The 230,686-nt window shown below is 44.5% G+C and carries 186 protein-coding genes, 4 tRNA genes, 1 other RNA gene and 2 pseudogenes; 110 read left to right on the top strand and 83 right to left on the bottom strand.

Annotation, left to right across the window (positions count from 1 at the left end; genetic code table 11):
• Positions 1-172: 172 nt before the first annotated feature.
• Positions 173-2,722: a leucine-rich repeat protein gene (locus BN8899_RS12265; RefSeq protein ID WP_065219655.1), complete on the top strand. Its 2,550-nt coding sequence runs from the start codon at positions 173-175 to the stop codon at positions 2,720-2,722.
• A gap of 12 nt (positions 2,723-2,734) precedes the next feature.
• On the top strand, positions 2,735-2,962 hold the full coding sequence (locus BN8899_RS12270; protein ID WP_065219656.1) for a hypothetical protein: 228 nt from the start codon (positions 2,735-2,737) through the stop codon (positions 2,960-2,962).
• A 437-nt stretch (positions 2,963-3,399) separates the two neighbouring features.
• On the opposite strand, the gene BN8899_RS12275 is transcribed toward BN8899_RS12270, so the two are convergent.
• Positions 3,400-3,473 (bottom strand) — tRNA-Pro (locus BN8899_RS12275).
• Between the two features lie 208 nt (positions 3,474-3,681).
• On the opposite strand from BN8899_RS12275, the gene trxB reads away from it, so the two are divergent.
• Entirely contained in the window at positions 3,682-4,641 is a 960-nt protein-coding gene (gene trxB, locus BN8899_RS12280; RefSeq protein ID WP_018337249.1) for a thioredoxin-disulfide reductase, read from the top strand.
• Positions 4,642-4,739: 98 nt separating this feature from the next.
• On the opposite strand, the gene BN8899_RS12285 is transcribed toward trxB, so the two are convergent.
• Entirely contained in the window at positions 4,740-5,741 is a 1,002-nt protein-coding gene (locus tag BN8899_RS12285; RefSeq protein WP_018337248.1) for a Smr/MutS family protein, read from the bottom strand.
• A 246-nt stretch (positions 5,742-5,987) separates the two neighbouring features.
• Here BN8899_RS12285 and BN8899_RS12290 point away from each other — a divergent pair, with 246 nt between their 5' ends.
• Complete coding sequence (locus BN8899_RS12290) at positions 5,988-7,997, top strand: urocanate hydratase (protein WP_065219657.1); 2,010 nt, start codon at positions 5,988-5,990, stop codon at positions 7,995-7,997.
• A gap of 86 nt (positions 7,998-8,083) precedes the next feature.
• Here BN8899_RS12290 and BN8899_RS12295 read toward each other — a convergent pair whose 3' ends face one another.
• The gene (locus tag BN8899_RS12295) at positions 8,084-8,977 is read right to left on the bottom strand and encodes an RluA family pseudouridine synthase (protein WP_065219658.1); all 894 of its coding nucleotides are present in this window, start codon (positions 8,975-8,977) and stop codon (positions 8,084-8,086) included.
• A 136-nt stretch (positions 8,978-9,113) separates the two neighbouring features.
• Between BN8899_RS12295 and BN8899_RS12300 the strand changes: the two genes are divergently transcribed.
• Complete coding sequence (locus BN8899_RS12300; protein WP_018337245.1) at positions 9,114-9,998, top strand: carbohydrate kinase family protein; 885 nt, start codon at positions 9,114-9,116, stop codon at positions 9,996-9,998.
• A 9-nt stretch (positions 9,999-10,007) separates the two neighbouring features.
• On the opposite strand, the gene BN8899_RS12305 is transcribed toward BN8899_RS12300, so the two are convergent.
• From BN8899_RS12305 to BN8899_RS20775, 8 genes are all read right to left on the bottom strand, one after another.
• Positions 10,008-10,934, bottom strand: a complete 927-nt coding sequence (locus BN8899_RS12305; RefSeq protein ID WP_065219659.1) for a DUF1848 domain-containing protein — start codon at positions 10,932-10,934, stop codon at positions 10,008-10,010.
• Positions 10,935-11,008: 74 nt separating this feature from the next.
• Positions 11,009-11,743 carry a hypothetical protein gene (locus BN8899_RS12310; protein ID WP_018337243.1) on the bottom strand — a complete coding sequence of 245 codons (735 nt, stop codon included), beginning with the start codon at positions 11,741-11,743 and terminating at the stop codon, positions 11,009-11,011.
• Between the two features lie 26 nt (positions 11,744-11,769).
• A complete protein-coding gene (locus tag BN8899_RS12315) occupies positions 11,770-12,384 on the bottom strand; it encodes a class I SAM-dependent methyltransferase (protein WP_065219660.1) in 615 nt (204 codons plus the stop codon).
• Between the two features lie 113 nt (positions 12,385-12,497).
• Positions 12,498-13,133: a flavodoxin family protein gene (locus BN8899_RS12320; RefSeq protein ID WP_018337241.1), complete on the bottom strand. Its 636-nt coding sequence runs from the start codon at positions 13,131-13,133 to the stop codon at positions 12,498-12,500.
• 58 nt (positions 13,134-13,191) lie between these two features.
• The gene (locus BN8899_RS12325) at positions 13,192-14,085 is read right to left on the bottom strand and encodes a DUF4261 domain-containing protein (RefSeq protein WP_065219661.1); all 894 of its coding nucleotides are present in this window, start codon (positions 14,083-14,085) and stop codon (positions 13,192-13,194) included.
• Positions 14,086-14,159: 74 nt separating this feature from the next.
• The gene (locus BN8899_RS12330) at positions 14,160-14,702 is read right to left on the bottom strand and encodes an RNA polymerase sigma factor (RefSeq protein ID WP_065220709.1); all 543 of its coding nucleotides are present in this window, start codon (positions 14,700-14,702) and stop codon (positions 14,160-14,162) included.
• 23 nt (positions 14,703-14,725) lie between these two features.
• Positions 14,726-15,115, bottom strand: a complete 390-nt coding sequence (locus BN8899_RS12335; RefSeq protein ID WP_065219662.1) for a hypothetical protein — start codon at positions 15,113-15,115, stop codon at positions 14,726-14,728.
• A gap of 11 nt (positions 15,116-15,126) precedes the next feature.
• Complete coding sequence (locus BN8899_RS20775; RefSeq protein WP_155828210.1) at positions 15,127-15,273, bottom strand: hypothetical protein; 147 nt, start codon at positions 15,271-15,273, stop codon at positions 15,127-15,129.
• A 157-nt stretch (positions 15,274-15,430) separates the two neighbouring features.
• Here BN8899_RS20775 and BN8899_RS12340 point away from each other — a divergent pair, with 157 nt between their 5' ends.
• The 15 genes from BN8899_RS12340 to BN8899_RS12410 all read left to right on the top strand — a co-directional run bounded on the left by BN8899_RS12340 (position 15,431) and on the right by BN8899_RS12410 (position 39,407).
• Positions 15,431-16,711 (top strand): uracil-xanthine permease family protein, encoded by a 1,281-nt coding sequence (locus BN8899_RS12340; RefSeq protein ID WP_065219663.1) that lies wholly within the window; start codon positions 15,431-15,433, stop codon positions 16,709-16,711.
• A 29-nt stretch (positions 16,712-16,740) separates the two neighbouring features.
• Positions 16,741-17,463, top strand: coding sequence for an MBL fold metallo-hydrolase (locus BN8899_RS12345; RefSeq protein ID WP_065219664.1), 723 nt, complete (start codon positions 16,741-16,743; stop codon positions 17,461-17,463).
• 62 nt (positions 17,464-17,525) lie between these two features.
• On the top strand, positions 17,526-17,900 hold the full coding sequence (locus tag BN8899_RS12350) for a VOC family protein (protein ID WP_065219665.1): 375 nt from the start codon (positions 17,526-17,528) through the stop codon (positions 17,898-17,900).
• Positions 17,901-18,105: 205 nt separating this feature from the next.
• Positions 18,106-18,681 (top strand): RNA polymerase sigma factor, encoded by a 576-nt coding sequence (locus BN8899_RS12355; RefSeq protein ID WP_065219666.1) that lies wholly within the window; start codon positions 18,106-18,108, stop codon positions 18,679-18,681.
• A gap of 95 nt (positions 18,682-18,776) precedes the next feature.
• On the top strand, positions 18,777-19,937 hold the full coding sequence (locus tag BN8899_RS12360) for a FecR domain-containing protein (protein WP_065219667.1): 1,161 nt from the start codon (positions 18,777-18,779) through the stop codon (positions 19,935-19,937).
• Between the two features lie 99 nt (positions 19,938-20,036).
• The gene (locus BN8899_RS12365) at positions 20,037-23,435 is read left to right on the top strand and encodes a SusC/RagA family TonB-linked outer membrane protein (protein ID WP_231932340.1); all 3,399 of its coding nucleotides are present in this window, start codon (positions 20,037-20,039) and stop codon (positions 23,433-23,435) included.
• 10 nt (positions 23,436-23,445) lie between these two features.
• Entirely contained in the window at positions 23,446-24,915 is a 1,470-nt protein-coding gene (locus BN8899_RS12370; RefSeq protein ID WP_065220711.1) for a RagB/SusD family nutrient uptake outer membrane protein, read from the top strand.
• A gap of 18 nt (positions 24,916-24,933) precedes the next feature.
• Positions 24,934-25,614, top strand: a complete 681-nt coding sequence (locus BN8899_RS12375) for a DUF4843 domain-containing protein (RefSeq protein WP_065219668.1) — start codon at positions 24,934-24,936, stop codon at positions 25,612-25,614.
• 21 nt (positions 25,615-25,635) lie between these two features.
• Complete coding sequence (locus BN8899_RS12380; RefSeq protein ID WP_222860557.1) at positions 25,636-27,165, top strand: PKD-like family lipoprotein; 1,530 nt, start codon at positions 25,636-25,638, stop codon at positions 27,163-27,165.
• A 149-nt stretch (positions 27,166-27,314) separates the two neighbouring features.
• Positions 27,315-29,924, top strand: a complete 2,610-nt coding sequence (locus tag BN8899_RS12385; RefSeq protein WP_082987042.1) for a zinc-dependent metalloprotease — start codon at positions 27,315-27,317, stop codon at positions 29,922-29,924.
• Between the two features lie 32 nt (positions 29,925-29,956).
• On the top strand, positions 29,957-32,551 hold the full coding sequence (locus tag BN8899_RS12390; protein ID WP_065219670.1) for a zinc-dependent metalloprotease: 2,595 nt from the start codon (positions 29,957-29,959) through the stop codon (positions 32,549-32,551).
• Between the two features lie 128 nt (positions 32,552-32,679).
• Complete coding sequence (locus tag BN8899_RS12395) at positions 32,680-35,007, top strand: GH92 family glycosyl hydrolase (RefSeq protein ID WP_065219671.1); 2,328 nt, start codon at positions 32,680-32,682, stop codon at positions 35,005-35,007.
• Positions 35,004-35,786, top strand: coding sequence for a basic secretory protein-like protein (locus BN8899_RS12400; RefSeq protein WP_065219672.1), 783 nt, complete (start codon positions 35,004-35,006; stop codon positions 35,784-35,786). The genes BN8899_RS12395 and BN8899_RS12400 overlap by 4 nt, the downstream gene beginning before the upstream one ends.
• Positions 35,787-35,839: 53 nt before the next feature.
• Positions 35,840-38,119, top strand: coding sequence for a GH92 family glycosyl hydrolase (locus BN8899_RS12405; RefSeq protein ID WP_065219673.1), 2,280 nt, complete (start codon positions 35,840-35,842; stop codon positions 38,117-38,119).
• Between the two features lie 94 nt (positions 38,120-38,213).
• The gene (locus BN8899_RS12410; protein ID WP_065219674.1) at positions 38,214-39,407 is read left to right on the top strand and encodes a DUF4272 domain-containing protein; all 1,194 of its coding nucleotides are present in this window, start codon (positions 38,214-38,216) and stop codon (positions 39,405-39,407) included.
• Between the two features lie 231 nt (positions 39,408-39,638).
• On the opposite strand, the gene BN8899_RS12415 is transcribed toward BN8899_RS12410, so the two are convergent.
• The 9 genes from BN8899_RS12415 to BN8899_RS12450 form a co-directional block, all read right to left on the bottom strand.
• Entirely contained in the window at positions 39,639-40,406 is a 768-nt protein-coding gene (locus tag BN8899_RS12415; protein ID WP_065219675.1) for a TIGR03915 family putative DNA repair protein, read from the bottom strand.
• 9 nt (positions 40,407-40,415) lie between these two features.
• Positions 40,416-41,681, bottom strand: a complete 1,266-nt coding sequence (locus tag BN8899_RS12420) for a putative DNA modification/repair radical SAM protein (RefSeq protein WP_065219676.1) — start codon at positions 41,679-41,681, stop codon at positions 40,416-40,418.
• 192 nt (positions 41,682-41,873) lie between these two features.
• Positions 41,874-42,029 (bottom strand): DUF3575 domain-containing protein, encoded by a 156-nt coding sequence (locus BN8899_RS21295; protein ID WP_255366263.1) that lies wholly within the window; start codon positions 42,027-42,029, stop codon positions 41,874-41,876.
• Positions 42,026-42,391 (bottom strand): DUF3575 domain-containing protein, encoded by a 366-nt coding sequence (locus tag BN8899_RS12425; protein ID WP_255366264.1) that lies wholly within the window; start codon positions 42,389-42,391, stop codon positions 42,026-42,028. The genes BN8899_RS21295 and BN8899_RS12425 overlap by 4 nt, the downstream gene beginning before the upstream one ends.
• A gap of 22 nt (positions 42,392-42,413) precedes the next feature.
• Positions 42,414-43,931, bottom strand: coding sequence for a hypothetical protein (locus BN8899_RS12430; protein ID WP_065219677.1), 1,518 nt, complete (start codon positions 43,929-43,931; stop codon positions 42,414-42,416).
• Positions 43,932-43,938: 7 nt separating this feature from the next.
• Entirely contained in the window at positions 43,939-44,961 is a 1,023-nt protein-coding gene (locus tag BN8899_RS12435) for a hypothetical protein (RefSeq protein WP_065219678.1), read from the bottom strand.
• Positions 44,962-45,033: 72 nt separating this feature from the next.
• On the bottom strand, positions 45,034-46,107 hold the full coding sequence (locus tag BN8899_RS12440; protein WP_065219679.1) for a FimB/Mfa2 family fimbrial subunit: 1,074 nt from the start codon (positions 46,105-46,107) through the stop codon (positions 45,034-45,036).
• 31 nt (positions 46,108-46,138) lie between these two features.
• Positions 46,139-47,083 (bottom strand): hypothetical protein, encoded by a 945-nt coding sequence (locus tag BN8899_RS12445; RefSeq protein WP_018337214.1) that lies wholly within the window; start codon positions 47,081-47,083, stop codon positions 46,139-46,141.
• 483 nt (positions 47,084-47,566) lie between these two features.
• Positions 47,567-48,625, bottom strand: a complete 1,059-nt coding sequence (locus BN8899_RS12450; protein ID WP_018337213.1) for a class I fructose-bisphosphate aldolase — start codon at positions 48,623-48,625, stop codon at positions 47,567-47,569.
• 110 nt (positions 48,626-48,735) lie between these two features.
• On the opposite strand from BN8899_RS12450, the pseudogene BN8899_RS12455 reads away from it, so the two are divergent.
• From BN8899_RS12455 to eis, 4 genes and pseudogenes are all read left to right on the top strand, one after another.
• A pseudogene (locus tag BN8899_RS12455) lies at positions 48,736-50,169 on the top strand (alpha-L-fucosidase); the annotation flags it as partial.
• Positions 50,170-50,377: 208 nt separating this feature from the next.
• Positions 50,378-52,117: a thiamine pyrophosphate-dependent enzyme gene (locus tag BN8899_RS12460; protein WP_065219680.1), complete on the top strand. Its 1,740-nt coding sequence runs from the start codon at positions 50,378-50,380 to the stop codon at positions 52,115-52,117.
• Between the two features lie 40 nt (positions 52,118-52,157).
• Positions 52,158-53,054, top strand: coding sequence for a DUF2156 domain-containing protein (locus tag BN8899_RS12465; protein WP_018337210.1), 897 nt, complete (start codon positions 52,158-52,160; stop codon positions 53,052-53,054).
• Positions 53,055-53,061: 7 nt separating this feature from the next.
• A complete protein-coding gene (gene eis / locus BN8899_RS12470; RefSeq protein ID WP_065219681.1) occupies positions 53,062-54,120 on the top strand; it encodes a GNAT family N-acetyltransferase in 1,059 nt (352 codons plus the stop codon).
• Here eis and BN8899_RS12475 read toward each other — a convergent pair.
• Entirely contained in the window at positions 54,098-54,886 is a 789-nt protein-coding gene (locus tag BN8899_RS12475) for a hypothetical protein (RefSeq protein ID WP_018337208.1), read from the bottom strand. The two genes, eis and BN8899_RS12475, sit on opposite strands and share 23 nt — an antisense overlap.
• A 548-nt stretch (positions 54,887-55,434) precedes the next feature.
• On the opposite strand from BN8899_RS12475, the gene BN8899_RS12480 reads away from it, so the two are divergent.
• The 8 genes from BN8899_RS12480 to BN8899_RS20420 all read left to right on the top strand — a co-directional run bounded on the left by BN8899_RS12480 (position 55,435) and on the right by BN8899_RS20420 (position 69,199).
• Positions 55,435-55,974 (top strand): RNA polymerase sigma-70 factor, encoded by a 540-nt coding sequence (locus BN8899_RS12480; RefSeq protein ID WP_018337207.1) that lies wholly within the window; start codon positions 55,435-55,437, stop codon positions 55,972-55,974.
• A 112-nt stretch (positions 55,975-56,086) separates the two neighbouring features.
• Positions 56,087-57,268, top strand: coding sequence for a FecR family protein (locus tag BN8899_RS12485; RefSeq protein WP_187376891.1), 1,182 nt, complete (start codon positions 56,087-56,089; stop codon positions 57,266-57,268).
• Positions 57,269-57,440: 172 nt separating this feature from the next.
• Entirely contained in the window at positions 57,441-61,067 is a 3,627-nt protein-coding gene (locus BN8899_RS12490) for a SusC/RagA family TonB-linked outer membrane protein (protein WP_231932342.1), read from the top strand.
• A gap of 10 nt (positions 61,068-61,077) precedes the next feature.
• Complete coding sequence (locus BN8899_RS12495) at positions 61,078-62,682, top strand: RagB/SusD family nutrient uptake outer membrane protein (RefSeq protein ID WP_065219684.1); 1,605 nt, start codon at positions 61,078-61,080, stop codon at positions 62,680-62,682.
• Between the two features lie 15 nt (positions 62,683-62,697).
• Positions 62,698-63,642, top strand: a complete 945-nt coding sequence (locus BN8899_RS12500) for a hypothetical protein (RefSeq protein WP_065219685.1) — start codon at positions 62,698-62,700, stop codon at positions 63,640-63,642.
• Between the two features lie 80 nt (positions 63,643-63,722).
• Positions 63,723-66,371: a zinc-dependent metalloprotease gene (locus tag BN8899_RS12505; protein WP_065219686.1), complete on the top strand. Its 2,649-nt coding sequence runs from the start codon at positions 63,723-63,725 to the stop codon at positions 66,369-66,371.
• A gap of 150 nt (positions 66,372-66,521) precedes the next feature.
• A complete protein-coding gene (gene feoB, locus BN8899_RS12510; RefSeq protein ID WP_065219687.1) occupies positions 66,522-68,999 on the top strand; it encodes a ferrous iron transport protein B in 2,478 nt (825 codons plus the stop codon).
• A 5-nt stretch (positions 69,000-69,004) separates the two neighbouring features.
• Complete coding sequence (locus BN8899_RS20420) at positions 69,005-69,199, top strand: FeoB-associated Cys-rich membrane protein (RefSeq protein ID WP_148375417.1); 195 nt, start codon at positions 69,005-69,007, stop codon at positions 69,197-69,199.
• 36 nt (positions 69,200-69,235) lie between these two features.
• On the opposite strand, the gene rpmH is transcribed toward BN8899_RS20420, so the two are convergent.
• Positions 69,236-69,394: a 50S ribosomal protein L34 gene (rpmH, locus tag BN8899_RS20425; protein ID WP_071595963.1), complete on the bottom strand. Its 159-nt coding sequence runs from the start codon at positions 69,392-69,394 to the stop codon at positions 69,236-69,238.
• A 228-nt stretch (positions 69,395-69,622) separates the two neighbouring features.
• Between rpmH and BN8899_RS12520 the strand changes: the two genes are divergently transcribed.
• The 3 genes from BN8899_RS12520 to pdxT all read left to right on the top strand — a co-directional run bounded on the left by BN8899_RS12520 (position 69,623) and on the right by pdxT (position 72,279).
• A complete protein-coding gene (locus BN8899_RS12520; RefSeq protein ID WP_018337199.1) occupies positions 69,623-70,492 on the top strand; it encodes a sigma-70 family RNA polymerase sigma factor in 870 nt (289 codons plus the stop codon).
• Between the two features lie 280 nt (positions 70,493-70,772).
• Positions 70,773-71,642 carry a pyridoxal 5'-phosphate synthase lyase subunit PdxS gene (gene pdxS / locus BN8899_RS12525; protein WP_018337198.1) on the top strand — a complete coding sequence of 290 codons (870 nt, stop codon included), beginning with the start codon at positions 70,773-70,775 and terminating at the stop codon, positions 71,640-71,642.
• 67 nt (positions 71,643-71,709) lie between these two features.
• A complete protein-coding gene (pdxT, locus tag BN8899_RS12530; RefSeq protein ID WP_065220713.1) occupies positions 71,710-72,279 on the top strand; it encodes a pyridoxal 5'-phosphate synthase glutaminase subunit PdxT in 570 nt (189 codons plus the stop codon).
• Positions 72,280-72,339: 60 nt separating this feature from the next.
• Here the strand turns inward: pdxT and rfaE1 are convergent, their stop codons facing one another.
• The 3 genes from rfaE1 to BN8899_RS12545 all read right to left on the bottom strand — a co-directional run bounded on the left by rfaE1 (position 72,340) and on the right by BN8899_RS12545 (position 77,711).
• On the bottom strand, positions 72,340-73,275 hold the full coding sequence (gene rfaE1, locus BN8899_RS12535) for a D-glycero-beta-D-manno-heptose-7-phosphate kinase (RefSeq protein ID WP_065219689.1): 936 nt from the start codon (positions 73,273-73,275) through the stop codon (positions 72,340-72,342).
• Between the two features lie 95 nt (positions 73,276-73,370).
• Positions 73,371-74,463 (bottom strand): peptide chain release factor 2 gene (gene prfB, locus BN8899_RS12540; protein WP_148375419.1). Its coding sequence is split into 2 segments (ribosomal slippage): positions 73,371-74,399 and positions 74,401-74,463, totalling 1,092 coding nucleotides; the frame shifts between segments, so codons are not numbered across the junction.
• A 53-nt stretch (positions 74,464-74,516) separates the two neighbouring features.
• Positions 74,517-77,711, bottom strand: coding sequence for a glycosyltransferase family 117 protein (locus BN8899_RS12545; RefSeq protein WP_065219690.1), 3,195 nt, complete (start codon positions 77,709-77,711; stop codon positions 74,517-74,519).
• Positions 77,712-77,896: 185 nt separating this feature from the next.
• On the opposite strand from BN8899_RS12545, the gene BN8899_RS12550 reads away from it, so the two are divergent.
• Positions 77,897-77,967: transfer RNA gene (locus BN8899_RS12550), tRNA-Gln, on the top strand.
• Positions 77,968-78,034: 67 nt separating this feature from the next.
• Positions 78,035-78,118, top strand: a tRNA-Leu gene (locus tag BN8899_RS12555).
• Positions 78,119-78,457: 339 nt separating this feature from the next.
• Here the strand turns inward: BN8899_RS12555 and BN8899_RS12560 are convergent.
• Complete coding sequence (locus BN8899_RS12560; RefSeq protein ID WP_018337192.1) at positions 78,458-78,664, bottom strand: RNA-binding S4 domain-containing protein; 207 nt, start codon at positions 78,662-78,664, stop codon at positions 78,458-78,460.
• Between the two features lie 160 nt (positions 78,665-78,824).
• On the opposite strand from BN8899_RS12560, the gene BN8899_RS12565 reads away from it, so the two are divergent.
• Together BN8899_RS12565 and BN8899_RS12570 are read left to right on the top strand one after the other, a co-directional pair.
• Positions 78,825-80,273: an OmpP1/FadL family transporter gene (locus BN8899_RS12565; RefSeq protein WP_026207401.1), complete on the top strand. Its 1,449-nt coding sequence runs from the start codon at positions 78,825-78,827 to the stop codon at positions 80,271-80,273.
• Between the two features lie 119 nt (positions 80,274-80,392).
• Entirely contained in the window at positions 80,393-81,691 is a 1,299-nt protein-coding gene (locus tag BN8899_RS12570; RefSeq protein ID WP_065219691.1) for an NAD(P)/FAD-dependent oxidoreductase, read from the top strand.
• 17 nt (positions 81,692-81,708) lie between these two features.
• Here the strand turns inward: BN8899_RS12570 and BN8899_RS12575 are convergent, their stop codons facing one another.
• The gene (locus tag BN8899_RS12575; RefSeq protein ID WP_018337189.1) at positions 81,709-82,218 is read right to left on the bottom strand and encodes a bacterioferritin; all 510 of its coding nucleotides are present in this window, start codon (positions 82,216-82,218) and stop codon (positions 81,709-81,711) included.
• A gap of 119 nt (positions 82,219-82,337) precedes the next feature.
• Between BN8899_RS12575 and BN8899_RS12580 the strand changes: the two genes are divergently transcribed.
• Both BN8899_RS12580 and BN8899_RS12585 read left to right on the top strand, forming a co-directional pair.
• The gene (locus BN8899_RS12580; protein ID WP_065220715.1) at positions 82,338-84,521 is read left to right on the top strand and encodes a B12-binding domain-containing radical SAM protein; all 2,184 of its coding nucleotides are present in this window, start codon (positions 82,338-82,340) and stop codon (positions 84,519-84,521) included.
• A 129-nt stretch (positions 84,522-84,650) separates the two neighbouring features.
• A complete protein-coding gene (locus BN8899_RS12585) occupies positions 84,651-85,151 on the top strand; it encodes a flavodoxin (RefSeq protein ID WP_065219692.1) in 501 nt (166 codons plus the stop codon).
• A gap of 77 nt (positions 85,152-85,228) precedes the next feature.
• Here BN8899_RS12585 and BN8899_RS12590 read toward each other — a convergent pair whose 3' ends face one another.
• From BN8899_RS12590 to BN8899_RS12605, 4 genes are all read right to left on the bottom strand, one after another.
• Entirely contained in the window at positions 85,229-87,133 is a 1,905-nt protein-coding gene (locus BN8899_RS12590; protein ID WP_065219693.1) for an AAA domain-containing protein, read from the bottom strand.
• Between the two features lie 10 nt (positions 87,134-87,143).
• Positions 87,144-87,983: a type I methionyl aminopeptidase gene (map, locus tag BN8899_RS12595; protein WP_018337185.1), complete on the bottom strand. Its 840-nt coding sequence runs from the start codon at positions 87,981-87,983 to the stop codon at positions 87,144-87,146.
• Between the two features lie 58 nt (positions 87,984-88,041).
• On the bottom strand, positions 88,042-88,782 hold the full coding sequence (locus BN8899_RS12600; RefSeq protein ID WP_040371289.1) for a L,D-transpeptidase family protein: 741 nt from the start codon (positions 88,780-88,782) through the stop codon (positions 88,042-88,044).
• 133 nt (positions 88,783-88,915) lie between these two features.
• The gene (locus BN8899_RS12605) at positions 88,916-89,794 is read right to left on the bottom strand and encodes a Cbp1 family collagen-binding glycoprotein adhesin (RefSeq protein ID WP_018337183.1); all 879 of its coding nucleotides are present in this window, start codon (positions 89,792-89,794) and stop codon (positions 88,916-88,918) included.
• A gap of 266 nt (positions 89,795-90,060) precedes the next feature.
• Here BN8899_RS12605 and BN8899_RS12610 point away from each other — a divergent pair, with 266 nt between their 5' ends.
• From BN8899_RS12610 to pyrF, 3 genes are all read left to right on the top strand, one after another.
• Positions 90,061-90,468, top strand: a complete 408-nt coding sequence (locus BN8899_RS12610) for a pyridoxamine 5'-phosphate oxidase family protein (RefSeq protein WP_065219694.1) — start codon at positions 90,061-90,063, stop codon at positions 90,466-90,468.
• A 139-nt stretch (positions 90,469-90,607) separates the two neighbouring features.
• On the top strand, positions 90,608-91,693 hold the full coding sequence (gene prfA, locus BN8899_RS12615) for a peptide chain release factor 1 (protein ID WP_065219695.1): 1,086 nt from the start codon (positions 90,608-90,610) through the stop codon (positions 91,691-91,693).
• A gap of 42 nt (positions 91,694-91,735) precedes the next feature.
• Entirely contained in the window at positions 91,736-92,563 is an 828-nt protein-coding gene (gene pyrF, locus BN8899_RS12620) for an orotidine-5'-phosphate decarboxylase (RefSeq protein WP_065219696.1), read from the top strand.
• A 71-nt stretch (positions 92,564-92,634) separates the two neighbouring features.
• Here the strand turns inward: pyrF and BN8899_RS12625 are convergent, their stop codons facing one another.
• From BN8899_RS12625 to BN8899_RS12635, 3 genes are read right to left on the bottom strand one after another with little or no spacing between them, the layout of a single operon-like run.
• Entirely contained in the window at positions 92,635-93,183 is a 549-nt protein-coding gene (locus BN8899_RS12625; RefSeq protein ID WP_065219697.1) for an AAA family ATPase, read from the bottom strand.
• A gap of 2 nt (positions 93,184-93,185) precedes the next feature.
• Entirely contained in the window at positions 93,186-94,010 is an 825-nt protein-coding gene (locus BN8899_RS12630; RefSeq protein WP_065219698.1) for an HAD-IIB family hydrolase, read from the bottom strand.
• 11 nt (positions 94,011-94,021) lie between these two features.
• Positions 94,022-94,888, bottom strand: a complete 867-nt coding sequence (locus tag BN8899_RS12635; RefSeq protein ID WP_065219699.1) for a pyridoxamine kinase — start codon at positions 94,886-94,888, stop codon at positions 94,022-94,024.
• A 226-nt stretch (positions 94,889-95,114) separates the two neighbouring features.
• Between BN8899_RS12635 and BN8899_RS12640 the strand changes: the two genes are divergently transcribed.
• On the top strand, positions 95,115-97,295 hold the full coding sequence (locus BN8899_RS12640) for a glutamine synthetase III family protein (protein WP_065219700.1): 2,181 nt from the start codon (positions 95,115-95,117) through the stop codon (positions 97,293-97,295).
• A 40-nt stretch (positions 97,296-97,335) separates the two neighbouring features.
• On the opposite strand, the gene BN8899_RS12645 is transcribed toward BN8899_RS12640, so the two are convergent.
• The 4 genes from BN8899_RS12645 to BN8899_RS12660 form a co-directional block, all read right to left on the bottom strand.
• On the bottom strand, positions 97,336-98,358 hold the full coding sequence (locus BN8899_RS12645) for an META domain-containing protein (protein ID WP_231932343.1): 1,023 nt from the start codon (positions 98,356-98,358) through the stop codon (positions 97,336-97,338).
• A 170-nt stretch (positions 98,359-98,528) separates the two neighbouring features.
• Complete coding sequence (locus BN8899_RS12650) at positions 98,529-98,792, bottom strand: HU family DNA-binding protein (protein WP_065219702.1); 264 nt, start codon at positions 98,790-98,792, stop codon at positions 98,529-98,531.
• Positions 98,793-99,011: 219 nt separating this feature from the next.
• Positions 99,012-100,517, bottom strand: a complete 1,506-nt coding sequence (locus BN8899_RS12655; protein WP_065219703.1) for a GH3 auxin-responsive promoter family protein — start codon at positions 100,515-100,517, stop codon at positions 99,012-99,014.
• 21 nt (positions 100,518-100,538) lie between these two features.
• On the bottom strand, positions 100,539-101,141 hold the full coding sequence (locus BN8899_RS12660) for a ribonuclease HII (RefSeq protein ID WP_018337166.1): 603 nt from the start codon (positions 101,139-101,141) through the stop codon (positions 100,539-100,541).
• A 273-nt stretch (positions 101,142-101,414) separates the two neighbouring features.
• On the opposite strand from BN8899_RS12660, the gene BN8899_RS12665 reads away from it, so the two are divergent.
• Both BN8899_RS12665 and BN8899_RS12670 read left to right on the top strand, forming a co-directional pair.
• The gene (locus tag BN8899_RS12665; RefSeq protein WP_065219704.1) at positions 101,415-101,879 is read left to right on the top strand and encodes a DUF4268 domain-containing protein; all 465 of its coding nucleotides are present in this window, start codon (positions 101,415-101,417) and stop codon (positions 101,877-101,879) included.
• Positions 101,880-101,950: 71 nt separating this feature from the next.
• Entirely contained in the window at positions 101,951-103,063 is a 1,113-nt protein-coding gene (locus BN8899_RS12670; protein WP_065219705.1) for a pyridoxal phosphate-dependent aminotransferase, read from the top strand.
• Between the two features lie 118 nt (positions 103,064-103,181).
• Here the strand turns inward: BN8899_RS12670 and BN8899_RS12675 are convergent, their stop codons facing one another.
• The 5 genes from BN8899_RS12675 to BN8899_RS12695 form a co-directional block, all read right to left on the bottom strand.
• On the bottom strand, positions 103,182-103,694 hold the full coding sequence (locus BN8899_RS12675; RefSeq protein WP_018337163.1) for an IbrB-like domain-containing protein: 513 nt from the start codon (positions 103,692-103,694) through the stop codon (positions 103,182-103,184).
• On the bottom strand, positions 103,681-104,985 hold the full coding sequence (locus BN8899_RS12680) for a DUF3440 domain-containing protein (protein ID WP_065220716.1): 1,305 nt from the start codon (positions 104,983-104,985) through the stop codon (positions 103,681-103,683). The genes BN8899_RS12675 and BN8899_RS12680 overlap by 14 nt, the downstream gene beginning before the upstream one ends.
• Positions 104,972-105,376 (bottom strand): hypothetical protein, encoded by a 405-nt coding sequence (locus BN8899_RS12685; protein WP_065219706.1) that lies wholly within the window; start codon positions 105,374-105,376, stop codon positions 104,972-104,974. The genes BN8899_RS12680 and BN8899_RS12685 overlap by 14 nt, the downstream gene beginning before the upstream one ends.
• Before the next feature lie 83 nt (positions 105,377-105,459).
• Positions 105,460-106,344 carry a M43 family zinc metalloprotease gene (locus BN8899_RS12690; RefSeq protein WP_065219707.1) on the bottom strand — a complete coding sequence of 295 codons (885 nt, stop codon included), beginning with the start codon at positions 106,342-106,344 and terminating at the stop codon, positions 105,460-105,462.
• Positions 106,345-106,952: 608 nt separating this feature from the next.
• Positions 106,953-107,966 (bottom strand): aldose epimerase family protein, encoded by a 1,014-nt coding sequence (locus BN8899_RS12695; protein WP_187376893.1) that lies wholly within the window; start codon positions 107,964-107,966, stop codon positions 106,953-106,955.
• A gap of 168 nt (positions 107,967-108,134) precedes the next feature.
• Between BN8899_RS12695 and BN8899_RS12700 the strand changes: the two genes are divergently transcribed.
• Positions 108,135-109,289, top strand: coding sequence for a galactokinase (locus BN8899_RS12700; RefSeq protein ID WP_065219709.1), 1,155 nt, complete (start codon positions 108,135-108,137; stop codon positions 109,287-109,289).
• A 24-nt stretch (positions 109,290-109,313) separates the two neighbouring features.
• Positions 109,314-110,939 (top strand): sodium/sugar symporter, encoded by a 1,626-nt coding sequence (locus BN8899_RS12705; RefSeq protein ID WP_065219710.1) that lies wholly within the window; start codon positions 109,314-109,316, stop codon positions 110,937-110,939.
• Between the two features lie 392 nt (positions 110,940-111,331).
• Here the strand turns inward: BN8899_RS12705 and BN8899_RS12710 are convergent, their stop codons facing one another.
• The 5 genes from BN8899_RS12710 to BN8899_RS12730 all read right to left on the bottom strand — a co-directional run bounded on the left by BN8899_RS12710 (position 111,332) and on the right by BN8899_RS12730 (position 115,597).
• Entirely contained in the window at positions 111,332-111,883 is a 552-nt protein-coding gene (locus tag BN8899_RS12710) for a 2-oxoacid:acceptor oxidoreductase family protein (protein WP_018337156.1), read from the bottom strand.
• A 99-nt stretch (positions 111,884-111,982) separates the two neighbouring features.
• Entirely contained in the window at positions 111,983-112,750 is a 768-nt protein-coding gene (locus tag BN8899_RS12715) for a thiamine pyrophosphate-dependent enzyme (RefSeq protein WP_065219711.1), read from the bottom strand.
• 3 nt (positions 112,751-112,753) lie between these two features.
• Complete coding sequence (locus tag BN8899_RS12720; RefSeq protein ID WP_065219712.1) at positions 112,754-113,839, bottom strand: 3-methyl-2-oxobutanoate dehydrogenase subunit VorB; 1,086 nt, start codon at positions 113,837-113,839, stop codon at positions 112,754-112,756.
• Positions 113,840-113,857: 18 nt separating this feature from the next.
• A complete protein-coding gene (locus BN8899_RS12725; RefSeq protein WP_018337153.1) occupies positions 113,858-114,085 on the bottom strand; it encodes a 4Fe-4S binding protein in 228 nt (75 codons plus the stop codon).
• A 195-nt stretch (positions 114,086-114,280) separates the two neighbouring features.
• Positions 114,281-115,597 (bottom strand): pyridoxal phosphate-dependent aminotransferase, encoded by a 1,317-nt coding sequence (locus tag BN8899_RS12730; protein ID WP_065219713.1) that lies wholly within the window; start codon positions 115,595-115,597, stop codon positions 114,281-114,283.
• 382 nt (positions 115,598-115,979) lie between these two features.
• Here BN8899_RS12730 and BN8899_RS12735 point away from each other — a divergent pair, with 382 nt between their 5' ends.
• The 20 genes and pseudogenes from BN8899_RS12735 to BN8899_RS12820 all read left to right on the top strand — a co-directional run bounded on the left by BN8899_RS12735 (position 115,980) and on the right by BN8899_RS12820 (position 142,182).
• On the top strand, positions 115,980-117,209 hold the full coding sequence (locus tag BN8899_RS12735) for an ABC transporter permease (protein ID WP_065219714.1): 1,230 nt from the start codon (positions 115,980-115,982) through the stop codon (positions 117,207-117,209).
• A gap of 153 nt (positions 117,210-117,362) precedes the next feature.
• Positions 117,363-117,929 carry an RNA polymerase sigma-70 factor gene (locus tag BN8899_RS12740; RefSeq protein WP_018337150.1) on the top strand — a complete coding sequence of 189 codons (567 nt, stop codon included), beginning with the start codon at positions 117,363-117,365 and terminating at the stop codon, positions 117,927-117,929.
• 94 nt (positions 117,930-118,023) lie between these two features.
• Positions 118,024-119,223 (top strand): FecR family protein, encoded by a 1,200-nt coding sequence (locus BN8899_RS12745; protein WP_065219715.1) that lies wholly within the window; start codon positions 118,024-118,026, stop codon positions 119,221-119,223.
• A gap of 65 nt (positions 119,224-119,288) precedes the next feature.
• Positions 119,289-122,711: a SusC/RagA family TonB-linked outer membrane protein gene (locus tag BN8899_RS12750; protein ID WP_065219716.1), complete on the top strand. Its 3,423-nt coding sequence runs from the start codon at positions 119,289-119,291 to the stop codon at positions 122,709-122,711.
• 18 nt (positions 122,712-122,729) lie between these two features.
• A complete protein-coding gene (locus BN8899_RS21150) occupies positions 122,730-123,986 on the top strand; it encodes a RagB/SusD family nutrient uptake outer membrane protein (protein ID WP_231932344.1) in 1,257 nt (418 codons plus the stop codon).
• The gene (locus BN8899_RS21155; RefSeq protein WP_231932345.1) at positions 123,987-124,700 is read left to right on the top strand and encodes a RagB/SusD family nutrient uptake outer membrane protein; all 714 of its coding nucleotides are present in this window, start codon (positions 123,987-123,989) and stop codon (positions 124,698-124,700) included. It begins immediately after the preceding gene.
• A gap of 31 nt (positions 124,701-124,731) precedes the next feature.
• Entirely contained in the window at positions 124,732-124,902 is a 171-nt protein-coding gene (locus BN8899_RS20780; protein WP_157237429.1) for a hypothetical protein, read from the top strand.
• Positions 124,899-126,062, top strand: a complete 1,164-nt coding sequence (locus BN8899_RS12760) for a hypothetical protein (RefSeq protein ID WP_065219717.1) — start codon at positions 124,899-124,901, stop codon at positions 126,060-126,062. The genes BN8899_RS20780 and BN8899_RS12760 overlap by 4 nt, the downstream gene beginning before the upstream one ends.
• Complete coding sequence (locus tag BN8899_RS12765; protein ID WP_065219718.1) at positions 126,062-127,606, top strand: DUF4998 domain-containing protein; 1,545 nt, start codon at positions 126,062-126,064, stop codon at positions 127,604-127,606. The genes BN8899_RS12760 and BN8899_RS12765 overlap by 1 nt, the downstream gene beginning before the upstream one ends.
• A 151-nt stretch (positions 127,607-127,757) precedes the next feature.
• Positions 127,758-128,669: a PD-(D/E)XK nuclease family transposase gene (locus BN8899_RS12770; RefSeq protein WP_018337144.1), complete on the top strand. Its 912-nt coding sequence runs from the start codon at positions 127,758-127,760 to the stop codon at positions 128,667-128,669.
• 277 nt (positions 128,670-128,946) lie between these two features.
• Positions 128,947-130,273 (top strand): annotated as a pseudogene (locus BN8899_RS12775) (ATP-binding protein).
• Positions 130,274-130,400: 127 nt separating this feature from the next.
• Positions 130,401-130,580 carry a hypothetical protein gene (locus BN8899_RS12780; protein ID WP_065219719.1) on the top strand — a complete coding sequence of 60 codons (180 nt, stop codon included), beginning with the start codon at positions 130,401-130,403 and terminating at the stop codon, positions 130,578-130,580.
• A gap of 8 nt (positions 130,581-130,588) precedes the next feature.
• Positions 130,589-131,350, top strand: a complete 762-nt coding sequence (locus BN8899_RS12785) for an energy transducer TonB (RefSeq protein ID WP_065219720.1) — start codon at positions 130,589-130,591, stop codon at positions 131,348-131,350.
• 52 nt (positions 131,351-131,402) lie between these two features.
• Positions 131,403-132,104: a ComF family protein gene (locus BN8899_RS12790; RefSeq protein WP_148375421.1), complete on the top strand. Its 702-nt coding sequence runs from the start codon at positions 131,403-131,405 to the stop codon at positions 132,102-132,104.
• Between the two features lie 81 nt (positions 132,105-132,185).
• A complete protein-coding gene (locus BN8899_RS12795) occupies positions 132,186-134,102 on the top strand; it encodes an Ig-like domain-containing domain (protein WP_018337141.1) in 1,917 nt (638 codons plus the stop codon).
• A complete protein-coding gene (locus tag BN8899_RS12800; protein ID WP_018337140.1) occupies positions 134,099-134,860 on the top strand; it encodes a DUF3108 domain-containing protein in 762 nt (253 codons plus the stop codon). Before BN8899_RS12795 ends, BN8899_RS12800 begins: the two co-directional genes overlap by 4 nt.
• Positions 134,861-134,900: 40 nt before the next feature.
• Positions 134,901-135,941: a DUF4837 family protein gene (locus tag BN8899_RS12805; RefSeq protein ID WP_051082685.1), complete on the top strand. Its 1,041-nt coding sequence runs from the start codon at positions 134,901-134,903 to the stop codon at positions 135,939-135,941.
• Between the two features lie 3 nt (positions 135,942-135,944).
• Positions 135,945-137,102, top strand: a complete 1,158-nt coding sequence (locus BN8899_RS12810; RefSeq protein ID WP_065219721.1) for an exo-beta-N-acetylmuramidase NamZ family protein — start codon at positions 135,945-135,947, stop codon at positions 137,100-137,102.
• Between the two features lie 22 nt (positions 137,103-137,124).
• The gene (locus BN8899_RS12815; protein ID WP_065219722.1) at positions 137,125-140,199 is read left to right on the top strand and encodes an AsmA family protein; all 3,075 of its coding nucleotides are present in this window, start codon (positions 137,125-137,127) and stop codon (positions 140,197-140,199) included.
• Positions 140,200-140,370: 171 nt separating this feature from the next.
• Positions 140,371-142,182 (top strand): recombinase family protein, encoded by a 1,812-nt coding sequence (locus tag BN8899_RS12820; protein WP_065219723.1) that lies wholly within the window; start codon positions 140,371-140,373, stop codon positions 142,180-142,182.
• A 48-nt stretch (positions 142,183-142,230) separates the two neighbouring features.
• On the opposite strand, the gene BN8899_RS12825 is transcribed toward BN8899_RS12820, so the two are convergent.
• Entirely contained in the window at positions 142,231-142,818 is a 588-nt protein-coding gene (locus tag BN8899_RS12825; protein ID WP_065219724.1) for a tyrosine-type recombinase/integrase, read from the bottom strand.
• A 224-nt stretch (positions 142,819-143,042) separates the two neighbouring features.
• On the opposite strand from BN8899_RS12825, the gene BN8899_RS12830 reads away from it, so the two are divergent.
• A complete protein-coding gene (locus BN8899_RS12830; RefSeq protein ID WP_065219725.1) occupies positions 143,043-144,530 on the top strand; it encodes a hypothetical protein in 1,488 nt (495 codons plus the stop codon).
• Positions 144,531-145,165: 635 nt separating this feature from the next.
• On the opposite strand, the gene BN8899_RS12845 is transcribed toward BN8899_RS12830, so the two are convergent.
• The 13 genes from BN8899_RS12845 to BN8899_RS12910 form a co-directional block, all read right to left on the bottom strand.
• Positions 145,166-145,840, bottom strand: coding sequence for a hypothetical protein (locus BN8899_RS12845; RefSeq protein ID WP_065219728.1), 675 nt, complete (start codon positions 145,838-145,840; stop codon positions 145,166-145,168).
• A 2-nt stretch (positions 145,841-145,842) separates the two neighbouring features.
• The gene (locus BN8899_RS12850; RefSeq protein ID WP_065219729.1) at positions 145,843-147,591 is read right to left on the bottom strand and encodes a WG repeat-containing protein; all 1,749 of its coding nucleotides are present in this window, start codon (positions 147,589-147,591) and stop codon (positions 145,843-145,845) included.
• The gene (locus BN8899_RS12855; RefSeq protein WP_065219730.1) at positions 147,588-148,244 is read right to left on the bottom strand and encodes a hypothetical protein; all 657 of its coding nucleotides are present in this window, start codon (positions 148,242-148,244) and stop codon (positions 147,588-147,590) included. Before BN8899_RS12855 ends, BN8899_RS12850 begins: the two co-directional genes overlap by 4 nt.
• Before the next feature lies 1 nt (position 148,245).
• On the bottom strand, positions 148,246-149,127 hold the full coding sequence (locus BN8899_RS12860; protein ID WP_065219731.1) for a leucine-rich repeat domain-containing protein: 882 nt from the start codon (positions 149,125-149,127) through the stop codon (positions 148,246-148,248).
• A 78-nt stretch (positions 149,128-149,205) separates the two neighbouring features.
• Complete coding sequence (locus BN8899_RS12865) at positions 149,206-150,468, bottom strand: hypothetical protein (RefSeq protein WP_065219732.1); 1,263 nt, start codon at positions 150,466-150,468, stop codon at positions 149,206-149,208.
• A gap of 316 nt (positions 150,469-150,784) precedes the next feature.
• A complete protein-coding gene (locus BN8899_RS12870) occupies positions 150,785-152,389 on the bottom strand; it encodes a trypsin-like peptidase domain-containing protein (RefSeq protein ID WP_065219733.1) in 1,605 nt (534 codons plus the stop codon).
• Positions 152,390-152,422: 33 nt separating this feature from the next.
• Positions 152,423-153,838, bottom strand: a complete 1,416-nt coding sequence (locus tag BN8899_RS12875) for a tetratricopeptide repeat protein (protein ID WP_065219734.1) — start codon at positions 153,836-153,838, stop codon at positions 152,423-152,425.
• Between the two features lie 444 nt (positions 153,839-154,282).
• Positions 154,283-155,335, bottom strand: a complete 1,053-nt coding sequence (locus BN8899_RS12880; protein WP_065219735.1) for a DUF3871 family protein — start codon at positions 155,333-155,335, stop codon at positions 154,283-154,285.
• A gap of 251 nt (positions 155,336-155,586) precedes the next feature.
• Complete coding sequence (locus BN8899_RS12885; RefSeq protein ID WP_065219736.1) at positions 155,587-156,039, bottom strand: JAB domain-containing protein; 453 nt, start codon at positions 156,037-156,039, stop codon at positions 155,587-155,589.
• Between the two features lie 253 nt (positions 156,040-156,292).
• Positions 156,293-156,763, bottom strand: a complete 471-nt coding sequence (locus BN8899_RS12890) for a hypothetical protein (RefSeq protein ID WP_065219737.1) — start codon at positions 156,761-156,763, stop codon at positions 156,293-156,295.
• 141 nt (positions 156,764-156,904) lie between these two features.
• The gene (locus BN8899_RS12895; protein WP_065219738.1) at positions 156,905-157,804 is read right to left on the bottom strand and encodes a hypothetical protein; all 900 of its coding nucleotides are present in this window, start codon (positions 157,802-157,804) and stop codon (positions 156,905-156,907) included.
• A 782-nt stretch (positions 157,805-158,586) separates the two neighbouring features.
• On the bottom strand, positions 158,587-159,252 hold the full coding sequence (locus BN8899_RS12905) for a hypothetical protein (RefSeq protein WP_065219739.1): 666 nt from the start codon (positions 159,250-159,252) through the stop codon (positions 158,587-158,589).
• Positions 159,240-159,929, bottom strand: a complete 690-nt coding sequence (locus tag BN8899_RS12910) for a hypothetical protein (protein WP_065219740.1) — start codon at positions 159,927-159,929, stop codon at positions 159,240-159,242. Before BN8899_RS12910 ends, BN8899_RS12905 begins: the two co-directional genes overlap by 13 nt.
• Positions 159,930-160,072: 143 nt before the next feature.
• Between BN8899_RS12910 and BN8899_RS12915 the strand changes: the two genes are divergently transcribed.
• The 3 genes from BN8899_RS12915 (at position 160,073) to BN8899_RS12925 (ending at position 162,967) form a co-directional block, all read left to right on the top strand.
• Positions 160,073-161,068 (top strand): hypothetical protein, encoded by a 996-nt coding sequence (locus tag BN8899_RS12915; protein WP_148375424.1) that lies wholly within the window; start codon positions 160,073-160,075, stop codon positions 161,066-161,068.
• A gap of 201 nt (positions 161,069-161,269) precedes the next feature.
• On the top strand, positions 161,270-162,169 hold the full coding sequence (locus BN8899_RS12920; protein WP_065219742.1) for a hypothetical protein: 900 nt from the start codon (positions 161,270-161,272) through the stop codon (positions 162,167-162,169).
• A 72-nt stretch (positions 162,170-162,241) separates the two neighbouring features.
• Positions 162,242-162,967 carry a phage Gp37/Gp68 family protein gene (locus BN8899_RS12925; RefSeq protein WP_065219743.1) on the top strand — a complete coding sequence of 242 codons (726 nt, stop codon included), beginning with the start codon at positions 162,242-162,244 and terminating at the stop codon, positions 162,965-162,967.
• Positions 162,968-163,160: 193 nt separating this feature from the next.
• Here BN8899_RS12925 and BN8899_RS12930 read toward each other — a convergent pair whose 3' ends face one another.
• The 8 genes from BN8899_RS12930 to BN8899_RS12965 form a co-directional block, all read right to left on the bottom strand.
• Positions 163,161-164,345: an AIR synthase related protein gene (locus BN8899_RS12930; protein ID WP_065220718.1), complete on the bottom strand. Its 1,185-nt coding sequence runs from the start codon at positions 164,343-164,345 to the stop codon at positions 163,161-163,163.
• Between the two features lie 147 nt (positions 164,346-164,492).
• Positions 164,493-165,206, bottom strand: a complete 714-nt coding sequence (locus tag BN8899_RS12935; RefSeq protein WP_018337135.1) for a LytR/AlgR family response regulator transcription factor — start codon at positions 165,204-165,206, stop codon at positions 164,493-164,495.
• Positions 165,207-165,218: 12 nt separating this feature from the next.
• Positions 165,219-166,280 (bottom strand): sensor histidine kinase, encoded by a 1,062-nt coding sequence (locus tag BN8899_RS12940; protein ID WP_018337134.1) that lies wholly within the window; start codon positions 166,278-166,280, stop codon positions 165,219-165,221.
• 52 nt (positions 166,281-166,332) lie between these two features.
• Positions 166,333-167,553: an ABC transporter permease gene (locus BN8899_RS12945; protein ID WP_018337133.1), complete on the bottom strand. Its 1,221-nt coding sequence runs from the start codon at positions 167,551-167,553 to the stop codon at positions 166,333-166,335.
• A gap of 90 nt (positions 167,554-167,643) precedes the next feature.
• The gene (locus tag BN8899_RS12950) at positions 167,644-168,387 is read right to left on the bottom strand and encodes an ABC transporter ATP-binding protein (protein ID WP_065219744.1); all 744 of its coding nucleotides are present in this window, start codon (positions 168,385-168,387) and stop codon (positions 167,644-167,646) included.
• Positions 168,388-168,397: 10 nt separating this feature from the next.
• A complete protein-coding gene (locus BN8899_RS12955; RefSeq protein ID WP_065219745.1) occupies positions 168,398-169,552 on the bottom strand; it encodes an efflux RND transporter periplasmic adaptor subunit in 1,155 nt (384 codons plus the stop codon).
• 25 nt (positions 169,553-169,577) lie between these two features.
• Positions 169,578-170,918, bottom strand: coding sequence for a TolC family protein (locus tag BN8899_RS12960; protein ID WP_065219746.1), 1,341 nt, complete (start codon positions 170,916-170,918; stop codon positions 169,578-169,580).
• Positions 170,919-171,074: 156 nt separating this feature from the next.
• A tRNA-Asn gene (locus tag BN8899_RS12965) sits at positions 171,075-171,151 on the bottom strand.
• A gap of 243 nt (positions 171,152-171,394) precedes the next feature.
• Here BN8899_RS12965 and BN8899_RS12970 point away from each other — a divergent pair.
• On the top strand, positions 171,395-171,727 hold the full coding sequence (locus BN8899_RS12970; protein ID WP_065219747.1) for a transcriptional regulator: 333 nt from the start codon (positions 171,395-171,397) through the stop codon (positions 171,725-171,727).
• A 103-nt stretch (positions 171,728-171,830) separates the two neighbouring features.
• Here the strand turns inward: BN8899_RS12970 and BN8899_RS12975 are convergent, their stop codons facing one another.
• On the bottom strand, positions 171,831-172,232 hold the full coding sequence (locus BN8899_RS12975) for an MmcQ/YjbR family DNA-binding protein (protein ID WP_040371502.1): 402 nt from the start codon (positions 172,230-172,232) through the stop codon (positions 171,831-171,833).
• A gap of 94 nt (positions 172,233-172,326) precedes the next feature.
• Here BN8899_RS12975 and cas6 point away from each other — a divergent pair, with 94 nt between their 5' ends.
• Positions 172,327-173,100 (top strand): CRISPR-associated endoribonuclease Cas6, encoded by a 774-nt coding sequence (gene cas6, locus BN8899_RS12980; protein ID WP_065219748.1) that lies wholly within the window; start codon positions 172,327-172,329, stop codon positions 173,098-173,100.
• A gap of 262 nt (positions 173,101-173,362) precedes the next feature.
• On the opposite strand, the gene ssrA is transcribed toward cas6, so the two are convergent.
• Positions 173,363-173,764, bottom strand: a transfer-messenger RNA (tmRNA) gene (ssrA, locus tag BN8899_RS12985).
• A gap of 60 nt (positions 173,765-173,824) precedes the next feature.
• Complete coding sequence (locus tag BN8899_RS12990; protein ID WP_065219749.1) at positions 173,825-174,379, bottom strand: manganese efflux pump MntP; 555 nt, start codon at positions 174,377-174,379, stop codon at positions 173,825-173,827.
• A gap of 99 nt (positions 174,380-174,478) precedes the next feature.
• On the opposite strand from BN8899_RS12990, the gene BN8899_RS12995 reads away from it, so the two are divergent.
• Complete coding sequence (locus tag BN8899_RS12995; protein ID WP_065219750.1) at positions 174,479-175,465, top strand: GSCFA domain-containing protein; 987 nt, start codon at positions 174,479-174,481, stop codon at positions 175,463-175,465.
• Here the strand turns inward: BN8899_RS12995 and BN8899_RS13000 are convergent.
• On the bottom strand, positions 175,422-175,961 hold the full coding sequence (locus tag BN8899_RS13000; protein WP_065219751.1) for an SPOR domain-containing protein: 540 nt from the start codon (positions 175,959-175,961) through the stop codon (positions 175,422-175,424). The two genes, BN8899_RS12995 and BN8899_RS13000, sit on opposite strands and share 44 nt — an antisense overlap.
• A 146-nt stretch (positions 175,962-176,107) precedes the next feature.
• Between BN8899_RS13000 and BN8899_RS13005 the strand changes: the two genes are divergently transcribed.
• The 6 genes from BN8899_RS13005 to BN8899_RS13030 all read left to right on the top strand — a co-directional run bounded on the left by BN8899_RS13005 (position 176,108) and on the right by BN8899_RS13030 (position 183,743).
• Complete coding sequence (locus BN8899_RS13005; protein WP_065219752.1) at positions 176,108-177,394, top strand: L-cysteine desulfidase family protein; 1,287 nt, start codon at positions 176,108-176,110, stop codon at positions 177,392-177,394.
• Positions 177,395-177,403: 9 nt separating this feature from the next.
• A complete protein-coding gene (locus BN8899_RS13010; RefSeq protein ID WP_082987051.1) occupies positions 177,404-178,081 on the top strand; it encodes a TatD family hydrolase in 678 nt (225 codons plus the stop codon).
• Positions 178,078-178,824: a tRNA threonylcarbamoyladenosine dehydratase gene (locus BN8899_RS13015; protein ID WP_065219753.1), complete on the top strand. Its 747-nt coding sequence runs from the start codon at positions 178,078-178,080 to the stop codon at positions 178,822-178,824. Before BN8899_RS13010 ends, BN8899_RS13015 begins: the two co-directional genes overlap by 4 nt.
• 85 nt (positions 178,825-178,909) lie before the next feature.
• Positions 178,910-179,386, top strand: a complete 477-nt coding sequence (locus BN8899_RS13020) for a PepSY-like domain-containing protein (protein WP_065219754.1) — start codon at positions 178,910-178,912, stop codon at positions 179,384-179,386.
• Between the two features lie 211 nt (positions 179,387-179,597).
• Positions 179,598-182,810, top strand: coding sequence for a golvesin C-terminal-like domain-containing protein (locus BN8899_RS13025; RefSeq protein ID WP_065219755.1), 3,213 nt, complete (start codon positions 179,598-179,600; stop codon positions 182,808-182,810).
• 24 nt (positions 182,811-182,834) lie between these two features.
• Positions 182,835-183,743, top strand: a complete 909-nt coding sequence (locus BN8899_RS13030; protein ID WP_065219756.1) for an ABC transporter ATP-binding protein — start codon at positions 182,835-182,837, stop codon at positions 183,741-183,743.
• Between the two features lie 64 nt (positions 183,744-183,807).
• Here the strand turns inward: BN8899_RS13030 and clpX are convergent, their stop codons facing one another.
• From clpX to BN8899_RS13045, 3 genes are read right to left on the bottom strand one after another with little or no spacing between them, the layout of a single operon-like run.
• Positions 183,808-185,025 (bottom strand): ATP-dependent Clp protease ATP-binding subunit ClpX, encoded by a 1,218-nt coding sequence (clpX, locus tag BN8899_RS13035; RefSeq protein ID WP_065219757.1) that lies wholly within the window; start codon positions 185,023-185,025, stop codon positions 183,808-183,810.
• Positions 185,025-185,702 (bottom strand): ATP-dependent Clp endopeptidase proteolytic subunit ClpP, encoded by a 678-nt coding sequence (gene clpP, locus BN8899_RS13040; protein ID WP_018337110.1) that lies wholly within the window; start codon positions 185,700-185,702, stop codon positions 185,025-185,027. Before clpP ends, clpX begins: the two co-directional genes overlap by 1 nt.
• A 59-nt stretch (positions 185,703-185,761) precedes the next feature.
• Positions 185,762-187,060, bottom strand: a complete 1,299-nt coding sequence (locus tag BN8899_RS13045; protein ID WP_065219758.1) for an alpha-L-fucosidase — start codon at positions 187,058-187,060, stop codon at positions 185,762-185,764.
• Between the two features lie 510 nt (positions 187,061-187,570).
• On the opposite strand from BN8899_RS13045, the gene BN8899_RS13050 reads away from it, so the two are divergent.
• The 11 genes from BN8899_RS13050 (at position 187,571) to BN8899_RS13100 (ending at position 201,404) form a co-directional block, all read left to right on the top strand.
• On the top strand, positions 187,571-187,900 hold the full coding sequence (locus BN8899_RS13050) for an RNA recognition motif domain-containing protein (protein ID WP_018337108.1): 330 nt from the start codon (positions 187,571-187,573) through the stop codon (positions 187,898-187,900).
• A 127-nt stretch (positions 187,901-188,027) separates the two neighbouring features.
• Entirely contained in the window at positions 188,028-188,618 is a 591-nt protein-coding gene (locus BN8899_RS13055) for an RNA polymerase sigma-70 factor (RefSeq protein WP_187376895.1), read from the top strand.
• Positions 188,619-188,693: 75 nt separating this feature from the next.
• Positions 188,694-189,851 carry a FecR family protein gene (locus BN8899_RS13060; protein WP_065219760.1) on the top strand — a complete coding sequence of 386 codons (1,158 nt, stop codon included), beginning with the start codon at positions 188,694-188,696 and terminating at the stop codon, positions 189,849-189,851.
• 167 nt (positions 189,852-190,018) lie between these two features.
• Positions 190,019-193,597, top strand: a complete 3,579-nt coding sequence (locus BN8899_RS13065; RefSeq protein ID WP_231932348.1) for a SusC/RagA family TonB-linked outer membrane protein — start codon at positions 190,019-190,021, stop codon at positions 193,595-193,597.
• Positions 193,598-193,609: 12 nt separating this feature from the next.
• On the top strand, positions 193,610-195,430 hold the full coding sequence (locus BN8899_RS13070; protein ID WP_065219762.1) for a RagB/SusD family nutrient uptake outer membrane protein: 1,821 nt from the start codon (positions 193,610-193,612) through the stop codon (positions 195,428-195,430).
• A gap of 16 nt (positions 195,431-195,446) precedes the next feature.
• The gene (locus BN8899_RS13075; RefSeq protein ID WP_065219763.1) at positions 195,447-196,346 is read left to right on the top strand and encodes a hypothetical protein; all 900 of its coding nucleotides are present in this window, start codon (positions 195,447-195,449) and stop codon (positions 196,344-196,346) included.
• 2 nt (positions 196,347-196,348) lie between these two features.
• On the top strand, positions 196,349-197,086 hold the full coding sequence (locus tag BN8899_RS13080; RefSeq protein WP_187376896.1) for a fibrobacter succinogenes major paralogous domain-containing protein: 738 nt from the start codon (positions 196,349-196,351) through the stop codon (positions 197,084-197,086).
• 22 nt (positions 197,087-197,108) lie between these two features.
• A complete protein-coding gene (locus tag BN8899_RS13085; protein ID WP_187376898.1) occupies positions 197,109-198,311 on the top strand; it encodes a TlpA disulfide reductase family protein in 1,203 nt (400 codons plus the stop codon).
• Positions 198,312-198,354: 43 nt separating this feature from the next.
• The gene (locus BN8899_RS13090) at positions 198,355-199,596 is read left to right on the top strand and encodes a thioredoxin family protein (RefSeq protein ID WP_065219766.1); all 1,242 of its coding nucleotides are present in this window, start codon (positions 198,355-198,357) and stop codon (positions 199,594-199,596) included.
• A 6-nt stretch (positions 199,597-199,602) separates the two neighbouring features.
• The gene (locus tag BN8899_RS13095) at positions 199,603-200,757 is read left to right on the top strand and encodes a TlpA disulfide reductase family protein (RefSeq protein ID WP_065219767.1); all 1,155 of its coding nucleotides are present in this window, start codon (positions 199,603-199,605) and stop codon (positions 200,755-200,757) included.
• Between the two features lie 134 nt (positions 200,758-200,891).
• Positions 200,892-201,404 (top strand): DUF4494 domain-containing protein, encoded by a 513-nt coding sequence (locus BN8899_RS13100; protein ID WP_018337107.1) that lies wholly within the window; start codon positions 200,892-200,894, stop codon positions 201,402-201,404.
• Between the two features lie 173 nt (positions 201,405-201,577).
• Here BN8899_RS13100 and BN8899_RS13105 read toward each other — a convergent pair whose 3' ends face one another.
• Positions 201,578-202,555: a hypothetical protein gene (locus BN8899_RS13105; protein WP_065219768.1), complete on the bottom strand. Its 978-nt coding sequence runs from the start codon at positions 202,553-202,555 to the stop codon at positions 201,578-201,580.
• Between the two features lie 340 nt (positions 202,556-202,895).
• Between BN8899_RS13105 and BN8899_RS13110 the strand changes: the two genes are divergently transcribed.
• From BN8899_RS13110 to BN8899_RS13160, 11 genes are all read left to right on the top strand, one after another.
• Positions 202,896-203,456, top strand: a complete 561-nt coding sequence (locus tag BN8899_RS13110) for a DUF3575 domain-containing protein (RefSeq protein ID WP_065219769.1) — start codon at positions 202,896-202,898, stop codon at positions 203,454-203,456.
• An 8-nt stretch (positions 203,457-203,464) separates the two neighbouring features.
• Positions 203,465-205,003 carry an OmpA family protein gene (locus BN8899_RS13115; RefSeq protein WP_148375425.1) on the top strand — a complete coding sequence of 513 codons (1,539 nt, stop codon included), beginning with the start codon at positions 203,465-203,467 and terminating at the stop codon, positions 205,001-205,003.
• Between the two features lie 48 nt (positions 205,004-205,051).
• Positions 205,052-206,650, top strand: coding sequence for an Mfa1 family fimbria major subunit (locus tag BN8899_RS13120; protein ID WP_065219771.1), 1,599 nt, complete (start codon positions 205,052-205,054; stop codon positions 206,648-206,650).
• Positions 206,651-206,802: 152 nt separating this feature from the next.
• Positions 206,803-207,807: a FimB/Mfa2 family fimbrial subunit gene (locus BN8899_RS13125; protein WP_148375427.1), complete on the top strand. Its 1,005-nt coding sequence runs from the start codon at positions 206,803-206,805 to the stop codon at positions 207,805-207,807.
• Positions 207,808-207,825: 18 nt separating this feature from the next.
• The gene (locus BN8899_RS13130; protein ID WP_065219772.1) at positions 207,826-209,229 is read left to right on the top strand and encodes a hypothetical protein; all 1,404 of its coding nucleotides are present in this window, start codon (positions 207,826-207,828) and stop codon (positions 209,227-209,229) included.
• Positions 209,230-209,287: 58 nt separating this feature from the next.
• Positions 209,288-211,555, top strand: a complete 2,268-nt coding sequence (locus tag BN8899_RS13135; RefSeq protein ID WP_065219773.1) for a fibrobacter succinogenes major paralogous domain-containing protein — start codon at positions 209,288-209,290, stop codon at positions 211,553-211,555.
• 15 nt (positions 211,556-211,570) lie between these two features.
• Complete coding sequence (locus BN8899_RS13140) at positions 211,571-213,229, top strand: hypothetical protein (RefSeq protein WP_065219774.1); 1,659 nt, start codon at positions 211,571-211,573, stop codon at positions 213,227-213,229.
• A gap of 319 nt (positions 213,230-213,548) precedes the next feature.
• Positions 213,549-214,961, top strand: a complete 1,413-nt coding sequence (aspA, locus tag BN8899_RS13145) for an aspartate ammonia-lyase (protein ID WP_018337097.1) — start codon at positions 213,549-213,551, stop codon at positions 214,959-214,961.
• A gap of 63 nt (positions 214,962-215,024) precedes the next feature.
• Entirely contained in the window at positions 215,025-215,507 is a 483-nt protein-coding gene (locus tag BN8899_RS13150; RefSeq protein ID WP_018337096.1) for a DUF3332 domain-containing protein, read from the top strand.
• Positions 215,508-215,621: 114 nt separating this feature from the next.
• Positions 215,622-216,080, top strand: coding sequence for an immunoglobulin domain-containing protein (locus BN8899_RS13155; protein ID WP_148375430.1), 459 nt, complete (start codon positions 215,622-215,624; stop codon positions 216,078-216,080).
• 144 nt (positions 216,081-216,224) lie between these two features.
• The gene (locus BN8899_RS13160; RefSeq protein ID WP_065219776.1) at positions 216,225-219,527 is read left to right on the top strand and encodes a golvesin C-terminal-like domain-containing protein; all 3,303 of its coding nucleotides are present in this window, start codon (positions 216,225-216,227) and stop codon (positions 219,525-219,527) included.
• A 2-nt stretch (positions 219,528-219,529) separates the two neighbouring features.
• Here the strand turns inward: BN8899_RS13160 and recG are convergent, their stop codons facing one another.
• Positions 219,530-221,632 carry an ATP-dependent DNA helicase RecG gene (gene recG / locus BN8899_RS13165; RefSeq protein ID WP_065219777.1) on the bottom strand — a complete coding sequence of 701 codons (2,103 nt, stop codon included), beginning with the start codon at positions 221,630-221,632 and terminating at the stop codon, positions 219,530-219,532.
• 130 nt (positions 221,633-221,762) lie between these two features.
• Between recG and BN8899_RS13170 the strand changes: the two genes are divergently transcribed.
• From BN8899_RS13170 to BN8899_RS20785, 4 genes are all read left to right on the top strand, one after another.
• Positions 221,763-222,383 (top strand): hypothetical protein, encoded by a 621-nt coding sequence (locus BN8899_RS13170; protein WP_018337092.1) that lies wholly within the window; start codon positions 221,763-221,765, stop codon positions 222,381-222,383.
• Positions 222,384-222,395: 12 nt separating this feature from the next.
• The gene (locus tag BN8899_RS13175; protein ID WP_065219778.1) at positions 222,396-222,947 is read left to right on the top strand and encodes a cob(I)yrinic acid a,c-diamide adenosyltransferase; all 552 of its coding nucleotides are present in this window, start codon (positions 222,396-222,398) and stop codon (positions 222,945-222,947) included.
• Between the two features lie 63 nt (positions 222,948-223,010).
• Positions 223,011-223,673, top strand: coding sequence for a DUF2461 domain-containing protein (locus BN8899_RS13180; RefSeq protein WP_065219779.1), 663 nt, complete (start codon positions 223,011-223,013; stop codon positions 223,671-223,673).
• Between the two features lie 122 nt (positions 223,674-223,795).
• On the top strand, positions 223,796-223,969 hold the full coding sequence (locus BN8899_RS20785) for a hypothetical protein (protein WP_157237430.1): 174 nt from the start codon (positions 223,796-223,798) through the stop codon (positions 223,967-223,969).
• Here BN8899_RS20785 and BN8899_RS13185 read toward each other — a convergent pair.
• Positions 223,950-224,525, bottom strand: coding sequence for a Fic/DOC family protein (locus tag BN8899_RS13185; RefSeq protein WP_065219780.1), 576 nt, complete (start codon positions 224,523-224,525; stop codon positions 223,950-223,952). The two genes, BN8899_RS20785 and BN8899_RS13185, sit on opposite strands and share 20 nt — an antisense overlap.
• A 184-nt stretch (positions 224,526-224,709) precedes the next feature.
• Here BN8899_RS13185 and purD point away from each other — a divergent pair, with 184 nt between their 5' ends.
• Positions 224,710-225,978, top strand: a complete 1,269-nt coding sequence (gene purD / locus BN8899_RS13190; RefSeq protein WP_065219781.1) for a phosphoribosylamine--glycine ligase — start codon at positions 224,710-224,712, stop codon at positions 225,976-225,978.
• A gap of 51 nt (positions 225,979-226,029) precedes the next feature.
• Positions 226,030-226,965 carry a hypothetical protein gene (locus BN8899_RS13195; protein WP_065219782.1) on the top strand — a complete coding sequence of 312 codons (936 nt, stop codon included), beginning with the start codon at positions 226,030-226,032 and terminating at the stop codon, positions 226,963-226,965.
• Here BN8899_RS13195 and BN8899_RS13200 read toward each other — a convergent pair.
• The 3 genes from BN8899_RS13200 to murF are packed head-to-tail and all read right to left on the bottom strand — an operon-like array spanning position 226,960 to position 230,334.
• The gene (locus BN8899_RS13200; RefSeq protein WP_082987056.1) at positions 226,960-228,300 is read right to left on the bottom strand and encodes a dihydroorotase; all 1,341 of its coding nucleotides are present in this window, start codon (positions 228,298-228,300) and stop codon (positions 226,960-226,962) included. The two genes, BN8899_RS13195 and BN8899_RS13200, sit on opposite strands and share 6 nt — an antisense overlap.
• Position 228,301: 1 nt before the next feature.
• Positions 228,302-229,030 carry a polyprenol monophosphomannose synthase gene (locus BN8899_RS13205; RefSeq protein WP_018337084.1) on the bottom strand — a complete coding sequence of 243 codons (729 nt, stop codon included), beginning with the start codon at positions 229,028-229,030 and terminating at the stop codon, positions 228,302-228,304.
• Positions 229,031-229,041: 11 nt separating this feature from the next.
• The gene (gene murF / locus BN8899_RS13210) at positions 229,042-230,334 is read right to left on the bottom strand and encodes a UDP-N-acetylmuramoyl-tripeptide--D-alanyl-D-alanine ligase (protein WP_065220722.1); all 1,293 of its coding nucleotides are present in this window, start codon (positions 230,332-230,334) and stop codon (positions 229,042-229,044) included.
• Between the last annotated feature and the right edge of the window lie 352 nt (positions 230,335-230,686).

Below are 230,686 nucleotides of genomic sequence, written 5' to 3' on the forward strand. Positions count from 1 at the left end.
CCGAAAGTGATACCACATAAAATACTGTATATTAGTGATTATATTTTCTCTTGTTATGCTTTTCTTTTCATTTTTGACTTTCAAAATTCGCAATTAAAACATATATTGCAGTTCCACGCTTTCTTTTTTGTATAAAATCCTGTTGGGGCTAGGGGTATTAATAATTAGTCCAATGAAAAAATATTTATTGATTCTTTTCACGGTTGGATTGTTTACAGGGTGTGACAAGTATGACGATGGAAAGCTATGGGACAATATTAACAACTTGGAAGCAAGGCTAACCGCACTTGAAAAGCAATGTAAAGAGATGAACACGAACATCGAATCTATGAAGGTTATAGTTGATGTTTTACAAAGTAATGATTACGTTACTAATGTTACAGTGGTGTCTGAAAATGGGGTAGAGATCGGGTACAAGATAGATTTTCATGTACATCCATCTATAACGATTTACCACGGGGAAAAAGGTGAGGACGGTAAGGATGGTCAAACTCCTTACGTGGGAGAAAATGGTAATTGGTGGATAGGTGAAGATGATACACGGGTAAAGGCTGCCGGGGAAGACGGACAGGCAGGTGAAACCCCTAAAATAGGTTCTAACGGGAATTGGTGGATAGGTTCTAGTGATACAGGTATAAAAGCGCAAGGTGAAAACGGAAAAGATGGAGAAGCAGGAAAAGACGGTGTAACTCCCGTGATAGGCGTAAAACAAGATGTGGATGGGGTTTATTACTGGACGCAGAAAGTAGGGGATAGCGAGAGCACGTGGATACTGGATTCGGAAGGGAAGAAGATAAAGACTACGGGAGAAAAGGGAGATTCGGGACAAACTCCATATATTGGCTCGAATGGAAACTGGTGGATTGGTACAAGTGACACGGGTGTTAATGCGAGAGGAGAAGATGGACAGAATGAGATAACGCCCGTCATTGGTTCTAACGGAAACTGGTGGATAGGTTCCCAAGACACGGGAGTAAAGGCTCAAGGGGAAAACGGTAATGATGGGATCACGCCCCAGTTGAAAATAGAGAATGATAACTGGATGTTGTCCGTGGATAACGGTCAAACGTGGCAAAACCTTGGGAAAGCCAAGGGTGACAAGGGTGATTGTGGAGATTCGTTTTTCAAGAGCATGGTGAATGGCGAGAAGGATTTAACGCTAGAACTGGAGGACGGGACGGTGATAAAATTACCCAAGCAACAAGTGTTCTCGATCACGCTGGATAAAACACGTTTTTCGGACGTGCTTCCCTCTACCTCTTACGAGGTGAATTACACCATAGCGGGGGAGGAAAGCCAACGCTCGAACGTGGAAATTATCGCCCCGGCTGACTGGAAAGCTGTTGTTCAGAGAACTAATGACCGGAGCGGGAAAATTGTTGTGACAACACCCTCTTTCGTGACGGATAGCAAGGTGCTCGTTCTTGTTTCTGACGAGAATGGTGGTAACACGTTGATGAAAACGGTAACATTCTTGAAGGGTAAAATATCTGTGGAGAAGACCAGTTACACGGTTGAATCTGGCGGGGAGGTGATAGATGTCAAGGTGGAAACCAGCATTGATTACGAGGTGAGTGTAGCCACGGGGGATCAATCGTGGATCACTTGTGAGACGTACCCGCTTGACAAGGGAAGATTCACCTTGACTATTCAGCCAAACAGAGACCCGGTTTTCCGTTACGCCACGGTGGAGCTGGTGAATAATGACGGGTTCGTGCTGGAGAAAATTTCTATCACCCAGAAATCGGCTGTTGTTAAGGAGATTCACGTGGAAACAGCGGGAACGTTGGAAACGTTAGTTACCACGGAAGAGTTAAATGGTTACGAGAACGTCAAAATTACGGGACGATTAAACACGTTTGATTACGACTACTTGAAATTAGCAGGGAATTTGAAAGGAGTGGATTTGTCGGACTTGGACATGAACACAATTCCAGCGAGTGCCTTCTCCGGTAGTTCCTTGCAAACCGTTTTGTTACCTAAAAATTTAATAGTTATTCCGAGTAGAGCGTTTTACCAAAGTAAAATCACTTCAATAACAATACCGGAAACTGTTATTGAAATTGGGGAGTACGCTTTCTATCAATGTCAACAAACACGTGGAGATTTAGTGATTCCAAGTAACGTGGAGAGTATCGGGGCCTATGCCTTTCAAGATTGCACGTTCGATGGGGAATTAACGTTATCGAGCTTGAAGTTGAAGGAAATAAAGGAGTACACGTTCAGTGATAGTAAATTCACGGGAAAACTGGTGTTACCCTTGAATATTGAGAAAATCGGGGATCATGCTTTTAAGAGTTGTTCCGAATTCACAGAATTGACTCTGAACGAGAATTTATTATCTATTGAGGAATATGCTTTTAGTGATTGTGTGGGGTTTGAAGGAAATCTTGTTATACCGGATAAGGTACAGACGATCGGCGAGCAAGCTTTTTATGGTTGCAAGGGATGGAGAGGAAACTTGATTGTGGGAAAAAGTGTCACGTCTTTAGATACATATGCTTTTGCTTACCTAGAGAATAGTCCTAATTCTTATAGGCACTTTCCTTTACTTTTTGCTAAAGTGTATTTTAAAGGGATGATCCCGCCTTCTTCTGTGTCGAGTGCTTTTCCTACTTATTATAAAAACTTGAGGTATGTTGCCGTCTCTATCGGTTGTAAAGATGCTTACATGAAGGCATTTTCTAATAATATTGATGTTATCGAGGAGATCGAATTCTAATTTATACAATATATGAAAATAGTAAAAAATCAAACGACTAATGTGTATTATGTGAGATACAATGGTCAAATTGAAAAAGCGCAATTGTCTGAAATAGGGAAAGTGAAAATGCTCTGTTTGTTGGAACTTCCGGGTAAAGGAGCGCCAATACCTGTTAGTTCGCCTTCATTTAGTGGGTGTTCAATGGATGAGGTGATTGATAAATTTGGTTTAGGTGATTTTGTGATTGTTACAATCTAAATTGTATTCATGCATTTTATATTATTGAGAGTGTATTATGTGAATCTGTTTTATCGCAATAAAGCGAGTTTACAGGTCTAATAGATAAAATAATATTGTAGCTGGTAATAATAGCCAGCTACAATTATTATTGGCTATGCGAGGTTATTAGAGAGTAAAAACGGGTGAGTGGATGGTTGGTTGTGCGTGTTATGGTAAAGAGAAAATATGGCGGGGTAATAAAGCGTGGATAGTGTATGGCACGGGTACAATAAAAATTGTCATCGGTAATCCATAAATTGAATAAAGCCGGGTGATGATCCTAATAAATACCAAAAAGATTTTGTGTGGTGGTTGGTATTCGTTCGTATTAAGTTGCCCGAAAAGTGTAATAAAAATGTAATCGCAATAAAAAAGAGAGGTTGTTTAAACCTCTCTAATTGACTGATGCTCAGTAGTCGGGATGACAGGATTTGAACCTGCGACAACACGCCCCCCAGACGTGGACTCTACCGGGCTGAGCTACATCCCGAATTCGGATGCAAATATAGTAAGAATTTTTGTAATGATACCAATTGGTGCTAAAAAAAATGTAAATATCGCTTATGGCATAGGTTTTCAGGGATTTGAGAAGAGTAAAAAGAGTGGAAGGGGAAAAGATTGGAGGTGTAATTTATTTTTGGTAACTTTGCGATTCATTACGTGGAATAGATAATTGTAAATTAAAAAAGGAATAGTTTATGTCTACAGAAAATGCAATAGAAAGAGTGAAGTGTTTGATTATAGGTTCAGGACCTGCTGGATACACTGCCGCAATATATGCTTCAAGAGCTAATTTGAACCCGGTACTTTACACGGGGATACAAATGGGAGGGCAGTTGACAACCACGACAGAGGTAGAGAACTTCCCGGGGTATCCGGAAGGAGTTACCGGTCCGGTGATGATGGAAGATATGAGAAAACAAGCTGAACGTTTCGGTACGGATATTCGTTTCGGTATTGTTTCGGAGGTGGATTTCTCTGGGCATCCTCATAAAGTAACCGTTGATGGGGAGAAAGTAATCGAGGCCGATGCTGTTATTATTGCTACTGGTGCTACAGCCAAATATTTGGGATTGCCGTCAGAAGAGGCGTTCCGTGGGGCAGGGGTAAGTGCTTGTGCTACTTGCGACGGATTTTTCTATCGCGGAAAAGATGTTGCCGTGGTTGGTGGTGGTGATACCGCTTGCGAGGAGGCTACTTATCTTGCCGGGTTGTGCCGTAAAGTTTACCTGATCGTGCGTAAAAATTACTTGAGAGCTTCCAAGGCTATGCAGGAACGCGTGTTTAACACGAAGAACATCGAGGTGTTATTCGAGCACAACACGTTGGAATTATTAGGCTCTGACATGGGTGTGGAAGGTGCTCGCCTCGTGTACAAGAAAGGTACTCCGGAAGAGGTTACCAAAGAAATCAAGATTGACGGCTTCTTCTTGGCTATCGGTCATACCCCGAACACGGACGTGTTCAAGAAATATATTGAGTTGGACGAGCAAGGATATATAATTACCGAGGGTAAGTCTTGTAAGACAAATGTTCCAGGGGTGTTTGCCGCGGGGGACGTGATGGACCCGACGTATCGTCAAGGTATTGCTGCTGCCGGAACCGGTTGCCGTGCTGCTATTGATGTGGAGCGTTACCTGGGTGAGTTGAACTCGTGAATATGTTTCAACAAGGCTTTTAAAAGTATAGTCTTGAAATAAAATAGGAAAGCTGTTTAAAGATCACTTCAAACAGCTTTCCTATTTTATATATCTAGTTATTTTATAGTGACCATCGTGGCTCCGTAGCCGTATTGCTTGAATGAAGCGTCTTGATGGTTGTATCTCTTGTATTTTGTTTGCAGTTCCCAAAGCAGGCGCTGTCTTAACACGCCGTCGCCTTTACCGTGTATGAACACGATTTTCATGCCCCGGCGTAGTTTGTATTCTTCCAGGGTTTTGCGGAAAACGTCCATTTGGTACTCCAGCATATCTTTGTTATCCATTCCGGTTGTTGTCTCCAGTAATTGGCTGATATGGAGGTCTACTTCCAGGATGTTGCCAACCATTTGCTTCTGGGGGCGTTCGTGTTGTTTATCATCCGCTTTGGGAGATGCCTGTTGCAAGAATTGTTCCGGGATGATTTCCAGGCTTTCTTCTTTGACGATGTTCTCCTTGTCGAGCGGGCGAAGTAGCGTGATAGCGTTGAACCAACGAGTGTGCTTGTAAGCACCGGTTTTGCACAGGTTGGCAGGTACGATCTTGATTTGCGTGTCGACGGCATTTCTCAACGGGTGAACACCTTTCTGGTAGAAGACGGATTGCACGTGTATGGCTTTGATGCCATCTAACTCTTTTAGCGAGTAATTGCCGATCAGGTACGTGGTGTCCGGGTTGCTATTGCCAGCTGTGATTCCGGTATATTTCTCCCCGTCATAAAAAGAGATAGCGTACAGGCTTGTCTGCGTGGTATCGTTCACGAGGTAAAGGTCGAAACGGCTATCCGTGAGGTCATTGAATTTCTCAGGCACGAACGCAATGTAAAGCGTGTCGGCTGATTGCATCTCTACGTTTTTCTGTTGTGCTGCGGGCGATTCTTTGACAGTCTTCGCCGGGGCGGAATCCGAGTGGATTACCACGAGGTCGTTTACTGAAGCCGGAATCTCGAAACCGTATTCGTCGCAATACACGTTTACCGTTTTATCGTCTATGATTCCTGTTACTTTTCCTTCCAGTTTCTCGGATATAAACCGGACGATATCTCCTATTCTTACGTTCATAATACTCCTTTGTTTTTACTGTACAAAAGTAGTGTTTTATCTCTGTATTACGAGGTATCGGGATGAATGATTTCAAGTTATATCGTAAAAAAATGCCCCAATAGGTGAAAAGAATCGTTGGAATGTATTAATTTAGCGAGCTGATAGGCAAGTTAAAAGATGAGAGGTGCAAACCGAAAGGTGATCGAGCGAAATCGATTTGCCGTGCGATGATTGAAATAATAATAGATAGTAAAATATATTATAATGACATTACAAGAATTTCAACAATCCATCCGGGAAGGTATCCCGGCGGAGTTACCGGCTCCCAAACCGTACGAGCCGGAGATAAACCATGCTCCCAAGCGGAAAGATATTCTCACGAAAGAGGAGAAAAAGTTAGCAATTCGTAATGCACTGCGGTATTTTGACCCGAAGCATCATGCCGTGTTGGCTCCGGAGTTTGCCGAAGAGTTGGAAAAATACGGGCGTATTTATATGTATCGTTTCCGTCCCGATTACAAGATGTTTGCTCACAATATTAATGATTACCCGCACAAGAGTTTGCAAGCTGCGGGGATCATGTTGATGATGAATAATAACCTGGATTATGCCGTGGCGCAACATCCCCACGAGTTGATTACTTACGGGGGAAACGGTGCCGTGTTCCAGAACTGGGCGCAGTATCGCTTGGCGATGAAGTACTTGTCGGAGATGACGGACGAGCAGACGCTGGTCTTGTATTCCGGTCACCCGATGGGATTGTTCCCCTCGCACAAGGATGCTCCCCGGGTGGTGGTGACGAACGGTATGGTGATCCCGAATTATTCCAAGCCGGATGATTGGGAGCGTTTCAACGCATTGGGTGTTTCCCAGTACGGGCAGATGACAGCCGGGTCGTTCATGTATATCGGACCGCAAGGTATCGTGCATGGGACGACGATCACGGTGTTGAATGCCGGTCGTAAGATTTCCAAGCATGGCGAAGGGTTAGCGGGTAAATTGTTTATCACTGCCGGGTTGGGCGGTATGTCCGGGGCACAACCGAAAGCTGCGAATATTGCCGGGTGTGTCAGTATCACTGCCGAGGTTAACCCGAAAGCGACACATACCCGTCATTCTCAAGGTTGGGTGGACGAGGTGATCGACGATCTAGATAAATTGGTAGAGCGTGTGAAAGTAGCTCGGGAGAAGAAAGAAGTGGTTTCTATCGCTTTCCAGGGGAATATTGTAGATGTTTGGGAACGTTTTGCGGAAGGGGATATCCCCGTCGAGTTGGGGTCTGACCAGACTTCATTGCACAACCCGTGGGCTGGTGGATATTATCCCGTGGGCGTCAGCTTCGAGGAAGCTAACCGCATGATGGCGGAAGAACCGGAATTGTTCAAACAAAAAGTACAAGAGTCTTTGCGTCGCCACGTGGCTGCTATCAACAAGTGCGTGGCTCGTTTCGATACCTATTTCTTCGATTACGGGAATGCTTTCTTGTTAGAGTCTTCCCGTGCCGGGGCAGATATCATGAAACCGGAGGGGGGCTTCAAATATCCGTCTTACGTGCAGGACATCATGGGTCCGATGTGTTTCGACTACGGGTTCGGACCGTTCCGTTGGGTATGTTCCAGCGGTGACCCGAAAGATTTGGCAAAGACCGACGAGATTGCCGCTCGGGTGTTGGAAGAGATCAAGACTCACTCCCCGAAAGAGATACAACAGCAAATGGACGATAACATCCGTTGGATCAAGGCGGCTATGGAAAATCATCTGGTTGTCGGTTCTCAAGCGCGTATCTTGTACGCTGATGCCGAGGGACGTATCAAGATTGCCGAGGCTTTCAACAAGGCTATTGCTGCCGGAGAGATTTCTGCTCCCGTGATCTTGGGACGTGACCATCACGATGTGTCCGGTACGGATTCTCCTTACCGTGAAACTTCCAATATATATGACGGATCCCAATTTACTGCCGATATGGCTATCCAAAACGTGATCGGCGATTCGTTCCGCGGGGCGACCTGGGTATCCATCCACAATGGTGGTGGTGTAGGCTGGGGCGAAGTGATTAACGGAGGTTTCGGGATGATGCTGGATGGCTCTGCCGATAGCGACAGACGTTTGAAGAGTATGCTGTTCTGGGACGTGAATAACGGAATTTCCCGTCGTAGCTGGGCTCGTAATGAAGGTGCTATTTTCGCTATCAAGCGTGCCATGGAGGTAAACCCTAATTTGAAGGTGACGCTTCCAAACTTGGCAGATGACAAGCTGATCGATACTTTATTTTAAATGAAATGATATTTATGGATAAGGGGTTGTTCGTGCAACCCCTTTCTTTTTTGATTCTCTGTCATGGCAAAGTTCTGCGACGGATGTTATTTTTTCGGTTGTTTGAATAAAGATGTGAATTTGGAAGGGATGGGCGTTTCAAATTTCATCTCTTTTCCGGTGATGGGATGGGTGAAATGAAGTTTGAATGCGTGCAGGGCTAAACGGCGTATTGGGTCTTTCGTCGCCCCGTATTTCTTATCCCCGGCAACCGGATTGCCTAATTCCTGCATATGCACCCTGATTTGGTTCTTGCGCCCGGTTTCCAGGTTCAGCTCGACAAGCGAGTATTGGCGGTTGGGTTTTTGTACTGTGTAGTTTGTGATGGCTAATTTTTCATCACGGGCGGAATGAACGACGAAAGCCTTATTTTCGGTGATATACGATTTTACTTGTCCCCGTTCTTCTTGCGGGCATCCCTCGAGGATTGCCACGTATTTTCGTTCCAGGATCATCTCGTTCCAGTTCTTTTGTAGTATTTCCTGTGTTTTCAAGTTTTTGGCAAACATCATGATGCCCGATGTTTCTTTGTCCAGGCGATGCAGGATGAGCACGTGGTTTCGAGGGTTTTTGCTTTTCACGTAGTCGTTCAGAATATGGTAGGCTGTTTTCGTTTTATCCCGTTCTGTTCCCATGGAAAGCAGACCGCTTGCTTTTTCGACGACGATCAGATCGTTGTCCTCGTATACGATGTTTAGCATGGAATGGTGAAAAGGAGCTGCGCTTTTGTTCATGCCGACGGTGACAGTATCCCCTGGTTTCAGCGGGGTATCGAATTGTGTGGTCAGTCGATTGTTTACTTGCACCAGTTTATGTGCCAACAGGGATTTCACGGAGTTCCTGCTTTGGTCCTGCATGGCTTGCAATAGAAAAGGCATCAGTGTGCAATCTTCTTTGATCTCGAAGCTTCTGCTTCGTGGAGCCGGGGTATGGGATTTCATGATTAATTGTTTTTTGCAGTCTATTAAAGTTGCAAAGGTAGTGAAAGGAATGGTATTTTTTTGTGTCGGTGTGTTTAATTTTGCCGTATATTTATGTGTTGAATAAAGAGTATGTTCGATGATTAAAATAAACGGTATGGATGATGTTATTGTCGGATTGGGTGAAGTTCTTTGGGATGTTTTCCCGGAAAGGAAAAAGATCGGGGGTGCTCCCGCTAATTTCGCGTATCACGTGTCGCAATTCGGTTTTGATAGCCGAGTGGTCAGTGCGATAGGGAATGATGAATGGGGGAATGAGATATTGTCTAATTTTGACAGTAAACATCTGCGTTACAATATCGCACGGGTGCCCTACCCGACGGGAAGGGTACAAGTGTCGTTGGATGAGCGGGGTGTACCTTGTTACGAGTTTATGAATGATGTGGCGTGGGATAACATACCGTTTACCCCGGGATTGAAGGCTTTGGCATGTCGCACTCGTTGCGTGTGTTTCGGTTCTTTGGCACAACGGAGAGAAGTGTCCCGAGCCACGATAGACCGTTTTTTGGATGCGATGCCGGAGGGTGAGGGGACATATCGGGTGTTTGATGTCAATCTTCGGCAGAATTTTTACACTGGGAATGTGTTGCGTCGATCTCTTTCCCGGAGTAATGTGTTGAAATTGAATGATGAAGAGTTGGTGGTGATCGGGCAGATGTTCGGGTGTTCCGGTCTGGATTTGAAGGAAAGGTGTCGGAAGTTGCTGGATGATTATGATTTGAAAATATTGATTCTGACCGCTGGTGCTTGCGGAAGTTACGTGTTTTCGGGAGAATTCGAGTCCTTTGTGCCGACCCCGCGGGTGGAGGTGGTGGATACGGTCGGGGCGGGTGATTCCTTCACGGCTGCTTTTTGTGCTTCCCTGCTGAAAGGACGCTCGCTCGGGGAGGCTCACCGTCTGGCGGTGGAGGTGTCCGCTTATGTTTGCACGTGTCAGGGGGCAATGCCGGAATTATCGCCCGAGTTGAAAGGGCGTTTGTAAGTTTTGCATCTAGAATAGGGTCGGGTCGCTCCGTAGGCTTTTCATTTCCCGCCCTTTTATCACCCCGTCGTCCTGCACGAACCCGATGAGTTTGGGCGAGTTGCTGTCATGCAGTAGCGTGTTGCGGGATAGTTTTGTCTTGCCCGTGTTGGCGTAGCAGTAGATGCAACCGTTCCGACAGGTGTCGTAGGTGCCGATATCGATGCTCTCGATACAGCGGCAGATGTCCCGTTGGTTTTTGTCTTTCCTTGTGGTGATGGGGCTACCTATGATTCTTTCGATGAGTCCCTTGTCAATACACATTCCGGCTGGGATACCCATGTCCCGGAGGTCGACTTTTACCGTGCACGCGTCGAGATGTATGGAACGGGGAACGGTTTGTATGAAAGAGGTCGCCATTTCCCGGATTTCTTTCGAGGATAAAGGGTTTATGCCTTGTTGTCCGATAGCATTACGGACGTGCGTGTAATGGTCGATGAAGCCGATCATGCATTTTTCCGTGTGGTCTTTCAGACGGGTGGCAATGGAGGCGAAGGCTTCCTTGTGGAATGCCGTGTCATATTGGGAATTCGTTAATATGGGATCGTACCGCCAGATTACTTTTTCTTTCCCGATCTTGTCGGCGAGGCGTTTGAAGGTGTCTATCCGTTGTTCGAGTGACGGGAGGTTGCCTTCAATTTCTTTCCCGTAAGGGTTTAACGTGAATTGGAAGTAATATTTGAAATCTTTTAAGGCTTCCAGCTTGTGGAGCATCGGGGCTGGATTTTTCGTCCAGAAGACGATGCAATCGACCACGTCCGGGGTCAGCCGCACTTTATCGAGTTGTTTCGGGTTGAACGGATTGGGGACGAGTACGTACCCTTCCTTTACCCGGTTGACAAACCATTCCGAGTAAAAAGAGGGAATATCCGTTCTTCTGCTGGCACTGATGATCATGTTGTAGAGTTATATTATTCTGGTGGATTGGCAATGATTTTGTTCGGATTGTGTGAAAATGTTTTTATATTGTGTTATTCCATTTTTTTGAATATCATTTGATTCATGACTGTTTCATAAACAATGTATATACCTCGTATTTGTCGCTCGTGTACACCGTAGTTATTGATGATTAGGTTACCCGAGGAATCCATGCCGACGAGGGATACTCCCGCGGTGGTTTTTGACAGACCGTGAATCAAAAGATATCTTTTACTCTCGATCGAGTAGTTTTTATTGACCGCGGCTTTGTAGTTCGGCTTATTAGCTGGTTTGAAGTATAATTTGAATTTTTGTTCATCTATCGAGGCGATAACGTCATCTTGGGTGTTATTGTCAAGGGTTGTTGTTGTTCTGTAAATTTTTTGATCTGCATATACAGCGGAGTCAATGAATTGGATTTGACGATTGGTGATGATTCTCCAGTTTCCTTGTAATTTTTGGTTGTCATAAATGAATGTGGCTGTATCTAGTTGTACATGAGGACTGGCAGAAGGACGGCAAGACCAACTTTTGTACCCGTTTTCATCAGTTAAGTTTAAGCCTAATTGGGTTTTCATGATTTTCGGAGTCAGGTACTTCCTGAATTTGTTGTAGTCTTGATCCCACAGGTGTATATCTGAACTCGGGAATAAGCTACAATAGTCTTCCGGGAAGGATTGAAATTTCAATGACTTTTTTTGCGCAAGTTCTAGTATATCTTTTTGAATACTGCAAGAATAGAATAATATGACTGCGAGCAGGCAAATTGTGATTTTGTTTTTTTTCATAATTGTATGGTAATGGGGTTGTGTTATTATTTTTTGACGGCGGACACGAGCAGCATCATGGGGCGGCGGAGTTCGTTACGCATTCCCGGAATGGTGTCGAGGAGTGCCATGTCGGGTTCGGGTTCGATAAGTCCCGTGATCTCGAAGCCGTTTTGGATGAGCCCGTTCACGTAGGTGGTAAGGGTTTTGTGGTATTTCGTTATTTTTTCGCCGAGGAAGATGGCTTCCCGTTTCCCTTCCGTGAAATACCGGTCTACCGGCCAGTGGAGGATGTTGCCTTGTTCGTCGTGATACCAGTCCTGGCTGCCGTAAGCCGTGAAGACGGGGTGTTCTACCGAGAACACGAATGTGCCGCCGGGGATGAGGCAACGTTTTACTTTCGCGCAAATATCCGGAAAAGATTCCAGGTAATGGAAGGTAAGGGAACTGATTACCACGTCGTAGCTTTCGGGAGTGTAGTCAAAATCTTCGATAGCCATGCATCGATATTCGATTTGCGGCGAGTTGTTGCGTTTCCTGGCTTCTTCCAGCATTTTTTGCAGAACGTGCCATTCGCCTGCGCCTTTAAGTCCGTCCACGGAACGGGACATTTGGCTGTATTGGTTGAAGAATTTCTCGTCGTCGTATTTGTTTTCTTTCATGGGAGTGGTTTATATCTGAACAATCCCCTCCGGCTCGCTCTTACACGGGGGGGAGAGGTGATTACCAGGCGGTTTCTCTTTCTTGTGTAAGGGGAGGTTCGAGGGAGATATTTTTACCGGATGAAGTTCGTCATGATTTTGCTCTCGCCCTCGGGTGGGGTGAGGGTATCTTTGGTCTGTTCTCTCATTTTCAGCAACCAAGCCATGTTTTTGCCGAGAGTTCGCATGATTTGGAGTCCCTCGTTGTCCTGAATGACCTCTCCGGCTTTCAGCCCGTGGATGATGTTCCAGTAGTTGGAGGTGGGCATGAGCATTTCGGAGTACGTGAGGTAATGGTTCAAGCCGTCGAGGGTGGCGGAACCGCCCGAACGACGGACTGCCACCACTGCCGCCCCTACTTTGTGGCGAAACCAGTTGCCATTTGCCCCGGAAACATAGAAAGCCCGGTCGAGGAAGCACTTCATGGTTCCGGCGATACCCGAATAATGAACGGGAGAACCGAGAATGAGCCCGTCGACATCTTTTATTTTTTGTAACAGATCGTTGAGGGTATCCGCGGTGATGACGCACCGTTCGTTGTGATTCTTGAAGCACATATTGCATCCCATGCAACCGTGTATTTTTTGACTTCCGACTTGAAGTATTTCAAATTCGATATTTTCTTTCTTTAGTTCCTCCCCGATGACTTTCAGGGCTTGAAACGTGTTGCCTTGCGGGTGCGGACTCCCGTTAATCGCGATTACTTTCATTTGTTCGAGTTTTTGTTGTTCGTGTGTCTTTTTACGTGTGTTCCCGGTAAATGTTGGGTTATTCCCTGCCTCCCGAGGCATATTCGCCCGAGCATATATCCATGACTTCCCGTTCGGGTTGGATTAATGCCGATTCGTGTTGACATTTCCATCGGATTTCTGCATCCATTTTTTGCCCGTTGAGTCCGGCTATCGTTTCGTCGTCTTGGATCGGGTCGTCTTGGGTAAAGATGTAAGCGGCTACGTTATAGGCGTGGTCAACCACGGCATTGGGGTCAAGTTCATGGAAGTGGTATTGAACGTCGGGAAGACCGATGGCATACAAGCCGAGCGAGTCGACCAGCATATCGTTTGTTCCCTGAATGTTGAAGAACCGGACATTTATTCCGAAATGGAGAAACCGGCACTCTTCGTTCCACGGGTTATCCAGTACTTGTTCCCGGGTGAGTAGTTTGCCGCTTGAAGGAACCCACACGGCGATACAATCCGGGAATAGTTCCAGAGTTGTTTCCAGCCAGCCTGTCAATAGTTCGCAGCGTTCTTTATATTCCAGCCCCGAGGCGAGGAAGTCGGAAAGCATGAGTTTGTATTTGCAGGTTGCCAGTATTTCTTCGTTGTTCGGGCAATCCCATAATTGGCTGCGTTGCATCTGGTCGATAGCGTTTGCGTCAAAATTTTCGAAGTCGGACATGAGTACTTGTGCGGGTACTTTCTGGTTGTCCTTGTATTCTACAAGAAATTTCCACACGGCGAAAGTCGACAATGAATCTTTCACGTCTGCCACGATGTCTGTTTTCCCGAAGCGGTCATTTAAAGTTTCTTGTATTACTTTGCCTTGCGGACGGGTTCCTCTTTCCTTGAATAACAGATGGATTTGGAATATGCGTTGAAATTCTCCTTTTGTATCTAAATCTTGTTTGAACACTTCGTTTTTGTTTTCTGCCGTACTCATATATCGTGAATGTTTGTCAATACTTGTTTGACAAACATACATTTTTTTACTGAAGATTCATAGCTTTTGCCGCTTTAGTCGTTCAACAACTCTTTGTATAGTTCGTACAGGTTGTCCCGCAGGTAGAGTACGGCGTATCTTTTTCTGGATATGAGGGTGTTGACCGGGATTCCGGTCGCTTCGGAGATTTCTTTAAAAGAGAAGCCTTGTAATTCGGTTAGTTCGAATACGGTGCGTTGTTCCTCGGGGAGTTCCGCCAAAGCCTTGTCCAGTTCCTCCCACACGAGGGTGCGGGTGTATTCTTTCTCGGGAGAGGTATCCGAATTGAACAGATATTCGGATACCTCTTTTAATAGTAAGTGTTCTTCGTATTCCCCGGACGGGGTAGTCAGCTTTTCTTCCTTGTGTTTGCGGCTCCTGTCGATGATCAGGTTGCGGGTGACGGAGTACAGCCACGACGAAACCTGCTCGATTGGGTGAGCCACGGGGTCAGCTTGAAGGAGTTTGTAGAACACGTCCTGCAAGATGTCTTCCCGGTCTTCTTTGCCGGCGACCCGTTTGGCTATGAAACCTTTTAGTTGCGACTGGTATTTCTTGAAGATTGTCGATACGTCCATTTCGGAAAAGGGTATATATCTGTTCAAACTTGTTCCTGCCCGTCGGTTTGTTCTTTTTTGCCGAAAAAGCGGTCATTGAATAATTCCTGGTGTTCCTCGAAACGTTGACGGATGAAATCCTTGCGTTCTTCCGGTGACATATTCTTGAATTTTTCCCGGAAAAGGTGCGGGTGTTCATGCCCCCCGTGCGGGAAGCCGAAGCCGTGATGACCGAAACTGCGGTGACCGAATCCCCCGAAGAATAGTCTGCCCAGGATGAAGAGTCCGAGGGCTTGCCAGTAATTGATAGCCGACCAGCCGATGATGGAGGGAATCAGCCAATTCCATAACAGCATGATAATCGCCGAAATGGCGGCAAGGGCAAAAAGCATGAATAGCACGTGTAAGCCTCGTCTGTGTCTTTTATTTTTCATGGTATTTAATCTTAATAAGTTGTATAAATGTAATATATTTTCGTGAAGTCTTGTAAGACGTGGATGGATAAATAAAGTAGGGCGATGACGCCGATCGTAACGACGAAGGGTGCCAACGCCCTGGCTTCCCGGATTATTATTTTAGAGTTGTATTTCATATTACTTGTTTTTATAGTTATTGTCGGATTGCAATCCTTTCTATTGTTGTAGACGAATGAGAGGGAAGAATATTTTAAAATAGGGTCATCTTTTTTTTATAAATGTCGTAAATCACCTTGTAATGTACTATTTTTACAGTTGTAAATATTGAACGAGATGAAATACGGATTGAATGATAAACCGGGACTGTTGCCGATGTTGATGTACGGGTTGCAGTGGTGGGTGGTTTCCCTGCCTTGCGTGGTGATTATGGGAATTATCGTGTCGAAACTGCATTACACGGGGGTGGCGGAGCAGACTTTTTATTTGCAGAAGTTATTCGGGATCATGGGGCTGGCGATGATCGTGCAGGTGTTGTGGGGACATCGGTTGCCTCTGGTGATCGGTCCGGCATCCGTGTTGTTGATCGGGATTCTTTCTACCGTTTCGGCAGGGATTTCTGCGATATACACGGGTATTATGGTCGGGGGATTGGTGCTGGTCGTGTTGGCGTACAGCGGTTGGCTGGGGAAGTTGCAGTTTATTTTTACACCCCGTATCGTTACCGTGATTCTCATACTGATTGCTTTCACGCTGACCCCGGTGATTCTCAATCTGGTGCTGGGGAACACGGATCATGCGTTGTTTAATTTGTTTTTCACGCTGTTGATGGTGTTGGCTCTGGTGGTGGGGAATAAGTTTTTGAGAGGGATATGGAAATCGACCACGGTCCTGTGGGGTATCGTGGGTGGGGCGTTGGTGTACTGCCTTGTGCATGGTTTTCCCGTTTTGGCTTCGGCGGGAGGGGAGGAAGTTGTCAAGGGTACTTTGTTCAATTTCTCGTTGGATTTTGAACCCGGTACGATTCTCGCTTTCTTGTTTTGTTACGTGGCGCTGATCGTGAACGAGCTGGGGTCGATTCAAGCCGTGGGATATATGTTGCAAGCCGATCATTTGGATAGCCGTACGACCCGGGGCGTGGGAGTCGTGGGGATCACGAATGTATTATCCGGGTGGTTCGGTGTCATCGGTCCCGTGGATTATTCCATGAGCCCGGGAGTGATTGCCGCCACGGGATGTGCTTCTCGCTATACTTTAATTCCGGCGGGGTCGGGTTTGATTTTATGTGCCTTTTTCCCAGCCGTCGTGGGCGTGTTGGTCATGTTGCCGGGGGTGGTGATGGGGGCGATATTGCTTTATTTGATGGCTACGCAGTTGGCGGCGGGGATGCAGATGCTGGTTCGGGAGAAGGCGATCACTGATTTTGACAGCGGCGTCGTGGTCGGGTTGCCCTTGATGGTAGCGTTGTTGTTGTCTTTCGCTCCTTCCGCAGTGCTGGATTCGATACCTTCTTTGTTCCGCCCGATCGTGGGAAACGGTTTCGTGATGGGGGTGGTTACGGTGTTGATTTTGGAACACTTGATTTTTAGAAAAAGAAAACCCGGACAACAAGGATAGCGTATACACCGGAAAAGAAAGGAAAGTGTATGAAAGGAATTTATATCTATCATAGCGGTTTTGCTTTTTTGGACGAGGGTGTTACTGTGATTATTGATTATTATAAGGATTCGGCAGACCGCCCGTTGACGGGTGTCGTGCATGGAGAGTTGTTGAGTCGTCCGGGAAAGTTGTACGTCTTGGCATCCCATGTCCACGCGGATCATTTTAACCCGGAAGTGCTGGCGTGGAAGGAGATGCGTTCCGATATTCAATATTTGTTCTCGAAAGATATTCTTGAGAACGGGAAAGCCGGGTTGTTGGATGCTTGTTACTTGGATAAGGGGAACGTGTGGACGGACGGCGTGCTGGAAGTGGAGGCTTTCGGTTCCACGGATGCGGGAATATCATTCTTGTTGCGGTGGGACGGGAAGATTATCTTTCATGCCGGTGATTTGAATAACTGGCACTGGAAGGAGGAATCGACCGGGGCGGAGGTGCGGGAGGCGGAGCGGGCTTATTTCGATGAGCTGGATGCGTTAGCCCGAAGAACGGAGCGTATGGATTTGGTGATGTTCCCTGTCGATCCCCGTTTGGGAGAGGATTATATGTTGGGAGCGAAGCAGTTTGTTGATAAATTCCGCGTGGATAGGTTTGTCCCGATGCATTTTGACGATGCGTACGACAAGGCAAATGCTTTCAAGGGATACGCTGAAAACCGGGATGCCCGTTTCGTGGAATTGAATTATAAAGGAGAAAATTTTATGATTTAAAGATTAGGCGATTTACGATTGCCGATTTTGTGATTGCGTGAAATTCTAAATTATAGATACATATGGAAATTAAAAGTCATTTCGATCATTTCAATTTTAATGTTCTTGATCTTGATAGAAGTATTCGTTTTTACGAGCAGGCTTTAGGACTGAAGGAAGTCCGCCGGAAGGAAGCCAAAGACGGTTCTTTTGTCCTCGTGTACATGGGGGACGGGCATACCGGATTCTTGTTGGAGTTAACCTGGTTGAGGGATAGAAAAGAGCCTTATGACCTGGGAGAAGGTGAGTTCCACCTGTGTATGCGCGTGGAAGGTGATTATGATGAGGTGCGGGCTTACCACAAGCAAATGGACTGCGTGTGTTATGAGAATACCGATATGGGACTTTATTTTATAAATGATCCCGACGGTTATTGGATTGAGATATTGCCGAAATAATCCGTTTGGTACACGAGGGGCATTTCTCCCGTCATACGGTGGATTTTATTGTTTTCGGATCATTTTAAAGTATCTGTTTTTTTAGGGAAAGATCGTGTATGTGATTTCCCGAAAAGAAAGCGGGATAGAAAATATTAAATATGTGAGAATGGCAGATGATTGATATATTTCTTTAAATTTGTGATGTGGAATTTAGATTGCTAGTATGACGGAGCGAGTAGAATATGATATAAATCAGTTGGTACAGGATTTGAAAAAGGGGTATGAACCGGCTTTTGATTACCTGTTTACAACCCGTTACGAGGACTTGTGCCGTTTTGCACGGGCTTTCGTGGGATCATACGATGTGGCGGAGGATATTGTGCAGGATGTTTTTGTCAGGATATGGGAGAATAACTTGAAGATTAACAGCAATATTTCATTGGATAGTTATCTCTACGTGGCGGTGCGAAACGGTTGTGTCAGTTATGCACGCCAGCAAAAACCTCATGTAGGGTTGGAGGCGTTGTCGGGGATGGAAACGGAAGAAATTTTGACGGAGGATTGGAAGTACGTGTGGGATGCCGTGGAAAGTTTGCCGGAGCAGTGCCGTGTTGTTTTGAAATTGGTAGTACTGGAAGATATGAAGTACGCGGAGGCGGCAGAGAAACTGGGAATCTCTGTCAACACGGTTAAAACGCAAATGAAGATTGCTTACCGGGAGTTGAGAAAGAAATTTACGTCGGGAGAGATTTCTGTTTTATTCTATTATTTTTATGTGGGAGAGGTTTTTAACGGGTAGTTGCCTATTTTTTTGAAAAATATTCTGTTTTCTTTTCACCCTTTTTTTATTCTTTTGCGTCCTCTCTCGAAAAATGGAACTTAACGAGTCATTTTATGAACGAGAGAATAGAAGAATTATTGGTCAAAAAAATTGACGGGGAGCTTTCTGACGCGGAGGAGAAGGAATTAGCCGGGTGGTTGGCAGAGTCGGAGGCTCACGGGCGAGTCCTGCGGGAATTTGAAGCGATGCGGCAGCGATTGACCGTGTTGCGGGAAGAGTTTCACCCGGACGTGAAAGGACGTTTGCAGTCGGTTAAGAAGCATAAAAAACGGCGGGTTCGGTTTGTCGTGGAGTGGATGCGTTATGTTGCCGTCGGTATTTTACTCGTGAGCGTGGGTGGGTACTTGTTGTGGAATGATGGGAAAAAGGAAGAGGAGGGACATCGTGTTTTCGCGAAGGTGGCGGTGCCCGGGAAGGAACAGGCATATATCGTGTGGGCGAACGGGGTACAGGTGGCAATCGATGAAACGATGAAAGATACTTTGCTGACCGGGGACGGGGGGGCGATGGTACGGGTGGATTCCAACCGGGTGTTGCGTTACGAGGGACGGGATGTTAGTGAAGGACAGGAGCAACGGGTACATAAATTGGTGATTCCGAATGGAGGGGAGTATCGAATGGTGTTGGAAGATGGGTCGATTGTTTGGTTAAATTCCGCTTCTACGCTGGAAATACCGGAACGTTTTGCCGCGGGGGAGAGAAGGGTTCGATTGGTAGGTGAGGCTTATTTTAAGGTGAAAAAAGATTCGTCAAGACCGTTTTACGTGGCAACGGAACGTGTTGATGTGCGTGTGTTGGGTACGGAGTTCAATGTTTCGGCTTACGAGGAAGATCGTGATGTAGCGACGACGCTTGTGAACGGATCGGTGCGGGTGGATGCCCGAGGAGGTGAGTCGGTAGTATTGGAACCGGGACAACAGGCGTTGATTGTGGGTGGGGAAATTGAGGTGCAGGATGTCGACGTGTCGTATATTACGTCTTGGGTGAAAGGGAAATTCAGTTTTGATAATTCCCGTCTGGAAGATATTGCCCGGCAGGTTTCCCGCTGGTATGACGTGAAAATATCTTTTGAGGATGATGACTTAAAAGAGATTCGTTTTTCCGGGGCAATGTTGAAATTCCGTCCGTTGAGTGATTTGATCGAGATGATCGAGGCTACAAGTTTTGTGCGGTTTAGCGTGAAAGGAGAAAATATTATAATATCTAGAAAATAAAAATCGAGGAAGTGGCTAGACTTCCTCAATTTTGAGTGGTAATTGCTTTGTCTCTGTTTGAGAGAGAACAAAGCTATGTATAACCTTAAATGCAAATATATGAAAAAAAATCGAGAGCCTAACCGGTTTACGCGGTTAGGACAGAAAAAAATGTTATCGATGATGCGTTTGGCTAGTTTTTTTTGTTTGTTGTGTCTTGCGTTTAGCGTGCAAGTAGCACATGGACAGGAACGTAGAGTATCCTTGGAAGTGAAGGATACTCCTATCAATCAGGTGTTGCGTATGCTGGGAAAAGAGTTCGGAAAGGATTTCTTTTATAGCAATGTGCAAGTGGATATGAATGAAAAGGTGAGTGTGAAGCTGGTGAATACCACTATTGGTGAAGCGCTGAAACAGGTGTTCGCGGGAAAGCAGGTTCGGTTTGAGGAGAAGGAGGATTTCGTGTTGATTTTGGAAATTCGGGAATTGAAGAAGGACACGAAAGTGCCGGAGGTGCGTGGCGTGGTGTATGATGATCTGAATGAACCGCTACCGGGAGTAACGATTATGATTAAGGGAACAAGTACCGGTTTTGTCAGTGACACGGACGGGAAGTTCAAAAGTGTGTTGACGATAAAGTTGCCCGTGACTTTGGTGTTTTCGTTTATCGGTTTCCAAACTCAGGAAGTGGTGGTAACGGATAGCACGCAAGAGTTGACCGTGAAGATGAAACCGGACGTGAAGCAGATGGAAGAGGTTGTGGTGACGGGATACGCTAACGTGAAAAAGTCCAGTTTTACAGGAAATTCGGTGAAGGTAGAAAAAGAGGAGTTGTTCAAGGTGTCGCCGACCAATGTGATTGACGTGTTGCAGGTATTCGATCCTTCCTTGCGTATCATGAAGAATAATCAAATGGGGGCAGACCCCAATACATTACCGGAGTTTTATATCCGGGGACGTTCCGGTATCGGGGTAATGGATTTGGATAAGGAGAATCTTTCGGAATCAGCCTTGAGTAATAATCCTAATTCTCCTATTTTTATTATGGATGGTTTCGAGGTGACGGTACAGAAGGTATATGATTTCGACCCGAACCGTATAGAGAGTATCACGATTTTGAAGGATGCCGCGGCTACGGCAATTTACGGTTCCCGTGCTGCTAACGGGGTCGTGGTGATCGAAACGGTGGCTCCGAAACCGGGAGAGTTGAACGTGATGTATAATTTCACGGGAGCGCTTACGGCTCCGGATTTATCGGATTATAATCTGATGAATGCTAAGGAGTTGCTTGAGGCGGAACGTTTGGCGGGATATTATGACCCGACTTCAGAAATTAACAAGTCTTATAGTCTTTTGAGCGAGTACGAGGCGAAGTTGTCGAACATTGTTCGGGGTGTGAACACGGATTGGTTGTCACAGCCTTTACAGAATGAATTCAATCATAAGCATAGTCTTGCTATTCAGGGAGGTTCCGAGAATATGCGTTTTAACGTGGACTTGAATTACGATAACCAGAATGGAGTGATGAAAGGATCTTTCCGTGAGCGTTTGGGTGCCGGATTTTATTTGGATTATCGAATCGGCGGAATGCAGTTGAAGAATCAGATCGCTTACACGGTCACGAAATCGGAAAATTCTCCTTATGGTGATTTCAGTGATTACACGAAGAAATTGCCGTATGACGAGTTGAAAGATGCAGACGGGAATTATGTTGAGCAGACAAAACTTTGGCATAATGGTATGAGTGATAGGGAGAACCCGTTGTACGAGGCGAAGATGCTGGAAAGTTTCGATAAAAGTAAAATACAGGATTTGACGAATAACCTGAGTTTGAACTGGTATATCACGAAGAGCCTTTATTTTAAAGGACAGGTAGCGGTGACCTTGACGGATACCGAAACAAAAGTTTTCAAAGATCCGCTTTCTTCTTCATTTTACAACGTGGATGATGACAAGAAAGGTTCGTTGAATCTGAGCAAGAAGAAATTGGTGAAATGGAATACCAATTTCGTGTTGAATTACGTGCAGACGATAAAGAAACATAATATGAATTTCTCGTTGGGATTGAACACGAACACGGAGAGTACGAATAGTTCGGTAGAGAAATATTTGGGATTTCCCTCGGGAGAATTGAATACTCCGGCTTTTGCCGAGAACGTGGATGATGTTCCGACGTATTCGGATAATAAGAAACGGTTGTTCGGGGCATTTGTTTCATTAAATTACACGTATAATGATATTTACTTGTTTGATGCCTCATGGCGTTTGGATGGTTCGTCCGAGTTCGGGGCTGCCAAGAAATACGCTCCTTTTTATTCTGGAGGTGCGGGACTGAACGTGCATAATTACCAGTTTATGCAAGGGCAGAGTGTGGTGAGTTTGTTGAAAGTCACGGGGACTTTTGGGGTGTTGGGTAAAACTAATTTCCCTGCTTACGCTGCCAAACATACTTATGATGTGACTAATTCATATTATTCCACGGGTGGTGGTGTTTTCTTGCATTACATGGGGAATGAGGATTTGAAGTGGGAACGGACTTTCTCCCGGGATTTGAAATTGGAGTTAGGATTGTTGGATGATGCGATTTACACGAAGTTCACGTGGTATAACAAGACAACCAAAGATTTGATTACGGATGTGACGATTCCAACTCATACCGGTTTTACTTCTTATAAGGATAATATGGGTGAGGTGGAGAATAAGGGGATCGAGTTGGATGTTCGCTTTAATATTATCCAAAGAAAAGACTGGATGCTTGCCGTGTTTGGTAATTTGGCGCATAACCGGAACCAGATATTGAAAATTTCGGAATCCTTGAAGGCGTATAATGAACGGGTGAACGAGAAATTTGATGAATATTTCGATAACATTTTCAACCAACAGGATTTGAAGTATAGCAAGCCTTTGTTGAAATACGAGGAGGGTGGTTCTTTGACATCTATTTACGGGATGCGTTCTTTAGGAATCAACCCGAGTAACGGAAAAGAATTGTTCTTGGACCGAAGCGGACAGATTATTCGGGATTGGACGTCTAGTCAACAGGCTATTTTGGGCGATACGGAACCGGATGCAACGGGATCTTTCGGGGTGAACTTCCAGTGGAAACGTTTCACTTTGTTCGCTACGTTCATGTATGAGTTCGGGGGACAAGTGTATAATCAGACTTTGGTGGATAAAGTGGAGAACGTGAAGTTGTATGATATGAATGCAGACAAGCGGGTGCTCACGGAGCGTTGGGCAAAGCCGGGGGAAGTGACTCGCTTGAAGTCGATTAAAGACCGGAATAGTGTGACATTGCCAACTTCTCGTTTCGTGCAGGATTATAATATGTTGAATTTTAATTCTTTGACGGTGGGGTATGATTTCAATCAAGATTTGTTGAAGAAATGGAAGATGAGTATGTTGCGGTTATCGTTTAATATGAAAGATATATTCACGATTTCCAGCGTGAAGCAGGAACGGGGATTGAATTATCCTTTCGCGAGAACTTTTAATTTCACTTTAAATGCAAGTTTTTAAAGAGATGGTTATGATACGATATAAATATCTGTTGTTGTTTATGATGCTGTTCGGGCTGGCAGCATGTAATGCTTGGTTAGATGTCGAGTCGGATAATCAGGCGAGTGACGAGAAAATGTTTAAGGATTACACGGGATTCCGGAGTGCTTTGAATGGGGTGTATTATAAATTGTCAGAGCCGGAGATGTACGGGCGGGAACTTTCATGGGGGTTCTTGAGTGTTTTGGCTCAGACGTATGATGCTGCGGATGTCAGTCAAAATGATGCTTATAAAGCGGCAGTAGTTTATGACTATAATGCAAATGACGTTAAAAAATTGATTTCTGAGATTTGGAAAGGTGCCTATAATGCAATCGCTAATTGTAATAAATTGATTGCCGAGATAGAAAGTAAAGATGCTTCGTTTTTTCCTTTGGGAGAGTGCGAGCGGAATTTGATCTATGGTGAGGCTTTGGCTTTGAGGGGATATTTGCATCTTGATTTAGCACGGATGTTTGCACCGGCTCCGACCACGGGGAATGACGGGGCGTATATTCCTTACGTGACAGTTTACCCGACGCATTACGAGTCTGCACAGCCCACGACGGAGATTCTTAGGCTTGCTAAGGAAGATTTGTTGCGGGCAAAGGATCTTGTTGCGTGGAATGATACGTTGTATGATAATTTTGCGTATGCTAACCGTTTTTTTGCAGATGATTCGGGAAATCGTTTTTTCAGTTTCCGGGGAACTCGTATGAACTATTTGGCAATTTGCGGTACATTGGCTCGTTTGTGCCTGTATGCCGGAGAGAATGAGGAAGCTAACCGGTACGCATCGCACGTGTATGATTTGGTGGAAGCCAAGACCGATTTATGGAATATTTATTTTACATATTCGTCGGATCTGAATACTTCCGGGAACAATAAATACGTGAAGGCGTATGATGATATTTTGTTCGCATTTTATAATAAGAAATTGACGGAAGACGTGGAGGATTTTACGGAAGAGTCGGGAAAGCCCAAGATGTTGTTGAAGAATGCCAGTACGATGTTTGGTGATCGGGGAGATGGAGATGATTACCGTCAATATCTTATCGATTGGACGCTTGATGCTAATCGGTCGCAGAAATGGTTGGATCTGGGAGCCTCGGAGAATTTTTTAAAGGTGCAGTATACCCTTATTCCAGCATTGAGATTTAGTGAGATATGTTATATCTTGGCGGAAACGGCGTATGGTTCTGCCGCGGGGAATGCGGAAGCAGTGGCGTATCTTGAAGAAGTGCGGGGAGGTCGCGGATGTAAACGTAATATTTCGGAAACCGTGTCAGCAACTTCTTTTAAGGAAGAGTTGATTTGGGAAGGAATGAAAGAGTATCTCACGGAAGGGCAGACTTTTTTCATGTTTAAACGTTTGAATCATCCCGTGTTGAGTGGAAGTGAATCTCACGTGTTGGGTAATTCGTTTGTGCTTCCTTTGCCGGATGATGAAAAGGTATTTTAGTAAAAAAAAAGGCGAGTTATGAAAAAGATATATGTATTTATTTTAAGTGTGTTCTTGTTGGGGGCGTGCTCGAAAGAGGATATCCCGATGTATAATACCGTGAATTACATTCAATTCACGAATGCTTACAAGGATTCGATGGAGATTTCGTTTTTCTTTTACGGAAATGCGGAACAGATCGAGGTGCCGATACACGTGGAGATGTTGGGAAATCTATTTTTGGAAGACCAGCCGTTTACTGTCGTATTGGATAAAGATTTGTCCACGGCAACGGAGAAACATATAGAACTTCCGGAGTATTATGTTTTTCACAAGGGGTACGTGAGGGATACGATCTCGTTGGTGTTGAATAATCCCGGGGATGAGCGTGTGCGGATCGTGTTAGCTATCCCGGGAAACGGGAGTGATATTTTGCCGGGGGAACCTAATTATCAGTATAAGATTATTAACTTGAGTAATACGGTGACGATACCGGAATGGTGGGATGAGGATGTTAATAAATCTTTTCTCGGTACTTATTCGCCCGCGAAATATCAGTTGTTAATTGAAGTGACCGGGGAAGGGGATTGGACGAATCTGGATGCATCGACGAGGAGAGCTTATGCGTTACAGTTAAAGTACTATTTGCGTGAAATGGAAGATCGGGGAGAGCCGGTGTTGGATGATGGTGTGGCCATGACGGTAACAGTAATTGGATAATAAATCAATAGCAGTATGAAGATGAAAAATATAATATATCTGTCTTTGTTGATGATGGCGGGATTGTTTTCCTGTATCAAAGATGAGGGGAATTATAAATATGAAGCGATTCGGGATGCGAGGGTTTCATTTGAAACTTATGTTGTGAATTGTTTTGTACATGATAAAGTGAAAGTAGAGCCTAAGATTCAGTTTGGCGGGAGTGATACTACTGATTTCTCGTACGAGTGGCGTATTGATTATGACGTCGTTTCCACGGAGAGGGTGTTGGAATTTACTCCTGAACAGGCAAAAACGTATGCTTGCCGCTTGGCACTGAAAGATAATCGTAACGGGAAAGTGTATAGCAATACGATGTCTGTTATTGCGGCGACGGTATATCAATCGGGATTCTCTATTTTGTACGAGGAAGGCGGGGTGTCGAAACTGGGACATATTAATTTACCGACTGCTTCTCAAGATGGAGAATACCATGCTTATTATGATTTGTACCGGGCGGCAAATGGGGAAGACATGGGGGCGGAACCGGTGAAACTGGTGCAGCATTTCTTTTGGAATGCAACTAATTATTGCAAGTGGTCTGAATTGTTGGTCATTCAGCATGGCGGGCAGGGACCCGTGGAGCTGAATGGTGACACGAACGAGAAGGAGGTATTGACCCGAGAGGAGTTCGTGGGAGGAAATCCCCCGGAGAATTTTAAATTGGTATCGGCATTCTACCCGTTCTACATGAATATTGTGTTGAGCGAGGACGGGAAAATTTATACCCGTTTTTTCAATGACCCGAAGAGCATGGGGTATCATTCGGCTGCTTACAACAATGTTCCGGTATATATAAATAAAGGATATAAAATCGGAAAGATTATTGAAACGGAACATCAGTATTTGAAACATTTCCTTTTGTATGACGAGTTAAACGGTCGGTTGATCCACGTGAGGAGTGCTTATTACACGACGGCTGAAGAGTACCGGGAATTGCAGTACACGGGGAATTATCCTGCCGGTTTTATTCCGGTGAATGATTTCGGTGATTATAAATTGGTTTATGGTGCTGCTTACGGAGGTGCGATATTTGGAAGCACGAAGTATGCCCTTATTTTGCGGAATGGGGATGATTGGAAAGTGGAAACGTTTGGGATCGCTAGCGGAGCCTTAGGAGTGATTGCCTTAGATGCAATGGATAAGTGCCAGGCGTTTTCGGGAAAGACAGAGGGATATGTGACGGATAAGAGTATTTTCAGAATATTGAGAAACCGTACTTATATTTTCTTCTCCGGGGGTGTGAATAATGACGAGTTGTATTATTTCGATTTAAGTACCGGGAAGTCGCATCATTATGCTTCGTTGGGTGGGCGTGCTATCGTGGCGATACATCCTGCTGATGGAAATAAAGAGTTGGGGGTAGGATTGGAAGACGGGACGTTTATTTTGTTCAACGTGGAGGATGCGGTGCTGAAAGCGGGTGAGCCTGTCGTGTTGTATGAACAGGGTGGTTTCGGTCGGATAGTTGATGTGATTTTCAAATATAAATTTTCGGGACGGGATTTGTGATCGCAGTGTAGTTTTCTAAAATCGAATAAATCGATTTTAGAAAACTATTCCGGTGTTGAAACACAGGTATTTATATTTTTACTCTGAATGGTATTTCTATTTCAGCAGGGATTGTTATGTGAAAATTGGGATGTTTAAATTTTGAAGTTATGATATTGAAATCAATTGTATTTGTATTTATGTTTTTTTCCTTGAGTGTTGTGTCGGCGGAAGGTAAAGGGCGGAAGAAAAAAACGGCAACCAAGGAGGTGAAAACGGAAAGTGCTTACCAGCGCTTTTTTAAGGGGAAGTCGTGTGAAACGGTGAAAGGTTTAATCACGTTGCACAAGATGGATGGGAAGATTTATTTTGAGTTACCGTTGAATTTGTTGGGGAAAGAGATGTTACTCGGTTCAACGATCAGTGAAACCACGAATAATGATTTCGGGAGTGTGGGGGAAAAGCCCAAGGAGCCGATGCATGTGGTGTTTACCCGTCAGGACTCGTTAGTCAGCCTGCGGGAGGTGAGTGCGGTGTATTATACCACGGAGGAGGGGATAAGAAAACGTTTGGAAGAGAGTTTTAAGCCTGCTATCATCCTGAATCTGCCGGTGAAGGTGTATTCGGAAGACAGTACGGCGGTTGTGCTGGATTTGACCGATTTCCTGTTGAGTGATAACGAGGGGTTATCTCCTTTTTCCTTGTATGCACCTATCATGGGTGGCAGGCGTAGGTTGGAAAAGGAGTTCGTGAAAAAGAATTCGTTTATCGGCGAGATTAAGGCTTTCGAGGATAATTTTAGTGTACGTTCTTCTTTGAATTATTTGGTTACCGTGCGGGATCAAGAACGGGTATTGTTTCAGAAAGTGCCTTTTACGACGGTGATGACACGTAGTTTTGTTTTGTTGCCGGAAGAACCGATGCGTCCCCGTATGGCGGATCCCCGTATTGCTATATTCTATCAGGCGAAATATGAATTCAATTCTAAAAAGAATGGGGTCGATTTTCGTTATTACGCGAATCGTTGGCGTCTTGAACCCGCGGACGAAGCGGCTTATCGTGCCGGACAACTGGTGGATGTGAAGAAACCTATCGTGTTTTACGTGGATAATGCTTTCCCGGAAGGTTGGAAGAAATATATCAAACAAGGAGTCGAGGAATGGCAGAAAGCCTTTGAGAAGATCGGTTTGAAGAATGCGATTATTGCCCGGGATTTCCCCGAGGATGATCCGGAATTTGATCCGGAAAATCTGAAATATTCCTGTGTACGCTATTCTCCCTCGTGGACGGCTAACGCAATGGGACCTTCGTGGACTGATCCCCGGACGGGAGAGATTATTAATGCCTCGGTGTATTTTTATCACAATATAGCTCAATTGATTCAGAATTGGCGATTCGTGCAGACCGCGCAGACAGATGCCGATGTGCGGAGAAGGCAGTTGCCGGAAGATCTGTTAGGGGAGAGTATTCGTTACGCTATTGCCCACGAGGTGGGGCATTGTTTGGGTTTTATGCATAATATGAGTGCTTCTGCCGCTATTCCCACGGATTCTTTGCGTTCGCCTTCTTATACCCAAAAGTACGGGACTACGCATTCGATCATGGATTATGCCCGGAATAATTACGTGGCACAGCCGGGAGATAAGGAGAGAGGTGTGAAATTGACACCACCTCATTTGGGGTTGTATGATTATTTTACAATAAAATGGTTGTACACGCCTTTGTTAGGAGAGAAGACCACGGATGAGGAAGTACCCGTTTTGGATCGTTGGATTAGCGAGAAAGCGGGAGATCCGGTATATCGTTATGGTAGGCAACAGATGAACTCTCGTTGGGATCCGAGTTCTTTCGAGGAGGATTTGGGTGATGATCCGATAAAATCATCCGCGTATGGGATAAAGAATTTGAAATATATTTTGGCGAACCTGAACGACTGGGTGGGAGAGGAAGATAAAGATTACGCCTTCCGTCAACAGATTTATAACGAGATCATCATGCAGTATTTCAGGTATTTGAATAATGTTATTTTTAATATCGGCGGTATTTACCTGAATGAAAAATATGCGGGAGATCCGATACCTGCTTATGCTTTGGTCCCCAAAGCCCGACAAAAGGAGGCTCTGGCGTTTCTGTTGGATCAGTTGAAAGAGATGTCTTGGATTGACGCGAAGGATTTTAAGGATGGTTTGCCGTTGATGAGCGATATTTCGGGAGATATGGAAAATGCTATTTTCCGGGGATTGTTATCTCGGCTTAATGCGTTGGCCGTGGGGATGGAACAGTCGAAAGAGGATGTGTATTCCACACGGGAGTACATGAATGATTTGTATGAATTCATCATGACTCCGACAAAAAAGAGAAATTCGCTGTCCGAGGTTGAAAAACGATTGCAAATTAAATATTTATCATTTTTGGTTTCTGCTTCCGGTGTGGAAGTGAAGGGTATGGGCGGTTCTCCTTTTGCTTTTTCCCAGGACGGGATGATTGAGGTTATGGATTACGTGAAAGAGAATAGCCGGAATATTTATGGCGAGTTGCCTGACGAGTATTTGGGTATGTTCGCTGACAGGGGATGTTGTTTTGCCCCGGAGGAAATTAGCGGTTTCGGGAGAACGACGAACTTGAGCAGACCGAATGTTTCTATCGGGACCGATTGTTTCTTGATGTTGAAAAAGACCTTGGCTTTGTTGAAAAGCCGGATGAATACGGCAACGGAAGATACTCGATTGCATTATCAGTTGTTGGTTTATAAATTGGAGAAGGTTTTTAAGAATAACTGAGACGAGTGATTATTAATAGTAAACTAGTTGTCATGAAAAGTATTATATATGTAGTATTTCTTCTTTCGATAATTCTATGTCCGTTTGTAGGAAACGGGATGGCACAGGAGAAGAAGGATACGGGGAAAAATAAAAATTCGGCTTACCAGAAACTCTTTAACGGTAAAAATGTAAAGACGGCAAAAGGTGTAATGACGATTCATTACACGGGGGGGAATGTGTACGTGGAGTTTCCTTTGGATTTGTTGGGTAAGGATATGTTGTTCGCTTCGTCGATAGAGAACACGAGTGATAACGGGGAGGGTGTTGTAGGGCAATTTGCCGGAACACCTCAGGTATTCGTGTTCACGAGAGAGGGAGATTATGTACAGGCTCGTTTGAGGCAAGGTGTTCCTATCGCTAACGGTAGTGGGAATGAAAATGTAGCGGGAGCCTTGGAGAAATCTTTTATGCCGGGAGTGTACTCTACTTTTAAAATAGAGGCTTACACGCCGGATAATAGTGCCGTGGTATTGAATATGACTTCTTTTTTCTTGGAGCATACGGCGTTCACGAATCCGTTTTCCGTTCAGGCTGCCAATTCGATATGGGGATTCGTGAACCGGAAGCACAAGTATAAAGCGAACCGGAATTTGTTTCAAGATGTCAAGGCGGATGGACGGAGCGTTACCGTGGTTTGTGAATCGGGGTATGACGTGGACCATATCGTGATGGGTGCTTTGGCAAGGCAGAATGTGAAGGTTTCGGTTACATTTAATAAAATGTTGGTGCTTCTGCCTGAAGATAAAATGACTCCTCGTTATGCCGACCCGAGGATAGGGGTAAGTTTCGTAACGATGCCCGAGATTGGAAAAGGGAAGACGGCATTGGCAAGGAGTTATCTGACTAAACGTTGGCGAGTGGAGCCGAGTGATGAAGGGGCGTATTGGGCAGGACAGGTCGTGGAGCCAAAGAAACCGATTGTTTTTTATTTGGATACGTTGATGCCCGAGAGTTGGACGAAATATATTCGTGAGGGGGTAGAGGAGTGGAACAAGGCTTTTGAACGTATCGGATTTAAAAATGTGCTTCGGGTTGTGCCTTTTCCCGAAACATCGGATTTTGATGCCGGAAACATTCAATATTCTGTGATTCGTTATTCTCCGACTTCTCCGAATATGTATCGTCCCCAACAATCTATGCTGGTGGATTACCGGAGTGGGGAGATTCTTAATGCCTCTTTGTATTTGCATCATCATTTCTTGTTTATACTGCATCGTGACAGGCTTCTTTACACGATGGCGGCAGATCCGGAAGCGCGTAAGGCTGCTTTGTCCGAAGAGGTGATGGGGCAAATGATAAAGAGTCAAATGATACGGGAGATCGGTTCGTGTTTGGGGTTGAGAGCCAATTTTCAGGCATCTTCTGTTTATCCGGTTGATTCATTGCGTTCCGCAACCTTCACGAGGGAACACGGGTTGTCACCCTCGATAATGGATATGGTGCCATGTAATTATATAGCACAGGAAGAAGATGTCAAAAACGGAGTGTTGCTAGTGCAAGACAAGTTGGGTGAATACGATTATTATGCCATTGAATGGTTGTATAAACCGATTCGCGGAGTGAAGAGTGCGGACGAGGAACGTGATACGTTGGATCGTTGGATTAAAGAATCCCGTCGGGATATTTATAGAACATACGGGCATACGCCTTTTACTTCCAGTGTTTATGACCCGCGTGTATTGAGCGAGGATTTGGGGAACGATCATGTTAAGGCAGGGGAATATCTGATACGGAATCTGAAAAAGTCAATGGCTCATTGTCGTGAATGGTTTGCCGAAGAGGATAAAACATTGGAACTTCAGAATAAATTGTATGGTTTTATACAAGGGCGGTACATGGACGGGTTGAACCGGGTTGCGTCTTACATTGGCGGAATGTATATAAATGACGGTAATAGTGATGAGAAGATACCGCATTACACGGTTGTACCCAAAGCCAAACAACAAGAAGCTGTGAATTTTTTGCTGGGACAGGCTAAAGATTTGGATTGGTTGGATAATCGGGAATTAAGGTATGACTTGCGGGTGAATTCTTCTGCCGTACAACAAAAACGGATGGAGATTTTTAACTTGTTATTTTCCCGTTGGTATATGGTTATCATGAGTTCGCGCAAGGCAAGTGGAGGATATACCGCGGACGAGTACATGGATGAATTGTATCGGATGGTTTGGGACGGTACTATAAAGCGCAAACAATTGGATCCGTTGGAGAGGGATTTTCAGATGGCTTTTTTAGCTGCCGTGATTGCTTCTTCGACCGTGACGGAAGATGCCACGCAATTGGATGCACACACGCGGGCTTTGGTGCAGGGGATAAGTGCTACCGGACAAGGTTGTCAAAAGTATGACCCTATTGCTTGTGAGAAACTGGAACGGATGCAGGTAGAGAATATCAGTGGTTTTTATGCACAGGGAGGGATTGCGGTAAATACATTGTCACGTTCTCATGTTTTTTATCAAATGTTGTTGAAAATCGATGCCATGGTGAATAATGCCATGAAAATGAGTACGGGGGAAATGAAGGATTATTACGAGTATTTACATTATAAAATCAGACAAGCCCTGGACGTGAAGGGTATTCATTAAAGAAGTTTGTTTCATGAAGGAAGTTGTAATATGTCAAAAATATTACAACTTTTTTTCACCCTTTGAGGGGCTTCAAGTGCCTTTTTAGAGTAATCGGATAACAGAAAATTTTAATTAATGCTGACAAGATGAAATTGAGCGTACTTTTATTGTGTTTGGGTGCTATGCTGACAAATAAAGAAGAAAAAAAGAATCCGGTGGATTACGTGAATCCCTTTATCGGAACTAAAAGTATGGGACATACCTTCCCGGGGGCTTGTGTCCCGTATGGAGCGGTGCAGTTGAGTCCCGATACGGAGAACGTGCCGCATAATATTGACGGTGTTTACCAAAAAAATACTTATCGGTATTGTGCCGGATACCAGTATGATGATCCGACAATTGTCGGGTTCAGTCACACGCATTTGAGCGGAACGGGGCATTCGGATTTGGGGGATGTCCTTTTGATGCCGACAGTCGGGGAGTTGAAACTGGTGCCCGGGACGGCGGATCGACCGGAAGAGGGGTATCGTTCCCGATTCTCGCACGAGCGGGAAAAAGCCTCGCCCGGTTATTACGAGGTGATGTTGCAGGATTACGGTGTGAAAGTGCAGTTGACGGCAACGGAACGGGTTGGAATACATAAATATACCTATCCGGCAGGAGTGGAAAAAGGTCATGTGATCGTGGATTTATTGCACGGGATATACAATTATGACGGGAAAGTGTTGTGGGCGAATCTTCGGGTGGAAAATGATACTTTGTTGACGGGATACCGGATCACGAGGGGATGGGCACGGACGAATTACACGTATTTCGCGATAACATTCTCTAAACCGATACAAGATTACGGACACGAGAATTTCGAGAAGGTGAATTACCAAGGTTTTTGGCGTAGATTTGATGAGAAAAGAAATTTCCCGGAGATGGGTGGTAAGGGTATCGTGGCATATTTTGATTTCGACTTACGCGATATGCCGGAACTGGAAGTGAAAGTGGCTCTTTCATGCGTGAGTACGGAAGGGGCGTTGAGGAACTTGCAGATGGAAGCGGCAGGCGTTGACTTTGAAACGTTGGCAGAACGTGCCGGGGAGAAATGGAACAGAGAACTTTCGGTGATCGAGGCACAAGGAAGCCATGATGAGTTGAGTATGTTATATACTTCGTTGTATCACACGATGATAAACCCGTCTGTTTACATGGATGTAGACGGGCAATACCGGGGTGTCGACCACATGATTCATCGGGCGGAGGGTTTTACCAATTATACCGTGTTTTCCTTGTGGGATACCTACCGGGCTTTGCATCCGTTGTTTAATGTTATCAATCGGGAACGGAACCGGGATATGGTTATGTCTATGCTGGAACATTACCGGCAGAGTGTACACAAAGCTTTGCCCGTGTGGTCGCACATGGGTAACGAGAATTGGTGTATGATCGCTTATCACGGGGTGGCTGTCGTGGCGGATGCCGTGGCGAAGGGTATCCAGCTGGATACGGCGTTGGTGTTGGAAGCGATGAAGAATAGTTCGAATGTCCCGTATTACCAGCATACTCGAGAATACGTGGAAAAGGGTTACGTGCCCGTGGATAAAGACGGGAATGGTGCTTCGATCACACTGGAGAACGCGTATGACGATTGGGCGATATACCAAACTGCAAAAGCATCGGGGAACGAGAACATGGTCCATGAGTACGAGAGCCGGGCTTTGAACTATCGGAATTTGTTCGACGAACGTTTGGGTTTTGCCCGTCCCCGTTTGTCCGACGGGAGCTGGAAAGAGCCATTTGATCCGTTGGGCACGCACGGCGAAGGATTTATCGAGGGAAATTCGTGGAATTACTCGTTGCACGTGCCGCATGATGTGAACGGGTTGATTCGTTTGATGGGAGGTGAAAAGCGTTTCACGGAACGGTTGGATAGTTTGTTCACGATGAATCTTCCGGAAAAATATTATGCCGATACGGAGGATATCACGGAAGAGGGGTTAATGGGAAATTACGTGCACGGGAATGAACCCAGTCATCACGTGTTGTACTTGTACGCTTGGACTTCTCAACCTTGGAAGACCCAATTCCGGGTGAGGGAAGTGATGAACCGTATGTACAGGAATAAAATTGACGGGTTATGCGGTAATGACGATTGCGGTCAGATGTCTGCTTGGTACATTTTTTCGGCTTTGGGATTTTATCCTGTCTGCCCCGGAACGGATCAATACGTGTTGGGTGCTCCTTATCTGCCTTACATGAAAATACGTTTGGAGAACGGCAACACGTTTGAGGTACGTGCGCCGAAAGTGAATGACAAAAACAGATACGTGAAAGCAGTTCGGTTGAACGGAAAGCTCTATGACAAGGCTTATATAACGCAACGGGATATTATGGCGGGAGGAGTGTTGGAATTCGAGATGAGTAACCGTCCCAACCGGAATCGAATATACACGGATGATAATAAACCTTACTCTCTGACACGATGAATATAAAAATGATATTGTATATGTTGTGTATCTTGGGAATGGTGAGTTCCTGCGGATACAAAAAGAATAACTCGAAAACGGGGAAAGTTGCGGACTGGTCAACCTATGACGTGGGAAGAGTTGAATTCCAAAATTTGTCACCGGAAACGGATGGGGCAAAATTATACGCTCAGATTGTTCCTCGTCCTGAACAGTTTATACAGGAATGTGCCCGACAAGTATTGGAAACGCTTTATTTTTCACCCGTGGATAGTATCCCGGCTGTCAAATTAATTACATATATATTAAAGTCTTATGATGGAGTATCGGCGAAAAGCGGTAATCCGCCTTCAATCACGATTACTTACAGCACGGATTGGGTGGAGAAAAGTTATAAGGGAAACATGGATACGTTGGTGCGGGAAAACCGGGGAGTACTTTGGCATGAATTGACACACGGGTTTCAGTTGGAACCGCAAGGGATAGGAACTTATGGGACAAATAAGACATTTTGGGCTTTCATCGAGGGTATGGCGGATGCAGTGCGTTACGTGAACGGCGGTTTTACTTTGGACGACCGCCCCAAGGGAGGGCATTACACGGATGGGTATCGCACGACAGGTTTCTTCCTGGCTTGGTTGAAGCAGACGAAAGATCCGGATTTTTTGCGTAAATTTAACCGCAGTACTTTAGATGTCATTCCTTGGTCTTTTCAAGGTGCGATTCAATATTCTCTAGGAGAGGAATATGATATAGATCGACTTTGGGAAGAATACATGGTTGCGATGGGTGACAAGTAAATGCGGGCAGGTGTTCGGGAAACTTGAGAAGTGTAACAAAATGTGTTGTGTTTATGAGATATTATGTTTGTGTTTTAGTTTGTTTGTGGCTCGGCGTGGGTATCCCCGCGCAAGCTCAAACTGTTTTTGATCCCGTGGAGTACGTGAATCCGCTTATGGGTACGCAATCCACGTTTGAATTGTCGACGGGGAATACTTATCCGGCGATCGCCCGCCCGTGGGGAATGAATTTTTGGATGCCCCAGACGGGAAGAATGGGTGACGGTTGGGCTTACGTTTACACGGCAAATAAGATTCGGGGATTCAAACAGACGCATCAGCCGAGTCCGTGGATAAATGATTACGGTCAATTTTCGTTGATGCCAGTGGTTGGGAAACCGGAGTTCGACCAAGACCGGCGTGCCAGTTGGTTCTCGCATAAAGGAGAGGTGGCAAAGCCTTATTATTATAAGGTTTACCTCGCCGAACACGACGTGGTGACTGAATTTACGACGACGGAACGGGCGGCTTTTTTCCGTTTTACTTTCCCGGAAAATGAACATTCGTATATTGTCGTTGATGCTTTTGACCGGGGTTCATTTGTTCGTATCGAGGGAGATAATAAGATCGTGGGATACACGACCCGGAATAGCGGAGGTGTACCCGAGAATTTTAAGAATTATTTCGTGATAGAATTTGATAAGCCTTTTGTGTATAAACACACGTTTGCCGACGGGGAATTGAGTGACGATTTGGCACAACAATCCCGGCACGTGGGAAGCGTGATCGGTTTCCGAACAAAAAAGGGGGAAAAAGTACACGCCCGCGTGGCATCTTCATTTATAAGCCCGGAACAGGCGGAATTGAATTTGAAGGAATTGGGAAACGATGATTTCGATACATTGGTCGGACGGGGTAAGGCAGCATGGAATGAAGTGTTGGGGGCTATTCAAGTGGAAGGTGGTTCGTTGGATCAATCCAGGATATTTTATTCTTGTCTTTATCGCTCGGTACTCTTTCCCCGTAAATTCTATGAAATAGATGCGGCAGGAAATATATTGCATTACAGTCCTTATAATGGAGAGGTTTTACCGGGATATTTATACACGGATACAGGATTTTGGGATACATTTCGTTGCTTGTTTCCCCTGTTGAATTTGGTTTATCCTTCTCGGAACAAGGAAATGCAGGAAGGGTTAATTAATACTTATAAGGAAAGCGGTTTTTTCCCGGAATGGGCGAGCCCGGGACACCGGGGATGTATGGTAGGAAATAATTCGGCTTCGGTGCTCGTGGATGCCTACTTGAAAGGCGTGCAGGTTGCAGATGTGGAAACGTTGTACAAGGGACTGGTACACGGCACGGAACACGTGCACCCCAAAGTATCTTCCACGGGACGTCGGGGACACGAGTATTATAATACATTGGGGTATGTGCCTTACAACGTGGGAATAAACGAGAGTGCCGCTCGTACTTTGGAGTATGCTTATGATGATTGGTGTATTTATCAATTGGCAAAGAAGTTAGGACGTCCGACGGAGGAAATAGAGCGATTTGCCCGGCGGGCAATGAATTATAAACATTTGTTCGATCCCGAAACCAAATTGATGCGGGGAAAGAATCAAGATGGAACTTTTATGATGCCTTTCTCACCCTTGAAATGGGGTGATGCCTTCACGGAGGGGAATAGCTGGCATTACACGTGGTCGGTATTCCACGACCCGCACGGGCTGATCGGCTTGATGGGGGGAAAAGAAGTTTTCGTGCAGATGTTGGACTCGGTTTTTGCCGTGCCGCCCCTGTTTGACGAGAGTTATTACGGGGGAGTAATCCATGAAATCCGGGAAATGACCGTCATGAATATGGGAAATTATGCCCATGGGAATCAACCCATACAGCACATGATATACCTGTATAATTATGCCGGACAGCCATGGAAAGCGCAATATTGGTTGCGGGAAGTGATGAATAGAATGTACACGCCCGGACCGGATGGTTATTGTGGGGACGAGGATAACGGGCAGACATCGGCATGGTACGTGTTCTCGGCTCTTGGTTTTTATCCTGTTTGTCCGGGAACGGATCAGTATGTGCTGGGTACGCCGCTTTTCCCGAAAGCAACGATTCATTTTGAGAATGGGAAAAAGATGAAAATCTTTGCCCCGGGAATAAATGATGATTGCCGCTATATAGACCGGATGAAGCTGAATAAACGAATTTACACGAAGAATTACATTACTCATAAGGATTTACAAGGAGGAGGGCGAATCGAGTTTCAAATGAGTGACCGACCGAATAGGTCGAGGGGAACTACTGATACTGATGTGCCTTACTCTTTTTCTTTGGAAAAATAGAAAATATTGCTTTTTAGAGCGGGTTTTGAAGAGGGTCTTCGGTTGCATTGTCAAAAGGAGTTTCTATATTTGTGTGAATTATAAAAATAATTTTATGGAAAAAGCAAATCTGACTCTTTACACGGTAATCGGGGATTTCGACCGGGTGGCGCAATCTATGGAAAAGCGGTTTAGTGAAGTGGCAAAAATGTTCACGCCCGGGGACGACCGCTGGATGCTGGTATTGCAGGATGATTCGGTTATTCGCTGTTCGATGATGCAAGCTAAGAACGAGCCGGAACAAGTGGCGGAACACACGAACGGGATGGCGAATTATTTCGCACGAGTGGAAACAGAATTGTCTGAAATTAAAGAAGAAGTAGTCCGTCAGATTACTTGTTTTAATTGTATCGTGGGTATCGAGTTCGAGACGGATGATAACCGGGATCGGACGAATTATATCGTGAATACTATTTTTGACGTGGCGGCAGATATAAACGGTTTCGTGCTTTACCCGAGTATGAGTCTGTATGATGGTAAGGGGAAGTTGCTTTTTTCCGTGCAGGGCGAGAGCGAGTATGAGGCTTTCCGTCCGGTGGCAAATTCTGATTTGTTGGAAGTCGGGCGTCCCGAACCCGGAGAGGTGGATCTATTTCGCCGGGAGCGTTCTCTTGCCCGCTTGAGGGAGGCTGGAGTGCCTTATATCGAACATTTGCCTTGCGAGGTGTTGGATAGTGAAGCGGTTATCCGTGATCCGGAAGAAATAGCCTGTCGTGCGGCGGCTCTGTTTGCCGTGGCATTGTATTCGGAAGTCATGTTGTCCGAGAATCCCGATCGGGAAGAAGGATTGGGGTTCGTGCAGCGGGTGGATGCTGGTTTTCATATCATGGACGCACTGACGCCCGCGGAGAGGGCATACTTGGATAATCCTTCGCCGGAGCGGCATGACTGTATTCAGTTCCTGTGGCGGTACGAGTGTTGTGCCGTGTTGCTATGGGCACTTGGTATAACGGAGTTGCCTTATCCTTCGGAGATTTGTGATGTTCCGTTTATTGCTCGGCTTTTCTTTGATAACCAAGAGAATGGAACTGTTTTAGGGCTAGGTGAGATTCGAGGTAAGAAGGAAATATTGGATGAGGCGGATCTGACTTTGCGTTATGATTGGGCGTGCGTGGATGCCCGTATCAAGGGACAGGAGGCTCCCGTTTCGTTGGACGGGGGTGTTGTCATGGAACGACATTATGCTTTCAATTGGCTGATCGGGGCGAGCGAGGGAGCGGATTGGGATGATATTCAACCGACAACCTAAGAGATTAAACTTCATCCGGGGAGAAAGCGTTGTTTGCACGTGGATGAAAGGGGGAAATAAAATGTTTCTCTCTTTTTACTCGTGTTTCGTATTCGTATTAAAAACGCTCCCGAAGGTCTTTGCACCGAAGTTGATCCGAAGTTGTACCGAAATTAACCCGGGATTTTCCCCTTATTTCCACGGGTTCACACCGGAATCTCCCCGGTTCGTCTATAGAATAATTTCTATTTATTATCCTCTTTTTTCTGTCAGGTATTTCCAGAAACGGGCGGGGAGATTTTGGCGGTGTAATTTTGGGTTGAGGCGTTCTTTGATGGCAATCGTCTTGAAATAGGTTTGCCAGAGTTGTTGAAATAGCTTTTCGTCTTGATCCATGATACTTTCGTCGAGGAATCCGGTCAAGAGATGTCCTTCCTTTTGCTCGAAATGTACTTCCGTGACAGTGGTTAAATCATAATAGTAACCATACTCCCGTTTCAAGTCATAAAGCAACCATTTTTGGTCTGCAAAACGATCTTGCAGGTAAGGGATAACTAAAGAGAGAACATTGTACAGGGGTTTCAAGGCGGCGAAGTATGTGCCGTCAGCGGCTTTTTGGAAACGGAGGAACTGAATGACCCGAAGGCGTTCGTTTTTTACTTGTTTGAATACTTTGGATAATTCGAGCACATCGGGATCCCCGAAATTGAGTTCAATAGAACGGGGTGCGTCGATTGCCTTGCGGATATAGCGGAATAGCAAGAGGTCTATTTCAGGTAATTCCGATAACCAGCACGTCGTGAGTTGAGAGAGGGCAGGTACTGATAGCTTTTTTTGGAGTCCTTTCCATACCCGTCCACTTCTTTCCGAGCCTGTGGTTACCGTGAACGATTCATCGTAGAACAAAGGCAAGGTTTCTCCTTCCCCGAGCAGGATGTCCGGGAATTTCTTGTTGCTGTACGCGTCAAAAACTGCGGTTAGTAACCCGTCGAATGTCTTGTCGTAGATGAAAATAACCATGGTGCGATATCAATTGATAAAGTCGAAAGGAATGATTAGTTGCCCGTCATCTATTTTTCGATTTGTTCTTTGTGTCAGGATGCGCCTCACGTTTTCGGGTTTTAGTTCGTTGACGGTTTTTGTCGGCAATTCGTGGCAGGTGATGAAATATTGTGCTTTTTTCAACACGACGCCTATTTGCTTGAGTTGTGCTGTCCCTAAACGGGAGTAACGGCGTGCCGTGACAATCATTTTGGCTGATTTTACACCCAAACCGGGAACCCGGAGCAGCATCTCGTAATCTGCCCGGTTGACATCGATGGGGAAGGCTTCGGGGTGACGCAGTGCCCACGCGAGTTTGGGGTCTATCTCCAAATCGAGGTCCGGGTAGGAGTCATCCACGATTTCGTCCACTTTGAAATTGTAAAAACGAAGCAACCAGTCAGCTTGATACAGTCGGTTTTCCCGGACAAGGGGAGGCTGCTTCAAGGCGGGTAGGCGATGATCGTAAGCGTTGACGGGTACGAATCCCGAGTAATATACCCGCTTCATGCTGGGGCGCTTGTATAGGGCAGAAGTAAGGTGCAGAATGTCTTTGTCTTTGTCGGGGGTGGCTCCCACGATCATCTGCGTGCTCTGTCCTGCCGGAACAAAGCGGGGGGCGTGCCGGTATTTCTTCCTGTCCTCGGCACTTTGCAACATTCCTTGCTGTATGAAACGCATGGGAGTGAATACGCTTTGAAAGTCCTTCTCCGGGGCAAGAAGTTGCAGGCTTTGTTCATTCGGGATTTCGATGTTTACACTCATCCGGTCGGCATATAATCCGGCTTCATTTACCAATTCCTGGCTGGCTCCGGGGATGCTTTTCATGTGGATGTACCCGTTGAATTTGTACACTTGGCGGAGGTCTTTCACTACCCGAACCAATCGTTCCATCGTGTAGTCCGGGTTGCGAACGACGCCGGAACTGAGGAATAACCCCTCGATGTAATTGCGGCGATAGAACTCGATGGTCAGGTTGACCAGTTCCGTCACCGAGAAGGTAGCCCGGGGCAGATCATTACTCCTGCGGTTTATGCAGTAGGCACAATCGTAGATACAGTTGTTCGTGAGCATGATTTTCAGCAGCGAGATACAGCGTCCGTCTTCCGCGAAACTATGGCATATACCCCATCCCTCGGCGCTTCCGATCTGTCCTTTTTTGTGAGAACGGGAGGTTCCGCTGGATGCACATGATACATCGTATTTCGCTGATTCAGCGAGAATTTTTAATTTATTAAGTACGCTTTCATCCATGTCGAACGGGGGTATGTCTTCTTCACAAAGATAGGGATAAAACCGGAAAACCGAAGATTATTTTAGAGTGTAAATTTTGAATATTTGTGTCGAATAAATGTAATATGATTGATTTGCATTATAAAACGATGTCGTTGAGAAAATGTTGGAAAACTCGAATGTCCCTTTAACGTGAGTGGCGGAAGCTAACTACTATCGAAGAAAATACATGAAACTGATACTCAGTTTCGTCGGTCCGAAATAATTTTTATGTCCGGGACTGATGAATTTTCCACATTTATTACGCAAGTATTTGTCGAAGTCCAAATAAGCGTATCCTATCCCTAGTTCTGTTTCCCGATAATTCATTGATAACCGTAAGAAATACCGGCTCCCGCGAACCACCCGTCATAACGATATTTTTTGAGACCACCGTTGTATTTGCCGTAATGGGTGTGTATCCCGAAGAAATGTCCGGCAAATTGCTGGTAAGTCCAATAACGCCATTCGGGTTGTATAGCCCAGTGCGTAATCTTTTTGTTGTAACCGAATTTGAAAGGGTTGTATTGTCCGGCCAGGTCGATGGTCATTTTATGCCCGATAGCAATTTCTGCTCCCAGGTTTAAGGTTGTTGTTGCCCAATAGGCTACATTTGTTTTTAGCGCGAACTCTTGCGCGAAAGTTGTTGTCGTCACGAGCAAGAGTATGGATATTAAAATGCTTTTCATCATGATCTTTTTAATGAATAACGTTTTAGTAAGCAGTGGGAGTACTCCATCCGCCACTTAGCGATAGGTTCTCGACCCCGAGTAAGGGTAAATTCAATGGGACTCTGATTGTGATTTGTTTGATAGGACTGATTATTAAATTGAGTATCGTTCCTAAAATGGGAATACTTCCCAGTAATCCATCGATGTTTCCGATTTCCAGTAGTTTGACACTAACGGATAGGGAGTGATTGCCGTCTGTTTGTTGCGTGTAACTTTTCAAACCGAGGTCGACGAAAGAATAATTCGAAGCGTATCTGCGATTGGTCAAGGGGGTATATTTCAAAGAATCGGTAATGTCCACGAATGTCCCTTCCAGTAGTAATGAATTGTCGATAATGCCATTCCAGAGAAGTCCGCTGATTAACCCTTCTTTTATGACGTGAATCTTTTGGATGTTGAATAAGCCCGAGAAGTTTTTGATGGCGATACTTTTTTGAGCCATAAAGTCCCTCGTGGTGAATTCATATCGGAATTGATTGATCCCGTTGAATTTTTCCTGTACTACTAGGTTGTAATCCACGGATTTGGGAAAATCTTTTATGCTGACAATAGCGGTATGGGCGTCCTCGGCTTCCCACGGGTTGAGCAATGCGCCCAAGACTCCGAGTAATCCGCCTTGGTTTTCATTCGCGGCTAATGCATTCCCGATTTGATTTGTCAATTGTTTCAGAAAGCGGTTATATAATGTGTCTGTTACCGGGGCGACAAGTTTGTCTACGAGAGGATTCACGATGGCATCGATTCCTCCCAGTAAACCTATCGTGATAGAAGAAACGTTACGACGGACCGTGGAGTCCAGTGCCGTTTTTAATAGGCCACGGGCTTGTGTTTGTATGATATTCTTGTACCCGACTTGGGTGACAATGTTTTGTACCAGTTTGTTCAGGGCTGTTTGGGCATCCACTAAATTGCGGTGTACCTTGACAAGTCCGATGATCCGTTGCAATAATATTGTCGGGGTGGGATTCGTGTCTGAAAAATCGGCCTTCGCCAGGTAATATTCCGAGTTATTTTGAAAAGGAGAGTTGGGGAGTACGATACGCGCGCTATTGTAGTTTACGTCGTAATTTTGTAATACCTCGTTATAATTAACGGGAGCTCCCGCTAACGCGTAAGGAAACAATGTTTTTTCTACATTACCGAGAAAAACGGCTTTATACGAACCGCGGGGCAGGGTGTCTCTGACGACACCTAATGGCCAGTTTGCCGTTGTGCCGGGGAGTAAGATTTCCTTTGTTTTGACAAATTCTCCGGTCGACTTGTATACTAGATACCTGACGTGTTGTACTCGTGTGTCCGGACCGCTTACGGCACTTCGACTTTCCGGCATGGAGCCTGAAAATGAAACGACGAAATGGCCTTCGGGTATGTTGTCATGCTGTTGGTCTTCAATGATGTCGGGAGTGATAGGGGCCTCTTCCTCTAACACCTTATGGCATCCGTTCGCGAGAAACATGATGATGATGCCGCATATATAGGAATAGTATTTTATTCTTTTCATATTGATGTTAGTTAAAACCGTCCCAGTTGTCGTCGTCTAGGTCAATTGTCCTACCGATTGCAAAACCGATATTGATCTTTGAATAATCTCCGCTGATATTGACTATTTCGTTGGGACGTAATATGATATTGTTGTTTTGAGATACCGGGGAGTCCGGAACTTTTATCAGGTAAGTTTCGGTTACGGAATCGTATTTCACGATCAATGAAAACGTTGTCTTGTTTGTACTTCGTGTAGGAAGTAAAAATACGTTGAAATTGACGGTTTGGGCGGAAGGAGTTTGTTCTTGAAGTTTCCGGCTTTGGTTATCTCCGGGAACTTGCACGGCAGTCGCTATCGTGTCGTTTACTTGCACGGCTTTTACCAGGTTCCCCGCGACTAAAGTTATTGATTTCACGTATCCCGGAATATTTGTAATGGAAACGGTCAATCCGCTGACGAATCGTTTTAATTGTCCGCTTAAACTGATGTTTGAAGTGTTGTCGGGGGTGAAAACCGTACCAATGGCTGTCCCGTTTTTCGTGGCAGTACATAGGCAAGTATAAAATTCCGGAACGATTGTCGGGGATTTTGGGGCGAGTAGGAAGTTTGCCAGGCTCGTCGGAGTAGGTTGTGAGGTTAATTCTATCAGATTGGAAATGGCATTCCGGTTGTAATAGTTGTAATCACTTTGTTTGTATCCGATGATTAGTACTTTGTATGTAAATGATTTTGGCAATCCTAATGTTAAGGATTGTGTCGGAAAACTATTAATATCCCATTGGCGGGCAAAATTCCAAGCCGTGATGAAATTGTCCGCTCTGCTATCGGGTAAAGCCGCGTTTAATTTTTGGAAAGGTAACACGAGTATCCTGTTTACCGAATAATTCTGGGCTCGACTTTCAGGGGAGAGTTGTATTTCGTTACCTATCGATAGATCTATGCGGGCTAGATCGTATTCCTGTAATTCTGATTCTTTGTCATGGGTACAAGACAGCAAAATTATTAGTACAATCCCCAATGATGAAATATATTGTATCCCGGGTTTCATGTCTGATAGATTTGGTTTGTAAAGTCTATAAGGTTTTTAAGCCTTATAGACTTCGGACATTCGCGTGTCTGTTTACTGTATGGTTAAGTTGTGTAATGTGTTCCATGCGGGATCAATCGTGATTGTAATTGATTGGTCCTTCAATAGATCAATAGCCGAGTCGTCATCCCCGGGATCTGACGTTCCGCCTCCGGTCGTGTCGGTTTTACTGACTTTTTTTCCTAAAGAATAGAAATGGTTTGCTATAATGTTTAGTGTAGGACTTCCCCCGTCTAAAACAGCCCATGTCTTTAGTGTGTTACCGTCTACGTCATAGAGTCCGAGAGTCATGGTGACGGTACCCACGGGTAATAAGAATTTACCGAAAAGTTGCGACTTGTCTAATTTGATAACTCCTTGTGCTGACAAATCATTCCCCGCATATACACCTTCGGCGGTAACCGTCTGATTGGAAAGGTCTGCATCAAATATTTTGTAAGTTTTTCCCGTGGGAGTTGCACCGATACCATTAATCAATAGAACGGAAGTATCGGCATTCGATACGGTTAAGCGCAGGTATTTCACGTTCGTACCATTTATTTGTGCCGGGACATTTTTGAAATAACCGAGAACACCGGCTACTTTGCGAGTCATTTGCAGATTTACTCGTACTCCCTCGGAAGAAACAGTTACGGATTGGGTGCCCGCGAATATTTCAGATTCCATTCCGGGAGTCGAAACTTTAGCTATCATGTCTTCAATTTTTGTTCCGTCAATGGTAGGAGTCGTGATGGTATAGCTATCCGATGCTTCTTGCCCGACAACGAGAAACTTATAATTACCAGCTGTCAATTTGTTGTTATCCGGCACAGTATAGCGCATGAACGTACTGCCTTTCGACCAATTCGGCACGTTGTAAGTCTTTTTGTAAAGATAATCGGAACCGGAACTTTGGAATACATGGATATTCACCCTTTCAACCTCTTGTACGGCTTCTTGGCTGTATAACGGACGGGTTCGGCTCTCTAGTCCGTTTGCCGCCTCATTTATTGTTGACAATTCGAATACTTGACCTTCCTCGGGAATGAACGTATCGATGTCTTTTTTTTCATTTGAGCACGCGCACATCAGAGTGCTCGCTAGTGCCATTAAAATAGTTTTTTTCATAATCTCAATCTAGTTTAGTTTAATTTAATAATCACTGTATCATAATATCTATATCATGAATTTTTATCCAGTTTCCTTCGGCTGCCATCAGAATTTCCAAACCACCTTCCGGCTTGAAATTTATTTTGAAAATGGTCACCTCGTTCCGTTTAATTATGGTTGTAAAATCAGGAATGTACATGAATGGCGTAGATGCTCCCCGGCTGAATAAAGAAAGACGTATCGTGGATTGTTTTCCGGGAAGAGTTGGAGATAATAAAACCGAAAGGGGAGTGGTCGGTTGTAAATTTTCTGTTGAGGATTTTTTTACCGTAGTTTCATGTGAGTACGTGAAATTCTGGTCTATATCCTGGGATATTGCAAAAATCTGTTCATCTATTCTGGTGATTGAGTCCGGAAGATTTTCCATTATAATGTATAAAAGTCCTTTCGTGCGTTTCATTTCCAAATTGTGATTTGGAGATTCGGGTAATAACGTGAGAGTATCGGCAATTAAATAAGTGTCTTGGTTTTCTTCTTCCCGTTGGTGTAAATTGTATGTTAGTAAAGCGTTGTTTCTTATGATTGGTTGGGTAATGTTTCCAAATACGCTCAGTATATAACGTCCTGATTTGATTTCAGAAAAATCAAGTGTTTGAAGCGTGTCGTTATTTGTGATCGAGTATTGGGGTACAACTTGAATACTTGTTTGTGTTTCCAAATCAATCAAATGATAAGAAAGGTTGCTTATGTAAGATTTGAATGGTAACTGTTCATTGGTGACGGCTAATTCCGGAATGTCATGGATATTCGAGTAATTTTTATCTTTTACACCGAGAGTGACAGTGTATGTCTGTGGACATTTTTCTTCTTTCAAGCAAGAAGTACAGAATAACAAGACAAATGAGAATAAAAGAATATATGTTGTAGATCTGTATTCTCTGTCTATTTTGGAAATAGAGTTTAAGTCCGAAATGCCTTTCTCGTGTGTTTTCATTCTGTTGATTATTTGTATGTACCAAAACGAAGATCTGTTTGGGGAAGTTTCAAATTTTGTTGTATAAAAATGGAAAACACTATGTTAAATGAAATAAATTATTGGTGAGTAATGATGATTAATGTTTTAGCTACATGGCTATTTCTTGGATGATTGTGATATTTGGCATGATATTTTATTTTGTTTCTTATAGATGTGTCGTTTGTGCGATGCCTTTTAAGTATAAAAATTGCGTTGGGATAATATCAGATACCGGATTATTTGTTCGGCATGAGGGCTTCTAACGCGAGTAAGGACGAGATAACTTGATAGCTAAATGAGTTGAGGCTGTAGCCAAAGTTATATTTCTTTCTTTATTCATCTGTACAAAGCGATCGTTCTTTTTGCTGGTAACGGCTTGAGAAGGAATATTCACTTTGTTTTGAATAATGATTAGAACTTTTGGAAACAGCCTCTTGGAGTTAGTAGTTATTTATTGACGAACTATGCCAGCGTGATCGTTTGATCCAGATAAACGTCTTGAATAGCGTTCAATAATTCCACGCCTTCCTTCATGGGCTTTTGGAATGCTTTCCTGCCGCTGATAAGTCCCATACCTCCGGCTCGCTTGTTGATGACGGCTGTTATTACGGCTTCCTGCAGGTCGGATGCACCTTTGGATTCTCCGCCGGAGTTGATTAATCCGATCCGTCCCATGTAACTGTTAGCAACTTGGTAACGGCACAGGTCTATGGGGTGGGATGAGGAGAGTTGGGAATATACTCTTTCGTCTGTCTTGCCGAATTTCAATGCCTTGAAGCCTCCGTTGACCGTGGGAAGTTTTTGCTTCACGATATCGGCTTGAATTGTGGCTCCCAGGTGGTTGGCTTGCCCGGTAAGGTCTGCCGCGGAGTGATAATCCGTGCCGTCTTTTTTGAAATTTTCGTTCCGAAGGTAGCACCAGAGAATGGTTGCCATTCCCAATTCGTGGGCGTGGGCAAAGGCTTCGGAGATTTCGAGTATTTGCCGTCTGCTTTCCGGTGAACCGAAATATATGGTTGCTCCCACGGCGGCGGCTCCCATGTTCCAGGCTTCTTCTACCGTACCGTACAGGGTTTGATCGTATTGGGTCGGGTAAGTTAACAACTCGTTGTGATTGATTTTCACGATAAAAGGTATCTTGTGTGCGTATTTGCGAGCCACGGAGCCGAGTACGCCATACGTGGAAGCTACCGCGTTGCAACCGCCTTCGATAGCGAGTTTTATAATGTTTTCCGGGTCGAAATAGAGCGGGTTCGGGGCAAATGAGGCTCCTGCCGAATGTTCTATGCCTTGATCCACGGGTAGGATAGACACGTATCCCGTGTTTGCCAAACGTCCGTGCCCTAAGATCGCTTGTAAACTGTTTAGCGTGCGGATGTTTCGGTCGGAAGCGACCCATATATTGTCAATCGTGGAAGGCGATGGGGCGTGGAGTAAAGATTTGTCTATGGTTTTGCACGTGTGGTTCAAAAGGAAGTCACTTTGATCTCCAAGAATCTCTATTGTTTTGTTTGTGTTCATATGATAAAGTTTTACGTTATTCTCTGTGAAACGTAAAAGTGGAAGAATATGTTGTCTAAATGAGAAAAAAAGTTTATTTTTACATTCGTTAAATAACATTGGTAATCATGGTGAAATCAATCTATATATTAGGGCTATTGTTGTGTGTTTGTGTGTTGTCGGCGGAAGGGCAAAAAGGGAAGTATTACGAGAAACAAGTTCATTTTCCGGAGAAAGCGACGTTAGAGGAAAAAGTGGATATGGCGTCGAGGCTAATTCCCTCGAAAAAGCAATTGGCGTGGCAGCAGTTGGAATTGACGGCTTTTATCCATTTCGGGATGAATACTTTTACAGGACAGGAATGGGGAAATGGTAAGGAATTTCCCGTGATGTTCAATCCCGTGGCTCTCGATGCGGAGCAGTGGGTGCGGGCTTTGAAGGCAGGTGGGTTTAAGCTAGTGATTATTACGGCAAAACATCATGACGGATTTTGTTTGTGGCCCACGAAGACCACCCGGCATTCGGTGGCTTCTTCCCCTTGGAAAAACGGGAAAGGTGATGTGGTGAGGGAAGTCAAAAAAGCTTGTGACCGCAATGGGATGAAGTTCGGGGTGTACGTTTCCCCGTGGGATCGGAATGCTTCTTGTTATGGTGATTCCGTGAAATATAACGAGTTTTTTATCCGGCAATTGACGGAATTATTATCCGATTACGGGAAAGTGGATGAGGTGTGGTTAGATGGGGCAAACGGGGAAGGTGCGAACGGGAAAAAGCAAGAGTATGATTGGGAGACAATTATAAAAACGATAAACAAGTTGCAACCCAATGCCGTTACTGCAATTTGCGGGGATGATGTCCGTTGGGTCGGCAACGAGCGGGGGAAAGGAAGAGAAACGGAATGGAGTGCCACGGCGTTAGTGCCGGAGAATTACCCGAATGCCCGGGGAAAAAATGAGCAATTACGTTTGAGTCCTTATACCCGGGATTTGGGGAGCCGGCACGTGTTGGAACGAGTGGCGGAACTTTTCTGGTACCCTTCCGAGGTGGATGTGTCTATTCGTCCCGGGTGGTTCTATCATGAGCGGGAAGATCATAAGGTGAAGTCGTTGGCTGAGCTAGTAGATATTTATTTCCAATCCGTGGGTTGCAATTCTTCCTTGTTATTGAATGTGCCGCCGGATAAGCGAGGATTATTGCACGAGAACGACGTGGCTCGACTGAAAGAGTTCGGAGAGTATATCGAAAAGACTTTCTCGAAAGACTATACTTCTCGCTGGGCTCGCCCGTGGACGGCAAAAACGGGAGAGAAGAAAGAATACACGTTGAGTAAAGAAGCCGTGGTGAATACGGTGATGTTGCAGGAGGACATCAGCCGCGGGCAGCGGGTGGAGGCATTCACCGTAGAGGCTCACGTGAATGGGGAGTGGAAAGTCATCGCGAAAGGTACTACAATCGGGTATAAACGTTTGCTGCGTTTCCCGGATGTGGAAGCCGATGCTATTCGGGTAACGATTGATGAATGCCGGAGTGCCGCGAATATATCCCGGGTTGGGGCGTTTCTGGCTCCGCGGATAAAATAATTTTATCAATTTTAGATTTCATGATTTAAGATTGAGTCTGATAAACGGACTCGACTTGCCTTTGCTTTCTCTTTTTATTTTGAGTAGCTCTATTGAGCTTTTTATTTGAAATCTAAAATTTAAAATAAGTAAACTTTATGAACTCATTTTACGTTTACCTGTAGAAATTAGCACATAATTAAAACTACAGGGTATGGCGAAAAAAGTAGCAGAACAATTAGTAGATATGCTGGTGGAAGCCGGTATAAAACGAATCTACGCCGTGACAGGCGATAGTTTGAACGAGATTAATGATGCCGTTCGGCGCAATGGTAAAATTCAATGGATACACGTTCGTCACGAGGAAGTCGGGGCATATGCGGCGGGAGCGGAAGCTCAACTTAACGGGCAATTGGCTTGTTGTGCGGGAAGTAGTGGTCCGGGACACGTGCATTTGATTAACGGTTTGTACGATGCCCACCGTTCCGGGGCTTCCGTGTTGGCTCTTGCGTCTACCATGGCGACGGGGGAATTCGGGACCCGTTATTTTCAGGAGACCGACACGATGAAGCTGTTCGATGATTGCAGTTATTATAATCAAGTAGCGGCTACGCCAGCCCAATTGCCTCGTATGTTACAGGCGGCTATGCAGGCGGCTTTGTCCCGACATGGTGTTGGAGTCATTGGAGTGCCGGGAGATGTAACGGCAAAAGATGCGGCGGAGATTTATACTTCCAGGCAAGTTTTTGTGACCACCCCGTCCATTCGTCCTTCCGATGAAGAATTGGAAAAGCTGGCAGCTTTGTTGAATGGCAAGACGAAAATCACCTTGTTTTGCGGTATAGGAGCGAAAGACGCCCATGCCGAGGTGGTAGAGTTATCGCGACGATTGAACGCCCCCGTGGCTTATTCTTTCAAGAGCAAAATGGAGATACAATACGATAATCCGAACGAAGTGGGGATGACCGGATTGTTGGGAATGCCTTCCGGTTACGACAGTATGCATGAGGCAGAAGTGCTGGTGATACTGGGAACGGATTTTCCTTATGCTCCTTTTATGCCGGAGAATAATACGATTGTACAGATTGATATAAAGCCGGAACGTTTGGGACGGCGGGCAAAAGTCGATATGGGACTTTGTGGCGACGTGAAGGCTACCTTGCAGGCATTGCTCCCTCGGATCAGACAAAAAGAAGAGAAGGACTTCCTGGAAAAACAATTGAAAGGGTACGAGCGGGTAAAAGAAAATCTGAATGCTTACGTGGAGGCTCGGGGTGAGGAGAATAAGATTCATCCGGAGTACGTCATGTCTGTTGTGGATAAGTTGGCATCGAAGGATGCTATTTTCACGGTGGATACCGGAATGACTTGCGTGTGGGGAGCCCGCTATTTGCATGGTACGGGACAACGGAAAATGTTAGGTTCCTTTAACCACGGTTCTATGGCAAATGCCATTCCGCAGGCAATTGGCGCCTCGTTGGCATTTCCGGACAGACAGGTATGGTCGTTATGCGGGGATGGAGGTTTGTCTATGTTGCTGGGAGATCTTTCCACGATCGTGCAATATAAATTACCCGTGAAGATCGTGGTATTCAATAACCGTTCTTTGGGAATGGTGAAATTGGAAATGGAAGTAGCCGGTTTGCCGGATTGGCAGACGGATATGGAGAATCCTGATTTCGCTCTTGTGGCAAAAGCTATGGGAATGGAAGGAATCACGGTGACCGATCCCGATAAGGTGGAGTCTGCGTTGGAAACGGCGATGAAGATTGACGGTCCGGTGCTGGTGAACGTGATGACCGATCCGAATGCCCTTGCCATGCCGCCCAAGGTGGAATGGAGCCAGATGCTGGGATTCGCGCAGTCTATGTACAAGTTGATGATCAACGGGCGGACGAAAGAAATATTGGATACGATTGCTTCTAATTTCAGGCACATGAAAGAAGTGCTGTAAGACGAAAGATAGTATCTTTGTATTATAAATAATATAATATATGATAGATTTTAAACCGATCAGAATTGAAGACAAAGAATTAATAACATCGTATTTTTTAGCTTGTGGCAACCGGGATTGCAACCTATCGTTCGTGAATTTATACACGTGGCAGTTCCTGACGAACAGTTGTTACGCCGTGGTGGATAACTGCTTGATCGTGCGTTTCACGTTGGACGAGGAGAGTGTCGTGTACACGATGCCCGTTGGGACGGGGGACGTGAAAGGTATTATCCATTTGTTAAAAGAACAGGCTCGGGAGGAAGGACACGTCCTACGGATTCATGGTGTGTTCCCGGAGATGGAGGAATGGTTCAACCGGGAATTTCCCGGGCGTTTTGACTACCGTCTGGATCGGGATTATTTTGACTATATTTATTTGCGGGAAGAATTAGCGGCATTGAAGGGGAAAAATTTCCAAGCCAAGCGGAATCATGTCAACAAGTTCAAGCGGACATATGATTATCGTTACACCCCGCTGACGGTGGATATGATTCCGCATTGTCTGGAATTGGAGGAGAAGTGGTGTGAACAGCACGGCTGTGACGAGGAGGAGAGCCTGATCAACGAGCGTAAAGCCTTGAATTCGGCATTACATCACTTTGAAGAGTTGGAGTTGACGGGAGGTGCGCTTTGGGTGGATGACGAGATTGTCGGTTTTACTTATGGTGCTCCCGTGAATCGCGATACGTTTGCCGTTCATATTGAAAAGGCGGATAATCATATCGATGGAGCCTATAATATATTGAATCAGGAATTTGCCTTGCATGTGCCGGAGCAATATATTTATCTGAACCGGGAGGAAGACTTGGGGCTGGTGGGGTTGCGTAAGGCAAAGCTATCCTATCGTCCCGTGATTTTGTTGGAGAAAGGTTATGCCCAGTTAATTGAAAATTGAAAATGATATGAAACAGGAGGTAATGGATTTGTGGCGGCTCTGTTTTGAGGATACGGAGGAGTTTATTCGCTTTTACTTTAGCAAGAAGTACAAGGAGGAGAATACTTTGGTCTACTGGGATAAGCAGGGCGATGTCATTGCGGCGTTACAAATGCCGCTCTATCCGATTACCTTTGCCGGAACTTTGGTGCAGGCGGGATATATTTCGGGAGCCTGTACTCATCCGTTAGCTCGGGCGCAAGGGGTCATGACGAAATTGTTGCAGGAGGCTTTCGGCGTGATGAGGAAACGAGGCATTCCGTTGAGCACGTTGATCCCGGCGAACGATCGGTTGTACGGTTATTACGGGAAGATGGGATACGCCACAGTTTTTGATTTCTCGCCGGAACAATATACTGTTTTGGATCGTCCTGTTCCGGGACATTTCCGGGTGGAGGCGGTACGGGACGAGGCTTTGCTGACGGACGATTTGTTCCGGTATTTCGAGCGTGCTATGCTTCGGCGTCCCTACTGTGTTCAGCATGACCGAGAAGATTTTGATATGATCATGGAAGATTTGCGGATTAGCGGGGGTGTCTTGATCGTGGTGTATGCCGGGGAGGATCATATTATAGGTATGGCATTTGCCGAACCTAGAGGCAATCACGTGTTGGTAAAGGATTGGTTGTTCGATACCGAGGACGTGAAACAGGCATTGTTATCAGGAGTGATGATGCACTTGGATGCGGCGGAAATACAATGTCGATCCTTGCCGACGGGTAAGAACGACGAGCATCGGGGAATGGCGAGAATATTGGACGTGGAGCAAGTGTTGCAGTTGTATGCTGTTCGTTATCCCGAGCAGCATTTTGTACTGAAAGTGACGGATGAACAGATCCCGGAAAACACGGGGATATACATTGTCGGGGAAGGCGGTTGTACCCGGAGAAACTCGGAAGAATTTGCCGTGGAACTTACCGTGCAAGAGTTAACCCAGTTGGTGTTCGGTTATTATCCGCAACGTTTCCCCGGGTTAGCTTCTTATTTCAAGTCCTTCCATCCTTTTATAAGTCTGATGTTGGATTGATTTTCCGGTTCTTGGAGGATTTTGAATTCACGATGTCTTCAATCTCTTCGATGTTGAGTTTCTTCACATTCGTGATGATCATATTTTCTTTTAAGAAATTACCATAGGTATTACATTCATTGATAATCGTCTCGAATATATCTTTCAATTCGGCATCAATGGGCAACAAGAGTGTAAACGTGATGTATTTCTCGAAATGCTCACAACTCTCTACTTCTCCTTTGGCTTTCGTGATTTCCAATTCTGTTTCCTTTTTGACGATATCCCATTGGAATGGTTGCATGACTATTCCGTCATTGGAAATGTAAACGCAAAAGTAACGTAACAAAGTACCATGACCTCCTAAACCGGTAGACACAAATACCGTGGACTCGTCCAGCAAAGAGGATTGTATTAGCATGCGCGATTGTTGCAATGCCACGGTAGCCCACTTTTTCAACGGGGTATCTTCTTTCTGGAATGCCTCTATTTTACGATATATGGCAATATCGTTAATTGTGGCTAATACTGCCAGTAGTTTCCTTTTTTTGTCCTCGCTGGTGGAATCTTCATATAATTGATCTGCCAATAGAGGAGCCTCCTCTGTCAATATTTTGAATTTTATCTTGTCTTTCATCAAAAATTCAAGAAGCGCCATGAAGTGGTGTTGTACTTCCACGTCAATTTCTTCTTCCATAATGTTGAGCTGTGAAGCGTTTTTTGCTAAAAACTCGTTCACGTTACTCCATTTCTGCTCGTCTTGGTTTTCTTTATCTTCTGCTTTCATATGACAAAAATAAGGTATTTATTGATTATACGGATTAAAAAAGAAAAGTTTTTATCGGCAATATGTATACCTTGTTAGATGCGGTTATACGTTTTAAATAGGCCTCTAAACCATGCCAATACTAGATAATTACATATATAAATCCGCTTTCAATTCCGTATTAATTCCACATCATTCCCGTTATGAACGCTATATGAACCCTATAGGAACGCTATACGAACCCTATATATAATAGCGTTCATAAAGGGTTATCATTGCATAATTAAAATACTTTAAACGCTATTATAGCGGAATTCATACGGAATTCATTCTAAAGTTATATAGGTTATGGATAGGAATTCATCATTATTTGCGGTTTTACTCGCTAACGGTACTTTAAAAACGAACGGGGGCACGTGCTATCTGCACGGGGACTTGGCTCTTTTAAATAGGTCTTAAAGTTTTTGAATTTGTTTTTTGCCGATATCAAAAGGGTATTTTTTAGAAAAAATGCTATATTTGACACGGAAACTTGTATGTGCTTTGTCTGATAATCTATAGAATAGACGATGGAAATGCTAGATGTAAAACGACCGGAGGTATTTGAGAAAATATTTCATGAATATTATGCATCGTTATGTTATTTCGCGAACAAGTTCGTGCAAGATGAGGATATGGCTAAGGATATCGTGCAAGAAGTGTTTGTCCGTTTTTGGGAATCTAAAGGGCGTTTCGAGAATCGGGTGGCGTTAAAATCTTTTTTGTATAGTTGCGTTCAAAACGGGGCGTTGAATTATTTGGATAAATTGCGTGTGAGGGAAAACGTCGGGAAGCAATTGGGATTGTCGGTTGAGGAGGCGGAAGATGTATTTCGTTTCGAGGTGGAGGCGGATGTATTTGAGGAAATTTTTGTCGCTATAGAGGAGTTGCCCGAGGAATGCAGGCGTATTTTTAAAATGAGTTATATTGAATTTTTGGACATAAAGACGATTTGCGAGCGGCTGGGGGTGGCGGAGTCGACCGTGAAAACCCAACGACAACGGGCAAAGAAATACCTGAAAGAGCGCTTGCAACACCTTTATTTACTGTCGTCACTTATTTTTTTCTAATTTTTTTTCTAATTCTTGTCATCCTTTTTCAAGTTTATCTGTTTTAGTACATGAAGAGATTAAAATCGTGTATTTTCATTACAGTTGATTGATTTGTAAAATGAAGGAAACGATGAGAATGATGAAGAATAAATTGGCAGAACGGAATCGGAGCAAGATTGTGCGTTCGTTGTTAGAATATTTTACCGGGGAAGGAGATCTAAGCCAACGGGAGATACTGGAGAATTGGTTGGGTGAGGATGAAAAGAACAGGGTTTTATTCGAGCAATTGAATGACGAGAGTTATGTTCAGGAGGGGGTGGAAGAATTTCGGCGATATGATTCCCGGGAAGGATGGCAAAAAGTGGAAGGTAGGATCCGTGTCCGGCGCCGGAGATTACTTGTGAGGTGGAGTTATGCGGCATCTGTAATTATTTTGTTCGGGGTGGGAATCATCGCTTGGAATGTGTTTTCGGAACGTGGGGAAAAAACTTCGGTGGTGCATACCGTGTTGCAGGAGGATATCGCCCCGGGGAGTTCACGGGCTATACTGGTGTTGGAATCAGGAGAGACGATTTTTCTGGGACGGGAACGGGATTCATTGACACGAGGCGTGACGGGAGAGAGTTTCGTGAATGACGGGGAGCGGTTGATCTATTCCGGTGTGGAGGAAAAAAAGGCTAAGATTCACACGTTGCAAATTCCGCGGGGAGGAGAATACACGCTGTGTTTGTCTGACGGAACGAAGATTACGTTAAATGCTAATTCGAAAATACAATATCCGGACCGGTTTACTGGCAGGGAGCGTTGGGTGGAACTCGAGGGTGAGGCTTATTTTGAGGTGGCTAAAGATAGCGGGCATCCGTTTGTCGTGAGATCGAGGGGGGCGGAAGTCCGGGTGTTGGGAACATCCTTTAATGTGAAGTCATACCGGGGAGAGGCGCAGCAGACCACGTTGGTTGAAGGTGCTGTAGAAGTGGCGAACGAACAGCGAAAGGTGCGACTTATGCCGGGAGAACAAGCTGTATGGGAGGGAAATGATTTCCGGGTGAGGGAGGTGAATACGGCTTCTTACACGGCATGGACAAAGCAGCGGTTGGTGTTTGATAATGAGCCATTAGAGGGGGTGTTGAAAATATTGCAGCGTTGGTATGATGTTGAAATTTGCATTGAGAATCCTTCGTTGAAGGAGGTTCGTTTCACGGCGGATTTGCCAAGATACGAACATATCAAAAAGATATTGGATTTGTTGGAAATGACAACCGACGTGAAATTCGAGTTAAATGAAAATGTTTTGAGTGTGAAGAAAGAGTGATATAAAAAACAACAGGGAAATGTTGCTAGCATTTCCCCGTGGTGTCAAGTAACGTCATATTGCTAGTATGACATTATTTAGTAACTATAATATTTATTGCAAATCTATGAAAAAAAAACGAGATTATGACATCGGGAGAGAATCTTATGTCATAAAAAAAATGATTAGGGTTATGAAAATTTTTAGTCTTTTGTTGTGCTTGTCTTTGTCTTCGGTCTTTGCTAATTCATCGGCACAGGTTCGCTTGAGTTTGGAGATGAAAGAGGTCGCCTTGAAAGAAGTATTTGATGAAATTATGCGGTTGACGGACTACAAATTCGTTTATAGCAATAATGAATGTGAAAGAGCCGGAAAAATAAGCGTGAACGTGAAAGATGAGGAATTGGAGGATGTAGTACGGATGTGTTTAGCGGGTACGAAGTTGGGGTTCCGGATTGAGGATAAACTAGTGTTGATTTCTCCGAAGTTGTTCATAGATGAGAAGAAGAAGGATGACAAGAAGCCGGTTGTGGCGAAAGGGCTTGTCGTGGATAAGGATAAGTTGCCTCTTCCCGGCGTGACCGTGATGTTGAAGGGAACGACGATCGGGAGTGTCACGAATGTGAATGGGGAGTTCTCTCTCGTGATTTCAGATACCACGAAAGCCGAGTTGCTTTTTACTTTCGTGGGGATGAAGTCTGTAACAATGAAATATATGGACCGTCCTAAAAAGGGCGTGTGGACCATTACGATGGAGGATGATATGGTGGCTATGGATGAAGTTACCGTGGTGAGCACGGGATATGGTGACGTGGACCGCCGTCGGTTAACCAGTGCGGTAACTTCTTTGAATATGGACGATATTATGGTACCCGGTTTTAGTTCCGTGGACCAGATGTTGGAAGGGCGTATTCCGGGTATGATTTTTATGCAAAATTCAGGGCAAGTTGGTGCGGCACCGCGGGTGCGGATCCGTGGAAATTCCACGGTGATCGGTAACCAGGAGCCGTTGTGGGTTGTGGATGGTATCGTGCAGAGCGATCCGGTAAACGTGGATCCGGCTCAGTTGAACGACTTGGATTTCGTGAATTTGCTGGGGAATGCTATTTCCGGATTGAACCCGGAGGATATCGAACGGATTGACGTGTTGAAAGATGCGGCAGCCACGGCTATATATGGAACAAGGGCAGCCAATGGGGTGATCGTGATCACGACAAAAAAAGGAAAAGTTGGAAAACCGACCGTTTCGTACGCCTTTACAGGAACTTTCTCCCGTCGTCCTTATTATTCGGACAAGACGGTGAATTTGATGAATTCCAAGGAGCGGGTGGAGGCTTCCCGGGAGTTGTTCGAACGTCAGATCGGTTATAATAATGTAACGAATTTCGTGGGATACGAAAAAGCTTATTTGGATTATCAGGCTGGTTTGATAGACTTCACAGAGTTCAACCGTTTGACGGATTATTACGAAACGTTGAACACGGATTGGTTTGACGTGTTGTTGCAAAATTCGTTCTCTCACAAGCACACGTTGAGTTTGAGCGGGGGAAGTGAAAATATTCGTTATTATGCGTCCGTGGGGTATAATGATCAAAGAGGTGTGATCCGGAAGGAAAAGAATGACCAGTTCACTGCCAATATGAAATTGAACGGGACGTATGATAAATTGCAGTTCCAGTTCAACATGAATTTCAATAATTCCAAGAAACATTACACGCCGAGCGTGGATGGGGTGAGCGTGACACAATATGCTTACCAGACAAACCGTGCGTTACCGGCTTATAATCCTGACGGGTCTCGTGCTTTTTACCAATTTAGTGAGGTCGGTTTGTATAGTGATATACTGTTTAATATGGAGAACGAAATGGATAAGACCTACCAGGAGATAGAGAGTAACGCGGTTAATTTGACCGGGCTCGTGAAATACACGTTCTGGAACGTACTGGCCGTGGAGGGAACGGCATCTTATTCATCCAGCGTGACCAACCAGGATGAGATTTATGAAGAGGGATCGTATTATGTCGAGAAGTTGAGAAATGGCGGAGAGGCTCCTAAAAATGAATGTCCCGTGGGAGGGGAATGGAATAATAAAATCACGCGTCAGAACTCGTGGCTGGCTCGTTTGCAATTGAATTATTCACAGTATTTGGAGGATAAGCATTTTCTGAAGGCTTCTTTGGGAGGTGAGCTTTCTTCTAAAAAGTATAATAACGTGTCGATGGTGCAGCGGGGATATTATCCAGACCGGGGGTTGAGTTTCGGAACGTTGGAAGACGAGGATTTGATCGCCAGTAGTTATTGGAGCCAATATTCTGCTTATCGGAAGTGGTTGGTGAAAAATGTACCCACGATATCGCAAAGTAAAACGAATTTAGGTTCGTTGTATTTTTCGGCAAGTTATACTTACAATAATTTGTACACCATTAATTTCAATACCCGTATGGATATTTCCAACCAGTTCGGTTCACGCAGCCGGGAGAAGTTGTTGCCGATTTGGTCTGTGTCCGGACGTTGGGATATCGGCAGGCAGTTTTGGGCTGGGAATAGCAAAGTGAACGAGTTTGCCTTGAAATTGTCTTATGGACACCAAGGAAACATGATTGACGGTCAGACTTCCAAGATGATTATCAATAAAGGATCGACTCATTCCTACTTGGGTGGATTCCAGTCGACAGTGAATGCATTCCCGAATCCTGATTTGAAATGGGAAACCACGGCTTCCTATAACGCGGAATTGGTGTTCTCGCTATTGGAGAACAAGATATCGGGATCCGTGGGATACTTTTACAAGAAAACGACCGATGCTTTCCTGACAAAGACGATTTCCGTCATTAATGGTCGCAGTAGTTACACGGTGAACGAGGGAAGCTTGGAAAACCAAGGTGTGGAGGTGACGTTGAGTTTTATGCCATTCAACCAGCAGTTGACCGCAAGCGGGAAACGCGGTTTCGTGTGGCGTTTCGACCCGCAGATCGGACAGGTTGTGAATAACCTGGTGAACAAGGCGATCAATAATCAGAATAATATTTTGCGGGATGATGTGACTTACGAAGACTTTCTTAATGGTAACGTGGAAGTGGCAGGTGAACCCTTGGAAACGTTCTTCTCGTATCGTTTCAAAAAATTGAGTTCCGTGGATGGAAGTCCTATTTATTACGGGATGGAAGAGGAGAACGCGGATGAGTTGCATGCCAAATATAATAGTATGAATAACGAGGATGTGATTTTGGCGGTGATGGAACCGAGTGGAACCCGGATTCCGGTGTTGCAGGGAGGGTTCTCCAATTATTTCGGGTATCGTCAATTCGGGCTGTCGTTTAATTTTACTTATAGCTTGGGAAACAAAATCCGCATGTTGAAGTTGTGTGAAGATTTTAATATCCGTCCTTACCCGCAGAAAAATATGCGTAAAGAGTTCGTGAACCGTTGGCGCCGTCCGGGTGACGAAGAAAAAACCAATATCCCGGGGTTGGTCGCTAGCGATGGTTTCAATTCCCCGTGGTGGAAGAATCAATGGGATGCTACTTATGAATTTGCAGGTAATAATATATATGCTATGTACGATTATTCGAATATCCGCGTCGTGAAGGGGGATTATTTGAAATTGCAATCCTTGTCGTTGCGCTATAATGTGGAGGATAAGATTTGTAAAAAGTTGGGGTTGAAGTCCGCTTATATTAATTTGTCCGGAACGAACCTCTTTACCTGGCAAAGTAAAAAAGCGAAGGGCATGGATGTGACGTCGCAATCGGGAAGTTCATCCGTGATTAACTTGTCTGTCCGCCCGACCTATTCTTTGTCTTTGAATGTAACTTTCTAATTTGGAAATTATGAATACATTAAAAATATTTATTTTTGCGTTGATTGTCGGATGTGCATTGACAGCTTGTGAAGATTTTTTCGAGGAGACCTCTCAAAATCAAGCTTACGTGTCGAGTGTAGTGGATCTGGATGAATTGCTGAAAGGAGAAGCGTATATTAGTGAAGAGGGTTTCTCTCAAAGTATGTATTACGGGGGAAGCACCAATCGGGTCATGTCTCAGACGAGTCGCTATTTCCCGTGGATTCACGTGTTGGATGATGATGTAACGGAATTTGCGGAGGGATATCATTATAACAGTGCTTCTTGGATACGGACAAATGCCGCTTCAGCCTACACGTGGCAACCCAATCCTTTTGTAAATAAAGATGCCGTAGAGTATGCGGCGGATGATTGGAATAAAGCATATAAGCGTATTGCCGTGTTGAATTCGGTCATTTATGAGTTGGATGACGTGAGAGAGGGGACTCAGGATACTTTGGCGAACCGGGTGGAAGGAGAGGCTCGATTCCTGCGGGCTTATTACTACTATTGGTTAGTGAATATTTACGCCCAACCTTATAACAAGGAGCGTGCCGCAAGGGAGTTGGGAGTTCCGCTGAAGATCTCGGAAGTGGTTGAAGATAAATACTTCTCCCGGAATTCAGTGAAAGAGGTGTATGACCAGATACGCGCTGATTTGCGCCGTAGTGTCGAGGCGTTCCGGGATGCCCAGGCACCTGCCCGTCCGAATAAAGCAAATTATACGGCAGCTTGTATATTGATGAGCCGGGTAAGCCTTTACATGGAGGAGTACGAGGATGCTATTGCTTATGCGGATTCTGCTATTGCCTGGGGACGTCATTCGATTCTGGACATTAACGGATTGAAAGCGGGAGATAGTTTTACATACGAGAGTTCCCCGGAAACGGTCTTCACGATGGGCGGGTATATCATGAACCAGATACACCAGCCGGATAGTGCCGGTCGTTTCGATTATAAATATTCTGTGGCTTCCGCTTACAAATCGTCCGCAGATTTGTTGAATTGCTATCACGCGAACGATTTACGCCGGCAGATTTTCTTCACGGCAGCCCATTGGGATAAAACGGCATTCCTGTGCTGGAAGAATCGTGAAACATCGGGACGAATTGGTGATTACATGTTGTTCCGTTTGCCTGAGGCTTACTTGAATAAAGCTGAAGCCCAAGCTATTTTGGGAGATGAATCCGGAGCGAAGCAGACATTAAATGTGTTGCGGGAGAAACGTTTCACTGTGGGGAGTATGCCGACGATCGAGAGCGAGATGGCTGCCAACGGGGAGAATTTGGTGGATTTCGTCCGGGGTGAGCGGCGTCGGGAACTTTGTTACGAGGGGCACCGGTGGTTTGATTTGCGCCGTTACGCGGTAAACACAAAATATCCTTTCACGAAGGTTATCCGTCATGACGTGAGAGAGTGGCAAGGTGCCGCATCGGTTGCGGGATTTTATACCACCGTGGGATATTACGAAATCGATACGCAGAAAGATCAGGTGGTGTTTGCCTTCCCGTTGCCTCAGAAAGAGATTATTTTTAACAAGGGAGAATTGGAGCAAAACGAGGCTCGTCCGGAACGAGAAATGGTACGTTATTAATTTTTAAGTGTTGATATGATGAAAAAGTTGTATTATATAGGATTGTTTTTTATGTTTCTCTTGATCTGGGGATGCGACAAAGAAGATGATTTGACGCCCTCCGGTCACGAGAAAGAATGGATGATTATTGAAGATTCGGATGATCCGCTGGATAAATTGCGTTACGAGATATTCCGGGACTATGGGGTACCCACGTATTATAACGACACGATCGGGAGTGAGGAGCGAGTGGATATGTTGGGAAACACGTACACGTATTATGAACGTTTGAAAATCTTCTATTATCCGGGAGGGGCTACTTCGTCGAATTATTCCGGTGCTATCCTCGATTTTGTCGACGAGGATGTGCGTGAGTCGGTATTGATTCCGGTGTTGGAGAGTTTTAGGGATAAGATATTCGCTCGTTTTGAAAAAGGAACTCGTTTGCCTGCTTTTTTCTTCGCAGATTCGATAGGAACTGTTAATTTGTGGGGAGAATATAATAGAGTTGAGTCTTATTATGGATATAACACCTTCGCGGTGAATTTGGATTCGTTGCCGTTTTTGGGAGTAGAAAAGTTCACGAGTAAAACGTTGACGACTTATTTTACCGGTTTGTTGTCATCCTCTGCCCAATCTGGTTGGAAGAGTGCATTTTTGAACGTAACGAAAAGTTTGAAGCAGGGGTTAGAGTATTCTTCTAGCATGGAGTCTTATGCGGCTGTCTCTTTAGTAGAGGCTTTGCAAGGGACGAAATTCACGCGTAAGGAGGAATTGGGTTTTGTCGTTTCTTGCAATAGCAAAAGTGGCGTGGAATCGATACCCACGGAAAGTGTAGATCTCTCTTCTTATATTGATAAAGTGTTGATTTATACGGAAGTGAAGTTTGAAGAGGAGTACGGGGAGTTTGAACCGGTGATGGTAAAGTTCCGGATGATGAGGAACAAATTGGTCGAGTTGGGGTATTTGTTAAAGAATTAATTATTTATGCAATAAAAACAGTATAAGCATGATGAACACAATCATGCTTATACACAAAGTAAATCACAAAAAATAGAATTATGAAAAAAAGTATTGTATTGTTGTTGGTGGCGTTATTTTTGATGCCACTTGGGGGCACTCTGTATGCAGCTTCGAAAAAGAAGAAAGAAAAAGGGAAAATAGAGGAAGCAGCCCCGGCAAAGAAAGAAAGCAAGTATGACAAGTTGTTGAAAAAGCCGGGTGTGAAAACAGTGAAGGGGGATTTTATCACGTTGCACCGTGTCGGGAATAAGGTGTATTTCGAATATCCGGTAAAATATATGGGACGGGAATTGTTGATTGCTTCTACCATTTCTGAAACGAGTAGCCCGACCTTGTGCACGGTAGGGTATAAGCCTTCTGATCCGTTACACGTGAGGTTTGATTTGCAGGATAGTACTATTTTCCTGAGGAGTGTAAATTCTCTAGTGGAATACAACGAAAAAGAAGCTAATTTGAAAGAAGCCGTAGAGGAAAATTATATCGATCCTTACATGAAGAAGTTTACCCTTGAGGCTTATAATGCGGACAGTTCTTCCGTTGTCTTCGACGTGTCGCCCTTGTTCGTGGATAATGTACCCGAGTTGGCTCCTATTTCGAAAATGTCTTCCGGGATGATTTCTATCAGTGCTTCCCCTAAGTCGGAGTTGTTTTCTTTAGGAGAAATGAAAGCATTCGAGGACAATGTATCCATTGCGACCAACACGACCCATTCCGTGAGTGCTTCTTTGTTTATTTTTACAATTAACTTAGGAGATGTTTCTAACAAGGTGACTCGTACCGTGTTGTTGTTGCCGGAAGACAAGGATCGGATGAAACCGAGAATCTCGGATTCCCGTATCGGTATTTTCTTGACAGGAAAGCAACGTATTTCAACCGAGGAGGATGGAATTCAATCCTATACGTTTGCCAATCGTTGGCGTTTGGAGCCTAAGGATATGCGTGCATGGGAACGAGGAGAGTTAGTGGAACCGGTGAAACCTATTGTTTGGTATGTTGACAATACTTTTCCGGAAGGGTGGAAAGAACCGATTCGCAAAGCTGTTTTGAGATGGAACCAAGCATTCGAGAAGATCGGTTTTAAAAATGCCCTTCAAGTGCGAGACTTCCCGACGGCAGAAGAAGACCCTAATTTTGATCCGGATAACTTGAAATATTCTTGTATCCGTTATTCCCCAGTGAAAACGATGAATGCCATGGGACCGTCTTGGGTAGATCCGAAAACGGGAGAAATTATAAACGCTTCCGTGTTGGTTTATAACGACGTGGTGAAATTGAATAACATGTGGCGTTTCACGCAGACGGCGCAAATAGACCCTCGCGTGCGGGCTAAAAAACTGCCTAAAGAAGTGTTGGACGAGTCTTTGGAATACGTGGTAGCTCACGAGATCGGACACACGTTGGGATTGATGCATAATATGTCAGCTTCCCATGCTTACCCAGTGGATTCTTTGCGGAGTGCATCGTTTACACAGAAATATGGAACGACTCCTTCAATTATGGATTATGCCCGCTTTAACTATGTGTCACAGCCCGGGGATAAAGGTCTGAAGTTAACACCTCCTGTACTTGGTTGCTATGACGAATACGCTATAAAATGGTTGTATTCTCCTATTGCCGGTAATTTGGATGTAAGAGAAGAGGCTAAAATCTTGGAATCATGGGTAGATGAAAAAGCCGGAGATCCTCGTTATCGTTATGGAAAACAGCAAGTTTATGCTCGTTATGATCCGAGTGCCGTGGAGGAAGATTTGGGTGACGACCCGATGAAAGCCAGCGAATATGGTATCAAGAACTTGAAGTACATCATGGAGCACTTGAACGAGTGGATCGAGGATGACGCTTCTACCGCCCATCGTCAGTTCTTGTATGAAGGCATTGTTACGCAATATTATCGTTATTTGATGAACGTGTTGTATAATGTGGGAGGTATTTATCTGACGGAAGTGAAAGACGGAACTCCGGGAGCTCGTTATCAAGCCGTGGATGCAAAATGCCAGAGTGCTTCTTTGAAATGGGTAGTAAAACAATTGTGTGATAGCGAATGGTTGAAAAATAAAGATGTGGTTTCTAAATTCGGTTTATCTGCTACTCAATCAAACGATAAAGTATACGGATTGGTGATGCAGAATATACTGAAGGCAGATGAGAAAGTGCTTGTTTCTTCGCATGTAGCCGGAGGTGATTACACGCAAGCTGATTATTATAATGACTTGTATTCTGCCGTATTTGCCAACACGATTAAGGGTAAGAAGTTGACAGATCTGGAAAAGACTATGCAACGCGGAATTTTAGCTGAATTTGCAAAACAAGTGCAGACGTTGAAAGGAACTAGCAAAAAATTGACGAACGTGGCAGCCTACACGCCTTCTATTGAAGAGGTGTTCGCGTATGGTTTGGACGAAAGTGGATTCTTGGCTTGTTTTAAAGAGCAATTATCGGCCCTCGAGCAAGAGTATGGCAATGGAGTTGTTATGGAGCAATTGAAATTGCATCAATTCGGTGACACTTATGGTTATGGATTCCAAAAGGAAGTGAACGCAAAATTGTATGACGAGTCGTTAGCTCATTGTATGACGATGTATGTTAAAGTGCTTAATTTGGTGAAATCTAAGGTTCTTACTGCCCATAAAGATGATCGTCCGCATTACCAAGCTCTATTGGTTGCTTTAGAAACTTTGAAAAAATAGTATTTTCATACGATTATTATAAATAGATTTGAAAAGGGAGCCATGAATATTCGTGGCTCCTTTTTCGTGTATCGATATTTTTCTGTGTTTATTTAGAAAAAATAAAAATAATATCCTACCTTTGTTCCGCGAAACCAGAAAGATGCAGATATGTTATTGTCAGAATTGAAGACCGGCGAGAGCGCCGTGATAACGAAAGTAAAAGGATACGGGGCTTTCCGTAAACGTCTGAATGAAATGGGCTTTGTGCGGGGGAAAGTGGTAAAGGCTGTAAAGAATGCCCCTTTGAACGATCCTATCGAGTACGCGATCATGGGGTACGAGATTTCGTTGCGGCGGCAGGAGGCTACTTTTGTCGAGATCGTTTCTTTGGCTGAAGCCCGTGATATTGTTGGTATCAAAGCAACGGCAAGGGATGCGGAAGAAGCTTTCGCGAAACACTGGGAAGGACGGGAGAAACATATTCATGTGGCTTTCGTGGGAAACCCTAATGCGGGAAAGACTACCTTATTTAATTATATGAGCGGTTCGCAAGAACACGTCGGGAATTACAGCGGGGTGACTGTGGATGCCAAAAAGGCGAGTTTCCATTATAACGGTTACGAGTTTAACGTGGTGGATTTGCCGGGTACTTATTCCATATCTGCATATTCAAACGAGGAAAAATACGTGCGGGAATATATTATGAACCACGCTCCCGACGTGGTGATCAATGTGGTCGATGCTTCTAATCTGGAACGTAATCTTTACTTGTCTACCCAGTTGATTGATATGGATGTAAAGGGAGTAATCGCCTTGAATATGTACGACGAGCTGGAACGTTCGGGTGCGGTTTTCGATTACCGGGAGATGGGGAAGATGATCGGGATGCCGATGATGCCGACCATTGGTTCGAAAGGAAAAGGCGTGAAGGAATTACTGGAAGAAGTTATCGAGGTGTACGAGGGAAGAAGCGAGACCGTGCGGCATATCCATATTAATTATGGGAAAGAGATTGAGGATGGAATTGTTGCTATTCGAGCCGAATTGGAGAAGGAAAAAGAATTGACTTGCCATATGTCACCCCGGTTCATGTCGTTGATGTTACTCGAGGGCGATAAAGAAATCATGCGTTTCGTGCAACAGGATAAGTTTCGGGAAAAATTGATGGATACAGTACAAGAGAATGTCTGCCGTATAGAGTCCACGTTCGGCGAGAGCGTGGAGGCGGTGGTTACCGACACGAAATACGGCTTTATCTCCGGGGCTTTGAAAGAAACTTACCGGGAAAGTCCCGTCAATCGGCGGCGTAAAACGGAATATATAGATGCTATCGTGACGCATAAATTATTCGGGTTCCCGATATTCCTGTTGTTTTTGTTTACAACATTCTTTGCCACCTTCAGCCTCGGGAGTTACCCCATGGAGTGGATTGAGGCGGGAGTGGGAGCCTTGGGGGAATTTGTGGATACTCACATGAGTGCGGGACCGCTGAAGGACTTGCTGGTAGACGGAATTATCGGCGGAGTCGGCAGTGTGATCGTGTTCTTGCCGAATATATTAATTCTGTTCCTGTTCATTTCTTTTATGGAAGATACGGGATATATGGCGCGTGCGGCGTTTATCATGGATAAGATCATGCACAAGATCGGCCTTCATGGGAAGAGTTTTATCCCGATGATTATGGGCTTCGGGTGTAACGTGCCGGCAATCATGTCCACGCGTATGCTGGAGAATCGTAGCGACCGGATTTTGACGATATTAATTAATCCCTTTATGTCTTGTAGCGCCCGCCTTCCGGTGTATATTTTACTGGTCGGGGCTTTCTTCAAGGAGTATGCGGCGTTGGTATTGTTCGGGATTTATCTGGTGGGTATTATTGCGGCAATCGTGATGGCGAAATTGTTTAAGCGGTTGCTTTTCCATAAACAGGAAGTGCCTTTCGTGATGGAACTTCCGCCTTATCGTATGCCGACTTTGCGTACCACGGTTCGCCATATGTGGAGTAAAGGGGAGCAATACCTGAAAAAGATGGGAGGAATCATCATGTTTGCTTCCATATTGATTTGGGCTTTGGGATATTTCCCGGTGGACAAGGAGTTGGAAACGGAATACGATCGGCAAAAAGCGGAGGTCGTTGCAGCCTACGAGGTCGAGATTGCTTCGGGTACCGGTGATGTTGCGCGATTGAAAAATGAACGGGAAGACAAGCTGGAAAGCCTGCATCGGCAGGAAGTGACCAAGCGTCAGGAAAATTCATATATCAGCCGTATCGGACGGGCTATGGAACCCATCTGGGCACCTCTGGGCTTTGATTGGAAGGCTGGTGTGAGTTTGCTGACCGGGGTCGCTGCCAAGGAAATCGTGGTAAGTACGATGGCAGTGCTTTATCAAGGGGAAGAAGTGATGGAGGACGATGAAGCCTCGAACTCAACACTGGCGATGCGTATGCGGGAGCATGGGTTTACACCTGTCGTGGCTATCGTGTTTATTATTTTCGTGTTACTCTATTCTCCCTGTTTTGCGGCGTTGATCGCAATCGGGAAGGAAATCGGGGCGAAATGGGCATTCTTCGTCATGGGATACACGACCGTGCTGGCGTGGGTCGTTTGTTTCGTGCTAAAACAAATATTGGATTTGTTGATGTAAAGGTGATGCAAATTATATTGACATATATTATTATTGCCGTGGCGTTGGTCTTCGCAGGGAGAAGTGTCTATCGGTTATTTCGTTCGGCTCGCAAGAAAGGCGGATGCGGCGATTGTTGTAGTTGTGGAACTACGGCGGGGAGGGAAAAAAAATTTGTATTTAACGCCGGGGAAACGGCAAAAGAACAGGAAGGGAAATGACATAAAAAAAACTGCTTTGAAAGCAGCTTTTTTATATTAGTGTTTGTGTCTGCGCTCGTCAGAAACAGTCAGTTTTTTTCTTCCTTTAGCTCTTCTTCTAGCTAGAACTGCTCTACCATTAGCGGTAGACATTCTTTCTCTGAAACCATGTTTGTTTCTTCTCTTTCTGTTGGATGGTTGAAATGTACGTTTCATTATGATATCATCTTATGTTATTATTTTCTCACTTCGGACTGCAAAATTAGGTATTTTTTTTATTGTGCCAAAGAAAATCGGGAAATTATCTTCGGTTAATTTGAAGTTTATCACAACAAAGTTAGTATTTTGTCGTATACTTTTTCGAGGAAGATATGAAAAAACATACTCTAATATTTGTTTTATTGAATTAGATTATTAACTTTAAGCCAATTTACAAAGAGACCTATGAGACAGTTAAAAATCAGCAAACAAATCACTGGCAGGGATTCTTTCTCAATCGAAAAGTATTTGCAGGAGATTGGAAAGATCGACGTGTTGTCGCCGGACGAGGAGGTTGCGCTAGCTAAGAAAATACGAGCCGGGGACAAAGCCGCACGCGAGCTTCTGGTGAAGAGCAATCTTCGTTTCGTGGTTTCTGTGGCGAAGCAATATCAAAACAACGGCATGAGCCTGGGTGATTTAATTAATGAGGGGAATCTTGGTTTGATCAAAGCGGCAGAATGCTTTGATGAGACGAAAGGTTTCAAATTCATTTCTTATGCCGTGTGGTGGATTCGCCAGTCCATCTTGCAGGCGATAGCCGAAAACTCGCGTTTGGTACGTTTACCTTTGAATAAGATCAGTAATATCAACAAGGTGAACAAGTTCTTCTTCCGGCTGGAACAAGAGTTTCAACGGGAGCCGACAGCCGAGGAAATCGCCCAGGAGATGGATATACCGGAAAAAGAAGTGAAGGACAGTATGCGGATAGCGAGTCGTCCCTTGTCGATGGATGCTCCTTTGACAAATGATGAGGATTCGTCCAGCCTGTACGACGTGATGATTACCAACGACAACTCCGTGCCGGAGGCGGAGAGGGAATTGAATGCCGATTCGTTGCGAACGGAGATAGACCGTTATCTATCCACACTGGATGAGCGGGATGCCACGATCTTGCGTATGTACTACGGGTTGGGCGGTTACACTGCCATGTCCCTGGAAGAGATCGGCGATCGGGTGGGGCTCACCAGCGAGAGAGTACGTCAAATTAAATCGAAGTCTATTAGAAAATTAAAGAGCACATATCGTTGTAAACGATTGAAAACCTATCTATAAGCCTGGTTAACAGGCAGAATGTTACAGGTCGTAACTTATGGATGGACGGTTGTTGTAAATTGTAACTGATTAGATTATAATTTGTAACAATCAGAAAGATGTATTTGTCCGAAAAAGTCTCTTGAAATACTTTTCTTTTCATCAAATATTGTATATTTGTTCCCCGTTTGAGAAAACTACTTAAAGCGGGGAAAAACGTTTGCATTTAAATCAATCTCCCAATTAAGAAGTTAGTTTTCAATTATTTATTATAAGTTTTAACCTTCTAAAGAAGAACCTTATGGGAAAATATGAATTAAACAAGAATTTGGCGCAAATGCTCAAAGGTGGGGTTATCATGGATGTAACCAATGTTGAACAGGCAAAGATTGCCGAGGCTGCCGGGGCATGTGCTGTTATGGCACTGGAAAGAGTGCCGTCGGATATTCGTAAAGATGGCGGTGTCGCCAGAATGTCAGATCCGCAAATGATTAAGGCGATCAAGAACGCCGTGTCTATTCCTGTAATGGCTAAAGTGAGAATCGGTCATTTCGTAGAAGCCCAGATATTGGAAGCCATTGGCATCGATTATATTGACGAGAGTGAGGTATTAACGCCTGCTGATGATTTGTATCACGTGGACAAAACTCAATTCCAGGTGCCTTTTGTTTGCGGATGCCGTAACTTGGGCGAAGCCTTGAGACGTATCGGTGAAGGTGCTTCCATGATTCGTACTAAGGGTGAAGCCGGAACAGGAAACGTGGTTGAAGCTGTAAGACATATGCGTCAGTTGAACAATGATATCCATCAGGTACAAGCTGCTCCGGCAGAGGCATTGATGACGCTTGCCAAAGAAATGGGAGCTCCCTACGATCTCGTGAAATTCGTGCATGAGAACGGGAAATTGCCCGTGGTGAACTTTGCAGCCGGTGGTATTGCCACTCCTGCCGATGCTGCTTTGATGATGCAATTGGGTTGCGAGGGAGTCTTCGTGGGTTCCGGTATTTTCAAATCCGGTGATCCTGCCAAGAGAGCAAGAGCTATCGTTTTAGCCACGACTTACTACAACGACCCGGTTAAATTGGCTGAATTATCCGAGAACTTGGGCGAACCGATGTCCGGGTTAGAGATTTCCAAATTGGAGAACAAATACGCCGAGAGAGGCTGGTAATAATAGGTTAAAAAATTCATTCGGCAGGCATTTTGCCTGCCGAATGAATTTTGTAATTTTTATGGCAATGAAAAAGATAGGTATTTTAGGATTTCAAGGTGCAATCATCGAGCATGAGCGTCAGATTGAAGCGTTAGGGCATGAACCAGTGATCGTGAGATACCCGGAGCAATTGGATGTCATCGATGCGATAATCTTGCCGGGAGGGGAGAGTACGACCATGGGTAAACTTCTGAATCGCACGGGACTGATGGCTCCTTTGCGTGAAAAGATCATCGGGGGACTGCCGGTTTGGGGTACTTGTGCGGGCATGATCTTGTTGGCGAAAGAACTGGTGAATGATTCGGTGACCCACTTGGGTGTTATGGATATAGCCGTGCGGCGTAATGCTTACGGTAGCCAGATTGATAGTTTTTCCACGAAACAAGTGATTCCGGCTGTCTCTTCAAAAGAGATAGAGTTGGTATTTATTCGTGCTCCTTATATCACGAAAGTCGAGAATGGGGTAAAAGTATTGTGTGAAGTGGACGGGCACGTGGTTGCGGCAGAAGAAGGAAATATGCTGGTAACTTCATTTCACCCGGAACTTACCGAAGACCTTACGTTTTTGAAGTACTTCATTTCCAAAATAAAGTAATTTATAAAGTTTATAAAGTATCATTCTATGGAATGGCTTTATGAACTTTATAAACTCTTTTTACATCGCTTTTTCCAGTTCTTCAGCTGTCAGGGTTGCAGTTCCTATCTTTTGTACCACGATGCCTGCCGCAATGTTAGCTATACGGATAGATTCTTTTATGCCATTGCCTGCGGTCAGGGCTAATGCCAAGGCGGCAACTACCGTGTCCCCGGCTCCGCTCACGTCGAACACTTCCTGCGAGTGTGTCGGAATATGTATGGTTTCTTGTTTGTTGACTAAACTCATACCTTTTTCGCTCCGGGTGACAAGTATGGCTTCCAGCCCGTATTGCCGGATGATTTCTTTCGCAGAAGTTTCTACCGCATGATCGTCATTGTCGACGGGATGCCCGATGATGTCCCCGAGTTCCTTCACGTTCGGCGTGATAAGGTCAGCCCCAGTGTATTTTGCCCAGTTTTGTCCCTTAGGATCCACGATAACTTTAACCTCGTGTTGTTTTGCCACTGTGATTAGGAACGTGCAAAATTCCTCGGAAACCATGCCTTTCCCGTAGTCGGAGATCACGAGGGTAGGAATTTCATGGATTAGTTTTTCCAATTGTACTTTAAATTCCTCTTTTGTCTTCTCGGGAATTTCCAGGCGTTGTTCGTAATCCAGACGTACGATTTGTTGGCGTCCCCCGATGATTCGGGCTTTCGTGATCGTGGGTTGTTCCGTTTTGATAAATTCCGTTCGGATTCCCTTGCGGTGCGCCATCCGTTCGATTTCCTTCCCGAAAAAATCGTACCCCACGGCTCCGCATAAGATCGCTTGTCCGCCAAGACTGCTGATATTGTTCGCCACGTTGGAGGCTCCGCCTAGCCGTGATTCTTCCCGCACGATATTCACGATTGGTACGGGGGCTTCCGGCGAAATCCGTTCTACCTTTCCGAAATAGTATTTGTCGAGCATCACATCCCCGACGATCAATATTTTATAGTTACTGAAGTCCATGATGGAAATTTAAAGTTTATGGATTCTGTGATTTCCGATTCTATGATTTTTAATCACAAAATCATGGAATCGGAAATCACAGAATCAGCATCGTTTTATTTCTCTTCACCGCCGAACATCATCAGGTAAGCCTTGATGAATTCGTTGATTTCTCCGTCCATCACGCCTTGCACGTCGGATGTCTGGTAGTTGGTGCGGTGGTCTTTCACCCGGCGGTCGTCAAACACGTAACTACGGATTTGAGAACCCCATTCAATCTTCTTTTTCGTGCCTTCGATCTTGTCCAGTTCCTCCTGCCGTTTCCTGAGTTCCAGTTCGTACAATTGAGCTTTCAACAACCGCATGGCATTCTCCCTGTTTTGCAACTGAGAACGGGATTCCGTGTTCTCGATCATGATGCCCGTGGGGGCGTGGCGTAATCGTACTCCGGTCTCCACCTTGTTCACGTTCTGTCCTCCGGCACCTCCGCTTCGGAATGTGTCCCAGCTGATATCCGCGGGATTGATCGTGATCTCGATCGTGTCGTCTACGGCGGGATAGACAAACACGGAGGCAAAAGATGTCATCCGTTTGTTCGAGGCGTTGTAAGGCGACAACCGCACGAGGCGATGCACGCCGTTCTCCGATTTCAGGTAACCGTAAGCGTAATCCCCCTCGAATTCAATGGTTGCCGATTTGATACCCGCTTCTTCGCCTTCCTGGTAATCCACGTGTTTCACCTTGTAGCCGTTTAATTCTCCCCAGCGCACGTACATTCGGTAGAGCATACTTGCCCAGTCCATGCTCTCGGTTCCCCCGGCTCCGGAATTGATCTTCATGATAGCACCAAAGTGGTCTTCTTCCCGGCGCAACATATTTTTCATTTCAATGTCTTCCAGAATCCGTACGGTTTCCTTGTATTGCGCATCCACCTCTTCCTCGGTAGCTTCGCCTTCCTTGGCGAAGTCGAACAGTACTTGCAGATCTCCCACCGCGGCGGTCACTTGCTCGTATCCCTCGATCCAGGATTTCAGTTCCCGAACCTTTTTCATCAGGGTTTCTGCTTCCTTCGGGTTGTCCCACAAGGAAGGGTTTTGCGTTCTTAATTCTTCTTCAGCGAGTTGTATCTTCTTCCCGTCGATGTCAAAGATACCTCCTCAATGCTTCACCTCTTTCTGCCAGTTCTTTTATGTGGTCGATTGTGATCATTGTGTTTTTAAGTTTATGGACTTTATAGATTGTAAAAAGGGGGATCCCCCTTTTTATCTTTTATTCATTTTACTATTCATCGGGAAGTTCTTGTTTATCCGGTTACTCGTTACGGGCTTTCCGGTCAACGTGTTCTCCACCATGCTTTGTATTTCTTGTGCGAAAGCGTCTTCACCACTGCTTCTTGCCCAATCCATCAACATACGCAGGATATACATACTATTTTGTTCGTCTCTTTCCAGCATTTTTCTGCGGTTAGTTGACTGCGCCTGGATGTATCTCAACGTTTGGGCGTTATCCATGGCAAGAGCCCATGCCAGGTCGTTTGCTTTTTCGTTTTCTCCCGCCGTGTAATAGATCGGGATATAATACAACAAGAAGTTATCAGCAGGAACTTGATATAAAGGAATTTCTTCCAGCGATTTATCAAGAACCTTCACGGCTTCTTGCATTTTCGATGAATCGATGATTTCATTCACCACGGAGTCCTTGAGCATCACGGTTTCTTTCACGGCTTCTTCTACTAGCTTTTGGGCTAGGCGCAAGAAGGTATTCCGGTATTTCATCACTGCGATCGTGTTGTCGTGAAAATGGTCAATGTTTACTTGCGGGTCTTTGATATTTCCCCAGATAAATTTATTCATCAGGTTGTCGTACAACACGTTTGAGTTGATGCGACCGAACTCGTAGTAAGCGTTCTTTTCGTCCGTTTTGATCGGAACAACCCGGTAGCCCGCTCCTTCCAGCTGGAAATATTTATCGAAGCCCATGTAGCTGTCTTGTCCCATTCCAATACCGAAGTACACGGGGCGTTCCCAGTTGTTGGTCGCCAGGATGTCTAGCACCATGAGTTGCGATTTGTTCAGGGAGTTTCCAGTCAGTTTAATTTCTACCTTGTCCACGATTTCATCGGCGTCCTCCGGTTGCACGGTGCCGTTGGCAAGTACTTTCTCTTTATCCACAGGGAGATAGAGGTTTCTTGTCGGGATATAATTCAAAGGTTCGCCCTGGTAGCGGCGTGTTTTGTATTCTGCGCCGTCTTGAGCAACGAAATCCATCACTTCAGCGATACTGAACGGTTTTTCGGTTCTCTCCTCGATAGCCACGAAATCGCGTACTCCCGCATGGTATTCGTCTTTCGTGAAAGAGATCGGTACACCGGGGGATTCATATGCTTTCCGTTTCATTTGGTCGATATACCAGTCACCGGCGAGCAAACTCAGGTTCACGATGCGCACGTCCCGGCGGAAACCTTCCACCTCTTGGGCGTACCACAACGGGAAGGTGTCATTATCCCCGTATGTGAACAGGATGGCGTTCGGGGCGCACGTGCTCAGGTAGTTCTTAGCGTGTGCGATCACGGCATAGCGCCCGCTACGATCGTGGTCGTCCCAGTTTTGTGCAGCCATGTTCACCGGTACGGCAAGCAGGCAGACAGCCGTCACCGCGATAGCGGCATTGCGGGGTTCCATCTTCTTGCGGAGAATCTCCCAAAGGTAGAGTACCCCGAATCCGACCCAGATGGCAAAAGCGTAGAACGATCCCGCATAAGCGTAATCCCGTTCCCGCGGCTGGTAAGGATACTGGTTCAGGTAGAGCACGATGGCGATACCCGTGAGGAAAAAGAGCAGCATGACCACCCAAAAGTCTTTCTTCCCTTGCTGCCCTCGCTGGTACTGGTAGAACATACCCAGTAACCCGAGAATGAAGGGCAGCATAAAATATTTGTTGTTTGCCTTGTCGTTTTTCAACGTGTCGGGCATCACGCTTTGGTTACCCACGAGTATATTGTCGACAAAGGGAATACCCGTGATCCAGTTCCCGTAGCGTGGGTCTCCGTGTCCTTGAATATCATTCTGTCGCCCCGAGAAGTTCCACATGAAATACCTTAGATACATGTGCCCGAGCTGGTAACGGAACATGAATTTCAGATTTTGCCCGAAAGTCGGTTTTTGGCGGGTTTGCCCGTCCACGGAGTACATCGGACCGGCAGGTTGTCCCACCCATTCGATATAGGCTTGCGGGTCGCGTGCCGTACTGTACATACGCGGCAATACGGTGCAGAAACGAGGATCGTACTTCAATTCGGTCTTGTATCCCACAACATCATACTTCCCTGTTTTCTCGTTTTGGTAATAGATCGGACCGCCTTCCTCGATGTCAATGACAGGAGCGTTATAATAAGGTCCGTATACTAGCGGCTCTTGCCCGTACTGGTCACGGCTTATATAAGACAGGAGCGCAAATACGTTGTCCGGGCTATTTTCGTCAATCGGGGGATTGCTCACGGAACGGATAACAACCATAGCGTAAGAAGAATAGCCGATCAGCATAACCACGAAGCAGGTCAGAATCGTGTTGACTACCGTGTGATTGTGTTTCAACGTGTAATAGATTCCGTAAGCCAGTCCTCCAATGAGGAGAACAGCGTAAACAGCAACACCCGAGTTGAATGGCAAGCCAAGGCTATTGACAAATAGTAACTCGAACCACCCGGCAATGATGATCACGTACGGGATTACGCCCCACAAGACAGCCCCGAGGATCACGCAGGATATAGCAGCAGCCTTAATGACACCCCATTTCGTTGTTTCGTATTTCTTGAAATAATAAATAAACACGATTGCGGGAATAACCAGCAAGTTCAACAAGTGAACCCCGATAGATAACCCGATCATGTAAGCGATAAATACCAACCAGCGGTTGGCGTAAGGTTGAAAAGCCACGTTTTCCCATTTCAGGATAGCCCAGAACACAACGGCAGTGAACAACGACGACATGGCGTAAACTTCGCCTTCCACGGCGGAGAACCAGAACGTGTCGCTAAACGTGTAGCATAACGCACCGATCAATCCCGCACCCATGATGGCATACAATTGTCCCGGGGTGCAATCCTCGTCTTTTTTTACCACCACTTTCTTGGCTAGATGCGTGATTGTCCAAAATAAGAACAATATCGTGAAGCCCGAGCATAATGCCGACATGATGTTGATCATATAAGCCTGTGTTTCCGGGGATGGGGCAAAAATAGCGAACAGCCGTGAAATAATCATGAACAAGGGAGCCCCGGGAGGGTGCCCTACCTGTAGTCCGACTGATGTCGTGATAAACTCGCCGCAGTCCCATAAGCTGGCTGTCGGTTCTGCCGTAAGAATGTAAGTGATACTGGCGATCATGAACGCCACCCATCCGGTGACATTATTGATGAACCTGTAACTTAACGAGGGGTGATTTTTAATGTTGCGCATGCTTCTCCTTCTTTGAATTTATATTTCTTGTTAGTAATCAAGGATATCCTAAATTTGTTCCTTTTCAACCGCACGAAAATAGCAATTTTCTTTTAATTTTTCTGCATTTTGTTTTGGTGAAATAAAAAAATGCCCTACATTTGCAGCGTCAAAATAACAAATGGTTGTTGAATTGACATGACGATTGTCCCATTGTGTAATGGTAGCACAGCAGATTTTGGTTCTGTCAGTCAAGGTTCGAATCCTTGTGGGACAACAATGAAAGTGGGAGACCTTGCAGCAGGTAGTTGCAAGGTTTTTTTTCCAAAGTTCTTCGATACTATGCCCAAGTGGTGGAATTGGTAGACACGCTAGTTTCAGGGACTAGTGGCCTTAAGGCTGTGCAGGTTCGAGTCCTGTCTTGGGTACATGAAACGTTTGATAGTCGATAACTATCAAACGTTTTTCTTTTTTAGTGAAATAAATGTTTGATAGAATGGCGTCATGTAAGAAATGATGTGGACTCAATTGAAAAAGGGTACTTATTTCATTTCGGGTAATAATTTCCCCTTTGCGATACATAAATTATTGGAGAATTGTTTGATTTCCCGTTGGAACGTGAGAAAGATAGGAGAATAGATCAAGTTTGTTCGCAATTCTCGGGATGGGTTTCTTCATTCGGGAATGAGAATAAGGAATGGAATAAGCATAAAAGATAGAAGTATAACAAATAAGCCGGCTACTATAATGAACAGCCGGCTTATTTATTATATCACTTGCACGCTTTGCCCGAGGGCGGTGATGATTTCACCTTTCGTGATTTTTGCTCGTTTGCGGAATTCGGGTTCACCGTTGCGGGTGACTTCGCCGGTTTCGACGAGGATTTTAGCCATGGCACCGCTTTCGGCGATACGGGTGGCTTTGAGGAGTTTTATCAACTCGATGTATTCGGTGTCTATTTCAAAGGTTATCATGGTGTGTCTATTTTGGGCACAAAGGTAACCAATTTTTGTTGCATACCGTAAAGTAGAAACAACTTGAGGGGGCGAATGTTATTTTTGTGCCTTAAAATTTAAAAATGACTATCTTGTATTTCATCAAGGGATAGTTTAGTAATAATGTAAAGAAGATAGTATGAAGAAATTAGTCGTATTAGTAATGACTTCTATTTTGAGCCTGTCGGCTTTTGCCGAGGGATATCAGGTAAATTTGTTGAGCACGAAACAGACCGGAATGGGACACGTGGGTGTCGGTATGAAGTTAGGTGCGGAGAGTATGCATTTCAATCCGGCGGGATTGGTGTTCTTGAAAACAAATATGGATTTTTCACTTGGGATTTCGGCAGTAATGGCGAAAGCAAAATATAGTAATGCGGGATATTCTGTTAAAACAGATAATCCGGTGAGTACGCCGTTATACGCTTATGCCGGGTTCAAGATTTACGATAATTTGGCAGCGGGTATTAGCTTGACGACTCCTTACGGGAGTTCATTAAAATGGCCGAAGCATTGGGCTGGTGCTGATTTGATTCAAGATATTAGCTTGAAATCTTACGTGATACAACCTACGCTTTCTTACAAGATTACCGATAAATTGAGTATCGGTGTCGGATTGCAATTGGCTTGGGGTAACGTGAATCTTTCTCGTGGATTGATGGGGGCAAAGGATTTTCAAGGATTAGGTGGTACTTTGGAAGGTTTGTTGCCTTATTTAGATCGTCTTCCTTTAACTGACACCGAGAAGCAAGGATTACAGGATATGGTGCTGTTGATGAAAAATACAACCGTTCCTCCAGCTTATGCTCGGTTGGAGGGGAATGCTCATATGAGAGCAGGGTTTAACGTGGGAGTCATGTATGATGTTTGTGATAAGGTGACTATCGGATTATCTTATCGTTCAAAAATCAAAATGCGGGTAAAAGAGGGTGATGCAGAATTGAGTTATTCTAATCGAAATATCGAGAATATGTTTGGTCAGATGGAGTTATTGATGGCAAAGTATGGAGAAGCGTTAGCTGGAGCTGGTATAAATATACCGAATATCTCTATTCCAAAATACGACCAAGGCTCATTCCATGCAGAGCTTCCGTTACCTTCCAACACAACATTGGGGGTAAGTTACCGTCCGACAGACCGTTGGGAATTGGCGTTGGATTTGCAATACGTGGGTTGGAGTGCTTATGATTCATTGAACGTGTATTTCAACGAGGCAGAATTGGGAATAGCCCCGATCAAGGCGGAGAAGAATTACAAGAATGCGATGACTTATCGTTTGGGTGCCAGCTATAAAGCCACGAAGCGTTTGGATGTTCGTGCGGGAGTTTATTTTGACCAATCCCCGATTCGGAAAAACTTGTATAATCCGGAAACTCCGGGTATGAATAAGTTGGGTATTTCTGCCGGGTTGACATTCGAGCCTTACAAGAATTTACAGATTGATGTAGCCTTCTTGTATATTCAAGGATTTGACAGGGACGGGAAATATCCATACAAGAACGTGGTGACGGGGCAGGATGAGTCGTTTGGTGGAAAATATAAATCTACGGCATTCTCACCTTCTATTGGTTTAGCTTATCGGTTTTAGGATATAGCCTGAAAATATAGGAAAATCCATTCGTTTTAAACGGATGGATTTTTCATTCAGTCAATAATGCAACGTTTCTTTGCATCTATTCGTACAACCCTGAAAATAGGTTGTTTATTATGGATGCAATAAGTAATATCCCGGGACAAGGGAAAAAGAAACGGGTTGTAATCGTGGGTGGTGGTTTCGGAGGGTTGAAGTTAGCTCGTAAATTAAATGATAATGATTTTCAAGTGGTGTTGTTGGATAAGAACAATTACCATCTTTTTCAGCCGTTGTTATATCAGGTTGCCACTTCTGGTATAGAGCCCAGTGCGATTTCTTTTCCTTTCCGGAAAATCTTCAAATATCGTCATGATTTTCATATTCGGATGTGCACGGTGGAAAAGGTCGTGCCGGAAAAGAATTGTCTGGAAACTTCGATTGGTGAGATTTCTTATGACTATTTGGTTATTGCCACGGGTGCCGGTACGAATTTCTTCGGTGATTCTTCATTGGTACAGCGTACTATGCAGTTGAAGACGACGTCGGATGCTTTATTCAATCGCAACCGGGTGATCGAGAGTTTCGAGAGAGCGTTGAACTGCACGGACGATGAAATCCGGAGGCGATGGCTGACCTTTGTTATCGTGGGAGGAGGAGCCACGGGTATCGAACTTGCCGGGGCATTGGCAGAGATGAAGAAGTTTATGCTTCCGAAGGATTACCCGGAGTTGAACTGGGACGAGATGCGTATCATTTTGGTTGACGGGGGCGATCGTCTGCTAGGTGCCTTTTCGGAGAAATCTTCCTTGGAGGTTGTCCGTAGTTTGACCCGTTTGCAAGTAGAAATATTGTTGAAAAAATTGGTAAAGGAATATGACGGGGAGAAGCTGACCTTTGTTGACGGGCAACAGATTGTGACGAACAATGTCTTTTGGGTTGCCGGGGTGAAAGCGAATAGTTTACCCGGTTTGTCGCAAGAGGTTTACGGACGGGGCAACCGTTTGCTCGTGGATGAATTCAACCGGGTAAAGGGGATGGCGGATATATTTGCCTTGGGCGATACGGCGTTGATGGTGACGCCGGATTATCCTAACGGGCATCCTCAGGTGGTGCAACCTTCTATACAGCAAGCTCACTTGCTGGCAAATAATTTGCGGAGTATGCTCAAGGGGAAGCCTTTGCGTCCTTTTAAATATAGGAATAAAGGTTCTATGGCGACGATCGGGAGGAATGATGCCGTGGCGGAATTATCCAAAGTACGTTTCCGGGGATTCTTTGCGTGGTCGCTGTGGTTGCTGGTTCACCTCATGAGTATTGTCGGGGTGAAGAACCGCCTTTTTATCCTGATCAACTGGATGTGGAGTTATGTTACTTACGACCAGTCTTTACGGATTCTGATAAAACCGGAAATAAAGAAAAGCGACCCGTTCTGAGTCGCTTTTTCTGTCAGTTATTCTCCCGCGGGAGCGGCTCCTGTTGCCACGCTTTTACTGCGCTCAACGGATTGTAATGCCAGATAGTTTGCCCCGAATTTCTCCAGGTTATCCAATTCGGTTTCATATTGATCCTGGTGAACTTCTTCTTCGGCAACCAATGCCTCGAATAATTTCTTGGATACGGCGTCGGCGTTCTCGGCACATTCTTTTGCCCAAGCGTTATAATCGTTCACGCTGCCTACTTCCATGGCGGTAGCGAGTTCCAACATCTCTTTGGGTTCATGGATTTTCTTCACTTCGCCGGAAACAACCATTTCAACCTCCCCTTTCAGGAACAGGATACGTTCAGCCAATTGCTCCACGTGCATCATTTCTTGGATAGCGGTACGTTTGAAAAGACCGGATAAAAGGTCATAACCCATATCGTCACAACGGAAATGAAAATACATGTACTGGTGTACTGCTAATAACTCGTCGCCCACTGCTCTGTTTAACAGTTCGATACTTTTTTCTTTTTTTGCCATAATAGTTTCAATTGTTAGTCATTTTTATGATTGCCAAATTATAAAAAAAATGTGATACATCCTAAATTTTGGCTTAGAATAAAAAAAGCGTACTTTTGCTCGTGTATAAAATGATGATTATGGATAATTCTTCCCCGGTGTTGCTGGTGACACCCCCGTTCACGCAATTGAATACACCTTATCCCTCGATGATGTACTTGAAAGGTTTCTTGAACACGAAGGAGATCCCTGCCGTGCAGGTCGATTTGAGCTTGGAGGTTATCTTGGCGATATTTTCTTCCCGGGGATTGACGGAGCTTTTTAATACCGTCGAGGAACAACCTTTGTCAAAGAACGGGAAACGGGTTTATGCCCTGAGGAAAGAATATATCCGCACGATGGACGGGGTGATCGCCTTTTTGCAAGGGCGTAATCGGACATTAGCTTATTCGATATGCGAGGAAGGTTTTTTGCCAAGGGCAGGAAGATTCGAGCAGGTGGAAGATACGGAATGGGCATTCGGGGTGTTGGGAATAGACGATAAAGCCCGTTATCTGTCGACGTTGTATTTGGAAGACTTGTCGGATTTCTTGAAAGAAACTGTGGATGAGAACTTCGGGTTCAGCCGTTATGCAGAGCATTTAGGGCGTTCGGCATCCTCGTTTAACGGGTTGGCTACCGAATTGGAAAAGTCTTTGAGTTTCACGGATAAATATCTCGTGAAGTTACTGTCGGAAAAGATAGAGGCTTATCATCCGGATATTGTGGCGGTGACCATTCCTTTTCCCGGTAATTTGTATAGTGCGTTGCGGTGTGGGGAATGGGTTAAGAAGCATTATCCCGGCGTGAAGGTTGCCATGGGGGGCGGCTTTGCCAACACGGAACTGCGTTCATTAACGGATATCCGTTTTTTCGAGTTTACCGATTATTTATTGCTGGATGACGGGGAGTTGCCGCTTTTGCGTTTGATCCAGCATCTGCGGGGGGAGGTCAACGAGAGTGGATTGGTGCGTACTTTTACGGTTCGGGATGGGAAAGTGGTTTATCAAGATAATACAACCTGGGGAATGATTCCCCAAGGTGAAGTAGGAGTTCCCGATTACTCCGGGTTGCTGCTCGATCGGTATGTTTCCGTGGTCGAGATGGTCAATCCCATGTACAAGTTGTGGAGTGACGGCAGGTGGAACAAGTTAACCTTGGCTCACGGGTGTTACTGGGGAAAGTGCAGTTTCTGTGACGGCACTTTGGATTATATCCGGCGGTACGAGCCGAACGAGGTGGCGACTATTGTCGACCGCATGGAGCAAGTGATGGCGCAGACGGGAGAAGGGGGCTTCCATTTCGTGGATGAAGCAGCACCTCCCGTGTTGTTGCGGGAGATGGCTTTGGAGATATTGAGGCGACGCCTGACCGTGGTTTGGTGGGGAAATATTCGTTTCGAACGGACTTTCACGGCTGACTTGTGCAGGTTGTTGAAAGCGTCGGGCTGTATTGCCGTGTCCGGAGGGGTGGAAGTGGCGTCCGAGCGGGTATTGGCGTTGATTAATAAAGGGGTGACTTTACCCCAGTTGATACGGACGACCCATCATTTTACTTGTGCCGGAATCATGGTGCATACCTATCTGATGTATGGTTTTCCGACCGAGACCACGAGAGAAACCATCGATTCGCAGGAAGTCGTGCGGCAAATGTTCGAGCAGGGACTGATTCAATCCGGTTTTTGGCATCGTTTTGCCATGACGGCGCATAGTCCGGTGGGACAAGCCCCGGAGCGGTATGATACCCGAGTGACGGAACCTCCTTTCTGTGGATTTGCCCGAAATGACGTAGCATTCGAAGATTTGAAGGGGGACGATCACGAGCGGTTAGGGAATGGATTGAGCAGTTCTCTCTATAATTATATGCGGGGCGTGGGATTCGATTTACCTTTACAGAAGTGGTTTGATTTTAAGATACCCTCCCCGAGCGTGTCTTCCCATTTCGTGGAACAGCAAATGGAGGAAAGGGAAACCGTGGAGGATTCGCTGATCCGCCGTCTTTACTGGATTGGGGGAGAAGTCGAGTTAGGTGCGGAGATTGTGAAGAAAGGAAAGAACGTGGTGGTCTTGCATGATTCCGTGCAGGATGTCAGTTTAAAGATGCAAAAAGAAAGCGCTTATTTTATACATGACATTCTTAACCGGGTAGGAATAGATCACCGGGAACCTTACCTGTTGAAAGACTTGTGCCGGGATTATGAAGCTGTAATCCACGAGGATTTCTTACCTTTCTGGTATAGCAAAGAGATGCAAATGATTCGTGAATATGGTCTGTTGTTACTTTAAAAAGAAAAGGGGGAAGCTCCGTGCAGTACCTCCATGTGGGGATAAGCTCGTTAAAATTTAGCTACTTATAGGGATTTCATGACGTGGTGGAAGGGTGTATCTTTGTCATGAACAAAAAGATAGACAAAGATGAAAACGATAGGTATATTTTATGGTTCCACGACCGGAACGACAGAAGGCGTGGCAGAAAAGATTGCTTCCCTACTGGGAACGACGAACGTGTATAACGTGGGTAACACGAGCGTGGATGAAGTAGATAAATATGATGTTTTGATATTGGGGAGTTCTACCTGGGGAATCGGTGAGTTACAAGATGACTGGGGTGTTTTCCTGGATAAGTTGAAAACAAAGAATCTATCCGGCAAGACCGTTGCGATATTTGGATGTGGCGACGGAATGTCATTCGGGGGTTCGTTCTGTGATGCCATTGGGATTATTCACGATGAACTTCAGGGAACTGGATGTAAATTTATTGGTAGCGTGGGTACTGACGGATATAGTTATGATGACTCTGTGGCTTGCAAGGATGGTCGCTTCGTGGGATTGCCTTTGGATGAAGCCAACGAGCCGGAATTGACAGATAAAAGAATAGATACTTGGGTTCGTGATTTAAAACAAGTGATTTGTTGAGTCTAGTTGTTGTTTTTGAATTTGAGGGCTGTGGAATCAGCCCTCTTTTTGTTAATTAGACCGTTTTGTGTCGATTGTTATAAATCAATAATCTTCCCTCTTTCCCCGATATATTCGTACAAGGCTTTATAAAAGGGATGATGAGTAAGAGTGGGAGCATCGCCGAGAATGATGAGTTTCATGCGGGCTCGGGTGAGGGCGACATTCATGCGGCGCAAATCGTTCAGGAAACCGATATTGCCTTCTTCGTTGGCACGGACGAGGCTGATGAGAATGACATCCCGTTCCTGTCCTTGAAAGCCGTCGACGGTGTGGATGGTGATGAGGCGTTTCAGGGGATGAAAGAAGTGGTTGCGTTTAATGAGTTGGCGGATATACTGCACTTGCACCCGGTAAGGGGAGATCAGCCCGAAGTCAATGCTTTCCTCCAGGACTCGTTCCATGCCAATTTTCTCGATGTAGTTTTGCAATTGTTGTACCAGCAATTCCGCCTCGGGCTTGTTGATACGCCCGAAAGTTTCGTTTACACAGTCTTCCGTGAGTTCGCAATGTGCCATGTCAAACCATTCAACGGGAGTATCAAATTCGAGAATATTTCGGTGGCTTACCTCGGGGGAGGCTTGCAGGCGTCCCCGGTAGAACCAGTTCGAGGGGAAGCGCATGATGTCGTCGTGCATCCGGTATTGAATCTCTAGCATGGAAACGGTTTCCGGTCTTCGACGGGAAATCTTTTGCATCAGGGTATGATCCAGTCCGCCTCGTGCCGCCTCGATGCATTTGATCGTGGGAGGAAGTTGGCAATGATCCCCGGCGAACACGACCCGGTTGGCTTTAGTGATTGCAATCCAGCAGGCAGCCTCGAGTGCTTGGGCTGCTTCGTCGATAAAGAGGGTGGAAAATGTTTTCCCGTTCAGAATTTTGTTTGCCGAACCGACCAAAGTACAAGCTATTACACGGGCTTCCCCGAAAAGTTGGGCGTCTATCTTGATCTCCAGATCAATGGCTTGGTCCCGCAGGCGTTGCAAACGAGACCGTTCCGATTCCCGTTTTCCTCCTTTCAGGCGTTTCATGCGAGTTGTCGCTTCCCGGATAGCGTTACGAGTGGCGCGTAAGGTCGGGTAGGATGGGTGCGATTCAAATCTGCGCTCGTAAGTAAACGAGAGCATCTTATCGTTTACACGGGTAGGGTTGCCCACTCGCATGACGTTAATACCTCTGTCTAAAAGTTTTTCAGCGATCCAATCGACCGCGGTGTTGCTTTGCGCGCACACGAGTACCTGGTTTTCCCGTCGCAGCGTTTCGTACACGGCTTCCACGAGCGTGGTCGTTTTTCCAGTTCCCGGCGGACCGTGTACGACGGCGACTTCTTTGGCTCGAAGTACCCGGTTGACGGCTTTCTCTTGAGAAGTGTTCAGCCACATGAGGCGTATTGCCTGGATATCTCTTTGTTCCGGGGCAATGCTACCCAGAAGTACTTCTCGCAAATGTGATAAGCGGTTGTTTTTTGCCTCCATGACTTCGGTCAGGGCGGCGAACATGGTTTTGTATGAAGTGCCGTCAAAGTATAATTGAACGCCTAGTTCACGGGCGTTCTGTACGTCCAACAAGGCGTCGGGGTTCGGCAGCACGACCAGCATAGTATTCTCGTGCACGTAACTGATGGTTGCAGCGAAATTGAAATAACGGAGTTGTCCCGCATCATCAAACTTGAAAAAGCAGACTGGACGACCGTATTCGAAATTGTGTTCCGTCTCGTCGTTCTCCTCCCGCTTGATCTCGACAACCAGCTGGTTCAATGAATTGTAATAACTGCGTTTGGCTGTTACCGGATACCAACAAACTCCCTGCCGGATACGTTTCGGTATTCCGGCTCGTTGAGTCTGTTGATAAAAAGTCTCCTTCTCGAACTCGTATTCCTGTTGCAATAGCTTGTATTGCCGGAGCAAGTCGACGAGCGGAGAGTCTATCTGTTCGGTAGCCATGCGCGTGTGCTTACCAGGTTAGTATTTCTACTCCCGTTTCGGTAATCAGGATGGTGTTTTCCCATTGGGCGGAAGGTTGTTCATCCTCGGTAATAACGGTCCAGTCATTTTCCTCGTCGATGAATATATCCGCTTTTCCCATGTTAATCATGGGCTCGATGGTAAAAATCATACCCGGCACGAGAAGCATCCCCGTGCCTTTCCGTCCCACGTGTTCCACTTCGGGAATCTCGTGGAATTTCAGTCCGACTCCGTGTCCGCAGAATTCCCGAACCACGGTATAGCCGTTCTTTTCCGCGTGGGCTTGAATAACGGCACCGATGTCACCGAGGAATCCCCACGGTCTGGCAACCTCTATTCCTTTCTCGAGGCATTCTTTCGTGACTTGCACGAGTCTTTGTTTAGCTTCCGAAACGTTGCCAATCATGAACATACGGGAAGCGTCGGAAAAGTATCCGTTATAGATAGTGGACACGTCCACGTTGATAATGTCCCCGTCTTGCAGGATAATGTCTTTGCTCGGGATGCCGTGACAAACTTCTTCGTTGATCGACGTGCACACGCTTTTGGGGAATCCCTCATAATTCAACGGGGCAGGGATAGCCCCGTGCGCCACGGTGAAATCGTACACCAGCGTGTTGATGTCGTCCGTGGACATTCCCATGCGAATGTTTGCCGCCACGTGGTCGAGCACGGCGGTGTTAATTTTGGCACTCTCCCGGATGCCTTCTATCTGTTCTGCGTTTTTGATGATCTTTCGGGGAGGAACGATGTGTCCCTGACGACGATAGGATTTCAATTTTTCCTCGATCTCCGGGGAAATTTTTTGATCGTTTTTGTTAAATAGCATAATGCTTTTCTCTTTTTATAATAGTACGCTAAGGTAATGATTTTCGAGATAGGTTATCCTATTTCGTGAATAGATAATTACCGAGGCGGTCAACGGAAACGTTCAATTCTTTTAATTCCTTGATAAATAGGTCGTGTCCCTCGCGTAAGTTATCCCAAAAATCAAGTATAAAGGGGTATGCCTTGTACGTGTCTTTGAATTGTTTCACTTTTTGATCCGTGAATTTGAAGGGGAAAATGTAGACGGGAATGTTTTTTTGTCCACATTGGCGGGCTTGCACGGCGTAAAGGTATATCTCTTTGATTTTGTCATCGGTCATCGGGAGGCATCCGACGGTGACACAATTGCCATGTATACATATACTGCCGCCCAGATTGGAGGCTTTGCTTTTTAGCCTGTCCGACGAGTTGGGGTAGTTGATCATCAGGGAAAGGTGATAATTACTTGTTGGGTTAAAATGATTGATGTGGTAGAAGCCTTCCGGAACTTGGCAATCGCCTTGCCGGCGTTTGGGGCCCAGGTGACCGGAACGGGCACAGATGCGGTAGGTGGTAACCTGTTTGTATTGGGCATCTTCCGGTGCTTTCGCATAAATGTTGAGCACTCCTTCTTGTTTGTATGCTGTAATCAGGATGTGGATGTTGTCGAATGAAAGCCCGGCTTTTTCAAGTTGTTGCCTCAAGAGAGTTTCCTTTGCCTGGTAAGCGTTTCTCACCCGTGGATAATTCTTTTGTTGTTTCACGAAATCCGGGTTGTTTTCCATGAACAAGCACAGTAGGAGAAGGAGGGGCATTTTCATAAGGCGTTTCTTTTCGTGGTTCATGCAAATTAAGTAAAAAATGCGCAAAGATGCAAATAGAAAAAGGTGTCCCGGAGAACCCTGGACACCTTGCCTGTGTGTGTTGTGTGTATATGAGTGTGTGAATTTGAAGTTACTCGTTAATCATCACTACTAAGTATTTGGTCTGTTTCCAAAATGCACTCGGGTTAGTGATCTTCAAAGTTTGCATTCCGTCGTTTCCGGCTTCCAAGGCGTATGAATCACTCGGGTGTACGGAAAGGATTTTTGCTTTCTTGGAATTCAATGCTATCGTGGTCAACTCGCGCATATCACCATCCACGAATGCCGCATTCTGTGCTTGCGTGGATACGATTGGCGGGCAGAAGATGCCTTGTCGCGTAATCACGTTAGCGTCTCTCAAGTTTTTCCGGGAACCCAGCAAGTAGTGAACCGTGTTCATCGTTTGATCTTGTTGTGAGATCGTTTCTTTTTGTGAGGTTGACTCTTGTTGCAGGTTTTCCACGTTCTGGTTCAATTCTGCAATTTGTTTCGTCTTGATGCCCAATTCTTTTTCTCTTGCGGCGAGAACTTGGTTGATCTCGTTGATCTTTTGGTCACGAACTGCCAATTCTTCGTTTAACCCGGCGATCAGTTTCTTGAACTGTGCCGATTGGGTCTTGTTAGACTTTTCCAGTTTAGCGATTTGTGCTTTGTAACCTTCGATGGCGTCGGATAAAGCTTGCACGTCATTTCTTAAAGATGTGATTTGAGCTTTGCTCTTGTTGCTCTTGCTGTCGGTTTGTGCTTCAACGGCAAGGATATGCTCTGCTTCACGGATGGATTGCATTCCGGCAGAAATGTCATTCAAGTCAGCTAGCAATTTTTCCATTTCATCACCTTGGGTATTGCTGATAGCCTGTAACGAATCTATTTTCGCTAATGCGGATTTATATTTTTGTGAGCTTTCCACGCAACTGCCTAGAAATGCAACAGAAAACAGACTAACCGTTAAAAAGATAAACGTTCTCATAGTTTTTATATTTTTGATGTTTTATTCTATGCCTAAGATAAAGCAATGGATGTGCCATGGGTATGTATTGTTTGTTAATATATTAATAATCAGAAATTAAGTTTTTGTATCTTGTTGGGGAATATGGGGAATTTATGACCTCACGTGTGGAATTTCTCCCCAGTATTTGTGTGGAACGATGTGGCAATACCGGAATTTTTGTGTAGATTTGTTTTTGGAGAAACCGATATAAAGATCGATCAATGTAATTTTTAAATGTATTGAAAATGGAAGAATTGAAACGTAAGGCTGAATTATTATTGGAACAGTGTGACAGCGTGATCCTTGCATCCGTGGACGAGAACGGTTGCCCGCGTCCTGTGCCCATGTCTAAGGTGAAAAACGAGGGTATTTCTACAATTTGGTTCTCGACGGGAACTTATTCGGAGAAGACAAAGCATTTCCTTGCAAACCCGAAAGCGGGAGTATGCTTCCAGAAGGAAATCAATAGTGTCGTGCTGACGGGAGAGATTGAAATGGTGACCGACAGAGCGGAAAAGGATGCTTTGTGGCAGGATTGGTTTATCGAGCATTTTCCCGGGGGAAAAGATGATCCGACTTATTGCGTGTTGAAATTCACGGCAAAGCGGGCTACTTATTGGCTTGACTTTAAGTTTGAGCACGCCGATTTGTAGGTGTGCACCATTCTGGAGATCACCCTGTATTGGCAAATAACTTTTCCCGAAAAGCTCATGATTCTATCACTTGCCTTGGAAATGATCTTTTTTTGTCCTGATAATTTATTAAATTCGCGTCGGTTATAATTATATATATATGAGCGACAATTCCCTATTAGAGAAATTAGAGGCATTTTATATTCGTTTTCGGGAGATCGGGCAGTTGATTACCGACCCGGAAGTGATACAGGACATGAATCGTTTTGTGAAGTTGAACAAGGAATATCGTGATCTGGAACAGATCGTGGAGGCGGGTGACGAGTTGAAGAGCGCGGTAAAATCCTATGACGAGGCACAAGAGATATTGGCGTCGGAAACGGACAAGGAGTTGAGAGAGATGGCCGAGATGGAAATCGAGGAACTGGATGCTAAAATTCCGGAAATAGAGTCAAAAGTAAAAATGTTGTTGGTGCCGGCCGATCCCGAGGATTCTAAGAATGTGATTCTTGAAATCCGGGCGGGAACCGGGGGGGATGAAGCCAGTCTTTTTGCCGGAGATTTATTCCGTATGTACACGAAGTTCTGCGAATCGAAGCGTTGGAAGATGGAGATAACGAATTATAGCGAGGGTACTTCCGGCGGCTACAAGGAGATCGTGGCAAATATCTCCGGTGACGGGGTGTACGGGATTATGAAATACGAGTCGGGAGTTCACCGCGTGCAACGGGTGCCGGCAACGGAAACACAGGGACGCGTGCACACCTCGGCTGCTACCGTGGCAGTGTTGCCGGAAGCGGAAGAGGTGGACGTGGTGTTGAATCCAGCGGATATACGCAAAGACACGTATTGTTCTTCCGGTCCCGGCGGGCAGTCCGTGAACACGACCTATTCGGCTATTCGGTTGACGCATATTCCCACGGGTATCGTGGTGACCTGCCAGGACGAGAAATCGCAATTGAAGAATCTGGCGAAGGCAATGACCGAGTTGCGCTCGCGTATTTACGCTATCGAGCACCAGAAATATTTAGACCAGATTGCTTCCCAGCGGAAAACGATGGTGTCCACGGGTGACCGTTCTGCAAAGATTCGTACTTACAATTACCCGCAAGGGCGTGTAACCGATCACCGGATTAACTTGACGCTTTACAATCTGGCTGCCGTGATGGACGGCGATATCGGCGAGATCATCGAGAAGTTGCAGATCGAGGAGAACACGGAGAAGTTGAAGGAGAGCGGATTCTAAAAAGTTTAAAGTTTAGAGTTTAAAATTTAGAGTGAAATAAATATGACCTATAACGAACTGTTTGAGCAGGTAAAGAAAAAGAAATCATTCTTGTGTGTCGGTTTGGATTCTGACATAAAGAAAATCCCGCAACATTTGATGGATGCCGAAGATCCGGTATTCGAGTTCAACAAGGCGATCGTGGATGCCACGGCGGATGTGGCTATCGCTTACAAGCCGAATATTGCTTTCTACGAGAGCCGGGGTGTTGAAGGATGGACCACGTTGGAAAAGACCGTGAAGTATATTAAGTCCAAGTACCCGGAGATCTTCATGATAGCCGATGCCAAGCGGGGAGATATCGGCAATACCTCCGAGATGTACGCTCGTGCATTCCTGGAAACTTTGGATTTCGATTCTATCACGGTAGCCCCGTACATGGGCGAGGATTCCGTGACCCCTTTCTTGAAATACGAGGGGAAATGGGTAATCCTGTTGGCGTTGACATCGAACAAGGGGGCTTTTGATTTCCAGTTCTTGGAAGAGAACGGGGAGAAACTGTACGAGAGAGTCTTGCATAAATCACAGGAATGGGGTAACGACCGGAATATGATGTACGTGGTAGGTGCCACGAAAGCTGAAATGTTGGCAGGTATCCGGGAGATCGTGCCGAATCATTTCTTGCTGGTGCCGGGAGTCGGTGCGCAAGGCGGTAGCCTCGAGGAAGTGGCAAAATACGGGATGAACGATCACTGTGGTTTAATCGTGAACTCTTCCCGCGGGATTATCTTCGCGGATAAGACGGAGAACTTTGCCGTCCGTGCACGGGAGGAAGCCGTGAAGTTGCAACGACAGATGGTAGAATTGCTGTCAGCAAAAGGCGTAATTTAGAAGAAATTATTCTTGAAATATGATTAGGGGTGCATGCGGATGTACCCCTTTTTTGATGGGATATAATTTCCTTATTTCAATTGTATTTGTTGCAGGATGAAGTCCGCTCGTTCTTCCGGAGTTGCTTTAGGAACGATGGTGAGGGTGTAGCCGAGGGATTCGTAAGTGGAGCGCATGATGTTATAGGTGTCGACAGCTTCCTGGTAAGTTTGTTTGCGTTCGGTGTCGGTGTGGTATATTTCAGCCCAGGGCGGGAGAATGAATACTTGGGTGTTGTAGCGGTAATCGAGGGGGGCTTGCTGAAGTTCGGGGAAAATCGTTTGGCGGGTAAGGTGAGTGTAGGCGAGGGTGTCGGGAATGCCCCGGTCGAAGAATAGGATTCCCTCTTCCGGTATGTTTTCCCGGTAGCTGTCGACGGAGCGGGTGAGCATAAGGCGGGTATATGCCGGGATGTTGCCCCAGGGAAGGGCGTTCCCGTTTCGGGTTATTTGTTCCCGGATGATGTCTCGGGCTACCTCGGGGGCGCAACGGTAACCTCGTTGTTGCAGCTGTTCGAGCAGGGTAGTCTTGCCGACGCCGGGTCCCCCGGTGATAACAAAGAAATTCGGTTTGTAAATCATGGTTATAAGCTTAATGCCGTGTGGATAAACTCTGCCAGTCCGCTGTCCGTGTCGTTGGTGACGTTGTTGAATTTTGCCCGCAAAGGTTCGGGGGCATTGGCGACGATGTAGGGATACCCGCAACGTTCGAGGAAGTCGATGTCATTGTAGTCGTTCCCTAGCCCGGCACATTCGGCGTAGCGGATGCCGAGTTGGTCGAGCAGGATCTGGCAGGAAGTACCTTTGTTCACGTTTGGGGCGAATATCTCCGTCCAGATTGCCTGGTTGTCAATCGGGGAGGTCGAACGAATCACGGAATACCCGGATAATTTCTCTTGAATCTCCCCGTGGAGTTGAATTTGGCTGGCATCCAGTATCACGAGGAATTGCGTGGCTTCTCCCCGGATGTCTTGTATGCTTTGGATAGGGGTGCCCAATCCCGGGTAGTTCTCTATGCGGCGGCGGAAGTCCTCGTGCAAGGGTGAGGTGTTCCGGTAATAGAAATGGTGATTGTCGGGGATAGGCTGTTGGATCGTGAAATTGATATTGTATTTCCACAGCATGGAAGCGATCTCTATTGTTGCTTCCGCGGATAGTTCCCGGGTGCCGATCAGGCGTTTGTCATTCCAATGCATGATGCCGGCACCGGAGGAAAATACCATGTAGTCGATGGGAAGTCCCTCGGGTAACGCGTTTTGAAAAGAGAAGACGGAACGTCCCGTCGCCAATATACGGGTGATGCCTTGGCGTCCGGCTTCTTCCAGCGCTTCTTGATTCTCTTTGCTGATTGAGTTCCGGCCGCGGGGCAGCGTGGTCCCGTCGAGGTCGATGATGATAGCCCTGATCATATTTTAGATGTTCAATTTTCAATTGTTACAAGTTCATACTTGTAATAAGGCAACGGTTCGTTGAGATAATGCAACACTTTCTCTTGGTTCATGCCGTCCAGGGGATTGTGGTTGTAGCCAAAGGTCGATTTGATGCCCATGTTGATAAAGTGGACGGCGCGGTCCAGAGCCTCCGGGAGGCTGTCGCCGTTGAGCATACAACCCGTGATAACGCTGGCGAAAGCGTCGCCCGTCCCGGGGTAGGAGGCGGGAACATAGTCGCATTGCACGCTCCACGTGCGCCCGTCTTGTTTGTTGTATGCCAGGGTAGCAACGTTCCGGGTGTCGTTGCCGGGCGCAGAAGTGATAATCACGTGCTCGGGACCGAGTTCACTCAGTTGTTTACACCAGTTGATAGCCTCTTGCAAGGAAACTTCCTTCAAGGGATTGTTCCCCAGCAGGAATGCGGCTTCCGTGAGATTGGGCGTGATTACCTTCGCTTTCGAGCAGAGGTCTCTCATGCCTTCGATCATGTCAGGTGTCATGCCGGAGTATAGCGAGCCGTGGTCGCCCAGCACGGGGTCAACCAATATGAAATTATGATCGTCTTTGAAATAATCGAAAAAGTTGCTGACGATCCCCATTTGTTTCACGGAGGCAAGGTATCCCGTGTAAATCGCGTCGAAATGAAGATCGAGTTCTTTCCAATGCTCGATGAATGTTTCCATGTAATCGGTCAGATCCAGGGAACGGAAATCCTTGTATTCGCTATGGGCGGATAGGATGGCGGTAGGTAACGGGCATACCTGGTATCCCATGTGCGAGAGAATGGGTATCGCTACGGTCAGGGAAGCCCTTCCGTAACCGGATAGGTCGTGTATTGCGGCAATTTTTTTCATGTCATTCGTTTATCTTGATTTTCCAAAGGTAATAAAATTCAGTCTTTGCCGCAATCGATATGTTTTTTAATCATTGATTCTGGATTTAATCAGGGGGTATCTCTCGAAAATAAGCTTATTTTTATTGATATGGTATTAAAAATATAGGGGTATTCGTGAAAAATAGACGATATTTTGTATATTTGCCCCGATAAAAATAGGGTTCATTCTGAAAATGTAAATATTTATGGCAAAATTTAGATTCTTAGCTTTACAAGAGATCACCCGTCGCAAACCCGTCGAATGTGGGGAGCGTCCCAGGTCTTCAGCCGTTTTTGGTGAAAACGTGTTTTCAATGGATAAGATGAGGCATTATCTCTCTATCGAGGCTTACAAGAAATTGGAGCGGGCGATGATCGAGGGAAGCGTCATCGACCGGGGACTGGCAGACCAGGTTGCCTCGGCAATGAAAGCATGGGCGGTGGAGAAAGGGGTAACCCACTACACGCATTGGTTCCATCCCTTGAATGGGGCGACGGCGGAGAAGCACGATTCGTTTATTGATTTGTTGCCGGACGGCGACGTGATCGAGTGTTTCGACGGGCGGTTGCTTGTGCAGCAGGAACCCGATGCGTCCAGTTTCCCGAACGGTGGTATCCGCAACACGTTCGAGGCACGCGGTTACACGGCGTGGGACCCGGCTTCCCCGGCATTTATAAACAACCGTACCTTGTGTATTCCCACGGTGTTCGTGGCGTACACGGGTGAGGCGCTTGATTTCAAGACTCCGCTCTTGAAAGCGTTGGCGTTGATCGACCGGGCGGCGGTGGATATTTGCCAGTATTTCGACAAGGATGTGAAGCGGGTGATAGCAACGCTGGGCTGGGAACAGGAATATTTTCTGGTGGACGAGGCCCTGTATAACGCCCGTCCCGACTTGAAGTTGTGCGGGCGAACGCTTATGGGGCATTCCTCGGCCAAGGATCAGCAGCTGGAGGACCAGTATTTCGGTTCCATCCCGGCGCGGGTGACGGCTTTCATGGACGAGTTGGAGTACGAGTGCCATTGCCTGGGTATCCCGATCAAGACGCGGCACAACGAGGTTGCCCCGAATCAATTCGAGTGCGCCCCGATCTTCGAGGAGGCGAATCTGGCGGTAGACCACAACCAGTTGCTCATGTCCACGATGAAGCGGGTCGCCCGGCGCCATAACTTCCGCGTGTTGCTGCATGAGAAACCGTACAAGGGGGTGAACGGTTCGGGGAAACACAACAACTGGTCGTTGATGACCGACACGGGGGTCAATCTCCTGTCGCCGGGTAGAAAACCGAAGTCGAATATGCAGTTTTTGATTTTCCTCGTTTCGACCATCAAGGCGGTACACGAGCACGGCGAATTGCTGAAGGCGTCCATCGTGTCGCAGGGGAATGAAGCCCGTTTGGGAGGGGACGAGGCGCCTCCCGTGATTATGTCCGTTTTCCTCGGGAACTATCTTTCCGGGATGCTGGACGAACTGGTCGAGAAGGTGAGCGACCGGAAGATGAGCCCGGATGAGAAGACGGAATTGAAGTTGAACGTGGGGAAGATTCCGGAGATCATGCTCGATAACACCGACCGCAACCGCACGTCGCCATTCGCTTTCACCGGGAATCGTTTCGAGTTTCGGGCGGTGGGTTCTTCCGCCAACTGCGGGGGACCGATGATTGCGTTGAATGCGGCGGTGGCGGAACAGCTGATCGCTTTCAAGCGGGAGACGGACGCTTTGATTGACAAAGGCGTGAAGAAGGACGAGGCAATCTTCCAGGTGTTGCGTAAGTATATTATCGAGTCAAAGCCCGTTCGTTTCGAGGGCAACGGGTACAGCAAGGAGTGGAAGGAGGAGGCGGAACGCCGCGGGCTCTCCACGGAAGTTGACTGTGTTCCGGCGTTGAAGGCTTATTGTTCGGAGAAAGCAAAGCGTTTGCTGGTGGATTCCGGAATCCTGAGCGAGCGGGAGTTGCAAGCCCGGTTCGAGATTAAGAATGAAATCTACTTGAAGAAATTGCAGATCGAATCACGCGTGTTGGGCGATTTGGTGTTGAACCACGTCATCCCGACGGCTATTTCTTACCAGAACACGCTATTGGCGAACGTGACTTCCCTGAAAGCAATCCTTCCGGATTACGAGGAAGTGGCGGATGTGCAGATCGACGAGATTCGCACGATTTCCCACCATATCCGCGAGATTCAGAAGATGGTGTCGGGTATGACCGAGGCACGCAAGTGTGCCAACACGATAACCGACGAGGTGAAACGTGCCGAGGAATACACGGCAAACGTGCGCCCTTACTTGGATAAGATTCGTTACCACGTGGATAAACTGGAATTGCTCGTGGACGACGAGATTTGGCCTTTGCCGAAGTATCGGGAGTTATTGTTCTCTCGTTAATAGACGGTAAAAATAAAAGCCCCCGCAGGGGCTTTTATTTTTATTTCTTTTCTTGCAACTTCAGTACTTTCCCGTCGGGAAGCGTGAGTTCTGCCTCGGTGCCTTTGCCCATGAGGCTGACTTGGTCGTTTTTGTAGAGATAACCGGAAGCCATCACTTGTTGCGGCAACTCGTAAGTCTGGTCGTCAAGGGTAACCACGGCGAGTTCCTCGTTCGGGTAGAAGGTGACGTTCACTTGATAGAGCATTTTGGTCTTGCCGTCACCGCCTTGGAACACGGCGTTAATCACGCTGTTCGGGGTTTCCGTGTATAGGACTTTTGCTCGTTGCTCGATGATCCACAGACCTTTCTCCTGGCGCACGTTGTAGGTGTCGTCATCTTCCACGTTCCACGCGTATCCGCCTTTCGGGAGGCTGCGTCTGCCGAGGATCGGGTGATTTTCCACGTTCGGGAGGAATACTTCCACTTGTGCGGAGTCTGCCGAGAACACGATAAAAGCGGAAGTCGTTGCTTCCGGATCGTTTGCCGGGTTCATACGCACACCCGATTCAAACAGGCGTATGCAGTCTTTCTTCACCTCCGACCACGTGAAGCCCGCTGCGGCGTTACACCCGTGGGCGTCATTTGCCACGCCTACTTTCTGATCGGCTTCTTTTACCTTGAATACAAGAGTCATTTTCTTGTCCTTGTCGGTGAATGTCAGTTCCCCGTTCTCGATAGAGTAAGAGGTCATGGCGGCAAGAGCTTTCACGAACTGGTCTTCAAACTTCAGATCAGGACATGCCATCATGGTCATTCCTCCCGGTTCCAGCTTAATCGTGTTGCCCTCGGTGGTGTATTTCCCGAAGAAACGGTTACACCCGGCGAAACCGTACATCGTGTTGGTGTCGGTAAGGAGGATAGTTGGAACTCTCTCGGAAAGGGCTACTTTCCCTTCGCTCGTTGTCATCTCTTTCAGTTGCCACTCGTTGGCGGTCAATGCCGCTTTGTTGCCACTGTTACTTTTGCATCCCGCGAAAGCGAGGACGGTGGCGATCATCATTAGGATAGTTGTTCTTTTCATGTGTGTGTTATTTTTACGCAAATATACGAAGATAGGCTGGGAAAGTTTAAAGATAGAGGTTATTAATTTTAGATTTAATGATTTTGGATTTAGAAATAGAACAACCCCCTCTAATTTCTCCTGGCACAGGGAAAATTAGAGGGGGTGTTTACTTTAAACTCTGAATTGAATTAAATTTCGATATTCTTGCTAGGGTTAAAGCGGATGACTTTCTTGGCAGGAATAACCATCATTTTCTTGGATGATGGATTGTAACCATTCCGCGCTTTCTGCTTTTTTACGTTGAAGCTTCCTAATTCCTGTAAACGTACAGGTTCATCTTTTTTCAGAGATTCTTTGATCGTTTCCAAAATAGCAGCTAAAACTTTAGTTGTTTCAGCCCGTGATACTCCACTTTTCTCAGAGGCAGTTTTAATTAATTCTAACTTGTTCATTTTACTATTTAATTTTAGTTATATCACAGTTATTGCACTCTTGCGAGTGTTTTCCTGCTTTGATGTGTACAGAAATTTATCCAATCCATTCACTTAGTGCAAATGTAGTAAAATTTATGGTTTTAGATTCTATAATTTTCGACAAATTATAACTGGGTAGGGCTAATTCGTTAAAATGAGCCAGCCTCGGTTCGTGAATTTTGTGAACCGGGGGATGTATCAGTCCTGCATTTTTAGGAGTTCTTCGATATGCGTGCGGTCGTTCCACAGTTGCGGCACTTTGTTTTGCCCGCCGAGTTTGCCTTTTTCTTTCAGCCAGTCGGTGAAAAGGTTCGGGCGGGCAACGTGGAGGATGAGGCGTTGGAGCGACAAGAGGCGTTTGGCCTCATAGTCGGAATTCACGTGTTGTAGTTCTTGGTCGAGGAGGTCGGCAAAACTTTCCGGGTCGGAGGGTGGTGTGCCAAACTCGATAATCCACTCGTGGGCACCTTTTTTGTTTTCCTGCATGAAGACGGGGGCGGCGGTGAAATGAAGCACGGTGGCTCCCGTCTGTTCGCACGCCCGGTGAAGCGCCTCGATGGCGTTGTCGATGATGAGTTCCTCGCCGAAGGCGTTGATGAATAGTTTCGTGCGCCCGGTGATCTTGAACTTGTAGGGGCGGGTGGAGGTGAATTGTACGGTGTCGCCGATCATGTAGCGCCACAGCCCGCCGTTGGTGGAGATAACGATGGCGTAGTTTACCCCGGTTTCGACTTCTTCCAGCAACAGCGCTTTCGGGCGGGGTTTGCCGAGTTCGCTCGTGGGCACGAACTCGTAGTACACGCCATAGTCAAGCATGAGCAGCATCGACGTGTCGACGGGGTCGTCCTGCAAGCCGAAGAATCCCTCGGAGGCGTTGTACGTTTCGAGATATTTCATTTTTGGGTCGGGCAATAGCCGCTTGTACTGTTCGCGGTAGGGGGTGAAGTTGATACCCCCGTGGATGAAAAGTTCGAGGTTGGGCCACACCTCGTGGAGGTTGGCTTTGCCCGTGCGCTCGAGGATCCGGTTGATAAGCGTCAGGAACCACGAGGGAACTCCCGCCAGGCAGCGCACGTCCTCCTTGATGGTGGTTTCGCATATCTTCTCTATTTTTTCTTCCCACTGGCTCATGAGCATGATGGACTGGTCGGGGGTTTTCATCATGTTTGCCCAAAATGGGGTGTTCGAGATCAGGATGGCGGAAAGGTCTCCGTAGCGGCAATTGTTGTTCGTTCGGGACACCTCGCTGCTGCCGCCGAGAGCCAGTGTCTTGCCGTTGAAAGCCTGGGAGTCGGGGTAGAGGTTATTGAAAATGGCTATGGCATCCTTGCCTCCCCGGAAATGGCATTCTTCGAGGGCGGTTTTGCTCACGGGGATGAATTTGCTTTTAGCGGCAGTCGTGCCGGACGATTTGGCAAACCACGTGATGGCTTCCGGCCACAGCAAGTTCTGCTCGCCGTTCATCAGGCGCTCGGAATAGGGAGCCAGTTCTTCGTAATGGATAATCGGCAATCGTTCCCGGTATTGTTCCGCGGTGAGGATGGAGGCAAAGTCGTATTTCTGCCCGTACTCGGTGTTGGCTGCTACGCGGAGTAGTTCGTCCAGCGTGTCACGTTGTACCTGTATGGGATTCGTCTTGAAAAATTCGATCTGCGCTAATCGCTTTGACGAGAACATGGATATGATGGAATTGATGATAGCCATAGGTGATTCCTTGATGTTATTTCAATTGAACTCGAGGGTTAGTTGCGGGTCTAGTAGGGTGAAACTACGCCGGTGGTAGGGAGTGATGCCGTGTTCGGCGATCCCTGCCCGGTGCTTTTTGGTCGGGTAGCCTTTGTTGCTTGCCCAGTCGTACATGGGGTAACGCTCGTGGAGTTGCAGCATATACTCGTCACGGTGAGTCTTGGCAAGGATGGAGGCGGCAGCGATAGCCATGTACTTGGAGTCGCCTTTCACGATGCAGTGGTGCTCGATGTTCCCGTAAGGTTTGAATCGATTGCCATCCACCAGGATATGTTGCGGGGTGATGCTTAATTGAGCCAAAGCCCGGTGCATCCCTTCAATGGAGGCGTTGAGTATGTTAATCTTGTCGATTTCTTCATTATCCACGGCTGCTACCGCCCACGCGAGGGCTTCCCGTTCAATGATCGTTCTTAATTCATCCCGCTTTTTCTCGGAGAGTTGCTTCGAGTCGTTAAGCATTTCGTTGCGGAAATTCTCGGGCAAAATGACTGCTGCCGCGAAGACGGGACCCGCCAAACATCCTCTTCCTGCTTCGTCACAACCCGCCTCTGTCTTATCCTGATAGTATTTTAATGTCAGCATATGTTTACTAAAAGTTAAAGGCTACAAGTAGCGTTCGGGCAAATATAGTAAATAAAGTTTATAAAGTTTATAAAGTTCATATGGTTTGTAAGGTTTATAAAGTCTATAAAGTCCGTAAGGTCTATAAAGTCTATAAGGTCACGGGAGTCCTTCGGACAAAGTCTATTGGCAGCTCAAGCTGCCGTGAGCAAAGCATCCGCAGGGTCAACGACTTTATAGACTTTACGGACTATTTTCTTATATTCGCGTGTAAATCAGTCAAAATTTGAAAAGATGTTCACGAGAGAAGAAGCGAAAGAGATAAGAATGAAGTTCTGGGAGGGGTTCAAGGGGTATTGCCGGCGGAAGCACGTGTACCGGAAATGGGTGCTGACGGGGGTAAAGATTCCGTCGGTGCAGTTGAAATTCTATGTCGACGAGAAGAAGGCACTGGTGTTGTTCCAAATCGACCATAAAAGTGAATTGCGACGTTTCGAGGTGTACGAGTGTATTTTGTCTTATCAGACGTTGTTCCGTGCCGAGTGTGGCGACGATTTGATGTGGGACGAGGAGTACACGGGGATTGAGGGACAAGTGGTGAGTGCCATCTATTTCGAGTTACCGGGGGTGAATCTTTACCGCACGGAGGATCACGAGCGGATATACGCTTTCTTCACGGAGAAAATGCCGTTGCTGGAAGACCTTTATTACGAGTATCGTGATCTGATTAACGAGAGGCTGAAGGAGGGGAGGTTTTGATTTACGATTTATGATTTTAAATTGAAGGACTGATTAATTTTAGATTGAAGGATTTAAGAAATAGTATAGCAATGAAAATTAACAAGAGTGGGGCTGTGCTTTCCCGTATCGTGCAATTGGGGGAAACATTGAAAGAACTTTCCCGGGTGAATGGGAAAGAGTATCTGCCGCTGAACAGAGGTGTCAATCAAGTGGTGAATATCGACTTGACGGAAGTCGTGAAAGGTATTAATTTTAATTCGCCGGAAATACAGGTGTATCCGCATGGTGCCGGACGACCGGAGTTGCGGGCGGCAATCAACGATGAGTTTTTCATGGGAAAGTCTTCCCCGGATCGTATTTTGGTGACAGCGGGAGGGATGCACGCCCTCGATCTGGTGGCTCAAACCGTGAATATCGGACGGTTGTACCTGCCGACTTATTACTGGGGATGTTATTTCAAGATGCTGAAAATACGTCATATCGAGAGCGTGGGGTATGATCGACAATCCGACTTGATGGAGATGATCGACGAATTGCGGGGAAATGCCGTGTTAATCAGTGACCCGAGTAATCCACTCGGGGATAAGCACGACGACGACGAACAGTTGGCGATTATCAGTGCGTTGAATGATGCTGGGGTGGTGGTCTTTTATGATTGCCCTTATCGTCGCCTTTACATGGATGCTTCCGATGATTATTATACGCGTTTGATGGATATGGAAAACGTGATTATCACGGAGAGTTTCAGCAAATCGGTGGGATTGAGCGGGCAACGCCTCGGGTTTATCCACACGAGTAACAAGGAATTGCATGACGAACTAGAAGTACGTGTCATGTACAACACGAACGGGATTAACGGTTTTGCGCAGGAATTGGTTTTACGTTTGTTGACTACGCCGGAAGGACGTGCCGCTGTGACTGCTTTCAAGGAACGCACTACACGGGATATTGCCTTGAATATCGATTATTTGCGGGAACGGGGATTCCTTGCCGAGGAGTTCTATCACGGGACAAGCCCCCGGGGAATTTTCGTTATCGTGAACCGTAGCGAACAAGAATTACTCGACCATTACATCGGTGCCGTGGGGCTCGATTTTTTCACGAAGACCAATCAAGGATACGCCAAGCGCTTTGCCCGGGTTTGTGTATCCGTGCCACACGAGAAGCTGGTGCAATACTTTGATGATTTGATAATTAGGTGATTCAGTGATTTGCGATTCAGTGATTCCTGCCGCACAAACTGTCCGACAACTTCAAACCGTAGCGTTGGGACGAGCGGCGAAATCACGTAATCACTGAATCGTCAATCACTTAATCCTTTCAGTCTTCCTTCGTCAGCGTGAATTCCTTGTCTGCAAAAAGTTCCGCGAGCCCGGAGATTTGTTTCAGGCGAAGGAGTTCGTCTTTGTCCATACCGATGTTGCGGATGATCCAGCTATCGGACATTCCGGCTTTCGTGAGTTCTGCCACGATTTCGGTCATTAGTTCAATACTGTGGGAGCCGCGTGCCCGGTTGTGGCGGATGGTTGACGCCATCCGGTTGGATATGTCCTTGTCGATCACAACGACGGGGAGTAATCCATGTTCGCGTTCGAAGATGCGTTTTGAGGTTTTCATCACCTTGTAGCGATGGTAACCATCCACCAGTTCGTAAATGTCTTTCTCCGGAATATAGTAGCATACGCAAGGCATGGTGTAACCGTCTTCCCAGATGGAAAGTTCCAGCAGATTCATTTCCGGCGGGGCTACCACATTGGGGTTGTACGAGTTGGCGACCACTTTGTCGATAGGTACAGGGATCACCTTGTAGACAGGGCTATTATATTTTTCCATAGCTATCCATTAATGCTTTATATTTTTCCATAACACGTTTTCTGCGATCATTTTCACTTTTGTTCAGGGCAAAGCCCATGTATTTGCACGCGTGGTCGTTCTTGAGAATACAGATGCACATCCGCTTGAAGGTGGGAAGTTCCTTAAACTCGGGGATGTTCACGTCGTCTTGGTATTCCATGCGCACGGGTTTCTTGTCGGTCTTGTAGTTGGTGGTTTCGCCGACAGTGATCGGGATGCCCATCCGGATCAGTTTGGCGATGGTTTCTTCCGCTAGGCAACCTCCTTTCTTTCGCCAAAATTCCATGCTAGTGGAGAGTTTGTTCAGGTAATTCTGACGGGTTTCTTCCGGTAGGGTGCAGAGCAGGAATTTCATGTATTCCGCCCACGTCAGCCCCTCGGGAAGGGAAATAGATTGCCATCCCATGGCTGTGGTGCCCCCGTATATTCCGGTGAAGTTTACCCCGTTCACGCGGCTAATCATCTTTCCCCACGTGTCCGGGTCGATCGTCCGGTAGAGTTTGAGGCTCGGCAGTGCTTGCGAAATGAAAGGACTCGCTACGCGCTGTCGTTCAAGCGGTACCCCGGCTTGGTAATACAAATCGTAGAGGTGGTTGTAATCCCAGCCTTGTTTCCCGTTTGCCGTCCAGATATCTGTCGTCTGCCAGTCGAAAATAGGATAAGCGTTATAGATACCTTTGTTGATCCGGTGGGTCCATTTCAAGTGCTTGTAACTATGGTAGTTTCTTGCACCGTGTATCGCCTGCCAGCGGTGGTAGCTTTCCTGCGTGCGGATGCCGATCAGGCAGCAGACACGTTCGGCGCCTTTCTTACGGTAAATCCATTCGGCAAATTTGTTTTGGTAGTCGTAGTCCCACATATCTTCCGTGTAGAAATCGAAGTCTTCTTTCCGGTAACATCCTTGGGGCATTTCCCGTACCCACAGTTCTCGCAGGTTGTCGTCCCACGGGCGCCAGAAACGCTGGTACATGGAAGTGCAGGTGGATACCTTGAAGGGGATACATACCCGATAGACTTCCAACAAGTCGGAATTGGCGGCTAAAGCCCGATCCACGTAACGAATGGTTTCCTGGTATTGCACCTCGTAATCCATGTGAAATACCCCGAGTTTGCGTTTGAGTTTGTGTTCGCGGATGTAGTCGATGCAAAGATTGAGTAGAACCCCGCTGTCCTTCCCTCCGGAGAAGGAAACGTAAACGTAATCGAAGTCGGAGAATATCCGTTCCAAACGCGATTGTACCGCATCGTACACGCTTCTAGCTTTTCTCATGGATTTCATGTATCATTTTGATATACAATTTCCACTCCTTTTTGACCGTGAAGCCACACGTGCGGAATGTGTCCGCGTGGGAAGTGTGGGAAATCACGTAAATGGGTTTGTCGCCTGTAAATTCATCGATCGCCTTTTGAGCGAACGAGGATAATAATGCGGTATTGTTGCCGGACACGTAGTAGTTATCAATGCATATGCACGTACTTTTGATCTCGATGGGCATGAAGCCGCATACTTTGTCCCCCTCGGTTGCCACGAACCACACGTGATGGTCTGTAGTTTTGAAAGGGTAATTGTTGTTTTGGCGGAGTATAGCCGGGCTCATGACTAAAGGAGCCACAAGTTGATACAACCGGGTTGACGTTCCATGTAATTTTTCTATGTTCATATCCGATCTCTTTCTTGCAAATCTAATAAAGATTGGCAAGAATTCAAAAGAACGGTAAATAAACCTTTCGGCGAAAATAAATTTCAGTAGCCGATTGGGCGATGTGGTGGTGTTGACGAATCGGAACGTCCTGTACGGTGTTGAACAGAATTTCTCATCGGGTTTATCGGCACCTCTATCTTGGGACCCGGTATAAGCGGACTGTATTCTAGCACGGCACGCACTCGTCGGCGTTGGTCGGGGGTGAAACGGTCTAAAGAGCCATATTCATAATCCATGATATTGGTGGAGATAAATTCGTTACCGTGGATGTCTACTCTTTTCATGCCTGCCTTGTATAATTCAAATATATCGATTGTTCCCGCTTCGTAAAGTTCATCGAGTTCGTCGAGTTCGTCGAGGTATAGCGAGTGGTCCTCGTGTATGTAAGTCGGGGTATCGTCACAGTAATCGTCCGGGCTTGAAGGCGCCGTGAAAACATGAAATAACCCGAGATAGTGTCCCAGTTCGTGAGCCAAAGTGAATGTTCCCCCGAATTCGAAAGGGGGACTATCGGGAGTCATCCGGTAGGAATAGAAGATATAATCGGTGTTCCACACGATGCAAGCAACGTAGTCGTCCGGAAGTTCTGAGAAATAACGGTCGCCCTCCACCAGACCCGATAGCGGGTATCCCCACGGCATATAAGGGAAGGTAGATATCCCAGCTGCAAATGATTCCTTGAACGGGAAGATAAAGACATTGATGTATTTGCGGGGATTCCACAGCCCGGCGACATCCCCGTATTCATTGTCCTGAAATTTGTTGGGATTGATAGGGAGGTCGGGATGAAAGATGCGATTGACTCCGGGTTCGGGAAGTTCCTGTCCCCTCGGGTCATGCGAGGCGGGGATGAACTCAACCATCATGTCGACGGAATTACCCGATTCGTTGCGGTAAAGGGCGTTGACGTTTACGAGATGCCGCATAAGGTAAGAGTGGGTAAGTATCCAAGTGAAAAGGGTGGAAGACGCTACCGATCTTCCACCGCGCTCTCTGTTTTGCTTTACACCATTCAAGCACCAACGCCGATTTTTGAAAATTCTAGTTTGTCTGATGTGTGGATATTCATTTATTTATGCTTTTTATATGGAGTCAAAACCGTGACACATCTTGAAAGCAACAAGGAGGTCGGCGAGACTTCGTGTAAAAATGGTCATAAACAAAGAACGTATATTGGCGAAAAAAAAAACGCCAATGTTGGATAACAAAGAAATAAAATATTTTTGAAATTCGCAACAAAAAGCATATAATAATTGTCAATATATAAAAAATATCTTGTAGTAAAGATTATTTGCGTAGTTTGTAATGATGAATACAGATGGTTTAATATTACAATTATCAGTGTGTTGTGTTGATGTATAGATTCCTGGCGGTGATCTGTTTCACGAGTGATCTGGGTTATATGATTTGTAATCCAATATTAGAGTATTGGGCGCCAATTTTTTTTGAAAGGCTATAAAGAAGGGTGACGGTTGAGTGGGAATTCATATAGCCTAATCATTCCTTGATAATTTTTGTTGTTTAGAGTCAAAGTCTAGTCCTCGCCAAACCAATCTTCTTTCTCTACGCTAAAACAGTTGAACGAGTACACCGTTTTGTGGCGATACACCTCTCCCGCTTGGAGTAAGGTGGAGGGAAAAGAGGGATGATGAGGACTGTCGGGGAACATCTGGGCTTCGAGGGCAATGCCGGAGTACGCTCCGTAATGCTTGCCGCCTTTGCCGTTTGCCACATCGATATGCTTGCCGGTATATACTTGCAGACCCGGGTAGTCGGATAAAATGGTTATCGTGATTCCGTTCTTCGGGTACGATAATTCAGCCATGAGTTGAGGTTCCCCAAGATCTTTGTACACATAACAATCGTCGAGCCCGTCTTCCTGCAGGGCAAGGAAAAGCGGTTTATTGAAATTGAAGGCATACTTACCTTCTGCCGGAAGAATGTTTCCCGTGGGGATCAAATCGGGTGTGGTTTCAAGGTAACGTTTGGAATACAAGCGCAACTCGTGTTTCCCGATATTCTCGTCGTCCGGGTTGAGGTTAAAATAAGGATGTTGCGTGAGGTTCACGTGGGTGGCTTTGTCGCTGGTCGCCTCGTAAATAACTCGGAACACGTTTTGTTCTATCGAGTACCTCACGGTAATGTCCAGTTTGCCGGGGAAGCCGCCAGTCCCGTCTTGGTCGGAAAGGCGGAGAATCAAGTGTTCGTCGTCCGGTTGTTCCACATTCCAAACGCATTTGTCAAAACCAGCTGCCCCGCTATGCAGGCAATTCCCGTTATCGTTCTTGGCTAACGAGAAAGTTTGCCCGTCTATTTCAAATGAGGCATCTTTTATCCGGTTGCCATAGCGTCCGATCAGAGCCCCGAAATACGGGTAATTGTTCAAATACGCGGGGGCTGCATATTGCTCCACGTTGTCAAATCCCAGCACTACGTCCGTCTGCTTCCATTTGTAATCACGGACAAATAGATTTTTTATGATCCCGCCCAAGTTACAGACGTGGATTTCAAGACATTCGTTTTTAAGAATATATTCTTTTAGTTCCATGGTTTGTGATTTTTTTCGAATCATAAAAGTAAGTAATAGATGACGATTTTCGGTTATTCAGTGTTATAATTTTGAAGAAAATAGTTTAACTTTGTAAGTAATGCTAGTACAAAAGCTGTTGAAGCCTTGTTATTTGCATTCTAAATTTTAAATTCTAAATTCTACACCATGGATACAAGTGTGCTAGAGCAGAGATTTCAAGAGATATACGGGAGAAAAGCGGAACATCTTTATTTTGCCCCCGGGCGGGTGAATTTAATCGGGGAACATATAGATTACAACGGAGGACGGGTATTTCCTTGCGCGTTGAGTTTTGGGACTTATTTGTTGGTTGCCCGTCGTGACGATGCCCGAACCGGATTCGCCAGCATGAATCTGCCGTTTCAAGGCGTGTTGGATGATGCCGCTTTCACGGGCAAGCCGAACGAATGGGTGAAATATCCCTTGGGAGTGATGAAGGAGTTTGCCGACCGGGGAATCGACCCGTGGGGGTTCGATATTTTGTACTTTGGTGATATTCCCGGTGGTGCGGGACTTTCTTCCTCTGCCTCGATGGAAGTGGTGACGGCATATATGCTGAACGATCAGTTGAAAACGAACCTCGATACGATTGAATTGGTTAAAATGTCACAGCATGCCGAGAACGATTTCGTGGGAATGAATTGCGGTATCATGGATCAATTTGCCGTGGGGATGGGAAAAAAGGAACACGCTATCGCATTGGATTGTGCCACGTTGGATTACGATCTGATTCCATTGAACATCAATGGCTACAAACTAATAATCACGAATTCGAACAAGAACCATGATCTGGTAACCTCTAAATATAACGAACGCCGAAGTGAATGTGAACAAGCTTTGGCAGCGATAAATCAAAAAGTGAAGGTGAATAACCTTTGTGACCTCGGTTCTGGAGAATTTGAAAAATTAGCATCCTTGCTGCCGAACGATACGGTGTACCGAAGGGCTCGCCACGCCGTGACTGAAAATGAGCGGGTGAACGAGGCAATCGAGGTGTTGCAGAAAGGTGATTTGAATCGTTTCGGGCAATTGATGAACGATTCGCATCGCTCTTTGAAAGAAGATTACGAGGTCACCGGCACGGAAATGGATACTCTGGCGGAGGAAGGACAAAAATTGCCCGGCGTGTTGGGTTCCCGTATCACGGGCGGAGGCTTTGGTGGTTGTACCGTGAGCCTTGTGCAAGAAGATAAGGTGCAACAATTCATCGAGAGGCTTGTCGTAATTTATCACGATAAGATCGGCTTGAGTGCCGAGTTTTACGTGGCAGACATTGGCGACGGAGTGCGTAAAATTTACTAGAATACAAACCTAATAATTGGAAAGATGTTGAACACGAATTTTGAATTCTGGGATTATCTCATTTTCGGGATGTATGCCCTTATGATTATTGCCGTGGGTTTGTGGGTATCGCGGGGAAAGAAAGGCGTGCAAAAGACAACGGAGGATTATTTTCTTGCCAGCAAATCCCTGCCGTGGTGGGCTATCGGGGCTTCTTTGATTGCTGCTAATATCTCTGCCGAGCAATTTATCGGGATGTCCGGTTCGGGCTTTGCGGTGGGGCTGGCTATCGCTTCCTACGAGTTTATGGCGGCGCTCACGTTGATTATCGTGGGTAAATTCTTCTTGCCTATCTTTATTAAACAGGGATTGTACACTATCCCGGAGTTTGTGGAAAAACGTTTTTCCACGAATCTGAAAACAATTCTAGCCGTTTTCTGGATTGCTTTGTTTGTACTGGTGAACCTGACTTCCGTGCTTTTCTTGGGCGCGAAGGCGATTGACACGATTATCGGGACGGGGAACGGCGATTTGTTTATCCCTTCCATTGTTTGTCTTGCTTTCGTGGCAGCCGCTTATTCCATATACGGGGGATTGTCTGCTGTCGCCTGGACGGACGTGATTCAAGTGGCTTTGTTGATTATTGGCGGGGTAATTACTACCTTGATCGCTTTGGATAACGTGTTGCCAAGCGGTGGCGTTATCGAGGGTTTGCGGCACGTGGTGGATACGGCAGAGGATAAGTTTCACATGATTATTTCGAAAGACAATCCGGAGTTTAAGAACTTACCCGGTATAGCCGTTTTGATCGGGGGATTGTGGGTTGCGAACTTGTATTACTGGGGATTCAATCAATATATCATCCAGCGTACCTTAGCGGCAAAGTCCTTGAAGGAAGCCCAGCGAGGTATAGCTTTCGCCGCTTTCTTGAAACTGATCGTTCCCTTGATCGTGGTTATCCCCGGAATCGTGGCTTTCGTGATGTACACGGAAACTAAAGATCCCTCGGTGACAGTCATGTTCGAGATGACAGGAGGGAATGATAAGGCTTATCCTTGGCTGATCGGGACGTTCGTGCCTACCGGCCTGAAAGGATTGGTACTTGCGGCTTTGGCGGCAGCTATCGTTTCTTCGTTGGCGTCCATGTTGAATTCTACTTCCACCATCTTCACGATGGATATTTATAAACCTTATATCAATTGCGATGCTTCGCATAAAACGTTAGTCGGAGTAGGGCGAATCACGGCAGCAGTGGCATTGGTCATCGCCGGGTTTATTGCCCCGTTGATGGCGAATTTCGACCAAATGTTTGTTTATATTCAGGAATATACGGGATTGGTAAGTCCCGGTATCTTGGCTGTATTTCTAATGGGGCTTTTCTGGAAGAAAACGACCAACCGGGGAGCAATTATCGGCGTGTTGGTTTCCATTCCGGTAGCTTTATTGTTAAAATTCTTGCCGATAGGGATGCCGTTCCTTGATCAGATGATGTACACCTCCTTGATAACGATGGTAACCATCGGGATGGTAAGCCTTGCTACTTGCAAGACAGAGGATGATCCGAAGGCATTGGCATTGACATCCGAGATGTTCAAGACGGATAAAGTATTTAATATCTGTGCGTACGTGATTTGCATCCTTTTGGCTGCGATCTATACTTTGTGCTGGTAGAATATGAAAAAAGTTTATTTGTTTATACTATTTTAATAGTACCAAGTGGCTTTTCAAGTATTCTATTACCGATTACCCTAACAGTTTAGTATTAATTATTAAATTGTTAGGGTAAAAAAAGAATTGTTTGCTATTATGTGAAATGTAAATCATAATTCCTTAAAGAAATGAATGGATTTAATTGTTTGACCATCGCGTTGTCATTGATGGATATATTGGATTTTATCCTTGTACTTTTTACGATTCTTGTTGGAGTTGGAATATTAATTTCATTGTGGAATTTGAATATTGCTCTTCGCATTTATATCGATCGGCATAAAAGTGATAGATAATAAAAATAGGAGATAAACGCTTATGATTTGCGTTTACCTCCTACTTGATTATGAAAGAATTTATAGTTGGTTTACAACCTCAACGCTGTTCATTCCAGTTTGAATAGCCTCGATATTCATCGGGATCATCTTGTGGTGACGTGCGGGCAAGGATTTCTGTAAGCCTTTTTCCACGTTTTCAAGCTTCACGATCGGTTTTATTTTCAAGAATCCACCGAGAACGATCATGTTGAAAACTTTCGGGTTACCTTGCTCCACGGCGATAGCCGTACCCTCGATCTTGTAGATGTTGATATCTTTTCTCGTGGGTTCGTGGGTGATACCGTTCGGGTCGTAAATCAGGACGCCACCGGGTTTCACCATACTTTCGAACTTGTCCATGGACTGTTGGTTCAGAACGATTGCGGTATCGTATTTGGTTAAGATCGGGGAGCTGATGCGCTCGTCACTCAGGATGACGGTCACGTTGGCTGTACCACCACGCATTTCAGGACCGTAAGACGGCATCCATGCCACTTCTTGATCTTGCATAATTCCAGAGTAAGCGAGAATCTTTCCCATGGAAAGAACTCCTTGCCCACCGAATCCTGCTATAATGATTTCTTCTGTCATAATTATTGAGTTTATAAGGTTATAAAGTTATAAAGTTTATAAGGTTAGAATAAAAATGATTTTATGAGCCTTATGGACTTTATGAACTTTATGAACTGATTAAATATCTTTGATGTCACCTAATTGGTATTTCGGGAACATGTTTTCCACCATCCACTTGTTGGCATCAACCGGACTCATTTTCCAACCGGAGTTACAAGTACCGACGATTTCCACGAAAGAGGTTCCTTTATCTTTCCGGGTGTTCTCGAATGCTTTGCGGATAGCGGCTTTTGCCTTGCGCACGTTAGCCGGGGTGTGTACCGACTGACGGGTTACATAGCAAGTTCCGTCTAGTTGGGCAAGCAATTCGGTTAATTTCATCGGGAATCCGTTTAATTTGGCATCACGCCCGTAGGGAGTGGTTGCGGTAACCTGTCCTAAAAGGGTGGTCGGGGCCATTTGTCCTCCGGTCATACCGTAGATTGCGTTGTTAATAAAGATAACCACGATATTTTCACCACGGCTGCAAGCGTGCATGATTTCACCGCATCCGATAGATGCCAAGTCTCCGTCACCTTGGTAAGTGAACACGTAACGATCGCGGTGAACACGGCTGATACCGGTAGCAACGGCAGGCGCACGACCGTGAGCCGCTTCTGCCCAATCAATATCCAAATAGTTGTAAGCGAGTACGGAACATCCTACCGGGGATACACCGATGGTTTTGTCCTGGATACCCATTTCTTCGATTACTTCCGCAATAATTTTGTGAACTACCCCGTGGGAACATCCCGGGCAGTAGTGCATCACGTTGTCGGTAAGCACGGGAGTTTTCTTGTAAACAATATTCTCCTCTTTTATTATATCTTTTAATTCTACTGACATAGCTTATGCTCCTATAATTTGTTTTTTAAGTGCTTCAACGATCTCTTCCGGTGTGGGAATAACTCCTCCGAAACGTCCGTAGTGTTCTACCGGGATTCTGAATTTAGCTGCAAGACGAACGTCTTCTACCATTTGTCCGGCGCTCATTTCCACGGTCAGGATTCCTTTCACTTGTTTGGAAAGTCTTTCGATTTCCTTGGTCGGGAAAGGATACAGCGTGATCGGGCGTAGGATACCTACTTTGATGCCTTGTTCACGGCAAAGTTGCACTGCTTTCTGGCAAATACGTGAAGCGGAACCATATGCAACGAACAAGTATTCGGCGTCTTCGCATTGGATTTCTTCGAAACGGACTTCATTTTCTTCCATTGCGTGATATTTTGCCTGCAACTTGTGGTTGAATGTTTCTTGTTTATAAGAATCCAACTCAAGAGAGGTGATCGTGTTGTGAGAGCGGTGTGCTTTCTTTCCGGTCAACGCCCAGCTATCAGACATTTTCTCGATTTCTTCTTCTGTCCAACGAGGTTTGTATTCGCTCAATTGAACTTTTTCCATCATCTGTCCGATAACACCGTCGGCAAGAATCATGGCGGGGTTACGATATTTGAATGCCAAGTCGAAACCTAGGCTTACGAAATCGTTCATTTCTTGAACGGAAGCGGGAGCGAGCACGATCAAGTGATAGTCACCGTGACCTCCGCCTTTCGTGGCTTGGAAATAGTCACTTTGTGCCGGTTGGATGGTTCCCAATCCTGGACCTCCGCGAACAACGTCAACAACCAAGCAGGGAAGTTCTGCACCTGCCAGATAGGTTAGACCTTCCTGCATCAACGAGATACCGGGGCTGGATGATGATGTCATCGCTTTTTTACCGCAAGCGGCGGCACCGTATACCATGTTGATTGAGGATATTTCACTCTCGGCTTGCAACACGACCATTCCTGTTTCCTCCCACGGTTTGCGTGCCATGAGAGTCTCCATGACTTCAGATTGCGGGGTAATAGGATAACCATAGTAAACATCACATCCACAACGGATAGCGGCCTCGGCTATTACCTCATTCCCTTTCATTAATTTTACTTCTGCCATTTTAGGTAGTTTTTATTCTTATTCTACATTCATTTTGTAAACGGTGATTACCGAGTCAGGGCATACCAACGCACAGCTGGCACATCCAATACATGCTTCCGGATTTACCATCTCGGAATAGTGGTATCCTTTTCCATTCACCTCTTTCGCCAGATCGAGGGTTTTGGTAGGACACGCGACCACGCAAAGGTTGCATCCTTTACATTTTTCTTTGTCAACGACGACAGCGCCTCTAAATTTTGCCATAATTGAATAATAGGTTATGATTTATAAATAAATTCTTCGTTTCTCTTTTATTCTGTAACGCATTTACGGGATAAAATTATAAACTAAAATTGAATATTGAAATAGTTTACCTGTATTTTAACATTGTTTTATCTTTTAATTCAAGATTGCTTTTTTAAAGTTTTCTCAGTCTGGTAAATTTATTTTCATTTTCAATTATCTCTTGTGGTCTGCTGCGAAACGTTTCAATCGGTCTTCCAGGTCATTCATACGCTCGAGTCCTGTTTGGGAAACGCAAGCACGCAAGCCTTGTTTCTTTGAACCGGTGTCCCGCAACGGGATAGCGGATATGCCGTAATACAGAATTTCTTTTGCCAATTCGCCACCCGTGAAACCCGGGTAGATCAGCGTGAAATAGAATCCGTCGGCAATCGGTTCCGCCAAATCCCGGTCGTACACGATCTCGAAACCGTACTTGATGAAGAGTGTTTTCATGGCGTTAGCCCGTTTGGCGTATTCCCGTACTCCGTCCAGAATGTTGATATGTCCCTCGTTGGCTGCTTTTAGGATTGCTGCCATGGCGTACTGGCACGAGTGGGTGGTCCCGGAGGATAAGGTATAGATGATGCGGTTTACAATGGTGTACCCGAGTGTGCCCATTCCCCCGAAACGGTCGTGTAGGTTGTCGTACTTTCGGTTATAAAGAGCGTCGGAGATACACATGATACCCAAGCGTTGTCCCGCGTAGCTGAACAGTTTGGAGCCGGAAATCATCACGATATAATTGTCCGTGTATTTTCCCACTGTGGGTTGGAATGGAGCTTTGCCCGGTACGGAAAGGTCACGGCGGAAGTCCATGGCGAAATAAGCGAGGTCTTCCAGCACGATCACGTCATACTTGGTGGCAAGTTCCCCGATGATTTTCAATTCCTCGTCCGTGAAGCAAATCCACGCCGGGTTGTTCGGGTTGCTATACAGGATAGCGGCGATATTTCCCTTGGAAAGAAGTTCTTCCAGTTTCTCCCGTAGTTTCTCCCCGCGGTAATTGTACACGTCGAACGACTCGATCGGTTTGCCGATCACTTGCATCTGAGTCTTTTGCACGGGGAAACCGGGATCGATAAAGAGCACGGTGTCTTTCTCTTTTTTACATTCCGTCACAGCCATGAAGGCGGCAAAACAGGCTTGCATGGAGCCCACGGTGGGAACGATGCCTTCCGGCTTGATGTCGATGTCCATGAAGTTCTTCACGAACTTGGAACCTTCCTCCTTGAATTCCTTGTGTCCCTCGAGCATCGGGTAGAATTGGGCACATCCGGCACGCAATGCCTCGATCTCGGCATCGATACCTACTTTCGAGGGAGCTAATCCCGGTACACCCATTTCCATGCGGATGAATTTCTCTCCGCATTCAGCCTCGACCATGTTCACAACTTTCACGATATCGCGTATCGTGGCATCTTCCATGTCACTGATTCCGCATGTTTGCAGTTTCTGGTCAACGATTTGTTTGTCAATTAGATTATTTTGCATGATTATATTTTATATGATTTATTCTCATTCTTTTAGCGTGTACGCGAGTTTAATAAAAAATTGTCATTTAATAGGTCGGAATCGTTTTAAATTTGAAGCCTCCGGAGTAATTTAGTTTGATTCTGTAAAGGAAAGCCTTGTATGGCGTATGGTTTCCTGCTCCTATCCCTACCTTAAAGACTTTTTATGAACCAATTAATTTCGAAGCATGGACGCTTGTCTACGTTTATGCTACGTTCATGATTGGTTCGTGATTGGTTCATGGGCTAGCGTAACGGTAGACTTGGGGTAGATAAAGGGTAAATTTGTGGTTATCCTATGGAAATATTGTATTGTTTTCGTAGTTTCGCGTAAATTAATTGAAATATTGAGGTGAGTTCGTATGAATCTGGAATGGTACATTGCGCGTAGGTTATTGAAAGGAGATGCAACGAGGTCTGTGTCTGTTCCGATCGTGAAGATCGCTATCGTGGGCATCGCGTTGGGTTTGAGCGTGATGTTGCTGTCATTATTTATTATCACGGGGTTCAAGCGGGAGATCACCGAGAAATTGTCGGGATTCACGGCGCACTTGAACGTGCAGCCTTTTATGCCAGGTTCGATGGGCGGGGAGGGCGTCATTCGGGGAGTGGACACGTTGGTTGCGGAATTGAAGGAGATCGAGGGCGTGAAGGATGTGTACGGGTACATCGAGAAGCCCGCGATATTCAAGAGCAAGGAGGAGATTCATGGAGTGGTGCTGAAGGGTGTTGGCGCTGGGTACGACGCTACTTTTTTTCAACGGAATATAGTGGAAGGGGAGTTCCCCGATTTCTCGGCTGAGGCGACCTCGAATGATATATTGGTTTCCCGGTCGGTAGCCTCCATGTTGGGCGTGGGTATCGGTGACCGGATAACCTCTCATTTCGTGCAGGAACCACCTCGTGCACGGGTGTTCACGGTGGCGGGGATATATGACACGGGATTCAAGGAATACGACGACGTGATGGTCGTGGCGGACGCCCGCCATCTTGCCCGTTTGAACGGTTGGAAGGCGGGAGAGGTGTCGAAGATTGCCATAGAGCTGGATGACGTGGAGCGGGTGAACGAGATAGCCGGGAAGGTGGAGGATAAGATCGATGAATTAGGCGTTTATTGCGAAGTGCAAACGCTGACGGACGAGGCTCCGCAGATTTTCGACTGGTTGGCATTGTTGAATATGAACGTGTGGGTGATTTTGATTCTGATTGTGACCGTGGCAGGATTTAATATGGTATCCGGTTTGTTGATCTTGATCTTGGATAAAACGACTTTTATAGGCATCATGAAAGCGTTGGGATACAAGAACGTGTCCTTGCGTAAGTTGTTCCTTTATATTTCAGCCGGGTTGATCGTGAGAGGAATGTTGTGGGGAAATGTGCTGGCGTTCGCTTTGGCAGGAGTGCAGGCAGCGTTTCACGTGATACACCTCGACCCGGTTACCTATTATATGGATACGGTACCTATTCATTTCAGTATCGGGTACGTGATTCTGCTGAATGCGGGGGTGATAGCCGTGACGGTGCTGATGCTGGTTATTCCCACGATGCTGGTTTCCCGGATCAGCCCGGTGAAGGCGATCAAGTTCGAGTGATTCATCTAAAAGAGCCCAAGAATTTCTCGATACTTCATTTTTGTTTTTCCCGTATACGAGTTCTTCAAATTTATTGTTTAAGTTTGCACTTGCTGGTAGAATCTACGTGGGGAGTGTCTGGTGACTATATTTTTATGTATAAATAATTTGAGTATGAACCCGGAAGAGGAACGTACATTTATGAAGCAATTGCACGAAAAGCATCCCGGTGCTTTTCGCGAGTTGTTCATGAATTTTTATAATGCTTTGGTTTATTTCGCGATGGGATACGTGAAGGAGAAGGAGCAGGCAGAGGATATCGTGCAGGAGTTGTTTATGCAGATTTGGGAAAGCAAGACGAAGTATGTTTCTTACACGAGTTTCAAGACGTTTCTGTACACTTCCGTGCGGAATGCCTGCATCAATTTGTTGAAACATAAAGAGGTGGAGGAAAAGTATATGCAGTATGTCCGGGAGCGGGAAACGGAGACGGGGGAGGCGGAGGATTTGCGTGTCATGGAAGAGGAGATTTATCGTTTGTTGTTGCACGCGATAGGCGAGTTGCCGCCGCGTTGCCGGGAGGTTTTCGAGCAGGTGCTGTTAGGGAAAAAGAATGAAGAGATCGCGGAGAACCTGAAAATATCCGCCTTGACCGTGAAAAAACAGCGAAATATCGGGACGCAAATTTTAAAAAAGAAATTGGGAAAATTGTATGAAATAGCGATCGTTTTTATCCCTTGATTTTCAGTTTGATGTAAAAAAATATAAAAAAAGATTCCATTTTTTTACTCCTTTTTGGCGCTCTTCTTGTCTTCATATTGAAATTACATTAAAAATGGACAAGAAGAATTATAGGATTATTGATTTGGTATGGCGTTTCTTGCTGGATGACCTTTCCGCGGAGGAGCGGGAAGAGTTGCGCGTGTGGCGTGAGGGAAGCGAGGAGCGTGAGGCGTTTTTCCAACGCGTGTGCCGGGGAGAGAGTTTGCCGGATCGCCGGAAGGTGTTCCGGGAGTTGAATGCGTTGGAGGCTTACAAGAAATTCCGGAACAAGACGCGCAGGTCTTGGATAAATACGGTTTGGCGCTATGCGGCGATTCTTACCATTCCTTTGTTGGCGGGGGTAATGTGGATGTGGTTCCACGAGGATAAGCAAGCGGAACCACGTGTGGTGGTGAGTGCGGATACGCCGCCCCGGGCGAAGGTGGAGGATAAAGTGATTTTGGTTTTGTCCGACGGGAAGAAAGTCGGGATGACCCATATAGCACGGGATAGTGTGCGTTTGGGAACTGCGATGGTGATGGGGCAGGAGGGACGGCTGGTGTACGATTCCGCGGGAGTAGGAGCGGATACCGCCGAGTTCACGTGGTTGGAGATGAATAAGGTGATTACCGCTACCGGAGGGTTTTACTCGTTGGTTCTTTCCGATGGTTCCCGGGTGTGGTTGAACTCGGAGAGTGAATTGGAATTTCCGGTTCTTTTCGGGCAGGGGGAACGGGTTGTCCGGTTGGCGGGAGAGGCTTTTTTCGAGGTGTCGAAGGATGCTTCACGCCCTTTTATCGTGGAAACGGACGGGATGCGCACGAGGGTGCTGGGGACTTCCTTTAATATCAAATCATACGCGGATGAGCCTTGTGTCAGAACGACGCTTTTCACGGGAAAGGTACAGGTCGTTTCGTTGGCGGACACGACCCGGGAGGTCGTGCTTCTTCCCGGGCAACAGGCTGACTGGGATACCCAGGGACGGCAATTCTCTGTCACGAAGGCGAATCTCGAGCACGCGAGGGCGTGGAAAGACGGTTTGTTCGTGTTTCATAAAGAGAATATAGAGGTGGTGATGCGGCAAATTGAACGTTGGTACGGCGTGAAATTTGTTTACCAGCTGGAGCATCGCGAACGGTACACGTTAAACGGTTATTTTAATAAAGATGAATCGTTGCAATCCATATTGGATATCTTTACTTTCACGGTAGGGTTGGAGTTTAAGATCGACGGAAACGTCGTGTATATCAAAAATAAAATGGAGCAACCTTGAGGTGGCTCCATTTCAGAAACCTTGTCTGGAACACAAGGTTATAGTATCAATTTAATTACAAATCTATGAAAAAAAGACTGAAGACAAAAGTTTTTTTAGAACTTTCGTGCGCGTTTCTTTTTTTAGGCGTGTCACTTTTTAGTTCGACATCGCTTTTTGCCCAGCAGAAGGAGGCGAAAGTGATATCGGTTGATTTTAAAGACGTGAGTGTGTTGCGCGCGTTGCACGAGATTAACCGGTTGAGTGGGGATCTTTTGAGTTTCCAAGAAGAAGTCGTGATGAAGGAAACCAAGAAGATCACGTTGAAACGGGAGAAAACCGCTGTGATCGAGGTGGTCAGAGCTTGTTTGGAAGGCACGGGCTTGCAATGTTCGGAACAGGCGAACGGGAGGATCCTGATCGGTGCCAAACAGGTATCGAAGTTGATCGAGGTGAGCGGTCGCGTAACCGACGAGAAAGGAAACCCGATTGCCGGAGCCACAGTGTTGATCCAGGGAACTACGCGGGGTGTCGCTTCCGACGCGGAAGGGCGTTACGTGATTAACGTGTTGCCGACTGATGCTTTGCGGTTTTCATTTATCGGTTACGAGCCGCGTGTCGTGGAGGTGAAGGGCAAAACGAAATTGAACGTTTCGTTGAATCCTACTGCCGAGAATATCGAGGAGGTGACGGTGGTTGCCTTCGGGGAACAGAAGAAGGAGAGCGTGGTGTCGGCCATCACGAGCGTGGATACCCGGACCTTGAAATCTTCCAGTAGCGACTTGACGACTCAGTTTGCCGGTAGGATTCCGGGAATGATCGCTTGGCAGACGGGAGGGCTTCCCGCCGCTTTGACGGAGGAGGAGATGAATACCAAGTTTTACATCCGGGGTATCACTTCTTTCCAAAGCGATGCGAATATCGACCCCTTGATCCTGATTGACGGGGTGGAATCTTCCAAGTTGGATTTATCCCGAATCCCGGTAGAGGACATCGAGAGTTTTAACGTGATGAAGGATGCCTCGGCGACCGCTATGTACGGTGCCCGTGGTGCAAACGGGGTGATTTTGATCACCACCAAAAAGGGGGAAGAAGGTTCCGTTTATACCTCTGTGCGTTACGAGGTGGTGGCTTCCAGTGCGACCAAGAAGATTGATGTGGTGGATCCCGTTACCTATATGAAGATGTACAACGAGGCGTTGCTTGCCCGGAACCCGGATGCCATGCCGCAGTATAGTTTGGAACGTATTGAACGGACGGGATCGAAGAATTATCCCTCTTGGGTTTACCCGGCGAATGATTGGTACAAGATATTGTTCAATGACTATTCCGTCAACCATCGTGCAGGATTGAATATTAGGGGAGGTTCGAGGGTAATACAATATTACACTTCCATCAATTATACTTATGACGAGGGAATGTTGAAAACCGATAAGTTGAACCAGTTTGACTGTAATATCAAAAACCATGCTTTCACGTTCCGAACCAATTTAAATATCGACTTGAATGCTGGAATCAAATTGTTGATCAATTCTTCTGCATCGCTCGATAAATACCACGGTCCGAGATGCGATGTAAGCCAGGCATACGGGATGGCGTTTCAAGCGTCACCGGTTGATTTCGCACCGACGTATCCGGGGGATAAGGATTCTTCCTGGCCACATATCCGTTTTGGAAGTCTTACCGATAGAACCATTAATCCCTATTTGGAAATCCAAAAGGGATACAACGAGCGTAGCCGTTACTCGGCAACGATCCGTGCCGAATACATCCACAATCTTTCCTCCTTGTTGAAAGGCTTGGAGTTGCGCGGGATCGTGGCGATGCAGAAGACCGGTTATTACGTGAATCCCTTGGAAACGAAACCCTTCCGTTATTCGTTGACGAATTATGATTTCGAGACCGGAGAACATAAATTGCAGGCACTGAACCCGGATGATGCGCGGCGTACGTTACAGACACCGTTTAATTATGATCAACGGCCTAGTGTGCAAACGACACAGATGAATTATGAGTTGCGCGGGTTGCACACGGCGGCTTGGGATGAACACCAGACGAGTCTGACGGCAGTACTCTCTTTACAGGAGAATTCTTCTTCCGGAGCAGACGATGTATTGGAATCTTTGCCGCATCGGAACGTGAGTTTCTCCATGCGCGGGACCTACGGGTTTAAGGGCCGCTATTTTGTGGAAGCCAGTTTCGGGTATAACGGCTCCGAGCGATTTGACAAGAAACACCAGTGGGGATTTTTCCCGGCAGTCGGAGGTGCTTGGGTTGCTTCGAAGGAGCCGTTTATGCAGGGCATTTCCCAATGGATTTCTTTTTTGAAATTCCGACTTTCTTGGGGACAGGTGGGGAATGACGGTGTGATCTCTTCTCCGCGTTACGCATACCTTCCAAATATTTCGTATTACCAAGATAAGTCACCGAAACCTGATGGTTATTATGTGAAGCGTTATTATGTGAAATCTTATGCAAATAGTAAGATTTCTTGGGAGATTGCTGATCAAGTGAATTTGGGTATCGAGTTGAAGTTGTTCGGGGGTATCTTTGAGGTGAATGCTGATATCTATCAGGAGATCCGTAAGAACATTCTCGATTATCGCACCACGGTACCGGCAACCATGGGGTTGGAGAAGTTCCAGTTGGCGAACATGGGACGGGTGCGTTCCCGTGGAGTTGATCTTTCGGGAAAGATCCAACATGCTTTCAGCCCTGATTTCTGGGTGATATTGAATGGAACCTTTACCTACAACAAGGCGATTTACCAGGAGATTGACGAAGCTCCCAATAAACCGGCATGGCAGTTGAGGAAAGGGCACGAGATTTCGCAAGCGATCGGGTATATTGCGGAAGGGCTGTTCCGTGACCAGGCGGAGATTGACCACTCGCCGCAGCAGGGAGGAAATGTGATGCCGGGGGATATCCGTTATCGCGATTTAAACAACGATGGGGTGATAGACGTGAACGATGCCACGTATATCGGCTTCCCGGAAACGCCGCGCACGATTTACGGGTTGAGTGCGTTTGTTTCCTATAAAAACGTGGAGTTCAATATGGCTTTCCAGGGTTCGGGGAAACGGGGATTCTTCCTGAATCCGATGCAAATCAATCCTTTTGAGGGTGACCGGGCGATGTTGAAAGAGATTTACGAAGACCACTGGAGCGAGAGCAATATGGCAAGGCGTCCTTTTTGGCCGCGGCTTTCCACGTCGGCAATTAGCGAGCACAATCCGCAAGAGGATTGGTATTCGGGAGCGGAGGTGCGGAAAAGTACCTATTTTATGCGCGAGTGTAAGTTTTTGCGTTGCACAGCCATTGAATTGGCTTATAATTTGCCCGCACATTGGCGAGAAAAGATGAAGCTGGGAACGTTCAAACTGTTCGCACGGGTGAATAATCCTTTCATTATTACCGATTTCAAGACATGGGATCCCGAGTTGGGCGAGAGCGGGTTTAATTACCCAATACAACGTACGTTCTCGTTTGGTGTGAATGTCAGTTTTTAATTTTTAAACGATTGAACGATGAAACATATATTACTTATTTTGTGTTCTGTCACTTGGCTATTCGGTTGTTCCAATTACTTGGACGTGGTGCCGGAAAGGGATATTGAGACGATAGAGTCTATTTTTGAATTGCGTGCGAATGCTGATACATGGTTGGAGGGCGTATATGCAGGAGTAATGAAGCAGGTTGCTCATTTTGAGCGTAATCCGGCGTTTTTCGGGGCGGACGAAACCATCATGTGCGATGTTTTCCGGAATGAAAAGGATGGAGATAGAAGTGCGTATAACGGACTCTTTATCGCAGAGGGGCTGCAAATGTCGCAAGAACCTTACGGAAACTTGTGGGATGATAATTTGAATAGTACAAATGCTATTGCCTTGTGCTCGCATTATGAATCTATCCGCAATGTAAACGTATTCCTGGAGCATATTGATGGCGTGTACAATATGGAGGAGCGGGAGAAACGGGAATGGAAAGCCGAAATGCTGGCGTTGAAAGCGTTTCTCTATTTTGACTTGGTGCGTCATTACGGACCTATCGCATTGGTGCCGAAGAATATATCGGTAGAGACGAGCGTGCCGGACATGGCTGTCGATCGGGTACACGTGGATACCTGTTTTCGGGAAATTGTGCGCTTGTTAGATGAGGCGGAACCGAACTTGTTGTTAAAAAGCGAGAAGTCTTCCGTGCGGTATGCGTACTTCACCAAAGAAGCGGCGTTGGTGCTCAAGGCAAAAGTGTTGCTTTATGCGGCATCCCCACTATTCAACGGGAACGAATATTATGCGAATTTTAAAGGAAAAAACGGAGAGCCGTTGTTCAGTAGCGAGTACGATCCCGAGAAATGGCGTTTGGCAGCGGAGGCTGCCGACCGGGCGGTGGAGGTGTGTGAAGCGGGACAGCATAAATTGTACGATGGAACGGCGAGCGAGGGATCCGTCCTCTTGAACACCATGTATGATTTGTCGCATAGCGTGCTTTCCCAGTTCGACAATCCCGAGATGATTTTGGAGTGGAAGGAGGTAGTTCGAAATTCTGACTGGTACTATCATTATTTGGTATTGCCTCGCTTGTCTTCTTCCGACCAGCATTATAATCAAAGGGCCAAGGGGGGGATATGTCCCACGATCAAAATGGTCGAGATGTATTATACGGAAAACGGTTTGCCGATAGACGTCGACAACACGTGGAATTACAGCGGACGCTACCAGATGGCTCAGGAGTCCAGCCCCCGTTACACTAACGTGGTGCCCCTGAAGACGGATGTGTTGTAGTTGCATTTGCGCCGCGAACCCCGTTTTTACGCAAGTATCGCCGCCGACCGGACGATTTGGCAACGAGGTCCCCGGGGAGCCTACACGCGGAATGATTTGCTCGTAGAGGCGTACAAGGGAGAACGGTTCGGTACGACGTTGGATGTTATTTCCAGCCGAGAATACCAGAATATTACCGGCTACTGGTTGAAAAAGAATCTTTATCCAGAGCAGGTAACGAGGACTTATTCAGCAGGTAACAATAAAACAATTCCTTTAATTCGGATGGCGGAACTGTATTTGATGCAGGCAGAGGCATGGAATGAATACGAGGGACCGAGCCAAAAGGTGTATGATGCCATCAATGTAGTCCGTGAACGTGCTGGAATCCCGGATGTGGTGACGGCTTGGAAATCCTACTCGAAGGATCCGGGACGTGTAGATTCGAAGGAAGGCATGCGTGATATTATCCGGCGGGAAACGAATATCGAATTGGCTTTCGAGGGACAACGTTTTTGGAATTTGCGCCGTTGGAAAATCGCCCATGAGGTGTTGAACGAGAAACAGTACGGGTGGAATATATTAGGAGAAGATGCCCAGTCGTTCTACAATAATTTTAATGGTCCCGTGGAGGTTTGGAGTCGGGGAAAGTTCACCGCTCTGCGTGATTACCTGTTCCCGATCAAGGCGGAGGAAGTTTTGATTTCCGGGGTGGTTCAGAATCCGGGGTGGTAAAATGAAAGAGAAATAATTAAAAATTTAGATCATGAAATATACTTTATTTTTGACGATTATATTCGTCGCTTTTTTCGCTTGTCAAGATGACGACTCGCATTTCGACGTGACGCCGTCGGAAGAAATGATTCGCTCTGTCACACCTTTGCCGGGAGGGGCGATACTCCCCGCTTGCCGGAGAACAACCGGATATATGCCATGAACGTGCGCTATAAGGATGCACACGAGCAAGAGGTGTTGAAAACAAGCGGCTTCGGTAGCGATTCGCTTGTGCTAGATGGTTTTAATGAGGCCCGCAAGGGAGTGAAGGCTCGGGTGACTTTTACTGATCCTAAAGGCATGGAGTCTACCTTTATGGAGATTACTTTCGACACGGAGGATTCCGCTCCATATGCTTTCTTTGAAAAGGCGGAGATTGTTCCTTCCTGGGGTGGTTTCCAGATGATTTACGAGGCACCTGGGAAGGTGGACGGTATGGTACATATTTATTATTTGGGGATAAACCCTATGACCAAGCAGATGGATACGCTTTTTTTGAAAAGTTCTCCGATTATGAAGGGTGGTGATACGCTTTCTTTCGAATTAAAACAGGAATCGGCGGAAAACACGGTCATCGTGCGTACGCAAGATTATTGCGGCTACCGGGTGAAACAGAAAGTATGGGAACATGTCGTGTCGTATGTTGCTGACAAGATGGATCCGAAAGATTTTGAATTTCAAGATGTATGTAATCTTTCGATCACCAATGAGGCGGAAGCTACCGGGGTGGAATACCTGTTCGACGGGGACACGAAAGGGACTCGTCGCAAAATATCAACAAAGAATTTTGAAAACTTCACCTTTCTTGCCGGGCCTCACGCCGTTGGGGCGCCTTTTATTGTAGATATGAAGGAGGGAAAAATTCCTGCGAAGTTGCGTATGTACGGGATTATATGGACCGGTGAATTCTTCTCTAATGATGCGTGGGGAGAGGGCGAGTTAGGAGGGATCTGGAAAACAGCATGTATGAACAAATTACCTTGCGTCGTGAGCGTATACGGGAGCAATGATGGTGACCCGGATGCTTCGTCGTGGGTGAAGTTGGGTAAATTCGAGCAAGATCCTTATGCTGACATCGAAGATCGTTGGTGCAGCCGTTGTGAACGAAATTACAATATATGGTATGAAACGTTGGAAGAACTGGAAGAGGTGGATCCGGCTTATTTGGAGGTTGTGATTCCCGCTTCGGAAAAAAGATACCGTTATCTGAAGATTGTGGTGGAAGATGTGTTTAATAGTACAGATCCTGATATGGAAGGAGATAATCGGGATGAATACGTGACCATGCACGAGTTGGAAATTTACGTGAAAAAAGAGTTGTAATGATGAAAATGAAAAAATATATCATGGGCTTGCTGGCAGCGGGAGTGTTTGCGGCAGGTTGCGGTGAGAGTTTGGAGGACACGTATAGCAATATGGCAGGCGACGGTGCGATACGTTATCTGAACAATTGTACCGATATCAAGGTGATTCCCGGGTGGGAGCGATTGCGTTTGGAATGGAATAACAGCCAAGATGTTTTAGTGGACAGTATCAAGGTGACTTGGGCGGTGTCGGATGTGAAACACGATACGTTGCTGGATGCTGCGGTTTCTGCCGTAGACCTATTGCATTTGAAAGACGGGGCATACGCCATTGACGTGTGTACGATAGGAAAAGACAAAAGCCAATCGTTGGTGGAAACCGTGTATGGTCGTCCCTACACGGAGGCGCACGAAGTGGCACGCACCTTCACAAATGTGGTGACAAAGTTCTATAAGATGGAAGCCAAGAATGCGTTGTTGTTGTTCATGGACAATTGGAATGACCGTATTTTAGATGTTCAAATGCATTACACAAACACTGATGGGGAAGAGGTGGATTATCCTCTGACGAAGGCAGAATTTGATCAAAAACACATCACGTTGGAGGAGGTGAATTGCCGTTTGCCCATCACGATCTCGCGTGTGGGACAGATCGAGGGATGTCCTGATGTGATTCATTTCACACCGATCGAGTTGGGAGATCAACGTAATTTTGCGACGGACTTCAAAACGGCCTTGGAAAGACGATACGGGATTTCAGATCAGACCGAGGCTGGAAAGGCTGCGTTCGAGCATTTTATCGATACCGTACGGACATTGGAATTTGATTACGATATGAACACGTTCGAGGATGTCCTTTTGTGTCCCAGTTTGGAAAAAATCGTGTTGGGGAAAAATCGTTTCTTGAATGCCGTGTATCCTTCCGGCTATGATGCCAGTGTTTTGGAAGATGTGGACCGGAGTGTGTTGGTGTTGAATGAGGCAAATCGTTTGACGGGTTTGAAGGTGGAGCGTTATAACAACCATTATTTCACGGATGCCGGATTGTTGAATCCGGGGGTGTTGATTGAGATGGGAGAAACCGAGATGCCTGCTTTGAATCCTGCCGGATTGGTAGTTGACAAAGTGGAATGTTCCTTGGAGGAAGCTATCGACTGGGATTCTAACTTGAACGGATTGGTGGATGACGACCCGACCACGGAGTGGATGCCAATCGAGGGTAGTGTGGCAACCACCGGTATTCGGGATTACGAGATCACGATTACTTACAAGGAAGCGAAGAGGGTGAGCGGTTTCAAAGTGGTGCAAGCTCGCAAGACAGGAACCAACCAGTATATGCTGCCGGAGTTGATCAAGATTCAGGTTTCCGAAGACGGGATCGTTTGGAAGAATGCGCTTTACTTGAACGAGTGGGTCTTAGGGAAAGGTGTCGGGGAAACGACGTTAATTCCCATGGCAGAGCCCCGGGAGATTCGCTATGTGAAGGTGATCGTGAATGACCAGGTGCGTGCGTCAAACGGGTATAGCTCTATCGCTATCGCGGATGTGATTCCGTATAATTGAAAAAATTAGTTGTAGTGTGCTTGGAGGCTGTGTCACAATGTTGGCACAGCTTCTATTGTTTTCGAGTGCCTTGTTTAAACATGTTTCTCCTTGCGGTGATAACGGAATAGGAAAAAAATTGTATCTTTGCTTTTAGTAAAACACGACAGGTATGGCAAATTATATTCGTTTTGATTGGGCGATGAAGCGCCTGCTCCGCGACAAGGCAAACTTCTCTGTACTGGAAGGACTTATGACCACGCTTATGGGGGAGAAAATCACGATCTGCAAGCTACTGGAAAGCGAGAGTAACCAAGAAAGCGAGTTTGACAAGTACAACCGGGTGGATTTGCTTGCAGAGGACAGCAAGGGCACCTTGTTATTATTCGAGATACAGAATAACACGGAATACGCTTATTTTCAACGAATGCTTTTCGGAACCTCGAAACTGGTCACGGAATATATAAATCGAGGGGGTGGATACGACGATATCCGTAAAATTTATAGCATCAACATCGTTTATTTCAACTTGGGATGCGGCACTGATTTCGTGTACCATGGTAAAACGGAATTCCGCGGGTTACACAACAACGAGTTGTTGCGCCTTTCACCGTTTCAACGCCAAAGATTCGAGGTAGACGAGGTTAGCCAACTTTACCCGGAATATTATATCCTGCGGGTAAACGATTTCAACAGGTGGTCGAAAGTACCCCTGGAGCAATGGATTTACTTCCTGAACACGGGCGAAATTCCAGACGACGCAACAGCCCCGGGACTTCAAGAAGCACGGGCACGCTTGCAACTCGACAAACTCAGCAAAGCGGAGCTGGAAGCCTATTACCGTCACCTGGATAACGTGGTAATTCTGCGGAGCAACATTTACACGGAACGAGAGGAGGGACGACTGGAAGGGCGACTAGAAGGACGACTAGAAGGACGGATGGAAGGATTGGAGGAAGGGCTGGAAAAAGGCGAGAAAAAGAAAGCGTTGGACATTGCCCGGAAATTGAAATCAAAAGGAATGTTCGCGGCAGATATTTCAGATCTTACCGGGCTGCCAATTGATGAGATTAATGAATTATGATGTGATATATGATCCGCTATTTTAACTAACGATATGGACTCCGACCCCGAAGAAATCATCGCGATATACCGCCAGTGATGGGAAATAGATGTCATTCATTGATATGGCATACCTGACTTCTCCGACATTCAGGGTGTCGGAGAACTTTAAATTGCACTTATTTGCTGATAAATCAATAAAAACCATGGATTTCTTGCACGAATGATAATTTTATTTGTACTTTTGTATTATCGTAATAATCGTTACGGTAATGGATATTACGATAAAACTTATAGGTGTGAGATTTTTTGATAGAGAACAAGAGTTTGAAAGGCTTAAAGAAATTGAGGAAGTGTCTCATGAAGTAGCCCAATTTACCATCATTACGGGAAGACGTCAGTCTTGGTAAGACTGAGATGATCAAAAAGTTTTATGAGAACAAGACAATGCTTTACTTTTTTGTCGCTCGTAAAGCGGAAGCCGATCTATGCGATATATTCATAGACGAGATTCGCACAAAACTCAACATACCCATGCTTGACAGCAAGGGGATGTCTTTTGCAGCGATATTTAAATTCATCATGGAATTGTCGCAGACACAGCATATCAACCTTTTTATTGATGAGTTTCAGGATTTCTATAGAGTAAATCCATCTATTTATTCCGATATGCAAAACATATGGGATAGCTATAAGAACAAGGCCCGCATTAACCTGATTGTAGCAGGCTCTGTGAACACCTTGATGAATAAGATATTCAAGGAAAAGAAGCAACCGCTATTTGGCAGACAAACAGCTACAATGCATGTTCGACCTTTCAAACCTTCAGTTCTTAAAGAAATCATGTCTGAATATTGCCCCGGCTATAAGAAGTCTGACTTGTTAGCTCTTTATACGTTGACAGGTGGAGTGGCAAAGTATGTAGAGTTGTTTATCGACAGGAAAAAGTTTACCGCAAAGAAGATGTTGGATATGTTCTTTGAACGGGATTCCTATTTTCTGCCGGAGGGCAAGAATATGCTTGTAGATGAATTTGGCAAAGATTATGGTATCTATTTCTCGATTCTGACACTTATTGCTCAAGGTAAAAATACACGTTCGGAACTGGAGAGTGCTCTCAATATAAAAGAACTGTCAGGTTACTTGAAGAATCTAAGTGAAGAGTATGGTTTGATAAGTAAGATGCAGCCTATTTATGAGAAGTCAAGCAATAAGAATGTACATTATGCCATCAACGACCAGTTCTTGAAATTCTGGTTCCGGTTTATATACAAATATACGCATATTATCGAGGCTGGCGGTAATGATAGGTTGAGAGCGATAGCAGAGCGTGACTTTTCAACGGTGAGCGGGAAATCTCTTGAACATTACTTTAATGAAGTACTGAAAGAATCGGGAGCATACACTCGCCTTGGATATTGGCATGACCGAAAAGGCGAAAACGAGATTGATATTGTTGCCGAGGATGAGTTTGATAACAAGATTGAATTTATTGAGGTTAAACGACAAGCGAAAAACTTTGATAAAAATGTTTTAAAGGGGAAATCTGAATTGTTCTTCAAAGCCGTTGGTTCTTTTAAGGGGTACGATATTATTTATAGAGGACTATCTATAGAGGATATGTAAATTCCCTTTTGAACTAAGCATATTCGCTCTATTGTTTTCACGAGCCTTGTTTAACTATGTTTCTTCTTGCGGTGATAACGGAATAGGAAAAAAATTGTATCTTTGCTTGTAGTAAAACACGACAGGTATGGCAAATTATATTCGTTTTGATTGGGCGATGAAGCGCCTGCTCCGCGACAAGGCAAACTTCTCTGTACTGGAAGGACTTATGACCACGCTTATGGGGGAGAAAATCACGATCTGCAAGTTACTGGAAAGCGAGAGTAACCAAGAAAGCGAGTCAATTGATGAGATTAATGAATTATGATGTGATATATGATCAAGTATGTTGCGAAGAGAGTTTGCCTGCAGTGGCTGGATGAACACCGCCACGGGGTGATGGGGACGGTGATTTTTCACTTGGTGCTGGCGATTTGCTTGGTGAGTATGGGGATTTCGCGGTTGGAGAATCACGTGGAGATGGAGATCGAGTTGGATATGCCGGAGCCGGAGATCGTGCAACAACAGCAGGAGGAGATGAAGAAGAAAGAAGAAATCGCCCGACAGGCGGCGGATGAGGAGGTGAGCAGGATGTTGCGCTCGATGGCGGTGAACGAGGATGTGGTGAAAAGGAGTGAGGCGACGGAGCCTCACGAGCGGATTGAGGAGTATATTAACGAGATACAGGAGGAATTGCGGGGAGATTACGGGGATCGTTACAAGGCGGAGAAGAATAAACATTTCAAGGAGGATAGTGTCCGGTTTAAAAAAGATCAGCAACAACGGATGTTGGATTCGTTGCAATCCACGGTGTACGTGGGGAAGAGTAGCGTGTCGTATAATATCAAGGGACGTTACAAAACGTATTTGCCTATCCCGGTTTACAAGTGTGAATTCGGGGGGAAGGTGGTTGTTGCCGTGGTGGTCAACCCAAGGGGACGGGTGGTGAAGGCTGAAGTGATGGATAAAGATTCCGACACGGATAGTAATTTGCGTGAGGTGGCGGTGGAAGCGGCGTTGCGTTCGGAATTTAACGCGGAAGCCAAAGCGCCGGAGAGACAGACGGGGACGATTACTTATAATTTCGTGAAACAATGAAGGGAATTGGGGATTTACGATTTATGATTTACGATTGAAAGATTTTGGATTTGTGATCAAGAGGTTTTGGGTGATATTTTTGGATTATTTGCGGTCGGGGATCGGATTGTTGTTTCCGAGGCTTTGCGTGGTGTGTGGTGATGTGTTGGTACGTGGAGAACGGTTCATGTGCTCAGGGTGTTTGTGTCGGATGCCGTTGAACGAGGGGGCGGATGAAGGAGCGGACGAGAAAATGAAGGAGATTGTGGGGGCGGAGAATATATTTTGGTTGTTTACTTACAACCGGGAGAGTGATTTTCATCGATTAATATATGCTATAAAATACAAGTCCCGGCGAGAATTGGGAGTTTGGGCGGGACAAATGCTGGGGACGAGGATTGGCGCGGGACACGAGATCGATTGTGTTGTCCCGGTACCGTTGCATCCGGCACGGGAAAAGGAGCGGGGATTCAATCAGTCTTTGGCGATTGGCACGGGGATTGCAGAGGAATTAGGGATAAAGGTTGTGCCGGATGTGCTGGAACGGGTGGTGAATACTTGTTCGCAGACGGGATTGAACCGGGAGGAGCGAGCCGATAATGTGAAGAAGGCGTTCACCTTGAAAGATGCCGGGCGGTTGCGAGGGTGCCACGTGTTGTTGGTGGATGATGTGCTCACGAGTGGTGCCACCACGAGGGCTTGTTTAGCCGAGTTGCGGAAAGTGGAAGGGGTAAGGTGCAGTGTCGCTTGTCTCGGTAAAGCCGGTAAAATCTAAAAAACTGAAATCTTAAATTTAAAATTGAAAGGATTTTAGCTTTTTTTCCCTAGTTTTGTAAGGTTAATATTTGGAAGAGCTATGAATAAGATTTTTTGGAATGGATTCTGTTTTGTTGCAGTTGTTACAGCGTTGGTTATTTATGCTTGCGCGAACCGGGGATACCCGGAAGGTGGGGAGAAGGACACGACTCCGCCCAAGGTAATCAAGGAGGTTCCGGAATCATTCTCAACGAATTTCAAAGGAAAGTATATAGATATATATTTCAACGAGTACGTACAGCTCAAGGAGATTAACAATAAATTCGTGATGTCGCCCCCGGCGAAGAAGAAGGCGAGGGTCAGTTTGCGGGGAAAATACGTGCGGGTGACTTTTCAGGACTCGTTGAAGCCTGAAACGACATACACTTTGGATTTCGCGGATGCCATCGTGGATAATAACGAGGCGAACCCGTTAGGTTTTTATCGTTACGTGTTTTCCACGGGACCACAATTGGATTCCATGGAATTGTCGGGACAGGTGATCGATATGGAATCGCAGTTGCCCGTGTTGGGGGCTATGGTGTTGTTCTACGAGAATCACGCGGATTCGGCGGCAATATCGGAATTGCCGAACTACGTGGCTCGGACGGATAGCGCGGGAATGTTCCGGGTGACGAATATCAAGAACACGACTTACCGGGTGTTGGCTATCGACGATGCAAACCGGGATAATAAGTTTTTGCCCGAGGAGGAGAAAGTCGGTTTTATTGACTCGTTGGTGACAACCGTATCATTCCCCATGGTCGTGTATGATACGATACATCCGGATACGATGGTCGTGGAAGGACGCCGGACGAAAAAAGGGATGGAGTTGAAGGTGTTGTCGAAAGACACGATTGTGCGAAGGGATTACACGGCTTTCGGACCAAGTAATTTGTTTATCCCGATGTTCAACGAGGAGAAGACTCAATTATATTTGGTGGATAAAGACCGCAAGGAGAGGGAACGGTTGGATTTTATATTCAGTATTCCCGCGGATAACCAGTTGAACGTGCGTTTGCGCGGGGTACATTTGCTGGACAAGGAAGATCAAGGCGATTGGTTTATCGAAGAACGTTCGGCAGGACGGGACACGATACAGTTGTGGATAAAGGACTCGTTAGTGTACAAGATTGACTCGTTGACCGCTTTCGCAACTTATTTACGTACGGATTCTCTCGGGAAACGGGAACTTTTTGTTGACACGACTCGTTTCTATTTCAAGGATAAACCGGAACCCAAGGGTAAACGTAAGAAAGATCAGGACTCGATCCCGGAGATCAAGTTTATGGAAGTGAATGTCGGGGTTGGCGGAACGGTTGATTTGAACAAGGGTATCCGATTCGAGTTTGACCGACCGATACGAGAGGAAGGGTTGAAGAATATCCAGTTGTTCGAGAAGGTGGACACGATATGGACACCGACCGACTTCACGATGAAACACGATAGTTTGAAGATTCGCAGGTACGAGTTGGAGAAGAAGTGGAAACCGGAAACCGAGTATATGCTGACGGTCGATTCTATGGGAATATATAGTATCTATGGGCTATATAACAACAAGATCGAGAAAACGTTCAAGACGAAGGCAGAAGAGGAGTACGGGAAGATTTTCGTGCAGGTGAAGAACGCCGAAACTCCGGTGATTATCCAGCTTTACCAGGGAGATAAGGATGTGAAAGTTTTGGACGAGAGATGGATAGACAAGGACGGAAAGGTAACGTTCGATTACCTGAACGAGGGAAAATATATGATCCGGGGAATCATTGACCGGAACGGTAACAAGAAATGGGATACGGGTAATTACATGAAGCGTATTCAGCCCGAGGAAATAAAATATCTGCCCGTGGAAATTAATTTAAAGAAAAATTTCGATGTAGAGCAGGAATTTGACGCGAGCAAAACGTATAAGAGAGAAGACCCGAGTAAAAAGAAGAATGTAGACAACAAGGATAACAGGAGAAATAGAAGCAATAGATGAGAATAATTATACTGATATTGACCTTATTCGTTAGCCTGCCTGCCATTTCGCAGAGGAAGCTGCCCAATGTAATAGAGAAACTGACTTACAGGGGATATTACAATTGGGGCTTTATCTGGATAAATGCCGGTACGGTGGAGATGTCCGTGAAGTCTTCCGACAAGTACCCGGATGCAGAAGAGGTGTTTGCCGTGGGATATTCCAGTCCCTCATGGGATTGGGTGTTCAAGTTGCGCGATACATTGATTTCCCACCACGATAGCGTGACGTATATGCCTTACGAGTTTTCCCGGAAAGCTCACGAGGGGAATTATCACAAGACGTTCGACTACGTGTGGGATTATGACAGTAACCGGATTCTTGCCGATATCCATAAAATCGGGAAATATCAGCGCAAGGATACGATCGCTTTGCAACCGGACACGTATAATATGCTGTCCGTGGCATGGAGAGCCCGGGAACTGGATTTTGACAAGTACAAGAAGGGGGATATGATCCCGATACGCATATTGCTGGACGATAAGATATACGATTTGTATATCCGTTATCTCGGGTTGGAAAAGGTGAAGACAGATAGCGGGCGCAGGCAGTGTTACGTGTTTTCGCCCCTGCTTGTTGCCGGGGATGTATTCAAAGGCGGGGAGAATATGAAGGTATGGGTAAGTAACGACGAGTACAGGATTCCCGTGATGGTCGAGGCAAAGATTCTCGTGGGTTCGGTGAAGGGAATTTTGGACGAGGCAAACAGTAAATTTTAGTGATTTGTGATTTAGTGATTTACGATTAAGTGATTGGTTTATGATAAGACGTTCATTTTCAATTTTCAATGTTCAATTTTCAATTGTATTGGCATTGTTTCTTGCGCTGGGTTCTTGTAAGAATACCACGAAGAATTTAATACCTGCTGTGTCAGGTAAGATTAATCAGGTATTGGTGATTGCCGAGAAGAACGTGTGGGACGGTCCCGTCGGTGATACGATAAAGGCTTTCTTCGGGCAGGAGCAGGATGGCTTGCCGCAGGCAGAGCCGATCATGGATGTGCTGAACTTACCCGAGATATATTTTGACAAAAATATGAAGGGACACCGGAACGTGTTGCAAGTCAGGATTTCCCCGACCGTCGATTCCTCGTACGTGCAGTACGTGGATAGCCCGTGGGCAAAGACGCAGAAGTTTATCAAAATTGTTGCCCCGAATAACAAAAAGGCGATACAGTTGTTCGAGGAAAACAAATTGAAGATATTGGGTATTTACGCGAAAGCGGAGCGGGATAGATTGGTTTCTATTTACAAGAGAACGGCGGATACGCGTATTTTTAATTTGTTCAAGAAGAAGTACGATATGTTGTTGTATTGTCCGACCGGGTATTACGTCAATAAAGATACCACGGATTTCGTCTGGATTTCGAGCGAAACGCAGAAGGATAGTAAGGGTATTATCTTCTTCACGGAAAAGTACGAGGACGAGAGTCAGTTTAATCATGTCATTATCGTGGATCGAGTGAACGAGGAGTTGCAAAAGTATATTCCTGGACCTCGGAATGGATCGTATATGGCGCTGGACACCGAGATCCCTTATACTTTCGTGCAATACCAGTACAACGGGCATTATGCCATGCTGCTACGGGGATTGTGGACTGTTGTTAATGATTTCATGGCAGGACCTTTCGTGTTGAACGTGGTGTTGGACGAGGAACATCAACGGGTGATCTACATGATGGGATACGTTTATTACCCGAATGAGAAGAAGCGGGATATGATAAAACAAGTGGAAGCTATACTGAACACGATGGTAATCGATTTCCAGGAAAAGGATCAGAAGCAGGAAACAAAGAAATAGTCGATGAAATATTTGATTTTAATTTTAGTGATAGCATCCGCATGTACGGATGCTATTTCCGTGAATATTCGGAATGGGATTGAGTGTTACGAGACGTATCAGAATTTGCTGTTAGACAAGAAAGTCGGTGTAGTGGCAAATCATACGTCGCGTGTGGGAGAACAACATGGTGTTGATTTCTTGCGGGCACAAGGTGTGGATGTTCTTCGGGTTTTTGCGCCTGAACATGGTTTCCGGGGAACGGCTGATGCCGGAGAGACGGTTAAGAACCACACGGATGCGGCTACCGGTTTGCCTATCGTGTCACTTTACGGGAAGAATAAGAAGCCTCAACCTGCTGATTTGAAAGATATCGAGGTGATGGTTTTTGATATACAGGATGTTGGTGTTCGTTTCTATACTTATTTGTCGACGTTACATTACGTGATGGAGGCTTGTGCCGAACAGGGAATACCGTTGGTGGTGATGGATCGGCCGAACCCGAATGCTTTCTACGTGGATGGTCCCGTGCTGGAAAAGGAGTGCGTGTCTTTCGTGGGGATGCATCCCGTGCCTGTGGTGTACGGGATGACGATAGGCGAGTACGCGAAAATGATTAATGGAGAGGGATGGTTGAAGGGGCAAGTGAAGTGTGATTTGACCGTTGTCCCCTGCGAGGGATGGAAACGGGAGCAACCCGTGGCTTTGCCTGATGCTCCTTCCCCGAATCTGCCGGATTCGGTTTCCGTGATGCTTTACCCGTCGACTTGTTTTTTCGAGGGTACGGCAGTCAACGAGGGACGGGGTACGTTGCGTCCTTTTCAAGTATTCGGGCATCCCGACTTGAAGGATATGCCGTATAGTTATGTTCCCCGACCGATCAAGGGAATGAGTATGACCCCGAAATGTGCCGGAAAGACTTGCCACGGAATGGATTTGGAAGGTGAATACGGCACTATATTAGGAATGAAACGATTGAATTTGGTGTGGTTATTGCTGGCTTACGAGAAGTACGAGGGGAAGGAGCCATTTTTTAATGCCTTGTTTGATAAACTCGTGGGAAATACCCGTGTGCGGCAACAGATCACGGAAGGAAAGACAGAAGAAGAAATTCGTGCGGGTTGGCGGGAAGATGTGGCTAAGTTTATGGGAGTAAGGGAAAAATATTTAATATACGATTAATTATTTTCAATTTTCAATTGCTATGTGGCGTTTTTTGAAGTATTTTTTGATTACGGTGTTAGTTGTTGTCGTGTTGGTTTGCACGACAGTCGGAATCGTGTTGAATTTTATTTTTACCCCGGAGAAGTTGACTCCCGTGGTGGAGAAGACGGCGAACGAGTTGTTGAATGCAGAGGTGCATTTCGATTCGATAGAATTGACGTTCTTTTCCACGTTTCCGAATTTCGGGTTGGAAATCCGAAACGGAAGCGTGGTGACAAAAGTGTTCCAGGACACGACGCTTGGGGAGAATGTCTACTCGAAGACGGATTCCCTGATGAGTTTCGAGTTGTGTCGTCTGACGATAAATCCCATGGATTATTTAGCCAAAAAAGATATTGTAGTCAAAGAATTGCGAATAGAAAAACCTCGTATATATGCTTATATTAATCAGGAGGGGATGCCGGCTTGGGATGTGATGCGAACGGTGGAAGCGGACACGTTGACGGTGGAGGCGGATACGACCTCGGAAAGCCTGTTTGAGGGGATCGATATCAAGAATATTCGTGTGGAGGACGGTTATTTGGTTTTCGATGACCGAGCGAATCAGCTTTATGCCCGTGTGGAAGGTTTCGGGCTAAAGATTGACGGGGATTTTTCGGGGCGTAAGGCAAATTTGCAATTGGGGATGAAGGCGAAAAATTTGTTGTTGTGGCAAGAAGGAAATTTACTGGTTAAGCGTTTGGCATTCGGTGTTCAGACCGGAATGCATCTGGATCGGGATTCTTCGCTCTACGTGTTGGATCGGGCTGTCATGAACGTGAACGGTATAAAATTCGGTGTCGGGGGACAATTACGAGGGGATACGTTAAATCGACAGTTGGCAGTAGACTTGACTTTCGGGATGAAGATTCCGTCGTTGAAAACACTGCTTGATCTGGTGCCGGAAACTATCTTGAAAAGAGATGACAAGGCGGAAATCGCCGGAGAAGTTTCATGTAAAGGCACTTTGAAAGGAATATACGGGAAAGACCGGGTGCCCGTGTTGGAAGCCCGTTTCCGGGTTCGTGACGGGGCGGCTAAATATACCGGGATGCCATACGCTTTGGAGAAACTGGACGTGGATATAGAGGGATTGGTCGATTTGCAGAAAGAAAAGGCTTCGTTCGTGCAGGTGAATCGTTTGTGCATGAAAGGGACTGACGTGGACGTGGATATAGAGGGACGTGTGGATGAGTTAATCACGAATCCACGGGTGGATGCAAAGATAAAAGCAGATGTGAATTTTTCTATTCTGCCAAAGATATTCCCGCTGGAGGAAGGGGTGACGATGAAGGGAAGTTTGAGTGCGGCCCTGAGAACTCATATTTTGTTGGCTGACGTGAAAAACAAGAACTACGGGAAGTTGGATATCCGGGGAGGATGTCGTCTGCACGACGTGTTATTGGCGAGCGAGAAAGATAGTTTGTCCTTACGCTCGAAATCCGTGGGATTGGGTTTCGGGACGAATATGGAGGATTCGACGATCATGCAGGGAAAGAATTTGTTGAACGGGATATTCGGTTTTGACAGCGTGGATATTAAATGGAAAGAGGCGCTGGTGTTTCATATGGATACTTCTTACGTGAAGGTGAAGACCTCACCGTTGCGGGATACTACTGCCGTGGCATCTATGTCCGCCGATGTCAAGATCGGGTGGATAGACCTTACCGTGGGAGATTCTGTGCGATTCCGAATGGGAAATAGTAAAGTGAGTGCTGCTTTGGCTCCCTCGCCGGGGAACAAGAAATTGCCTCTTGTGACGGCACGAATCGACATGGATAGTTTGCGAATACGGGCTAAAGGAAATCGGTTGCGTCTGGCTTTTGCCGGATTTAACTTGTCCGCGGTGCCGGGCAAGAAAGACGTGCGACCGTGGGAAGTGAACGGGATACTCGGTTTCAGGGATTTGCGTATGTACACGCCCATGTTCCCGTTGCGTATGCGTATGCCCGGAACGAAAATTACATTGACACCGGGACATATCAAGCTGAATGGGGCGAAGTTGCGGATGGGAAAATCCGACGTGTTGCTGACCGGGGAGGTGTATAATCTTGCCGGGGCATTCTTACGGCAAGAGGAACTGTCTGCGAATCTAAGAGTGAAGTCGAACATGATCGATTGCAACCAGTTGATGAAGGCAATGGAGGTCGGGGAGGCAAACCGGATGAATATGAAATGGGGCATGGACGAGGAGTTGAGCGAGGAGGAATTGTCGGATGTCAATCTGGCTGCTGATTCTACTTACGTGGCGGACTCCACGATGTCTGTGTTTGTCGTTCCCCCGGGTATTGATTTCAGGTTTGAAACGGATATAAACCGGGTGCTGTACGGGAAGTTGATATTGGATAGTATTCATGGCGAGGTGGCAATGAAGAATCAGTGTATAGAGCTTGCCGATTTGAGAATGCGTTCCATGGCGGCAGACGTGAAGACGACGATGTTGTACCGGGCGTCATCGCCGGATAGGGCGTATGCCGGGTTTGACCTGCAGTTGGATGATATACACGTCGGTTCTTTGATTGATTTTATGCCCGCGTTGGATTCGATCGTGCCGATGTTGCGGTCATTTGACGGATTGGTAGATTTTCATATGGCGGCAGAAACCGAGATGGATTCAGCGATGATGATTGATTTGCCGACATTGCGGGCTGCCGCTTATATCGACGGGAAGAATCTGGTATTGATGGATGGAGAGACTTTCTCTGAAATTTCGAAAATGTTGATGTTCAAAAATAAGGAACGTAATCTGATTGATAGCGTATCCGTGGATTTCACGATAAAGAACAGCATGATCGAGATATTCCCTTTTATGGTGGAAATGGATCGTTATAAGGTGGCTGTCGGGGGACAACACCATATAGATATGACTTTCAATTATCATGTATCTTTGCTGAAATCCCCGATTCCTTTTCGTGCGGGAGTGGATATATCCGGTTCATTGGAGAAAATGAAGTTCCGTATCACGAAGGCGAAGTACAAGGATCTGTTTATCCCTTCCCGCAAGGCGAAAGTGGATAGCGCACAGATTAACGTGCGTAAACGGATTCGGGAGGTTTTGCAGACAGCGAGAAAATGATGAACTTTGCTGGTGGAAACAAAAAAAGGGCTGTGTTAACAGCCCTTGAATATATATAAATTGAAATTGAAGAAACCCACGGTCAGTATATGAACTTCCCGAGTTCGCTGGTTATACTATTTTGTATATTTATTTTTTATTCATATATTTGCCATACTAAAAGATATGATTATGAAGAATGCAGCATTATTATTGAGGGTTTCTACAGATATACAAGATATAGATTCGCAAAAAGAAGCTCTTTTGCCTGTTGCTAAAAGTATGGGATATAATGTTTCAGAAGAATGGATTTTTGGACAACATATTACGGGTAAGGATGATATTAGAAAAGGGGAAAGGGAATCAATCAAAAAGCTGAAAGAACTTTGCAAAACAGGCATTATTGATGTAATTATTATTTGGGAGGTGAGTAGATTAAGTAGGAGTGGTATAGCAGGGCGACAATTTATACAAGATTTTAACGAGATGAAAATTCCTATATTTTTTAAAGATAGGAATATTTGGACATTGAATCCTGATACCTTAGAGGAAGATATTAACTCTAAAATGATTATTGGTTTATACTTAGATATAGCAGAATCGGAGTTAAAAACATTAAAAGATAGAACTAATAGAGGAAAACGGAAAAATGTTGAACATGGTTTGTCTACGGGTGGATTCCAGAATTATGGATATAAAGTTGATCCTGAAACTAATAAAATAGAGATAGATGAAGAGGAAGCAAAATTTGTAAGAGATCTTTTTGCCAAATATGCTTCTGGCAAATATAGTACAGCTTCATTAACAAAATATGCTAATACAACAGGTTATTTACCAAGATATAATAAAACGAGTCGTAAAGGAAGTTTTAGAACAAATTCAGGTATAGATAGAAATACTTCGACAGTTAGATGGAGTAGGTCGGTTATAACCAAGATGCTCCATAATAGAAGGTATATAGGAGAACGGGTATATAAAGATATGATAACTAAAGTACCTGCAATTGTAGATGAAGAAATATTCAATAAGGCTCAAACTTTTTTTAGAGAAAATCCCAATAAAATAGAGAAAGCAAAGAAGTATATTCATTTGTTAGGTAGAAAAGTGGTTTGTGGGCAATGTGGTAGTAGTTATTATTCTCATGTTGGTATTACAGGGAGTGTGTATTTGTGTACCACGTATAGTTCTAAATCAAAAGATTGTGATAACATAAGAATTAATTACGAGAAATCAGAAGCCGTTGTTTGGGATTATCTAAAAAACTATTCCTATTATTTTAAAAGAATAGATGAGACTGAGAAGGAAAGGATTACTGAGGAGATAGATAAGAAAAGACGTGAGTTGTTAGAACGACAGAATAAGTTTAATCAGTTGGTTGATGAAGAGAATGTTAAAGTTAAGAATTTATTAAATTTAGTGAAGAATAGTGGTGGTGCTTTTAAAATGGAGGATATTATTCAGGACAAAATTAATATAGACAAAACAATTGAGAATTACAATATTGATTTGAATAAAATACACTCTGAATTAGCATTATTAGATAATCGTTTAAATCAAATTGTAAATACAAATTTGACTAATATTGCTATAGAAAGGATTGAAGCTGATCGCAATCAAATGAAGAACATTATAGATAGTGTTATTGATGTTATTACTGTTTATAAAGGTGGTACAGATAGAATAATTTTGCAAATTGAGTTATATGGGCGTGTTGTAAATATTTTGATGCGACGTAGGGTAAAGGTAAATTGTATATATTGTTTCATTGATGACACTGTTGCTACATTTCAAAATCCAGATAAGTTTAGAAAGGAGACACCATTACCCTCTGAAATAATAGATCAAATTCCAATATTTGATGTTGGTTCAAATAATAATAATGTTTTTGATGAAATGATATTTGGTGGGTATAGTTTTGATGAAATGTGGAATATTTTAATAAAATATGGTTGTTATAGAGAATATACACCATTTCAGCCAGTAAGGCGAGAGAAGAAAAATTGATAAAATCAAAGCCTATCCCCTCTAAATTGAAGGAATAGGCTTTTTCAATTAGAAAGACAAAGATTCATAAGTCTGTGCAACCTCTTCCTGCCTCAATCCAATATATCGTCTTGTAATAGCCAAAGAGGAATGGTTAAACATGTCCATAAGCATAACTAAAGCCCTTTCCGCATTCTCTGGATTCTGGTTGTAAACCTGCCTTCCAAAAGTTTTGCGTAAACTATGACAGGAAAAGTTTTTAACATTTACCCTGTACTTAGTCTTTACCTGCTTTAGAATCCTGTTTAACTGTTGGGTGGAGTAAACGGTTTTCTTCTGGCTTAGAAAGACAGGAGAATTAAGGCAAACTGGGTTAATGTGGTTGTAACAATCAGCGATGAACTTCTTTAGTTGTGGAGAAATGGGAATAGTCCTTTTCTTCTCCGTTTTGTGTTCCGTGATGATGATTTCATCCTTATCCAGAATCAACAACCAAGTGAGTTGCTTCATGTCATACACACGTAATCCCCAAAAGGAGCCAAGTGTAATAAACAAAGCGATTTTATAATTCCCGTCCTGTATTAGTTTTCTAGTTAGATTAAGCATATCAGCCCAATCCAGACGGTCTGCCGTGGTGTTAGAATACTTCAAACTCATAACGTTCAAATTTGTAAGATTAAATATGTAAGTGAATATTTTATAGAGCCAGAGAATAGCCCCAAATTGTAAGTGATTGATAAAGAGAGAAACGTTCACTAATTGTAGAAGTGAACATTATTGTGATTCGATATTATTTCTACAAGTTGCATTATATTATAATTTAAGAATACACATTTATTTGTATTTTTGTAGTTGTAGGATCATTTTTATAAGATTAAATTATGAGCTCAATTGATTGGAAGAGTCGCCTTTTACATGTGTATGAAAACAAACAGTACAATTTATCTGATAAAGAATATATAGAATTATTTTATAGTATTCAATCACATATTCGAAACGCTAAAGGAGAAATACTTAAGGCTATTAGCCAATTTCTTTTCTCAGGATGTAATCATTTTAATAGGTTTGCTACTCCCGCCAGTCTATATACAGATGACTCTTATCGATATTATGTTCTATTTATGGAAAGCCTTAAAAGTATTAATAAAGGATGTATCGCATATTTTGAAATATCTAAAATAAAATGGGATATATACCGTAAATATAACCTTGTTTCTTTTTCAGATGAAGACAAAGAATACTTGAAAAGGCTGGTAAAACAAATTGCCACATTAAAAGTAAGTACTATTGATCAACATTTCAATTCATTATTTGATGATTTCAAATCTGAAACACAAAAACAAATTAAAAGTCTTATTGATGATACCTATTCAATAGAGATAAAAACAACTCTTCCATATAAAATATGTGATAATGAATTAGATTGTACTTTTAACTATCAAGGAATTAAGATAAAATTTGAATGTTATTATCAATATTCTAACAATCCTCACTTAAATGTCATTAATGCTCAAGTTGATTTTGCCGCCCCGACAAAGTGGCAAGCTTATGAATCTAATATAAAAATTACACTGAATGGAATACTAGATGAGTATAAAAGTGTTTTACCATTAAACCATATTCAAGATCCAGATATGCAAGAATATTGGCCATTAGGTTTCAAATTTACATTTGAAATAATTGAAAAAGTTTGGTGGAATTTAAAAATTAGAAATCTTGTAAATAATTCATGGATTCCAACCCCAACAGACATCGGGCCTTTGGAATACACACAATATGCCAATCAAGAATCCATTGCTTGGACACGTGTGACCCCTCCTGGCAACATTTATATCATTCAAGGAAATCAAAATCATAATAAACTTCATTTAAACGAGCTTCAAAAAGTACATTGGCATGAAAAATCTTATTATCATGCAATAATGTCTATGGAAACAGGCCAATTACAAGAGTCTGTTTTTTGGATTAATGTCGCAATAGAAGCATTGATATATTATTTTGTAGATAATTTAATTTCAGATTCTTCAACCAAAGAAAAGATTTTCAATGAAAGGCGTCTTTTTGAAGAAGCGGAAGAAATAATCAGAGAACAATTGCCAGATTGTGCAGGTAAGATTAATTGGCCAGATGTAAAAACACATGCCAGCCCTTTTTCAATATTAAAACAAACACTTAAAATCGCCTCTTGTGATTTAGATAAAAAATTTGTTATTAAACAATATAACCAAATTAGAGATGGATTACGTAACGAATTATTTCACGGAAAAGGAACTGGAAACGTTGATATTATTAAACTTAAAAATGCTATCATTGCTTATGAATGGTTATATGAAAATTTTCAAAAAGAGATTAATAAGCCTCGCAATTAGCTAAAATAATTGGTTATGAACACTGCACAATATACAAAATCATTGTTTCTTGTAGAACCAGTAACAACCAATAATGATGCTTATTCCACCCAAGGCGTACCAGTATCCTTGAAATATCAATTCTGATAGAGTGGCTTCTGTATGATAATATCTCGAATAATAACGAAGATTTATCCCAAAGTAGTCTGAATCTGAGTTTAATAGCCATTCAAGGGAAAATATTATTACAAAACTAATCATCCAGATTATGTAGAATATTTTCCAATTTAGAATTGTCTGTATTAATTTTTCTTTTCTCATCATATAAATTTATCCAATAGTAAACCAACAATCATGGTAATCGCTAAAGGGCTCAACCAAAGCAATAATATTAATCCTATATCTTTCTTGTTCTTCTTTCTAACGCATAAAACAAGTGTCGCTAATAGAAATAATATCATTATTATGAAGAGTAGTAGAAAACAATATAAATTTAGATCATAAAGGGATATATGCCATTTATCCAGATAAGTTTGTAGACTATAACTTTCCCATTTACGACATACGATTAGTCCTGCAATGAATGTAAAGATACAATTACATAAAAGTAATATCAGGACATACACACGTAAATCTTTCCAATATTTCATATATCATCATCTTAAAAAGTGTCCGTGCATCAATAATTCTTTTACCAACCTTCCCAATTTAAAGGTGAGCATGGGAAACAGGAATAAACAGAAATATAGAAGTCCATTAATCCACTGTTTTTTATATATGAGATATACCCCTAACAAGGTTGTAATTAGTCCTAAAGTCCACCAGTATATTTGGCATATCGCTAATATATCCATATTTATAAATGTAATGAACAAGACGAGAAAGACTATAAAACTGATAGCCCAGAATAAATAGATTGCCCGCCAGTTCAAATAATAATGAATAATCTTGCTTGTTATTGGTTCATACTTGACACAAAAAAGACAGTAGAATGTCATATAATATAAAACGGTAAGAGTGAAATCAACTCCACTGTTTTCTATTACTATTAAAGGTTGAATAAATATCCCGTATATAACTAACGGGATAGCTATAAACAAGAAATAGGCTATAACTCCTTTTGCTTTTTCCTTATCCCAGAAGTAATACAGGCAAAATAGATAATAGCATCCAGTAAAGGAAAGCATGAGCATCCCGTTTATAATTCCTAGTGTAGCGTTACTACCACCACTATACAGGAAACAGGCAATAGAGTTTACCATTGCGGGAACAAGGAAGCCCCAGTAAGAGGCTTCTTTTGATAGTATTATTGATTCTAATTTTTCTTTCATGATTACCTATTCATTAACGTATCTTTAATCTCAATATTTGGCATTGGTAATTGTAGCCATGAATCAATAACAGTACTCCTAAAATTATTCTGGTATTCGCTCATGTAATTTGTCACGTCAAGATAGAATTGCCGCATATGTTCCATTTGAAGTAGAAGCAAATCCCTTGTTTCATTGTTTAGTAACCGTTTAAGTTTTAGCCTACAACCTCCTTTGTTGATATTGTTTAATATATTAAACCTGTACTCGATTAGTTGCTCCCATTTGTGCCTTTCATTATTGATATGGCGAATTGCTATGGGGCTCAAACCTTGTACTTGTACAAGATCATTGTAACAAGCGATAATGGAATCATTCCAACTGAAAAATTCAACTTGTTTATTTATTGTTGTTACATCAAAGTTAGTTTCTTCATTAAAAAGTAGGAGATAAGAATAAACCAAGCGTAAGATTTTTTGCAAGTTTAATTCTTCAATAGTATTGTAGTATGTTTCTGAGTTTTGTAATTTATGAATGGTTGAGAAGGTATGATCATGAAATTTCCACCACTCGTTATACAATTTGTTCTCTATTTGAAAATCAACACTTAAAAAATTATTGGAATCTTGTGAAAATTGATCTCTCCAATGATTGCTTGTATTCATGTATGAATCTCCCCAATGGTCATAGTACAAGTAATCACCTATAATTTGAAATTTGGGTAAGGTATCTTGTTGATTTATTATAATTTCTCTTATCGTATTTACATTTTGTTTCAAAGAAAACATGATTGTATCTATTAGTGTTGTGTCCTCCCCATATCGAAGTTGCTCCAGTTTATGCCATTCAAATGGAAGCTTTGTTCTAGTAGGTAGAAGCAGTAAAGAATCCTTACCATTTTTGGTAAACACGCAAGAATCCTCGGTTCTATTCCAAAAATACATTTCAGAACAATGACTTAACAAGATTGATAAAGTTGAATCACAGAACAAACCACGTTGCATATCCTTCTCTAGCCAGTGGTAATTGTTCATGCCCATTGGATTAGGCGAGATTTCATCATATTCAAATGGTAAAATCTCTCTTCCACTAGTATCAATAATCCCGTAAAAAGAAGCTTTACATACTGCTATGCCGTAATTATTAAATTGAGAAACACTAGAAAATACTTTTGGACTAACAAGTTTCCCCAGAGTATCAATATAAATATATGAAACACCTTTGTACGTGTGCCTATTCGTGTCTGGAATAATCATTACATCATTATCTGAAATACTAGTAGTCCAGTTATTATTAATTTTTACAATAGCCCTATTATGATTAAAACGGATAGGACATGGGGAATATATTCCAGATATGACCTGTTTATCACGATCTAGCAATAACCAACCTAATTTGTCTTTTTTAGTGCGAGGCTCAAGATGCTTCCCTATATTCATTTTGTAGTCCACCAAGTCATAAGAAATAGATGTTCCACGTATAAACATGGGAATACAAAACGCAGCAAGTAACATTCCCACATCCTTCCACTTTTTTTTGTACAAGCAATATATGAAGGGTAAAATTATCCATATACCTAGACATGGATAATATAATCCTCCATTTATATATAATTGCCCCAACTCAAAATCTCCAAATTTAATGACAGGTTTGAAATTAAGCCAGTAACACCCGTCTGGACGAATCCAAGAATCAAGTAAAAAGAAAATCGTAAATACCCAGATGATTGGTATTCTAATATCGTTCAGATAAGCAAAGCGTAACCGTTTCATAATTTGTAAATTAAAGAAATTATCTCTTTAAAACAGATTGGAATAAAAAACATCACAGCATTTAACCACTGCTTTTTTCGTAACCAATAGCATCCAGATATAGCAAAGACGCAACAACCAATAATCTTTAAAATGAATAATATTTCTATTATAGAGAAGAATAAATTCCAGTTATTTTGTAGTGTTCCTATTACAAGTAGATAGATGAACCATATTATATACATGGTCTTCCAGTTTAAACAAACCTGTATTAATCTTTCTTTATCAATTAGTTTCTTTATCATTTCTTTTGCAAGTACTAAAAATGGGACAGAAATGATTGATAAACGCAGCATCATCCCAAATGTTGATTCGTTAATTCTTGGGAAGATTGCAGGGATTAATATTGATAACACGTACAAGCATCCTAAATAATATAGCTGTTTATTACCTTTGGGGATGAACTCGTAAGCGATACAATAACAGGAATGGATAAATACTAACACCATAAAAGAGTTGATATTACTTACATATCCTACCCTATTTTTAATCGTCCATAAATGATGATCCCAGTAAACAACCAATTCAAATAGCAAGTAACCTATTGTAAGTGCAATCAAAGTCAGAATAAATGCTATTCCTATCTCTTTAAATATCTTTGTCAGTACATCCATGTTATTCTTCTATTATTTGTTTAAACTCGCACCACCCCATAGCCTGCCTGTAATCCTTGTAAGAACCAACAGGAACGAACAATTTACATTCCATGTAGTTCTTTTTACTAAATGTATTATCTCTCACGCTAGGAGGTATTTTATTCTTGGAATGTATCTCGATTAAAGAGTTACAATTACCCAAGGCAAAATACCCTAGCTCTTCTAGGCTAGAAGATAAAGTGATCGCTACTAAACTTTCACAACTCCAAAAAGCAAATTCTTCCACGCAAGTAACCTTGTCAGGAACGATAGTAGTGCTTAGTTTCTCGCAATGATTGAAAGCATTTTTACAGATGCGAGTGACCTTACTAGGGATAGTAACACTTGTAAGACTAGAGCAATTCTTCAACATTCCAGTCCTTATTTCAGTTAATTTATTTGGCAAAGTGATTGACGTTAGGCTCCAACAATTCCAAAAAGCGTTAGTACCAATTTCCATGATACTATCAGGTAACGTTATTGAAGCCAGCTTGGTACAACCACTAAAAGCCCCCTCGCCAATTCTATATAACCCGTTAGAAATAAATATAGATGTTAGGTTCACGCAATTCCAGAAGGCATAGTTGCCAATTCTATCCACGTGGTTAGGTATCGTGACGGTATGTAATTCAAAATTGTTACTAAACATCTTGTTACCAATCACGATAGTATCTTTAGAAATCTCTATTGTTTTCTTTAATACCCCTGCTTCTTTCTCACAGTTAGGAGATAAATCAACGTGAATACCTTCCCTTGTTAATTCTTCATCAACAAGAGAGGTATCACGTTTCGTGTCTTCCGTGAAAGATACTGTAAATTGCCTCTTTATTTTGGCTAACCATGAGGGCTTCCTCTCTTTCATGTTTTTGTTTCTTGTTATATCATTTAACACTGTTATCCACAAACATATTACATGAAAAATTTTACCACGTGTCCAGAATTAATTGTTATTATTTGTTCTCTCTTTCAGACTTTGTAGATATGCAAGTTCATGTAAAGCGAAATCTTTATTTGCCTCCTCGTTTAGCATCTCTTTAAATATATTCTCTGCTTCTTCCAGTTTTCCCATGTCTACATAAGTGTATGCAAAACGTCTACGCAAAAAATTGTAATAAAGAGAAACCTCTTCTGTAACCTCTTCTTTAGGCAACTTTTCTACTCTATCAAGTTCATCACAAATAATAATCATTGCCCTAAAATCTTTACTGTTTACCAGACAATTTATGTATTCCATATTGTAAGAAATTTTGTCGCAACTTGGACACATGATAGAAAGATAGAATAATGCTTTCTCGTATAGTTGTAATTCACTATAACAATATCCTAAACGATAACACGTTTTGAAAAATATATCCGCTTTCTCTTCTGTTAGCTTTCTTTTCCATCCATCTCGCAGTGTTTGGAACACGTTCTCAAAATAGATGATGGCATCCCAAAAACGCTTCTCTTGGAATACCTTGTTACCCCACCAGTAATCTTGTCCCACGTTCACTTTTAGCTGGTTTAATAACCATTCTTGTTCTTCCGTGATCTCGTTGTATTTCTCTTGTTCCAGTTTCTCAAAAGCGTCTTCTTTCAAATAGTTGTAACGAGCGATTCTCTCTTTAGGGTCAGTTTTATCGTAAGCGAACGTGACGCTTAAAACTCTAGGTTTATTCTGGTTAATCGCATAAGTCTTGTCTTTCTCGTAAGCAGGTACGGGCATCAAGATTGTTGCACATATAAACCATGAATCATGACCTCCCCCTGTTCCTCTTAAATGAACTATAATTGATTCATCACTTCGACTAATGGATTTATCCGTGTCTACATCTACCGCCCCGTATTTTCTGTACGATATGGTTAATACCACATTCTCGCCATGTTTATAACCTATCTCTCCTTGTTCGTCTATTTTTAGTATTGCTTTACACAGGTCATAATTCCAGATGGCTTCTCTATCACGAACAAGTTCAAATTGTTTATCAAAATAGTTAGAAACGATTCCCATGTCTGACACTTCTTCTTTCCTAACATCATAGGTTTTATTTAACAGCATTCCCAAGGTTACTTTCTTGTCCTCGCTCGCTCTGGCTTGTAGTTCCATTGGTTGATGCTGGAATCGTAACTCGTTGGTCAAGTAATTTGAATCGTCTAGGAAATCTACAATATCTTTATCTGCTTTTTCTTGTTTCTTGTTAAATAGTGACTTCAATCCTTTCATGTTATAATTTATTAATAATTAAATATATATTTTGTTTCCTTATAGGCTAGAAAAGTTGGTATATACAAACAATTGTCGTATCTATAAAAAGTGAGTTTTTATCATGATAGGTATATAGCCATTCCACGATAATCACTCACTTACTGGTGATTAATCTTTCCACTTGTTTTCTAAATTCTTACATATTTATATATGTAATCATAAAATATACGCAACAAATAAATCCATGCTCATTTTAGTGTGTCATTGATTTTATTAATAATTTCATTTTTGTTGTATTGACAAGTATTAGATTCTCTTTCTTGTATTAGTTATTTTATTTACAACCACATTGTTCCCATAATCCTTCAAGTTGTTTTTCGAGTTCTTTGTCATCTGTAAGGTTATAAGCAACTTGAATATCTTTACAAGCACCCTTTCGATCTTTATTACGGGCTTTAAATATTGCCCTATACATATAAGCATAAGCATCCCGTTTAAAATCCTCAGATTTAATAACTTCATCCATATCTTGTATGGCTTTTCTCCATTCTTCTATATCAGCATAAAGGTATGCTCTAGTTAAATAGTTATCTGGTTGTACGGGATCTATAGCAATCACTCTATTCAAGTCATTTAATGCTTTGGAATATTCTTGATGATTCCTGTACAATTGAGCTCTATTTAAAAGTCCAGTAGTGTTACTTGGATTACTTTCAATTGCTTTAGAAAAATAATATTGTGCATCACTGTTATTATCCATCACGTAAGAAATGATACCCATTGCATTTAATGCTAATTCATCATCTGGATTATTTTCTAATATATTGGAAAATACAGATGCAGAATATTCTAAATCACCTTCTTGCATGGAAACATAAGCAAAATCTCTAAAATAATTATCAACATTTACAGATATTTTTTTCCTGTATTCATCTAAATTGATATTCATGAATTGCCATCCCCTAGAAGTGTAACCATACACAATATCAATATTTTTAAGTTTATTTTTTATTGCTGGAAAAAACACTTTAAATCTTGTGCAAGAAGCCAAAGGTGTTGGAGTTCCATCGGCTTTATTTACACCAATTGTAGATGCCGTTAGATAGTGTTTTATGTCTAGATCTTTATCATGGATTAAAAAACCTGCATCTTTTTTATTTAATTCACACCATATAACTGCATTAGGAATACTGAGATTGAGATTTGTATATGAAAAATAACCAATGGTCATGTTATTTTTAAACTCTAGGGCATGTAACATAATTTCAGCCCCTTGATTTGAAGGTATATTTAAAAGAATAAATTTATCCCCTCGATTAAAAGAGGAATTATTTTTAACAAAGTCATTCTTTTTTAGTTGTTCAATTTTATCTTGATCTAATAACACACCAAAGTTAAGATTTTGTCCTCTTGTTTTTTGAAAAGTAGCAACGGCAAAACATTCTCCTTTGTCATTTAATATGGCACTACCACTACTACCAGGTGAAATTGGTGCTGTAATTTGTACCGTTTGTCCATGTTGTTGATCTTCCCTGTAAGAAGAAACAATTCCTTCTGAAACAGTATTTTCCAACCCAAGTGGAGCACTAATATTATATATTTTTGCACCTTTCTGTGGAGATTTTGTCGCAAATTTCAAAAATGAATGTTGAGTTTTAGAAGGTTTGATTTTGAATTTTACAATATCCCATTTTTTATCAGAAGCCACAACTTCTTTTATTTCGTGCTCCTTTCCATCAACAGTTTTTATTATTGCTTTTACCGCACCATCTAGTACATGATAATTCGATATTCCCATACCAGATGGGTCAATAAAGAAGCCAGATCCAGAGCCTTTAGGTGCTCCAAATTCATCGTAAGTATATATTGTGAATGTAGCGTTTTCTGTTTCTGATATTATGTCTGATAATTTTTTAGTACACGCTTGTAATAATACCATCGTGATACAATTAATAAAAAAATATATCTCATATCAATTAATTTTGAAATTAGGGTCTTTCTTTAATTTGTTTGTCACTTGAGGACGAGATTGAGGATTAGCATTTATTCCCTTTAGAATGTTTTGTCCTGCAACACCTCCTTTATTTAAATCATCTTTATATGAAGCAATCCCAAGTACATATTTGGCACATCCTCTAACATTATAAATGTACTCATCACGATCACAATATTGGTCAGGTAATTCGTTTAAAGCCTTATTCGCAAAACTAATTGCCGCTTCATATTGTTGATTTTCAAGATAACATTTCGCCATAGCTGAATAAACGCCTTTACTTTTTGCTCCTAAATATGTTGCGTTTGAATAATGTTCTATTGCATCATTATACAATTGATGATACTGTAATACTCGTCCCATCTCCTCTGAAAATTTTTGTTTTCTATAGCTATCATTGCTTAGTTTTTCATCGCCTGCTGTATACAAAACAAATATAGTTTTTTGATCACCTTGCACAAAAAGTAGTTGCTGTCCCATGTCAATATATTTGGGAATTGCAACACCACATTCTTTGCCAAGATCATCCGAGCATATATACAAATGCCAAGTATCACTATCCTGTCTATTTTTTATATCAATTTTAGCAAGTGTTTCATTTGTTGCGGGGTTGATAAATACAAATTGGTTATCATTTATTAATACTGCGTTGTTTTCCATTGTTATAGAATAGTTCTCATGTTGAATACTGATTCTTCCAATCACATAACATACAATGATATCGCTTTTACCGTAAGATGATGAAGATTCTTTAGGCTCTGCGGGAAGAAACTCCATCACGTAATTTAATAATTGAGTTGCAATACCCACTGCGTTGTTGGTAGTGTTCTTCATGGAACCTAAAATACTTGTTTCTCTTGTACCATTACTGGTAATGCCAGCAGAATTAGTCCATGAACCGTCTGGATTTCTTCCAAATCCTTCAGAATCTAATGTTTTTAATACTAATTTAAAACCTTCCTCAAATAGCTCTCTCTCTTTGTTAGAATAATTGTTTCTGCGTAACCACGATTCTCTTTCTTGTATAAATAGGTTCTTCAATTTCTCCACGCTGTATTTTTTTCCAGCCCATTCAAAAGTCCTCTCCCTGAAATCGTGTTGGTTGTTTACTGTTTGGGTAGGTTCTTGTTGTTGTAAACAGAGTTTTGTAATATATCCAATGGTATTATTAACCTTTACTTTATAATATACACTTCCAGTATTGATGTCTAAAACATAAACCGTTTCTCCTTTTTTACATTTTTGAATGACATCCATGCTTGTTGGAGAAGGACGAAGGTATGCCATAATTCCATCTTTAATTACGGTTTGATAAATGTAAGCTTGTTGTGCAACTAAAGGATAGTTAATGATTATTAATGAAATCATAACCACGGTATTGATAATTTGTTTCATAGTAATATGTTTTTAATTTGTAATATATTCCATTACTTTATTGAACTCCCCAATCCCCCAAGAAGTATTAACACAAAAAAGAAGCGTGGGAATTGTCAGTTTATTCACTTTGAGGGTCTGGACTCCCTTTCATACAAATAAACAGCTACCCCACGCTAAACCAGTATATATAATTGGATTGTATATATGGCAAGCATGAGCGTTTGTACTGTTTATCCCTGTATGATTGAAATTGTCCAGATTCCAAAGTGAGGATAAAACTAAACGCTTCTATTATCTAACATGTTACCAAACAGGTTTTACCCTGCCCAGTGTCATACAAAGGTAGATAATTTTTAGCATCCTACAAACGCCACTACGGGGTAGCCGTGTAACAAATTTATGAATTAATCATCGCCCGCTGCCAGACAACGGGTATTCTATTGTAATTTAGAATTAGATTAATTACTCTATAAACCATTTATAGGTGTTATCACCATGTAACGCCCTATCTATTCCTTCCGTTAATTGCGTGGCGTTTAACGATCTATCAAGAAAATTATCAATGTAACTACTTTTATTCGCACCTGTCAACATATTGTAGAATTTCCATAAATTTATTTCATTCTCTCCATGCTCCCTCTTGAAATTGTCATCGTTGTAATACGCTTTAGCCACCATGTTAATCTGGCTATCCGTCAACTCCATGTATGGTAAACGTTTCTTCTCTCTGGCAGGTAAACATTGATATAACCTACTTTTACCCAAGAATTGTGCGAATTGATGTTCAGTGAGGTAAGAACCCGTGAAACTCTTCATCAACCTTAAATGCTTTTCCGCATCATAAGCCTGAAATAGTTTCATCACACCTCTAAATAAATCATGGTAACTCATCGCTCTTAAATCAGTCTGGAATCCATCTGTAAACGTACACAGGTTACAACATACCTTGTTCTGGAATCCAATAGCAACACTGAATCTCTCTGATGTCTTCTTTGAATAGAGGTTCTCCCTGTTATACGCCCTCACACCTGTAACACATAGATTGACCCTGTTACCGTTTATAGATTCATAAATAGTTGGAATCTCGAAAGCGAACGCCATTCTTTCATAATAGATGGTCTTGTCACTTTCTAGCAGTTCTGCCACTGGTTTATGTATAGCTTCTGGAATCCTACCTTTTATAACATGGCTAACCATTATATCAGGTTCATCTATGCTTTCCCCTCTAAACAATTCACTGGCTACCTTATGAACTGTTTCAATAAATGCTGGATGGGATATTGTCATCTCGTTATCCTTGCTGAACACTGGCACGATACAATCATTCTTTAAATGTAACATATCTACTGGCGTGGTGTTAGCCTCTATGAAATGCTTTCTCCTTTCCTTCTTGGTGGGTTCATTTACCACTTCATAAGGAGTGTAAGTAGGTTCTTCTTGCTTGACGTTATTACTGCCAAATAAAACTGGCAACAATCCTTCATTCTGGCTTGGAATTAATATTGACGTGTTCATAATCTAGTCTATTTAACGGTGGTGGAAATATTTGAAATTTCAGTTTATATATACAATTCATAAATTCTCCACCAACCTTGATTTATAATGTTCATTATCACTTTTACTTGATTCATTTGTTCTCTAGCGTTATGCCAGTTAAAAAATAAAACTGGAAATATATTTATAGTTTACTTTCTATTGGTGGTGAGAATTATTGTCCTTATTGGCTATATATACCAATCCAGACATAAATTCACCAACCTAAATTTTCATATCCTACCGTTAGCTGAATAGCTGTAATAACCTTCTTCATAATATAGGACATAATCCAGTAACTCTACATCTATATATGAAAGTGCGATCTTTACTTGTTGTACCAGTTCATCATCCTGTTTAGTTGGTTCTATATCACCAGAAGGTTGATTTATACAAACTATCACGCTTTTACAATTAGAGAGTGCCGCTAGCTGTACTATAAACCTTATATCCGTGATGTTGTAAGATAACGCACCTTCACTTGTTGTAGATATGCCTAACACTTGATTCCTACCATTTAACAGGATAACTCTAGTTGAGATATGGTGTTCCACGGTATCTTTAAATGGAGAAACCAGTAACTCGTGAACATCTTTAGCGGTTACTATTTTATACCTTTTAGAAGGTTTGGTATTATTCCTGTACACCAGTTCCACCACTGGCACTTTTATCAATTCTTCTTTCATGATATTGTTTTACTTGATTTTTAATTTGAATACATTAATGGTAATGAAATTTAGAGAGTTGTAAGTTTATCAGGTTTGGCAATGGAGAGGAAAGATTCTTGTTTATACTGCCTGTTTAGAAAGGTGATACTTCCTTCACTTTGGTATAACAATATCTTCCCCCTTTCCACCGCGCTCCCTGTCCCTGTTCCTTCTCCACTAAAGGATTATTTTAGTAGAATAATGCTTTTACAAAAAAAGTAGAGATTACTCTCTACTCTTCATCAAACAGTATGGCGAATTTCCATACCGTTAGCGTGTACTCGTTCCCGTTGTAACTGGCTGGTGTTTCCATGCTACCACAGCAAATAATAGTTTGCCCGTCTAGGATAGAAAACAAATCCTCGTAACTGGTATTTACTGCCAGAGGGTAAATGTATTGTAGCCTGTCTTTATACTGTTCCTCTATAACTGGATCACACGGGACATCATCGGGTGTTATCCCCGTTTGCTTGGAACCTTTCACCATGTTACGGATTCTAATATCTACCCTTTCATCCCCTTTCACGCAGGAGAGGGAAATACTTGTTGGGTCTTCACCCTTGAATCCAATAACTTTTAGAATATCACCCACTTTTGGAGGTGCTGGTAACGTGACCAGCTTGCCCGCCAGTTTGGATTTACTAATGTCTGAAAAACATTTGGGCATGGTAACCTTGTTCACTTCAAAATCTTTTTTTAACATGATAATTTGTTTTTAATTAATTGATTTTTTTCCAGAGATGGGTGGGGGATGTAAATGGTACACTACCCTAGCGTGGAACACTCTTCAATATATAATGCCAACCTGAAATTGAAAGGGAGGGGGTGTTTTAGAGAGGGTGGGTTACAAGATAATGTCTACCTTACACTTTGCAGGTAGTTCCTTTTTCTTACCCAAGAATGCTTTTATAAAGTATTGTAAACTGTTGATTTGTCTGGGCAAATTCTTACAATGAACGGGCAAGTTATACTCTAGGGAATAATACTTGTAATCCTCAACACTCCTGTAATTATTGTTCTCCATATCCCTCTTTAACACATCCTCTGGAACATTGAATCTCATTTGAAGTAGATGAGAAGCTAACTTGGCATCATAAGGAGGTGGGATAACCTTTTGCTTGATGCAATAATCCCTAATAATACCGTACACCTTGTTTGTTTCTTCTATCACTTGTTCTGGTAGGTCTACCATTATATTCTCATCAGTGATAAGGAATAATTTATCTCCCTCTACCAGTTTATCATGTTCTATCGCCATTTTAATATACTTGCTAACCGTCCCCCTGTCCATGTTAAGAAGTTCAGCGATTTTACTCTTGCTGTAACAGGTTACGTTGGTATTATTAAGACATAAACATTTAAGCAATACTAGGAAGGCTTTCAACTTGTTTGGAATATCTTCTGCCAGTAACTTGGAATCAAACCTTACCCAGTTCGTGACAGGTATATCAATCATGTAAGTAATACTTGTGCTTATCCTGTTCGCTTCCTCGTTATACCCTTTAACAGAGAATTTATCCAAATACTTTAATTCTTGAAATTTACTGGTGTACTTGGTAATAGTGTCTTCATCCTTTATCCCCGTAACCTTGCAAAGTGTTTTTCTCGATACATGGGATTCACCCGTTCTATAATCTGATTTAAAAAGTAAACACATGAACACGTAAGTTTCATCTAGGTTCAGTTTACCCGCTATATCTCTTGTTATAATACATTTCCTGCCCTGTTTCTCTTCATTATCCATTTTAATACCACTTGAAACAATTATAAATAAGCTATCTACGTGATTTGGGGAAGAGGCTTCATTTATAAAAATGGCACTGGCTTTAACCTAGTGGGATGGACTGACAAGTCCGTGTCACCATACTAGTTACTAGTATTAATAGTTAATAGTATATACCCCGTGAAACCCGCAATCATGAAGCCCTGTCAAATCCCCAACTTTTAAATATTAATTTTTATGGAGGGATAATCTCTCTATTTCAGGTTGGAATCTCTAGTTACATGAAATACACTTGTATCATGTAGCTTTATAGATTAATCTTTAGAAGGTGGTAGTATCTGGATTCTGGTATTCTCATCTGGGACGTAGTATATTTTCCTTACTTTATCTACCTGTTTTTTAATCTTTTTCAGCCCTTTAGACTTTATCCAGAATCCTATGGATACCTTGTTATCTGGAATACCTGATTGTATGGCTAATCGCCTTAATCGCTCGTAAGTGTACATGATTTAATAGTTTGATTAGTTAGTATGGTGTATCTAGTTTAGTGCCACTTGAAGACCAAAAATTACTCCTTACAGGTTGGTGTGCAAGGAGTAATAGGAATCTTTTATATAATTGTTTCAAATGGTATGCTTTGATATTTAAGATGATACAAAGATATTAAACATCTGGGATACCGACAAATAGAGTATAGGTATTCTTAAAATACAAAGTAAATAACTATTTAAAGAAAAAATATTTCCCTCTCACCTTGTTTGCCTGTCAATTTAATATATTAGTAACTTCGATTCTTGTTTTATTTAGTAATTCAAATCAATACCCGTTTTATCTTTTACGAATTCGATATATTCTGTCAAAGTTTTTTCCGCATACACTTGGGAGAAAAAATCTAGTACATTATATTTTTTAGCAAGGAATATAATACCAGAATCTTTTTTAATTAATTCCTCTTTTGAATTACTCAACATTTCTTCCGTTTGATTTTTTATAAATTCTGAATTATCCCAGATGTTCCTATTTTCTTCTTTAGGCTTTATTTGTAACATAAAAATTAGAATAGTTGAAGCTTCCTCTGAAGTAATATAAGAATTAATATTACAAAAATGTTTATCAGAAGATTGAGCTTCAAAATATCCAGTATCGCTAACTTCAACTATTGATAAATCATATGCCCAAGATTGATTCTCTTGAGAACACTCCTTGTAACCTAAATAAAATTCAAAAATATAGCAATATAAAAAATCCCATGCCCAAATATTATCCACTTTAAGAGTTCCATAGCTACCACGAACCGAATGGATTGTATCGAAAAAAAGTCTATTGCCAGTTAAGGAGGAAAATTTTAGTTTGTCTTGCACGAAATGCATGATATCCACAATTCGATGTTGATACTCGTATAATAAACGATGAGCCTTACGTACATCAACTAAAGCCTTTTCCATATCAGCTTGATTTATTTTTTCCATATTGAAGAATTAAATATTGATATCGAAGATTGATTTATAGATAGATTGTTCTTGTTCAATGTTTCCAACCAAATGATATTATGTACTCCAAACATGTTTAAGCCCCAAATGATATTTTCAAGTATTCTGGCATGAGTTCGATCCTGTGTTTCATGATATTCTTGATCTAACGTGGAGAGTAAAGAATGCCAAGTACATTTGTAAACGCTATAATTTATTGATTTATTTATTGATTGATTATTAAATAATATTGTTCGATCTTTCGGATCAAGATTTGTACAACCTCCTAAAGCAATAAGAATGATAGGTTTTGAATACCCATGTTCTACACAGAAAGAACATACTTCCTTGTCCCACTGTTCCTCGTACTGCCCACAATAATCACTCATTTTTGCTTCAATTATCATATCTAATTGATCAAATTGAAAGACTACATCTGGTTCCACGTATCTACTGTTAGTAATACTTTCATCATCAGCACTATATTTAGACCAAAACGAATATGAACATAATTCTCCAACATTTTGAGGTGTTTTTATCGCACACGCACGTTTAAGAATCTTGTAAATTATAAAAGAAGGAAGGTAGATCAAATTTCCTAAAACTGTTGATGTTTTTAAATCTTCCTTCCATATATTTATATCAGGAAATTTATTGTTAAGTAAAGCTTGCAACATAGATTAAATATTTATCAATCATAAGCCAAATATAATCATTTTGTAACACAAAAAAGTCATTGATTAATGGTGATATTTTCAGGAGAATCTTTTTTACTGTGATAAAAATATATTTTACTTTTAACCAACTAAAAAGAATGATTATGAAAGCAAACGAGATGATTTTAATAGAAACGTTGAAAGATATTGAACCTGCATTAAAAGAATACTTCGCTTATGACAGGGCGATGTTATACCCTGAAATAGAAAGAATGTATCTAGCAACTCACCCAGCAGGATTACATAACATACAACCAGAAGACAAGTACAGGGTAGAAGTTCCTAGTATGCTAGATGAACTGGCAACAAGTGATAACCCGTTTGATTGGCAACGTTACGCTCCTAGAGAGCCAAAGATGACAAAAGTGGTTGATACCTTAGCTTACATGACAGACAACATAAAAGGTATCCTTTTTAAAGATGATGGATTGAAGAAAAAGATAGAGGAACTAGTTGAGGGAAATAATATCCCAGAAGAACATCAAGTTGCCATGGTTCACGTCCTCTGGATACTAGCCATTATCTACAAGAAGCATGAAGCGTTCAAACCTATCCTCGACCCTGAATTACTGGAAGAAACGTATAACATGGATACCTATTTCCAGCAAGTAAGACCTGAAATGCTACAACTCTACCTGTTCCTTGAAAGGGATAAAAGGAAGAAAGATAAATCAATCACTTTAAGTAACAACCAAGAAAAGATTACCATTAATAATGCCATGGAGAGCTGGTTTAGCAATCTCCTAGATTCTTACCTTCATATATACTTGGGAGTAAATTCTATTGAAGAAGCGGAAGAAGAATTGAAAGAAGTCTATTCATCAAAGAAAGGGCGTAAGGCAGATAACCCAGCACGAAACCTTGTAATAATGGGGATATACCGTTTATTAAAAAAACATTCCCAGTTAAAGGATAGCAAAATACATGATTTTATCTACGAGTACATGTGTATAATAGAAGAAGGTGATGTAGTTAATGCAACAATAAAATCCGTGATTGAATATTTCAAAAAAGGCGATTACAAACCCCAATGGGTTCCCGCATCACAAGGTAATTATAGAATCTCCCCCAATAACCCTTCCAAACTTTATTTTTGGTAACAACACTAGCCGTCATACATTTTTTTCTTGAAAAATTCGCAGAGAATAGTAAAAATACTGGAACTATTTCTCTGCGAATTTTCATTTATTGCTTCTATAGTTTTGTGTCGTCAATCAAGAATGACGGCGCGCACCTCTTCCAAGATTGAGAACAAACTCCAACCCAGTTGGAAGTGAAATATTAATTTTAAAATAGATTTTATGAAAGAGTATGTTTTAACTAAAAAGGGTATTATTACCCTAGCAGCCCTAAAGGCTACAGGTAAAAAGGTTGCTTTTATTAAAGGTAATCGTCAGGTACAAGAGAAGAACGTAAACGCTAAACGGGCTTCTTTAATGGAGAACGGTCAAATCATCCCTGCCGTTATTGTAGACGGTGAAGAGGTACAATCCGTAGATTTGGAAATCGTGGATGCAGAAACGGGGAAACCTGTCGTACCAGAAGACCACGACAAATATGTAGTCATACTGGACGGGCAGCACAGGTACACCGCCTACATCCAGAACGGTGACAAGAACAAGGGAGAGTTCTATTTCATGTACCCGTTAAACGAGGGGATAACCCTTCAAAAAATCTTGTCAGAGGCGAATATCGCTACCAAGATGTGGGACGGCAAGGACTTTGCTAGTGGTGCGTTAATGATGAACCCAGATAAAGACCTGCCCCTTCTGGAAGCAATAGTTGAATTGCTTAATCAAGGTTTCCCGTTAGCCACTGTACAAAAATGGCTATGTTTTAAAAACGCAGGTATTACCAAGGAGGTTCTGGCAAAAGCCATGAACGGTAAGATTGACGAGAAACTCCAGAAAACTCCTTACTTGGAGAAAGGTAAACGGCTTTTGAAAGCAGCCCAGAAATCATTTAACAATGACTTTTTAGGGAAACGGTATCTGGTTGACTTGTTGATTGAGAAGTATGAAAATGCAGACGACGAGAAAAAAGCTGAAACCATGAACCAGTTGGTAGAGTTCCTTTCAGGAATTGACAGGAGTAAAGCAGAGGAGATCGAGAAAGCCAAAGGCTCGAAGGGTATCATTACCAAGGAGCAGGTTATCCTTAACAAGCTAAACGAGTTGTATAACTCCAAATTCGGTGCTTAGGAATTGAAATGTAAATACCGGAGGAAGCCAAAGGCTTCCTCCGAAAACGCTTCCTTCAAAAATAAATAAGATATGCAAAGGACGAGTATTAGTTGGACTGAAAAGACTTGGAACCCAGTAACGGGATGCACTCCAGTATCAAGGGGATGTATGAATTGTTATGCCGCAGCAATGGCAAACCGTTTTCGTGGCAGACAGGGAAAATATAAAAACGGGTTCAAGGTTACTTTACATGAAGATTCCTTGGATGAACCTTTACATGAATTGAAATCATGCAGGATATTCGTGTGTTCTATGGGCGATTTGTTTCATGAAGACGTATCTTTTGAATTTATAGATAAGATAATGGAAACGATTGATAGAACACCTTGGCACAAATACCTAATATTAACCAAAAGACCAGAAAGAATGGCAGAGTATTTTCAAACTCGTGAAGTTCACCAGAATGCATGGTTAGGAACAACGGTAGAGGCGGCAGAATACAAATACCGTGTTGATATATTGAGGTCAATAAAGCGTTCTTTTAAATTCCTGTCCTGTGAACCTCTTGTAGAGAATCTGGGAGAACTGGATTTGACAGGTATTGATTGGGTAATAGTAGGTGGTGAGAGTGGAAGTAGGGCAAGACCCATGAAACAGGAATGGGTAATGAACATCAAGGATCAGGCAAATGCGCAAGGTGTGGCTTTCTTTTTCAAGCAATGGGGAACGTGGGGTCGTGACGGGGTGAAGCGAAGCAAAGAGGCAAACGGACATCTTTTAAATGGTAAGGTATACCAAAAGATACCTGATAAATAAGAATATAATACATTTACATGGATAAACCAGTTACTCGTTACGGGTAGATGTTTTTTTATTTAAAGAAGGTATTCAAAAAGGAATAGAAACGGAAAGTCTCCGTTTCTATTTATATATAAAGTTTACGAAATAAACGCCAAAAATATTACTATCTTTGACGTTGTATTGTTAATTAATGATTGATAGGTCTTTATTAACCTTCATAATTGTACCTTCCGTTTTCGCTGATAATCGTGAGCTTATTACCTTGTCCCTCGTCGTTGTCATAGCAGCGACCGACGATCTGGGCGTCAATGTTGAAACTTTTGGATATGGCGATGATGTCTTCTGCAATCTCCTCGTTCACGTAAATTTCCATGCGGTGCCCCATGTTAAACACTTTGTACATTTCTTCCCACGGGGTTCCGGATTGTTCTTGAATTAGTTTGAAGAGGGGAGGAACGGGGAACATATTGTCTTTTACAATATGCAAGTTTTCCACGAAGTTCATCACTTTAGTTTGGGCTCCACCGGAACAATGTATCATTCCGTGGATTTGTTTCCGGTATTTGCCAAGCACTTGCTTGATAACCGGGATATAGGTACGAGTGGGCGATAACACTAATTTCCCGGCGTCGATGCCTAAACCTGCAATTTCGTCGGTCAGTTTGCATTCCCCGGAGTACACGAGGTTTTCGGGTAAAGAGTTGTCGTAGCTTTCCGGGTATTTTTGGGCAAGGTATTTAGAAAATACATCATGGCGTGCGGAGGTCAACCCGTTGGAACCCATTCCGCCGTTGTATTCCGTTTCGTAAGTGGCTTGTCCGTAAGATGCAAGACCGATAATCACGTCGCCAGCCTGTATGCGGTCGTTTGAAATGACGTCTGCCCGTTTCATGCGGCAAGTCACCGTGGAGTCCACTATAATCGTACGCACGAGGTCGCCGACATCAGCCGTTTCGCCTCCCGTAGAATAAATGTTCACGCCTAACTTGCGGTATTCTTCGAGCAGTTCTTCCGTGCCGTTGATGATAGCCGCAATGACTTCTCCCGGGATCACTTGCTTGTTCCGCCCGATGGTAGAGGAAAGCAAGATATTATCTACCGCACCCACGCAGATGAGGTCGTCGATGTTCATGATGAGTGCATCTTGGGCTATGCCTTTCCACACGGAGAGATCACCGGTTTCTTTCCAGTACATGTATGCCAGTGATGACTTGGTTCCGGCACCGTCGGCGTGCATGATGTTACAATAGCTTTTCTGTCCTCCCAAATAATCCGGGATTATTTTACAGAATGCTTTTGGAAATATTCCTTTATCAATGTTTTTGATGGCGTTGTGAACGTCTTCTTTGGATGCGGATACACCCCGTTGATTATACCTTTCGTCTTTTCTCATAACAATTGAAAATTGAAAATTGAAAGTTGAAAATGAATTGTTCCCGTGAATATTCATCTTCAAGGATTCAAATTATCTTGATGTTAGTACTGACTTATCATTCGCTTGCAAAGTTAGGTATAATTTTCAATTTTCAATTTTCAATTTTCAATTAATTGCTCGTTTGTCGAGCAATTCCGTGAAACGTTCCTTGTATGAATCGGAGATGGGAATGTAGACCTTCCCGAATATGATCCGATTGCGTTCGATAGTCTTGATTTTGTTTATGTTGACGATGTACGAACGATGTACCCGGATAAAGATGTCGGCGGGAAGGAAATCCTCGATAGATTTCATGCTCATCAGGGTAAGGATACCTTGTCCGTCCTCGGTCTGAATGCGGATATAGTCTTTCAGCCCCTCTATGTAAAGAATTTCTTTTAACTGGACTTGCATGAGTTTGTAGTCGCTTTTCACGAAGATAGATTGCGGGACAGGGCGGGTGCTTGCTTCCGATTTCAGCATTTCTATCCAATGCAGAGCCTTGGTGGCTGCCCGTAGGAATTCGGTGTAATTGAACGGCTTCAACAAGTAATCGAGGGCATCCACCCGGAAACCTTCGATGGCATATTGCTCGAAAGCGGTGGTAAAGATGATTTTCACCTTGTTGCCCACCAAGCGGGAAAGTTCCAGTCCGTTGAGTTCCGGCATTTGTATGTCGAGGAATATCAAGTCGACGGGTTCACTCTCGATGACGGATAAGGCTTGGATAGCACTGTCGCATTTAGCAACGAGATGGAGGAAGGGTGTACGACTCACGTAACTTTCCAATAACTCGAGAGCTAAAGGTTCGTCATCCACGATCAAGCAATTTAATGTCATGAGTGTTGGTATTTAAAGGTGAATATTAAGTTCCGCGATGAAGCGGTCGTCTTCCGTCCGGGGGGAGAAGACGAAATTACCCGGGTAGAGTAGTTCCAAGCGGCGTTTGAGGTTTTTTATCCCAATGCCGGAGCCGCTGCGGTCGTTATCTTTTTTGGGGAAATTGCTGTTCACGACCAGGCAATGCAGCCAATGGTCCTCGTGTAATTCCAATTGAATGTGTATAAAAGAGTCCTGCGTGTTGCTCACCCCGTGTTTGAAAGCGTTTTCGATCAACGGGATGAAAAGTAGGGGAGCGATCATGGCTCCCTTGCCGCTTTCGGGGATAGAAACTTCCAGATGTGTGTTTTTTGAAAGACGTAGGCTCATTAACTTGATGTAACTTCGCATGAATTCAAATTCCCGGTCGATAGGCACAAGGTTGTCGTTGTTCTCGTACAACACGTGACGGAGCATCTTGCTCAGATCCTGCACTGCATATTGTGCCTTATCTTGATTGATCGCGATCAAGGAATAGATGTTATTCAGCGTGTTAAACAGGAAATGGGGGTTAAGCTGGCTTTTCAGATTTTGCAATTCTGCTTCGGCTTGGGCTTTTTGGAGTTCTTGTTTTTCATTTTCCGTTTTATACCAGCCGCCTGTCATTTTTATTGCCACGCTAAGCCCTACGGTAAGTCCCATGAGTAGAAGGTCGCGACTGATAAAAAGCATCACGGGCGGTTTTGGCAGTGCGTCTTTGAGGGCTTTCAAACTTTCCGGCATTGGCTCGCTCAAGTGTGTCCGGTGGAAGTTTTGCCAGCTATGAAGTAAAAAGCCCAGAAACAGGATAAACAGCAGATTCGTCAATATGAATTGTATGATTTTTCTGCGGAATAATAAACAGTCGATCAGTTTGTTAAAATTAAAGTAAAAGATGATCATACAGGAAAGCGGCATAAAGCAATATCCAAGGTACCGGTTTAGGGTAATGGCTTGTTCCCCGCGATACATGAAGAAAGGAAGGGTAAAAAATATACCCCATCCGATCACGTGGATGGCAACCTGTAAAACGTTCTTGTTGATCGTTCTGGACATTATATTATTGTTGGTTGTTTGCAAAGGTAAAAATTTAATTTAGAATTTAGAATTATTCGTACCTTATAGCATCGATCGGGTTGAGGCGCGATGCCTTTTGAGCTGGATACCATCCGAAGAATACCCCGGTAACGGTACAAACCAGGAAGGAGAGTACTACCGAATACATCTGGATGTATACAGGCCAACCGATCATGTATTTAATAATTAGAGAAGAGCCTATTCCTAGTACGACACCGATAATACCACCCGTGACACTGATAATCACAGCCTCGATGAGGAATTGGAACAGGATATGGCGTCCTTTTGCCCCGATGGACATACGGAGTCCGATTTCCCTGGTGCGTTCGGTGACTGAAACGTACATGATGTTCATGATACCGATACCCCCGACCAGCAAGGATATTCCCGCTATACAAGCGAGCAGCACGGTCATCAAGTCGGTCGTGGTACTCATCATCGAACTGAGTTCTTCTTGTGAGCGAACATTGAAGTCATTTTCGTCCCCCGCGGCTAGTTTATGGTTTTGACGCAGAATGGCACTGATTTCTTCGATTGCCGCTTCCGAATCCTCTTCCGTGATGGCTGATGCATAGATCCCTTGGATGTAAGTAATAGCCAGCAAACGTTTTTGTATGGTGGTGTACGGGGCGATAATCATGTCGTCTTGGTCTTGCCCCATGGAGTTGTAGCCCTTGGGGGTTAGCACTCCGATGATGCGGAAAGGGGTTTTGTTGAACCGGATAGTTTTGCCTAGTGGTTCTTCGCCTTTCGTGAATAGATTGTCGACGACAGTTTGCCCCACGATACAAACCTTAGCTGAGGTTTTAATGTCGTGATCCGTGAACATTTCGCCTTCCCCGACACTGAATTTCCGAATATCCAGGTAATCTTGGTTTACCCCGTAAACGGTGGTCGGGGCATTGTTGGCTCCATAGATCACTTGACCGCTGGAATTCACGGAGGGGGTACATTTGTCAATCAGTTCAACCTCTCGCACGATAGACTCGTAGTCTTCCATTTTTAGGGTTTGCATACTGCTGGCACTCTGGCGTACCCCCCCGAAGCGTCCGTTACCCGGGTGTATCATGATCATATTGGAACCCATTTCCGATATTTGTTCACGAATACTACGTTTTGAACCTTGCCCGATAGCCAACATGGAGATCACGGATGCCACGCCGATGATGATTCCCAGCATGGTGAGAAATCCCCTGAATTTATTATTAGCAAGGGCTCGTAATGCGATTCGTATTAAATTTCCGTAGTTCATAATTATTTTGTGATTTAGTGATTTCCGATTTAGTGATTTATTCTAATTTAATTAATCACTTAATCGTTGAATCGGAAATCTCTGAATTATTTAGTCGGTTTCTTTTGGCAATGCGGCAAGAGCTTCTTTTGCGGAGGCAACATTCGGGTTGATTGAGTCCTCCGTGATATGCCCGTCCCGCAACACGATATTTCGGCTGCTGAATTGAGCGATTTCCGGGTTGTGGGTAACGAATATGATGGTTCGTCCTTCCGAGTGCAAACGCTGGAAAAGCGTGAGAATCTCGAAAGAGGTTCTCGTGTCCAGGTTTCCGGTTGCCTCGTCGGCAAGCAGGATCACCGGGTCGTTCACGATAGCCCGGGCAATTGCTACACGCTGTTGTTGCCCCCCGGACATCTGGTTGGAACGATGGTTGATTCGGTCGCTCAGGCTTACTTCTGCCAAAGCTTTCGTGGCTTTTTCCTTGCGTTCTTTGGCGGAAAAAGCCGGATTGTAAAGCAACGGCAATTCCACGTTTTCCAGGGCTGTTGTTTTCGGGAGCAGGTTGTATGATTGGAACACGAAACCAATCTTGCGATTGCGTAACGTGGCACGGTCATTTTTTCCCATGTCCCTAACGGCAATGCCATCCAGGTAATAGTCACCCGAGGTGGGGGTATCGAGGCATCCCAGAATATTGAGTAACGTGGATTTCCCGGAACCACTGGTACCCATTATCGTCACGAATTCCCCTGGTTGAATGGAAAATGTTACACCGCGCAAGGCATGAACGATTTCCGACCCAACCGTGAAATCCCTCCTCAGGTTCTCTATTTTTATAATATCGTTTGTCATATTTCTCGATTTACTTGTTCTTTTTCTGTCCCGGACGAGGCGGCATGAACGGGTTGGATTCTCCTCCATTTCCCTCGGCAGCTGCGGCAACTCGTGCTCGTTGAACGCCTACGACCAAACGGGAGCCTTCCGGCAAACCTTCTTTTATTTCCATGTAGATACCGTCGCTAACTCCGGTCTTGATGATTTTAGGTACAAGTCCCTCGGCTGTTTGCAACCATACCACTTTTTCTCCTCTTCCGGCTTCCGGTGTGGGTATGGCTTCCGGGGTAAAACGGAAAGCTTTTAGCGGGGCAAGCAGAATGTCAGTTTTCTCCATGGTGTACACGGTGATGTTTGCCGTCAGTCCCGGTTTCAACTTCAAGTCAGGATTCGGGGCGTCGATCACTACCTCGTAAGTAACCACGTTTGATTCGGTGGTCGGGTTCAGGCGGACTTGTGTCACATCGCCCTCGAAAGTATCATCCGGGAAAGCATCCACGGTGAAAGTCACGCGTTGTCCTTCCAGTACCTGCCCGATGTCTGCCTCGTCCACGTCGGCAATAACCTGCATTTTGCGTAAGTCGTTGGCAATCGTGAACATGGTAGGAGTTTCGAAGCTGGCGGCAACGGTTTGTCCTTCCTCTACCTCTCTCGACAACACAACACCGTCAATTGGCGAGTAGATCGTGGCGTAATCTAGGTTTGATTCGGCTTTCACCAATGTCGCTTGGGCTTTTTTGTAGGCTTGTTCGGCTTTCTCGTACTGATACAATGCTTCCTCGTATTCCGTGTCGCTGATCAATTTTTTGTCATGCAATTGACGTAGACGGGTATAGTTTTTTTGCTGGTATTCGTATTCGCTTTTCGTGGAGCGCAGGTTTGCCATTTCAGAGTTCAATTCCGCCTGTAATAGTTTTTTATCAAGTTCGGCAAGTAGTTGTCCTTTTGTCACGACCGAGTTGTAATCCACGTAAATGCGAGAGATCGTGCCGGAAACTTGGGTACCCACGTCCACTTTGGTGATCGGTTCAATGGTTCCCGTGGCGGTCACCGTGTTGTTGATAGAACCTTTTTTCAATTCTACGGTTTCGTACGTTGTCGCTTTTTTATCTCCCGACCGGAAGAAGAAAAAGGTTCCGACAATGACAGCCAAGACGATAATTATAGTTACAATCTTTTTCATTCTATTCTATTGTTAATATTCTGTATTATAATTCGATGGGATGATTTTGGTAAAAATTCAACAGTTTGAGCGAGAGTATGGCTTCAAACTTTGCTTGTATCTGCTCTTGCAGGGCAGAGAGGTAATTATTCTTTTCCGTGAGTAATTCTACCGTGTTCTTCATACCTGCGTTAAACTGTTCCTGCACGAGATTGTAACTCATCGTGGCAGATTTTACGCTATTCGTGGCGGCGAGATAGCGGCTTTGGGAGGCGGTCACGTTCTGGTGTAATGTTTCTATCGTTTTCCACAGCTCCTTGCGGGTATTCAGTTCTTCCAGACGGGCGGTTTCGGTTTGTAGTTTTGCCTTTTCTATCGCCGATTTGGTTTGTCGGTTGCGAGAGATAGGGATACTTATATTAATCCCCAAGTTCTCGTTCAATCGGTTATTTATTTGTTTTGAAAAAGAATGATCCGAATCCGAGTCATGGTTCGTGGATACCGATGCACTGAAAGACACGCTTGGCAGACGATCGCTTGCCGCGATTTTCTCTTCCAGTTGGGCGGATTCCACGTTCAACTGGCTGTTCTTCATCTCGGGCATGGTTTCAAGGGCAACCCGGTAAACCTCTCCCAACGAGGGGACGAGGCTAAGGACTTGTGAATTGTCCAGTTCCGGGAAGTATATGTCGAAGCTGTCAGTTGGTTCTAATTCCAGAAGTTGTTTCAATTGTAATTTGTTTAAGGCGAGCGTGTTCTCTGCCATCGTCACGTTGTATTGGTCGTTGCTGTATTGAGCGTCGATCTGGGCGTAATCACTGCTGGCGATAGAACCCGCGTCAAGTAATTCTTTGCTGCGAGCCAATTGGGCGGCAGAGGTTTCAAGAGTCTGACGATTTGTCTTTAATGATTCGTTAGCGTAAAGAATTTGTAAATAAGCCTCCGTGACAGCAATCTCGATGTCATTTTCAGCCATGTTTACCTGGTATCCTTGAGCTTCACTCGTGATCTCCTGCTTGCGGATGGAACGGGTCAGTTTGCCCCCGTTATAAAGCGTCAGACCGCTATTTAAAGTATAGCTGCCCGTGTAGGCACTTCGGGACTTGAACTTGCCGTCGGTTTGTTCTATTTTCTGGTGTCCCCATCCTTGTGAACTACTGAACGTGAGGGAAGGAAAAAGTTGCGCTTTTGCTTCCAGTAAATCCACGGAACTACTTTTTTGGTTCACTCGTGCCGATTGCACTTGGATGTTGTTTTTCCGGGCGTAATCGATACAATCCTTGAGAGTCCAAGAAGAGGTGGGCTTTTCCTCTTGAGAGAAGCCCACCAAGGACGGAATGATTATAAAAAGGATGGTTGTAAGGTAAGTATGTGTTATTCTGTTCATAGTCTTTACTCGTTTTGTTTGATGCAAACATAAATCATCTGGTAAAGGAGCGCAAATCATTTAGATGTTTAGGGGAAGCGACTCGACAAAAGAGATGATTTTATCGACGAATGGGATTGCGGGAAAAGAAAAAAGCCTGTAACTCTGTTACAGGCTTGGCTCCTCAGGTAGGACTTGAACCTACGACCTACGGATTAACAGTCCGCCGCTCTAACCAACTGAGCTACTAAGGAATTTTCTCAAATCGTGGTGCAAATATAGAGCCTTCCGGGGAATCTGCAAAATATTTTGGCAAAAAAATATGCCCAAAATGTAAATAAAATACGGGGTGTCGGATGATGTCCATTATAGTCAGGAGAATAGCTTTGGGATATTTTAGGTCGAAAAAGTTGTCCAGGTAAGAATACCCGTGTTTTTAGGCGACGAAACCGGTGAAAAGTTGTAGATTTGCCGAATCAATTAAAAGAATAACAGCTATGGATTACTTGAAAGAATTGAACGTGGCAATCACGGTATGTGATAAAGAAGGTAAAATACTTCAGATGAACGATAAATCACAGAAGACAAATAATGGTGATCTGGTTGGGCAAAACGTGCTCGATTGTCATCCCGAACCAGCCCGTACGAAATTAGTCGAGTTGATGGAGCAACATGCCACGAATGTCTACACAATTGAAAAAGGTGGGGTGAAGAAATTGATTTACCAGACGCCCTGGTACGAGAACGGGGAGTTCATGGGATTGGTGGAATTCTCGTTGGAGATTCCTTTCGAGATGCCTCATTACATCCGGAAACCGAAGACGGAATAGAGTGTAGAGAATGGAAAAATTACGATAAAAGTCCCGAGGTAGTCTAAAAGTTGATTTGCCTCGGGATTATCGTTTTCCGTGTTCTTCCCGTGAACCTGCAACGCTAGTCGTGATTTTCAGTGTAATCTTTCCTGTTTGACCCCGTCAGAGAAAATTCGGGGAAGTTCTTTTGCACGAAACTCCGGGATAATTTCTTGATAACTTCCCTGTACGAGTGCTCCACGAGTTCCTCTATAAATTTGTCAGAGAGGTTGCCATGCATGTAAACTCCGTTCCAGTGTTTCTTGTTGGAATGGTAAGCCGGGGTGATCTCCGGGTATTTTTCCCGCAATTCGATAGCCTTGTCTGGGTCGCACTTCAAGGCAATCGTTTCAAACGGCATGATGTCACCGTAGGCGAACATTTTGTTGAAAACCTTGAATACTAATGTCGTTTCGTCAAACGGGAATTCCTCCGTCGTGTGCGGGAAAGAAAGACACAATTCTCTAAATTCTTCAATATTCATATTCTTCATGTTGATCGGGAACAAAGATAAAGATTTTTGACTATCTTGGACAAGTGGAGATTTATTTTTCTATATATTGTAAATAATTGAACGAATGAGATTTGAATTAATATTGAGCGTGCAGAGAGAGGAGTGCGGAGCCGTGCTTCCGCTGAATTACCAGTATGAGTTGTCCTCGTGGATTTACCGGGTTCTGAACGAGGGAAACTCCGATTTCGGGAGTTGGTTACACGATCATGGTTACACGAGGGACAAGAAGCAATTCAAGTTATTCACCTTTTCTAATTTGCAGGTATCCCGTTATCAGATTATCGGCGACCGGATGGAGATATTAAGCCGGCAGGTATCTCTGGTAGTTTCTTTCTACCCGATCGAGGCGATCGAGTCTTTTGTCATGGGACTGTTCCGGGATCGGCATTTTACGTTGGGTGATCGCCGCTCGAAAGTTGCTTTTTCTGTCGACTCCATTGTCCGGCTCCCGGGTATTGAATTTTCTGGCACGATGCGTTTCAAGACTTTGTCACCGATATTCCTGGATGAACGGGTGGGCGAGAATCTCCCTTCCCGTCATGTTTCGCCTGCCGATCCGGTATTCGAGGAATTGATTCACTATAATTTGTTGGAGAAATACCGGATCTTTTACCAAATGGAACCATCGCCCGAGTGGCAACCCACGCGGGTAAGGTTGTTGTCCGAGCCTAAGGCAAAAACCATTGCTATCAAGAGTTTTACTCCCCAGTTTACCCAATTGAAGGGATATATGTGCCGTCTGGAACTCACGGGGGCGCCCGAGTTGCTGAAGATGGCGTATTATGCCGGGTTAGGGCGTATTAATAGCCAGGGGTTCGGGTGTGTTGAGGTTTATTGATGGTGCGGTGTACATAGAGAAAAATAGGGGTGTTTACGGTGTAATAATGGGGAAATAGGCGTATATTCCCCTATCATTCTTGAATTAAAATCGTGATAAAAACGCTCCCGAAGGTCTTTGCACCGAAATTAAAACGACTTTGCACCGAAGTTGATCCCTTGTCTCACCCTTATTTCCCCCGAACTACTCCGGGATTTTCTGGGATTTGCGGGTGGGAATAGATAGAAAAAAACGACTGGCAACCAGTCGTTTTTTCTTGAAGGGGTGGAGCAGCAGGGAATCGAACCCTGGTCCAAACACGGAATCAATATGCTTTCTACATGCATAGCTTTTTATTGGTTTTCGAATATAGCCCGGAAAAAAGCACCCAAACTATACCTTAGCTTCTAAATTTTCGCCAGCGTTACGAAGCGGGACGTTGGCTAACCTTGTGTTGCCTGCACCCCGGATGCTGGTTGGTACAAGGTGGGACCGCCAGCGGGATGTCCTGTCTCCACTACCTTGAGCGGAGATTAAGCCTCAATCTACTATGATTCGATTAGGCAGCAAGAGCGTAATTTCTTTCGCCAATTAAAATTTTGCGTCCGGGATTAACGGGCCGGCTTCACTACGCCCGACATGCTTACATACCTATTCATCATGCTGTCAAATCCACGTCTGCCCCTTCGGTATGCAGGTACAAAGATACGAATATAATTGAAAATGGAGAATTGAAAATTGAAAATTATTCCATGAGATGTTCGACAAGTATTTTTATCCCGATGGCAATGAGGATGATGCCGCCAAAGAGTTCAACGTTGATGCCCTTGATTTTGCCGAAACGATAACCGCAGATCACCCCGAGCAGGGAGAGCGTGAAGGTCACGAAGCCTATCATGAATGCCGGGAAATAAATGCTTGTTTTCAGGAATGCCATGCTGACCCCGACTGCTAAGGCATCGATGCTGGTGGCGATACCAAGCGTGATGAGGGTCTTGTTGGAAAAGGACGAGATGGTGGTTTCCTCTTCCTCGAAGGACTCGTAAATCATTTTGCCCCCGAGAAAGCCGAGCAGGATAAACGCGATCCAGTGGTCGAAAGCGGTGATGTACGAGCTGAAGCTGACCCCGAGTAACCAACCGAGCAGGGTCATTCCTCCTTGAAATATTCCCATGGTAAGTGCCAGGCGCAAAGACTGGTTCATGCGGAAAGGTTGCATGACGATTCCCCCGCTGATGCTTACCGCGAGGCTATCCATTGCCAACCCTATGGCGATCATTAAGACGGAGATAATACCCATGCGTGAAATTTTTGACAAAAGTATAAAAATGATGGAGAAAATCAGCGTAAAAAATGTAACTTTGTAGAGAAGGAGAGATTATTTATAATAAGATTAGATATGAATTTGCAGACGAAGGTTAATATTGATACTCCCGATTTCATGATCGATTATAATTCCAAACTGATGATGTTGGGATCATGTTTCGCGGAGAATATGGGTGGTAAGTTTTCATATTACAAGTTCGGCGTCGATGTAAATCCTTGCGGGATCGTGTATAATCCCCGTTCGGTGGCTAACGTGTTGCGCTTGATCGTGGAAGGAAAGGAGTTTAAACAGGAGGACTTGATACAGGTCGGGGATAAATGGGTGAGCCTGTATCACCATGGTTCTTTCTCGTCGACGGACGCGGGGGAGTGTTTGGATAAGATTAACCGGAGGTTGGAACGTGCCACGGTGGAGATTCGTTCCGCGGATTTACTGGTAATCACGTGGGGAACAGCTTGGGTATACCGGCACACGGGGAAGGGCGTGGTGGTGTCGAATTGCCATAAAATTCCCTCGCAGGAGTTCGAACGTTATCGTTTGAGCGTGGATGAGATCGTGGAAGAGTACACCGGGTTGATCGGGCGTTTGCGGGAAGTGAATCCCGGGATCCGGGTGTTGTTCACGGTGAGCCCCATCCGGCATTGGAAGGATGGGGCGCACGGGAACCAGTTGAGTAAGGCGACTTTACTGTTGGCGATCGACCGATTGCGGGAGAAGCTGGGGGGTGTGTATTATTTCCCGGCTTACGAGATCGTGTTGGACGAGTTGCGGGATTACCGTTTCTACGCGGATGATATGCTGCATATGTCGAGCCTTACGATCGATTACACGTGGGAACGTTTCCTTTATAGTTTTATCAGTCCCGAGGTGCTGGGTTTAATGAACCGTATCGGACGGATAAACAAGGCGGTAGCACATCGTCCTTTTGACGTGCATTCCGGTGATTACCAACGTTTGGTGAAGAATCTGCTGACAGAAATTGCCGCTATATCCCGTTCTTTCCCGTCTATTGATTTCAGCGAGGAGGAAAGGAAGTTGAATGAATTGGTGGCAGGGTAGGTATCGTGTCCTGCTTTTGCACGGGATTCAGTTCATGCAGGTAGATGGTGGTCTTCACGGGATACGCCCCGGCGTATTTCTTGCGGATACGCTTTAGCGCGGGTATCGCCTCGATACGGGTACGGAAGTTGCCGACACGGATTTTGAAATCGGGGTCCGTGTATTGCAGGTAAGCGCGGATATCCGGAAATTCTTCCTCGAACCGTTGCGTGTAACTTTTCAGCGTGTCGATGTTCACGTTGTAGGAACTCGATGATAATATCTGGATGCGATAACCTTGGAAGGCTTGCTCTTTTTTGTTGATCGAAAGTTGTAGTTTCAATAGTTGTTCAATCTTCGGGTCCCCGTGGAGTGTGACTTGCCCGCCCGTGACCGAGTCGGCTTGAGAGAGTTGTTGCAAAAAGTCAACAGCCGGTTTTACCGGGGTAATGGAGTCTGTTTGTGCCCAAGTTTGATTGGCGATAAAAAGGATTGTAACAATAAGTATTGATTTCATGAATAAATGTCTATCGTGATACAACTAATTCGACTTCAATCGACAAAGATAGTATAAATTGTCTTTTTGTGGTAGAAAAATAGATAAATAACACTATTTTTGTACCCGTGAATATGAAACATTCTACATGAATAAAATAGGAAAAGATGAATCAAGTAACAGATCAACAAATCATTGAAATATTGAAGAAAGAGGCGGTTCCCGCCTTGGGGTGTACTGAGCCAGTAGCCTGTGCTCTGGCTTGTGCTAAGTGTAAAGAAGTATTAGGGGGTGTGCCTGAGCATTTGGACGTACTGGTTAGTGGCAATATTTACAAGAATGGTATGGGTGTCGGGATTCCCGGAACCGGAATGGTAGGCTTGCCTATCGCTGCCGCCCTGGGGGCAGTATGCGGGAAGTCCGAGTACGGTCTGGAAGTGTTGAAGGATGTCAACGAGGGAGATAACCTGCAACGTGCTAAAGATGTGTTGAGTCATGTTACGGTTTCCTTGAAAATGGATGCGCCGGACAAGTTGTATGCCGAGGCGTTGGCAACGAAAGGAAATGACAAAGTGAAGGTGATTATAGCCCACACGCACACGAATATCATCCTGGTGGAAAAGAACGGGGAGGAACTTTTCAAGAGGGAATACAAGTTGGATACGACAAAGAAAGAAGATAAAGGACCGGAATTGAGCGTGAAACGTATTTGGGATTTCGTTCACGAGGTGGACGTGAAGGATATTGAGTTCGTGTTGCAAGGTGCCGAGATGAATAAAGCGATTTCAGCCGAAGGGTTGCAAACCGAGTATGGCTTGCAGATCGGCAAGACGCTGAAAGAAAATATCGATAAAGGATTGTTGGAAGACGATTTGCTGAACCGCACGTTGATTCGTGCGACGGCAGCTTCGGATGCTCGTATGGATGGTTGCCCGAAACCGGTGATGACCAATTCCGGTAGCGGTAATCAAGGAATCACGGTATACTTGCCCGTGGTGGTGGCTGCCGAAACGTTCGGGGCTTCCCGCGAGCAATTGGCTCGCGCGTTGGCGTTGAGTAACTTGATAGCCGTGCATATCCATCATTACATGGGACATCTTTCGGCTCTCTGCGGTATTTTGATTGCCGGGACAGGGGCTTCATCGGCTATCACTTACTTGATGGGCGGTACATACGAAAATATGGTGAACACGATCAAAACGATGTGTTCCAACCTGACGGGAATGATGTGTGACGGGGCTAAACAAGGATGTGCCTTGAAAGTGTATTCCGGCGTGTCTGCTGCCGTGCAGGCTGCTTTGCTATCTATGCGGGGCATCAAAACCAACAATGACGGGATCGTGGAGGAGGATATCGAGCGTACCATCCGTAACGTGGGATTGATCGGTACGAAGGGAATGGAAGAAACGGACAAGACGATCTTGAATATCATGTGTAACAAGGAAACGAAATAATTCGAGGATTTGAATCCGTACGTGAATATACACACGCACCATACCGGTGAGGGAATCAATATCCAGGATGTTGGAGAGGGAAATGCATGGATTGACAGGGAGAATCAGCGGGAGCGGGAAGAAGGTCAGGAAGTGTTTTATTCCGTGGGTATTCACCCGATGAAGTTGGAACAAGTCGGCGAGGATGCTTTAGCGTGTATAGAGGATACAATTCAATTAGATAAAGTTATAGCTATCGGGGAGTGCGGTTTAGACCGTCGCTCTCCGTTTAGTATAGAGGAACAGGGAAGGATTCTGGAGGCTCAGGTTGCCCTTGCCGAAAGATACCGGAAACCTTTGATTATTCATTGCGTGAAGGCGTATTCGGAATTGATTGCCATCCGGGGAAAAACGAAGTCCACGGTTCCGTGGATCATTCACGGGTTTAATAACAATGAACAGATATTGCAACAGTTATTGGGTTACGGTTTTCACGTTTCTGTTGGGGCGGCACTCTTGAATGCACGATCGAATGCCTTTCATTTGATACGGCAAGTTCCCGCGGACAGGTTGTTTCTGGAAAATGATGACAAAGAAATTGAGATCAGTGTTATTTATCGGGCTGCTTCCGGTGTTCTGGGTCTTGACGTGGAAGAGTTGAAGCGAATGATGTTGGAAAATTATAAAAAAGTATTTGCGATAAAATGATGGATTGGTTGAGTAGAACGGAATTGCTTTTGGGAAAAGAGCGATTGGAGAGGTTGAAGAATGCACACGTGCTGGTGGCAGGATTGGGCGGTGTTGGGGCGTATGCCGCAGAGCAATTGTGTCGTGCGGGAGTGGGAGAGATGACGATTATTGACGGGGATAGTGTCGATGTGACCAACAAGAATCGCCAATTGCCGGCTTTAGATAGCAATATTGGGAAGGCAAAGGCGGAGGTCATGGCTGCCCGTTTCCGGGACATCAACCCGGACATACGTCTTCACGTGATGAACGATTTTATCAAGGACGACCGGATGATTGAGATTCTGGAAATGGCGAAGTACGATTACGTGGTAGACGCTATCGATACGCTAGCTCCCAAGATTTTTTTGATTTACCACAGCCTGCAAAAGGGCTATCGCATCGTGAGTTCCATGGGTGCCGGGGGCAAAATGGATCCGACGCTAGTAAGTATTGCGGATATTTCCAAATCATATAATTGCAATCTTGCCCGTATGCTCCGCAAAAGGTTGCATAAATTGGGTGTCTACAAGGGAGTGAAGGTTGTCTTTTCCCCCGAAGAGGTCGATCCCGAGGCTATCGTGTTAAGCGAGAGTGAGAATAAAAAATCGAACGTGGGGACAATTTCTTACATGCCTCCCGTGTTCGGCTGTTTTTGTGCTTCGGTGGTTATCCGGGATTTGACGGGAAAAAGAGAATCGCTACAAGAGGGGGATAATTTGTAGTTTAATACTTGTCGCAATACTGAGTTGCTTTATATCCCTATTTAGCTATCTTTGCTTGATTTTGAATATTTAAATGTATGTAGAGATGAAGAAAATTATTTTATCCCTTTTTTGTTCGTGTGTAGTTGGTTTTGTTTGGGGATCAACACTATGCGATATACCGGTGTCGGCTGTTCCGGCGGCTGTGAAAGAATATGTTGGGAAAAATTACCCGAAGGCATCGAAAATTGAATGGGATTATGAAGAAGATAGCGATCTTTACGAGGTCGATTTTCGGATTGATGACTTGGAATACGAACTCAAGCTTACTCCCGAGGGAGTGTTGAAATACTCGAAAGAAGATATCCGAATCAAGGATATTCCGGCAGTTATTGTTCAACATATAAAAAAAGAGTACGAGGGGTATAAGATCTTAGGTGCAAACAAACTATTTGTAAAAGGAAAATATATTTATGATGTCGGAATAAAAGGCAAGAATGCGGCTGGTTTTACCCGGCATTATAATATTCGTTATGATGAAAAAGGAAATGTCTTACCGGAAGAAGACCGTGATAGTGAGTAGCAAGTAAGTTAATATTTATTGCAAGGAATCCGTTTAGAATCATTCTAAATGGATTTTTTTATAAAAAATTATTTGCAATTCACATTATAAATGCATAGGTTTGCGATAGGGTGAATGTCTGCTTTAAATTCTTGTTATAGGCTGCAAACTATAACCATCTATGATTTTATTGGAGGCATGCGTCTGTGAATGTGTTACTAAAAAATTAACTATGAACTATCGAACTATCGGCTTGTTCGCTCGTTACGAAGTGAAAGCCATTGCGAGAGAGTGGAGTTTCAGGGTTGTTACAGTATTAAGTATATTGATTGTGACCTTCCTTCATGTCATCACGCAAAGTAGCATCAAAGAACCGGAATGGATAGCTATATCTTTACCTTCCGCGATTTCTTTTGCCAATGCTTACCTGGTAAATATCCTGCAAATTATTATTGTTATTTTCTGGGCGGGTAATTTTCTGCGGAAGGATAAATACTTGGATTCTAATTCGTCTGTTTCGGCACGACCCTTCTCTAACATGGAATTGTTACTCGGGAAAACGTTGGGTTTTATTTTTGTTATTTTGTGTCTGGATATTTTGCTGGGGATCATCGCTTTGTCCATTCATTTGTTGGCAAGTGATTCTCCTTTTGCTTTTTCTCCTTATGTTTTCTACTTTTTTACCCTGACTTGCCCGACCCTCTTTTTCATCACGGGATTCACGATATGCGTGAAAGGGATAGCACGTAATTTTGCATTGGCTTGCGTCTTGTTACTTGCCTTTCTTTATTTTGGAGTATTTTCCAGTAAAGGAGTACTTTATGGTGCTTTTGATGTTTTAACCCTGGGGTTGCCCAACGCATTCTCGGATGTCACGGGATTTGCAGGATTGAATAGTTTCCTTTTGCAGAGGTTCTCGTTTCTGGCATGGGGGTGCGGGTTTATTATTCTGGGTATTGCTTTCATTTGCCGGATTTCCAATAGTGCCAAGACTAATTTTGCTACCGGGAAGTTTGGAATATTGTTGCTTGTCGTGGGGTGTGTTGTATCGGGATGTTATATCGGCAAATATGTTCAAAGGGACAAGGAACGTGAGATTGTTCGGGAAGTATTCGTGAAATACCAAGATATTCCTAAGGTTAACGTCTTGGGGCATGATATGAAATTCAAGCAAGAGGGATATGCTTATCTTGCCTCGAGTAAATTGAAGGTGTACAACCCGTACGAGCGGAAAATAGACTCCGTTGTGTTGTACTTGAACCCAGATTTGGAGGTGTTGAAACTTGCTTCCGGTAACGAGAGTTTATCTTATCGTCGGGAGAGGCAAGTGATTGTTCTGGCGATGTCAATGCAGCCGGGTGAAACGAAAGAAATCGAGGTGGATTACCGGGGAGGTATTTCTCCCACTGTTTGTTACGCTGAGGTCGTAAATATTGATTCTCTCGCTGCACGTTCACGTGATTATTACATGTATTGCATGGGGCGTGATTATTATTACCTCCGCCCGGATTACACGTTGTTGACCCCGGAATGTTTGTGGTACCCGATGAGTAAACCCACGGTGAACGTGAATTTGCCTTACCTCACGGATCAGGAATTCACTCGCTTCAAGTTGACTGTAAGTGGAGAGGATAAACGAGTACCGGTAGCCCCGGGAGAAGAGAGTAAGGATGGGAATAATATTTGTTTTACCGGTAAATTCGGGGTGTCCGGGTTGACACTTTGTATAGGTGATTATATCCGAAAGGGAATTCAGAATGGAGATGTGTTCTGCGAAGTTTTTTTGTTGCCGGGACACGAGTATCTTCTTTTCAAGGAGTTGGACATGGCAACACTTTTAGAACAGTGGAGTTTAGAATTTATATTTGAAAAGAATAAAGCATATGTATATGATAAATTGAACCTCGTTGAAACTCCGGTTCATTTTTGCGCGTATAGCAGGGATTGGAAGAGTCGTAGTGAATATGTACAGCCGGAAATCGTGTACCGTCCGGAAAGAGAGCCATTATTCCGGTTGCCATTTGAACCTATGCATGATGAGAGAGATGATTTTAACCCGTCCGAGGAGTTTGGGAGGATGTACAGACTTTTTTTGGATAATAGTGTAATGGTGGATATTCCGACAGGCGATATGTTTTTTGGGCGATTGGTGAAACGTGCTCCAAGGGATTTCGTGAAAAATGTAAATGATATTTCTTCTTTATTACAAAAAGACCATTATAATGTACTCTCTTCCGAGTTCGAGGGAATTGATCTTTTGTTTCACGAGATGCAGAAAGGATTGGGAGATAAATTTGATAATTTTTGTGATAACTATGTAGTTAGGTGTTTCGATGATTATAGTCTTGAAGAAGTATTACGGAAGCCAAGTCTGGATATAAGATTAAGTCTAGCGATACATCTTAAAGGGTATAACTTCTTAAAGCATCTTTTGTGTTCTGTCCCTTACGAGGAATTTGAAAGTTTTAATACCGATTTTATAGAGAATCACGCCTTCCAATGCTTTAATTACGAGGAGTATTGCGAGGAGGTGAAGCAACGATTTGGCATTAATTTTCTTGATTTGACTCGGCAATTGTATAGCGAGAAAGGTTTACCCGCTTTTTATTTTAGAGATGCGCGATTGGACGTGGTGGAAACATCAAAAGGTGAAGAAGGTCATGTGTTTAGTATTAAAATATGGAACAAGGGGAATATTGATGGAATAGTTTCGATAAGTAGTTACAGGGGAAAATCACGAGATTATATCATTCCGGCAAATGCTTGCAAAGAGATTAAATATTATAATGAATTCGGGGTGAGTGAAGGGATTAGGATGAGTACGAACTTCGCGATGAATAATCCTTCGTCATTTTCTTTTGAAGATTTTCCTCAAGAAAGGAGGCTCCGTGAACCGATTGAAGGAATTTTTGATGCGGATACTACTGTTTTTGCGCCGGAAGCAGGAGTGTATATCGTGGATAATACAGATCCGGGATGCCGTGTTGTCGAGGACAGGCGTGTCCTTGATAAGGTGTATGCCAAGAGTGAGTATAGTTACAAGGGGACTCGTTGGCGTGAATCGCCATCCGGTGATTCGTACGGGGAACTGGTAAAAAGTTATTTAACGAAAAGATCTGGAGATGGTGTTTCTGCTGTTGAATGGGAAGTAAATTTACCCGAATCCGGGAAGTACGAATTATTTGTTTATAATGATAATTCCGTGGATGCCGGTCTTGTAAAAAGCGGACGGATAAAAGCTCCCCGGGTACAAACGTATCGGTTTGCTCATGCCGAAGGAGAGGAAACCATAGAATTATTCCCGTTGGAAGAGGAAGATGGATGGGTTTCGATGGGCGTACATCAATTTAATGCCGGAATGGCAAAGATTAACTTGTCCGGACAGGGTGCGGAGCCCAATCAATCTATCGTGGCGGATGCCGTGAAGTGGGTTAAAGTGAAATAATATGAATACTAATACTATATAGCTATGAAAATAAGAATAGAACATCTTGGAAAAATATATGCCGGGGGTAAAGAGGCTTTAAGTGATCTGAATTTAGAAATAGAATCCGGTATGTTTGGTCTGCTAGGACCGAACGGGGCAGGTAAAACTACATTGATGCGCATTATGACGTTACTGCAAAATCCGACTTCGGGCACGATATTTTTTGATAATTATGATTTGTCGAAGGACAGGAAGGCGATTCGGTCTATGCTAGGGTATTTACCACAGGAATTCAATACTTTCCAAAGGTTACGGACTTGGGAGTTTTTAGATTATAGTGCGGGACTTGCGGGGATAGAAAAGAGTAAACGAAGAGAGTTGGTGGATGAGATGTTGAGGAAAGTGGGGCTTTTCGATGAACGTGACCGTTGGGCAAATCGATTATCGGGCGGAATGAAACGCCGGTTAGGTATAGCGCAAGCGATTATCGGAAATCCTAAGATTATTATTGTCGATGAACCTACTACCGGACTCGACCCGGAGGAACGTATCCGTTTCCGGAATATCTTGTCGGATATAAGTGATAAGGATGCAACGATCATATTATCGACACATATCGTGGGGGATATTTCCAGCAGTTGTAAAAATGTCGCTTTATTAAATCACGGGCAATTGAAGTTTATGGGGACTCCGGGGGAAATGATCGGGCAGGCGAGAGGGAAAGTGTGGGAGCTATTTGTCACACAGAATGAATATGAGGAAATTAAAGGGAAGTATCCTGTAATTATGACCATTCCAGAGGAAGGAGGAATGAGAATTCAAATTGTGGCAGAAAAAGTTTCAGGATATGCAGACGTGAAGTCAATAGAACCGAATTTGGAACACGCTTACGTTTATTATATGGACTTCGTTCTGAAAGATAAGATGGATATGCAAGTTAAGCGCTTGTAAGTAAGGAACGAAAAAACGAGATTCTCTACGAATCTCGTTTTTTCGTTATAGCTTCTTTCAAAATTTACGCTCGTAACTTCTGTGCTGTAAGCCGGTTGAGTTTGCTTTCGGCATATTCTTTAGTGACCGTGATGGATTCACAATTCTGAGAGGGAATTTCGAACATCAGGTCGGTCATGATGGCTTCGCATATGGAACGTAATCCGCGGGCGCCCAATTTGAATTCAACCGCTTTGTCGACAATGTATTCGAAGACATCCTCGTTGAAACTCAATGCGATGTTGTCGAGCTCGAATAGTTTGATGTACTGGCGGATGATAGCATTTTTAGGTTCCGTGAGGATGTTGCGTAAGGCTTGGCGATCCAAGGGTTCCAGGTAAGTCAGCACGGGAAGACGCCCGATGATCTCGGGAATCAGCCCGAAAGACTTCAGGTCTTGTGGGGCGATATATTGCAACATATTGTCCCGGTCGAGGAAAGAGGTTTCTCTGCTTGCCGTGAATCCTACCACTTGAGTATTCATGCGTTGGGCGATCTTTTTCTCGATACCGTCGAATGCTCCGCCGCAGATGAAAAGGATATTCTTGGTGTTCACCGGAATCATTTTCTGGTCGGGGTGTTTACGTCCGCCTTGTGGGGGAACGTTCACGACGGAACCTTCCAATAATTTCAGTAACCCTTGTTGCACTCCTTCACCACTGACGTCACGGGTGATGGACGGGTTGTCGCCTTTGCGGGCGATCTTGTCGATCTCGTCGATGAAGACGATGCCTTTCTCGGCGGCGTCCACGTCATAGTCGGAGGCTTGGAGCAAACGGGTCAATATGGACTCGATGTCTTCGCCCACGTATCCGGCTTCTGTCAGCACGGTGGCGTCCACGATCGTCATGGGTACGTGCAGCATCTTAGCAATCGTGCGGGCTAACAAGGTTTTTCCCGTTCCCGTGCGACCGACCATGATGATGTTCGACTTCTCGATTTCCACGTCGTCATTCGTGGACTTTTGCGTCAAGCGTTTATAATGGTTGTAAACAGCCACGGCGAGGTGTTTTTTTGCCTCGTCCTGACCGATCACGTATTGATCCATGAATTCCTTGATCTCGATCGGTTTTCTGACCTCGATATGGTCCATGTCTAAAGGAGCGGAATGGCTCCGTTGTTCCTCCTGCACGATGTCGTATGCCTGTTGGGCACACATCTCGCAGATGAAACCGTCCATCCCGGCAATCAGAAGATCCACTTCGTCACGTGATCTTCCGCAAAATGAGCATTTATCTTGCATTATTTATGATCCCGAGTTAATACTGTGTCAATCATTCCGTATTCTTTCGCTTCCGCGGCTGTCATCCAATAGTCGCGGTCGGAGTCTTTCTCCACTTTTTTCAGCGGGTTGCCGGAATGATCGGCTATGATTTGATAAAGTTCTTTTTTCAATTTCATGATTTCCCGTGCTGTGATCTCGATGTCGGATGCCTGACCTTGGGCGCCGCCCATCGGTTGGTGTATCATGATGCGGGAATGTTGCAGTGCGGAACGTTTTCCTTTGGTTCCTGCCGTCATCAACACGGCTCCCATGGATGCTGCCATACCGGTACAGATGGTAGCCACGTCGCATTTGATGTATTGCATGGTATCGTAGATTCCCAGCCCGTCATAAACGCTACCGCCTGGGGTGTTGAAATAGATCTGCACGTCCTTGGTCGGGTCGGCGGATTCCAGGAATAACAATTGAGCCATCACGATATTTGCCACGGTGTCGTCGATCGGCACGCCGAGGAAAATGATACGGTCCATCATTAATCTTGAAAAAACGTCCATGCTAGCCACGTTTAGTTGGCGCTCCTCGATGATCGTCGGGGATATATAGCTGGCAGTAGCCGACTCGAAACGATGTAGGTTCAAGCTGCTGATGCCTTTATGCTTTGTTGCATACTTTTTGAATTCGTCTTGTGAAAACATAAGTCCTGTTTTTTTAGTTATACGGCGCTAAATTACGAAAAAAGGAGGGAAAAAGCGAATTATCGCCAAACAATCTCAATCACGAGGTCGATGTCCGTGGGGACTTCTCCTAGTTGGAGTAAAATTCCTTCCTTGGTTTTCGTGTATTTCAGCGGTTGTTTATCCTTGTATTGTACGATACTTTTTATTTTTTTGTTCGTGATAGGAAGTAGAAGTTTCGCTTTGTCCAGGTTAAGGATGTGAATGTATAGTTTATTGCCTTTCTGGGTGGTAACACCCCATTCCTGGTGTGGGATGATACCCGCGCGGGTGCCGTAGAGGGTTTCGCCGTAGGTTTTTATCCATTCCCCGATTTCTTTCAGGTGAGTCACCGAGCCTTCGGGAAAGTCGCCCCCCGGGCGGGGACCCACGTTGAGGAGGAGGTTGGCGTTATTGCCCGAGGCTCCTACCAGCTTGTGGATAAGTTGTTTGGTCGATTTGAAATTCCGGTCGTTGATATTATATCCCCACGTGTTGTTCATCGTTTCGCAGCTTTCCAGCGGGAGGGAACTGATTTCCGCGTCGGCGGAGTATCCTGCCGTGTTTTGCCCGGGCAGGTCACGCTCGAACATCTGGAAGTCCTCGCCCTCGAAGGGGGCTTTGTGGTGATTGTTCCCGATAAGGCAACCCGGTTGCAGGCGATGGATCAAGGAATATTGTCTTTCCAGCTGCCAGTCAGCGTCCGGTTTATCCCACCAGCCGTCGAACCAGATGCCTCCGATGGAACCATAGTTCGTGAGCAATTCGGTCAGTTGGGCGTCCATGAATTTCAGGTAATCTTCCCATGTCCCGGACGGCGTGCGTCCCGTGTTGCGTCCGGTACGTCCCCACGGGGCGTAGTCGGGACGGTGCCAGTCGATATGTGAGTAATAGAGGAAAAGTTTCAGCCCGTGTTTTTGGCAGGCTTCTGCAAGTTCCTTAATGACATCCCGCTTGAACGGGGTTGCCTTCACGACGTTGTAGTCCGATTGGCGCGTGTCGAACATGGAAAATCCGTCATGGTGGCGTGAGGTGAAGCAGATATATTTCATCCCGGCATCCTTGGCGATCCGTACCCATTCGTCTGCATCGAATTTCGACGGGTAGAAACCTTCCGCCAATTTCTGGTATTCTTGTTCGTTCAGGCTTTGGTTGGTTAATACCCATTCGCCGTCCCCCAACATACTGTATATTCCCCAGTGGATGAACATCCCGAATTTAGCGTTCCGGAACCATTCCCGGTTTTCCAGGTTCTCTCGCGAGGGGGTATATTTTTCCTGTGCCAGGCAGGGCGATATCCATGCCATTAGTAAGACTGTAATGATAAGTAGATTTCTCATGATGCAGTTCTGATTAAATTTTTCACGAAATTAGTAAATACGTGTTTAATCTTGAAATTTTGAGTCGTAAAATGCTGCCGGAGGAGGAAAAATCTCCATCCGGCAATGTTTGCCGGGGAGTATGATAGCCCGTGTTGTCCGTGTATCCCTTGTAATCCCGGGGTAATCCTTGGGTAATACTACTTCTGCTTACTTGCAGATCGGATATAACCTACTTGTATCGCCGCTGGAGAACGGGGATGCAAGTAGGTTGAAAGTGGCTTGTAACGGTCGAGAGGTAATATAAGGGTGGGATAACTTTGGGATTATTGGAGGATAAAATACTTTTTCAATAAAATAATTTCAATAAATACTTGCTAGTTTAAAATATAGTAGTACCTTTGTCTGCAGATTGAATTGAATTATTTGTATTTAAATCACTTTCCTATCAATGTATTTGTATCGTTAAGTAGACTTTTTTCAATGGCAATTCTCAATCATTATTTATTAATCAATTAAAATTTGTACTTGATGAACATTTACATTTCAAATTTAAGTTATAGCGTTGATGACGCTGATTTGAACACCTTGTTTGCAGATTACGGTGAAGTGGTTTCTGCTAAAGTTATTATGGATAGAGAGTCAGGAAGATCAAGAGGCTTCGGTTTCGTTGAATTGGCTGATGATACTATGGGACAAAAAGCGATCGACGAATTGAACGGCGCTGAATATGATGGTAAAGTAATCAACGTGAATGTTGCCAGACCGAGAGAAGAAAGATCAAACGGTGGTGGTAACCGCGGTGGTGGGTTTAACAGAGGCGGTAATCGCGGAGGTTATAATTCAAACAGAAGATACTAATCTATCGATATGATACAGAAAAGAGGCTTGGTAACAAGCCTCTTTTTTGTTTTAGCGATAATTGTTCGTGTACAATTTTTAATTTGATATGGATAGCATTTGGAAGAAACTTTATATATTTGTCTGCATGAAGGATAGACATGAGATCATAGAGAAAGTTTTTTCTGCGATTAAGAGCGGAGATCAACGGGCGTTTGAGCGAGTGTTTCGGATGTTTTATGTACCGTTGTGTGATTATGCTGCGATGATTCTCGGGGAGCAGGCGGAAGCAGAGGATGTCGTGCAGGATCTTTTTATGCATATATGGAGAAATCGTGTGGAAATAGAGGTACAGGATTCCGTGAAATCTTATCTGTTTACTTCAGTGCGTTTCAGGGCTTTGAATGTATTGAAGCATAAAATGGTGGAACGTAAACACGGGGCTTTGTTGACGGAGTTTATCGAGGACTTGCAACGTTCGGATTACTCGGAGGAGGAGATACAACAGATTGAGCAAATCAAGAAGGTTTTGCGGGAATTGCCGACCCAGTGCCGTGTCGTATTCACGATGAGTTGCCTGGAGGGAAAGAAATACAAGGATATCGCGAATGAGTTAGGTATATCGGTTAACACGGTGAAATCGCATGTAATGAAAGCTTATAAAGATATTCGTGCTCGAGTTGGGGAAAATATTTCTCCTGTTTTGTTTTTTATTTCCTGTAAATCAATAGATAAATAATATTTTTGTAAAAAAGTTTATTTTTGACTCACCTTTTTTGGGTTCTTGGTTGTCGTGTATAAAAACAGAGATGCTATGAACGATTTTTCAACAGATAGGTGGGAACGATTGACCGAATTGTGGTGCGACAAGGATGCGGATTCGGGTAAAGACGATCATCCGCTAGATACGGAAGATAAAAGGCAGCTCGAATTGTTGTTTAAAATTCGACAAGCGATGCAGGGTGTACAGTGCAGGCAGTATGACATAGAGAGAGGATGGAGGAAAGTTAAGCCTCGCGGAGTATTTCTAAGAATAGAATCTATCAAGAGGTTCGTTGCGGTTATCGTGCTCGGGGTGGGAGTTGTTGCCGGAGTGTGGATGTGGCAGGAGCATGTACTGGATAAAAAAGATTTCGTGTTGTCCAAAACATCGTTTGTTCCCGGGGTGGCACATGCCGAGTTGATATTAGCTAGCGGGGAGCGGTTGCAAGTCAACGCTCGTGAAGTGGTGCATGCCTCGAAGACGAAAGGTGTCGTTATCACGAATGACACGGCAAAAACCCGCGTACGTTATCAGGTGACAGAGCGAGCCGTGGTGAAGAGGCCCGGGATGAATACTTTTGTCGTTCCTAAAGGGGGCGAGTATACGTTGGAGTTGTCGGATGGAACTTTGGTGTGGATGAATGCCGGTTCTTCGTTGCGTTTCCCTGAAGAGTTTACTCGGGATAAACGGGAGGTGTACTTGGATGGAGAAGCCTATTTTCAGGTGGCAAAGGATTCGCTGAAGCCTTTCCTCGTGCATGTGGATAAATATTGTATCCGGGTATTGGGCACGAGTTTCAATGTCAGTGCCTATTCTGGAGATAAGACATGGTACACGACTCTCGTGGAGGGTGCGATAGCAGTGGGGGGAATCGGGAATGAGATCCGGATGTCGCCATGTGAACAGCTTTGTATCGACACGGATAGCGGACAATGCAAGTTGAGGGAGGTAAATCCGGAATTGTATACGTCTTGGGTGGGGGGAAAGTTTTATTTCAAAGCCTATACCTTTGAGGAGCTGGTGAGAAGATTGCAACGTTGGTATGATTTTGATGTGTTGTATCGTGACGAAGGGATTCGGCAACGGCGTTTTTCCGGTGTGATTAATAAATACAGACCTTTGGGGGAGATGCTGGAGTTTTTGGAGATGACTTCCGACGTGTGTTTTGAGTTGAATGGTAAAACGATAATAGTGAGCAAAAAAAAGTAAGTATATTATCGGTGAGGGGAAAAAAGAATAGGAGATTGCGGCTCCTATTCCTTGTGGTTCCTCATCGATAGAGGAAATCAATAATAATAATTTACAAAGCTATGAAAAAAAATGATGATGTAGGACTATTCCATTGTCGAAATGGAATAAAAAAAATTCTTTTGCCTATGAAACTGATTGGCTTTTTCATGTGTGTAGGTTTTTTGCACGTGCAGGCGAGTTCTTTTGCACAAGTAGGGAAGGTGACTTTCCAGCAAAAGGAGTTGAGCGTGGAGCAAGTATTTGACGCTATAACGACGCAGTTGAAGTATGATATTTTTTACAGTGACGATCATCTTGACGTGAAGCGGATGGTACAATTCCCGGCATTGACGATGGGAGTGGAGGATGTGTTGAAATGCACCTTGGGAGACAAGTATTGTTGGCGAAATGTCGGTCAGATAATCGTGATTTACGAGAGTAAGGAACTTCCCCAGGTGAAAGGGATCCGCTTGAAGGGAGTCGTGTATGATGAGCATAAAAATCCATTACCGGGAGTTACGGTAAGGGTAGCCGGCACGACGATTGGTACAGCCACGGATGGTGAGGGTAAGTTCTCTCTCGAGTTGGTCGAGAAAAAGGGGGTGCTTGATTTTTCTTTTATCGGATTCCGTGACGAGCATGTGGCTTTCAACCAGTCGAATGACAGTATTCGGGTGATCATGCACGAGGAAGCGGCTCAGATAGAAGAGGTGGTGATTACCGGTTATCAAAATATCGATAGACGCAAGAACACGAGTGCCGTTACCACCGTGAAGATGAAAGATTTGTATATCCAGGGAGTTTCTTCCATCGACCAGATGTTGCAAGGTCGTATCCCGGATATGATGTTTTCGTTAAACTCCGGGGAAGTCGGCGTGGTGCCTAAATTGCGAATCAGGGGGACTTCCACGCTTATCGGTAACCGCGAACCGTTGTGGGTGCTTGACGGTATTGTCATGCAGGACCCGGTGGATATTTCTCCCGAAGAATTGAATGATCCGGATTATATCAACCGTATCGGAAACGCTATTGCCGGTATCAATCCGCAAGATATCGAGCGTATAGACGTCTTGAAAGATGCGGCGGCGACCGCTCTTTACGGAACCCGTGCCGCTAACGGGGTTATCGTGGTAACGACTAAAAAGGGACATGTCGGCAAACCGGTTATCAGTTATAATACCACGGTCACAATGCGTCAGCGTCCGCGTTATTCCGACCGTTCCGTCAATGTGATGAATTCCAAAGAACGTATTCAGTTCTCCCGGGATTTGACGGCTTTGCATTACGAGTATCCCAAAAATATGACGATCATCGGTTACGAGTATTGGTTGCAGAAGCTGTATTCCAAAGAGATTTCTCAAGCGGAGTTCGACACGCAAATTGCGAAATTGGGAGCGACCAATACGGATTGGTTCGACTTGTTGACAGAAGACAGTTTTTCGCACAACCATACCTTGAGCGTTTCCGGAGGGTCGGAAACAGCCCGTTATTATGCGTCTTTGGGGTATACCCGGGATAATGACGTGATCAAGGGTGACCACAACGAGCGTTACACGGCGAATCTGAATCTTAATACCAATTTGGCTTCTTGGTTGACGGCATCTTTCGGGTTGACCGGAAACGTGAGCGGCCGGGCTTATTATCAAGAGGAGTTGGCTCCGATGCAGTACGCTTACAGGACTAGCCGGGCGATTCCCGCTTTTGATGATAATGGAGAATATTATTATTATAAAAAGAAGGCTGACGATGTGTTGCTCAATACCTTTTTCAATTATAATATTTTAAATGAATTGGACAATAGTTCTTACGATCAAGAGGGGTCGAGCGTATCTGCCAATGTTAATTTGCAATTCCGGTTTACGGATTGGTTGAATGCCAATGCCATCGTGGCTTACACGGCTTCCCACACGACTATTGAAGGGTGGTGGGGTGAAAAAAGTTATCATGCCGCTTGTTTACGAAAAACGGAAAACGGTGTTCAGGCAGAGAAAGGAGATGGAACCGGATGTACTCTTCCGTATGGAGGTGAATTGAGCCGCTCGGAATCGAATAACCGAAATTATACGGTTCGTTTGCAATTGAATGCCAGCAAGTATTTCGGTGAGAAACAGCAGCACAATATTTCCGGGAGTGCCGGTTTTGAAGCGAATGCCTCTCGTGTAAAATCGTTCACTAACGTGATGCGCGGTTATTTCAAAGACCGTGGTATGAGTTTCGTGAAAGATGTTGATTTATCGGTTTATCCTGCTTACGAGGGATGGCTGTCGGAAAATACGCCCACGTTGAGAGATACGAAGGGAAACACGCTTTCGGCATATCTATCCGTGTCATATAGCTACTTTAATTATTTTACGGTTAATGCGAATGCCCGAGTCGATGGTTCGAATAAGTTCGGAGACCAGAGTAACGACAAACTTTTGCCTATCTGGTCGGCTTCTGCCAATTGGAATCTTGCCGAACATTCGTGGATGCAATACGACTGGCTTGATTTCCTTTCTTTGAAAGCTTCTTTCGGTTACCAGGGTAATATGCCGACAGACCAGTCCCCGATAATGATTATCAAGAAAGGCGCATTGAATGACCATTTTTCCGAATACACCTCCACGATAGAACGTTATCCTAATCCGGATTTGAAGTGGGAAAAGACTACGTCGTATAATTTGGGGTTGGACTTTTCACTGTTCAAGTCGAAATTGCAGGTGGAGGCATCCTATTATTGGAAACACACGGAAAATGCCTTCATGAATAAGATGATTGCTTCCATTAATGGAGTTCGTAATAGCACTTATATTGTAAATGGAGGAGATTTGGATAACCATGGATATAGCGTGTCTTTGACAGTTTCGCCGATTAACAATGAAGATTTCCGTTGGTCGTTGTCAACTTCGTTCTCTAGGACATTCAATAAACTGGAAAGTAATCCTGCCGCCGATCAGTATGAAAAGGAAGATTTCTTGGATGGAAGGGCTCTTGTGAAAGGGAAAGCCGTTGGTACGTTCTATTCTTTCAAGTTCTTGGGTTTGAGCCCGGTGGACGGCGGTCCTATATTTGATGACGGAGGGGATAATAAAACTGTTTTACAGAAATTGAACAAATATGATTTTTACACCCGTATCCTACAGGCTTCAGGGAGGCGCGATCCTACCATGTCCGGAAACCTGAATACCAGTGTCCGTTGGAAAAATATCCATTTTAGTGGCGTATTTGCTTATAGTTTAGGTAACAAAGTCCGTTTGTTCAGCATGTATAACGGGGCCGATGCGGTTATGGATGTACGGGGAATATACCCCGAGAATAATGTCAGCAAAGATTTGTTGAAGCGTTGGCAATATCCCGGAGATGAACTTTGTACTGATATTCCGGCAATTATTTCTCTTTCCAATCCGGCTTATGGGAAATATGAACGCCATTGGAGCAGCGATCCTAAATATAGGGAGATGCCGCCTATAGCTTCGACGTCTTGGGATATGTATGATTATGGAAATCATCGGGTAGTGAGTGGAAATTACTTGAAGTGTTCCAATTTGAGTTTGACGTATGAGTTTGACGAAAAAATATTGAGTCGTTTGCGCATATCTCGTTTGGCTTTAACGGTTTCTGCCATGAATCTATTCACGATTTCAGCTAAAGAACTAAAAGGTCAGACACCCACGCAGAGTGGTTTCTCTACCATTCAGTTGAGCGAACGGCCGACTTATTCTGTAGGTTTGAATGTTTCATTTTAAGACGAGCGGTTTATGAAAAAAATAATTAATATACTTAGTTTCGCTTTGCTTTTGGGGGGATGTTCCGGTTTCTTGGAAGAGTATTCCCAGGATTTGGCAAAAATACAAAGTTATGAAGATTTGGATGAAATTTTGTTGGGCGAGGGATATTTGCCTTATGCCCGTATAACAAGCCAGGGTGCAATTGAAAACGAATACTTTCAATGTGTCCATTATATGTCGGATGAACTATCCAAGTATATTCCTATTCACGAGAATGATCCCGCGGGGTTGCAGGAAAAAATGTTTGGTTGGCACACGTGGCAACAGGTGGTGGGATTGAAGTTTGAAGGAGGTCAACACGTGGAGGAAAATCGTGATTGGAAACAAGCCTATGTATCCATCAATGCCTGCAATTCGATTTTGACAGAAATAGACAAACAGGTAGCGGAATCTGATAGAGAAAAATTGGAAATCGTGCGTATTAAGGGAGAGTCTGCTTTTTTGCGTGCTTTGTATTATTTCCAATTGGTTAATCTTTACGGGAAGCCTTATTGTGCGGACAATCTTTCTTCCCTGGGTGTGCCTCTTAAATTGTCCCAAATGGTAGAGGATAAAGATTATACTTGCGCTACCGTGGAGGAAGTGTATACCCAGATTCAGAAAGATTTGAAACTTGCCGAAGAGTGTTTGAGTCAAACTGCGAAGAAAAATTTCCCGTATAGGGCGGACATTGCGGCGGTTTATCTCTTGAAGAGCAGGGTGTTCCTTTACATGCAGAATTGGAAAGATGCTTTGGTGTACGCGCGGAAGACATTGAATGTAAATGGTAACCTGTTGGATTTGAAATCGTTCTCTGGGGAAGAGGTGCTTGAGGAATCCTCTCCGGAAATTATTTTTTCCATGGGAGGATATGTATTGGCGTATTCTATCCAAACGTTTCGGGGTATGTCGAATAATATTTGGAAAAATTGTCCCGCTTATGTGATTTCGGATGATTTGGTGAAAGCTTTTGATGACGAAGGAAAGAATGATCTGAGAACCCGTTTTTACATCAGTAAGGACACAGTAGGTTATAGATTGGATCGGCTTCCTATTCCTTATACCGAGGCGTGGACTTTCCGTAAGGTGCTGGGATGGGTAACCTCCTCCCGAAATCTTTCCGATAACTTTTTGTTCCGTACGGCAGAGGCTTATTTGAACGGGGCGGAAGCTGCAGCTTTTGCCGGGGATGAGACGGAGGCACGTTCACTACTGAAAACGTTGAGAGACCATCGTCTTCTTGTTAGTCGACCTATCACGGAAAGTGGACAAGCGTTGATTGATTTGATTCGTCTGGAGCGTCAACGGGAACTTTGCTTGGACGGACACCGTTGGTTTGATTTGCGGCGTTATACCGTGCGGGAAAAATATCCTTATACCAAGACTATCATGCATACTTACACGAAATATAAATATGATAGTAGAGCTTTTGTTTATGTGCCACTGGAAACATGGAGTTACGAGTTGAAAGAAAATGATCCGGCTTATACATTGGCTTTACCGAAGGAGGTATTGGATTTCCAACCCAGCTTGGGAAGTAATAGTCGTCCTGTTCGGCAGGGAAGTGTTTATACGGTTCCCGCTACACCTGAAGTTACTCCTCCGAACAGTTCCTTGGAGAGCAACCCGATTTATAATGAAGGATTCCTTTTCGGAGGGGGAAGATGTTTCGTTTTGAATGGTCAGGGAAGTCCTGAAACATTTTATAATCAATGTCCTTACGAACTGTATTCGAATAATTATAACTTGTGGTGCAAAGGAGTGAAAGACGGTTGGGAAGATGCTTTGAAATATTTAGGTGGTTATATGTAATTTAAAAACGGAATCTATGAGATTGAATATTTTTATTTGGATGGTATTGGCGGGATGCCTTTTCTCTTGTGAAAAAGAGAAACTGACACCCAGTAAAGCCCGTAATCCTTTTGCTCCTGATCCGGAAGCAACGGATGCAACCTCTAAGTTAAGACGGGATTTTTACGAGAAAACCGGATGCTTTCTTTTGTTCAATGATACTTTGCGACACGAGTACAAGGGATTGAATGCTTTTGGGGAACCTTATTACGACACGGAGTTGTTGGCCATGGATTGGGATTTGGGTGCCGTAAAGAGTGGGCATACGTTGAGATTCGAATATTTGAATCAGGAGCAGCAACAGAAGGCGTACGATTTTTTGGTTAATGATTTGTATGATGTCATTAAAACGATGCCTTATTCGATTTTAGTCGTGAATAGGATGGAATTGAGTGTGGAAGATTTTTACACGGGGGAAAGAACGTGGGTCCCACAAACGTTTGATATGAATTCAAGGTGTTTGGCGATAGCCATCGAGGGACTTTTCGGTGATGTAGAGCCAATGGAGTTCGCGCAGGATTTATGTTGTGCCATTATTTTCGGTAGTTTCGGGGGAAGTGAAACAAATTACTGGGAAGGAAGTGAGGCTATCGAGTTCTTGAATGTTAATATGTGGGATTATGGTTATCCGAAATCTTGGTATGGAGTTACCACTTTAGAAGATTTGTATCCAAATGGTTTTATTGCCGATACTAATGGGGATAATCTTCCGACAGCCGTTCAGGACGCTTGCGCTTATATCAAGGCAATTTTACTTATGACAGATCAGGAGTTTAGGGAAAAGTATGGAATGTATTACCAGGTTATGCAGAAATACGAAATCATGAAACCGTTGGCAGAGAAAAAGGCTGAGAAATTAGGAATTAAATTCAAATGATTATGAGAAAATATTTGATAGCTGTATGTATTATGTGCTGTTGCGCTGCTCTTGTTGCGTGCAGTGATGACGATAAGTTGCCGAACGTTCAACTGGATGCCCAAGGGACATTTACGGATGAGCGTGATGGGAATGCTTACGGGTGGATTCGAATTGGTGATTTGGAATGGATGACTTCCAACTTGAGATACGGTACACCTTATTACGAGAGAACTTTCGGGGGAATCTTTTTGGATTCAGAGGGAAATCCGCAAAGTGTAGCAACTTTGGGACTTGACTATCTGCCGTTAGATCTAGCCGGGGATTTCGAGAAATACGGCAATTTGTACAGTTGGGAGGAAATCGAAGAAATCGTCCCGGAAGGTTGGCGTGTCGCCTCGGATGAAGATTGGAAAAACTTGGAAAAGGCATTGGGCATGTCATTGAAAGAAGCGGATAAAGAGGGTTGGAGAGGAGGCAATGTCGCCACGCTCATGATGCAAAAAGAGGAAGGAACGGGGTTTGCGCTTCAATTGTCCGGTTGTGCTTGGCAGAATGGTGCTTATGATAAGTATATTCATCTGAATAGTGTTAATGAATACGGTTATTTTTGGACATCAACGGAAGATAAGGATAATGAACTGGCTGTATCTACGGTTTGGTTTCGTAAAATATTTGCGACGCAATCTACCGTCTATCGCGGGACTTCGCCTTTGGACATACTGATGCGGGTGCGTTGTTGTCGGGATGCTCAAAAGTAGTATGAATTTGAAGATGTTTTTTATGAAGAATAGATTTTTCTTTTTTGTTGCGGCGCTGCTTTTATGCAGCGCTTGCGCTTCCCGTAACCAAGGATTTGTCGTGCGAGGAAGTTTTCCGGGTTTGCAGGATAGTATGGCGGTGATGCTTCGTTGTATGGAGAACGAGAATTATAGTGTTGTTGCGCAAGGAGTTGCACGGGATGGCAAGTTTGAATTGAGGGGTGTGGTGCGAACCCCGATGTATTGTGAATTGTTATTTAGTAATCAGGATATTGTTTCTCGTCTTGAAGACGTGAAGGTGGGTAATATTTTTTTGTTCCTTGATAATTCCGAGTTGACCTTGAAAGTACCTCATCTCGATAGTATGTCGTTTACGCCTCAGTTTATGGCGGAAACCGCTGAGGTGAAAGATTACTTGAAAGGGAGTCCGTTACAACAGGAGTTTTACGAGTATCGTAAAGCGTTGCTGCCCTTGAATTTAGTTGCGCAAAAGGCATCTGATTCATTGGCCATGATGAGCTTGCGGGAGAATTGTTACACCCCGGAAGAGTACAATCGTTTGTTTGACGAGCAGTATCCTCAAAAGCAAGCTGCCGAAGCTGCAATAGATGCAGCTAAAATGGAATTTGTGCGTGCTCATCCGCATTCATTGCTCACGCTTTATATCGCGGAAACTTTGTTGAAGACCCCTTTCACGCGTGCCCCGGAAGAGGTGAAAGAGTTGACTCGTGTTGTCGGGCAGATCGAGGATACGGTGCGTCGTCCTTATATCTTGAAAATAGCGGATATAACCCAGACTTTGTGCAAGGGGGCTGTTTATAAAGATGTTGAATTGATAAACACGACGGGGGAAAAGGTGAAGTTGTCGCAATTCGTGCATTCCGATCGTTATACATTGGTTGATTTCTGGGCATCGTGGTGTGGTCCTTGCCGTTGGGCAATTCCCAAGGTGGAACAGCTTTACAAACGTTACGGGGATGATCGATTGGCGGTTGTCAGTGTGTCGCTTGACCAAAAGAGGGAGGATTGGGAAAAAGCCGTTAAACGGGAAAATATGCCTTGGCCTCAATTGGGCGTGGATGGTAATGACATGCTGGTTGCTGTAAGTAGGGCTTATCATATTACCGGGATTCCTCGCTTGTTGCTTATTGCTCCAGACGGGCGGGTCGTGTTCAGCGGACATGATGTAAATGCTTTGCGATTGACCGTTGAGAAGTTATTATAATAATGGAACGAGAATATGTACCGATATTTTTAATTGCTGTTAAATGAAAAGGATATTGTTATTGTTTGTAATTTGCTTATTTGTGCAAAGTGTGTCTGTCGCTCAAGAGGGAGTGAATTTCCGGAATATTTCTCTCGAGGAGGCATTGAAACAGGCGAAAGCTGAAGATAAATTGGTGTTTGTAGATTGTTATACTCCCTGGTGTGGCCCGTGTCATCGGATGCTGACAGAGGTGTTTCCCCGGAAAGAGGCGGGAGATTATTTTAATTCCCGTTTCGTTTGCGTGAAGTATGATATGACGAAGGATGAAAATGTGGAACTTAATAAGAAATTCCGGGTTGCTGCTTACCCGACGTTTATTATTATCCGTCCTGATGGGACGATCCTGCATAAGCAGACGGGAGCCGGTGATTTGAATTATTTTATTCCTTGCGTGGAAGCGGGGTTGAATGACTCGACTAATCTTTGGGGGTTGGAACAGGAATATGTCCGGGGGGGGATGAGTAATGTCAGGTTGATGGCTTATCAAGCGGTGTTGGCGGATGCTTTCGATTGCGATAAGGCTACCGGGATTTACCGGGAATTGTGGGGACGCCTTTCGGATAAAGAGCGGGTTCAAAAAGAGTTTTGGCGTTTGTACACGGATAATTATTGCACGTTTGATTCCCCGATGTGTGAATTTATGCTTGCCCATCTTGATGAAATCCGAGCTAATGCGGGACAGGAAGAGGTGGACCGCTTTTTGTTGATGCGTTACGGTGGTATGCTGGAAAAATGGATAAAAGGGCTTGAGATCCGCGATAGTATTTCTTTTGAAGATTTGTGCAGTCAGGTGGAACGTTTGAATTTGCCTCGATTAGATGAAATGCGAGTATTGGCCGGTTGGGTGGTGAACCAGGAAGTGCAGGCGTTGACGGATTGGATTGCTAAGAAAATGCCGGAGGGAAATTCACAAGCTGTACGTTTTTACGCTGATGCTTTTCAGGGTATTTCCTGGGGACATGATTTTAATGTGCCGGAAAATTACAGCTCGTGTGGAAGTCGGTTAGCGGAACTTACCGTGAATAAAATGGAGGAACAAGGTACGAATCTTAGTTCGTCGGATCTGTCAGAGTATTTCGGGGCATTAAGTTGTTTCCAGCGAGAAATGCCCATTGAGTTGTGTCGTCGTTTAGTCGTGTTGGGCGATAAAGTATTGCCGGTATTACCGGATGATGAGCGATTGCCGGGTATGAAACGGATGTTTGATGATATACGTCGAGTAATTGAACAAGAAAATAAATAATTGCACATGAGAAAAATTTACTTTTTATTGTTATTGGGTGTTGTTGCCTGTACTCAACAACCTGTCGACTACTTTGTCTTGCGAGGTACGGTGCCCGGGGCAATGGACAGTACCACGGTATCGTTGAAAAAGCTGGACGGTCGTAGCAAACCGATCACGGGTTATATTATTGGCGAGAAATTTGAATTGAGCGGGAAGTTGGACGTACCCACGCGTTGCGAGTTAGTTTTGGATAACTATGATTATTTGGAACGTTCGGGAGGAGAATGGAAGTCGGGACGTCGGGTTAATATTGATTTCTTTGTTGAAAACGGGAAACTCACTTTTACCGCGCCTCATCTTGACAGTTTGCCGGAATCTTTCTGGAAATACGATATACGTAAAGAGAAAAATTACAAAGTAGAAGGGTCGAAAGCCCAAGATGTTTATTGCCATTACCAGCAACAGACGATACCGGTGCGTTATAATATATTCAAAATTAGGGAAAAGGAAAAGCTCACCTTGGATGATAACCGTCAGTTGAATGATTTGCTGACAGAATACCGGGAAATCGGCAAAAAGTTTATTTGCGATAATTCTAATATCGCCGTTAATCTTTATATTGTGGAGGGATTGAAAAAATCCGCATTCACGTATGATCAGGCTTATCTTGACGAGTTGGGACAACTTTTTGCAGCCACTCAAGATACTTGTGCCGGCTTAAAAAATTTCCGCCAGTATTTGCATGATGCGATTCGCTTCGTGAAAGAAACTCCCTTGCAAGATGGTGAAATTAGTGACGTGGAAGGCAACGGAGTGTCGTTGCTTGCTCAATTGAACTCAAACGGGTACACGCTTATCGATTTTTGGGCATCGTGGTGTGGTCCTTGCAGGGCCAGTTTCCCGCATTTGCGAGAAATGTATAGGAGTTACGGTAATAAGGTTAAATTCGTGAGTATTTCTATCGACCAGAAAAAAGAAGATTGGTCGAAAGCCATGGAAGAAGAAAAATTGCCTTGGTCGCAATTTTGGGGGTCGCCTGAATTCAGTAAAACCCTTCCTGGGTTGTATGATTTGCGTGGGATCCCGACGTTCTTTTTTATCGATCCTGCCGGAAAGGTTGTATTCTCTGGTCATAGTAGCTTAGATTTAGAGGAACAATTGTCAAAGTTGGATTTTTAGCATAGGAAAAGTTTTAGAGTGGAGAAGGTGTGTGGTGCGATACACCTTCTTTTTTTATTTTTCAGGGGAGGGTACGTTTTGGGCAGAATTATTTTATTTTTGCTGTCCGATAAAACAAATTAAAAATAGAAGAAATGACAGCAAATTGGTTTGAAGCGAAAGTGAAATACGTGAAAGTGGGAGAGGACGGAAAAGAGAGAAAAATGTCCGAGTCGTACTTGTTGGACGCCATGTCTTACACGGAAGCGGAGAGTAGAATCACAGAGAGTTTGAGAGAGATGATACAGGGGGATTTCTATATTGCCGGATTAAAAAAGTCGAACGTTACCGAGTTGGTAGAGTCGAATGACGGGAACGACGATAAATGGTTCAAGGCGAAAGTGAACATCATCGATGCCGACCAGATCAGCGGGAAAGAGAAAAAGTCTGCACAATATTTCTTGGTGGCGGGTTCTGACTTGGAGCGTGCTTTGGCTAATTTGCAAAAGAGCTTGTCTACTTACGTGGTGCCTTTTGAAATAGCTTCTCTTGCCGACACGACAATCATGGACGTGTTCCCTTATTTCTCGGATGATGCGGAACAAACGATCCCCTCTAACTTGAAACCTCTCGGTAGCATGGAGGCGAATACCGAAGAATTCGAGTAAATATTCAAAAAGGACTACTCTTCCGCTCGATTTTAGATTTTAAATTGAAGGGTTGAAAAGCTAACCGAAGCCGGAGAGTAATTCTGCTCTCCCTCTATAAACAGAGGGGGAGCTGGAATAGTCCTTGCAAGTGAAGCTCATTTCTAATTTTCAATTCTGTATTTTCAATTGTTTTATTCCAGAATGTCATCTATTATTTTATTCTGGGCGTTGAAAAACAGCCGCCGTTCAAAGCGTCCGCTTTTGGAGAGCAAGGTGGAGATGTTACAGAAAGATTGAATCCACTCTTTTATCTTGCCAAAATCTTCCCGCGAATTTTCTATCATGGAAAAGCTGAAATTGGATTGAAACAGGGCGAAGTGCCTGCTGCCGGACACGTAGTAACAACTCGTGAAACCGATGTTCATGGATGAAACATAAAAGGCTGTTTCGGAAGGCAGAGGAATATTGGGCACATAAGTCCCGTTCAATGTCTTTTCAAGTTTTGATAAAATGTCGTGGAGTTCATTTTTAATATCTTCTTTCTCTTGTGTCGTGATGATGTGCATCTTGTGGAAATTATTTATTTCATTGGATAGAGCCCAGATTAGAGAATTATCCCAAACGTAGAAAACTTCACTAAAATTGAATATTTCGGTATATCTTTCAATGATCGCGGATAACCGGGAGGGAAGTTCCCATTGAGTGAAATGGTTGAACTCTTCGGATTGCACGAAATAATTGCCCCATTTGAAGAACATGAACTTTGTCATCAGGGGGGAGTGGAGGAAAAATTCGAGGGGCAGGGTGTGGTAGACGTTACCCATCTCGCCGGGCGCATCCTCGTTGATGCGCTTGACACGGTTGAAGTTCTGCTCGATGATGTCGGCAAGCGAATTCATCGAATGGAGTTTTGCGGGTACTTCCAGCACGACGGGCATCCACTGGTGGCTCTCTTCCTTGTACAGTAGCCTGTCGATCGAGATATTCAGTTCTTTGGCTAGAATACCCATTTCCCGGATGGAGAAGTTTACTTTCCTTGCTAATCTCCTGTAAATGGATTCTTTCTCTAATCTCAAGATATCCGATACCAGGTTGATCAAATCTGTCCTTTTGGGAATTTTCCTGCACAATTCATCAATGAATTCGTCGTGGAGATCCTTTTTGTTCATAGTGGTATTGTTTAATACTTATTTAAAGATAGAATATGTTAATTCTATTATCAAAAATAACTATAATTTCAAACGAATTTGCTAAATATTGCATGAAAAAGCGTTCAAGTATAATAATCGAGTGTCTTCATTTTTTTTTCACTGTTTTGGATCAATGCAGGGGGCTGTTTCCTCTATTTTGGAGGAAGTCGGTTGCCTGTTTCCGACCATTCTGCGGAATAAAATCCCTGTTTGTCGGAAATTTCTCCGTATGGTCTAATTCCTGCGAGTGAGAGGGGATAAAGTTGTCTTTTTCAGGTGATAGCAATGGTTTACCTTTGTTGTAGAAAATTGAATCTGTATGCAAAGGAAAGGTTTTATATTATTAATAACAGCGGTTTTGGTTTGCACGTTTGCTAATGCCCAAAAGGTAGCACTGAAGAATAATCTGTTCATGGACGCTATGGCAGCCGTTAATTTTGGCGCAGAATTTAAAGTCGGGAAGCGAACCACGGTGGATATTCCCGCGAGCCTGAACCTGTGGAGTTTCAGCGACAGCAAGAAGTTTAAGCATTTCGCCGTGCAACCGGAGTTCCGCTGGTGGAAATGCGAACCCTTCACGGGACATTTTCTGGGTATTCACGCTCATTATGCTTCTTACAACGTGGGAGGTATCGGTCCTTTCAAGACGATAAAGGATAACAGGTACGAGGGATGGTTGATTGGTGCCGGGGTGAGCTACGGTTACAATTGGTTGATCGCCCCCCGGTGGTCGTTGGAAACCACAGTAGGGATAGGTTACGCTTATATGTCGCATGACAAGTACCGGTGCGGGAAATGCCAGCCTTCTGTCGGTCACAAGAAAGCACACTATTTCGGACTGACGAAATTGGGATTAACGTTGGTATTTCTGCTAAAATGATGTGGATTATGGGAATGAATGATAAAATAAAGAGTAAGATGGTTGCCCTGGTAGGGGGAATTGTATTTTTTGTTGCCCCGGGTACCTTGGCGGCGCAACAGAAGGCGTCGGACGTGCGGGTGGTCGTGCGAGATGTTCGGCAGGAGCGGGATAGTATACGTGCTATACTGGAAATCGAGGCTATCGGGATATCGGTTGCCCCGAGGGAACAGATGTATTTGTTCCCGGTGATTCGTGATGGCAAGAACGAGAGGAAAATGCTCCCCGTGGTTATCAATGGCAGGATTCAGCAAGCCGTGGCGGACAGGACGGAAAGGCTTTCCGGGTATGTAGAGCCTGTATATGCTTCTTTTACAACAAAGGGGAATAAACTTTTTTACCAGAAAATTGCGTATAGCGCGACGATTCCCATCGAGGACTGGATGCGGAATGCCAACGTGGCTATCGGGCAGGAACGCCGTAATTGCCGGTGCGAGTTCCATCATCTTTCGATGGAGATGATAGCCGAGGGCATCCGGTTTATAGAGAAGCCGGTGCGGGGTATCTATGATCTTTCCGTGACGATACCCGTGCCACCAAGGGAAGAGATTAAATATAGGTCGGAATCAGGGGAAGCTCAGATTATCTACACGGTGGGAAACGCTGAGATAAAGCCTGCATTGGCTGATAATCAGGCGGAGTTGGATAAGATACGCCGGAGTCTGGAAGACGTGAAAACGCTGCAAGGGGTGAAAATCAATTCGATGACGATTTCTTCTTACGCGTCGCCGGAGGGGGGATGGAAATACAATTTTGATTTGTCCGAGCGTCGTGCCGCTTCCCTGCTGGGATGGCTTCGGAGGAATCACGAGTTCCCCGGGATGTTATTGTCGGCACGGGGATTCGGGGAGGATTGGACGGGATTCGAAGCTCTTGTCGAGGAGGACACGGGTATGACGGCTATCGAGAAAGAAAGTATTCTTCGGATTATTGAAGATACCGGGGATTTGGACAAGCGCGAAAGACAATTGAAATTGTTGAATGACGGACGGACGTATCGCCACGTGCTTGCTAATCTTTTCCCGGAACTTCGGCGGAGTGCTTACCGGATAGATTTCACGGTGCCAGAGTATTCGCAGGAAACGATAAAGGAAGTGTTCCGTTCCCGTCCAAGTGCGTTGTCACTCTACGAGTTCTATCTGCTTGCCAACGAGTATGAGCCGGGAAGCAAGCAATTTATGGATGTCATAGCGACGGCAGCAAGGATGTTCCCGGAGGAGAAGGTGAGCCGAATCTCGATGGCGGTGTTCAGTTACCTGTCCAATGATGTTGCGGCGGCATTGGAGTATCTCGAGGGATTGGAGGATGATCCGGATGCCTGGATTTATTTCTCTTCATTTCATGCGCTCAACGGGGAGTTGGATAAGGCAGAGCAATATGCGAAGCGAGCGGGACAGGCGGGTAATCCTGAGGCTGTCAAGTTCCTGCGGTTGATAGAACGCTACAAGGTGGACGAGGGGGTGTTTCAGGAAAAGATGAAAGAATGGGAAATGTATGGGATTGAGTAAATCCTGCGATAGTAAGAATATGATTATAGTTTATTAAAAAACACGCAGATGAAAATTAAGATGATTCTTGTGTCGATGTTTGCGATAGCGGCGTTGACTGGTTGTAGTGAAAAAGATGGAGAGCACGATGGGCAGCTTGGGGCGAGGGATGCCGATATGGCTTTTGTTTCCATCAAGATTGAAACAGAGAGCACGACGGCTCGTTCTTCGGGCGAGGGTGCGGGTGCGAATGAAAGTGACTTGAAAACGCTTTACGTGGTTGTCTTCAATGACGCAGGTAATGTCGTCGGGGTTCCGGGAACAACGGAGTACTTTATCAAAATTCAGAATGCTTCATCCAAGCCGGACGCGATCAAGATTTCGGGGGCGGCAACAAAACTTTTGATGATTGCTAACCCGGGTAGCGAACTAGTGAAAATTTTCGATGACATTAATTCACTGACAACTTTCCCCACGCTCAACGTGGCAATCAAGAGTGTTTCCAAAGGCGAGATCACGGATGAGGTTGTTCCCATAACGAGAGGTTTCACCATGATTAATAGCGGTGACGAAAGTGGAAAGAACGCGGGGGATAAGATTTCCGACCCGCTGATTCCTATCGGTGATAAAATTCAAAAGGTGACGGAAGATGTAGACGAGACTGCGGCGAAAAAAGCAGCCGAGCTGGATGATAACCGGGTAACGATTAAGATTGAACGTCTGGCTTCCAAGATTGAATTTAAGATTAAAGGAGATGATGATGCTAATATAAGTGTCTTGCCTGCTGGGGCGACCTTCTCTTTTGTCGGTTGGGTGCCTGACGCTGTAAATAGTACGTTCTATCCTTTCGCCGAGAAAACGTTACTATCGGTTACTCATACCTCCGGGGGAAGTTACACGAAGAGTTTCTATACCCAAGACCCGAATTTCACGGATGGGGTAGGACTTACCAAAGCCACGATCAATAGCGTGACTTACGAACCCGTGCTGACAGCTCCTTACACGTGGATGACGGCACCGAACAAGATTTATTGTATCGAGAATACGATGAGTGCCGTCAAGCAAGAATTTGGGAATGCCACTCGTTTGGTGATTAAGGGTACCTATTATCCTCCCGGACATAGTAAACAAGGGGATTGGTTTAGTTTTGCGGGTAAGAATCATGCTAATCTTACTGCACTTCAAACGGCTTACAATGATGCTAGTGCCGGACCGAATCTAAAGGATGCTTGTGACAGGATGTTCGGTAAGATAAAAGCGTACGCGAACACACATTCTGGTGTCACTCTTGTCGGGACGACCTTTGCCACGTTGAAAGAAACCGATCTGGCACAAATCCCGAATGGAGGCGAGGTTATCAAGGAGGGTAAGACTCCCGTGATTCGCTGGTATCAAGGCGGGCGGGCTTATTACTATTACGAGATCCGGCATGATAATGAAACGACGAAGGATATGGATTTCGGTAAATACGGGGTCGTGCGGAACAACTGGTATAAATTGACGCTGGGTTCTGTCAACGGAGCGGGCACTCCCTGGTACCCGGATATTGATAATCCCGGTCCAGGTGATCCTGACCCGACAGACCCGATAGACGGAACGACAGGTTATCTGGGAGTTACGGTGAGTGTTTCGCAGTGGATTATTTGGGAGAATGAGATTGGAATTTAAATGATTTCGGGGGCGTGATTGTTGATTTCGTGATTCTTGCCATACACGGATTGACTTTGCAAGCACTCGATCGGCAATCACTAGAACCGAAATTGTTTTTCCTTTTATTCAGAAACATCAGAAGCCGGAGGCGGGCTTTAAAATGCGGGAATATGAACATGAAGAATACATACCGAAATTTGATCGATCTGGTTTTGATAGCCATCGTTCCGGTTTTTCTGTTGTCGTGTGAGCGAATCAAGGACAATATGGATGATTGCGGGATATATCTCGAATTTGTCTATGATTATAACATGGAGTATAAAGACTTTTTTGACCCGCACGTTTCGACGGTCGATGTATTCGTGTTCGACGAGGGGGGAAAGTATCTTTTTACAAAACACGCCCGGCGGGAGGAATTGACCCGAGGGAACCGGATGTTTCTGGGAGGGGATCTTCATTTCGGGAAATATAAAATATTGACGGTGGGCGGATTGACGGATCATTTCAGGGTTTCAGACCATAACGGGAACGTCCTTTCGCCCGGGCAAACGATGCTGGATGAGGTGCGGATCGCATTGGAACGGACGACGGGTGTCGTGTCTCACGAATTCTCACCCCTGTGGGTGGGGAAAACGATAGAGGTGGATTACAAGGCGGATTTGTCGGTGTGGTCGGTGAATTTGGTGAAGAACACGAACCGTTTCAACGTGTCGCTCGTGGAAACGGAGCAAAATGCAGGCGGACGAGCGGGAACTCCTGTTTATACTTTTGACGTGGAAACTCCCGAGGGGGCAGTGTACGGATATGATAATTCCCCGAGGCTGAAAGAAAAAGTGACGTACGCGCCTTATGATCTCGTGGCGGGTGATGAGCCAGGAGAACTGTCGGAAGGGAGGTTGAACACGAATCGCTTGATGTATGGGGATGACTATGATTATAAGCTCGTGGTGCGTGATGTCCCGGGCGGGAATTCCTTGTGGGAATATGACTTGATGGAGTTGCTGGAAGAGATCAAAAATGGTTTGTACCCGGGTAGCACGCTATCCATGCAGGAATTTCTCGATCGTCAGAGTGAATGGGATTTGAAGATCCGGTACAAGGATAAGGGCGGTTTTGTTGCTATCGCGATAGAGATCAACGGTTGGATAATATGGCTCAATGATATAGGTGTCTGATTTTAGAATCAAGAATTTATGAAAAATAACATCTTAAATATAGTTTTTAGCTTCATTTTTCTCGTTTCTTGTATCGCGGAGCGTTCGGGAGATGATACCGGTATGTTGGCGAGAGCGCGAAGCTTGATGGCGATAGAGGTGCTGGCGGACGGGGCTGATGAACATGATTATATTCATACCACCCGTTTCATCGTGTTTGATAATGCTTCGGTTTCTCCTGCAGTAGACGTGAATGAGGTGGTCGCTTTCAGTACGGAAGAGCAGGGGACTAAAAAGTTCAGCACCACGTTGGAGGTGAGCACTAATTCGGACAAAATGCTGGTGGTCGTCGTGAATGAGCCGGCGGCGATGACGGCCTCGCTGAATGCCGTGATATCCCGAGCAGAATTGGAGGATATGATATTTCGCATGGATGATGTCTTCAACCCGAATCACTCGTCGCCTTCTTCTTCGGGAATCCCCATGACTGGGGTGAAACGGGATATTGTTGTTGCCGAGGGACTCACTACACGGGAAGAAATTAATATCGAGCGAGGGGTGGCTCGTGTGGAACTTTGGTTGAAAAAAGAGGATGCGGTTTCTTTTGCACGGGTCACGAGTTCCACGAAAGTATCGTTGGAAAATTCTTATGCCGAGGGATATCTGGTGGTGGGCACGGAAACTGATAAAACTCGTTTCCAGATGGGAGCGGATGCCGATGATAATTTCGGACATATGTTGATACCGGATAACGATTACTCGTTCGTGGGGTGGAATTATGGAGGGGCGGCTCCGTTGGAATTGGATGATACCTATCAATTGATTGCCGCATTTTATACCCCGGAACGTACTTGTTCTTCTTTTAATGATGCCGATAAGTTGATTTTAAATATCGAGGGGGTAAGTTCTCCGGACGGGGCAAGAGAGGGACGGGCAGTTTTATCGTCTTTTTTACCGGAAGGGGGCGGAGCTTTGCGAGTTCTGACCGAGATCAGACGCAATAATATTTACCGTATCATGGCGGTTGTGAAAGAGAAAACGGTGGAATTTGAACATCGAGTTCTCCCGTGGAAAGATGCGGGGCAGGGTATTATCATCGATCCGCAGTACTATTTGCGGGTAAATTATGACAAACGTTATATCAATGATAACGCACAGTCCGCAACGATCACGGCAGAAACGAACTATGACAGAAGCGACCGGGGGTATCCCAAGGGGATTCAATTGGGAATAATCGATTATTACGACAAGAATGGGGGAGTGGCTTCCGGTGGAGAAAGCGATTGGCTGAATGTCTCGATGTCGGGTGCAAATGGCGATTTATCCCGGAATGTGATATCTACGGCTAGCAGGAGTTTGACGGGTATTCCTGCCGGGGCTTATGCTTTGGTGGAGGTGAAGGCGGGGAATCTGATTAAGAAGATTAAGATAATCCGTTCGTAGTACATAATAAATGTGATATATGATGAGACGATCCAGAATGTTTTCAAAAATATTTTATATGACCGTTGTGCTGCTGATAGGTATCACAGGTTGTGTGTCGGATAAATTGGATATGCCGGACGTGCCGAGGGAGTCGGTAATCATAGAGATGACAGTACCCGGATTCGAGATACCCGTAACCCGCTCGATTGAAGGTAGCAAGGGCGAGGCGGCGGTACGAACGCTGGATATGCTGATATTTGATAAATCGACTCCCTCTGCCAAATTGCTCCGGAATATTAAAGTAACGGATTTTACCCCGGAAACGTCGGGTTCCGAATATAAGGTGAAATACAGGTTGGCACTCACGCAGAATGAAGCGGGGGCCGTCGTGATTGTTGCAAACGCATCGGGTGAAGTGGATGCCGCTCTAGTAAAGCATCCTGTCGGTTCGGAAAAACAAGCTGTATTAGAAGCGTTGAAATTCTCTACTGCGGCAGGCAAAGATGGTTCTTACAAGTGGAACGTGTCGACGCCGGGCTATACCCCGATACCCATGTACGGGGAGGTGTCCGTGGACGGGATCGCACCGGGAGGAACGGTCAATGCCGAGTTGCTTCGGATGCTGGCACGTATTGACGTGGAAAATAAGGTGAAGGGGAGTATCTTCAAGCTTGAAAAGATTTATCTGGTAAGCTACAATACTTCGGGATTCGTTGCTCCCGCCTGGGATGTTTCCAATGGGATATTGGTGCCGAATCCCTATTTCGATAATAAGAATCCGATGATCCCGAATCCCTCGGGTAAGCAGGATGCCTCGCTGGACGCCGCGATGGAATACGAGTACAAGCAGGATGCGGGATCTTTGTTAGCTGGAGAAATATATACTTACGAGGCAATTAAGACCACGAAGGATGATTCTAAAAATGGAACTTGCTTGATTTTCAAGGGAAAGTATTTGGGAACGGATTATTTTTATCGTGTTGACTTCACGCAAAAAATGGAGTCATCTGCCACGGTGGAGTTTATGCCCTTGTATCGTAATCATAAATATACGGTTAATATCACGAGTGTCGAGGGAATCGGGTATGAAACCTTCGAGTCTGCGCTCCATTCATCTACCGTGTTGTCGAACTTGAAGACCACGATTCTTGTCGTGGATATGGCGGGAATAAACAATATCGTTTATGATGGGCAGTTTTTTATGGGAACGGAAAGTAGGTTACTCGATATGCCGTATGGCGTGAACAGGCAACTGCACCATCGGGTGAGTTCCGATTATCACGGGAATTGGAAAGCAAAGGTCCTTAATCCGGGTGGAACGACCTGGTTACAGTTCCCGGGGAATAAGTCAGAGATGGATGGGGTGGATATAAACCAAACGGGATTGGAACTTGTCATAACGGCGATTTCCGCTCCTGGCGGCGGTAATTACGTGAATGGTAAGATCGTGTTTACTGCCGGGCGACTCTGTGATACTTTGACTGTCCGGAGAATTCCGATAGCCGATCTGTTTGCACGAAGCAACGTGGTGCAGAAGTCCGGGGTATTGACTTTTGCTGTTACGGAGGAGGATAACCGAACGATTCCCGCGTGGTCGCAGGGCGTGTTCTTCAAGTGGGGATCGCTCGTGGCTATGGCTCCTGCGGGCAATCCTTATGACCCGACGACACAAGTCGTGTATCACCCTTCCGGATTGAATCCGTCCAATTGGGGAGATAGTCTGGCGGGATGGGATCGAATCCCTTATGCCCACCCGAATTTCAGTTTTACTACGCCTTCGCCGTCGGGGGACGATACGGATGCTTTCAAGGAGTATTCCGGTAACACGGGTTTCAATGAGGGAACGGGTGTCGGTGATATATGCCGCTATATTTCAAGCGGGACGGGCGGAAAAGGCTGGGTGGAAGGGAAATGGCGTATGCCGACTTATACCGAGTTGAAGCAATTGTATGACGAAACGGGTGTGAAGACGGCACAAATCGGGACTTTTACCGATAAGATGAAAATTCTTGACGTGAATCCCGGCAGTTACCGGAGCGGTACATTTAACCCGGAAAGCGGGCAGTTCTTGGGTGTAAAGGTGACGGCTTCTACGCCAACGGAAAGCAATATGAAAACACCACCTTCTGGAACGGTTTTCTTACCTGTCGCGGGGCAACGTTACCCGAATGGTTATGGAAACGTGTATCACGCGGGGGCGTACGGGTATTATTGGTCGGCGACGCCCTACACGGTGAACAGCCGATATACCGTGAATTATCTCTTTTGTGGTGAAGGCGAGGTCATGTTTTACGATGCCGACCGTTCGTATGCTTTCCCGATACGTTGTATCAAAGATTATTAATGATAATATAAATATATGATGAAGAAATTATCTTTTTTCTTGCTTGTATTGACGCTGTCGGGCGTGTGTGCCGACGTGTGTGCCCAAACGGCGGATTTATTTCCTTTCTTCAGGTCGTTTTTGGATAATAATTTGACGGGAGTAGATTTCCCGGCACCCAATCAACTTGAAGGTTCGGGGAAGACTAAGGAGGGAAGGTATAAAAGGAAAAATCAGGCAGGTTTGGTGAATTTGGTGGGATTGCAGCTCACGAGCGGAAAGGAAGAGGTGGGTGCTTTTTATTTACCCGAGTATATCTTTACCACGAAGGATGGGCTTTTAATCGAGTTCGAGTATATTATGAAATATACCGTTTCGACAGAAAAGGGGGTGACCGATGGTATTTGTATGTTTTTGGTGGATGCAACCTCGAATGACTATATCGGTGCTAACCTGAAATACGGGGCGGAAGGGGCAGGATTCGGTTATACCCATAGATCATCAGTACACACGAGTATTAGCAAAGGCGTGTTGCCTATTACCGGTATGAAAGGCGGGTATTTGGCGGTAGCGTTGGATCAGGGTAATTTTAAAAATTGGCGTTTCGAGGATTACGAGATGAGAAACGGGATTCCTTATGATGATAACCCGACTAAAATAGATAATGTACAACCTAAAAAATATGATACCCGAAGTAATGTTACGATTCGGGGAGCTGCCGGACGTAATACTAAAACAATAACAACTTCCACGAGAACGCATACCCTATATGAAGGAAGCTGGGGGTTTCCGGTACTTATAACCCGCCACACGGGATGGAGTATAGACAAGGGGCTTGAAAGCGAGAGTATCAATGGATTGAGGAATGAAGCCGGATTCCAGTTGAATACGGCAAGCGGTAAATTTGAGCAACACGTTAGCCCGAGGATTGATAAGCCGTTCAATATCTCGGGAGGGGCAATGTTTAATCATGCTGACGAGGCGGCATACCGGAAGGCGATCATTGCTCTTGAGCCTAATCTTCAAGATGGTGGTTTTATCATAACGGTGACTATACAACATGGAAGGGAGAAAACCGTAGTGATCGAAAAATACACCTACCCTTCTTCACTGACGTACGTGGAAAACGGAATACCTATCAGAATATCAGGAGGTGAACAACCTACTCCTTCGTGGTATCAGAACCCACCGGCAACAAATTTATCCCTTAACACGCCGCAAAAATTGGTTATCGGTTTTATGGCATCGACGGGACAGCTCACGGCGCACACGAATATTATTAAAAATTTGCGAATCACACCTCTCTATGCCGCTCATTCAGAAGATGATATTTATGAACACCGCCGGGGATCGGCTACTGTGCGCCCTTTGGATAATGACTGGGCATATCGAAGTGAGGGCGGCGTAATCAGTGCCGACAAGGGTAATCTCGATCCGGCAAGCCTGCGTATATGGACGAGTGAGAAGGAAAAAGATTGCCTCGGGACGGGTGTGTTTGAATACGAGGCTCCCGGGCAAGGCAAGTGGGTGTATAACCCGGATTTGGCGGAAATGATGTTTTTCCCGATAAAGGGTTTCACGGGCGAAGCGTCTATCATGTATGATGTTAAGGGTAAATATGATCCTTATGCCGGTGATAGTTTCCGTTCCTCGTTGGCGAAGATTGTTATCAATATGGCTGATAACCAACCTTGAGTTTGTGGTGCGGTTGTTTAGATTATGCGGGAAAAGGCTTTTTATCGAGCGGAAACGTTTGTGAAAAAGCCTTGTGCTGCACTTTATTTTGTTAAAATTTGACATACATTGTTGGTATACAGTGATATATGTGTTTGTCGCTAGGCGTGTAATTTCTTGTCTAAAATTAGCTTTATACTATTAACTTTTTTACCTTTGCCGGATTAATTTTCTCCGGGTCGTTTGGTTGAAGGAGAGATGTTTCGTGAGTTTTTAACGATCGGGTGAAACTTGAAAAGAGATTCAAACGTATTTGGAAATAATTAATCTATAAAGAATTATGAAGACAAGAATTGAACATGATTTACTCGGCAACAAAGAGGTGCCAATGGATGCTTATTATGGTGTTCAGACTTTAAGAGCAATCGAAAATTTCGCAGGGATTAGTGGTTTCACGATTGGAATGTACCCGAATTACGTGAAGGCTCTAGCCATGGTAAAATGGGCTGCAGCAAAAGCTAACCACGAGTTGGGATTGATTCCCACGGATATCACGAATGCCATTACTGCTGCTTGCGAGGAAATCATTGATGGTAAATTGATCGACCAATTCCCGGTAGATATGGTACAAGGTGGTGCCGGAACTTCCACGAATATGAATATCAACGAGGTGGTTGCTAACCGTGCATTGGAATTGTTAGGACACCAGAAAGGTGAATATCAATATTGCCATCCGAATAATCACGTGAATCTTTCTCAATCAACAAATGACGCTTACCCGACTTCTTTCCATTTGGCTATCATCTTAACCAATAAAGAAGTGGTTGCAGAGATCAAATTGTTGGTTGATTCTTTCCGTAGAAAAGCAAAAGAATTTGAGCACGTGTTGAAGATGGGACGTACCCAATTGCAAGATGCGGTGCCGATGACCTTAGGTCAGGAATTCGAGGCTTATGCTTATACTTTGGAAGAGAATATCGAGCGATTGAACGAGGCTGCCAAATTGTTCTTGGTTGAGAATATGGGAGCCACGGCTATCGGTACAGGTATCAACTCTGAGCCGGAATATGCCGAGATTTGTGCTCGTGAATTGCGTATTATCAGTGGTGAGGAATTCGTTTTGGCGCCGAACCTGATTGCCGCAACTCCTGACACGGGTGCTTGTGTTTCTTATTCTTCCGAATTGAAACGTTTCTGCGTTCAATTGTCTAAGGTATGCAATGACTTGCGTTTGTTGTCCAGTGGTCCGAGATGCGGGTTGAACGAGATCAACTTGCCGCCGATGCAGCCGGGATCTTCAATTATGCCGGGTAAGGTAAATCCGGTTATTCCTGAAGTGGTAAACCAAGTTTGCTTCCGTGTAATCGGTAACGACACGACCGTGATGATGGCTGCCGAAGCCGGTCAGTTGGAATTGAACGTGATGGAGCCGGTGATCGTGTACGCTTTGTTCAACTCTATGCATATGTTGATAAAAGTTATGGATCGCTTGAGAGTTTTGTGTGTTGATGGAATCACGGCTAACGCTGATCGTTGCAAAGAAATGGTAATGAACAGTATCGGAATCGTGACTGCATTGAACCCGACTTTAGGATATGAAAATTCTTCTCGTATAGCCAAGAGAGCCTTGCAGGAGAACAGAAGTGTTTACGATTTGGTACTTGAGGAAAAGTTGTTGACGAAAGAGGAGTTGGATAACGTACTCCGTCCGGAATTAATGATTGCTCCGAAAAAATTCTACAAGAAAAAGTAACCATTTTTTTTAATTTCGTAGATATTGTCATATTTTAGCAAGACTAATTTTAAATATAAAGTTATGAAGAAAGGTTTTAATCAGTTTGTAGCGGTAGCATTGATTGCTGCTTCGTCAGTTGTTTTTAGCGGATGTTTCGGTTCTTTCGCATTGACTTCTAAATTGCATAATTGGAATGGCAGCGTATCCGATTCTAAATTCGTGAACGAGTTGGTGTTCTTGGGGTTGTGTATTCTCCCGGCATATGAATTGTGCTGCTTGGGTGATGCATTGATCTTTAACTCTATCGAATTCTGGGGTGGGAACAATCCTGTTGCCATGAAAGCTGGAGATATCGAGAAAGATCAAGTGATGTTTGCGGGAAAATCTTATACTGTGACCAAAACTTTGAACAAGATGGCAATCTCTAGCGAGGAATCTGATGCTGTCGCTGAATTCCAATATTATCCGGAAGAGGATGCTTGGTACCTGATGGACGGTCAAGAAAAACAGAAATTGATGAAAAACACGAGAAAGATGATGAAAGCTGTGGTTGCTCTTCACTAATTTTTCGGGATATAAGTGATAAATAAGGACGTCGAAAGACGTCCTTATTTTATTTTTGCCATATGTGAGTTTTTTAATAAATCAAAAAAAAGTAGAATAAATTCTTGCAAAAGTGTGGCTGTTTTGTTAGCTTCACGCAATTATCAATTTAAAACGCAATATTATGAAAAAATGATGTTTCTTATTTGTGCATTATTTTTCGTGTTGACAGGATTCAATCAACAGGAAAGAGTTGTGGAACAAGGTAGTATGGAAATTCTTGAGAGTGTTTCTGATGTAAGTGTAGCTCCTGTTATAGTTGTAAAGCTTAGGGATTTTACGGCTAAAGAAGGGGGGATAGCTGTATTTGAAGCTAGATATGAGCCAATTGGGGATCCGAATCTCACTGCTGAATGGTTTTGTAATGGAAAACCACTTCCAGATAATAGTCGTATGAGAACCTATCTAGAGAATGGATATGCGACATTAGTAATAAATCCCGTGTATGCAGAAGATGCCGGGGTATATACGCTTAAAATATCTAATGCCTTGGGAGAGGCTCGTTCTAGTGCGAGGTTATACGTTACTGAATAAAATTGGAAGCCAGATAATTTATTATTGCAGTTATCCGAAAAATCACGTCAAGAATTTTTTGGCGTGATTCTTTGATGATTGTTGTTGTCTTGCGGGGGAATCTGTATATTTGAGTTCTGGTGTTAATAATAAAGGACAAGCGTGATGAATAGTAATCATATTTTTACCGAAGCTTTATACGGGTACAAGCGTTCCCGTCGGAATGTAATTTTTAGGATATTTGTTCTTCTCGGGCTCGTGGGGATTATCCTTTACGTGTTCACGCCACTATCCGGTTTAGGTTCTGCTAGAAATCTCGGGCAGTTGTTCCGGGGACCGGCGATGGATTGGTTTTCCCGGTCGCTATCCTCGTCCATTCCTTTTAAATGTGCTTACTTGTTCAACATACTGCAACTGCTTTTCTCGGTGGTTCTCGTGAGCAACGATAGCAGGCGGTTCCGTTTGGATTCCACGGTGGCGTTGAGCGTTCACGCCCAAGGGAATTCGGAGATTACAACGGGGAACGTCATCGGTAAAATTCTTGCTTTCACGCTGGTCAACGTGTCGTTCCTTACCTTTTGTGCCCTTTTGAACCTTCTTTTCTATCCCGAGGTGTTCAACGTGGGGTATTACTTCTTTTATTGGTTGACGCAGAACCTCCCGACCACGGTCTTCTGTATTTGTCTTTCTACCTATGTGATGAGGCTGACGGGCAACCAAGGGTTGGGTATGCTATTCCTTGCGGTTATTCTCGGTGTGTTGACCCTCCCGGGTTCTGTTTGGTTAAACGGGTTATTTGATCCTTTGGCTACGGGCATTCCCAACATGTTTTCCGATTTCACGGGACACGTGAATCCCGGGAATTACTTGCTACAACGGGTGTTTATCCTATTCTCCGGGGTTGGGTTGGCAATCCTGTCGGTAATCCATTATCCCAGAATTCCTAATAATTCGCGGGCACCCTTCCGGTTGGTCTGTGTGGCTCTGCTTCCTTTGCTCTTTGCCGGCAGTTTAGCAGTTGTGTATACTTGCGGCATTCAAACTGTTTCCAAAAAGCGGGAAGCCTTTCGTGATGCTTACGCAAAGTACGATCGGGAAAAGCCACTCAAGATTGCTGCGAACTATCTCCAGTTGAAAGAAACCGAGAACGGTGGAATCTCCGTGACGAGTAGAATGACGGTTGAGAACAGGGATAGTGTTGTCCTCCCGTTGGTACTCTACTTGAATCCCGGGCTTGTCGTTTCCTCGATCATCGTAGATGGGAAAACGGTTTCTTTCCAACGAGAGCAACAGGTGATACTCGTGGACGAAACGGTGTCCTCCGGCAAGACGAGTGAAGTTGTCGTGAAATACGAGGGGAAAATCGACAATAGTTTCTGTTTTCTCGATACCCCGGAAGAGAAATACGCTTCGCCGGAAGTGAATACGATAGGTATTTACCGCTTCGGTTATTCCCCCGCTTTTTGCGAGAAAGAGTACAAATTGCTTCCCCCGGAATGTGTCTGGTATCCGGTCAGTGTACCTCTTTACCATTCACAGGGTTTCCGGGAAAAAATGTTCACCCATTACACGTTGGAGGTGGAACATGATCCAAGTCTTGTGGCGATATCCCAGGGAAAGGCGGATCGGGAAACTGCCGGGAAGACGAAGTTCCGTTTCGATCATAATATGCCGGGAATCAGCCTTTGTATCGGTAATTACAAGAAACGGGAAATGTTGGTATCCAATGATTTGACGGGAATGAGAATCTCTGCGGGAGTAACCATTGAATTCGTGGAAGACGATCATCCGGTAAGAGTGGAACTTTTCTATTTGCCCGAGCATGAATTTATACTTGACTCTTATGATGCCATTACTGAATTGGACTTCTTGGAAGTAATTGAAAGTGTCAAAAACGAGGTGGATTTTTATAGTTCTTATTCTAATTATAGTTACAAACGGCTCGAGAATAAGATAGCTTACGATCCCACTTTACAATATCCTTACAGTTGGCTTACCCTTGTGGAAACTCCTTGTAATTTTCATGCATTTGAGGGAAGGTCGTTGCAAGGAGGTGAGCGTGTGCAGGGAGGAATGGTGTTCTTGCCGGAAAAGAGCTATTCGGTAGACGAGTATTCCTATTTTTCTGACGACAAAGCAGAAGAAGCTCGTGTGCGCTTGGGTCAGAAATTGAAGTTGTTCTCGGAAGGAAGTTGTGACTTGAGGTCGAGTTGCGTGGGTAACACGGGTTTTCTTTATTCCGATGAGTGTCCTTTGTTAAACGATGTACTGAAGTGTTTTTTTAATTCCTTGTCTCATGTAATGTTCGTTGATGGGGTGGCCGAGTATCTTGTTGTGGATTACCTGAAAAATCACAGTTTAGAGGATGCTTTGTTAGATGACTCGCTCTCCCCGGAGTTATTGAATAACATCATTTATAAAAAGTGCGATGAATTGTTGGCTCTTTTGAATGTTCGAATTGGTAATAAGAAATTCATGGAGGCTTACCACGATTTTCTCGGACGGCATCTTTTCGAGGAGGCTGACATGGAAGATTTTTCCCGGGAGTTGTTTACCCGTTTCGGGGTTGGTTTGGATACCATTGTAGAAACGTGGTACCGGAGCAACAGGTTGCCCATTTTTCAAGTAGTCGGGCACGGTATTTCAGTTGGAGAATATGGAGCAGAAAAAATATATGATTTCAAGGTGTTTAATCGGGGTGAAGCCCCGGGTGTTATCATGTTGAGTGATCAAAAAACGGGATGGATCATTCCCCCGGGAGAGGGACGAAGCATCAGGAAGCGAGTGAAAGGGGCAACCAATTTTTTTGTAAGTACAATATTGTCGTTGAACCTTCCGTCGGGTATGGAATTGTCGCACGAGAGAGGAGATGCGGATACCGATACCACAGAGTGGTTTTTGCCCTTCGATGGCTCGTCGTTTCCGATGAATGAGGATGAAATTATCGTGGACAACGAGGATCCGGGATTTACTATTCAAGAAACAAAAAAATTTAGTGTCGCTTCCCTGTTCGGTCAGGTCGAAACCCGGGCGAAATGTTACCGTGTGCCCCCTGCTAATCACTGGGGACGTATACTCCGATGGGATTGCCAAGGTTCTCCCGTGAGAGGAGCGTATTTCAAAGTGGCGGGCAAGGGCAACCAGAAAGTACAGTGGGAAACCAATTTACCCCGGGAAGGTAAGTATGAGGTGTTTTGCTATCTGCCTTGTGATGCGGGAAGGATGTATTATGCGGCTGCAGCACGGACATATTATTACACCGTATTTGACGGGGAGGAGGAACATGAAGTAGAGCTTTCGCTCGATAAGGATACTTGGGAGTGGGTATCCTTGGGTGTTTTTGATTTCCGTGGGATAGCACGAGTGACCTTGAGTGATAGGGGACGGGAGTGTACGCCAGAAAATGAAGAGTTCAGACCGCAAGTGATGGCGGCAGATGCGATAAAATGGGTGAAAATCAGGGAATAATATTAGCTGATATATCGCCAGTTGATCTTTGTTTTGAAGAGGCGTTTAACCTGAGCGGCGAAAGTTTGGTTTTCCTCTTTTTGCAGGAAGGGATCGTCTTCCAGAATGAGGGTGGCGGCTTGGGCGGCTTCGTTCAGTATACGTCCGTCTTTCCCGAGATTGGCAACTCTTAAATTACAGGTAAGCCCGCTTTGCTGAGTCCCTTCGATGTCACCCGGACCGCGTAGCTTCAAGTCGACTTCGGCAATTTCAAAACCGTCATTGGTAGAAGTCATGGTTTCGATACGTTTGCGGGATTCGTTGGAGAGTTTATACGAGGTCATGAGGATACAGTAAGACTGGTCGGCTCCACGTCCCACGCGTCCCCGTAGCTGGTGAAGTTGGGAGAGCCCGAAGCGTTCGGCGCTTTCTATCACCATGATGGAAGCATTTGGGACGTTTACACCAACTTCGATAACCGTCGTGGCTACTAATATCCGGGTTTCCCCGGACACGAACTGTCTCATCTGTTCGTCTTTATCGGCAGGTTTCAGTTTCCCGTGCACGATGCCCACTTTGTACCCGAGCGGGTCAAAATAACTCATCACGTGTTCGTATCCTTCTTCCAGGTTGCGATAGTCCATTTTCTCCGATTCGGAAATAAGCGGGTAGACAATATATGCCTGTCGCCCGAGTTCCAGTTCCTTGTGGATGAATTTATAGACTTGCAAGCGTTTGTTTTCGAAAGCGTGGTGCGTGGTGATCGGTTTTCTCCCCGGGGGTAGTTCGTCGATCACGGATACGTCCAGATCCCCATATAGAGTCATTGCCAAGGTACGGGGAATGGGGGTTGCCGTCATGACCAGCATATGGGGCGGAATCGTATTCTTCTGCCATAGTTTGGCTCTTTGTGCGACACCGAAGCGGTGTTGCTCGTCAATAACGACTAACCCGATATTCTTGAAACGGACCACATCTTCGAGCAAAGCGTGTGTTCCGATCAGTATTTGCAAACGACCGTCGGATAAGGCTTCATGTAAAATATCCCGTTCTTTCTTTTTCGTCGATCCGGTCAGTAATCCCACGCTGATCGGGGTATTTTTCAAGAGTTCGGAGATCGTTTCGTAATGTTGTGTGGCAAGGATTTCGGTTGGAGCCATGATGGTTGCCTGGAAACCGTTATCTAAAGCGATCAACATACACATCACAGCCACTAGCGTTTTTCCACTCCCGACGTCACCTTGTAGCAAGCGATTCATCTGTTTGCCCGAGCCGCAGTCGGAACGAATCTCTTTGATTACCCGTTTCTGCGCGTTTGTCAGGGGGAAAGGGAGATGCTTGTGATAGAAATCATTGAAATAATTGCCTACCACGGTAAAAGGGTGCCCTTGAAATGCCGCTTTCCGGTTGAATTTGAGTTTTAAAATATTGAGTTGGATATAGAATAACTCTTCAAATTTTAGCCGGTATTGGGCGTTGCGGAGCATATCCGGGTTTTCCGGGAAATGGATGTTATATAATGCCTCGTGAAGGTAAATTAGGTTGTATTTTTTGATAAACCATGCCGGTAGGGTTTCTTGTATTCGTCCGTTGATCGCCTTGAAAATATTCGCCTGTATTTTATTGATTACCCGGGAGGTCAGATAGCTTTTCTTCATCTTCTCCGTAGTCGGGTAGATGGCTTGAAAACCAACGAGTTGCTTGACGTTTGCCTCGTAGAGGTCTATCTCGGGGTGCACGATGTTCAGTTTGTGATTGAACACGGACGGTTTGCCGAATATCAGGTATTCCTTTTCGGGCAGGATTTGGCTGGTCAGGTATTTGTACCCGGTGAACCAGATGAGTTCCAGTTCTCCCGTGCCGTCATACGCCGTGGCTACCATGCGGGTTTGTTTACCGACGCCCACGGTGGATAAGTTCATGATTTTGGCTTTGACTTGTATGTACGGGAGATCGGACGTCAATTCTCCGATCGTGTATATCCGGGTACGGTCAATGTATTTGTACGGGATATAGTAAAGCATATCCTCGTAGCTCTGGATGCCCATTTCCTGTTCCAACAACGATGCCCTCTTTTCCCCGACGCCCGGGATAAATTTTATATTCAGTCCAGCTAGTTCCAAAATACTCGATCAAATTTAGTGATATCGGATTTCTCGAACGAAAGTAAAAAAAATCGGTGACTTTAGTTGAGCATATCGGGAATAAATTTTAATTTCGTAGGATAAATATTATTGATTGATTGTTCGTCGGGAGATGTATAATTATTTAAAACAACGGTTTAAGCACGCTATTCGATTTCGTCACAAGCGAGGGTACGGGGTACATTCGCCCTTTGTTTTTGATTTAATCACGAATGTGATAAAGGAAAAAGCGGAGTATTATGATTTTGCACGTATCGAGGCATTGGGAAATATCCGGGAGAAAGAAAGAAAATTGTATCGGTTGCTTTTTCGTCTGGCGGAGTATTTATCATTTCGGGATGTGTTATGTATCGGGGTGGAGAGTCCATGGGTGTCCCGTTATTTAAGGGCAGTTTCCAAACAGGAGAACGTGTTGAACGGGGGATGTGATTGTCCCGGATCTGAATACACGGGGCGCGTGACAGCGGAAGAAATGAAAGGACAAAAGGTCGATCTGATATTTTTGGGACGGGCATTTGAGGCGGATTGGAATGAGGCATGGGAAGAAGGTTTGCGGGAGCGCAAGAAAGGACCTTTGTGTATCGTGATAAAAGATATTTACAAGGGACGCTTTAATTCCCGGGTATGGCGATACCTTCGTCAAGAAGGCACAGTATCGATCGATATGATGTGGTACGGGATTGTCTTTTTCGACGAGCGATTGCAGAGGGGAAAGTACAATATGATAATTTAATTGAAAATCAGGATGAAGGTATATACAAAAACAGGAGATAAGGGAACGACTGCATTGATCGGGGGAACTCGGGTGCCGAAAAATAACGTACGTTTGGAAGCGTATGGCGGGGTGGATGAACTGAACAGTTATTTGGGGATGATTCGGTCGTATCCCATTGATGAGGTCAGTGTGAAAGAATTGGTAGAGATTCAGAACGTGTTGTTTGTCGTGGGTGCGAATTTGGCAACGGACACGTCAGTGAGTAATATGCAGCAGAAATTACCTTGCACGGAGGAAGATGTCGCTTTCTTGGAGCGGGCAATCGATCGGATGGACGAGGAATTGCCTCCTTTGCAGTATTTCGTTTTGCCGGGAGGGGATCCTGCCGTATCGTCTTGTCATATCGCTCGCACGGTTTGCCGTAGGGTAGAGCGTCGAATCATTGATATGAGCGAGGAAATCGCGGTCGAAGACGTGATCGTGCGGTATGTTAACCGGCTTTCTGACTACTTGTTTGTGTTGGGGCGCAAATTGGCAAAAGACCGCGGACTGGAAGAGGTGAAGTGGATACCGAGAAATTGAAAATGCGGAATTGAAAATGAACCATCTTCAATGACAGAATCACAGAAATTAAAAAATTAATCTATGCGTGAAATATATCGTTTTTTAGAAGAATTGAAGCAGAATAATAACCGGGAGTGGTTTAATGCGAATAAAGATTGGTATTTGGCAGTGAAGGCGGAACATGAGGCGTTTGTTAATCGTTTGATCCCGGCTTTGGCTAAGGTCGACCCGGAAGTTGACGGGTTGACGGCAAGAGATTGTATTTTCAGGATCTATCGGGATGTTCGTTTTTCTCCCAACAAGGAACCCTACAAAACACATATCGGGGCGTATATGGTAAAAGGAGGGAAAAAGAGTCCCCGGGCAGGGTATTACGTGCATATAGAACCGGGAAATTCTTTATTGTCAGGTGGTATTTGGTGTCCGGAACCCTCTCTGTTGAAGGCGTTGCGCAAGGACGTGTACGATAACATCGATGAATTCACGGGCATTATCCGAGATAAGAAGTTTCAGAAATATTATACTTTAGACGGGGAAAAATTGAAAACCGTGCCCCAGCCATTCCCGAAGGACTTTCCCGAGGGAGAAATGCTAAAGTATAAATCATACACGGTGACGAATAATATTCCCGATACTTTTTTAGAACGTGATGATGCGATCGAGCAGATCGTTGAACGTTTTGCGTTGATGAAACCGTTTAATCATTTCTTGAATTACACGGTGGAAGAAACGTGGAATAATTGAAAATGGAGAATTGAAAATGGAAAATGAACGTGTTTTTCCGGATAGGAGAAAGGGAACGTTTTTTGTATGATTTTCCCATCGAATCACTTTGATAATAAGGGAGAAAGTTGTATATTTGTAGTATGGAAAAAATAAAAGAAAAAATGCCGCAGCTTGTAAAAAACGCCACGGTTCGGGAAGAGATTTTGCAGGGAATGATTGCCTCGTTTCAATTGGAAGGGATAAAGATTTCCCAAGAAACCGCATATACTATTTTAGAACGGGTAGATTTGAAACTTAAAGCGCGTAAGCGATAATTTCCTCCATTCTAGAGTAGTCCTTGCGGGCGACTTGTTGAACGGCAATAATATATTCATCAAAATTTACTCGTCTGAAATTCAAACCTGTATAGCCTTGTTTACGAGCCATCAGATTGGCAAGGATTCGTGCGGTGCGTCCGTTCCCTTCCCGGAAGGGATGGATAAAAAGTAATTCCCCGTGTACTTTGGCAATGTCTTTGATTAATCCTTGACGATTTGCATAATAATCGGGAAGATGTGATAATATCTCTTCTTCGAAAATGCGCATATTATCAGGAATAAAACGTCCTGCCGGAAAAACGAACCCGCCTTTCGAGATGTTCACGGAACGGAAATGTCCGGCGAAAGAGTAGAGCTCTTTTAATGCCGTGCGGTGAATGTCGCAAATGTATTTTACAGTGAACTTTGTTTTGGAAGTTAAATTTTCAGTGAACAAAATTTCAGCCGTCAGGAATCCTTCGAACTCGGCGTTGTGAATTGCTTCTTCGTCAGTTAGTCCGAGTAAATTCTGTAGGATTTCTCCTTCTTCACCATTGGTCGAATATCTGTTCATGGCGTTCGATTTGCTCCAAAGTTATGGAAATCTGTCAATATCACCAAATTTATTTAAGAATTATGATTTATGATTTGTGATTAACCGTTATCTTTGTGATTCGGCGAAACTGAGTTATAATTTGTAAGGAAACTCAATTTGTAACTTGTAGCCTGTAACTTGTAAACTTGTAATTATAAATAAGATGAAGGTATTATTATTGGGTAGCGGTGGACGCGAGCATGCGTTAGCGTGGAAAATAAGCGAGAGCAAGAGATTGACGAAATTATATGTTGCACCGGGAAATGCCGGGACGGCTGAAATAGCGGAAAACGTGAATATTAAAGTCACGGATTTCGGGGCATTGGCTACGTTTATCAAGAATACCGGTATCGAAATGTTGGTTGTTGGACCGGAAGATCCGTTGGTAGAAGGTATCCGGGATTATTTCGAAGCGGATGCCCGTTTCTCTCACTTGATGATCGTGGGACCCGGAAAGGCGGGTGCGATATTGGAAGGAAGCAAGGATTTCGCCAAGGAATTTATGAATCGCCATGCTATCCCAACCGCGGGTTATTTGACCGTGACAAAAGAAAATATAGAGGAAGGCATCGATTTTCTCAAGGCTTTGCAGCCTCCTTACGTGTTGAAGGCTGACGGTTTGGCTGCCGGTAAAGGCGTGTTGATATTAAACGATTTGGAAGAAGCGAAAAGCGAACTTCGACTCATGTTGGACGGGAAATTCGGCAAGGCGGGCAACCAAGTTGTGATTGAAGAATTTTTGAAGGGAATAGAGCTTTCCGTGTTCGCGTTGACGGACGGGAAAGATTACAAGATACTGGGTTCTGCCAAAGATTACAAGCGTGTAGGGGAAGGTGATACCGGGTTAAACACGGGAGGCATGGGGGCTGTTTCTCCGGTACCTTTTGCCAACGAGGAGTTTAACAGGAAAGTGGAAGAACGGGTTGTGCGTCCGACCATCGAGGGGTTCCGTGAAGAAGGTATCGACTACAAGGGATTCGTCTTTTTCGGGTTGATGAACGTGGGGGGCGATCCTTACGTGATCGAGTACAACGTGCGTATGGGTGACCCGGAGACGGAAGTCGTGTTGCCGAGATTGAAAACCGATATTTTGTCTTTATTCGAGGCTACGGCTAAGGGGGAATTAAAACAAGCAGCCTTTGATCTGGATGCTCGTTTCTGCACGACGGTTATGCTGGTATCGCAAGGATACCCGGGTGATTACGAGAAAGGCAAGCTGATCGACGGGCTGGAAAACGTGGAAGGCAGTATTGTGTTCCACGCGGGAACAAAGTTTGCTGACGGGAAAGTCCTGACGAACGGTGGACGCGTGTTGGCTGTCAGCTCGTACGGTGATACCATGAAAGAGGCTTTGGCTCAATCATACAAGAACGTGGCAAAGATTCATTTCGACGGGATGAATTTCAGACGTGATATAGGTTTTGATTTGTAGCACGGGAAGGAAATGGGATTTGACTCGATATTAAAGTCTAAAAACTTGTATATGTTGTATTTGCTGCCATTTATTTTGGCAGCAATAGCATTCTTGCATTTTAGTTTCGGGATGGACGAGGGGATTGTATGCAGGGAAGACGGCATCATCTCATTTCCTTTTCTGAACGAGAACCAACATCTTCTTTGGTTGAGGGGAATGGGAATGTTCGGGTTGTTGTGCTTGGCTTTTTTGATTTTTTTTATCGCGGATCGTTACAAATTCCTGTCACGGATTACTGCTTTGCCCGCGTTGATTTATGCCTTGCTAACGGCAGGGCTTGTCTGTCGCTATGGGGTGAATAATTATCTTCTTGCCGCGTTTTGTTCTGTATTGGCGGTTTCTCGTTTGCAATCGGCTATCGTGCACACGAAATCGAATGCTCCTGTTTTTGGTTTTGGTTTATTTACGTGTTTGGCGGTATTGCTTTGTCCCAAATTGGTCATGTTACTGCTTTGGGCTATCGTGGTGCTGCCATTTTCCGGGAGGGCAAATATCAAGGATTTGAGCGCTTTGCTGATAGGCTTTCTGACGGCATTATTGTTTACTGCCGCGTATTATTTTTGGACAGACCAACTATCCGAAGCTCCAGACATATTCATGAAGGCATTGCAAACCGGAGAAGGATTCTGGAAGCTCATGCCTGATAAATTGGCGGCATATGTCGTGTTCGGTATATTGATCGTCATATCGTTGCATAACGTGATCGTGAATTACCCGACGGCTATCGTTTCTCAGCGAAGGGGAATATTCGCCATGCTTTCCATGCTCTTGTTCGCGGGAAGTACGTTATTTTTTGTACCTTTCAATTGCCATGGTATCATGTTGATACTAGCTATCCCGTTATCTTATTTATTTTCCCAGTATTTTATCTCGCATCGCACCCGCTGGTTGGGAAACGTGCTGTTTGTGCTGTTATTAGTCGCGTGTGTTGTAACGATTTTATAGAAATGTTAGTAATTCTCCGCGAATGTTCTCGTTGATTTTCTCGTTGTCGTACACGATTTGCCCGTTCACGATGGTGGTTTTCACTTTATAGGTGAATGTCATGCCTTCCAAGGGCGACCAACCGCATTTGTAACGTAAGTTGTTTTTTTCCACCGTCCAGGGATGTTTTTCAAAGATGGCAATATCTGCTTTGTAGCCTTCCCGCAGATAGCCTCTTCCTTCCACGCGGAAGAGGTCGGCTGGGGCATGACACATCTTGTCGACAATGTTTTCCAGCGTGATCTCTCCCCGTTCCATGAGTTCGAGCATCACGACTAGCGAGTGTTGCACCATAGGACCTCCGCTTGCAGATTTCGTGTAAATACCGGCTTTTTCTTCCGGCAGATGAGGTGCGTGGTCTGTGGCAATCACGTCCAGGCGATTGTCATTCAACGCTTGCAACAAGGCTTTTCTGTCGCTTTCAGCCTTGATTGCCGGGTTCCATTTCACGAGGCTGCCTTTCGTGAGGTACGCTTTGCTGTTGAACCAAAGATGGTGAACGCATACTTCCCCCGTGATATGTTTTTCTTTTCTGTTCCCTTGATCGAGTAGTGCCAGTTCCTCTGCCGTGCTAAGGTGCAGGATATGCAGGCGGCTGTTGTGCTTGTGCGCGAGGGATGCCGCTAGTGACGAACTCTTGTAGCACGCCTCCCGGCTACGTATCATGGGATGGCAGTACGTGGGAATGTCGTCGCCAAGCATCTCTTGAAGAAGTGCCAAGTTCCGGTTGATCGTGGGCGTGTCCTCGCAGTGCGCGGCGATTAGGGTGGGCGATTCGGCAAATATACGCTCCAGTGCTTCCGGGCTATCCACGAGCATATTCCCCGTGGAGGAACCCATGAATACTTTTATCCCGCAAGTCGTGCGTGGGTTGGCGTTTCTGATTTCGTCAATATTATCCACGGTAGCCCCGAGATAGAAAGAATAGTTCACGACGGCGTTCTCCCGGGCGATCTGTTGCTTCTCCCGTAACAATTCGTTCGTGACGGTAGCGGGTTTCACGTTGGGCATATCCATAAACGAGGTCACTCCCCCCGCTGCCGCGGCACGGCTTCCTTCGGCAATGTCGCCCTTGTGAGTCAGTCCCGGTTCGCGGAAATGCACCTGGTCGTCGATCACGCCGGGCATAACGAATTTCCCTGTCGCGTCGATCACTTTGACGCCTTCGGGAATCGTGTCGAGCCCGTTCTCGATGATCTTTTCTATCCGGTCGCCATGAATCAGAATGTCGCCTTTAAATATTTTTCCCTCGTTTATAATTGTTCCGCCGTGAATAAGCATCTTGATTTTTTCCATATTAATTCTTTTTACGTTTCCCGATACTCCGGAGTTTCATGGTGATGACACCCCAGAAAGCTTCGTTGAATATGCCTCCGCTCATTTTAGAGGTGCCCAGGGTACGATCGGTGAAAATGATCGGAACTTCTTTTAGCTTGAACCCGAGTACCCATGTCGTGAATTTCATCTCGATTTGGAAAGCGTATCCTTTGAAACGAATTTTGTCAAGATCGATGGCTTCCAGTACTTTGCGGGTGTAGCAAACGAATCCAGCGGTGGCATCGTGTACCTTCATCCCTGTAATCGCGCGAACGTACTTGGAGGCAAAGTAGGACATCAATACCCGTCCCATAGGCCAGTTGACAACGTTTACCCCGGTCACGTAGCGGGAGCCGATAGCCATATCGCCTTCTCCCGTGGCACAGGCATTGTATAGTTTCACCAGATCGTCCGGGTTATGCGAGAAGTCCGCATCCATCTCGAAAATGTAATTGTACCCGTGTTCCAGCGACCACTTGAATCCCGTGATGTAAGCCGTGCCTAATCCTAGTTTCCCTTTTCGCTCGATCATGTGGAGTTGCGGGAATTCGCTTTGCAGGCGTTTGACGATTTGTGCAGTCCCGTCAGGAGAGTTGTCCTCGATAACGAGCACGTCAAATGCCGGGGTTAATTTAAAAACGTACCGGAGAATATTCTCGATATTCTCTTTTTCGTTATAGGTAGGTATGATGACAACTCTGTCGTTCATAACGATATATTTTATAAATAATCAATAATCCGTTCCAGTTTGTTTCCCCGGGAGCCTTTTACCAGAATAAATGAATCCGCCACTTCGTGTGTTTTGAGATACTCTATCAGCGCTTCCGTATCGGGGAAATAAGTTGTAAATGTATATTTATTTCTGAAAGATTCAAAATTGTGCCCCACGACAAATACTTTAGGGAATTTGTGGCTGGCGATCAAGTCCATGATTTCCCGGTGCGCGTCGTTTGATATGGCTCCCAGTTCGCGCATCTCGCCGATGATGACGAGTTTGTCGTCTGCTTTCATTTCTGCGAAATTGGAGATTGCCACTCGCATACTGCTGAGATTAGCGTTGTAAGCGTCCAGAATAATCGTGTTCCGTTCTGTCTTTAATAGTTGAGAGCGAAGGTTCGAAGGGGTATAGGCTTCCATTGCTGCCTGTATTTGCAGCGGGTCGACCTCGAAATACGTTCCCACGGCAGAAGCCGCCATCGCGTTGTCGAAATTATACCCGCCGATCAGCTTGGTGCGGATGTAAAGATGCCCGTGCCGGGTTTTCAGCGTGTACACCAGGTAAGGGGTTGTTTGTGCAATTTCCCCGTTAGCCAAAGTACCTTCCATCCCGTAAGTAAATCGTTTGCTTTCTTCGGATAGACGGCAGAGCAATTCATCCTGGCTGTTCACGAAAAGAATGCCTTCTTTTGACATGACAGACTTGTATAGGGCACTTTTTGTTTCTATAATATTCTCGTAACTTCCGAAACCCTCCAAATGGGCATAACCGATGTTGGTTATGATCCCGTAATCCGGTTCGGCAATCTCGCACAGGTCTTTGATTTCGCCGGGATGGTTGGCTCCCATCTCCACGATACCGAATTCCGTGTCGGCATCCATGCTAAGCAGGGTGAGGGGCACGCCGATATGATTGTTCAGGTTGCCTTTGGTGGCAACGGTTTTGTATTTTTTCGAGAGCACGGCGTGGCACAATTCTTTCGTGGTGGTCTTGCCGTTCGTCCCGGTGATGCCTAGAATCGGGATATTTAATTGCTGGCGATGATGGTGGGCAAGTTGTTGCAGGAAACGCAACGTGTCGGGTACAAGCACGCATCGGGGGGAGATGTTATACTCGGCCTCGTCGATAACGACGTGTCGGGCTCCCTGTGCTATGGCTTTTTCCGCAAACGTGTTGCCGTTGTGATTCTCACCTTTTAAGGCAATGAATATATCCCCTTCCTTGACTTCCCGCGAGTCTGTCGTGACCCGGCTGCCTTCCCGGAAAGCTTTATATATGAGTTCTAGTTCTTCCATTATTTCTTTATATACGATAGGAGTGACAAATTTATAAAAATAAATCAATCCGTCAATTCGTGGAGTTAGTTTTAAATAAGGGGGGCGTCCGGAATATTCTCTGCCATTGGGTAGCTTTTGGGTAGCTTTTGGGTAGCTTTTGGGTGACTTTTAGGCGGCTTTTGGGCGGCATTGCCCACGTATCGCCTACAGTTAGCCTACAGTTAGCCCACGTTTTTACGGTTATTAACAGTTGTGGCGTACGCCAAGGAGGTATAGTGCCATGCTATTGTTGTGCAGTAATAGTGCGAAAATGATATAAGATGCTTTTATATCGGTATATTCTCGAGTAAATCGAGTGGGGGAGGGCACT

Source organism: Butyricimonas sp. Marseille-P2440 (assembly GCF_900091675.1).
In the GTDB taxonomy this organism is placed as follows: domain Bacteria; phylum Bacteroidota; class Bacteroidia; order Bacteroidales; family Marinifilaceae; genus Butyricimonas; species Butyricimonas synergistica.

Coding starts and splice junctions, on each gene's coding strand:
- BN8899_RS12625 (WP_065219697.1), bottom strand. CDS start 93,183: ATGATTTACAAACCGAATTTCTTTGTTATCACCGGGGGACCCGGCGTC.
- BN8899_RS12845 (WP_065219728.1), bottom strand. CDS start 145,840: ATGAAAGAAAAATTAGAATCAATAATACTATCAAAAGAAGCCTCTTAC.
- BN8899_RS12705 (WP_065219710.1), top strand. CDS start 109,314: ATGTTGAACACGAATTTTGAATTCTGGGATTATCTCATTTTCGGGATG.
- BN8899_RS12355 (WP_065219666.1), top strand. CDS start 18,106: ATGACGGAGCGAGTAGAATATGATATAAATCAGTTGGTACAGGATTTG.
- BN8899_RS12520 (WP_018337199.1), top strand. CDS start 69,623: ATGAGACAGTTAAAAATCAGCAAACAAATCACTGGCAGGGATTCTTTC.
- BN8899_RS12710 (WP_018337156.1), bottom strand. CDS start 111,883: ATGACAGAAGAAATCATTATAGCAGGATTCGGTGGGCAAGGAGTTCTT.
- BN8899_RS12590 (WP_065219693.1), bottom strand. CDS start 87,133: ATGGCTACCGAACAGATAGACTCTCCGCTCGTCGACTTGCTCCGGCAA.
- pyrF (WP_065219696.1), top strand. CDS start 91,736: ATGACCTATAACGAACTGTTTGAGCAGGTAAAGAAAAAGAAATCATTC.
- BN8899_RS13055 (WP_187376895.1), top strand. CDS start 188,028: ATGAAGGATAGACATGAGATCATAGAGAAAGTTTTTTCTGCGATTAAG.
- BN8899_RS12715 (WP_065219711.1), bottom strand. CDS start 112,750: ATGTCAGTAGAATTAAAAGATATAATAAAAGAGGAGAATATTGTTTAC.
- BN8899_RS12765 (WP_065219718.1), top strand. CDS start 126,062: ATGATGAAAATGAAAAAATATATCATGGGCTTGCTGGCAGCGGGAGTG.
- pdxT (WP_065220713.1), top strand. CDS start 71,710: ATGAAAAAGATAGGTATTTTAGGATTTCAAGGTGCAATCATCGAGCAT.
- BN8899_RS13100 (WP_018337107.1), top strand. CDS start 200,892: ATGACAGCAAATTGGTTTGAAGCGAAAGTGAAATACGTGAAAGTGGGA.
- BN8899_RS13150 (WP_018337096.1), top strand. CDS start 215,025: ATGAAGAAAGGTTTTAATCAGTTTGTAGCGGTAGCATTGATTGCTGCT.
- BN8899_RS12415 (WP_065219675.1), bottom strand. CDS start 40,406: ATGGTTATTTTCATCTACGACAAGACATTCGACGGGTTACTAACCGCA.
- BN8899_RS12325 (WP_065219661.1), bottom strand. CDS start 14,085: ATGAGTACGGCAGAAAACAAAAACGAAGTGTTCAAACAAGATTTAGAT.
- pdxS (WP_018337198.1), top strand. CDS start 70,773: ATGGGAAAATATGAATTAAACAAGAATTTGGCGCAAATGCTCAAAGGT.
- BN8899_RS13200 (WP_082987056.1), bottom strand. CDS start 228,300: ATGGAAAAAATCAAGATGCTTATTCACGGCGGAACAATTATAAACGAG.
- BN8899_RS12960 (WP_065219746.1), bottom strand. CDS start 170,918: ATGAACAGAATAACACATACTTACCTTACAACCATCCTTTTTATAATC.
- BN8899_RS13120 (WP_065219771.1), top strand. CDS start 205,052: ATGAAAATTAAGATGATTCTTGTGTCGATGTTTGCGATAGCGGCGTTG.
- BN8899_RS12450 (WP_018337213.1), bottom strand. CDS start 48,625: ATGAACACAAACAAAACAATAGAGATTCTTGGAGATCAAAGTGACTTC.
- BN8899_RS12805 (WP_051082685.1), top strand. CDS start 134,901: ATGATAAGACGTTCATTTTCAATTTTCAATGTTCAATTTTCAATTGTA.
- BN8899_RS12430 (WP_065219677.1), bottom strand. CDS start 43,931: ATGAAAAGAATAAAATACTATTCCTATATATGCGGCATCATCATCATG.
- BN8899_RS12320 (WP_018337241.1), bottom strand. CDS start 13,133: ATGAAAGTAATCGCGATTAACGGGAGTCCGCACCCGCAAGGCAACACG.
- feoB (WP_065219687.1), top strand. CDS start 66,522: ATGTTATTGTCAGAATTGAAGACCGGCGAGAGCGCCGTGATAACGAAA.
- BN8899_RS12730 (WP_065219713.1), bottom strand. CDS start 115,597: ATGCAAAATAATCTAATTGACAAACAAATCGTTGACCAGAAACTGCAA.
- BN8899_RS12335 (WP_065219662.1), bottom strand. CDS start 15,115: ATGAAAAATAAAAGACACAGACGAGGCTTACACGTGCTATTCATGCTT.
- BN8899_RS12995 (WP_065219750.1), top strand. CDS start 174,479: ATGAATTTGCAGACGAAGGTTAATATTGATACTCCCGATTTCATGATC.
- BN8899_RS12890 (WP_065219737.1), bottom strand. CDS start 156,763: ATGTTAAAAAAAGATTTTGAAGTGAACAAGGTTACCATGCCCAAATGT.
- BN8899_RS20775 (WP_155828210.1), bottom strand. CDS start 15,273: ATGAAATACAACTCTAAAATAATAATCCGGGAAGCCAGGGCGTTGGCA.
- BN8899_RS12405 (WP_065219673.1), top strand. CDS start 35,840: ATGAGATATTATGTTTGTGTTTTAGTTTGTTTGTGGCTCGGCGTGGGT.
- BN8899_RS12720 (WP_065219712.1), bottom strand. CDS start 113,839: ATGGCAGAAGTAAAATTAATGAAAGGGAATGAGGTAATAGCCGAGGCC.
- BN8899_RS12475 (WP_018337208.1), bottom strand. CDS start 54,886: ATGAAAGCAGAAGATAAAGAAAACCAAGACGAGCAGAAATGGAGTAAC.
- BN8899_RS12485 (WP_187376891.1), top strand. CDS start 56,087: ATGAGAATGATGAAGAATAAATTGGCAGAACGGAATCGGAGCAAGATT.
- BN8899_RS12570 (WP_065219691.1), top strand. CDS start 80,393: ATGGATGCAATAAGTAATATCCCGGGACAAGGGAAAAAGAAACGGGTT.
- BN8899_RS12375 (WP_065219668.1), top strand. CDS start 24,934: ATGAAAAAGATATATGTATTTATTTTAAGTGTGTTCTTGTTGGGGGCG.
- BN8899_RS12700 (WP_065219709.1), top strand. CDS start 108,135: ATGGATACAAGTGTGCTAGAGCAGAGATTTCAAGAGATATACGGGAGA.
- BN8899_RS13015 (WP_065219753.1), top strand. CDS start 178,078: ATGATGGATTGGTTGAGTAGAACGGAATTGCTTTTGGGAAAAGAGCGA.
- BN8899_RS12940 (WP_018337134.1), bottom strand. CDS start 166,280: ATGTCCAGAACGATCAACAAGAACGTTTTACAGGTTGCCATCCACGTG.
- BN8899_RS13070 (WP_065219762.1), top strand. CDS start 193,610: ATGAAAAAAATAATTAATATACTTAGTTTCGCTTTGCTTTTGGGGGGA.
- trxB (WP_018337249.1), top strand. CDS start 3,682: ATGTCTACAGAAAATGCAATAGAAAGAGTGAAGTGTTTGATTATAGGT.
- BN8899_RS12955 (WP_065219745.1), bottom strand. CDS start 169,552: ATGAAAAAGATTGTAACTATAATTATCGTCTTGGCTGTCATTGTCGGA.
- BN8899_RS12460 (WP_065219680.1), top strand. CDS start 50,378: ATGGCGAAAAAAGTAGCAGAACAATTAGTAGATATGCTGGTGGAAGCC.
- BN8899_RS12330 (WP_065220709.1), bottom strand. CDS start 14,702: ATGGACGTATCGACAATCTTCAAGAAATACCAGTCGCAACTAAAAGGT.
- BN8899_RS12360 (WP_065219667.1), top strand. CDS start 18,777: ATGAACGAGAGAATAGAAGAATTATTGGTCAAAAAAATTGACGGGGAG.
- BN8899_RS13020 (WP_065219754.1), top strand. CDS start 178,910: ATGAAGAAAATTATTTTATCCCTTTTTTGTTCGTGTGTAGTTGGTTTT.
- BN8899_RS13050 (WP_018337108.1), top strand. CDS start 187,571: ATGAACATTTACATTTCAAATTTAAGTTATAGCGTTGATGACGCTGAT.
- BN8899_RS12975 (WP_040371502.1), bottom strand. CDS start 172,232: ATGAATATTGAAGAATTTAGAGAATTGTGTCTTTCTTTCCCGCACACG.
- BN8899_RS20780 (WP_157237429.1), top strand. CDS start 124,732: ATGAAATATACTTTATTTTTGACGATTATATTCGTCGCTTTTTTCGCT.
- BN8899_RS12830 (WP_065219725.1), top strand. CDS start 143,043: ATGAGCTCAATTGATTGGAAGAGTCGCCTTTTACATGTGTATGAAAAC.
- BN8899_RS12650 (WP_065219702.1), bottom strand. CDS start 98,792: ATGAACAAGTTAGAATTAATTAAAACTGCCTCTGAGAAAAGTGGAGTA.
- BN8899_RS13065 (WP_231932348.1), top strand. CDS start 190,019: ATGAAACTGATTGGCTTTTTCATGTGTGTAGGTTTTTTGCACGTGCAG.
- BN8899_RS12600 (WP_040371289.1), bottom strand. CDS start 88,782: ATGAAAATGCCCCTCCTTCTCCTACTGTGCTTGTTCATGGAAAACAAC.
- BN8899_RS12740 (WP_018337150.1), top strand. CDS start 117,363: ATGAACCCGGAAGAGGAACGTACATTTATGAAGCAATTGCACGAAAAG.
- BN8899_RS21295 (WP_255366263.1), bottom strand. CDS start 42,029: ATGAATTATCGGGAAACAGAACTAGGGATAGGATACGCTTATTTGGAC.
- BN8899_RS12305 (WP_065219659.1), bottom strand. CDS start 10,934: ATGATCATCAGTGCCAGCAGAAGAACGGATATTCCCTCTTTTTACTCG.
- rpmH (WP_071595963.1), bottom strand. CDS start 69,394: ATGAAACGTACATTTCAACCATCCAACAGAAAGAGAAGAAACAAACAT.
- BN8899_RS12350 (WP_065219665.1), top strand. CDS start 17,526: ATGGAAATTAAAAGTCATTTCGATCATTTCAATTTTAATGTTCTTGAT.
- BN8899_RS12285 (WP_018337248.1), bottom strand. CDS start 5,741: ATGAACGTAAGAATAGGAGATATCGTCCGGTTTATATCCGAGAAACTG.
- BN8899_RS12630 (WP_065219698.1), bottom strand. CDS start 94,010: ATGATCAGGGCTATCATCATCGACCTCGACGGGACCACGCTGCCCCGC.
- BN8899_RS12640 (WP_065219700.1), top strand. CDS start 95,115: ATGGCAAAATTTAGATTCTTAGCTTTACAAGAGATCACCCGTCGCAAA.
- BN8899_RS12945 (WP_018337133.1), bottom strand. CDS start 167,553: ATGAACTACGGAAATTTAATACGAATCGCATTACGAGCCCTTGCTAAT.
- BN8899_RS12270 (WP_065219656.1), top strand. CDS start 2,735: ATGAAAATAGTAAAAAATCAAACGACTAATGTGTATTATGTGAGATAC.
- BN8899_RS12585 (WP_065219692.1), top strand. CDS start 84,651: ATGAAAACGATAGGTATATTTTATGGTTCCACGACCGGAACGACAGAA.
- BN8899_RS13090 (WP_065219766.1), top strand. CDS start 198,355: ATGAAAAGGATATTGTTATTGTTTGTAATTTGCTTATTTGTGCAAAGT.
- BN8899_RS12310 (WP_018337243.1), bottom strand. CDS start 11,743: ATGAAAAAAAACAAAATCACAATTTGCCTGCTCGCAGTCATATTATTC.
- BN8899_RS12750 (WP_065219716.1), top strand. CDS start 119,289: ATGAAAAAAAGACTGAAGACAAAAGTTTTTTTAGAACTTTCGTGCGCG.
- eis (WP_065219681.1), top strand. CDS start 53,062: ATGAAACAGGAGGTAATGGATTTGTGGCGGCTCTGTTTTGAGGATACG.
- prfA (WP_065219695.1), top strand. CDS start 90,608: ATGAGCGACAATTCCCTATTAGAGAAATTAGAGGCATTTTATATTCGT.
- BN8899_RS12400 (WP_065219672.1), top strand. CDS start 35,004: ATGAATATAAAAATGATATTGTATATGTTGTGTATCTTGGGAATGGTG.
- BN8899_RS12420 (WP_065219676.1), bottom strand. CDS start 41,681: ATGGATGAAAGCGTACTTAATAAATTAAAAATTCTCGCTGAATCAGCG.
- BN8899_RS20785 (WP_157237430.1), top strand. CDS start 223,796: ATGGAAAAAATAAAAGAAAAAATGCCGCAGCTTGTAAAAAACGCCACG.
- BN8899_RS12490 (WP_231932342.1), top strand. CDS start 57,441: ATGAAAATTTTTAGTCTTTTGTTGTGCTTGTCTTTGTCTTCGGTCTTT.
- purD (WP_065219781.1), top strand. CDS start 224,710: ATGAAGGTATTATTATTGGGTAGCGGTGGACGCGAGCATGCGTTAGCG.
- BN8899_RS12380 (WP_222860557.1), top strand. CDS start 25,636: ATGAAAAATATAATATATCTGTCTTTGTTGATGATGGCGGGATTGTTT.
- BN8899_RS12645 (WP_231932343.1), bottom strand. CDS start 98,358: ATGAAAAGAACAACTATCCTAATGATGATCGCCACCGTCCTCGCTTTC.
- BN8899_RS12690 (WP_065219707.1), bottom strand. CDS start 106,344: ATGCGGCATCTCGTAAACGTCAACGCCCTTTACCGCAACGAATCGGGT.
- BN8899_RS13030 (WP_065219756.1), top strand. CDS start 182,835: ATGAAAATAAGAATAGAACATCTTGGAAAAATATATGCCGGGGGTAAA.
- BN8899_RS12610 (WP_065219694.1), top strand. CDS start 90,061: ATGGAAGAATTGAAACGTAAGGCTGAATTATTATTGGAACAGTGTGAC.
- BN8899_RS12565 (WP_026207401.1), top strand. CDS start 78,825: ATGAAGAAATTAGTCGTATTAGTAATGACTTCTATTTTGAGCCTGTCG.
- BN8899_RS12895 (WP_065219738.1), bottom strand. CDS start 157,804: ATGGATAATGAAGAGAAACAGGGCAGGAAATGTATTATAACAAGAGAT.
- BN8899_RS12480 (WP_018337207.1), top strand. CDS start 55,435: ATGGAAATGCTAGATGTAAAACGACCGGAGGTATTTGAGAAAATATTT.
- BN8899_RS20420 (WP_148375417.1), top strand. CDS start 69,005: ATGCAAATTATATTGACATATATTATTATTGCCGTGGCGTTGGTCTTC.
- BN8899_RS12725 (WP_018337153.1), bottom strand. CDS start 114,085: ATGGCAAAATTTAGAGGCGCTGTCGTCGTTGACAAAGAAAAATGTAAA.
- BN8899_RS21150 (WP_231932344.1), top strand. CDS start 122,730: ATGAAACATATATTACTTATTTTGTGTTCTGTCACTTGGCTATTCGGT.
- BN8899_RS13135 (WP_065219773.1), top strand. CDS start 209,288: ATGACCGTTGTGCTGCTGATAGGTATCACAGGTTGTGTGTCGGATAAA.
- BN8899_RS12635 (WP_065219699.1), bottom strand. CDS start 94,888: ATGAAAAAAATTGCCGCAATACACGACCTATCCGGTTACGGAAGGGCT.
- BN8899_RS12885 (WP_065219736.1), bottom strand. CDS start 156,039: ATGAAAGAAGAATTGATAAAAGTGCCAGTGGTGGAACTGGTGTACAGG.
- BN8899_RS12315 (WP_065219660.1), bottom strand. CDS start 12,384: ATGAAAGAAAACAAATACGACGACGAGAAATTCTTCAACCAATACAGC.
- BN8899_RS12905 (WP_065219739.1), bottom strand. CDS start 159,252: ATGGAAAAAATAAATCAAGCTGATATGGAAAAGGCTTTAGTTGATGTA.
- BN8899_RS13205 (WP_018337084.1), bottom strand. CDS start 229,030: ATGAACGACAGAGTTGTCATCATACCTACCTATAACGAAAAAGAGAAT.
- BN8899_RS13160 (WP_065219776.1), top strand. CDS start 216,225: ATGAATAGTAATCATATTTTTACCGAAGCTTTATACGGGTACAAGCGT.
- BN8899_RS13095 (WP_065219767.1), top strand. CDS start 199,603: ATGAGAAAAATTTACTTTTTATTGTTATTGGGTGTTGTTGCCTGTACT.
- BN8899_RS12915 (WP_148375424.1), top strand. CDS start 160,073: ATGAAAGCAAACGAGATGATTTTAATAGAAACGTTGAAAGATATTGAA.
- BN8899_RS12560 (WP_018337192.1), bottom strand. CDS start 78,664: ATGATAACCTTTGAAATAGACACCGAATACATCGAGTTGATAAAACTC.
- BN8899_RS12500 (WP_065219685.1), top strand. CDS start 62,698: ATGATGAAAAAGTTGTATTATATAGGATTGTTTTTTATGTTTCTCTTG.
- clpX (WP_065219757.1), bottom strand. CDS start 185,025: ATGCAAGATAAATGCTCATTTTGCGGAAGATCACGTGACGAAGTGGAT.
- BN8899_RS12660 (WP_018337166.1), bottom strand. CDS start 101,141: ATGCTGACATTAAAATACTATCAGGATAAGACAGAGGCGGGTTGTGAC.
- BN8899_RS12680 (WP_065220716.1), bottom strand. CDS start 104,985: ATGAGAAAAGCTAGAAGCGTGTACGATGCGGTACAATCGCGTTTGGAA.
- BN8899_RS12695 (WP_187376893.1), bottom strand. CDS start 107,966: ATGGAACTAAAAGAATATATTCTTAAAAACGAATGTCTTGAAATCCAC.
- BN8899_RS13060 (WP_065219760.1), top strand. CDS start 188,694: ATGAACGATTTTTCAACAGATAGGTGGGAACGATTGACCGAATTGTGG.
- BN8899_RS12685 (WP_065219706.1), bottom strand. CDS start 105,376: ATGAACATAGAAAAATTACATGGAACGTCAACCCGGTTGTATCAACTT.
- cas6 (WP_065219748.1), top strand. CDS start 172,327: ATGAGATTTGAATTAATATTGAGCGTGCAGAGAGAGGAGTGCGGAGCC.
- BN8899_RS13125 (WP_148375427.1), top strand. CDS start 206,803: ATGAACATGAAGAATACATACCGAAATTTGATCGATCTGGTTTTGATA.
- BN8899_RS12910 (WP_065219740.1), bottom strand. CDS start 159,929: ATGTTGCAAGCTTTACTTAACAATAAATTTCCTGATATAAATATATGG.
- BN8899_RS12435 (WP_065219678.1), bottom strand. CDS start 44,961: ATGAAACCCGGGATACAATATATTTCATCATTGGGGATTGTACTAATA.
- BN8899_RS12760 (WP_065219717.1), top strand. CDS start 124,899: ATGAACGTGCGCTATAAGGATGCACACGAGCAAGAGGTGTTGAAAACA.
- BN8899_RS12445 (WP_018337214.1), bottom strand. CDS start 47,083: ATGAAAACACACGAGAAAGGCATTTCGGACTTAAACTCTATTTCCAAA.
- BN8899_RS12875 (WP_065219734.1), bottom strand. CDS start 153,838: ATGAAACAAATTATCAATACCGTGGTTATGATTTCATTAATAATCATT.
- BN8899_RS12425 (WP_255366264.1), bottom strand. CDS start 42,391: ATGATGAAAAGCATTTTAATATCCATACTCTTGCTCGTGACGACAACA.
- BN8899_RS12785 (WP_065219720.1), top strand. CDS start 130,589: ATGATCAAGTATGTTGCGAAGAGAGTTTGCCTGCAGTGGCTGGATGAA.
- BN8899_RS12860 (WP_065219731.1), bottom strand. CDS start 149,127: ATGAAAGAGAGGAAGCCCTCATGGTTAGCCAAAATAAAGAGGCAATTT.
- BN8899_RS12605 (WP_018337183.1), bottom strand. CDS start 89,794: ATGAGAACGTTTATCTTTTTAACGGTTAGTCTGTTTTCTGTTGCATTT.
- BN8899_RS13140 (WP_065219774.1), top strand. CDS start 211,571: ATGATGAAGAAATTATCTTTTTTCTTGCTTGTATTGACGCTGTCGGGC.
- BN8899_RS12820 (WP_065219723.1), top strand. CDS start 140,371: ATGAAGAATGCAGCATTATTATTGAGGGTTTCTACAGATATACAAGAT.
- BN8899_RS12735 (WP_065219714.1), top strand. CDS start 115,980: ATGAATCTGGAATGGTACATTGCGCGTAGGTTATTGAAAGGAGATGCA.
- BN8899_RS13195 (WP_065219782.1), top strand. CDS start 226,030: ATGTTGTATTTGCTGCCATTTATTTTGGCAGCAATAGCATTCTTGCAT.
- rfaE1 (WP_065219689.1), bottom strand. CDS start 73,275: ATGGACTTCAGTAACTATAAAATATTGATCGTCGGGGATGTGATGCTC.
- BN8899_RS13180 (WP_065219779.1), top strand. CDS start 223,011: ATGCGTGAAATATATCGTTTTTTAGAAGAATTGAAGCAGAATAATAAC.
- BN8899_RS12865 (WP_065219732.1), bottom strand. CDS start 150,468: ATGAAAGGATTGAAGTCACTATTTAACAAGAAACAAGAAAAAGCAGAT.
- BN8899_RS12780 (WP_065219719.1), top strand. CDS start 130,401: ATGGCAAATTATATTCGTTTTGATTGGGCGATGAAGCGCCTGCTCCGC.
- BN8899_RS12440 (WP_065219679.1), bottom strand. CDS start 46,107: ATGAAAAAAACTATTTTAATGGCACTAGCGAGCACTCTGATGTGCGCG.
- BN8899_RS12580 (WP_065220715.1), top strand. CDS start 82,338: ATGGATAATTCTTCCCCGGTGTTGCTGGTGACACCCCCGTTCACGCAA.
- BN8899_RS12370 (WP_065220711.1), top strand. CDS start 23,446: ATGATACGATATAAATATCTGTTGTTGTTTATGATGCTGTTCGGGCTG.
- BN8899_RS12990 (WP_065219749.1), bottom strand. CDS start 174,379: ATGGGTATTATCTCCGTCTTAATGATCGCCATAGGGTTGGCAATGGAT.
- BN8899_RS12410 (WP_065219674.1), top strand. CDS start 38,214: ATGGAAAAAGCAAATCTGACTCTTTACACGGTAATCGGGGATTTCGAC.
- BN8899_RS12385 (WP_082987042.1), top strand. CDS start 27,315: ATGATATTGAAATCAATTGTATTTGTATTTATGTTTTTTTCCTTGAGT.
- BN8899_RS12930 (WP_065220718.1), bottom strand. CDS start 164,345: ATGAGAAAAGACGAAAGGTATAATCAACGGGGTGTATCCGCATCCAAA.
- BN8899_RS12925 (WP_065219743.1), top strand. CDS start 162,242: ATGCAAAGGACGAGTATTAGTTGGACTGAAAAGACTTGGAACCCAGTA.
- BN8899_RS12825 (WP_065219724.1), bottom strand. CDS start 142,818: ATGAGTTTGAAGTATTCTAACACCACGGCAGACCGTCTGGATTGGGCT.
- map (WP_018337185.1), bottom strand. CDS start 87,983: ATGCTATTTAACAAAAACGATCAAAAAATTTCCCCGGAGATCGAGGAA.
- BN8899_RS13075 (WP_065219763.1), top strand. CDS start 195,447: ATGAGATTGAATATTTTTATTTGGATGGTATTGGCGGGATGCCTTTTC.
- BN8899_RS13025 (WP_065219755.1), top strand. CDS start 179,598: ATGAACTATCGAACTATCGGCTTGTTCGCTCGTTACGAAGTGAAAGCC.
- BN8899_RS13005 (WP_065219752.1), top strand. CDS start 176,108: ATGAATCAAGTAACAGATCAACAAATCATTGAAATATTGAAGAAAGAG.
- BN8899_RS12390 (WP_065219670.1), top strand. CDS start 29,957: ATGAAAAGTATTATATATGTAGTATTTCTTCTTTCGATAATTCTATGT.
- aspA (WP_018337097.1), top strand. CDS start 213,549: ATGAAGACAAGAATTGAACATGATTTACTCGGCAACAAAGAGGTGCCA.
- BN8899_RS12880 (WP_065219735.1), bottom strand. CDS start 155,335: ATGAACACGTCAATATTAATTCCAAGCCAGAATGAAGGATTGTTGCCA.
- BN8899_RS12670 (WP_065219705.1), top strand. CDS start 101,951: ATGAAAATTAACAAGAGTGGGGCTGTGCTTTCCCGTATCGTGCAATTG.
- BN8899_RS13085 (WP_187376898.1), top strand. CDS start 197,109: ATGAAGAATAGATTTTTCTTTTTTGTTGCGGCGCTGCTTTTATGCAGC.
- BN8899_RS12855 (WP_065219730.1), bottom strand. CDS start 148,244: ATGGATGTACTGACAAAGATATTTAAAGAGATAGGAATAGCATTTATT.
- BN8899_RS12665 (WP_065219704.1), top strand. CDS start 101,415: ATGTTCACGAGAGAAGAAGCGAAAGAGATAAGAATGAAGTTCTGGGAG.
- BN8899_RS12300 (WP_018337245.1), top strand. CDS start 9,114: ATGGATGATGTTATTGTCGGATTGGGTGAAGTTCTTTGGGATGTTTTC.
- BN8899_RS12770 (WP_018337144.1), top strand. CDS start 127,758: ATGGCAAATTATATTCGTTTTGATTGGGCGATGAAGCGCCTGCTCCGC.
- BN8899_RS12295 (WP_065219658.1), bottom strand. CDS start 8,977: ATGAAATCCCATACCCCGGCTCCACGAAGCAGAAGCTTCGAGATCAAA.
- BN8899_RS12340 (WP_065219663.1), top strand. CDS start 15,431: ATGAAATACGGATTGAATGATAAACCGGGACTGTTGCCGATGTTGATG.
- BN8899_RS13170 (WP_018337092.1), top strand. CDS start 221,763: ATGTATAATTATTTAAAACAACGGTTTAAGCACGCTATTCGATTTCGT.
- BN8899_RS12970 (WP_065219747.1), top strand. CDS start 171,395: ATGGATTACTTGAAAGAATTGAACGTGGCAATCACGGTATGTGATAAA.
- BN8899_RS12850 (WP_065219729.1), bottom strand. CDS start 147,591: ATGAAACGGTTACGCTTTGCTTATCTGAACGATATTAGAATACCAATC.
- BN8899_RS12545 (WP_065219690.1), bottom strand. CDS start 77,711: ATGCGCAACATTAAAAATCACCCCTCGTTAAGTTACAGGTTCATCAAT.
- BN8899_RS12655 (WP_065219703.1), bottom strand. CDS start 100,517: ATGGCTATCATCAATTCCATCATATCCATGTTCTCGTCAAAGCGATTA.
- clpP (WP_018337110.1), bottom strand. CDS start 185,702: ATGTTTTCACAAGACGAATTCAAAAAGTATGCAACAAAGCATAAAGGC.
- BN8899_RS12800 (WP_018337140.1), top strand. CDS start 134,099: ATGAGAATAATTATACTGATATTGACCTTATTCGTTAGCCTGCCTGCC.
- BN8899_RS13175 (WP_065219778.1), top strand. CDS start 222,396: ATGAAGGTATATACAAAAACAGGAGATAAGGGAACGACTGCATTGATC.
- BN8899_RS12505 (WP_065219686.1), top strand. CDS start 63,723: ATGAAAAAAAGTATTGTATTGTTGTTGGTGGCGTTATTTTTGATGCCA.
- murF (WP_065220722.1), bottom strand. CDS start 230,334: ATGGAAGAACTAGAACTCATATATAAAGCTTTCCGGGAAGGCAGCCGG.
- BN8899_RS12795 (WP_018337141.1), top strand. CDS start 132,186: ATGAATAAGATTTTTTGGAATGGATTCTGTTTTGTTGCAGTTGTTACA.
- BN8899_RS13105 (WP_065219768.1), bottom strand. CDS start 202,555: ATGAACAAAAAGGATCTCCACGACGAATTCATTGATGAATTGTGCAGG.
- BN8899_RS12265 (WP_065219655.1), top strand. CDS start 173: ATGAAAAAATATTTATTGATTCTTTTCACGGTTGGATTGTTTACAGGG.
- BN8899_RS13080 (WP_187376896.1), top strand. CDS start 196,349: ATGAGAAAATATTTGATAGCTGTATGTATTATGTGCTGTTGCGCTGCT.
- BN8899_RS12920 (WP_065219742.1), top strand. CDS start 161,270: ATGAAAGAGTATGTTTTAACTAAAAAGGGTATTATTACCCTAGCAGCC.
- BN8899_RS12395 (WP_065219671.1), top strand. CDS start 32,680: ATGAAATTGAGCGTACTTTTATTGTGTTTGGGTGCTATGCTGACAAAT.
- BN8899_RS12810 (WP_065219721.1), top strand. CDS start 135,945: ATGAAATATTTGATTTTAATTTTAGTGATAGCATCCGCATGTACGGAT.
- BN8899_RS13045 (WP_065219758.1), bottom strand. CDS start 187,060: ATGAGAAATCTACTTATCATTACAGTCTTACTAATGGCATGGATATCG.
- BN8899_RS13130 (WP_065219772.1), top strand. CDS start 207,826: ATGAAAAATAACATCTTAAATATAGTTTTTAGCTTCATTTTTCTCGTT.
- BN8899_RS13115 (WP_148375425.1), top strand. CDS start 203,465: ATGGGAATGAATGATAAAATAAAGAGTAAGATGGTTGCCCTGGTAGGG.
- BN8899_RS13110 (WP_065219769.1), top strand. CDS start 202,896: ATGCAAAGGAAAGGTTTTATATTATTAATAACAGCGGTTTTGGTTTGC.
- BN8899_RS12290 (WP_065219657.1), top strand. CDS start 5,988: ATGACATTACAAGAATTTCAACAATCCATCCGGGAAGGTATCCCGGCG.
- BN8899_RS12935 (WP_018337135.1), bottom strand. CDS start 165,206: ATGACATTAAATTGCTTGATCGTGGATGACGAACCTTTAGCTCTCGAG.
- BN8899_RS12365 (WP_231932340.1), top strand. CDS start 20,037: ATGAAAAAAAATCGAGAGCCTAACCGGTTTACGCGGTTAGGACAGAAA.
- BN8899_RS12950 (WP_065219744.1), bottom strand. CDS start 168,387: ATGACAAACGATATTATAAAAATAGAGAACCTGAGGAGGGATTTCACG.
- BN8899_RS13000 (WP_065219751.1), bottom strand. CDS start 175,961: ATGAAATCAATACTTATTGTTACAATCCTTTTTATCGCCAATCAAACT.
- BN8899_RS12575 (WP_018337189.1), bottom strand. CDS start 82,218: ATGGCAAAAAAAGAAAAAAGTATCGAACTGTTAAACAGAGCAGTGGGC.
- BN8899_RS12465 (WP_018337210.1), top strand. CDS start 52,158: ATGATAGATTTTAAACCGATCAGAATTGAAGACAAAGAATTAATAACA.
- BN8899_RS12675 (WP_018337163.1), bottom strand. CDS start 103,694: ATGGAAAAATATAATAGCCCTGTCTACAAGGTGATCCCTGTACCTATC.
- BN8899_RS12345 (WP_065219664.1), top strand. CDS start 16,741: ATGAAAGGAATTTATATCTATCATAGCGGTTTTGCTTTTTTGGACGAG.
- BN8899_RS12745 (WP_065219715.1), top strand. CDS start 118,024: ATGGACAAGAAGAATTATAGGATTATTGATTTGGTATGGCGTTTCTTG.
- BN8899_RS12495 (WP_065219684.1), top strand. CDS start 61,078: ATGAATACATTAAAAATATTTATTTTTGCGTTGATTGTCGGATGTGCA.
- BN8899_RS12870 (WP_065219733.1), bottom strand. CDS start 152,389: ATGGTATTATTACAAGCGTGTACTAAAAAATTATCAGACATAATATCA.
- BN8899_RS12815 (WP_065219722.1), top strand. CDS start 137,125: ATGTGGCGTTTTTTGAAGTATTTTTTGATTACGGTGTTAGTTGTTGTC.
- BN8899_RS13185 (WP_065219780.1), bottom strand. CDS start 224,525: ATGAACAGATATTCGACCAATGGTGAAGAAGGAGAAATCCTACAGAAT.